The following is a 180,589-nucleotide window of genomic DNA, read 5'->3' as shown; positions in this document are numbered from 1 at the left end:
GGTCGCGGGCGCGGGCCACGAAGTCGTCGAAGTCCTCCAGGGTGCCCAGGTCCGGGTGGATGGCGTCGTGGCCGCCCTCGGGGGAGCCGATGGCCCAGGGGACGCCGACGTCGTCGGGGCCGGCGGAGAGGGTGTTGTCGGGGCCCTTGCGGAAGGTGGTGCCGATGGGGTGGATGGGCGGGAGGTAGACGACGTCGAAGCCCATCGCGGCGATCGCGGGCAGGCGGCGGGCGGCGGTGGTGAAGGTGCCGTGCGGCTGCTGGGGGGTGCCTTCGGAGCGGGGGAAGAACTCGTACCAGGAGCCGAAAAGGGCCCGTTCGCGTTCGACCAGCAGGGGCAGCGGGTCCGACGCGGTGACCAGGTCCCGCAGCGGATACCGCCCCAACACCGCATCCACGTTGGCCGCGAACGCCGCCTCCAGCCGCGACACGGGCGGCAGCGAGTCGTCCCGGAGCGCCTCGGCCGCGGCCAGCACGGTCGCCCGCCCCGCCTCGTCGGGCACTCCGGCCGCCGCGCGCTCGTACAGCTCGCCGCCCTCCTCCAGGACCAGCCCGACGTCGATCCCCGCCGGAACCTTGATGCGAGCGGTGTGCAGCCAGGTGGCCACCGGATCGCCCCAGGCCTCCACATGGAACGTCCAGTTGCCCACCGCGGGCGGCGTCACCTTGGCACCCCAGCGGTCGGAACCCGGGGCCAGTTCGTGCATCGGCGTCCACGGGCCGGGACGGCCGTCGGGGTCGGTCAGGACGACATTGGCGGCGACGGCGTCATGGCCCTCGCGGAACACGGTGGCGGTGACCTCGAAGGTCTCTCCCGCGACCGCCTTCGCCGGATGTCTGCCGCACTCCACGGCCGGCTGTACGTCCCGTACCGGGATACGGCCGATCGTCCCGGTCCCGCGACCGGTCCTCGTCTTGGTCCTGCCCATGGTTCACCTCCACCGTGCTCGAGGCCGGGCACGAGGCCCGGCCGGGGTCCGATCTGTGCCGGAAGGCCGCTACCTCCCCGCGAGGAACCGCCACCGCCGTGTTCTCGTCGGCCCCCGCCGCGCGGAGACCCGCACGCGGGGCCGTTCGTCCTGCTCCCCGAGGTAGGCCGCCAGAGTGCAGCGCAGATAGCGTTCGGCCGCGTCCGCGGCCTCCCGTGCGCAGCGCTTCCCCATCAGCACGCACAGGGTGTAGCCGGCGTCCTCGAATGTGACGCGCACCGCATGGTCGGCCGGGGCCGCGAGCATGGCGCGCTCCCAGGCCCGGTATCGCCGCAGTTGCCGGGCGACTTCGGCTTTGGCCGGTAGCAGCATGGCGCCGTTCACCTTCCGTGCTGCTCGATGACGCGTCTCCCGACCGTCGGGCGGAACCCGCGCGCGTACACGCACGGGCTCCGTTGCGGGCATCGAGGTCTTCACACATGGTGCATGGTCGATGACTCAGCGTCCTGTTGGAGCTTCAACTACATCGGATGTCCGCTCCTGTTGCACGAATGGCGTACTGCCCTCACCCTGAAGTGACTCAGAAGCGATCGGCGCTCACGCTCCGTGCTCGGGGCCCGTCCCGCAGGGGCGAGGAGAGCGGGAGCTTTCGTGGTGAGGAGGTAACGACGGTGAAGACCGCAGTGCCCTGCTACTACCACCTCGACGTGGAAGTCAGCCCCGAACGGGTGGGTCAGGTCAGCCGAATTATGGCCGCTCACCTCCGGTACTGGGACCTGGAGACCCTTGTCGAGCCCGTCCGCCACGGCACGGAGATGCTGTTGCGGGTGATCGACGAGCACGCGAGGGACAAGAACACCTCGATCGAGATGTGGTGGAACGGCCAGCACCTCATCACCGCCATCGGCGACAATGACCGCGCCCTGCGCCCGGACCACGAGCTGCGCGCCTGCCTGCAGCACCTCGCCGCGATGAGCGACGGCTGGGGCTGTTGCGCCACCGAGACCGGCAGCAAGGTCATCTGGTTCTCGCAGCGCGCCCGCGCCGGCGAACGAGTCCCGCTTGTCCCGGCGGCGCCCGCGCCCAGCCTGCGAGAGGCGCGCGGGGTGCCCCGCGAGGTGCCCGTCACCGCCTTGGTCGAAGCGACGGGCGCCCGGGACGGCGCCCTGGAGGAGGCCCGGTGACCCAGAGACGACGCCGCAAAGACGTGTGCAAAGGGGTGCCCGCCTGGAGCGGGCACCCCTATCCGCTGGGCGCCGCCTTCGACGGACAGGGCACCAACTTCGCGCTGTTCAGCGAGGTCGCCGACCGCGTCGAGCTCGTCCTGGTCGACGACAAGGACCGGCACACCCCGATTCCGCTCACCGAGGTCGACGGCTTCGTCTGGCACGGCTATCTGCCCGGGATCGGCCCGGGACAGCGCTACGGCTACCGGGTCCACGGCCCGTGGGCCCCGGACGTCGGCCACCGGTGCAATCCGGCGAAGCTGCTGCTCGACCCGTACAGCCGGGCGGTGGACGGGCGGGTGGACAACCACGCCTCCCTCTTCGAGCGCACGCCGGGAGCCCCGTCCGCGGCGGACAGCGCCGGGCACACGATGCTGGGGGTGGTGACCGAGCCGCACTTCGACTGGGGCGACGACCGTCCGCCGCGCCGGCCGTACGCCGACACCGTCATCTACGAGACGCACGTACGCGGTCTCACCCGCACCCACCCCGACGTCCCGCCGGACCTGCGCGGCACCTACGCAGGCCTCGCGCACCCCGCGATCGTCGAGCACCTGACGTCCCTCGGCGTGACCGCCGTCGAGCTGATGCCGGTGCACCAGTACGTCCAGGACGGCGTACTGCTCGACCGGGGCCTGTCCAACTACTGGGGCTACAACACGATCGGCTTCTTCGCACCGCACAACGCGTACGCCGCCCACGGCACCCGCGGTGAACAGGTCGACGAGTTCAAGGCGATGGTGAAGGCGCTGCACGCGGCCGGCCTCGAAGTGATCCTGGACGTCGTCTACAACCACACCGCCGAGGGCAACGAGCGCGGCCCCACCCTCTCCTTCCGCGGCATCGACAACGCCTCCTACTACCGCCTGGTGGACGGCGACTGGGCGCACTACTACGACACCACCGGCACCGGCAACAGCCTGCTGATGCGCCACCCCTACGTGCTCCAGCTCATCATGGACTCGCTGCGCTACTGGGTCACCGAGATGCACGTCGACGGCTTCCGTTTCGACCTCGCGGCCACGCTGGCCCGCCAGTTCCACGAGGTGGACCGGCTCTCGGCGTTCTTCGACCTGATCCAGCAGGACCCGGTGATCAGCCGCGTCAAGCTGATCGCCGAGCCGTGGGACGTGGGGGAGGGCGGCTACCAGGTGGGCAACTTCCCACCCCTGTGGTCGGAGTGGAACGGCAAGTACCGGGACGCCGTACGGGACTTCTGGCGCGCCGAGCCCGGTTCGCTCGGCGAGTTCGCCTCCCGGCTGACCGGCTCCTCCGACCTGTACGCACACAGCCGGCGCCGCCCGCGCGCCAGCGTCAACTTCGTGACCGCGCACGACGGGTTCACCCTGCGCGACCTCGTCTCCTACAACGACAAGCACAACGAGGCCAACGGCGAGAACAACCGGGACGGCGAGAGCCACAACCGCTCCTGGAACTGCGGCGCGGAGGGCGAGACCCGGGACCCGGCGGTGCTCGGGCTGCGCGCCCGTCAGCAGCGCAACCTCATCGCCACGCTGCTGCTCTCCCAGGGCATCCCCATGCTCTGCCACGGCGACGAACTCGGCCGCACCCAGCGCGGGAACAACAACGCCTACTGCCAGGACAACGAGGTCTCCTGGATCGACTGGCGCCACACCGACGACCAGCGCGCCCTCGCGGACTTCACCCGCTACGTCATCGCCCTGCGCGCCGCCCACCCCGTCCTGCGCCGCCGCCGCTTCTTCCGGGGCGAAACCGCGACCCACCCCGAACAACCGCTGCCCGACCTGGTCTGGCTCCAGCCCGACGGCCGCGAGATGACCGACGACGACTGGAACCGCCCCGACGCCCATTCCCTCGCGGTCTTCCTCAACGGCGACGCCATAGCCGAACCCGACTGGTGCGGCCGCCCCGTGGTGGACGACTCCTTCCTGCTCCTGCTCAACAGCTACTGGGAGCCGGTCGAGTTCCAACTCCCTGACCTCACCTACGGTGAACGCTGGACCACCTTGATCGACACAGCCGAACCCCAGGGCCCCCCGGACGAGTCGGAACACAAGGCAGTCACGGCCCTCCTGATCGAACGCCGCAGCCTGGTGCTCCTGTCGAGACCGTCGCGTGCAACGCCCTGAAGGGGGCGCTACCGTTCGCGATGCGAAGTCACCGTGAACTGCGCCCCGTCCGGATCCCGCAGCACAGCCTCGTCACTGCCCTTGGACAGCACACTTCCTCCGTGCAACTCCGCGGCCCGCGTACACCCCTCCACATCGGCCACCGCGAAGTGAACCTGCCAGTGCGGCCGGATCGTCGGATCAGGCGCGGCCTCCAGCGCCCCCGATTCGATGCGCGCCACCACATCGCCCCCACTGCGCAGCACGACCTCCCCGCCCTCGTAACGCACCTCGCAGCAGCCGGGCCGGTCCGTCGCCCAGTCGAGGACCTCGCCGTAGAACATCGCGGCGTCGAAGGCATCACGGGTGTGCAGCCGGATGAACGTCGGTGCGGCCCGGCGCCACGTCTCCCAGTGGGAGATGAGTTCCCCCTCCCAGATGCCGAACGTCGCCCCGTCCCGGTCGGCCAGCAGCGCCGCCCGCCCGGGCGGCAGGGACAGCGGCCCGACGGCCGTGGTGCCGCCGCGCTCCTGCACCCGCGCCACCGCCTCGTCCGCGCTGGGCACGGCGAAGTACGGCGTCCAGGCCACGGCCATCTGCCACATCGAGGCCACCGCGGCGATCCCCGCCACCGGCACGCTCTGCGCCAGCGCCACCCGGAACCGGTCGCCCAGCTTGGCCGGCCGCCAGCGCCAGCCCAGCACGGCCGAGTAGAACTCCTGGGTGGCCTCGAGATCGCGGCTGGTCAGGCTCACCCAGCAGGGCGCACCGAACACGGAGTGGGTGGACACGACCTCGGCCGTGCCCCGGGGGTTTCGCGCATTGTTCATGTCAGTCGCGTCCTGGTCTCGCCCGGCCGGCGGGCCACCGGTCCTTTCCCAGTGTCCGGCCGGAACCGTTCCGGGGCCTGTCGAGTACCCCCGGCGGGGTGCCGAAACGACCGAGGACCAGCCCCTTGGCCTCACTGGCACGCGCCCGGCAAAGCGGCGAGGATGGAGGCGTGGCACCGACACCGAACGAGCCCGTCGACAAGAGCGAGACCGACCGGATCCTCGAGCTGGAGGAGGAGGTCGGCCAGCTCAAGGAGGCGGTCGTCTCGCACGCCGTCGTGGACCAGGCGATCGGCATGGTCGTCGCGCTCGGGCGAGTGGCGCCGGACCAGGGCTGGGCGGTGCTGAAGGACGTCTCCCAGCACACGAACATCAAGCTCCGCCATGTCGCGGAACTGATCCTCATCTGGGGCCGCGACGGGAGGATGCCGCCCGAGATCCGCGTCGAACTCGAAGAGGCCCTGGAACGCTACGGCCCGACGCAGATTCCGGGATCGCCACACGACTGACCGGTCTTGCCGACCTGATCGGCGGGCCTCTTTCAGCGGGCCTCGGCGACCAGTTCCTCGCGGGCTGCCAGTTCCTCGCGCAGGTGATCGAAGCAGCCGCTCAACAGCCGCGACACATGCATCTGAGAGATGCCGAGCTGCTGCGCGATCCGGCTCTGGGTCATCCCGCCGAAGAACCGGAGGTAGAGGATGGTCCGCTCCCGCTCCGGCAGCCGCTGCAGACACGGCTTGACGGCCACGCGGTCGACGACCACGTCGTACGCCGGATCCGGACCGCCGATCGCGTCCCCCAGCGCGTAACCCTCGGTGCCGGGCATCTCGGCCTCCAGCGACAGCGCGGAGAAGCACTCCAGGGCCTCCATCCCGGTGCGCACCTCGCTCTCGCTCAGATGCGCGTGGGCGGCTATCTCGGGGATGGTGGGCGCGCGGCCCGGGATGCTCTGCGACAGCTCCTTCGCGGAACTCCGGACCCGATTGCGCAGATCCTGGACCCGACGCGGCACATGCAGTGTCCACATGTGGTCGCGGAAGTGCCGCTTGATCTCGCCGGTGATGGTGGGCACGGCGTACGCCTCGAAGGCGTGGCCGCGTGCCGGATCGTAGTGGTCGACGGCCTTCACCAGCCCGAGGGCGGCCACCTGGTACAGGTCCTCGAGGGACTCGCCGCGGCCCTTGAACCGGACGGCGATCCGCTCGGCCATGGGCAACCAGGCCCGGACCAGATCGTCCCTGAGCGCCTTGCGCTCCGGCCCTTCGGCCAGTGCGATGAGCCGGTCGAACGCTTCCGCCGTGTCGGGGGCGTCGTCGTGCGGATGCTGCTTCGTTCTGGTGGTGGCACTCATGAGTGCGCACCTCCCTCAGCAGGTGCTGACTGGACAGACACCATGGGAGGTGCGGACGCGCCTACGGACCTCTCGGAGACACCCAGGGACCTGGCGGGCCGGCTCCCACGGACGTGCCTCCTGTCCGAAGCACATAAGGGACAATTCCCGTAGAAATAGTACCCGAAACACTTTGCCGTTCCTTGGGTCCTCCACCTCTGCTCATTACCTCTGCTACAGAGGTAATCTCGACAGCATGGCGGACGAGTCCTTCCCGGAGGAACTGGCCGACGCGCTCGTCGGGGTCCAACGGCTGATCCGGCGCAGGCTGCGGCGGGAGATGCCCGACCCGCGGCTGCGCAGCGCCGAGGTGGAGCTGCTCCGGCTGGTCGCCGAGCGGCCCGGCATCGGGATCTCGGACGCGGCCAAGGAGTTGTACCTGGCGGGCAACTCGGTCTCGACGCTGGTCAACCAGCTGGCCCGGCAGGGCTATCTGGTCCGTGAGACCGACCCGGCCGACCGGCGCGCCGCCCGACTGCTGCCCACTCCCGCGGCCGAGGCCCGGCTGAGCGAGTGGCGCAGGCGGCGCGCCGACCTCGTACGAAACCGGCTGGCCCGCCTCGACGAGACGGACCGGGAGACGCTGCTCGCGGCGGTCCCGGCGCTGCGCAGACTGGCCGACACACTGCGTGAGGAGGGCGAGCGCCCATGACACCAGACGTCGCCGAGGCCGTGGCCTGCACCGGGCTCGCCTACGCCTTCGGTGAGACCAACGCGGTGGACGGACTCGATCTGACGGTGCGCGAGGGCGAGGTCTTCGGGCTGCTCGGTCCCAACGGCGCCGGGAAGACCACGGCGATCCGCTGCATGACCACCCTCCTTCCGGTCCCCGCCGGCATGGTCCGCGTCTTCGGGCACGACGCCGCAGGCGACCGCATGGCCGTACGGCGCCTGCTCGGCTACGTCCCGCAGCAGCTGTCCGCCGACGCGAGCCTCACCGGCCGGGAGAACGTCGCCCTGTTCGCCCGCGTCTTCGACGTGCCCCGCCGCGAACGCTCCGCACGGGTCGGCCAGGCGCTGGCCGCCGTAGGCCTCACCGACGCCGCCGACCGGCTGGCCGGCACCTACTCCGGCGGCATGGTCCGCCGGCTCGAACTGGCCCAGGCCCTGGTCAGCGCGCCCCGGCTGCTGATCCTCGACGAACCCACCATCGGCCTCGACCCGATCGCCCGCACCGGGGTGTGGGAGCACATCGGCGCCGTCCGCGCCGCCACCGGCATGACGGTCCTGGTCACCACCCACTACATGGACGAGGCCGACCAGTACTGCGACCGGATCGGCCTGATGCACCGCGGCCGCATCCGGGCCCTCGGCACCCCGGCCGAGCTCAGGGAGGGGCTCGGCGCGCGCAGGCGTGCCGCCGGCGGGGCCGACACCGACCCGCTGCCCACGCTGGAGGACGTCTTCCGCGACGTCGGGGGCAGCGGACTCGACGAGAGTTCAGGAGACTTCCGCGATGTCCGAAGCACCCGCCGCACCGCCCGCCGCGTCGGCTGACCGGGCCGAACCCGTCGGCATCGACCTGCTGCTCTCGCCGCCCGAACCCCGCGCGGGCTGGCGGCTGCTGCCCGCCCGTGTCGCGGCCATGTGCGCCGTCGAGCTGCAGAAGCTGCGGCACGACCGCACCGAGCTGTACACCCGCGCGGTCCAGCCCGCCCTCTGGCTGCTGATCTTCGGCCAGACCTTCACCCGGCTCCGGGCGATCCCCACCGACGGCGTCCCCTACATCGACTATCTGGCGCCCGGCATCATCGCCCAGTCCGCGATGTTCATCGCCATCTTCTACGGCATCCAGATCATCTGGGAGCGCGACGCCGGCGTCCTCAACAAGCTCCTCGTCACCCCGACCCCGCGGTCGGCCCTGATCACCGGCAAGGCGTTCGCGGCCGGGGTGAAGTCCCTGGTCCAGGCGGTCGTCGTGATCCTCATCGCCGCGGTGCTGGGCGTTGCGCTGACCTGGAACCCGCTCAAGCTGCTCGGCGTCGCCGCGGTCGTCGTCCTCGGATCGGCGTTCTTCTCCTGCCTGTCGATCACCATCGCCGGCATCGTCCTCAACCGTGACCGGCTGATGGGCTTCGGGCAGGCCATCACGATGCCGCTGTTCTTCGGCTCCAACGCCCTGTACCCGCTGTCCGTGATGCCGGGCTGGCTCCAGGCGGTCAGCAAGGCCAACCCGCTCAGCTACCAGGTCGACGCCCTGCGCGGCCTCCTCCTCGGCACCCCCGCGCACCTCGCGCTCGACTTCGCCGTCCTGCTGGTGGCCGCCGTGCTCGGCATCACCGCGGCCTCCTCGCTGCTGGGCCGACTGGCCCGCTGATCCCGGCCCGCCGATCTTGGTGCGGAACGTGATGTGCGGCACGTGGGTGAACACGGTCGCCGGGCCAGAAAGCGGATTCTTCCTGCCCACGGCTTGATCGGTGATCAAGGGGGCGAATGGGCTGGCCACAGCGCATTCTGCTCATTTGACAGTGCACTGAGCGCAAAGATAGGAAGCAGCTCTCTGGGTCGAGAGGTGGATTGTGTACGAGCCGAACGTGGTCGGGGACTGGCACGAGTACGACGAGCATGCCGGTCTGCGTGTCCGCGTCCACTGCCTGGAGTCCGCCGAGCCGCCGCGCGGGCGGGACGACGCCGCCGAGGGGCTGACGTACTTCAGGGTCCGCGTCACCGTCGAGAACCGCGGCGAGAGGCACCTCGGCATCCACCTCGAGGACGGCCAGATCGACGTGCGGATCGGCCGGGACGGGGAGGCCGCGTTCATCGACTGGCGCAACTCGCAGTTCATCGAGGGCTTCGACGTCTACCCGCTGCGCCGGGCCACCGCCGTGCTCTACGCCGCCGGCCCCGAGGCGAGCCTGAGCCAGGTCGATGTGCAGATCCAGCTGCGCGTCGAGGAGGAGTGGGCCGACCGTCGGCTGTGGACCGGCGGCCTCGGCCTCCAGGAGGGTTCCGTCGGCGCCCACGCCGCCACCCTGCGGGACGGCCTCGCGCTCCAGGTGAGCAACTTCCTGCGCGACCAGGCCGAAGAGGGCACCGCCTGACGCGCGAGCGCCGACCCGCCGGATGACACAGGTTCTCAGTGCGGGATGCCGTCGATCATCTCGCGGGCGCCCTGCCGCAGCAGGGCGACGGCGACCGACGTACCGAGCGTGGCGGGGTCCAGGCGGCCGGCCCGCTCGTGGGCGTTCAGCCGTGTCTTGCCGTCCGGGGTGAACACACAGGCGCGCAGCGACAGCTCGCCGCCGCGGTCCACGCGCGCGTACCCGGCGATCGGGCTGTTGCAGTGCCCCTGCAGGACGTGCAGGAACATGCGCTCGGCCGTGGCCTCCCGATAGGTGTCCGGGTCACCGAGGCCGCTGACCGCGTCGATGAGCTCCGTGTCGCCCTCCCGGCACTGCAGCGCGAGGATGCCCGCACCGATCGGCGGCATCATCACCTCGGGGGAGAGGACCTCGCTGATCACGTCGGTGCGGCCGATGCGTTCGAGGCCGGCCAGCGCGAGCAGCAGCGCGTCCGCCTCACCGGCGGCAAGCTTCTCCAGCCGCCGGTTGGCGTTGCCGCGGAACGGCACGCACTCCAGGTGCGGGTGGGTGGCGGCCAGCTGGGCGACCCGGCGCACCGAGGAGGTGCCGATCCGGGTCCCGGCCGGCAGCTCGTCCAGCGTGAGCCCACCGGGGTGGATGAGGGCGTCCCGGATGTCGTCCCGCTTCAGGAACGCGGCGAACGTCGTCCCCGCGGGCAGCGGACGGTCGGCGGGGACGTCCTTGACGCAGTGCACGGCGAGATCGGCCTCGCCCGCCAGCAGAGCGGCGTCGACCTCCTTGGTGAACGCGCCCTTGCCCTCGACCTTGGACAGATCGCCCATCCACTTGTCACCGGTCGTCTTCACGGGCACGACCTCGGTGCGCACACCCGGGTGCAGGACCGCCAACTCGGCGCGGACACGCTCCACTTGGGCGAGTGCCATCGGCGAGTCGCGGGAGACGATACGGATCAGTTCAGGGACGGACATGCGGACACGATAGACCGTCACCGCCCCGCGTCCGCACGGTAGTGCCCCATTCGCGCCCGCCCCTTGCCGCCCGCGCGCCGCAGCGGAAGGCCGAGCACCGCGAGCGCCCCCACCGTCAGCAGCCCTCCGACCAGGAACGTGCCACGCACCCCGGCCGAGGGCAGCAGCGCACCGCCGAGCAGCGCACCGGCGGCGATGCCCAGGTTGTAGGCGGCGGAGTTGGCGGCGAGCGCGGTCTCGGTGCGGCCCGGCGCCACCTGGAGCACCCGGCTCTGTGTCGCCATGAAGGCGGATGCCACCGAGGCACCCAGCAGCATGATCAGCACGACGCTCGCCACCGGGACGTGACCGGTCGCCCAGAGGCCGAGGAGCGCCACCGCCTGGGCTGCCACCGGCACGGCCAGCGTGGCCCGTGGGTAGCGCTCGAGGAGCGGCCCGGCCACCATGACCCCGGCGAGCGCCGCCCCGCCGAAGGCGAACAGCACCGCGCTCACCGCGTCCTCGCCGAGTCCGCTCACCTCGTCGAGGAAGGCGACGACGTAGGTGAAGGCGGCGAAGGCACCGGTCACCGACAGGGCGGTCACGGTCAGCACCACGCGGAACCCGCGCCGGTCGGGAGCCGCGCCGTACGCGGAGTGGCCGTCCTCCGGGCGGGACGACGGCAGCAGCACACCGATGGTCACGAGCGAGACGAGCGCCAGCACGCCGAGCAGCGCGAACGGCGTCCGCCAGCCGGTGTGCCCGCCCAGCCAGGTCCCGGCCGGAACCCCGGCCACCGTGGCCAGGGAACCGCCGACCGACAGCAGACCGATGACCCGCCCCCGCCGCTCCGGAGGGAACAGACCGACCGCGACCGGCCCCATCACCGCCCAGAACACCGCCTGCGTCAGCGCCGTCGCCACCCGCGCCGCCAGCAGCACCCCGTAGGACATCCCGCCGAGCGCCGACACCCAACTCGCCACGGCGAGCAGCCCCAGCAGCCCCGCCAGCAGATACCGGCGAGGCACGGACCGCGTGGCATGGGCAAGGGGCAGCGACACGACGGCCACGGTCAGGCCGTACCCGGTGACCAGGGCGCCCACGGCCGCCAGTGACACTCCCAGGTCGTCCGCCATGAGCCCGAGCAGGCCGACCGGCAGGTTCTCGGTGGTGTTGAAGGTGAACGCCGCCAGCATCAGCGCCGCGACGACGGCGGCACGCCGCCAGGGAGCCGGACCTACGCTGCCCATCCAACCGCCTTTCCGACAGGGGGAGTCGGGGCAAGCGTGCGGGGGTGCGGCGGACGCCTCTACTCTTTCGATCCAGGACGAATCATTCGCGGAAGAATCCTTGGGGCTCACGACGGGGGGACGTCATGCCGCTCGCCCTGCACCTCGGCACCGACGACCTCACGCGCTGCCGGTTCGCGATCTCCCCGCTGTGCCAGACCCACGAGGCACTGCGCATGCTGCGCCGACCTTCCCGGCACGGCTACCACCAAGGCTGGCTGCGTCGGGTACGCCGTACGGTGGCCGGCCTCGACCTGTCACCGCTGTGGCTGTTCGTCCCACCCCCGGGCGGCTACACCCCCGACTTCCTCGGCCCGCCCCCGCAGGAGCCGTACCCCTCCTTCGACGACGAGCTGGCCCGCCTGCGTGCCACCGACCCTGCCCTGGCGCACGCCGAGATGACCCGTTCCCTGGCCTGCACCCCGGGTCTCGCCGAGTCACCGCAGGGGCGTGCCGCGCTCGACGACCCCGCCGCCACCGTGCGGCGCCTGGCCGACCTCACCGAACGGGCCTGGCACGCCCTGCTCGCCCCGGACTGGCCGCGTCACCGTGCCGTCCTGGAGGCCGACATCGCGCACCGCTCGCGCGAGGCGGCGGACGGCGGCCTCGACGCGCTGCTCACCGGGCTGCATCCGGCCGTCGACTGGGTCGACCACACCCTCACCCTGCGCAGGTACGGCGACGTGCCGGACGCCCAACGACCGGACGGCAGAGGTGTGTTGCTCATGCCGAGCGTGTTCGTGTGGCCGGACGTGGTGAGCGGCTTCGCGCGGCCCTGGCAGCCCACGGTCATTTACCCCGCGCGGGGCATGGGCCGCCTCCATACCGCTCCCGCGCCGCGTCCGCCGCAGGCGCTCGCCCGGCTGCTCGGCCACCAGCGCGCGGCCGTCCTCGCCGGACTCACCACGCCGTCCTCGACGACGGACCTGGCCCGCCGCCACGGCCTGGCCCCCTCGACGGTGTCCGCCCACCTGTCGGTCCTGCGGGAGGCGGGCCTGCTGGTGTCCCGGCGGCAGGGCCACTACGTGCTGTACGGGCGAACGGCTCTGGGCGACGCCTTGTCCGACGGGGACGTCAGACCAGAGGCCGGCTGATCTCGACCGCCCGCAGCGCGGCCGCGAGGGCGAGGTCGTCACCGATGTCCAGGGCCGTGTCGGTGAGCTTGATGACGTGCTCGTCGCCGTGGGCGAGGGCCTTCTCCAGGACCTCCTCGGCCGTCAGTCGCGCCGGCGGTACATAGGCGACCGGTTCGACCGGCCCGTACATCGCCGTCACGGCGGCGGAGGCCGTCCAGGCCGCGTGCAGGCTCGGCACCCATTGGTCGCGGGGCAGTGAATCCAGGGTGCGCAACACGGCGTTGGGTGCCGTCGCCGCGTGCACGAGCATGGTCGGCTCGCCGTGGCCGTGGGTGGCGTAGCGGTGGGTCGCGGCCCGGACGAGCTCGGCGAGGCGGTCCTTCGCGGTGTCCGGGTCGGTCACGTCGCCGGCCCAGACGGGCAGCCGGCGTACGGCGGCCAGACGGGTGCGGAATCCCACGTGCCCGGGATCGATCGCCGGTACGGCGTCCAGGGCCTCCGTGGCGGTCGGCGCGCCCGGCAGCGCGGCGACGCCGGCGACGGGCTGGTGGCGCGCCGCCCAATAGCCCAGCGCGTGCGCGAGTTCGGTCAGCCGGGGCCCGTTCTCGCCCGCCTGGAGGGCGCGTACGGCGTGGCCGACCCGGATGACGGTGTGCGTGGCGCCGCCGTACATCCCGGGCAGCAGACGCGGCCACCACTCGGCGAGAACGCTCCTCCAGGGACGGTCGGCGAGAGCGCGGGAGTAGTGGTCGGTCCAGTCGGTGATGCGGCGCGGATCGCCCAGCGCCGAGGCCCAGTTGGCGTCGGTGACGGGGGCGACGCGGTCGGGGAAGTCCTCCAGCCTGTCGCGGTAGAGGTCCAGCCAGTGGTGGACGGCCCCCGCCCGACCGTGCGCGGCGAGGGCTTCGACGACCATGGGGGCGTGGTTGGACAGCCAGCCGTCTCGTTCCGGGCCGGATGCGTGGAGGCGTTCCAGGGCTTCTTCGAGGTGCCCGCTCGTGGTGTTCGTCAAGCTCATGTCCATGAACGGGACGCTATGCGGCCTGCCGGTGGGAGGGGATCGGGCGCGGGACGGAAGCCGGACGTGCCCGGGTCCTAGGTCCCGCGCCCGATCGCCCTACCGACTCAGGCGTTGGGGTCGAACGCGATCCCCGAGGGCTTCGCCGACGCCAGGTGATTCGCGAAGTTGGCGTCCTTCAGACCGAAGTTGGCGCTGCCGAAGTTGTAGGCGACCAGCTTGTCGCGCACGCCCGACGGGTAGCCGTTCCAGCCGACCAGCGGTGGGTACTGCCAGGTGCCCTTGTGGTTCTCCGGCGGCTCGTCGTTGGAGCCCGCGAGCCGGAAGCAGTGCGTGCTGACGCCGTCCTTGTGGTACACGATCTTCGCGTGCGTGCCGTCGAAGCGCACCGAGGACGCGGGGCTGATCGTGAACGAGCCGTGGTTGGACGTCGAGACGTACTGCACCGCGTTGTTCTGCACCCACACCACGACGTGCTCCCAGTCGTGCCGGTGCCCGCCGATGCTGCTGTTCGCTATCGCCTGGTCCTTCTCGAAATACAGGCCGTACATGTAGGCGCACCAGCCGTTGTTGCACTTGTAGCGCGAGTACCCGTTGGTGTTGTCCAGGTCCGAGGCGTCACGGCAGTCGCCGCTGAGCGAACCGGTCGGGTTCAGGCCGCCGTTGACGGTTCCGTCGGGGCCGATGGCGGGCGTGGAGTAGCAGCCGTCCGTGTCGTAGTCGTAGGCGGGCTGGTACGTCTGCTCGGCCGCCTCGGCGTTGGCGGGCAGCGCCGCGGGCGGGGCCGCGAAGGCGGTGCTGGGGAAGGCGATGACGAGCGCGGCGGCACCGGCCAGACCGGTGATCCAGCGCTTTCGGTGCATGCGGGACGACTGTGACGACACTGCGTCCTCCTCCTGATTTCGGGCGCAGCCAACGGCTGTGGGGGGAAAGGCAGTTCAGGATCCTGGCTTTTCACTTCCGTGCCAAGAGCCACGGACGTACCAGCGGTAACGATCAGCGCAACTCTTGGCGTGAAGCGGTGAATCAGGCGCCGTCGTCCGGGATATCGGCCGCCGACTCCTCCGGTGTCAGGTCGGGCCTCAGTCGCAGCCAGGACGGCTGGCGCAGCAGCCCGGACCGGGTGCGGACGCTGTAGCGGACCTCGCCGACCAGCCGGGGCCGCACCCAGTGCGCGCCCGACACACGCGGAACGGGGTCAAAGGGGCAGGTGTCCGTCTCGGACGCCCGCAGCAGCTCGGCCAGTTGTGTCCGCTCGGCCTCGCTCCAGCCGGTGCCCACATTGCCGACGTACCGCAGCCGTCCCGCCGCGCGCTGCCCGACCAGCACCGAGCCCGGGAGGCCGGTGAGCCGTCCCTTGCCGGGCAGCCAGCCCCCGACGACGACATCCTCGGTGCGCATGTTGCGGATCTTGATCCAGGCGCGGGAGCGCACCCCGGGCTCGTACACCGAGTCCAGCCGCTTGCACACCAGCCCCTCCAGCCCGTGGTCGCGCGTCGCTTGCAGGGCCTCGGCGCCGTGTCCGACCAGCGCGGCCGGCGTCGACCAGTACGGCCCGGAGAGGCGCAGAGCCTCCAGCCGTCCACGGCGTCGGCTGTAGGGCACCGGGACGACGGAGCGGCCGGCCAGGTGCAGCACGTCGAACAGCACCAGATGGACGGGCGTCTGCGCCGCCATCCGCGCGGCCCGGGCGGGCGAGTGCGCAAGGCCCATACGGGACTGCAGCAACTGGAAGTCGGCGCGGCCCTGTTCGTCCAGCGCCAGGATCTCCCCGTCCAGGACGGCGGGCGTGGTGCCCAGCGCCCGCCCCAGCGGCCGCAGTTCGGGATAGGCGGCCGTGATGTCCTCGCCGGAGCGGGCGCGCAGCAGCAGGCCGCCGTCCCCGTCCAGGTAGACGACCGCACGCTGGCCGTCCTGCTTGGTCTCGTACGCCCAGCGGGCGTCCTGGGCCGCGGGCGGCAGGGTGCCGGGCGTGGCGAGCATGGGAGGGATCAGCGGCAGGCTCACGGGTCAGTTGTCGACGGCCTCGCCCACCGCCACGCGCCCTTGCCGCGGTTTTCCCCTGAACGGCGGCCGTGGCGCTTTTCGTTCGAGGGGGAGCGTGACCTCAGGTGTCCGCGTTCGGCGGCACGGCCCGCACCAGACCCGACTGATAGGCCATCACCACGAGTTGGGCGCGGTCACGGGCACCCAGCTTCGTCATGGCGCGGTGGACATGGGTGCGCACGGTCAGCGGGCTGACGAAGAGCTTCTCGGCGATCCCGTCGTTGGAGTGCCCCTCGGCCACCCAGGCCATGACCTCCCGTTCGCGGGCGGTGAGGGCGGCGAGGTCCTCGGGCGCGGCCGACTGCGAGCTCTCGGCGGGCGACGCCAGGAACCGCGTGATCAGCGTGCGGGTCGCGGTGGGGGAGAGCAGGGACTCGCCGGCGGCCACGGTCCGGATGCCGTCGAGCAGCACGTCCGCGGTGACGTCCTTGCCGAGGAAGCCGCTCGCCCCGGCCCGCAGCGCCCGCGCGACGTACTCGTCGATCTCGAACGTGGTGAGGATCAGCACGCGCACCGCCGCGAGGTCCGGGTCGGCGCAGATCGCGGACGTGGCGGCCAGCCCGTCGGTGCCGGGCATGCGGATGTCCATCAGGACCAGGTCGGGGCGGTGATCCCGGGCGAGGGTGAGCGCCTCGGCGCCGTCGGCGGCCTCGCCGACCACCTCCATGTCCGGGCAGGAGTCGATCAGGATCCGGAAAGTGGCCCGCAGCAGGGCCTGGTCGTCGGCGAGCAGTACACGGATCGTCATGAGCGGGGTTCTTCCGGTTCCGGAGGGGGCGGGTACAGCTTCCAGGGAACCGCCCGGCACGTCGTCGTACCTCTGCCGACATTCGCCGGTACTCGGAACGCAGTACGCGCCACGGGCAAGGTCATCCCCGAGGGGGAGCGGGACCCGTCCTCACCACACGCACGGCAGCTCCACCTCGACGACCGTCGGCCCGCCGACCGGGCTGGACATCCGCACCGTCCCGTCGAGCGCCGCGACCCGGCGGCGCATCCCCAGCAGCCCCGAACCGTTCGACTCGTCCGCCCCGCCCCGGCCGTCGTCGGCCACCTCGACCCGCAGCCCGCGCCGCATCCGGGCGATCCGGACCAAGGCCGTCGGCGAGCCGCTGTGCTTGGCGACGTTGGTGAGGGCCTCGGCCACCACGAAGTAGGCGGCCGCCTCCACCGCCGCGGGCGCCCTCGGCCCGTCGTCCTCCAGCTCCACCACGTCCACGGCCACCCGCAGCCCGCTGCCGGCGGCCAGCGCGCGCACGGCCCCGACCAGGCCGCGGTCGGTCAGGATCGGCGGGTGGATGCCGCGGACCACCTGCCGCAGCTCCGCCAGCGCCTCCTCGGTCTGTGCCTGGGCGTCGTCCAGCAGCTTGCGAGCGGCGTCCGGATCGCGGTCGTAGGCACGCTTGGCGAGCCCGATCCGCATGGACAGCGCCACCAGCCGGGCCTGCGCGCCGTCGTGCAGGTCCCGCTCGATACGGCGCAGTTCGGCGCCGTGCGCGGCGATCGCGTCGGCCCGGGTCGCACTCAGCTGCTCGACCCGGGCCGCCAGCAGCGCCTTCGGGGAGGGCCTGAGCAGCGCGGTCGACCAGCGTGCCTCCAGGTCGGCCAGGCGCACGATCCACGGCAGGACGACGGCCCGGCGGCGCAGCAGCCCGCAGCTCACGCCGTCGACGACGAGCCCGACCGGCCACAGCGGCAGGGCGAGGAAGAGCAGCGCGCCGTACACGTAGTAGGCGGCCATCCAGCGCAGATCGGTGAGCGTGCCGGGGTCGCGCACGGCCGTGCGCAGCCGCTCGGTCAGCGGCCCGTCGAGGGCCCGGTACGCCTCGGGGATCTCCCGCCCCGTCCAGGCGGTGGTCAGGCGGCGCTTGGCCCCGGCGATCCGCCGGAGGAGCAGCACCGTCTCGGGCAGCAGCCAGCAGCCGATCACCGCCACGGTTCCGATGGCGGTGATCAGCAGCACCGTGATGAAGAGGTACATCCCGAAGGCCATCGCGGCGGCGACCGTCAGATGGGCCGTCGCACGCCCGGCCTGTCGCACCGTCGCCCGCATGCCCCGCACGCTAGGCGACCGGGGTGCCGTGCGCGGGGGTGCGGGCACCCGGGGTGCAGGTGTAGCCCGCTCCACCATGTTCACACTTCTTTCAATCAAGTGACTTAGATTGTAGGTGTGCGCACCGCGACGGCTCGAGGGACTGGCCGTCGCGGGGAATCGGCAAAGTCCCGGTGCGGTGGTGATCATGGCAGGCAGGACCCTGCGGGAGGAGCAGGTCAACGCGACCCGGGAGCTGCTCCTGACCGCGGCCGAGCGGCTCTTCGCCGAACACGGCGTGTACGCGGTCTCCAACCGCCAGGTCAGCGAGGCCGCCGGACAGGGCAACAACACGGCGGTCGGCTACCACTTCGGCACCAAGGCCGAGCTGGTCCGTGCCATCGCCCGCAAGCACGCCACGCGCATCGAGGAGATCCGCGCCCGCCTCGTCGCCGACCTGGCCGACCCCGACGACGTACGCGGCTGGGTGGACTGTCTGGTCCGCCCGGCGCTCGAACACCTCGCCGCGCTCGGCAGCCCCACCTGGTACGCGCGGTTCTGCGCGCAGGTCGTCTCGGATCCGGCCCTGCACCGGATCATGGTCGAGGAGGCCCTCACCGCCCCGTCGCTGCAGAAGATCATCGAGGGCCTGAACCGGTGCCTGCCCGACCTCCCGGCCGAGGTCCGTGCCGAACGCGGCGAGATGGTCCGCCATCTGATCGTCCACGTGGCCGCCGAGCGCGAGCGCGCCCTCGCCGAGCACACCCCCACACCGCGGTCCAGCTGGGACGACGCCGCCACGGGCCTGGCCGACGCGGTCGTCGGCATGTGGCTGGCACCCGTCACACCGGGCCGCTGAGGCCCCCGCGCCAGGAGTACGAAGGAGTACGACCGTGCAAGCCACCCTCGGTCAAGGCCGCTGCGGCGGCGCCGGACGGGGCGGGTTATGAGCCCCCGTCAGACGGCCCCGCCCGTGGGCGGAGCCCTGCGTTCCGCGCGGAGCGCCCCTCGTCCCGCGGCCGTTCCCGCCCATGACAACCCCGCCCTTCAGCGCGCCGCCCTCGCCCGGGGCGCCGGGCAGCACATCCTGATCGTCGCGGGCGAGCCCGACCTCGCCGAGCTGCTCTCGACCACCCTTGAGCTTGCGGGCTACCGCATCAGCCTGAGCCGCACGGGTGCCGAGGCGCTGGCGCGGGTCGCCGAACACCACTTCGACCTGGTGGTCTTCGACACCACGTTGCCGGACATGGCGCACTTCGGCCGGGAGCGCCGCCCCACGCTCCCGTACCGGCCGCCCGTCCTGCTCCTCACCGAGTACGACGCGCTGCACCGGCTCGTGCCCGCACTCGGCCCGGGGGAGCGGGACTACGTCACCAAGCCGTTCCGGGTGGCCGAAGTCCTCACCCGGATCCAGGTACTGCTCCGCGGCACCCGCCCCGGCCCGCCCAGGAGCAACCCCCTGCAGTACGGCGACCTCGCGCTGGACGACACCGTGTGCCGGGCGACGCGCGGGACGCGGGCCCTCGACCTCACGCCCGCGGAGTACCGGCTGCTGCGCCATCTCCTGGTCAACGCGCACCGGGTGCTGTCCAAGGAGCAGATCGGCCGCTACGTCTGGGGCGACCACCGCGGCGACAACGCGATCGAGCAACTCGTCTCCCGCCTGCGCCGCAAGGTCGACCGGGACGGCCCGGCGCTGATCCACACGCGCCGGGGCTTCGGGTACTGGCTGGGGCGGGTCGACATCGATTCCTGACCCACAGCGATGCAAACAAGGGCGTCACCGGGATTTACTCGGGGGCGCCCTTCGTCGTGGGGTGGCCCCGGGGCGGTCGGTCGTAGAGTGCCGCCAACCCGCCTGCGATAAAGGCCGGTTAAGCTCGCCGCTGTGATCTGGGTCACGTCAGCATCCTGTCAGGAAACTGACCGGAAGGCGTCAGACCCCTCTGTTTGCATGTGCTCATCGAGGCCGATCCCCCCACCCGAGGAGCACCATGGCCGACACCGCGACCGGCATCGCGCCCCAGGCGCAGGACGCCGCCCCCGAGTTCCCGATGCCCCGGCAGTCCCGCTGCCCCTTCGACCCCCCACCCGCGCTCAAGGACCTCCAGGAGCAGGGGCCCCTCACCAAGGTGCGGCTGTGGGACGGCAGCGAGCCCTGGCTCGTGACCCGGTACGCCGAACAGCGCGCCATCCTGGGCGACCCGCGCGTCAGCGCCGACACCGACCAGCCCGGCTACCCGACCAAGGCCAGCCCCGAGGCGGGCGAGGGCAAGCTCAGCTTCATCATGATGGACGACCCCGAGCACGCCCGGCTGCGCCGGATGGTGACGGCGCCGTTCGCCATCAAGAAGGTCGAGGCGCTGCGGCCCGCCGTGCAGCGCATCGTGGACGGCCTGATCGACGACATGCTGGCCGGTCCCGGCCCGGTGGACCTCGTCGACGTGTTCGCGCTGCCGATCCCCTCGCTGGTCATCTGTGAGCTGCTGGGCGTGCCGTACGAGGAGCACGAGTTCTTCCAGGAGCACACCAAGACCATGGTCCGTACGACCGCCACGCCCGAGGAGCGGGGTGTGGCAACCCGTGAGGTCGCCGGCTACCTGGCCGGACTCCTGGGCAAGCGGCTCGCCGAGCCGAAGGACGACCTGCTCTCCAGCATCGCCGGACGCATCACCGCCGGTGAACTCACGCACCAGCAGGCGACCGAGATGGCCCTGCTCCTGCTGATCGCGGGCCACGAGACCACCGCCAACATGATCGCGCTCGGCACTCTCGCCCTCCTTCAGCACCCCGACCAGCTCGCCCTGCTGCGCGAGACCGACGACCCGAAACTCGTCGCCTCCGCGGTCGAGGAACTCCTGCGCTACCTGCACATCACCCACCTGGGCCGGCGCCGGGCGGTCACCGAGGACATCGAGATCGGCGACCAGGTGATCAAGGCCGGCGAGGGCGTCATCATGGTCAACGAGATCGGCAACCGCGACCCCGAGGTCTTCGCCGACCCCGACCGCCTCGACATCACCCGCGACGCCCGCCGCCACGTCGCCTTCGGCTTCGGCGTCCACCAGTGCCTCGGCCAGCCGCTGGCCCGCATGGAACTCCAGGTCGTCTACGGCACCCTCTACAAGCGCATCCCGACGCTGAAGCTCGCGTGCGCCCTGGAGGACGTCCGGTTCAAGACCGACGCGTTCATCTACGGCGTCCACGAACTGCCCGTGACCTGGTGACGGCTTCCGCACCCTCCCCGCACGACCAACCGACAACCATGCGTGACGAAGGGAAACCGACCATGAAGGTGGAGCTGGAAGCCGACAAGTGCGTCGCGTCCGGGCAGTGCGTGCTGGCCGCCATGGACGTGTTCGACCAGGACGACGACGGCATCGCGATCCTGCTCGACGAGCAGCCCGCCGCCGAACATCTCGACGGCGTGAAAGAGGCCGTGGCGATCTGCCCGGCCGCCGCCATCCGGCTGGTGGACCAGTGAGGCGCATCGTCGTCGTGGGCGCCTCGGCCGCGGGGCTCGCCGCGGCCGAGACGCTCCGCCGAGAGGGCTACGACGGCACGCTCACCCTCGTAGGCGACGAACCGCTCGCCCCGTACGACCGCCCGCCCCTGTCGAAGCAGGTGCTGTCCGCCGAGTGGGAGCCCGCGCGGCTGGCCCTTCGCACCCCCGACGACCTGGCCGGACTCGGCCTGGACCTGCGGCTCGGTGTGGCCGCCACGGGCCTTCGACTCGCCGACAGTGCGGTGGAGTTGGCGGACGGCTCGACGGTGCCGTACGACGGGCTCGTCGTGGCCACCGGGGTGCGGCCGCGCCGGCTGCCCGGCGAGGGCGGGCATGTGCTGCGCACCCTGGACGACGCGGTGCGGCTGCGGGACCGGCTGACACCGGGGCGGCGGCTGGTCGTGGTCGGCGCCGGGTTCCTCGGCGCCGAGGCCGCCGCCGTCGCCTGGCGGCTCGGCTGCGAGGTCACGCTTCTCGAACCCGCCCCGGTGCCGCTGGCCCACGCCGTCGGCGCGGAGGTCGGCGAGATGCTGACCCGGGCCCACCTTGAGCGGGGCGTGAACCTGCGCTGCGGGGTCACCGTGACCGAGGTGACCGGGGACGGTGTGCGCCTCGCCGACGGTGAACTGATCGAGGCCGACGAGGTGTTGGTCGCGGCAGGCTCGCTCCCCAACACCGACTGGCTCGACGGCAGCGGGCTCGCCGTCGGCGACGGCGTGGTCTGCGACCAGTACTGCGAGGCCGCGCGGAACGTGTACGCCGCCGGTGACGTCGCCCGCTGGCACAACCCCCTGTTCGGGCAGTCGATGCGGATCGAGCACCGCACCAACGCCGCCGAACAGGGCATGGCAGCCGCGCGCAACCTGCTCGCAGAGCCCGAGGCCCGCAAGCCGTTCGCGCCGGTGCCGTACTTCTGGTCCGACCAGTACGACATGAAGATCCAGGCCTACGGGTACCTGCGCGGCCACGACGAAGTCGCTGTAGTGGAGGGCGACTTGGCCGAGGGCCGCTTCGTGGCCGCCTACCGCACGGGCGACCGGCTCACCGGCGCGCTGGCCGTGGGGATGCCGCCGAAGGCGATCCGGCAGTGGCGGCAGGCCATCGCGAAGGGCGCGGGCTGGGACGAGGCCGTGGCGTCCAGGTCGCCCGCCGCGGCCGTGCCGGGCGCGGTGGGCACGGCGGGCGCCTGACGTGTCCCGCGCCGACGGCCCGGCGGACGTGCAGGTCCGCCGGGCCGCCGGTGTGGGTCAGCGGGCGATGCGGATGCGGGTGACCTGGTCCTCGCCGCCGGCGCCCGCGCCGGACTTGTCGAGGACGTACGCCGTGCCGCCCTCCACCTCGACATGGTTGGGGTTGGCGCCGGTGGTGACCGTCTCGACGGCCGAGCCCGTGCGGGGGTCGACGACCGTGACGCTTCCGGCGGTGCGGTTGGCCACCAGGACCTTGCCCGTGCGGCCCTCGGCGGCCACGGACAGGGCACCCGCACCGGTGGCCACCGACTTCGTGACGACCCCCTTGTCGAGGTCGACGACGGATACGGTGCCGACGGTCTGGTCGGCCGTGTAAGCGGTACGGCCGTCGGCGGACAGCGCCACGGAGATCGGGCCGTCACCGGCCGGGAGGAACCGCGGGGTGTCCGACCGAGCGGAGACCTCGATGATTCGGTCGCCGCTCAGGTCGGAGGCGTAGACGGTCCCGGTGCGCTCGTTGACGGCGAGGCCCGCGGGCCCGGCGCCCTCGACGGTGACGCGCCGCTTCTCCTTCAGACTCCTGGAGTCGAAGGCGACGATGCTGCCGTCGCCGAACCCGCTGGCCCACACGGTGTTGTGCCGGTCGTCGACGACGATCTCGCGCGCGTGCGCCACGTTCGGGAGGGTGGCCAGGTGTGCGCCGGTCTTCTGGCTGTAGACGGCGACCGTGTTGTTGCGGGTGTTGGTCACCCAGACTCTGTTGTGCTCGTCGTCGACGGCGACGCCGTACACGGCCTCGCGGGCGCCGGTGGTGGCGTCGGTGACCGGCGGGGTGATCGTCTGCTCGACAGCCAGCGTGTCCGGGTCGACCTTCAGCAGGCTGGTGGTGGTGACCGGCGGTCGGCCCACGGTGACGGTGACCCACAGCGCGTCGCCCCGCTCGGAGTACGCCGACTGGTACAGGCCCCGGACCAGGGGCGCGGTCGTCACGGCCGAACCGGTGGTCCCGGCCGACGCGGTGCCCGCCGCGGTGAGGGCCACGGCGATCGCCGCCGCGACGGTGGTGCGGGTCGGTGAGGTCATCGTAAGTCAACTCCCATGTGTGATGGATCAGTTGGATGAACTGGGGCCTGTTCGGCCTGACCGGCGCTCACGGCGCCGGAGCTGTGAAGGGGGCGGGCGAGGTTAGGGTGACCTAAGTGAAGGAATCGTCCAGCCGTCCGGAGCCCGCCCGTATGCCCCTGCCCCCGCCGCCCGCGCAGGCCCCGCACCACCCGCCCCGCTTGGCGCGCCCTCACCCGGTGCCCCGCCTGAGCACGCCGGCGACGGCACTTCCCGGCCCGGGCGGCGTCGAGGAGTTCTGGGCCGACGTCCGGCGCCGCGGCACTCCGCTCGTGGGCCCGGACCCGCAGGGCGGCGCCGATCACCGGACCGTCACGTTCCTGTGGCGCGGCACCCCGGCCACCCGGGCCGTGCAGGTCGTGCCGAACAAACTCGGCGACCCGCGCGACCCCGAGGGCAACCTCATGGAGCGCGCCCCCGGCACGGACGTCTGGCACTGGACACTCCGCCTGCGTCATGACTGGCGCGGGTCGTACGACCTCTACGTCGACGAGGGCGACGGCCCCGATCCGGGAACCCCCGAGCGCTGGCAGTGGCAGCGCACCCGTCGTCGCCAGGACCCGTTCAACTCCCGATCCCTGCCGCATCGTTGGGACGGCGGGCCGGTCCCGTACGCCGAGCTGCCCGCCGCGCCGGACGCGGGGGACTGGCTCCCGCGACCGGGTGTCGAGCAGGGCACCGTCACCCGGCACGAAGTCGGGCACCGGCGTGTCTGGCTCTACCGACCGCCCGTCCCGGCGAGGGAATTGCCCGTCCTCGTCCTGCTCGACGGCGAGCACTGGCAGCCGCGGCTCGGCCTCTCGAACCTCCTCGACAACCTCATCGCCGACGGCCGTATCCCGCCCGTCACCGCCGTGCTGCCCGAGGCCGTGGACGAGGCCACCCGCTGGGCGGAGCTGTCCTGCCGCCCCGAGTACGTCGCCTTCCTCACGGACGAGCTGTTGCCCTGGGCGGCCGGACAACTGCCGGTGACCGAAGACCCGGCGCGCACCGTCATCGCGGGCCAGAGCCTCGGCGGACTCACCGCCGCCTACGCCGTCGTCTCGGCACCGCACCGCTTCGGCAACGCCCTCGTCCAGTCGGGCTCGTTCTGGTGGCCCGTCGGACCGGAAGCGGAGTGGCTGACCCGGGTCATCGCCGAGACGCCACGGCGCCCGGTGCGTTTCAGGCTCTCCTTCGGCGAGCAGGAGTGGGTGGCCCTGCCCGCGGCCCGCCGTCTGCGCGACACGCTCGCCGCCGCCGGCTATCACGACTCCTCCTACCGGGAGTTCAACGGCGGCCATGACTACCTCTGCTGGCGCACGGAACTGGCCGACGGCCTCGTGGCCCTGTTGGGGCGCTGACCACACAGGCCGCGGCCCAGCCGACCGGGACGTCGACATCGGCGAACCTCCACCCCGGAAGCTGCGCCGGGGCGTGTCCGGCCCCGACATGGACCTCCCGCAGGGCCCTCAGGGACAGACCCTCACCCGTCGCCTTGAAGTACGCCTCCTTGCGGGTCCAGCAGCGCGCGAAGGCACCGGCCCGGACCGCCGGGGGCATCCCCGTCAACTGCCGTTGCTCCGACGGATGCAGACCCCGGGAGGCCTCCTCGGCGAGCCGCGCCCCGGGGACCCGCTCGACGTCGACCCCGACCGGCTCGGTGGCGAGGCCCAGCAGGGCCAGCCCGCCCGAGTGCGAGACCGAGAAGTGCACCCCGGCCCCGGCGGGGCCGGCCATGGCGGGGCGGCCGTGCGGGTCGCCGCAGCCCGGGCAGGGCAGCCGGGCCAGCCGCACCGAGGCCGCCGGTACGCCCGTGTACGCGCTCAGCAGCCGGCGCAGGGCGCTGTGCGACGCCACATACAGCGCACGCTCGGCCGGCTTCCGCAACGCCGCCGCCCGCCGCTGTTCCCCCTCCTCCAGCAGGGAGATGTCCAGCGCGGCATCCGCGCCCGGGCCCCGCACGAGCCACAGCAGCGGTCCGCGCGACAGGTCCCGCGGGCACAGCCCCGGCCCGCGCACAAGCACCTGGGGAGCGATGGCCGTCGTCATTCCCGGTCCCCCTCCACCCGGCGCACGCACGCCTCGTGCGGGGCCGGTCCGCAGCGGACCTCCCAGCCGGTAGGCGCAGGCTGCCGCGTCATGCGTCGAACTCCTTCAGCCGGGCGGTGATGTGGGCCGCGATCTCGTCGAGGTGCCGGTCCCGCAGGAGCTGCGGATGGGTGCAGTCCAGGTCGTGGTTCTCGATCGCGCCGCCGACGTGCGGGTGCCAGGCCCGGCGGGTGAGCCAGTCCTCGGGGCGCGGGGCGGCGGCCGTGAAGAACAGCACGTCGCCCTCGAAGCGGCGGTGGTGGTGCTCGCGCATCAGGCGGGCGTGGTTCGGCACGATGTCGACGATCCGGGCGAGGGTGTGCTCGGACAGGCCCGCCAGCGGGCTGCCCGCGCGGCGCAGGGTGGCCAGCACGTCGTCGCGGGTGCGCTCGTGGGTGCGGTCGAAGCCGGCCATGCGCAGCACCGCGGTCAGCGCGTCGCCCTCCTCGGGCGCGGGCCGCTCCCGCCACTGCTCGGCCGGGAACGCGTCGAGCAGGGCGAGGAGTTCGACCGGCTCCCCGGCGTCCTGGAGCAGGACGGCCACGGTGTGCGCGAGGACCCCGCCGACCGACCAGCCCAGCAGCCGGTACGGCCCGTGCGGGCGGACCTCGCGGATCTGCCGGACGTAGTCCTCGGCCTCCTCCTGGAGGGTGCGCGGCAGCGGCTCGTCACCGACCAGGCCGCGCGCCTGGATGCCGTACACCGGCTGCCCGGGACCGAGCCGCGCGGACAGCCCCGCGTAGCACCAGGCGATACCGCCCGCCGGGTGGACGGCGAACAGGGGCGGCCGGTCTCCCTCGGCGCGCAGCGGCAGGACGACGTCGAGCGCGTCCCCCGACGCGGGTCCCGTGGCCTGAAGCCGGGTGGCCAGCGCGGCCGGTGTCGGCGCCTCGAAGAGCGAGCCGATGGTCAGCTCGACACCGAACTCCTCCCGCACGCGCGCCACCAGCCGCACCGCGAGCAGCGAGGTGCCGCCCAGGTCGAAGAACGCGTCGTCGGGACCGACCTGCTCGACGCCGAGCACCTGCGCGAACAGCAACGTCAGGGCTTCCTCGCGCGCGGTGGCCGGGCGCCGGGCGCCCTCGCCGCCGGCGAAGACCGGGGCGGGCAGCTCACGGCGGTCCAGCTTGCCGTTGGGACTCAGCGGGAACGCGTCGAGCGCGACGACCGCCGCCGGGACCATGTGCTCCGGCAGTTCGCGCGTCACGGCGGCACGTACGGCGGCGGGGTCCGCGCCGCCCGTCACATAGCCGACGAGCCGGTCCTCCAGCACCAGCGCGCAGGCACCGTCGACGCCCGGCTGCGCTGCCAACGCCGCCTCGATCTCCCCGAGTTCGATGCGCTGGCCGCGCAGCTTCACCTGGTGGTCGGTCCGGCCCAGGTACTCGACCTCGCCCCACTGCGTCCAGCGGGCCAGGTCACCCGTCCGGTACATGCGGGTGCCCGCCGGACCGAAAGGGTCGGCCACGAACCGGGTCGCCGTCAGCTCGGCACGGTTCAGATAACCGTCGGCCAACTGCACGCCCGCCAGATACAGTTCGCCCGGCACACCGGGCGGGCAGGGCTGCAGAGCCGCGTCGAGGACGTACAGCCGGGTGTTCCACACCGGCCGCCCGATCGGCACCGGTCCCGAGTCCGCCGGATCGCAGGCGTGGTGGCTGACGTCGACGGCGGCCTCGGTCGGTCCGTAGAGGTTGTGCAGCTCGACGCCCGGCAGCGTGCGGGCGAAGGCCTTCGCGGTCTCACGGGGCAGCGCCTCACCGCTGCAGAACACCTGGCGCAGGGGGCCGCCGCACCCGGCCGCGTGCGGCTCCGCCAGGAAGACCTGGAGCATCGACGGCACGAAGTGGCAGGTGGTGACCGCCTGTTCACGGATCAGCCGGGCCAGATAGGCGGGGTCCTTGTGACCGCCCGGCTCGGCGACGACCAGCGCCGCCCCCTCGCGCAGCGGCCAGAAGAACTCCCACACCGACACGTCGAACGACGACGGCGTCTTCTGCAGCACCCGGTCCCCGGCCGTCAGCCGGTACTCGTGCTGCATCCACCGCAGCCGGTTGTCGATCGCCCCGTGCGGGACGACGACGCCCTTCGGGCGGCCCGTGGAACCCGACGTGTAGATGACGTAGGCGGGATGGGCGGGCGTCAGCGCCCGCCCCGGATTCACCCAGGGACACGCCGACACATCCAGCCCGTCCAGCACGACCAGCGGCGTCCCGGTGTCCTGAGGGAGACGGCCCGCACGGTCGGTGACCGCACACACCGGCGCCGCGTCCTGGAGCATGTACGCCAGCCGCTGCGCCGGGTAGTCCGGGTCCAGCGGCAGATACGCGGCACCCGCCTTCAGTACCGCCAGCAGCGTGACCACCAGCTCCGTCGAGCGCGGCACGGAGACCGCCACCAGCGCTCCCGGCCCGGCTCCCAGCGACCTCAGGTGGTGGGCCAACTGGTTGGCCCGCGTGTTGAGTGCGGCGTACGTGAGTGTCGTGTCCCCGTGGATCAGCGCCGGGGCGTGCGGGGTCCGTGCGGCGCGCGATTCGATCGGGCCGATCAGGGTGGTCGGCGGCAGGGCGCGATCCGTGCGGTTGAACTCATGGAGGACCAGGGCCCGTTCGTCCGGGGTCGCGATGCCGTGGACGGCGAGCGGCAGCTGCGGGTCGGTCTGCGCCAGCCGCTCCAGCAGCCGCACGAACCGTTCCTGGTGCGCGGCCAGTTCGGAGTCGTCGTACAGGGCGGGATTGCCGTCGTGGTCGATGCGCAGGCCGCGGCCGTCGGCGCGGTCGTACACGTTGACCGTCAGGTCGTCGACAGGGCCCGCGGACAGGTTCCGGGCCCGGGCCGGCGCGCCCGCGAAGTCGACGCCGTAGTCGAACGGCATGACATTGACCAACGGGCCCACCAGGCCCCGCAGTTCACCGAGCAGACCGAGGTCGCGGCGGATGTCCTCGTACCGGTAGCGCTGGTGGCGGCGCACCTCGCGGATGCCGAGTACCACCTGGCGCACCAGCTCCGCGAAGCTCGCCTCCGGTGCGGCCGTCAGCCGCAGCGGCAGCACGTTCATGACCATGCCGGGCACACGCAGGGCCACCGAGCCCATGCGGCCCATCATCGGCAGGCCCAGCACCACGTCGGACCGGTCGATGGCGCGGGAGGTGTACAGGGCCTGGGCGGCGATCAGCACGTCGGGCCAGGTGGCCCGCAGCCGGGTGGCGAGTTCGCGCAGTCGCTCGGTGGCCGCCGGCGCCAGGTGGGCCGTACGGCGCAGGAACGTCCGCGAGGGCAGCGCGCCGCGGCCCGCCAGCCGGGGTGCCTCCGGGCGGTCGGCGAACGCCTCCCGCCAGTGGGCGCGGTCCGCGGCGAAGGCGGGCGAGGCACGGTAGACGGCGTCGTCCTCGACGAGGTCGGCCAGCCGGCCGAAGGCGCGGGGCGGCGGCTCCTCGCCGCGGGCCAGTGCCGAGTACACCTGGGCGGTGCGTCGCACGAGCAGCGAGTAGCCGAAGCCGTCCATGACGAGGTGATGGATGCGCTGGTACCACAGCCAGCGCTCCTCGCCGACGCGGAACAGGGCGTGCCGGAAGAGCGGCCCGGCCGCCAGGTCGACGGGCTCGGCCAGGTCGGCGCGCATCCACGCCTCCGCCTGCTCCTCGCTGCAGTGCTCCCGCACGGTGAGCGGCAACTCAACGGCGGTACACAGGTGTTGGCGTGGCCCGTCGGGGGTGTCCTCGACGACCACGCGCAGCGCCTGCGCCTCCTCGCTGACCTGGCGCAGGGCAGCGGCGAACAGGGCCGGATCGAGGGGCCCGTCGATCTCCAGGCACTCGGCGGTGTTCTGGGCGGGGCTGAGCGGATCGAGGGCCTGCGCGAACCACATCCCCGACTGCGCCGCCGTCAACGGCAGCACGGTGTCCGGCGCGAGCGTGACGGTCATGCCACCCCCAGCCGCGACGCCCAGGCCTGGATGGCCGGCTGCTCGGCGAGGTCCGCGAAGTCCGCCTCCACGTCGTGCGCGCGGCGCCAGCGCTCCAGCAGCGCCATGATGCGCACCGAGTCCAGGCCGTGGTCGACGAGGTTCTCGTCGACCGGAATGTCGGCGGGGTCCTCGCCGAGGCAGTCGGCGACGTCGTTGCGGATCTGTTCCAGCGTCAGGGCCATGGCTCAGAACTCCTTGAAGAGCGCGTCGGTGGTGGTCACGACCGCACAGCGGCCGGCGGCCCAGCGCAGGGCCATCTCGTGGTCCTCGCGGGAGAAGTCGGCGACGGCGTCGGCCACGACGAACGCCTGGATGTCCCGGCTCCACGCGTCGGCGGCGGTCATCAGGACACCGATGTGCGCGTACACGCCCACGATCACCAGCTGGTCCCGGCCCGACTCCCGCAGCAGCGCGTCGAGTTCGGTGCGCGCGAAGGCGCTGTACTTCCACTTGGTGAGCAGCGTGTCCCCGGGCTCGGGGGCCACCGGCCCGGGCATGCCGAGCGCCTCGGGGTCGTCCGTGGCGCCGGGCCCCCAGAAGTCCAGCTGGAGCCCCCGCTCCTCGGGCGTCTGCCCGCCACGCTGGGCCGAGTAGACGACCGGCACACCGAGCCGACGGGCCCGCTTCAGCAGTCGGGCGGTGTTGCCGAGCATGCCGGTCAGGGGCTGGGCGCCGGCCGGGAAGACGGACAGGAAGTGGTGCTGGAGGTCATGGACGAGCAGCACGGCGCGTGCCGGATCCACGGTCCACGACACGCGGTTCGCGGGCAGCTCGTCGGCGGCGGGGAGCGGATAGGAGGGTATGGCGGGAAGTGCCATGGGAACAGGGGCCTTTCGGAACGCTCAGGACTGCTCGGCGGTGGACCGCAGCTGCTTCTTGCTGACCTTGCCGACGCCGGTCTGCGGGAAGGCGTCGACGAACTCGACGAGGTCGGGGACCTTGTGGGCGGCGACCCCGCGCTCGCGCACGAACCGTTTGACGGCGACCGGCCTCAGCGGCTCGGCGCCCGTGCGCAGGACGACGTAGGCCAGGGAGCGTTCCCCGAGGTACGCGTCGGGCACCGCGACCACCGACACGTCGTGGACGGACGGATGGGCGAGGATGATGTTCTCGATCTCCTCCGGCGCGATCTTCTCGCCGCCCCGGTTGATCTGGTCCTTGGCCCGCCCCACCACGACCAGATGGCCGGTCGGGGTGCGGCGCACCAGGTCGCCGGTGCGGTAGAAGCCGTCCTCGGTGAAGGCGCGCGCGTTGTGCTCGGGCGCCCGCCAGTAGCCGCGGATCGTGTACGGCCCCCGGGTCAGCAGGTGCCCGGGCTCGCCTTCGGGGACGTCGTCACCGCCATCGTCGACGATCCGGATCTCGTCGTCCGGGGAGACCGGCCGGCCCTGCGTGGTGACGACGGTGTCGACGTCGTCGTCCAGCCGCGTGTAGTTCACCAGCCCCTCGGCCATCCCGAACACCTGCATCAGCCGGCACCCCAGCGCGGGCTGCAGCCGCCGCGCCGCCTCCTCGCTGTACTTGGCACCGCCGACCAGCGCCAGCGTGAGGCTCGACAGGTCGTACGGCGTCGTCGTGCCCGCCTCGGTCCACACCAGGGCGAGCGGCGGAACGAGCGCCGTGATGGTGATCCGCTCGCGCTCGACCAGCGGGAACGCCGTCGCCGGATCGGGCCTCGGACACAGCACCACCGTGCCCCCGGCGTACATCACACCCAGCCAACCGGGCGAGCTCATCGGGAAGTTGTGCGCGGCGGGCAGCGCGACGAGGAACCGGGTGTGCGCGTCGACTCCGCAGATCTCGTTGGAGCCCCACAGCGAGTACAGGTAGTCGTCGTGGGTGCGCGGGATCAGCTTGGGCACCCCCGTCGTGCCGCCCGACAGCTGGAGGAACGCCAGCTCGTGCGGCTCTGGCCCCTCGAACGGCCCCGCCGGATCGCACGGCACCTCGGACAGCGCCGTGTGCTCGCCCGGCTCGCCCACCACGAAGACGTGCCTCAGGCCCGGCGTCTCCTTGCGCAGCCGCGCGGCGAGGTCGCGGTGGTCATAGCCGGCGTGCACGTCCGGCACGACGTACGCGACCGCCTCGGTGAAGGAGCAGAAGTAGCCGATCTCCGTGTCGCGGTGCGCGGGCAGCGCGTACACGGGCAGCGCGCCGATGCGGAACAGCGCGAAGACGACCTCCACGAACTCCCCGATGTTGGGGAGTTGGACGACGACCCGGTCGCCCTTGCCGATACCGCGGGCCGCGAACCCGGCGGCCAGCCGGTCGGCGCGCTCGTCGAGTTCGCCGTACGTCCAGGTACGGCGCTCGGGGGCGGGGTCGACCAGCGCGACGCGGTCGGGGTGGGCGGCGGCGCGCTCGCGCAGCATGCCGCCGAACGTCTCGCCTCTCCAGTGGCCCGCCGCCCGGTAGCGCGCGGCGAACTCCTCGGGCCAGGTGGGCGCGTCCACGCCCGGGGTGACGGTCACAGCGCGGCCCCCACCGCGTGCAGGAACGTACGGAACTTGGCGGCGGTCTCCGCCGTCTCGGCCTCCGGTGAGGACTCGGCGACCACTCCGGCGCCCGCGAACAGCCTGAGCGCCCGCCCCTCGGCCTCGGCGCAGCGGATCGTCACGACCCACTCGCCGTCGCCGTCCGCGTCCTGCCAGCCGACCATGCCCGTGTACGGGCCCCGGTCGAAGGGCTCCGCCGCGGCGATGACGGCGCGCGCGACGTCGGTCGGGGTGCCGCACACCGCCGGGGTGGGGTGCAGCGCGGACGCAAGGTCCAGCGCGGTCGTGCCCGGGTCGGCCAACTCCCCGGTGACGGTGGTGGACAGGTGCCACATCGCAGCCGTCCGCACCAGCGTGGGCCGCTCGGGCGCCTCCAGCCGGGCGCAGTAGGGCGCCAGCGCCTCGCGTACGGCATCCACGACCACGGCGTGCTCGTGCAGGTCCTTCGGGGACTCCAGCAGCGCCACCGCCCGGCGCACGTCCTCGGCGAGGTCGGTGCTGCGCGGCGCGGACCCGGCCAGCGGGTTGGCGGTGAGGCGGCCGCCCTGCCGGGCGACGAGGAGTTCGGGGCTGGCGCCGATCAGGGTGCGGCCCGGACCGCTGGGCACGGCGAAGGTGTAGCCGGCCGGGTCGCGGTGGGCGAGGCGGCGCAGCATCGCGGCGAGGTCGGGCTCCCGCGCGGAGGTCAGCTCCAGGGTGCGGGCGAGGACGACCTTGGCGAACTCCCCGGCCCGCATGCGTTCGACGGCGGCGGCGACGGCCGCGCCGTACCGCTCGGGCGCCGGTACCTCCGTGACCCGCCAGTCGGTCCGGGCCTCGTCGTGGGGGAGGGGCAGCGCGATGAGCGGGTCCTCGCGCAGCGGCGGCGTCCAGTGCACCATGTCGGGGACCGCCAGCGCGGGCGGCGCGTCCGGGGCGAAGGGCAGCGAGCCGACGACGACCGGCGCCGGGGCGCCCGGACGCCGTAGCGCGTCGAGAACCTCCCGCACCCGATGCGTCAACGGGCCGCTGTCGTGGGGTATTTCGGCGCTGGTGCCGCGGCCCAGCAGAGTGCGGTGGGGCGTGGCCAGGAACCGGTCGGTGGCGGGGCGGTAGGCGTCGAGGAGGGAGGTCGCCGCGCCGGGGGAGACCGGCGGGGCGGCGGGTGCGTGCACGGTGATGGACATGGGTGTCTCCAGTGCTCCGGTGGGGGGACGGCACGAGGGGAGGGGCGGCGAGCGGCCGGTCAGGCCCGCAGGGTGGCGCCCCCGTCGACGTACAGGTCGTGCATGGTGATGTGGCGGGCCCGGTCCGAGGCCAGGAACACGACCGCTTCGGCGATGTCGGCGGGATCGGCGATCCGGCCGAGCGGAATGCCCGTGCGGTACGTGGCCGGGTCGCCCTCGATGACGCGTCGGGCGGCGGTCGTCTCGTCGTCGGCCGTCCACAGGGCGCGCTGCATGTCGGTGAGGGTGGAGCCGGGGGAGACCGTGTTGCAGCGCACGCCGCTCGCGGCCACCTCCAGGCCCAGGCACTTGGTGAACATGACGGCGGCGGCTTTCGAGGCGGCGTAGGCGGCCATGCCCGAGCGGGGGATGCCGGCCGCGTTCGAGGCGACGGTGACGATGCTGCCGTGGCCGCGCTCGGCCATCCGGCGGGCGACCGCGCGCGAGACGTGGAAGACGCCGTCGGCGTTGACCGCGAAGGTGGCCGCCCAGTCCTCGTCGGTGAGGTCCACCACGTGGGAACCGCGCAGGACTCCCGCGACGTTGACGGCGATGTCGAGCGGGCCGAGGGTGCGCTCGGTGTCGTCGACCAGGGCCTCCACGGCCGCGGCGTCGGTGACGTCCAGGGTGCGGGCGGTGACCTGGTCGCCGTGCCCGTGCTCGGCGGCCAGCGCCTCGACACCGCCCGGCGTCAGGTCGGTGGCGAGGACCCGGGCGCCCTGCTCGACGAGCGCGGCGGCCACCGCCGCGCCGATGCCCCGGCCCGCGCCGGTCACGAGGGCGAGGCGGCCGGCCAGCCCGGCGCTCACGGGGCGAGCGCCCTGGTGAGGTCGTCGAGCACGACCCGTGCCGCGAGCGGGCCGCCCGCGCTGTTCCAGGCGGACCCGTCGATGACGACGACGTGTCCGTCCTCCTCGGCCTTCAGCCGGCCGAAGTTGGCCACCTTCCTCGCCTCGGCGTACGCCTTCTCACCGGCGGCCCGGTCACCGAGGGCGCCGAAGAACAGCCAGTCGCCGTCGATGGTGGACAGCTTCTCCAGGCTGACCGGCTCGCTGTGCCCGGTACCGGCGTCCTGCTGGTCCTTCGGCCGGGCCAGACCCAGGGCGGAGATCGTGGAGCCGACATGGCCGACTCCCTTGCCCACCACGGACGGAGCCCCGTTCTGCCAGCGCACCACACTCAGCACGGCGCCGGCGTTCTCACCCAGCTTCTTCTTCGTCGCGGCGACATCGGTGTCGAAGTCCGTGAGGACCTTCTCGGCCTGCGCCTTCTTGTTGAGCGCGTCGGCCGTGGCGGTGAACGCCTTCTTCCAGTCCTCGTTGAGCTTGGCGGTGACCACGGTCGGCGCTATCGCCTGGAGCTTGGCCACCTCCTTCTTCGCCGCGGTCGTCTCGTCGAGCAGGATCAGGTCGGGCCGGAGGGAGGCCACCTTCTCCATGTCGGCCTCGGCGACGGTCGCCACGACCTCGGCCTTCTCCGCCTTGACCGCCAGATACGAGGACACGCCCTGCTGACCGCGGCCCGCGGTGGCACCGACGGGTTCGACGCCGAGGGCGAGCGCCGCGTCCAGCGTCGGCTCGCTCAGTGTGACGACCTTCCGCGGCGCCGACGGCACCTGCACCTCGCGCCCGGTGGCGTCGGTGATCCGGCGCGTGCTCGACTCCTTGGCGGCGGAGGTGGCGTCGCTCCCGTCGTCGTTGCCGCAGCCGGCCAGGAGCAGCGCTCCGGTCACGAAGGCGGCTGCGGAGGTAAGGACCGCCCTGCGAGAGGCACCTGCAGAGGACATGGAGGAACAGCTCCTTGAAAAGGGGGACTTGAAAGAGGGAAGGGCTTGGAGAGAAGCCGGTCTCAGGCGCCCAGCACGCGCACCAGCCCGTCGGCCAGCGCACCGTGCCAACAGACGTAGTCGTGGCCGCCGTTGAACTCGCCGTAGGTGACCCGGTAGCCCGCCGCGCGCAGCACCTCGTACAGGGCGCGGCTGTGCTCGACCATCGAGCCCTCGTGCAGTCCGACGTCCAGCCGGACCGTGACGGGGCGCGGCTCGGCGGCGGCGAAGCGGGTGACGAGCCAAGGGGCGCCGAAGGCCAGGGGTTTGGGCCCGCTGCGGGGCGGCAGGCCGGGCCGCCACCACAGCGAGGCCGACTGCGCGAGCACGGTGCCGAACCGGTCGGGCCGTAGGTAACCGGCGTACAGCGCGGTCATCGCGCCCAGGCTCTGCCCCGCGACCACGGTCCGCCGCGGGTCGGTGTCCAGCGACCAGCGCCCCGCCGCCCAGGGCAGCAACTCGTCCGCGAGGAACGACACGAACTCCTCGCGGGCGCCGAGTTCACGCGACCGGGTGTGCCGGTCCACGGCGTCCGGCGCCACCACGGTGAGCGGTGACAGCGCCCCGTCGGCGATCAGCGCGTCGAGCGTGTGCTGGAACCCGAGTCGGCCGAACCACATGTCGCCGTCGCACAACGCCAGGACGGGCAGCGGCGAGTCGACGGCCGGGTGGTGCCCCGGCGGCAGATAGACCCACGTGCCACGGTCGCCGCCGAGCGCGGCTGATGCCACCCGATGGCGCTCCACCCGCCCCGCCGGAACACTCCCGCGCCGCCCGATCCAGGGCTGCGCCGGAGCCTGCGGCAAGGCGAAGACCGAGCTCGGCACCGGGCTCCAACGGGTCGGCACGGAGCGGCGGTTGAGCGGATCGGGCGCGGCGTGCGCGGAGAGGGAGCGCAGCCGCTGCTGGAGGCCGTCCGGGTCGGCGGGCGGCTCCTTGGGCGAGATGTCGGCGGCCAGCCGGTAGGAACCGCGGTGGTCGGCCCGTAGCCGAAGACCCAGATGCCATACGTCCGTACCGGGCACGTGCTCCAGCAGGGAGCCGGCGAGACGGTCGCGGTCGATGATGCGGTTGGCCAGCAGCATGACCTGCCGGGTCGCGCGGTGCCCGCGCCACAGGAAGGTGACGGCGCGGTGATCCGGTTCGCCCTCCAGTTCCTCGACGAGCGGGGCACCGAGGCGCTCCACCTCGCTCCAGAACTCGGCTGTCAGAGCCGTGCGTCGAGCTTCGTCGGCCGAGGCCAGGCCGTCCACGAGGCGGGCGAGGCGCGGGCCGGTCATGCGGACCGGGCGGACACCGGGGTCAGCGGGTTCGGCTTGCCGCTGTGGGGTTTCCAGGACGGGCATCGCTCCTCTTCTCGTCGCCGGTGGTGGGCGAACCGGACGTGCATCTCCGGTGACCGGCATGCGCAGTTGAGTCGTCAACGAAATCGTCAACAACTGAAGTTAGGTTAGCCTAAGCTAAGCACATGTTCCTGGGAATGAGTCCCCCGTCGAGCCGGAAGCGGCCGAGCCGGGCCGACGGCACAGAGAGAATCCGGACACCCGCATCCGTCTGGTCCGCGGGCCTGTCGCTCGGGCTGATCCTGCTGGTGGCGGCGGCCGCACTGTCGCTCGCCGTCGGTACCCAGCGGATTCCGCTCGACCAGGTCTGGTCGGCGCTGGTGGCCCCCACGGGCACCGAGAACGACGCGATCGTGCGGGACCTCCGACTGCCGCGCACCCTCATCGGGGCCGCCGTCGGCTCGGCGCTCGGCCTCGGGGGCGCCGTCATGCAGACCCTGACCCGCAATCCGCTCGCCGACCCCGGGCTGCTCGGCGTGAACGCGGGCGCGTCCGCCGCCGTCGTCACCGCGATCAGCGTGCTGGGCATCACGTCCTTCACGGGCTACCTGTGGTTCGCCCTCGCCGGCGCCGCCCTCGCGGCCACCGCCGTCAGCGCCCTGGGCGGCGGACGCCTCGCCACACCGGTCCGCCTGGCCCTCGCCGGAACCGCCGTCAACGCGGCCCTGTTCGGCTACGTCAACGGCCTGCAGCTGTGGAACCTCAACACCCTCGACGAGATGCGGTACTGGGCGGTCGGCACCCTCGCCAAACGGGACCCCGCGCTACTGCTCACCGTGGCGCCGCTGCTCGCGGCCGGCGCCCTCCTCGCCCTGGCCCTGGCCCGCCCGCTCGGCGCCGTCGCTCTCGGCGAGGACCACGCCCGCGCCCTGGGCACCCACATCCGGCGCACCCGCCTGCTGTCGGTCCTCGCCATCACGCTGCTGTGCGGCGGAGCGACCGCCGTGTGCGGGCCGATCGGCTTCGTCGGCCTGATGATCCCGCACGCCGCCCGCGCGTTCTGCGGCCCCGACCCGCGCCGCCTCTTCCCCCTCTGCGCGCTGTACGCGCCGGTCCTGCTGCTCGTCTCCGACGTCGTCGGGCGGGTCGTCGTACCGCCGTCGGAGATCGAGGTCGGCACGGTCACCGCGTTCCTCGGCGGGTTCGTCTTCATCCATCTGGTGCGACAGCGGAAGGCGGCCCACCTGTGACGCTCACCCGGAGCACGGGACCGGCACTGCGACACGGCCTGCTGCGCACCGGCCGCTGGTCCCTGCGCTACGACCCACGCACGGTGCTGGTCTGCACCGTGATCGCCGCACTGGCCGCATGCGCCATGGTGCTCGCCATCGGCACCGGAACCTACGAACTGTCCCCGCCGGAAGTCGTGCGCACCCTCGCCGGGAACGGCCCGCCCGGCGCCGAGTTCGTCGTGCTCGACCTGCGGCTGCCCCGGGCCCTCGTGGCCGTCCTGGCCGGCTTCGGACTGGGCATGGCGGGCGCGGTGTTCCAGTCCCTGACCCGCAACCCGCTCGGCAGCCCCGACATCACCGGCTTCGGCAACGGCGCCAGTGCGGGCGCCCTCGTCGCGATCATCCTCTTCGACGCGGGGGACGCCCAGACCGCGATCGGGGCGGTGTGCGGCGGCTTCGCCACCGCCGCAGGGGTGTACCTGCTGGCCTGGCGGCAGGGCGTGCACGGCTACCGGCTCGTCCTCGTCGGCATCGGTGCCTCCGCGGTGCTCGGCTCGGCCACCAGCTTCCTGTACGTACGCGCCGACCTCGGCAAGGCGGCCCAGGCGGCGAGCTGGATGATCGGGTCGCTCAACGCCCGCGACTGGGGCGACGTCCGCATCGCCGCGCTCGGCCTCGTGGTGCTGGTCCCGTTCGTCCTCGGGTACGCCAGGCGCCTGACCGTGCTCGAAATGGGAGACGACTCGGCCGCCGCGCTCGGTGTCCCGCCCGAGCGGAGCCGCCTGGCACTGCTGTGCGCCGGAACAGGGCTCACGGCCATGGCGGTCGCCGCCGTAGGCCCGATCCCGTTCGTGGCCATGGCCGCACCCCAGCTGGCCCGCCGGGTCACCAGGGCGGCCGGCCCCAACGTCCTTCCGGCGGCATGGACGGGAGCGCTCCTGGTGTCCGCCGCGGACCTGGCGACGCAGCGGGTGACCGGTTCGGCTCTGCTGCCCGTGGGCGTGGTGACCGGTGTGGCGGGGGGTGCGTACCTGGCCTGGCTGCTGCGGCGGGAGCGGCGGGCAGGGGCCGTCTGAATTAATTGAGTTACGCAACAAGATGGTAAAGTGGTGACCATGTCCACACCACCGCTCCCCGAACTCCCCGACACCCCCGCGTCCCCCGAAGTGGTCGATATAGAGCGCGCGCTCACCCGCATCACCTACTTGAGCACGCGGGCCCGGCAGCACGAGCGGCTGATGGCCCTGGCCGGTGTACCGCTGGACCGGGCCGCCGTGGCGCTGCTGCGCCAGGTCGCCGACTCCGACTCGCTGCGCCCCGGGGAACTGGCCAACCGGCTCGGTGTGGAGGCCTCGCACGTCACGCGCACGGTGCAGCAGCTGCAGAAGTCCGGGTACGTCACCCGCGTCCCCGACCCGCAGGATCGCCGTGCCCAGCGGATCGAGCTCACCGAGGCCGGCCGACAGGCCATCGTCCGGGTCCGTGACGCGGGCGCCCGAGGTATGCAGCTCGCCCTGGAGGACTGGACACCGGAGGAACTGCGTCAGCTGGCCACGCTCTTCCACCGCATGGTCGACGACTTCCTCGCCCATGCCATCGACGACGACAGCGAACCACAGCAGGCGGCACCGGCCGGGACCGCCTGACGGGTTCACTGGGGCTGGTCTGACGCATTCCCGTCCGCCCGCCCGCGATGCCTGGCACACGTCGCACACTCGGACATCCTTGCGGGGCCTATGAAGCCGCAGGGCGCCCGCCCTCCGGGCGGCGGACGGCGAGGTGTCGGACAGGCCCCGCGCGCCTCACGCCGATGCCGCGCGAGGGCGATCACCCGATGTGCCGGGAGCCTGGGCCGCCCGTCCGGACGCCGTCGGCTCCCGCAGCCCGCACAGCAGCAGTCGGCCCAGCACCGGGAGGGCGATCAGCGGCAGCAGCGCCGTCCGCAGGGACGTGGCGTCGGCCAGCGCACCGATCACCGGGGCGGCGAGACCGCCCACACTCACGGTCAGTCCGAGCGTCACACCGCTCGCCGTCCCCACGCGCCGGGGCAGATAGTCCTGGCCGAGCGTGATGTGCAGGGAGAACGGGACGTACAGACCGGCCGACGTCAGCGCGACGAACAGATACACCGTCGGCCCGGGCACGAGGACCACACCGGCCAGCGCGAGCACCGTCATGACATACGCCTGGCGTACGACCGCCAGCCGCCCGTACCGGTCGGCGAGCCGTCCCCCGGCCACCGTGCCCACCGCGCCGCCGACGTACAGCACGCACAGCGCGACCGTGCCGGCCACGACCCCGCTGCCGGTCCGCTGGCGGACGTACAGCGAGACGAACGCGCTCAGCCCGACGAACACGATCGACCGGCACGCGACGGCGCCGGACAGCCGCAGGAACGACCTCCAGTCGTCGGCGCCGGCGACCTCGCCCAGGTCGGCGGCCCCGCCCCGGCGCGCGGCCGAGCGCACGGCCGCCACGCACAGGGCCGCCCCCACGACGGCCGGGACGATCAGTAGGGGAGAGGCGCCCAGGCCGCCGGTGGCGACCACCGACGCGACCAGCAGTGGCGCGAGGGCGAAGCCGACGTTGCCGCCGAGGGAGAACCAGCCCATCGCCGTATGGCTGCCGTGCGCGGCGGCGCGGGCCGCGCGGGCGGCCTCTGGGTGATACGAGGCGACGCCGATCCCCGACACGGCCACCACCGCGAGCGTGAGCGCGTAGGAACCCATGACCCCGCTCAGTGCGACCCCGGCACCGCCCGTCAGCGCGCTGAGCGGCAGCAGCCACGGCATCGCCCACCGGTCGGTGAGCGCCCCGAACAGCGGCTGCACCACCGACGACAACAACGACGCGGCCAGCACGACACCCGAGGCGGCGGCATAGCCGTAGGCGCGCTCGGAAACGAAATACGGGACGAGGGCCGCCACGGCACCCTGGTACACGTCGACACAGGCGTGGCCCAGGGACAGCAGGGTGATGGCGCGGTTGCGTTTCGTGGACACGCTGCGATCGTCGCGCGCCCCGGGGCCGGCCCGCTTTCGATATCCTGCCTAACTGTGTCGAACACCCGCCACACGAACACCCGCCACACGAGCATTCGTCACACACCGACCGCGCCGACCCGCGCCCAGGTCCTCGCCGCCGGGGAACGCATCGACGCGCACCGGCACGACGACCACCAGATCGTCTACGCAGGCTCCGGCGTCCTCGCCGTCACCACCGACGCCGGCACCTGGTTCGCCCCCGGCAACCGCGCCATCTGGGTCCCCGCGGGCACCGTGCACGCGCATCGCGCCCACGGCCACCTCGACCTGCACCTGGTCGGCCTGCCCGCCGACGACAACCCTCCCCCAGACTCCGTCCGGCGGTACCCCCATCTCGCTTCGCTCGGGCTGGCCGCCCCCACCGTCCTGGCCGTCGGCCCGCTCCTGCGCGAGCTGATCCTCGCCTACACCCACGACCCCGACGACGACAGCCCCGAGCGCCGCCGTCTGCTCGCCGTCCTGCGCGACCAGTTGCGGGCCTCGCCCCAGCAGCCCCTGCGCCTGCCCACCCCCAAGGATCCGCGCCTGGCCGCGGTCTGCGCGCTGGTCCACGCCGACCCGGCGGACTCCCGCACCCTCGCCGCCCTCGGCACCGCGACCGGAGCGGGCGAGCGCACCCTCAGCCGGCTCTTCCGTCACGAGTTCGGGATGACCTTCCCGCAGTGGCGCACCCAGTCGCGCCTGTATCACGCGCTGCGTCTGCTCGCCGAGGACACGCCCGTCACGACCGTCGCCCACCGCTGCGGCTGGTCTTCCGCCAGCGCCTTCATCGACGTCTTCCGCCGCTCCTTCGGATACACGCCAGGAACCCACAACCGCCGCGCGCAGCAGGGCGGGTGACCGGCCGGTGCGGGTGACGGGCGGCGACCTACCCTCCGGTAGCATCCGGCGGCAGGACATCCAAGGAGGATCCGTGCCCCGGTCCCAACGCTCGCCCCTGCTGCTCGCCGGCCTGCTGGCCACCGCCGGCGTCGCCCACTTCGCCGCCCCCCGCCGCTTCGACGAGACCGTGCCCAGCGTCCTGCCGGGCGCGCCCCGCACCTGGACGTACGCCAGTGGCGCCGCCGAACTCGCGCTGGCGGCCGGTCTGGCGCTGCCGCGCACCCGCAAGGCCGCCGCGCTGGCGACGGCGGCCTTCTTCGTCGGTGTGTTCCCCGCGAACGTGAAGATGGCCGCCGACTGGCGGCACCGCCCCGCGCCGCAGAAGGCCGCCGCCTTCGGCCGGCTGCCGCTGCAGATCCCCCTCGTCCTGTGGGCCCGCGGGGTCGCGAAGAACGCGGAGGGCCGGGCATGAGCGCACAGCTGAAGGTCGGCGACAAGGTCGAGGACTTCGCGCTGCCGGACGAGACCGGCACCAGCCGCAGCCTCACCGAGCTGCTCGCCGAGGGACCGGTGGTCCTCTTCTTCTACCCCGCCGCCCTCACCCCGGGCTGCACCGCGGAGGCCTGCCACTTCCGGGATCTCGCCGCCGAGTTCGCCGCCGTCGGCGCCCGTCCCGTGGGCATCAGCGGTGACGCGGTCGAACGCCAGCAGGAGTTCGCCGACCGGCACACCCTCGGCATGACCCTGCTGTCCGACGCCGACGGGGCGGTCCGTGAGCGGTTCGGCGTGGCCCGCGGCTTCTCCCTGGCGCCCACCAAACGGGTCACCTTCGTCATAGGGCAGGACCGCACGGTCCTGGAGGTCGTCCGCAGCGAACTGCGCATGAACACCCACGCCGACCGGGCCCTCGCCGCGCTGCGCAAGTGAGCGGACGGTCACGCGGGGCGGCGGCAGCTCCGAGCGCCGCGGTGCCACGGGTGTAACCACCCGGGCGTCGCGGTTGATGTGGTGCGGCGCAGGACTCATGCTGGACGACATGGAGCGCGTCTCCGCTGCGGCGATCCTCGATGCCCAGGGTGTGGTCAAGGGGTGGAGCGAGGGTGCCCGGCGGCTGACCGGCCGCACCGCCGAGGAGGTCGTGGGACGGCCCGCGCGGGACCTGCTCGCCGAGGAACCGCCACCAGCGGCCGTGACCGCGCTGACCGGCACCGTCGTCCTGCGCCACCACGACGGCTCGGAGGTGCCCCTCGTCCTGCGGGCCCACGCCGTGCTGGGCGAGGACGGCGCACCCGACGGCTTCGTGATCACCGGCGAACCTCCGGACGGGCCCGGGCCGACCCTGGCCGAGCGAGCCTTCCAGCAGGCGTCGATGTCCATGTCGGTCTTCGACACCCAGCAGCGCTATCTGCGGCTCAACGACGTCGCCTGCCAGGTGATGGGCGTGCCCGAGGACATCCTGATCGGCCGGCACTTCCCGGAGACCGTGGAGGACGCCAAGCACAGCCGCGGCTTCCACTGGCATCTGCGCCACGTCGCCGAGACGGGCCGGCCGGTCCGCTACGAGAGCTTCACCGGAGCGCCGGCCCTGAACCGGGAGCATGCCTGGAGCATCCAGATGTGGCCGGTGCGGGACCCTTCCGGCGCCGTCATGGGAACGGCACTGGCCGCGTTCGACAGCTCCGACCAGTACTGGGCGCGACAGCGGCTGGCCCTGCTGAACGAGGCGGCGGCCGCCATCGGCACCACCCTGGACGTGGTGCGCACCGCCGAGGAACTGGTCGGGGTCGTGGTGCCCCGGTTCGCCGACTTCGCCAGCGTGGACCTGTTCGACTGGGTGCTGGGCGCCGAGGAGCCGCCCGCGCTGGCCGGCACGGACATCGCCCTGCGCCGCGTCGCCCACGGCTCCGGCACCGAGGGCACCCCGGAAGCGGCCGTACACCTCGGTGAGGTGGACTACTACCCGCCGTTCTCACCGCCGGCCCGGGCGATCCTGGAGAGCCGGGTGATCCAGAGCCAGGCGGGCGAGCCGGCGTTCATGCGGTGGATCTCGGAACGCAACGCCCGGGCCCCCGCCGGCCGGGGCCACCGGGTGGGCGCCCACTCGATGATGGCGGTGCCGCTGCGGGCCCGCGGCACCACGCTCGGCGTCGCGGTGGTCGTACGCATCAGACAGTCGGACGACTACGGCGAGGACGACGCCGTGTTCGCCGAGGAACTCGCAAGCCGCGCCGCCGTCTGCGTCGACAACGCCCGCCGCTTCGCCCGCGAACGCTCCACCGCACTGTCCCTGCAGCACAACCTGCTGCCCCGGGGACTGCCCGGACAGGCGGCCGTCGAGGTGGCCCACCGCTATCGGCCCTCCGGTTCGCAGGCCGGCATCGGCGGCGACTGGTTCGACGTGATCCCGCTCTCCGGCAGCCGGGTCGCCCTCGTCGTCGGCGACGTCGTCGGACACGGCATCCCGTCGTCGGCCACCATGGGCCGCCTCTGCACGGCGGTGCGCACCCTCGCCGACGTGGATCTGCCGCCCGACGAACTCCTCACCCACCTCGACGACCTGGTCACCCACCTCGCAGGGGACGACACCGACGAGGTCGCCGAGCTCGGCGCCACCTGTCTCTACTCCGTCTACGACCCCGTCACGCGCCGTCTCGCCCTGGCCGCCGCGGGCCATCCGCCGCCGGTCCTCGTCCTGTCCGACGGCACCACACAGGTGCTCGAGATGAACGCCGGGCCCCCGCTCGGCGTCGGCGGGCTGCCCTTCGAGGCGATGGAGGTGGAGCTGCCGGAGGGGTCCCTGGTCGCCCTGTACACGGACGGCCTCATCGAGGACCGTGACCGCGACATCGACCACTCCACCGCCGAGCTGTGCCGTGCGCTGACCGCACCCGCCGAGAGCCTCGACGCGCTGTGCGACAGCGTGCTGAAGGCCGTGCTGCCGGAGGACCCCAGCGACGACGTGGCTCTGCTGCTGGCCCGCACCCGGGCCCTGGGCACGGACCGCATCGCCACCTGGGACGTCACACCGGATCCCGAACACGTGGCGGCCACCCGGCAGGCGGCCACGGACCAACTGACCGCGTGGGGGCTGGACGAGGCGGCCTTCGTCACCGAACTCGTCGTCAGTGAACTCGTCACCAACGCCATCCGGTACGGCGCCCCGCCCATCCAGCTCCGCCTGATCCGTGACCGCACCCTCATCTGCGAGGTCTCCGACGGCAGTTCCACCTCCCCCCACCTGCGCCGGGCCCACGCCTACGACGAGGGCGGGCGCGGACTGCTGCTGGTCGCCCAGCTCACCCAGCGCTGGGGCAGTCGGCAGACCGACAGCGGCAAGACGATCTGGGCCGAGCAGTCGCTGCCGTAGACGTGATCACTCGAACGGGCAGCCCGGGTTGGGCGCGTCCTGGGAGAACGACGCGCCGTGCGGCAGCACGTAGAGCACGTCGAGGACGACCGGGGTGTCGCCTTCGTTGCGCCCTATGTGCACGTTGCCCGGCCCGGCCGGTTCCTGGATGAAGCTGCCCTTCGGGTAGATGCCGTCGGAGGCGCAGGTGGAGTTGTAGTGGCTCAGCGTGCCCTGCTGCGTGAAGGCGTACAGCGACCCGTCGTGGTAGTGCCAGCCGGTGGCCTGACCCGGCGGGATGGTGATCTCCCGGAGGATGTAGTCGGTGTCGCCGACGGTCTTCTGACTGATGATCCGGCCGCTGACACCCGGCCCGGGCGGAGTCGCCTGGGCGGGCCCGGCGACGAGGACGGTGGCGGCGGCCACGGCGCCGGTGACGGCGATGCGGAGCGTGGAGCGCATGACGAGGTGCCTCCAGTGGCGAGAGTGATGTCGCCGTGAACATAGAGGCAGGGAAGGGTAGTTGAGGGCGGAACCACAACATCCGCCGAAATCGGGGGACCGCAGGACGCCGGTACGGCGCGGTTCACTCCTCGTCGCCGTCCGCCGCGACCTGGGCGAGCGTACGACCCGTCCGCACCGAGCGGGCCCGGCGCGGATCGGGGGTGCCGTGCCCGCCCGCTCGTGCCTTGCCGGCCTTCACCAGCAGCCATGCCTCACGCTCACCGTCGAGGCCGTCGCGGAACCGCGTGAGCGCGTACTCCCCGTGCAGCTTCGACCCCCTCAGCCGGAACGTGGCATGACCCCGCTCGATCGACTCGCCGAAGTCGACCGGCCGCCCTCTGCGGTCATGGCTCAGCGGCTCGTACGTGCCGTTGTCCCAGACGATCACCGTGCCGCCCCCGTACTCACCCTGCGCGATCACGCCCTCGAACTCCTCGTACTCCAGCGGATGGTCCTCGGTGGGCATCGCCAGCCGCTTGTCGTGGGGATCGTACGAGGGTCCCTTCGGCACCGACCAGGACTTCAGTACGTCGTCCACCTGCAACCGGAAGTCGAAGTGCAGGGTGCGGGCGTCATGGATCTGCACCACGAACCGCGGCTCCCGCCCGGAGACAGCCGCACTTCCCTCCGGCTCCCGCGTCCGCCCGAAGTCACGCTTGCCGCGGTAGGCCCGCAGCCGGTCCTTCATGCCCACGACCTGCTCCTTCCCGAACGCCCCGAGTACCCGCGACGGCGCCCGCGACCGCCGTTCAGAACTCCTCGTGCACCTCGGGATCCCCGCCGAGCCGCCGATGCGCCCGGTCGGCGACGGCTCCCATCTGGGTGGCGTCCAGGGTGAAGCCGAAGACGTCGAGGTTCTCGCGCTGCCGCTCCCGGTCCGCGGACTTCGGGATGGGCAGGGCGCCCAGCTGCGTGTGCCAGCGCAGGACGACCTGGCCGGGAGTCACCTTGAGGGCGTCGGCGATGCCCTGGACGACGGGGTCGTCCAGGAGGCTGCTGCCACGCCCCAGCGGGCTCCAGCTCTCGACGAGGATGCCCTTGTCGGCGTGGAACGCGCGCAGCTCGTCCTGCGGGAACAACGGGTGCAGCTCGATCTGGTTGACGGAGGGCAGCACCCCGGTCTCCCGCTCCAGCCGCTCGATGTGCCCGGCCGTGAAGTTGGAGACGCCGATCGACCGAACGAGGCCGTCCTCGCGGAGCTTGATCATGGCCTTCCAGGAGTCGACGTACTTGTCGACGCGGGGGAGCGGCCAGTGGATGAGGTAGAGGTCCACGTAGTCCAGGCCGAGGCGGGCGCGGGACTCCTCGAAGGAGGCGAGGGTCTCCTCGTAGCCGTGGTGCCGGCCCGGGAGCTTCGTCGTCACGACGATCTCCTCGCGGGGCACACCGCCGCTCGCGACGCCCCGGCCGACGCCGGTCTCGTTGCGGTAGTTCGTCGCCGTGTCCACGAGCCGGTACCCCAGCTCCAGGGCGCCGCGCACCGCCTGCTCGGCCTGCGCGTCGTCCATCGGCCAGGTGCCGAGGCCGACGGCGGGGAGCGTCGTACCGTCGTTGAGCGTGTGGGTCGGGATGCTGATCACTGCCGGACCTTCCCTTGACTGTGTCGTCCCTCCAGCGTCACGGATAGGGTGAGCCTTGATCAACCGGAACGGTGGGGGACGAGGCAGCTGACGTCATGGGCGGCACCGAGGAGAAGCAGCCGGCGGTACCGGCGCGTCCCACGTCACGGGACGTCGCCCGGCTAGCGGGCGTGTCGCACACCGCGGTCTCCTTCGTTTTCAACGGCCGCGCCGAGGGCAACCTCTCGCCCGCCACCCAGGAACGCATCCGGCAGGCCGCCACCGAGCTCGGCTACCGCCCCGACCCCGTCGCCCGCGGCCTGCGCCGCCGCCGTACGGCCGTGATCGGTCTGGTCACCGACGAGATCGCCTCCTCGCCGTTCGCCGGCCGCCTCCTGCGCGGCGCGATGGAGACCGCCTGGGCCAGCGAGCACCTCGTCCTGACCATCGACTCCGGCGGCGACCCGGCCAAGGAGGACGCGGCCGTCGCCGAACTCCTCGACCGGCGCGTGGACGGCATCATCTACGCGGCCATGTCGCTGCGCCGCGTCCGCGTACCCGAGGGCCTGCACCGCACCCACTCCGTGCTCGCCAACTGCCTCCCCGAGGACGACTCCCTGCCCGCCGTCGTCCCCGCCGAGCGCGCCGGCGGCCGTACGGCGGCCAGGCTGCTGCTGGACGAGGGGCACCGCAGGGTCGCCATGGTGGGCGGCCAGGACGACCTGGCCTCCGCCGACCGCCTGCGCGGCTTCCGGGACGCGCTGCGCGCCGAGGGGGTCACGGTCCCCAAGGAGTGGGTCGTGCGCAGCGGAGGCGAGATCAGCGCGGGGCACGACGGCGCGATACGCCTCCTCGACGGCGTCCCCGCCGACCTCCGGCCCACCGGCGTCTTCTGCTACAACGACCGGGTCGCGGCCGGCGTCCTGCACGCCGCGACCCGGCTCGGCATCGCCGTCCCCGGCGAGCTGTCGGTGGTCGGCTACGACGACCAGGAACACATGGCCGAGTTCCTCACCCCGCCCCTCACCAGCGTCGCGCTGCCCCACCGGGCGATGGGCGAGGCCGCCGCACGTCTGCTCCTCGACGCCATCGACACGGGCCGGACCCCGCCCGCGACGGTACGGCGCCTCGCCTGCCCGGTGGTCAGCCGTGCGTCGGTGGGACCGGCTCCCAGCCGGTGACGGCTGCCACGGCACCTGCGACGACCAGCTCGGGCATATCGTCCGGTCGCCGGTAGATCCGCTCGGTGACCGTCGCCCGGTCGCCGACGAACAGCTCCAACAGCGAGCCGTCGACGAGGATCCGCACCTCGGAGGCCGGCCCCCGCACGACAACCGGTGCCGACCCTTCGGGCCCGGTCCGGGGCCAGTCGCCGCGGTCGAGCGTCACCGTGCCCGCGTCCGGGTCCAGCACGACCGTCAGCTCCGCACCGGTGGCGGACCGCAGCAGACTCACGGTGGTCCGGCCCGCCGCGGTCACGGTCAGGTCGTACGCCTCCGGGAGCGCGATGCGCCGACCCGGCGCGGAGACGAACGGCTCGTCCGCACGCAGCAGTTCGAGCTCGCGAGCCGGTACGACCCGTAGGGCACCGTCGGGATGCACGTCCACCACCCGCGGCGCGGTCAGGACACCGGCCCACCCGGCGCGATCGACCTCACTCTGTTCGCGCGCCTCCCAGGACCACCCCCACAACAGCACCCGGTCCGACTCCTGGAGCACGGCGGGCGCGTAGAAGTCCCGCCCGTGGTCCAGCCGTCCGCCGGTGCGGGCAGCGAAACGCAACTCGCCCTCACCGTACGGTTCAAGACGGCCCGTCAGATATCCAGTGCCGCACGGGTCCCCATCCCACAGTGACACCACCAGCACCCAGTCCCCACCCGCCGTCTCGAAGAGCTGCGGGCACTCCCAGCCGACGGCCCCGTCCCCGAACACATCAGCAGCGACGGGGTCGTTGCCGTCGAGCAGGACCCCGGCGAACCGCCAGTCGGCCAGGTCCTCGCAGTCGTACAGCAGCACCGACGGAGTCCCGTCGGCGTGCCCCGCGCCCACCAGCGCCCACCGTCGGCCACCGCTCCTGAACACGAACGGGTCGCGGAACATCACCACGTCCAAGTCAGCGGGCGGGCCGGTCACCACGGGTTTGGACAGCGGCCTCCAGTCGGTCAGCGTCTCGTCCTCCGGCATCAGCGCCCGCGCCAGGCAGATCGAGCCGAGACCGGTGTGATGCCGGTCGACACCGGTGTACACGGCCGTCGGCACGCCGTCGTCGTCGACCACGCAGCCCGACCAGCAGCCTGCCTCGTCCGGGCCGCCGGGCGTCGGAGCGAGCGCGATCGGGTGGTGCTCCCAGTGGACGAGGTCGTGGCTGGAGACATGGCCCCAGTGGACGTTCGCGTGCACCGGGGCGGCGGGGTTGTGCTGGTAGAAGAGGTGGTGGCGGCCCCGCCAACGGAAGGGCCCGTTCGGGTCGTTGATCCAGTTGGCGGGCGGACGGACCCGGAAGCGCGGGGCGTTCGGGTCCGTCGAGCGAGCGGTGAGGCTCAACGGTTGACTCCTGCGGACGTGATGCCCTCACGCAGAGGGCGCTGACCGACGACGAACACGACGACGGCGGGGATCATGGAGAGGACGACACCGGCGAGCACCACCGAGATGGAGCCGGTGCCCAGGTTGCCCTGGAGGGAGACCAGGCCCAGGGGGAGGGTGTAGTTCTGGCCCGAGGTCTCCAGGATCAGCGGCCGGAAGAACTCGTTCCAGTGGTAGTTGAAGGCCAGCACCCCGACGATCGCGAGTCCGGGCGCGGCCAGCGGCGCGTACACGGACCGGAAGATCCGCCAGGGCCCGCAGCCGTCCAGCATCGCCGCCTCGCCCAGGTCCTTGGGCATGCCCAGGAAGTACTGGCGCATCAGAAAGGTCCCGAAGGCGGTCGGGAAGGCCGGGATGATCAGACCGAGCAGGGTGTCGGTCAGGCCCATCGACTTCAGCACCAGGAACACCGGGACGATCGTGACCTGGAGCGGCACCATCATGGTGGCCAGGACCAGTCCGAACAGCGGCTTCTTGAACCGGAATTCGAGGCGGGCGAAGGCGTATCCCGCCAGCCCGGCGGTGATCATCTGGCCCACCGCGATCAGCGCGGTCACCAGCGTCGAGTTGAGTGCGAGCAGCCATACGTCGATCTGGTCGAAGACCCCGCGGTACGACTCCGCGGTGGGGTTGGTCGGGATGATCTTCGGGGGCAGGTCGAAGGACTCGGCCGGGACGCGCAGGGACGTGGAGACGGTCCAGATGACCGGCCCCAGCGTCAGCAGCGCGCACACGGCCAGTGCGGCGATCCGCGCCCACGGTGCGAGCGAGTACCGGGCACGGCTGAGGTTCACTGTCGCTTGGCTCATGGGACTCACCCGGCTCACTCGTAGTGGACGAAACGCCGGCTGAGCCGGAACTGGAGGGCGGTGACCGCCATGATCAGCACGAACAGCAGCACGCCCACCGCGGACGCCTCGCCGAAGCGGAGCTGCTCGAAGGCGCTCTCGTAGATGACCATCACCACGGTGCGGGTGGCGTCGCCGGGCCCGCCGTTGGTGAGGACGTACGGCTGCTCGAAGACCTGGAGCGCGTTGATGATGCCGACCACCGACGCGACCAGCAGCGTGGGCGACAGCAGTGGGAGAGTGATGGCGAGGTGCTTGCGCAGGCCGGTCGCGCCGTCGAGGGAGGCTGCCTCGTGGATCTCCTTCGGGATGTTGTTGAGCCCTCCGACGAACAGCAGGAACGAGAAGCCGAACTGCTGCCAGACGTAGACCAGGATCACCGTGGCCATCGCCGCGTTCTCGGACGTCAGCCAGGGCACGGGAGCGATCCCGACCAGCCCCAGCAGCCAGTTGACGACTCCGAAGTCCTGGTTGAACAGGTACTTCATCACCACCGAGATCGACGCGGCGGACAGCACCAGCGGAAAGAAGAACGCCGACCGGAACACCGAGCGCAGCCACCCGGGCATCCGTCCGTTCACCGCCAGGGCCAGCACCAGGGCGATGAGGAGCTGGAGCGCGACCGCGAACACCATGAACACGAGCGTGTTGCCGAAGGAGACCAGCACGGTCGAATCGCCGAAGACCTCACGGTAGTTGGCGGCCCCGGCGAAGCTAGGGGAGTCGATCACGTTCCAGTGGAAGAGGCTCAGCACCACCGAGCCGACGATCGGGACGACCGTGAAGACGACGATGCCGACGATCGTCGGGGCCAGGAAGAGCGTCGCCAGCAGCCGGGTGCCGCGGTCGCGCGCGGAGGGCCGCGGCGCGGCGGCTGGTGGAGCCGTCGGGTGCGTGGCCGGTACGGCCGGTATCCGAGTGTTCGTCATACGTCACGCTCCATGGCCTTCTCCAGATCGCTCTGCATCCGCCGCAGCGCGGGGGCCACCGCGCGCCGGGAAGCCAGGGCGGTACCGGTGTGCTTCAGCAGCACCTGCTCGACCTCCGCGACCTGCGGCGGCGCGGGGATCGGCCCGGTGTCGGGGAACTTGTCGAGGGTGTCGTAGAAGACCTGCCAGCGGTTCGGGCCGGTCTCGCGGTAGCGGTCGGCGGTGAGCATCGAGCGGCGGGCCGGGGTGGTCTGGTTCGTCTCGAACAGCCGCATCAGGGTGTCCCTGCGGGCGGCGTACTTGATGAACTCCCAGGCCTCCTCCTGCCGCTTCGACGTGCGCAGCAGCGCGTAGCCGGCGGCGCCGAACTGCATGCGCTGGGTGCGCCAGCGAGGGAAGTACTGTGCGTCGAACGCGCCCGCCTTCATCCCCGCCAGGTGCAGACCGCCCGCCCAGAAGCCGCCCGCGGGCGTGACGCCGACCCGGCCGGTGGAGAACACGCCGATGAGGTTCTGTCCGTTGCCCCCCTCGGGCCGGTTGCACAGGTCCTCGTCGATGAGGGAGGCGAGATAGTCGTACGCCTCCTCCACGCGCGCTTCGGTGGCCTGCGGGGTGGTCCACCGGAAACCGCCGCCGCGTCCCTCCCGCTGGGCGGCCGGATAGAAGGAGTCCCACAGCCAGGCGCCGCCGGGCGCCTTGGACTCGGAGAGGAGGTTCGTGTCGTTGGCGAACAGCCACGGCACCACGCCGCCCCACAGCCGGTTGGTCCAGAAGTACGGCGTGAACTGCGAGCCGCTCGCCTTCTTCATGTCGCGCAGCAGCGCGGTGAAGTCGTCGCGGGTCCAGTCGGGGGCCGGGAAGTCCGCGCCCGCGCGCTTCAGCACCTGGTCGTTGAGGTAGATGTCGGCGGCGTTGAACTCGACCGGCAGCTGGTAGAGGCTCCCCTCGTACATCATCGACTCCACCAGCGAGGGATGGACGTCGGAGAAGTACTCGCGCAGCTCCTCGGCGTCCCGCTTCACCCAGCGGTCCAACGGGACGCCGAGGCGCTGCGCGAACAGCTGGACGCCCTCGGTGGCGACGTAGACGAGGTCGGGCGCGGTGCCCGCCGCGATCTGGGTGAGGATCTTCGCGAAGAAGTCCGACCAGTCGACGGCCTGCACGGCGTTGATCCGCAGCTTGATGTCGGGGTGGACCTTCCTGAAGCCCTCGGTGAGCGACCGGATGGCTTCCGGTCCGTAGGCGGGGCCGAGCGTCGCGACGACCAGGGAGCCGTCGTTCCGCCCGGGGATGTCGGCTCCGGTGAGCCGGTCCCAACTGGCGGCGGTACCGGCCAGTGCGGCGGCTCCCGCGCCGTAGGCGCCGTACCGCATCAAGGTGCGGCGAGTGAGATGCGAGTCGGTCATTCAAACGGGCCTAACTCGTGTTAGCCAAGGTCTGATGCCCCAGATGATGTGAAGCGGGTTACGGCCCTGTCAAGAGTTCCGAACCACTTGACCTTTAACGAGTTAGGTCACAGAGTGCTGGTCCACATGAGCCGCAGTCCTGACGACGCCGTCGGGGAAAGGAGCCGCACCATGCGTGGCGCATCTGGCATGCCCGGAATATCCAGGAGGTCGCTGTTCCTGGCCTCGGCCGTGGGCGCGGCCGGTGCCTTACTGCCGACCGGTCCGAGATCCGCGGTGGCGGCCTCGGGGACGGCCACCGCGTGCGCGGGCAGCTATCGCGCCGAGTACCACTTCACCGTCCCCGACCAGTGGATGAACGACCCGCAGCGGCCGGTGTGGATCGACGGCGAGTACCACTACTACTACCTCTACAACCCCGACTACTCGACGGGCGGCACGGCCGCCGGCACGGCCTGGCGCCTGGCCACCAGCACCGACCTGGTCACCTTCACCGACCGCGGGATCGCGGTGCCGAAGAACACCACTCCCAACGGCGACGTCTGGTCCGGCTCGGCGGTGATCGACACCGACAACACGGCAGGTTTCGGCGCGGGCGCGGTGATCGTCCTCGCCACCATGGCGCCCGACGACGTCACCCAGGCGCAGTACCTGTACTACTCGACCGACGGCGGCCGTACGTTCACCCCTCACGGCACCGGCCCGGTCCTTCCGAACCCCGGTGTACGGGACTTCCGCGACCCCAAGGTGATCCGCGACGAGGAGCGCGGGCGCTGGGTGATGGCGCTCGCCGAGAACGACAAGGTCGGGATGTACCACTCCGACGACCTGAAGTCCTGGACGTACGTCGGCGGTTTCATCAAGGGCGGCATCGGCGTCCTTGAATGCCCGGACCTGTTTCGCATCCGGGCGGCGGACGGCACCTGGAAATGGGTGCTGGGCGTGAGCGCCAACGGGAAGGGATCCGGGCTGCCGAGCACCTACGCCTACTGGACGGGGTCCTTCGACGGCACCACGTTCACACCCGACCTGAACGATCCGCAGTGGCTCGACCACGGCTGGGACTGGTACGCGGCCGTCACCTTCGAGAAGCGCGACGCCGACGGCACCGTCGACCCGGCGGCGCGGTACGCGATCGGCTGGATGAACCACTGGGACTACGCGGGCACCACGCCCACCATCGAGTGCGACGGCTTCAACGGCACCGATTCGATCGTCCGCGAGGTCACGCTGAAGCGGGCCGCGGACGGCACGTACCATCTCGCCTCCCAGCCGGTCGCCGGTCTTGACGCGCATGTCTCCCGCACGGTCGACCTCGGCGACCTGGAGGTCGACGGGAGCCTCATGCTCGACTACACAGGCACCGCGTACGAGGTGTCCACCGACATCACCTGGGACCGACTGGCCGGCGCGGGGCTCCAGTTGCGGCGCTCCTCCGACGGCGGACGCCACATCGACGTCGGGATCTACGGCGACTACGCATTCGTCAACCGCGGATACACCGTGAGCCCCGACAGCACCGGCCGGTGGCAGGAGAGCAGGAGCCCCTTCGACGCGTCCGCGGGCACCGTGCGGCTGCGCATCCTGATCGACCGTACGTCCGTCGAAATGTTCGTGGACGACGGCCGGTACGTGCACTCGACCGAGGTCTTCCCGGACCCGGCCGACACCGGGCTCGCCCTGTTCACGATCGACGGCACGGCGGTGTTCCGGAACACGGTGATACGGGAGTTCACGGTGGGTTGAGTAGGGTCGCCCGCATGCAGGACGTGCGCGTGGTGCTCATCGGGGGAACGTCCCACACCGGCAAGTCGACCGTCGCCCGGGCCGTGGCGGAGCGGCTCGGGTTCGACTGCCGCTCGACGGACAAGCTGGCCCGGCATCCTGGGCGGCCCTGGCGGACGCCCGAGTGGGAGCCGCCGCCCCATGTCGCCGAGCACTACGCCACCCTCGACGTCGACGAACTGATCCGGTCCGTGCTCGACCACTACGGGCGCCTGTGGCCGCGCATCGAGGAACTGATCACCGACCGGGCGAGCGGCGACGGCCCGGGCCTGGTCCTGGAGGGCTCCGCGATGTGGCCCGCCCGCGTGGCCGGAATGACGACCGTTCCCGGCACACGGGCGCTGTGGCTCACGGCGGACGAGGCGGTGCTGCGCGAGCGCATGCGGGCGTCGGCCCGCTACGACGAACTGGCGGACGAGGAGCGGTACTTGGTGCACAAGTTCCTCGCCCGTGCGGAGCGCTTCCAGTCGCTGATGTCGCAGGGCGTGGACGCGCATGGGCTGATTCGCGTCGACACGGGTGAGCGCTCGGTGGGGGAGTTGGTGGAGGCGGTGCTGACGCATGTGGGTGCGGCGGTGCGGTGACGGCAACTGGGCTGTCAGTGTGGGGAGTCAGAGTCCCGGGCATAACTGATGATCGAATGCTGCGTCACTTCTCCGGCCACACCCATGACCGTAGCCACGACACCCTTCCTGTCATGGAGGTGGACGGTGCTCTCGTCTCGGTCGGCGTCGACTACGACGGGAGCCTGTGGACCTGCGACCTCACCGGTGGTGCATGCGCCGAGCGTCCCCTGGAACTCGACGCCGCCGGACCGGAGGACGCCTGGTACTACGAGAACGGCGTGTGGGACGAGGACGACCCCGACGTCGACGACAGGCCGCAGTTCGAAGCGGACGATGTCGTCTCGGTCCTGACGGTGGCGCGTCTGGACGGGCGTCCTGTGGTCGTGACCGGCGGCGGCCGGTTCGATCTGTCGATTCCCGAGGAGGGGGAAACCATCGGAGGGGCGGTGCGGGTCTGGGATCTGCGCACCGGGCGCAAGATCGGCAAGACGCTGACCGGTCATGGTCTGGGCGTCTGCTCGCTCACCACCGTGGTATCCGACCAGGGGCTGATCGCCGTCAGCAGCTGCGAGGAAGGCAGGTTGCTGGCCTGGAATCTGACTCGGGAAGGGGAACAGGTCGCGGAAGTCGAGGGCAGTTACAACGGAGGGATGGGAGCCGGTCTCGTCGACGGCCGACCGGTCGCCGTCACCGGAGGCCACGACGACTTCCTTCAGGCCTGGGACCTCCTCAGCGGGGAACAGATAGGTAAGAACCTCACCGGTATCGAGCCCGTGGTGCGGGCCATCGCGATCACCGAGGTGAACGGCCGGACCGTGGTGGTGGCCGGCGGTGACGCCTGGAACAAGAGCGCGGTGCACATGTGGGACCTCACCACTCAGGAGCCGATCGGAGCACCGATGACCGGCCACACCGACAGCGTCCAGACACTGGGCACCGCGAGGGTCGCGGGCCGCACGATCGCCGTGACCGGCAGCAATGACGGCACCACCCGACTGTGGGATCTGGCCGGCGGCGAGCAGATCGGAGAGCCGCTCACCGGCCACCATCTCCAGATGGTCACCGAAACGGCAGGAACTCCCGTCGCCGTCACCACCTCCGACGACGGCATCAGCATGTGGGACCTGACTGTCTCCGCCCGCTAGTCGCCACACCCGCCGAACCCTGTCACGATCTTCCTGGAACCGGCTCGGACCGGAGCCGGTGCGGACCATCGACGGAGTGCGCATGACGACGGACAGGGCCACCGCGGAGGGGACGGAGCAGGTCGCGGGAATCGAGGCGAAACCGGTCGCCGGGCACATCGGGGCGGAGATCGCGGGCGTCGACCTGGCCGGCGAGCTGGACGACGCTGTGGTCGGCGCGATCCGGGCGGCGGTGCTGCGCTGGAAGGTCGTGTTCTTCCGCGGACAACGGCTGGACCACGCCGGGCATGTGGCGCTCGCGCGCCGGTTCGGCGAAGCGGTCGTCCTGCGCAAGCGGGGGAGCGCCTCTCCGGCGGAGTTTCCCGAGATCGAGACGACCGCCGACCGGCTGGAGCTGGGCGGGAAATTCGGCATGGAGCACGACGAGTGGCTGCGACGGCGCCGCCACACCCTGCTGCGCGGCTGGCACTGCGACCACGGCGCCCGTATCGACCCGCCCGCCGCGACGATCCTGCGCGCCGAGACCGTACCGCCGTACGGCGGCGACACCACCTGGTCGAACCTCGCGGCCGCGTACGCCGGACTCTCCGGCCCGGTGCGGGAGTTCGTGGACGGGCTGCGGGCCGAGCACCGTCTCGGCGTGGGCTACCAGCCCCGGCCCGGCTACGACGCGTACGTCCGGCATCTGTTGGACCATCAGGTCGCCTCGCTGCATCCCCTCGTGCGGGTCCATCCGGAGACGGGGGAGCGGGTCCTCTACGTCAACGGCTACTACGTCGAGCAGATCGCCGACCTCTCGCGGGCCGAGAGCCGGGCGATCCTCGACATGCTGCTGGAGCAGGCCGTGCGGCCGGAGTACACGGTCCGTTTCCGCTGGGAGCCCGGCAGCGTGGCCTTCTGGGACAACCGGGCCACCATCCACCTCGCCCCGAGCGACAACGCCCACCTCGACTTCCCCCGGACCATGCACCGGGTGATGCTCGCCGGTGACGTGCCGGTCGGGGTGGACGGCAAACCGTCGGAACCGGTCACCGGGACCGAACCGGGGCGCTGGTAGGCGCTGATAGACCACGCCGGGCGTCCGGCCGATGACGGCTGCCCCGGACGCCTCGTGGCTCAGCGGGCGAGCAGGTCCCGCAACGCCTTCGCGATGTCGTCCGGCGCCTCCTCGGCCATGAAGTGGCCGAAGTCGACCGTGGTGTGCCGCAGATCCGGTGCCCAGGCGCGCCACAGCGCGGCGGCGTCGAAGCCGAGGGCCGCGCCCCAGTCCTGCTGGAGCACACTGACCGGCATCCGCAGCGTGTTTCCCGCCGCCCGGTCGGCCCGATCGTGCTCGATGTCGACGCCGGCGGAGGCCCGGTAGTCGGCGACGATGGAGGGCACCGCCGCACGGCAGGCCGCCAGGTAGGCGGCGCGGACCTCCGGCGGAACGGCCGCCCGATCGGTCGTCCAGATGTCGAGGAAGTGGCCGAAGAAGGCGTCCGGGGCGGCGCCGATCATGCGCTCGGGCAGGCCCGGCGGCTGGGCCATCAGGTAGAGGTGGAAGCCGACGGCGGCGGTGACGCCGTGCATCACCTCCCACATGTCGAGGGTCGGCAGGACGTCGAGGCACGCCAGATGACTGATCGTGCCGGGATGGTCGAGCGCGGCACGGAAGGCCACCAGGGCGCCCCGGTCGTGTCCGGCCAACGCGAAGCGCTCATGGCCGAGTTCGCGGGCGAGGGCCACGATGTCCGCGGCCATGGTGCGCTTGGCGTAGACGGTGCCGTCGGTCTCCGCCGGCTTGTCGGCGGCGCCGTAGCCGCGCAGGTCCGGGCAGATCACCGTGTGGTCGGCCGCGAGGTCGGCGGCCACATGGCGCCACATCAGATGGGTCTGCGGGAAGCCGTGCAGCAGCACGAGGGGCGGGCCGGAGCCGCCGACCGCCGTGTGCAGGGAGACTCCGTCGGCGACGGGGACCCGGTGATGATCGAAACCGGCGATGACAGGGGCCATGGCTGCGCTCCTTACGGTCATGGCTGCGCTCCTTGGGTGATGCGGAACGATGGGTGGGTGCAGGATGCCTCTTGGAGGATCTTGTTCCTCGATCCTCCTGGGAGCGGATGAGCAGTGGATGAGCAGCGGCGGGGCGACCCACGACAGCGCCGTGCGGCGGACGCTGTGGTACCCGCCTTCGGTGTGCTCGGGCCGGTGACGGCCTGGGACGGGGACGGGAACGCGATCCCTCTGAAGGGGCCGAGGCACCGCTCGGTGCTGGCCCGGCTCATCATCGCTCGAGGACGCGTAGTGCCCGTCTCCCGACTGGTCGACGACCTCTGGACGGACCCGCCTGCCGACGCGGTCGGCGCCGTACGCACCTTCGTCGCCGCGTTGCGCCGCGCCCTCGAACCGGACCGCCCGCCCCGCAGCCCGGCCCGGCTGCTGGTCACCGACGGCCCGGGCTACGCCCTGCGCGCGACGACGGACGCGGTGGACGCCTGGCGCTTCGAGGAGACCGTCGCCGCAGCCCCGGCGCTGCCGCCCAAGGAAGCGGCCGTACGGCTGGAGGAGGCGCTCGGCCGGTGGCGCGGCCCCGTCTACGCGGAGTTCGCCGACCAGCCGTGGGCCCGCGCCGACAGCCGCCGCCTGGCCGAGCTGCGCCTGCACGCCGTGGAGCTGCGGGCCGAGGCACTGATCTCCCTCGGCCAGGCCGACCGGGCGGCCGCCGACCTCCGGGCGCACTCGGCCGAGCACCCCTGGCGGGAGAACGCGTGGCGCCTGCTGGCCCTGGCGCTGTACCGAACCGGCCGGCAGGCCGACGCGCTGGACGTGCTCCGCCGGGCCCGCAGGCTGCTGGCCGAGCAACTGGGAGTCGACCCGGGCCCGGGACTGCGCTCCCTGGAGACGGACATCCTCCGGCAGGCCGACCATCTCGGCCGCGCGGCGGACAACCCCGCCGGCCAGGTCTGGGAGCAGGTCGCCGCCGCCTACGACCGCACCGTCGCGCCCGACGCCCGGGCACGCCTGGAGTCGACCGCCGACCTGCTGCGCAGCCTCGCCGTGACCGGAGGGAGCGGACTGCCGGCCGCCCGCGAGCACCGGGTCGCGGCCGTGGCGGCTGCCGAGGAACTGGGCGACCCCGAACTGACCGCCCGCGTGATCGGCGCCTACGACGTCCCGGCGATCTGGACGCGCCTCGACGACCCGGGACAGGCCGCACAGGTGGTCGCGGTCGCGGAGCGCACCCTCGCCGCCCTGCCCGCCGTGGGCCACGAGGCGGCGAAAGCACGGTTGCTGGCCACGATCGCCCTGGAGTCGCGCGGCACCCCGCTCGCCCGTGGCCCGCAGGCCGCCCGCCTGGCCGAGGAGATCGCCCGCCGGCTGGACGATCCGGTGCTCCTGGCCTTCGCCCTCAACGCGGCCTTCATGCAGTGCTTCAGCCGCACGGGGCTGGCCCCACACCGTGACGAGATCGGCGCCGAACTGGTCGCGCTCTCCACCCGGCACGGCCTGCCCGACTTCGAGATCCTCGGCCACCTCGTCCGGCTCCAGGCCCGCTGCGCCCTCGGGGACTTCACCGCGGCCGACCACCACGCTGCCGTCGCCGACACACTGGCCGCACGGCATGAACGGCCACTGGTGGGCGTGTTCACCGGCTGGTACGCCGTACTGCGACTGGACGCCACCGGCCAGGCCTCGGCGACGGACGTGGAGGCTGCCTACCGGAACGCCGCCGACCTGCTGCACGACGCGGGCATGCCGGGCGTCGCCGACGGCCTGCTGCCGCTCGCGCTGCTGTGCCTGCGTCTGCGGCACGCCCTGCCGCTCCGCTTCGACGAGTTCGACGCGTTCGACGCCTCCGACGACTTCCACGACTCCGACAAGGACACCGTCTGGGGGCCGTACGCTCCCTGGGCACGCCCCTTGCTCCTCCTCGACCGGGGGCACCGCCAGGAGGCCGCCGAGGCCCTCCACGCGACTCCCGAGCCGCCCCGCGACCTCCTCCAGGAGGCACTGTGGTGCCTCACCGGGCGAGCGGCACGGGCGCTCGGCGACCGGCGGACCATGGCACGCGCCCACGCGGCCCTCACCCCGGCGGCGAACGAACTTGCCGGTGCCGGCAGTGGCCTGCTCACCCTGGGCCCGGTCTCGGCGCACCTGACCGATCTGGCCGTATGACTGCTCGGGTTCGCCGGTGAACCGTTCGACGATACTCGTCGTCGTACAGGTGAATGATCATCAATGCTCCTGCCCGGTGCCGGACTCCGGGAGGGCGCGTACGAGGGCCTGACCCCGTGCGATGAGGAAGGAAGCGCATGCCGACTCCCGGGCGCCGCACGGCCACCACGCTCCTCGACCTACTGCTGCGCGCGGCGGCAAAGGCCCCCGGTCAGGTCGTCGTCCATGTCCGCGGTGACGGAAGCGAACGCGCCGTCACCTTCGCCGAACTCCACGACGACGCCCTGCGCGTGGCAGGGGGTCTGCGCGCGGCGGGACTCGAACCCGGCACGCCCGTACCGCTGCTCGCGGAGCTCGGTGAGGACTTCCAGCCGATGTTCTGGGGCGCGCTGGCGGCGGGACTCGTACCCGTGCCGCTCGCCCCCGAGGCGCGTCGGGTCGGACCGGTGTGGGAGTTCCTCGGCAGGCCCGCCGTGCTGGTCGACGACGCCTCCGAGGCCGTGCTCGCCGAGATCCCCGGCCCGGTACGCGCCCTGGGCCTGGCCGCGCTGCGCGAGGCCGACCCGCTGCGCTCGCTGCCCCGGCGGGACCCCCGGGACATCGCCTTCCTGCAGTTCTCCTCCGGCAGCACCGGCGCCCCGAAGGGCGTGGAACTCACCCATGAGGCCGTGCTCGCGAACCTCCGGCAGATCCGCGCCGCCATGGCGATCACCTCGGACGACGTGGTGGCGACCTGGATGCCGTACTTCCACGACATGGGCCTGATAGGCACCCATCTCGTCCCCATGGCGGCTCGTCTGAAGCAGGTGCGCCTCGAACCGCTGACCTTCGCCAAGCGCCCGGCCCGCTGGCTCGAAGCGGTGACACGGCACAGGGCGACCCTGCTGTCGGCGGCGAACTTCGCGCTGGCGCTGGCGGTACGGCGGGTGCCGGCCAGCACCTGGGCAGGGCTGGACCTGAGCTGCGTACGGCTGATGCTCGTGGGCGCCGAGCCGATCGCCCCGCGGGTGTGGCGGGAGTTCACCGCCAAGGCCGGCCCGGCAGGGCTGGACGCCGCGGCCATGCTGCCCGTGTACGGGCTGGCCGAGGCCACCCTCGCCGTGACCGTGCCCCCGCTCGGGGAGATCGCCGCACCGCTGACGCTGGACCGGACGGCGCTGAGCCGTGGCCGGGCCGTTCCCGCCGGACCCGGACCGGACGCCGTCGAACTGATGGATGTGGGCCGCCCCGTGGCGGACTGCGAGCTCCGCGTCACCGACGACTCCGGTGAGCCGCTCGGCGACCGGGGCATCGGTCACATCGAGGTACGCGGTCCTCAGGTGGCCCGCGGCTACCACCGAAGCCCCGAGGCGAGTGCCGCCGCGTTCGCCGGCGGCTGGCTGCGCACCGGCGACCTCGGCTTCCTGGACCAGGGCCGGCTGTGTGTCACCGGCCGGCACAAGGACGTCGTCTTCGTCGGCGGCCGTACCTTCCACGCACCCGACGTCGAGGAGACCGCCGCCGCCACGCCGGGACTGCCCGCGGGGACGGTGGCGGCGATCGGGTCCACCGATCCGGACACCGGGGGCGACCGTGTCGTGGTGTTCGCGCAGTGGGCGCGACCCGCGCTCGCCACGGTCCTGCCCGTGCTCGACGCCGTGGCGGCCCGGGTCCGGGAGGCGCTCGGCCACGACGACGTACGGGTGCTGCCCCTGCCGCCCGGCGCGTTCCCCCGCACGACGAGCGGCAAGCTGCGGCGCGGGGAGATGCGCGTGCGGTTCGAGGCGGGCGCGTACGCGGCGATCGAGGAGGGGCTGACCGCGGCGGCCGAGCAGCGGCCGTCGGCGGAGGTGGCGGAGGTACAGGAACGGCCGCCTGCGGCGCGGGCCGAGGCTGAGCCTGTCCGACGCGAGGCCGAGGCGGCCCGGGCGGAGGAGTACCGTCCGCATGGGCCCGCGCCGCGTTCGCGGCACGACGTCGAGGAAGTCGTCCGGGGGATCTGGGCACGGACCCTGGACCTCGCACCGGCGGACATCGACCGTGACGACCGGTTCTTCGCACTTGGGGGCTCCTCGCTGAAGGCGATGGCGGTGCTCGCCGGGATCGAGGACGCCTTCTCCGTCACGGCGGACCCACGAGTGCTGCGCGACCACGACACGGTGGCCGCGCTCGCCGGGCATGTGCTGGCCCAACTGGACAGCTCTCACAAGGGAGTTGCGGTGGTGTCCGGATCCGCAGGCGGGGTGACGGACACGGCTGCCGAGCGCGCGTCGGTGTCGTCCGGCGAGAACGCCAGGACACAGCCGGTGGCGGTGCTCGGTATGGCGTGCCGGTTCCCCGGTGCTGCGACGCCCGAGGCGTTCTGGGAGCTGCTCGTCGAGGGGCGTGACACGGTGACAGCCGTACCTGCCGGCCGCTGGGAGAGTGCACCGGGCGCCGCCGCCGGCCTCTTCGGGTCCTTCCTCCCGGATCCCGCGGACTTCGACGCCGCCTTCTTCGGCCTGGACGACGAGGAGGCCCGCGCGACCGACCCGCAGGCGCGGATCTTCCTGGAACTGGCCCATGAGGCCCTGGAGCGCGCCGGGTACGCGGGGCCACGGCGGACCGGCCGCAGGATCGGCGTGTTCGCCGCCGTGAGCGACAGCGGATACCGGGAGATCCTGGCCGACGCCACGGACGGCGACCTGGCCGCCCACCCCGGCGCGCTCACCGGCAACCTCCCCAACCTGATCGCCGCCCGCCTCTCCCAGGCGCTCGACCTCGACGGCCCCGCCCTCGCGGTCGACACCGCCTGCTCCTCCGCGCTCGTGGCGCTCCACCTGGCGCGCCGCAGCCTCCAGAGCGGCGAATGCGACGTCGCCGTGGTCGGCGGCGTCCAACTCGCCCTCACCCCCACCGGACACAGGCTGCTCGCCCGCGCGGGCGCGCTCTCCCCGACGGGCAACGGCCGCCCCTTCGGCGCCGCCGCCGACGGCATCGTGCCCGGGGAAGGCGGAGCGGCCCTCGTCCTCGCCCGCCTGGACGACGCGCGGCGGGACGGCGATCCGGTACTCGCCCTGGTGCGCGGCACAGCGGTCAACAACGACGGCCGGTCCCTCAGCCTGCTCGCGCCCAACCCGCGCACCCAGCGCGAGGTCATCACCCAGGCGTACGGCGACTGCGGCATCGACCCCGACGCGGTGTCGTACGTCGAGGCCCACGGGACCGGCACCCCGGTGGGCGACCCGACCGAGGCGCGGTCACTCGGGCACGCCTTCCCGCCCCGTACCGACGGGCTCCCACGCCTGCTCGGCTCGGTCAAGGCGAACCTCGGACACCTGCTCAACGCCGCCGGCATGCCGGGCCTGGTCAAGACGGTCCTGGCACTCCAGCACCGGCACATCCCGCCCTCCCCGAACACGGCCGCGCCCGCGCCCTACCTGGAACGCGTCGCGCCCGGCTTCGAACTCGCCACCGAGCAGCGGGAATGGAGCGCCCCCGGACCCTTGATCGCGGGCGTCAACGCCTTCGGCTTCGGCGGCACCAACGCGCACGCCGTACTGGAGGAGGCGCCCGTATCGACAACCTCCCCGACGGCCGCTGCCGACGGCCCGCACCTGCTCACACTGTCCGCCCACACCCCCGACGCCCTGCGCACAGCCGTCGCCGACCTGGCCGCGCATGCGCGCACGCACCCGGACCTGCCCGACGCGGACCTCTGCGCCGCCGTCAACACCGCCCGCGACGACCGGACCCACCGTCTCGCCGTGGTCGCCGAAGGTGACCTCGCAGACCGCCTCCAGGCCGCCTGCACGACGGACTTCACGGTCGCCCGCTCCCGTCCGAGGACGGTGTTCCTGATGCCGGGACAGGGAGCACAGAGGCCCAGCCAGGGTCGGGATCTGTACCGGTCGGCCCCGGTGTTCCGTGACGTCATCGACGAGGCTTCGTCGCTGACGGGCCCGGTACTCGGGCGCTCGCTCGCCGAGTGGTGCCTGGATCCCCGTACGGACCCCGGGGAGTTGGCCAGGACGGAGGTGGCCCAGCCGCTGCTCGTCGCGTTCGGGGTCGGTCTGGCCCGGCAGTTGGGGGAGTGGGGCCTGGCCGCGGACGCGGTCGCCGGACACAGCGTGGGCGAGATCGCCGCCGCGTGTGTCGGCGGTGCGCTGAGCCTCGCCGAGGCGGTGGGGTTTGCGGCGGAGCGTGGGCGCCTGGTGGGTGAACTGGCCCTGCCCGGAGCCATGGCCGCCGTCCGAGGTGACGAGGATGCCGTCGCCGAGCTCGTCTCCGCGTCCGGCGGCTCGCTGAGCGTGGCCGCTGTCAACGGGCCCGCGCAGGTGGTGATCTCGGGAGCGGAGGATGCCGTCGACCGTGCCGTCACGGAGCTGACACGACGTGGAGTGGCCACACGCAGGCTCCGCGTCTCCCACGCCTTCCACTCCCCGCTGCTGGAGCCGGTCCTCGACCCGCTGGCGGACGCCGCGAAGGCGCTCACGGTCAAACCGGCTGCCGTACCGATGCTGAGCACGGTCACCGGCGAGTGGGGCCCCGGTCTCACGCCCGCCTACTGGCAGGAGCACGCGGTCCAGCCGGTGCGGTTCGGCGCTGCTGTGGCGCGGCTGCTGGACGAGGGCTACGACCATTTCGTCGAACTCGGCCCGGGGGACACCCTGGGCGGGGCGGTCCGTGCGGTCGCCCGCGCGCATGGTGCCCCGGACGTGACGGTGCTGACGGCGGGACCTGCCCCGTCCTCGGGCCGTGACGCCGATTCCGGCGGAGCGCGGGCGCTGTTGGAGACGGTGGGGCAGCTGTGGGCCCATGGTGCGGCCGTGGACCGGCCGGCCGGGCGTCCCAGGGTGCCGGTGCCGACGTATCCCTTCCAGCGCACCCGCTACTGGCCGCACCGGCCCGGCGCGGGAACCGTGGTGCGGTACCTCGACTGGAGGGACGCGCCGATCACCTCGGCGGCGGTGCCGCGCGTGGTACGGCTGATCGGCGCGGACCAGGCGCTCGGCCGGGCCCTCGCCGAGCGGCTCGACAGCCGTGGGGTGACGGTCCTGGGGGAGGACGGTGCGGACGAGTCGGTCTCCGCTTCGGCGGACACCGTGGTGTGGCTGGCGGGCGCGGCGGAGAGTACCGGAGACGGACGCCACCCGGCCACGGACATCGACCTCGACCTCGACCTGAGCGTGGCCATTCCCGCACTACGCCCCGTACTCGACCTGCTCGCCACCGACTGCGCCCGCCTGCTGGTGGTCACCGAGGACGCGTACCTCACCGGCGCCTCGACGGAACGGGCGCGCCCGACACAGGCACTTCCGCACGGCTTCACGCTGGCGCTCCCGGAGGAGCACCCAGGGCTCGCCGCCCGCAGCGTCGACCTGTCCTCCCGTGACACGCTCGACGCCAGGGCCGACGCCCTGGTGCGGGAGCTGTCGTCGGCCTATGAGCCGGGAGCCGAGGGCGCGTTCGCGTGGCGCTGCGGTCGCAGGCTGAGCCGTACGCCGGTCGACCTGCCGGACCTTCCGGCGGCGCTCACCGCCCTGCCGCCGAACGGCACGTACCTGATCACCGGCGGAGCCGGCGGGCTCGGTTCCGCACTCGCGCGCGACCTCGCAAGCGGCGGCGCCCGCGAACTGATCCTGACCGGCCGCTCCGAGACCGCTCCCGACGAGCTGCTCACCGAACTCCGCGCCCAGGGCGCCCGGGCCCGGTACCGGGCGGCCGACGTGGCCGACGCAGCCGCCGTCGACGCCCTGTTCGCCGCACTGCCCCCGCTGGACGGGGTGTTCCACGCCGCCGGTACGGTCCGGCCCGGCACCCTCCGCGCCAAGACCGACGGCGAGATCGAGCAGGTGATGGCCGCGAAGGTGCGGGGCACGGTGCTGCTCGCCGAGGCGCTGCGGCGGTACGGCCAGAACCCTACGGTGTGCGTCGCCTTCTCCTCCCTCTCCTCGGTACTGCCCGGCCTGGCGGGCGCGCTCGGCGACTACGCGGCGGCCAACGCCTTCCTCGACGCCTTCGCCGCCAACGAACGGGCCGCGGGTCGACCCTGGCAGGCGATCGGGTTCGGGCCCGTCGCCGACGCGGGACTGGCCGCCGGAACACCGGTCCGACAGCGGCTGCACACCCGCGGATTGACCCCCATGACCACGCGGGCCGCGATCGACGCGCTCCACACGGCCGTCGCCATCGACGCCGCGCACCTGCTGGTGACACCCTCGGAGCCGCCCGCGCCGACCGTCACCGTGGACCGTCCGAAGGACGGCATACACGAGAGCGCGCCTCCCGCGCCCCGCACCTCGCCAGTAGGCGACGCCCGCGCAGTGGTCGACCCGGTCCGCGCCGCGGATCTGGTACGGCGACTGCTGGCCGAGGCACTGCACCGCGCCCCCGAGGACATCGGCGACGACGAGCAGTTCCTCGGCCTCGGGCTCGACTCCCTGACCGCAGTGGACCTCGCACGCCGCCTGGAGACGGAACTCGGGTCGCCGCTGCCCGCCACGCTGCTCTTCGAGTACCGCACGATCGGCGAACTGGCCACGTACCTCAGCGGACAGCGACCAACTCCCGCCCCCACCCCGGCAGTTGCCAGCCGTGTCGAGGAGACCACCCCGCGCTCCCTCACCCCGCTCCAACGCGCCTTCCTCACCACGGAGGCCTTGTACGAGGGCGTCACCGCCTACGGCTACATACGCCAGACCGTCCGAGGCCCCCTCGACCCCGACCTCCTCGGCCGGGCACTGGCCCACCTCGCGGCACGCCACCCGATGCTGCGCCTGCGCATCACCGCGGACACCGTGGACGCAACAGACACCACGCACGGCACACCGCCCCGCCTGTACACCGCCCCGGCCGACCCCACCGACCGCGCCCCACACTGGTACGAGGTGCACGAACCGCACGACACGGCGCCACCCGTCCCCGACCTCGAACAGCGGCTGTACAACCGCCCGTTCGACCTGACCGTCGAGGCCCCGGTGCGCGCCGCGCTGGTCCGCGACCACCTGGACGCCCATCTCGCCCACCTCCTCCTGGTCGTCCATCACAGCGCCGCGGACGGCTACAGCCTCAAGGTCCTGTGCGAGGAGCTCTGGTCGCTCTACACGGCCCTCGCCCACGGCCGCAGCCCTCTTGAACTCCCCGCCCCACGCGCAGAGTTCGCCGACTACGCGGACCGGGTCACCGCCGAACGCCGATCGCCCGACTTCACCCGGGACCGGCAGTACTGGCGTAGCCGCATCGCCGAGCACACCGCGGCGGCCACGGCACCGGCACTGCCGTACGACGGCGACCCGGACGCACTCCCGGAGCCGCCGCTCACCCATCACCAGACGGCCGTCGACGCGACGCTCACGGCGGCGCTGCGGGAGCTGGCCGCCCGCCACGAGGTCTCCCTCTTCCATCTCCTCCTCGCGGTGTACGGCCGCTGCCTGGCCCGGTGGAGCGGACAGCGGGCCGTCGCCGTGAACGTGGCGCGGGCCCGCCGCGAGGCGTCCCTGCCCGGGATCGACCGCCTCGTGGGCCCGCTCGCCGACACCCTGCCGATGTTCGCCGACGTCGACCTCGACGAGCCCGTGACCGCTCTGGCCCGGCGGGTGCAGCGGATCTGGCACGAGGCGGAGTCCCACGCCACGCTCGGCAGCCCCGACATCGCCGCGCTGCTGCCCGCCACCGGCCCCGCCCCGCGCACGGTCGCCCCGGCCGGGTTCAGCTTCGCCCGCTTCCCTGTGAGCCACGGCAGCGACTGGCCGGTCACCGTGAGCCCGACCGCGGCGGCCACCGCCTCCGCCGCGACCAGGCTCGGACTGCTGTGCTGGGAGTCCGACACGGCCCTGCGCCTGTCCTGGAACCACCCCGCCCACCTCTTCCGACGCGAGACAGTGGAGCGTCTCGCCGCCGACTACCTGGGCGAACTGCGCGCCGCGACAGGACAGCCGTCGGCGGCATCGAGCACGCCCCCCGTCCTGTCGTCTCCCGGTTCCCGGAGTCTCGGCGACGCCGGGATCGCGGACCGCCTCCGCGCCCAGTTCCGTGCGACGCCGGCAGCCGTGGCCGTCAACACCGCTAGTACGACGCTCACTTACGCCGAACTCGACCGCGCCTCCGCCGCTCTCGCCGCCCGGCTGCGGTCGAACGGCGTACGCCCCGGCGACCTGGTCGGCCTGCTCACCGAACCGGGCGCGGACACCGTCGTCGGCGTAATCGGCATCCTCCGCTCGGGCGCAGGTTGGGTGCCTCTGGACGCCGGACACCCCGTCGCCCGGCTGCGGGACCAGACGCACCGCACCGGCGTCGGCGTGGTGGTGTGTCACACGGCGACGCGCGCGGCCACCGCCGCACTGCCCGACATCACCCCGGTCGCCGCCGACGACCCGTCACCGGTCCCGGCTTCCGCGCACCCGCTGCCGCCCGCCGACCCGGACGCCATCGCCTACGTCATCTTCACCTCGGGTTCCACCGGCCGCCCCAAGGGCGTCCCGATCACCCACCGGTCCATGCTCACGTACCTCGACTGGTCCCTGGCCACCTTCGGCTACGGCCCCGGTGACCATCTCGCACAGACGGCATCCGTCTGTTTCGACGCCTCCGTACGCCAGTTGCTGGCACCGCTGCTGGTCGGCGCCACCGTCCACACCCTCACCCGGGACCTCGTCCGCGACCCCGAAGCCCTGCTGGACCGGATCGTCAACGACCGCATCACGGTGTGGAGTTCGGTGCCGACTCTCTGGGAACGACTGCTGACCGCCGCCGAGTCCAGGGCGGGACAGGACGGCACACCCCCGGACCTGTCGGCACTGCGCTGGGTCCACGTCGGCGGCGAGGCACTTCCCGCCGCCCACGTACGCCGCTGGTTCGACCTGCTCGACACCTGCGGGGGAGCGGAGCACCGGGTCGCCAACCTGTACGGGCCCACCGAGGCCACCATCAACGCGACCTGCCACATCATCGACACCCGGCCGGCCGATGACGTCCGGCAACTGCCCATCGGCCGGCCGGTGGCCGGGACCGAACTGGCCGTCGTCACGGAGACCGGCCGTCCGTGCGTGCCCGGCGAGGCCGGTGAACTGCTCATCGCCGGAACAGGGCTGACCCCCGGATACCTCGGCGAGCCGCACCTCACCGCGGAGGCCTTCGTCGAACGCGACGGTCGCCGCTGGTACCGCAGCGGCGACCGGGTCCGCCGAACCGGGGACGGCGCACTGGAGTTCCTCGGCCGCCTCGACGACCAGGTCAAGGTCCGCGGCCACCGCGTGGAACTCGGCGAGGTCGAGGCCGCCCTGCTCACGCACCCGGACGTCTCTCGGGCCGCCGTGCTGCTCGCCGACGGACGGCTGATGGCGTACGTGGAACCCAGGCCTGGTTCGGGGGAGCCGGACGCACGCGAGCTGCGCGCCTTCCTGGCCGGATCGTTGCCGCCGTACATGCTGCCCGGACGCATCCGCTCGATCCCCGCGATGCCCCTGACCGGAACCGGCAAGATCGACCGCAACTTGCTGGCCCGCGAAGGTGAGGGATCCAGCGCGGCGGATGCCGCCGTCGTTGAAGGTGATCAGGACGGGAGCGACCGTACGCACGAGTCCGTGCCGTCCGGGCCCGGCACGCCTCCCGCCACCCCGACCGAGCTCACCCTGGCACGCATCTGGTCGGTCCTGCTGGACGTCCCGGACGTCACTCGCGAGGACGACTTCTTCGCCCTCGGCGGCGACTCCATCATGGTGCTGGAGCTCTTCGCCCGACTGCGCAAGGAACTGCCGGCCGTCCCCCGGCCGACCACCGTCTACACCCACCGCACGCTGAGCGCACTCGCGGCGGCTCTCGACACCGCCGCCACTGGCTCGTCGGCCGCGCCGCCCCCGGACTCCGGCTCTGCGCAGTGGGCGAGTCCCTACCCCCTCACACCGTCCCAGCGAGGATTCCTGCTCGCCGAGACCATCAACCCCGGTGCGGGCTCCGGCTGGCTCGCCCGGTTCCGGCTGAACGGGCCGCTGCGCCAGGACGTCTTCCAGCGCGCCGTCGATGTTCTTGTCGCCCGGCATCCCATGCTGCGCACCGTCTTCCCCGCAGGCACCCGTCCGCCCGTGCAGCAGGAGCTGCCGGACTCGTTGCGCCTGCCCGTGGAGGTGGAGGCCCTCGCGGACCCCGATCTGCTGGAGGAGCGGATCGCCGAGGAGGCACGGCGCCGACTCGAGCCCTGGGCCTGGCCGTTGCTGCGTCTACGCCTGTTCGGTGTGGCCCCCGCCGAGCATGTGCTCGTCGTCCACGCACACCACCTCATCGGCGACGGCTACAGCGCCGCCCTGCTCGCCAGGGAACTGCTCACCGTGTATGACCGACTCGACCGCGGCCTCCCGCACGGCCTGCCGCAGCTCGACGGCTCCTTCCGCGAGCACATCGCCCTGTCCGCCGTACGCCCACAGACACGTGGAGCCGAGGCCGAGGACTACCGCGCACGCCTGCGGGCGCCCTACACGCCCCCCGCCCTGCGTCGGCCGACCCCCGAGGACGCCGATGCGCAACCGGCCTTCCACACCACGGGATTCACCCTGGACGCCGCCACGACCGGGGCGCTGCGAGAACTCGCCCGAGCGGCGCACCGCACCCTGTACGCCCCGCTGCTCACCGCGTACTACCGTGCCCTCGCCGACCTCACCGGACAGCGCGACCTCGTGCTCGGGCTCGCCGTCACCGGGCGTGAGGAGTCCACGGTGGACGCGCACCGGATGTTCGGCCCGTTCGCGGAGGCGGTGGCACTGCGCCCGGCCCGACGCGGCGGCCAGGGCAGTCGCCAACTGCCCCTGTTCGAGGATGACTTGCGGCACATCGCCGACGAGACCTACCTGGCCCGGGCGGAAGGCCCGGGCGGCGAACTCCGCACGGCAGCGGGATTGCCGCACCACGCCCAGTTCTTCTTCACCTTCCTCGACTTCACGTCCCTCGGCTCCGAGGCCGTGGGCGGTCTGACGCTGCACGCGGACGAGTCCGACACCGCCCTCGCCCCGCCGCCGGTGGGCACCGACGTGTTCCTGGCCGTGCGGCCGGTGGCGGACGGCGCGGGCCTGCGCGTCACCGTGCGGGCCTCGGCGGCGGCCCTCACGTCCCGCGAAGTCGCCGGGTTCGCCGAGGAGATGCGGAGGCAGCTGCGGGACGCGCTGGGCGACGCCGACCCTGCGCCTGCCCGCGGCAGCGGCCACCGCCGGCGTCCTCACCTCGACGCCGCGCTCGTCGGATACCTGCCCGCACCGCACCACCTCGCCGCCCTCGCCGGACTGCCCTCCGAGAGTCCTGGTCTCGGCCGCGAGGAGATCAGGGCACTCCTCTTCCCGGAGGGCCGCGCCCGGCTGCTGGAGGAGACCGGGACCCCGCTCGGGAACTCCGGCTTCGTCGCCCTCCCGCTCTTCGCCGACGAACTCGCCCCGGGCGGCGACCTCGCGGCCCGCACCGCCCGAGCCGTGGAGCACGCCGCCTCCCTCGGCGCCCGCTGCGTCTCGCTCGCGGGCATGATCCCGTCCCACACCGGCTACGGCTACGACGTCCTGCGGGAGACCACGACGAGCGCGGCGATCACCACCGGCCACGCCTCGACGACCGTCGCCGTGGCCAAGACCGTCCACGCCGCGCTCTCGGCGACCGGCCGCCGCCTCGACACCCTTTCCCTCGCCGTCGTCGGGTGCGGCTCGATCGGCACCTCGTCCCTACGACTGCTGCTGGCGACGGCACCCCACCCGCCGGCCCGGCTGGTGCTGTGCGACCTGCCGGGGAGCACGGCGCGACTCCAACGGCTGGCGGCAGACCTGTCGTCCGGGCACCCGGCGATGCCGGTCCGGGTCGCCGAGTCGGGGCGGACCCTGCCGGCGGCGGTCTACGAGGCCGACGTGATCGTCACCGCGGTGAGCGGCGCGACGGCACTCCTGGACGTCGACCGGCTCCGGCCCGGCACGATCGTCGTGGACGACTCCTTCCCGCACTGCTTCGACACCGCGCGGGCGCTGGACCGTATGAGCCGTGACCAGGACGTCCTGGTCGTCGGAGGCGGTCTGCTGGGCCTGGACTCCACTCGGACGCGGCTCAGTGACGACCTGCCGGGCCCGGCGAGCGCGGGCTTCGCCCTGCGGTACGGGATTCCGGGCACCTTGGCTTCGTGCCGACTGGAGTCGCTGCTCCATGCCCATCTCACGGACTCCGGGCGACCCCCGAGCGACCTGCCCCTGATCCACGGCCTGGTCGACCTGCCCCGGGCCCTCGCCCACTGGGACGCGGCCGAGGCCGCCGGAGTCCGGCCCGCCCCGCTGCACCTGCTCGACCGCGTCCTCGCCGAGGGCGACGAGCTCTCCCTCAGACTTCCGAACGCCAACCCAGCGCCGGACCCAGACGGGTCGCGATGTCCGTGAGGATCTGCACATAGTCCTCGTGCTCGAAGGCGAAGGGCAGCGCGAACGCCACCTCGTCCACCTCGCGGAACGCGGCGTGGGCATGGAGGCGTTCGGCGATCTCCTCCGCGGTGCCGACGAGGTCCGGCGCGAACAGCAGCCGGGCCGGACCCTGCGGTGACGTGGTGCGCGGGGTGCGCTTGGCGACGTACTCCTCGTACCTCGCGCGCTGCTCCGGCGTGGCGGAGTCGGTGGGGATGACGACGAGGCCCTGGGAGACGCGGGCGTTCTCGCCGTCGGGGTGGTGGGCGCGGAAGGCGCGGATGTGCGAGAGCTGGATCTCCGCGAAGTCCGGGGACCCCTCCGTGTCCTCGGGCCCTTCCGCCTTGACGACGCTGCTGGTCAGGAAGTTCATCCCGTGCTCGCCGGCCCATTGCGCCGAACGCAGGCTGCCGCCGCCGTACCACAGACGGCTGCCCAGCCCCGGGGAATGCGGCTGCACCCGGTCGGAGAACACCTCAAAGCCCTCCATCCCACTGAAGTCCGTGACCGGCTTGCCCCGCACGAAGTCCAGCAGCCGCCGCACCCGCTCGTACCCGAAGTCCTCGGCATCAGCCGTGTCGGGGTACAGGGCCTCCTGGACGCGGTCGTAGTGCATCGGCGGGCCGACGCTGACGCCCGGGTTGATGCGGCCGCCCGACAGGATGTCGACCGTCGCCAGGTCCTCGGCCAGCCGCAGCGGGTTCTCCCAGCCGAGCGGGATGACCGCGGTGCCCAGCTCGATGCGGCGGGTGCGCTGGGACGCCGCCGCGAGGACGGCGACGGGGGAGGAGATGCCGTACTGGAGATGACGGTGGCGGAGCCACGCGCTGTCGAAGCCGAGCCGCTCGCCCAGCTCGATGATCTCCAGCGTGGACTCGTGCCCCCGCCGTGGATCCGCCTCGTCGAACAGCCCGATCGTGAGGAAGCCGAGCTTGCGCAACGGTCGTGAGGTCGGCGGCACGAGCCCTCCATCGTTCATGGATCAAGCAGTACGGCAGTGCCAACCGCCCCGCGCCCGATGATGTTCCCGCCCCCCCAGGTTCACAACAGGGGAATGGTGACCTCGTCCTCGACCGGCGGGACGACCTCCTGGGCGCGGTTGCCGGTCGCGGCGTAGCAGCGCAGGCGGACGGTCTCCGGGGTGACGTCCAGGCGCAGGAAGCACTTGAAGAACGGCGGGCTGTAGGTCGCCGAGCTCGGCGAGAACAGCGAGGTGTAGATCTTGCGCACGGGCAGCCGGAACCGCTTGGCGCGGTCAGGGCGGCGTCCGGTGCCCAGCAGGCCCGCGACCAGGCGCGTGCGCCAGGTGATCCGGGCGTCGGCGGCCGGTGCGCGACCCGGCCGGATGTCCAGCCGCTCGGCGACGACGGCCGTGGCCTCCGCCTCGGTGAGAGAGAAGAAGCGGCGCAGGCGCAGCCTTCGCCCGTAGAGACCGCTGTAGAAGGCCAGGGAGTCGCCGCGCAGGGGATAGCAGCGGAACTCCTTCTCCGTGACGTTCGCGATGTCGACCCGCGGAATCGTGTGCGTGGCGTGCATGAACGCACCGCCGCCGCCCGAGACGACGTACTGGATGGTGCGGCCGTCCACCTGCACCGGGTAGCGCTGGTAGTTGTGGATGTCACCGCCTATCGCCGCGACATAGCGGTGGGCCGGGTCGCGGACGATCTCGTCGACGGTGCCGCCCCCGTCGATCGCGCAGGGGTGGTGCTCACCGTCCACGTACAGCGGCTGCCCCGTGATGAGGATCTTCGGCCGGGGATCCTTGGACACCTCGCGCAGCCAGGCTCCCTGTTCGGCGTCGATGGTGCCGAGCAGTCCGGTGTCGATGCCGATGATGCGCACCGGCCCGGCGTCGATCGCCCAGTACGGCCCCGGCTGGACGGCCTGTTGAGCCGATGCGGACCTCAACGCCCTTGCCTCAGCGAGGTGTTGACCCTCTCCCTTGCGCGGCCGGTGCCACAGCAGCGACCGCATCCACGCCTTGCTGAGCGGGCGGGGCGCGGCCTCGGGTTCGAGGGCCGGGGCGTCGCCGCAGAAGACGCGCATGAACGCACCGAGGTCCTCGTACCAGTCGTGGTTGCCCGGTATCGCGTATATCGGTGCCTGGTAGTCCTGGTAGGGCCGGAAGAACTTGGTGCCGTAGTCGTCGGCACTGCCCACCGGATAGATCACATCACTCGCGAGGACCGTGAACCGCGTGTCCTGACCCACCTCCAAGAAGCCCGGTACGACGGCGTACTGGGGCTCGTCGCCCTCGCCGGTGTCACCGATGACGAGGAAGGAGAAGCGGTCCGGGTCGTCGCGCCGTATGACCTTGTCGGCGGGTGCCCCGGCCGCGGCCCGTTGTGCCACCCAGCGGCTGCGGGTACGCCCCGTGGGATCCCCGAACCAGGACGCGAGGACGCCGTTGCGGGCGGCCCAGAGCGTCTTCGGGTTGAGCCAGGAGATCTTCTCGACCTTGGGCGGCATCAGCCGTTTGTACGCGCCGAGTTCGGTGGCGCCCCAGCCGGCGCCTTCGGCGGTATCGCGTGAGGAGTCAGACACCTGTGCACCGTAACAATGATCGAGAGAAGGCCGAGAGGGGGAGGGTGGGGCTGCGGCGTGTCGCCGTGCCCCACCCTCCCCCTGGGTCACCACTTGCGGGCATACGGTTCCCGGCGGGGCGGTTGGGTGCCGGGTACGGGTGCCTTGAACTCGCGGTCGCCTCCCGGCCGTTGACCGGAGAAACTGCCGGGTCCTCCCGCACCCGTGGTTGTGGAGGTTCCACTCTTCGCGCTCGCGCCCTCGCCTTCGCCGAGGACCAGGAGCGGGTCGAACATCACCACCACTCCGGCCAGCAGAAGGAAGATGGCCGGCCCCAGGAGCATGGGCAGCAGCAGCGAGGTGGGCGAGTCACCGGCCCATGACGCGCCGGTCGCCCCGTGCAGATGCACGCTGACGGCGGCCATTCCCGTGTAGTGCATCCCGGAGACGGCGACCCCCATGACCATGCTGGCGCCGAGGCTGGTGAGGAAACCGCGGATGGTGACGGCGGCCCACAGTGCGGCGGTCGCCGCGACGATCGCGATCAGGATCGAGAGCCCGACGGCGAACACGTCGTACTGGAGGCTGCCGTCGAGATGCATCGCCGCCATGCCCAGATAGTGCATGGCGGCCACACCGAGCCCGGTGATGACCCCCGCACCGGTCAGCGCGCCCTTGCCCGCGCCCCGATACCCGACGATGAACACGCCGATGCCGACCACGACGATGGCCACGGCGAGGCTGAGGACGGTCAGTCCCGTGTCGTAACGGATCCGGGTCTCCTCGACCTGGAAGCCGACCATGGCGATGAAGTGCATCGTCCAGATGCCACAGCCGATCGAGGCGGCGCCGAGCCCCAGCCAACCCGCCTTCCATGAATGTTCGTTGAGCAGGGAGCGGACGATGCACCGCAGTCCCAACGCCCCTCCCAGGCAGGCCATCAAATAGGCCCCCACCGGGGTCACCGCACCATAGCGGAACCCGTCAACCGTGCCTTCCATAAGCCAACTCCCCCCAGAGTCTTGGCCAGTTGTGAGCAAGGTGTACGGGGCAGGGTTACCTGAAAGCAAGCCTTTACCGCCGGTAGCAGTTGAGCTTTGAATCACTGTGGGTCAACTCCGGTCACACAGGAGTGAGTTTCAGCCAGTTGCGGGCTGGGCGCAGGGATGCCCGCTACAGGGGAGGGCACCCCGCCGAACCGTGACCGCCCCTTGCGTCGCCCTTGCCGCCGTCCGGCCACGAGTGGTGCCGGGCTTGAGGCTGTGGCACAGATGGAGTGAGGAGGCAGCGGGCAGGTGGCAGCGGCGGAAGGGCGCGGACATGCGGGAACTCGCGATCATCGAGGCGCCGTCCGTGCTCGGCCTGCGGCCCTCCGGGGTGCAGGAACTGCCGACGGCGCTGCTCGACGCCGGACTGGCGGCTGCTCTCGGCGCGGTACGGGCCGGCCGGGTCGAACCGCCCGCCTACGACCCGACGAGGGACCCTGACACCGGGGTGCTCAACCCGCACGGCATCGCGGAGTACTCCGTCCGGCTGGCCGACGCGGTCGGCCGGGTCCTCGACGAGGGCCGTTTCCCCGTCGTCCTCGGCGGGGACTGCAGCATCCTGCTCGGCAACCTCCTCGCCCTGCGCCGCCGCGGACGCCACGGCCTGCTGTTCCTCGACGGCCACACCGACTTCTACCAGCCCTCGGCGGAGCCGACCGGTGAGGCCGCCTCGATGGAACTCGCCCTGGCCACGGGCCGCGGCCCCCGGATCCTCACCGACCTCGAGGGCCGCGGCCCCCTGGTGCGGGACGAGGACGTCGTGGCCCTCGGCTTCCGCGATGCCGCCGAGTCCGAGCAGGCTGGTATGCAGCCGCTCCCGGCCGGGCTGCACGCCGTCGACCTCGACGGCGTACGCGCGTCCGGCGCGGGCACGGCGGCACGCCGAGCGGTCGACCGGCTCACCGCCGGTGCGGGCTCCGGTTTCTGGGTCCACCTCGACGTCGACGTCCTGGACGACGCGATCATGCCCGCCGTCGACTACCGCCTGCCCGACGGGCTGACCTGGGACGAGCTGGAGAGCGTGCTGCGGACGGCCCTGGCCGACGCGCGCGCCGTGGGACTCGACGTCACGATCTTCAACCCTCGCCTCGACCCCGACGGCCGCCTCGCCGCCCGCCTCGCGGAGTGCCTGCGCCGTGGATTGTCGGCGCGGACCGCCCGTCGGGATGCCTGAGTATTCTTTGGGTACCCCGATGATCACGCGGTCTCTGCCACCGCTGTCGCCACCGGACACCACCCATCTCGAAAGGCTCCGACCCTGAACGGCTCCCTCGCGGAAGCGCTCTCTGCCGTCCTCCTCGTGGTGGTCCTGGTGGGCGCCGTGGTGCGCCCCTGGGGCCTGCCGGAGGCCGTCGTCGCCGTACCGGCCGCGGGGGTGGTCATCGCCACCGGGGCGATCTCACTGGACCACGCGGCGGACGAGGCCGCCCGGCTGGGGCCGGTGATCGGCTTCCTCGCGGCCGTGCTGGTGCTGGCCCAACTGTGCGACGACGAGGGCCTGTTCCAGGCGTGCGGGGCCTGGATGGCGCGCACCGCCGCGGGGCGACCGCGTCGGCTCCTGGGGCAGGTGTTCGTCGTCGCCTCACTGATCACCGCGGTGCTGAGCCTGGACGCCACCGTGGTGCTGCTGACCCCGGTCGTCTTCGCCACCGCCGCCCGACTCGGTGCTCGTGCCAAGCCGCACGTGTACGCGTGCACCCACCTGTCGAACACGGCCTCGCTGCTGCTGCCCGTCTCCAACCTCACCAATCTGCTCGCCTTCGCCGCGAGCGGGCTGAGCTTCACCCGCTTCGCCGCGCTGATGGCGCTGCCCTGGGTGGTCGCGATCGGCGTCGAGTACCTGGTCTTCCGCCGGTTCTTCGCGGTGGACCTGGACGCCGGGGCACAGGCCCCGGCCTCCTCGGGGCCGCCCGAGCTGCCGCTGTTCGCCCTCTGCACGGTGGCGGGCACGCTGGCCGGGTTCGTGGTCACCTCGGCGGTGGGCATCGACCCGGCGTGGGCGGCCTTCGCGGGAGCGCTGGTGCTGGCCGTCCGCGCCCTCATCAGGCGCCGGACCACTCCCGCGGCCCTGGTGCGGGCCGCCGGCCTTCCGTTCCTCGCGTTCGTCCTGGCCCTCGGGATCGTGGTGCGGGCGGTCGTCGACAACGGGCTGGACGACGCCCTCGGCCATCTCGTCCCCGACGGCACCGGACTGCCCGCGCTGCTGGGCATCGCCGCGCTGGCCGCCGTACTGGCCAACGTGATCAACAATCTGCCGGCGGTGCTGGTGCTGCTGCCCCTGACCGCCGAGGCCGGTCCCGGCGCGGTGCTGGCGGTGCTGCTCGGCGTCAACATCGGCCCCAACCTCACCTACGCCGGGTCCTTGGCGACGCTGCTGTGGCGGAAAATCGTTCACGAGCACGACACTGACGTCGAGCTGGGGGAGTTCACCCGGCTCGGCCTGTACACGGTGCCCGCCGCGCTCACCTGCTCGGTGGTGGCGTTGTGGGGCGCACTGCAAGTGATCGGAACCTGATCAGGGCCCGGAAGCCGGAGGCTGACCTGTATGGCCGTCATCGTGTGGATCGTCGAGGGCACCTGGCCGGCCTGCGTGGACGCGGCCCGCACCCAGGTTCCCGAAGGCTCGGAGATCGTCCTGCTGCACGTCACCGGCCACGAGAGCCCGGGAGCCGCGCATGGTGCCTTCGCGGGCCTGCTCGGCCGTGGCCACCCCGAGCGGGATCCCGGCACCCGGATGGAACAGCTGGCCGCCGACTCCGCCCGCGAACTGCTGCAGGAGGCGGCCGACCGGCTCGGCCGGGACTGCGCGCGCGTGGAACGCTCCGGCCGGGTCGAACGCGAGGTCGTCGCCGCGGCCGAGGGCGCCGACCTGCTTCTCGTGGCCCGGGACGGTGACCGCAGCCATCTCGGGCCCAAGAGCCTGGGCCCGGCCAGCCGGTTCGTCGTGGACCACGCGCCCTGCCCGGTCCTGCTGGTCTGGCCTGAGGCCGCGCCAGGACTGTCCAGCATCCCGGCTCCGCCCCCGCACCCGCCGCACCACCACTAGAACGGTCAATCATCCACAGCGGCCAGTCGTCCAGAGGTCAGTCGTCGTACTCGTCGGGCAGCCGCAGGGCGGGCCCGCCGGCCTGCAGCCCGAGGGGCACCGCGCGACCCTTGGGCTCCTCCCAATCCTCCTGGCGGCCGAGCGCGGTGAGGTCGAGGTACGGGATGCCGTAGTGGAACTGCTCGATGCCGCGGCCGAAGGTGGAGTACGTGTGGAAGACCTCGTCCCCGACCCGCAGAAAGGCGCTGATCCCCGGCCAGTCGCCGCGCAACTGCTCCGACCACGGCATTCCCGCCTCCGCGAGCTCGGCCTCGGTGCGATGGAAGACCTCCACCGGCGCGACCCGCTCGTCGACGGTGGCATGGAAGTCGTAGTTGAAGTCGCTGCCCGCCGAGGAGTACCAGGGGAAGGTCCACCCCATCCGCGCGCGATACGCGGAGATCGTCGGGTACGGCGCCCGGCTCACCGCCACCAGCGTCGTGTGGCGGGCATGCAGTTGCCGCAGCCTGCCGATGCCGTCGGCAGCGGAGGAGCAACTGGGGCAGCCGGTGGCGCGGGGGTGCTCGACACCGTCGGCGTCGATGTCGTACGTCCACATGAAGTGGTGCATGACCAGCTGAGGGCGCCCCTCGAACAGGTCGAGCAGGTCCACCGTCCCGTCCGGCCCCTCGAAGGCGTACGCCTTGTCAACGCGGACCATGGGCAACCGCCGCCGCTCGGCGTTCACCCGGTCACGCGCACGAGTGAGCTCCTTCTCCTCGGCCAACAGCTCCTTGCGGGCTGCGTCCCACTCCTCACGTGACACGACCTCCGGCAGGTTCGCCATCGAAGTCATCGCCAGGTCCTCCCACAGGTCTCGTCCGACGAGCAGCCGATGCGACCACCCTTCCAGCTTGCGCCCGCCCCCGCCCGCGCCGCACACCGGTCGGTCCTGACGTCAGTGGGTTCCCCTCCTGTGCTCGGCCATGACTGATGGGACTGTCGGACCATCCCGTAGGTGTCTGCGCCGTCGTCCAGAACCTGGTCATCAGCCCACAGACGCCCTGGCCCTGGGGATACCCGAGGGCCGGACGCCGGCGAAGAACATCAGGCCCGTCAACGAACTGATCGCCGTCCTGACCGCACTGGATCCGGCTCCCCTGCACCTGCCTTGTATGCCGTACCAACTTCCAGGAGGGGCGCGACTTCGACCACCGGATCACCGAGTACTGGGACGGCGGCCGGCGCCGGTGGGTGCGTGTCGTCATCAGTACCGGAGCGGCAGGATCCATCCGCATGCCTTCGGCACGGCCGGCACCGACCACGCCTGCGGGCCGCCCGAGATCAGCGGCAACGTCGTCCGACTACGACCAGCTCATCGACGCGGGCGTCGATGCCTGCGCCAAGGACCATCCGTCCGCCTTGAGCTGCCTCTTTGCCCGCGACGACCTCGCCGTGCCCCGGCACATCACCGGCTGACGTCGGCCGGAGACCGACCGCGCAGCCCCTAACGCTTGCGTCCGCTGAGCCGTTTCACCTCTCGGGCGGCCTCGTGCTCCTCCCGCTCCGCCCGGGCGAGTGCGTCAGCGGACCTGCGGCTTCGTTCCTCGGCCTCCTGCTGCTCGTGGTCGGCCCGCTGGAGTTCTTCCCGGGCCTGACGCAGGTGCTGCTCGGCCGCCGATGCCTGCTGCTCGGCCTGGTCGCGCCGGTCTCGGGCCCGCTGCAGCGCGTTGTCGGCGTCGGCCTGCTCGGCGCGTCTGTCGTGCAGTCGCTGCTTGGCCTCTTCGGCTGTCCTCCGGGCCTGATCGAGCTGTTCCTGCCGTTGGCGGCGCCGTTCGGCGAGTTCGTCCTTCGGGCGTGTTCGCGCCGACGGCGTCGGTGCCTTGGACGCGGTCGGCTTTCGAGAGGTGGCGGTCGCCGGGACCGTGCCGGTGGGAAAGTCCGACGGTGGGATGAGGGCGCCCTCCAAGCGGCCTTCGGCCCATCTGTCGGCGGCCTCAGGGTCGGCGAGCACGGCACGCAGGGTGGATTCCACGTCCTGCTGCGCCGTGGGCGCCAGGGGGTGCCCGGCCTGCCGGGCCAGCTGTGCGGCCTGCCGGGACAGCGCCGAGACCATACGCCGACGCTGCTCCGCCAGCTCCTTGATCCCGGCGGCGTCCAGAGCGTGGTACGCCTCGCGCAGGGCCGGCCCCAGTTCCAGGAGCCGCCGGCTCTCCTCCGGCTGGGAGCGCAGCAGCAGGTTCGCGGCCCAGGCCGCCAGCGTGGGGCGGCGGGCAGCGCCGATACGGCGGGCGTCCTCGGCGCGGCCGGCCGTCTTGGCCGCGGCCGACATCTCCGCACGGCGGGCGACGAATTGGGCCGGAGGCGTGACGTAGAGCTCGTCGAGCGCCGCCTCCACGTCGGGTTCCTCGCCGCCCGGCGGCCCCTTGCGCTTGCTCAGGGTTCCCACATCCCCGGCCCACCTGCACGGGAGAGGCTTGGACCCGAGTCGTCGGCACCCCATGCAGGCAAGGCGCCCAGGACACTCACAGCCTCGCCGTCGGTCAGGGCGGCCGTCCAACGACCAGCCGCGGACGGCAGGCGGACGATGGCGCGGTGCCCGGACATGGCACCAGCCTCACCCCCAGCCGTCGGTCCCGCATCCCGGACCTCTCGGTCTCAGCAGGGCCGGTCGGCCCGCCGCCCGGCTGCTGTGGCCTCCTACCCGGCCGCCGTGGCCTGCCGCGCGGCGACGGCCATGACGACAGCGGCGATCAGGACGGTACCGGCACCGACGTAGAGCGGCGCCGTATAGCCGAGGCCCGCCGTGATGGCCAGGCCTCCGAGCCAGGCGCCGAGGGCGTTGCCGACATTGGACGCGGACACGTTGGCGCTCGCGGCCAGGGCCGCACCGTGGGCGAAGTCGGTGACGCGGGTGATCAGACCGGGTACGCCGGCGAACCCGAACAGTCCCATCAGGAAGATCAGGACGACCGACGCGGTGGCGCTGGCTGCCAGCAGGCCGAACAGGACCAGCGTGACGGTGAGGCCGAGCAGGAAGAGGACGAGCGCGCGGTCACGGTCATGGTCGGCGGCCCGCCCGCCGATCAGGTTCCCGACGACGAGGCCGACGCCGTACACCATGAGCAACCAGGCGACATCCGCGGGGGAGAAGCCACCGACCTCGGTGAACGTGTAGGCGATATAGCTGAACGCGCCGAACATCCCGCCGTAGCCCAGCGCGGTGGCCGCCAGGGTCAGCCAGACCTGCCCGGATCGGAAAGCGCGGACCTGGGCGCGCAGGCCACTGGGCGGTACCGGGCCAGGGCTGCCGGTCGGCGCCCGACCCGCCCTGCCGGGGACGAGGACGACGATTCCCGCCAGCGCCACCACACCGATCGCGGTGACCGCCCAGAAGGCCGCCCGCCAGCCCCAACGCTCCCCGACGAGCGCGCCGAACGGCACGCCCAGCACGTTCGCGACCGTCAGCCCGGCGAACATGACGGCCACCGCGCGGGACTTCCTCTCCGGTGCGACCAGGCTGCCGGCGACGAGCGAGCCGATACCGAAGAACGAGCCATGGCACAACGCCGCGACGACCCGGCCGAGCATCATCACGGGATAGCTCGGTGCCAGAGCGGACAACAGATTGCCGATGACGAACAACGCCACCAGGCCGACCAGGACGTTCTTGCGGGGCAGCCGCGCCGTCGCCGCGGTCAGTGCGATCGCGCCGACCGCGACACTCAGCGCGTACCCGGAGATCAGCCATCCCGCCGCTGCCTCGGACACCGCGAGACTCGACGCCACCTGCGGCAGCAGCCCGGCGATCAGGAACTCGGTCAGTCCGATGCCGAAACCGCCGAGAGCCAGCGCGACGAGTCCACTCGGCATCCGCCGCCGTTCGATCGCGGGCCCGTGCGGAGCGAGCCTGGACGTGCCGCCGCTCATCGGAAGTCCGTGTCCCAGACCTTGAATTCACCCATGCAGCCACCCTCGGCCGCTGCCGACGGATCCGTCGATGGACAAGGATCGAGCATGCTTGGACAAAGTGAGAGGGCGAGAGGGAACGAACGGGAGAGCGGACCGTCTCTCACCCGGCCATACAGCTGCCACGCATCGCCTACGCCGGAATCCACCGCCTCAGCGCCTCGACCGTGTCCTCCGGCGTCGTGTTGAAGCACAGCCGGATCCCGGGCGCCTCCTCGGTCAGGACGTTGACCAGCCGTTCGAACAGCAGGGTGTTCTCCGGCAGCATCCGTACGCCCCCGCCGATCATCGCCAAGCCGAACGTGTGCTCCTGAAGCAGCTCGCGGACAGTGGCCTCGGCGCTGTCGGGAGAGGTGTCGATCAGGCACGGAACAGGATCGAACCCCGCCTCGCGCAGCGTCGCGTTCGCCGCCTCGATCCGCGCGGTGAGCACGGCCTCGTCGACACCGTCGGGCATCCGGCTGTAGTCGAGCGCGCGCGGATGCAGACCGATGGACAGTACCTTCGTGTCGCCCGGCAGGGGAGTCGAGGTCGTGGGTCGGCCCATGGGCAATGCCCTCTCTTCTCGCGTCACGGGTGATCTTCCCGGTGTATCACGGAAGTTGGACACACGGCCCGGGCAGCCGGAAATCGGCGGACGGCCTGAGACCGCGGTCAGATCCTCGCCGGTACCGGCCGCCGAAGGAGATAGGCCGCCGCGCCCGACACCAGGACGGCCATGCACGCGATGAACACCAGCCCCGCGTCCTCCAGGCCGATCGACTGGGTCAGCACCCCCACCCCGATCACCGGAACCGAAATGCCCGCGTAGGCCACCACGAACAGCGTCGAGATCACCGCCGCGCGCCGCTCCGCCGGGGACGCCTCGGCCACCGAGGCCAGCGCTCCGCGAAACGCCAGCCCCTGACCGCCCCCGCCGACGAGCGCGCTGAGCACCAGCAGTGACATCAGATCCCAGTGCAGCGCCCCCGCGAGCAGTGCCAGCCCGGCGAGGAGTCCGGCGCAGCCCAGCGGCAGCGATCGGCTCACCCCGACCCGGCCGACGACCAGTTGCCCGGCGGTCGAGGCGAAGAAGGCCAGGGCGACGACCAGTCCGCTCACGGCGTGGTTGGTCACGTCCAGGGACTCGGCGAGGAACGCCGGGCTGACCGACGTGAACACCCCGAACAGCGCGAATCCCACGAACGAGGCGATCGCCGCCGGCCCGAACACCGCCCGCACGCCCGCGGGCAGGGCGGGCCGCTGCGGCCGTACGGTGCTCAGCGGCAGCCGCTCCCGAACGGTCTCCGGAAGCCGCAACAGGACGGCGGCCGAGAGGGCCACCAGTGCCAGGTGCACGGCGAACGGCAGGTACAGCGGCCAGGCCGCGTACTGGGCGAGCACTCCGGCCAGCAGCGGACCGCAGCCCAGTCCGCCCATGTTGGCGGCCGTCGCCACGAAGGTGGCCCGCGAGGCACCCCCGTGCGGCGCCAACTCCATCACGTACGCCGTCGCGGCCCCGGTGAACAGACCGGCGGACAGCCCCGACAACAGCCGCCCCGCATACAGCCAGCCCAGCCCCGTGGCGCACAGGAAGCACACGGCGCTCGCCGCCGCGCACCCCAGACCCCACATCAGCACCGCACGCCTGCCCACCGCGTCCGAGGCGTTGCCCACCAACAGCAGCACGCCGATGACGCCGAACGCGTACACGGCGTACACGATGGTCACGGTCAGCTCGGAGAACCCGAACTTCTCCTGGTAGAGGGGATAGAGGGGCGTCGGCAGGGTGGTGCCGGCCATGCACACGGCGAACACCGCCCCGCTGAGCCAGCACTCCCGCCACCCTCGGTGATCACCGTCCACGCCGCCGACGATAACCCCGTACGCCGCCTTGATCCGGACCGGCGCGCCACCGGCACAGCAGAGGCGACGGAGGCCGAGCGGGTCAGAACGTCCGCTTCAGCAGATCGAGCAGCGCCGCCCAGTGCCGCTCGGCCCCGGCCTCGTCGTACGCGGCGGTGTCGGCCTGCGTGTAGCCGTGGTGGGCGCCCTCGTAGACCTCGTACCGGTGGCGTACGCCCGCCGCGGTCAGCGCGGCGGCGAGGCGCTCCATCTGCTCGGGCGGCATCGACTGGTCGGCGTCGGCGTGCCCGAAGTACAGCTCCGCCGTGATGTGTTCGGCGACCAGGTGCGGGCTGTCCGGTGCGTCGGTCGCCAACTGCCCGCCGTGGAATCCGGCCGCGGCGGCCACCCGGTCGGGGTAGGCCCCGGCGGTGCGCAGGGCGAGCCGCGCGCCCATGCAGTAGCCGGTGAGGGCGACCGGGCCGTCGGCGACCTCGGGCAGCTCGGCCAGCCAGCGCAGATAGGCGCCGGCGTCCCGCATCGCGAGCTCGGGCGTCAGGGACTGCATGACTGGGACGATCTTCCCCCACAGTTCCGGGCGGGCGGCGGGGTCGATGAACTCGGGCAGGTCGAAGACCGGGCTGCGCCCGTGCCGGTAGAAGACGTTCGGCACCAGGACCGTGTAGCCGGCCCCGGCGAGCCGGTCGGCCATCGACCGCAGATGGGGACGCAGCCCGAAGGCGTCCTGATAGAGGAGGACGCCCGGCCGGGGCAGACCGTCGCCCGGATGGGCCAGATAGGCGTCCGCGACGCCGTCCTCGGTCGGGACGTCCACGTCGGTTGCCTGTACGGAGGTCATGGGGGTGCCTCTCTGCGCAGTCCACGGCGAACAGGTCGCCGACCCGGCTGAATCGGGCAGCGCACAGGCTTTCACGCACCATCCACGTGGGCCCCGGCACCCCCTCCCCCTTGGGGACGGCTTTACTCGAACCGGGACGTGTCGCCCGCTCCCTTCCGTACGATCTCGGCCTCCCCGGACGAGAAGTCGATCACCGTCGTCGGGTCGGTCCCGCAGTCCCCGGAGTCGACCACCGCGTCCAGCACATGGTCGAGCCGGTCCTTGATCTCCCAGCCCTGCGTCATCGGCTCCTCCTCGTCGGGCAGCAGCAGCGTGCTGGACAGCAGCGGCTCCCCGAGCTCGGTCAGCAGCGCCTGGGTGACGACGTGGTCGGGGATGCGCACGCCGACCGTCTTCTTCTTCGGATGCTGCAGCATGCGCGGCACCTCCCTCGTCGCGGGCAGGATGAACGTGTAACTGCCGGGCGTCGACGCCTTGACCGCGCGGAACACGTCGTTGTCGACCCGTACGAACTGGCCGAGCTGCGCGAAGTCCTGGCAGACGAGGGTGAAGTGGTGCCGGTCGTCCAGTCGGCGAATGGACCGGATCCGGTCGATGCCGTCACGGCTGCCCAGCCGGCAGCCCAGCGCATAGCAGGAGTCCGTCGGATACGCGATGAGCGCACCGGAGCGGACGCTGTCGGCGACCTGAGCGATGGTGCGCGGCTGAGGATTATCGGGGTGCACGTCGAAGTACTTCGCCATTCACCGAGCCTATGCCCTTCGGGCCCGGCGGACGCGCAGGCCTCCTCGTCTGGATGAGCGTCGCGGCACGGGGAACCCCGTCCCCGATGCGGACGACGGAGTACCGCGGCCCACGGGTGAGGTAACGTCCCGAGCGGTACGTCGTGGATGAGGTGCAGGACGAGGTGAAGGCCGACGTGGCTGGTGGAGAGGACGGAGTCCGTGAGGCGGGGGTGAGCAGCGCCGACGGCTCGGCGTGGGCGGAGGAGTTGCTGGACCACCTGCGGCCGACCGGGCGCGACGTGCGCCGGGTCGTCGCCTGGCTCGCGGACGCCGTGCAGGGCATCGCCGCGCTCCAGGACGACACCGGCACGCTTCTCGTCGGCACCCGGCCGCCCCTGGACGATCACCTCGTCGCGGCCGTCGCGGGCGGCCGTATCGCCTCCGCCGCCTGGGAGGGGCAGGGCCGTCATCTGCGCCTGGTCCGGGTGGCGTACCCGAACCCTCAGTCGGCGGGCGTCCTCGCCGTGTCGCGCGAGACGCCCTTCGACCGGCGCACCGCCGACATCGTCACGCACACCGTCCAGGTCATCGAACTCCTGCTCAAGGCCGGCGAGATGACCGCCGCCGGACGCCGGCTCGAACAGGCGACGTCCGATCTGCGCCTGGCGATCCTTCAACTGCTGATGGTGGAGGACACCGTCTCCGCACGCCGGGTCGCCGCGGGACTGTGGCCCGGCCTGCTCGACACGGACTCCGCCTGCGTCTACGTCGTCGAGGGCACCGCCGAGGAGCGCGACCGGCTGGCCGAGGACTGCATCGACGTGACGGGCGAGCAGGCACTGGTCGTGCTCTGCCCGGCGGTGGACGAGCACGTGATCGTCGTGACGCCCGGCGAAGCCGAGGCCCGGCAATTGCGCTCACTGATCGGCCCCCGCCCCCGCACCTTCCTCGGCGGCAGCGCCCGGCACAGCCTGGCCCGCACCGCCACCGCGTACGGGCAGGCCGTGAGCGCCCTCGCCGTCGCGCACTTCCGTCCGGACAAGGCCGCCGTCTACGCCGAACGCACCCACCCCGAGCGACTGATCGACCCGGCGGCACTGCGCGGCTGGACGGACCGGCTGCTGCGCCCCCTCGACACCCTGCCGCACCACACGCGCGCCGAACTGCTCGCCACCACCCGGCTGGGTCTGGAGTTCACCGCCGTGAGCGCGGCGAAGGTCCTCGGCGTCAGCCGCAACACGGTCCGCGCCCGTATGGAACGCGTGGAGGGCCTGCTGCGCACGGACTTCGCCGACCTCACCGCCCGGGCCGTGGTCCACCTGGCGCTCAACATCCAGGTGAGCCTGGCGGACGCACCGGCCGACGGCGACACCTCGGAAGCCGCGCCCGTCACGCTGTGCGACCTGCTGTCCGGGCCCGCCATGCGCACCTGGGCGCAGGACCTGCTCGCCCACCTGGGCAAGGACAGCCGGGACCTGCGCCGCACCCTGCGCGCCTGGATCGCCGAGGGCGGCAACGCCGAACGGGCCGCGCACACCCTCGGCGTCCACGCCCAGACCGTCCGTGAGCACGTGCGCAGCGCGGAACCCGTCCTCGAACGGCAGCTTCTCGCCGGCGGCACCGACCTGTACGAGGTCGTCCTGGCCCATCTCGTCCTCGGTGACCTGGAACGGCCCGCACTTGAGGCAGCCAAATAGGGCCTTCCGGACTCACTTGTGCACAGGTGAGCCCCACGGCCCCCGCAGCGGGCATCGACGCGATACCCAATCCCCCCGCGTAGACGTAAGTTCAACTTGCCGCGGGGGAGCGACCGGAACGGGGGACCGGTCGCACCCCGCGCCCTGAACCTCAGGCCCGCAGCCGCACGGGTAGCTCCTGCCAGCCGAACGCGATGAACGACGGCACCTGACGCAACTCCTCTTCCGGCACGGCCAACTCCAGACCGGGGAAGCGGTCGAAGAGGGCGGGCAGCGCCGTCAGGGCCTCGACACGGGCCAGCGGAGCGCCGATGCAGCGGTGCACACCGATTCCGAACGCCAGATGGTCGTCGGCCCCGCGCGCCGCGTCGAAGCTGTCCGCGTCCGGCCCGTAGTGCACGGGGTCCAGTCCCGCGGCGGCGTACGTCGTGATGATCGCGTCCCCGGCCGGAATGGTCACGTCCCCGACCTTGATGTCACTGACGGCGAACCGCAGGGGCAGCGCCGCGATCGACGGGTGGACCCGCAGCGTCTCGTCGATCACCGCGTCCCAGCCGATCTCTCCCGACCGCACGGCCGCCAACTGCTCGGGGTGGGTCAGCAGGGCGACGATCGCGTTGCCGATGAGATTGACGGTCGTCTCGAAACCGGCGCCGATCACCAGCAGCAGCGTGTACAGCAACTCCTCGTCGCTGAGCCGGTCGCCGTCCTCGTCGCGCACCCGGATCAGCTCGGTCGTCAGATCGTCCCCGGGGTGCTCGGCGCGGTGGGCGATCAGCGCCCCCAGCACCGTGCCGATCTGCTGCTGCACGAACGTCGTGTGCTCCGGGCTCGGGTCGGAGGTGTCCATGATGGCGGCGATGAGAGTCCCGGTCGCCTCCCTCAACTCCTCCGGCACACCGAACAGTTCGCAGATCATCCGCATCGGCAGCGGATGGGCGAACCCGGCTTTCAGATCGACCACCGGGCCGCTCTCGCCGCCGTCGTCGCCCGCCCCGCCCTCGTCGAGCGCGTCGAGCAACTCCGCGGTGATCGCCTCCACCCGCGGGCGCATCAGCTCCGTACGCCGCTGGGTGAAGCTCGGCGCGACCAGCTTGCGCAGCCGTGTGTGGTCGGCGCCGTACGTCGACAGCATGTTGACCACGCCGACCCAGCCCAGGATCCAGCCCCAGGAGGGGTGTTCGCCGATCTCGGGCCAGAGCCTCCAGTGCAGCCGGGGATCCTTGCTGACCTGCGGGTCGAGGATGAGCTCCTTGAGTGTGTCGTGGCCGGTGGGCGCCCACGCGGGAATGCCACCGGGCAGCTCCACGGGCACGATCGGGCCGAGGGCGCGCAGCCGGGCGCTCTCGCCGGGGATGTCGGCGCCGAACGGGTCGATGGCGAAGCGTTCGATGCGGTCGGTCACGGTCACGACGGAACTCCAGGCTGGTCGGGGGAGCGAGGGCTGAACCGGACGGGCAGGGAGGTCAGCGAGCGGTGGAAGGGGCCGGGCCGCCACGTCAGGCGCTCGCGTGGCAGCACCGGATCCAGATCGGGAAGCCACTGGGTGAGCCGCTCGATCGCCTCGGTGGCGATGAGCAGCGTGTGCTGCCGCACCGGGCAGGCGTGCGGGCCCGCCGACCAGGACAGATGCGAGGCGTCCTGAGGATGACGGCCGCTGGTGATCTCCCGCTCGGCGAACCGCGCGAGCGCCCCGTAGGAGACGACCACCGGCACGGCGGCCCTGATCCAGGCGCCGTGGAAGGACACGGGCCTGCGCGCGTAGTGGATGCCGTAGTTGGCGAGCGGCGTCTCGTGGTGCAGCACCTCCACGACCGCGTCCATCACGGGGCGGGCCCCGCTGGTGAGGGTGGAGTAGTAGAGCGGGTTGCCGAGGATGCGGGAGAGCGCGTTGGACACCAGGTTGGCCGTCGGCTCGTGCCCGGCGCCGAGGGTGAGGAACACCTGCCAGGTGACCTCCTCGGGGGTCAGCCCGGCCGGGTGGTCCAGCAGCCAGCTGGGCAGGTCGTCGCCGCGCCGCTCGGCCTTGGCCGCGATCAGCTCCAGTACGTAGCCGCCGAACTCCGCCTCGCCCTCGGCCGCTTCGGCGCCGCCCTCCATCATCTTGCCCAGCGCCACGTCGAGCCGGTCGCTCTGGCTGTCCGGCAGCCCGAAGAGGCTGTTGAACACCAGCGCCATCAGCGGTCGCGCGAACTCGCCCACCAGATCGGCCTCGCCCTTCGACCCCATCCGGCCCACCAGCACCCGCACGGCGCGGTGCACCCGGGCCCGCAGGTCGTGCGGTTCGATCCGGTCGAAGGTGTCGATCAGCGTGGTGCGGTACCGGACATGGGCCGCGCCGTCGGCGAACAGCGTGTTGGGCCGCCAGCGCATCATGCCCAGGATCGGCGAGTCGTCGGCGACCGTGGACTCCCACGGCCGCGGGTCGTGCGAGAAGGTCTCCGTGTCGTGCAGCAGATCCAGCGCCGCCCGCCGGTCGGTGACGACGTACGCCGGCACGCCCGGCGCCAACTCGGCCCAGCCGACCGGGCCCTGGGCGCGCAGGGCGTCGTAGTAGGGGTACGGATCCCGTGCGAAGCCGTCCTCCCACAGGCGCAGGGGCGCCGAGCGGGAGAAGGCCTGGCGGTCGGGGGAGTAGGTGGTCACCGGTCCTCCGGGGCGTGACGGTCGATCAGGTGCTGGACGAGCGCGAGCAGCGCGTCGACCGACGAGTCGGCCTCCCGCGCGTCACACGTCACCATCGGTGTTCCCGCGTCCAGGTCCAGGGCGGCGCGCAGTTGTTCCTCGGTGTGGTGCCTGGGCGCGTCCGGGAAGGCGTTGAAGGCGACGGTGTACGGCAGCCCCGACTCCTCCACCAGCCCGAGCACGTCGAACGACGCGTCGATCCGCCGGCTGTCGACCAGGACCAGGGCACCCAGCGCGCCGTACGCGATGTCGTCCCACAGCGCCCGGAACCGCTCCTGCCCGGGCGTGCCGAACAGATACAGCACGATCCCGCCGGGCAGGCTGATCCGGCCGAAGTCGACGGCGACCGTGGTCGTCGACTTGTCCCGCACCCCGGCGAGATCGTCCACCTGCGCGGACGCCTCGCTGAGCGGCTCCTCGGTGTGCAGCGGGCGGATCTCGGAGACGGAGTCGATCAGGGTCGTCTTGCCCACGCCGAACGGGCCGGCGACCAGGATCTTGACCAGGTCGCGGGCGGTGTCGGGCAGGTGGACGTCCTCGGTCGGGCTCAAGGAAGCCCTAGGTGTGCTTGAGGGCGCGAAGGCCATCGGCCACTCTCTTCAGCAGGTCGGGGTCGAAGCGTCCGGCGGGCGGAATCGGCGCACGGGACAGCACCAGGTCCCGGTCGATGAGCTCGGCCGCCAGCACGCGTATCGCGGACACCGGCAACCGCAGCAGCGCCGCGGCCTCCACGACGGTCAGCGAACCTTCGTCCAGGGCGTCCAGCAGGGCGAGTTGGGCGGCGGGCAGACCGGCGGGGGCAGGTATGCGCGCGCCGGTGAGCACCGACAGCCGCTCCAGATGGGGCCGGCTGGGCCGGGTCACACCGCCGGTCGACAGATACGCCGGGACCAGCGGGCGCCCGCCACGCCGGCCGGTCATGCCGACGCGTCGCCGTCGGCACCTCGGGGCGCTGCGGCCATCGCCTTCTCGCCCAGCCGGGCCACCTGCGAGTGCACCCGGTGCGCGAGCAGATCGAGGCGCACCTCCTCGTCGCCGTACGCGGCCACGCACGTGCCGTGGTCCGTGGGCACGATCAGCACATAGCCGTGGTCCGACTCGATGACCACCTGACGCACCTCGGCCCCCTCCCGGTCGGCGAACGCCGCCGCCGCGGTACGGCAGGCTCCCTGCACGGTGCTGGTGATCGCGGCCACCCGCTCGGCCGAGGGCCGGGTGAGCGCGTCCGTGTACCCGGTCACCAGTCCGTCCCGCGTGAGCAGTACGGCGGCGACCACATGCGGCACCTGCAGGATCGGTTCGAGCACCCACGCCGTGTCTCCAGCATCGCGGCCGGTCATCGAGCCGTTCCCCCTTCATGGTCGGTCTGATCGTTGTCGTCGGCTGTGACGTCGGCCCGCTCCCGCGTCGCGCGGGCGGTTTCCGGTACGGCCGTGGAGGCCTCGTCGGCAGCTTCACCGGCCGCCGACCGCGCCGCGGACGTACCGGCTTGCAGCGCGCCCAGGGCGGCGGCGGCCCGCTCCGGGCGGCGCACCTCGGGCCGCGGCGCGGGAGTGTCACCGGACGCGGCGGTCACCCGCGTACGGCGCCGGCGCTGCGGCAGACCGCCGGCGTCGCGCGGAGCGTGATGCCCGGACACGGTGCCGGAGGCGTCGTGGTCGTGCTCGGCGCCGTATCCGTGCGAGGTGGCGGACGTCTCGCCTCGGGAGCCTGCGACGGCCTCCGGCTGGGAGCCGACGGATGTCTCGCTGGGCGAGCCGGCGGACACCTCGTGCCGGGACTCGACGGACGCTTCGTCCCGGGACGCCTTGCGCGTGGAGCGCGGTGCGCTGGCCGCGGGCGGTCGCTCGTCGGGGTCGATACGGCTGAGCAGGTGGCTGTCGACCCGCAGGACCGCCCGCACCCCGCCGTACGGCGACGGCGACGACACGTCCACGCTCAGGTCGAACTGCCGGGTCAGCTGCCCGACCGCGGCGAGCCCCATGCGCGGTGGATCGCCCAGCTCGGTGAGGAGGATCGGCTCGGAACCGGCCACCAGCCGCTGTGCGCGGGCGCGTTCGTCCTCGGTCATGCCCAGACCCGCGTCGTCGACCGTGACACACACGCCGTGATGGACGTGTTCCAGGTTGACCACGACATCCGTGTCGGGCGCGGAGTGCCGCAGGGCGTTGTCGAGGAGTTCGGCGACGATGATCGCGACCGGCTCCACGGCATGGGACACGAGCCCGGTCCCCGCCGCCAGGTGGTTGTGGACCCGGATCCGCTGGTAGCCCGAGAGCCGGGCCTGGCCGCCGGACACCGCGTCCACGAGATGCGACTCCTCGCGGGCGAGCCCGACCCAGGCCCCGCACACCACCGCGGCCACCTGCGCGCGCCGCAGCGACTGCTCGTTCTCGTGGTCGAGTCGGAACAGGGTCTGCGCCAGCTCGGGGTCGTCGTACTTCTGCTGGAGCCCGCGCAACGCGTCCTGCAGCCGGTACAGGGCCGCCTGGATCTCGCGTGTCGCCCCGCGCATGCCCGCCTGTGCGGCCGCGTCGATCCGGGTGCGCTGCGTGGTCAGCTCGGTACGCAGCCCGGTCAGCACCTGCTCCAGCGCGAGGCCCAGCGGTGTCCCCGAGCTCTGCGGATGCAGCGGACCCGGCACGGCGACATGCGGATGCGCCAACTGCCGGGCCGCGGCCGGAAGGCGTTGCGCCGCCAGATGCTCGACCTCCGCGGTCAACGCCTGCAGCGCGTCCTTGAGTTGGCGGCGTAACGCCGCGATCTCGGCACGCTGCCGCGCTTGTTGCCGCTGTGCGTGCAGCAGCCCGCCGCCCAAGGCGAGTGCGGACAGCATGCCGACGGCGAGCCCGCCGGTCACCAGGTCCGGTAGTTCGATCATCGAGTCGGTTCCCAGGGGGTCGGTTCGGGAGCGGTCGGACAGGGCTGGTTCCGAGGTTGTGGGGCGAGGCGCTCGCAGCACAGTACACACCGTCATCGACCGATCTCGCACGGTCGATCGACACATCGTTTCGAAAGTGCCGGACTCTGCTCGCTTCTGCGTCGACTGTCGGAATTGGCCTACAAGGAGCGGGAGTTGGGGCGATTGGTCGACTCTGGATCGCCGGCGCGGGGGTCGTTGCTTGGTCAACCGCCTTTTGGACACATAGGGTTTACTTTCGTTCGGCCCGTCGGACCGAACGGACTTGCTATGGTGTTACTCGCCGGTAGCAAGTTGAACGAGGGGGGCTCGGGGAGTCGGCGGACCAGCGCCACAACTCCCCGGCGGGTCGTCGAGACGACAGGTCCGGCAAGGGGGCCGGACCGGCGGAGGCGTCTGCGCGTTTTCCTGACGCGCCCCTCGAACTCCAGTTCCTCGCCCACCGATCCAGACAGGTGAGACTCGCAACATGGTTCGTTCCCTGGTCGATCTGCTGACCACGCACGCTTCGCACCACCCCGACCGAACCGGCTACCGATACCTCGTCACAGGCGATGTGGACGGCGAGATCCAGGAGATCTCGTACGGCCGACTCGCCGCCCGCTCCCGGGCCGTCGCCGCATGGCTGCAGGAGCGCGGCCTGGCCGGTACCCGCGCCATGCTGCTGTACCCGCCCGGCCTGGAGTTCATCTGCGGCTACCTCGGCTGCCTCGCGGCCGGCGTGGTCGCCGTGCCCGGCGTCCCCCCGCAGGGCCGTGCGCAGAACCACCGTGCCCTGACCAGGATGAAGCGGCTCATCGCCGACGCCGACGCCAAGGTGATCCTGGGCGGTCGCGAGGTGATCTCGGCCCTGTCCGGCATGGCGGAGCACCTGCCCGAACTCGCCGACATCACCTGCGTCGCCACCGAGGACATCCCGGACGAGGCGGCCGCAGCCTGGCACGAGCCCGACCTCACCGCCGACTCGGTCGCCTTCCTCCAGTACACCTCGGGCTCCACCTCCGCCCCGCGCGGCGTGATGGTCACCCACGGAAACCTGCTCGACAACGAGCGGGTCATCAGCGAGCGCATGGGCCACACCGAGGACGTCCTCGCCGAGTACGGCCACGAGATGTTCGTCAGCTGGCTGCCCGTGTACCACGACATGGGCCTCATAGGCCCCGTCCTCAACACGGTGTATCTCGGCGCGACCGCCACGCTCTTCTCCCCGCTGCACTTCCTGCAGCAGCCCCAGCGCTGGCTCACCGCGGTCACCCGATACCGCCCGCACACCAGCGGCGGCCCCAACTTCGCCTACGAGCTGTGCCTCAAGCACGCCACCCCCGGGCTCCTCGACCACCTGGACCTCAGCAGCTGGCAGGTCGCCTTCAACGGCGCCGAACCCGTACGCGCCGCCACTCTCCGCCGCTTCGCCGACACCTTCGCCCCGGCCGGCTTCCGCCGGGAGGCCCTCTACCCCTGCTACGGCCTGGCCGAGGCCACGCTGATGGTCACCGGCAGCACGGTCCACACCCCGCCCACCCTGCTCCAGGCCCCCGAATCGGGCCCGCACGCCGGCCAGTCCGACGCGGCGTCCGTCAGCTGCGGCCGTCCCGGCCCCGACGTCACCGTCGCCGTCGCCGACCCCGAACGGCGCGAGGAGCTGCCCGACGGCGAGGTCGGCGAGATCTGGGTGCGCGGCGCGAGCGTCGCCAAGGGCTACTGGCGCAACGCCCTCGCCACCCGCGAGACCTTCCGCGCCACCCTGACCGGCCACGACGGCCGCTTTCTGCGCACCGGAGACCTCGGATTCCTGCGCGACGGCGAGCTGTTCGTCACCGGCCGCCTGAAGGACCTCATCGTCATCGACGGACGCAACCACTACCCGCAGGACCTGGAGCTGACCGCCGAGATGGCCCACCCGGCCCTGCGCCCCGGCTGTACGGCGGCGTTCTCCGTCGACGGCGGAAACAGCGGTCTGGGTGCGGACGGTGTGGATGGTGCGGACGGGGGCGCCCACGGCGAGCAGCCCGTCATCGTCGCCGAGATCGCCCCGGACGCGGTGTCCGAGGCGGAGAAGATCATCGACGTCATCCGCAGCGGGATCGGCGATGCCCACGGCCTTTCGGTCCGCGACGTCGTGTTGGTCCAGCCGGGCACCATCCCCAAAACGTCCAGCGGCAAGATCCAGCGCCGCGCCTCCCGGGCGGCCTACCTGGACGGCGCCCTCGCGGTCATTGCCGCGCCCGCCCAGAGCTGACACCGCCCGGTCCAGACCGCCGTACCCCGGCGAACCCGCCGTACGACGGACACAAGCCCCTGCCCGAATCCATGAGGACACCTGTCTACATGCCTGTGCACGAGTCCGCGAAGCAGTCCACCGAGCCGTCCCTCACGACACCTCAGGACGTGCGGGCCTGGTTGGAGCCGGCCGTCGCCGAGGTGGCCGGACTCGACCCGTCGGCCGTCGATCCAGACCGTCCGATCGCCGAACTCGGGCTGGGATCACGGCAGTTGGTCACTCTGGCCGCAGAACTGTCGGCCTTGACCGGTCGGCCTCTGGACCCGTCGCTGATCTTCAACCATCCCACCATCGCGGCGCTCGCGGAGGCGGTGTTCGACGACGAGCCGCCGCGCACGAGTATGCCGTCCGCCGCTCGGGCCGACGTACCCGTACGGCAGGACGACGCCATCGCGATCATCTCGATGGCCTGCCGCTTCCCCGGCGGCGCCGACAACCCCGAGGCGCTGTGGCGGCTGCTGGCCGCGGGCGAGGACGCCATCACCGAGGTGCCGGCCGGCCGTTGGGACACGCGGGGGTTGCACGACCCCGACCCGGAGGCCACCGGCAAGGCGTACTCCCTGCGCGGCGGCTACCTCTCCGGCATCGACCGCTTCGACGCGGGCTTCTTCGGGATCTCGCCGCGCGAGGCCGCCGCCATGGACCCTCAGCAGCGGCTGCTCCTGCAGACCAGCTGGGAGGCCGTGGAACGCGCCGGGATCGTCCCGGACACGCTGAACGGCAGCTCCACGGGCGTCTACATCGGCCTGTACGACAGCGGTTATCTGGCCTCGGCCGCCCTGGACCAGCTCGACGGCCATGTCGGCACCGGCTCGGCGTCCAGCGTGGCGTCCGGGCGGATCGCCTACACCCTCGGCCTCCAGGGCCCGGCGGTCACCGTCGACACCGCCTGCTCCTCCTCCCTGGTCGCCCTGCACCTGGCGGCGCGGGCGCTGTCGGCCGGTGAGTGCGACCTCGCGCTGGCGGGCGGTGCGTCGCTGCTGGTGACGCCGCGTGGGCACGTCGAGTTCAGCAGGCTGCGCGGACTGTCGCCGTCAGGACGGTGCAGCCCGTTCTCGGCCGACGCGGACGGCGTGGTGTGGGCCGAGGGCTGTGGTGTGGTGCTGCTGAAGAGGCTCTCCGACGCGCACCGCGACGGTGACCGGATCCTCGCCGTCGTCAAGGGATCGGCGATCAACCAGGACGGCCGCAGCCAGGGCCTCAGCGCCCCCAACGGCCCGGCTCAGGAACGGGTGCTGCGGGCCGCCCTCGACGCCGCAGGGCTCCAGCCGCACGACCTGGACCACATCGAGTCGCACGGCACCGGCACCCGGCTGGGCGACCCCATCGAGGGCCGCGCCCTGGCCGCCGTCTTCGGCCCCGACCGTCCCGCCGACCGCCCTCTCGGGGTCGGCTCCCTGAAGTCCAACATCGGCCACACCCAGGCAGCCGCGGGCATCGCCGGCGTCATCAAGACCGTGCTGGCCCTCCACCACGCCCGCATACCGGCGTCCCTGCACGCCGAGACCCCGACCGAGCACATCGACTGGGCGGACAGCGGGCTGCGCGTACTCGGTGAGCCGCAGCGCTGGCCGCGGGACCCCGAGCGGGTGCGGCGCGCCGGGGTGAGCGCGTTCGGGATCAGCGGCACGAACGCCCATGTGGTGCTGGAGGAAGCCCCGGAGGAGCCGACGCGACCGTCCGGCGACCTCCCCCACAGCACCCTCTTCCCGCTGTCCGCCCGCACCCTCCCCGCCCTCCGGGCACAGGCCGGACGCCTCCTCGAAACCCTCTCCGGGCATGCCGAGCCGGCGCTGTCCGCCGTCGCCTCGACCCTGGCCCACCACCGCACCCACTTCGAGCACCGAGCCGTCGTCCGGGCGAGCGACCGCGCCGAACTGCTCACCGCCCTGAGCGCGCTCACAGAGGAGCGGCCGGACACAGACCTGACCGTCGGCCCCCACCAGGCCATCCCCACAGGGAAGCTGGCGTTCGTCTTCCCCGGGCAGGGATCCCAGTGGCCCGGCATGGCACGCGATCTACTCGACCGCGACCCGGTGTTCGCCGACGAACTCGACCGCTGCGACGCCTCCCTGCGCCCGTTCACCGACTGGTCGGTGACGTCAGTGCTGCGCGGCGACGCGGGCGCCCCGAGCCTGGACCGCGTCGACGTCGTCCAGCCGGTGCTGTTCGCCGTGATGGTGTCGCTGGCCGCGGTGTGGCGTGCGCGCGGCGTACGGCCGGACGCGGTCGTCGGACACAGCCAGGGCGAGGTGGCCGCCGCGTGCGTCGCCGGGGCGCTCAGCCTCAACGACGCCGCCGCCGTCGTCGCCCTGCGCAGCCAGGCCCTGACCGAACTCTCGGGCACCGGCACGATGGCCGTCGTCGCGCTGCCGCACACCGAGGTCGAGGCTCAACTCGCCGACCACGACGGTGAGATCAGCGTCGCGGCCGTCAACAGCGGCCGCTCCACCGTGATCGCCGGTGCCGTGGACGCGGTGGAGGCCCTGCTCTCCGACCTCGACCGGCAGCAGGTCTTCGTCCGTCGCCTCGACGTGGACTACGCCTCCCACAGCACCCAGGTCGAGCCGGTCCGCACGACCATCCTCGACGAACTCGACGGAGTCATCACCTGTCCCACCTCCGTCGCCTGGTACTCCACGGTCACGGGCGAACCGGTCACCGAGGAACTCGAAGCCGACTACTGGTACACCAACCTCCGCGAACCCGTCCGCTTCGCGCCCACCGTCGAGCGCATGGCCGCCGACGGCTACCGTCACTTCGTCGAACTCAGCCCCCACCCCTCGCTGCTCACCGCCCTGCACACCATCGACGAGAGCCTGGTCGCGGTCGGCTCCCTGCGCCGCGACGAGGACGGCCCCGCCTGCCTGGACCGCGCCGCAGCCGAACTCCACGTCCACGGACGGCGGATCGACTGGCGCCGACTGGTCGCGCACACCGCCCCCGCCGACCTGCCGACGTACGCCTGGGACACCCAGCGCCACTGGATCGAGCCGGCCGCCTCCGCCACCACCCCCGGCCTCTTCGACCGTGCCGCCCACCCCTTGCTCGGCGTCCAGCTCCAGTCCGCGGACGCGACCCGCTGGACCTTCCGCAACGAGTGGTCCCCGGCCACCGTCGACTGGCTGCCCGACCACACCGTCTTCGGCCGGACCGTGGTCTCCGGCACCACCCTGATGGAACTCTGCCGAGCCGCCCTCGCCGTGGCCCGCGCGGACACCCCGGCCGACGTCACCGACCTGCTCCTGCTGGCCCCGCTCACCCTGCCCGACACCGGCACCGTCGAGGTGTCCGTCGAGGTGGTCACCGCCGGAGCCGTACCGGAGATCACGGTCCACAGCCGACCGCGCGGCCAGGAAGCCGCCGACTGGACCCTGCACGCGACCGCCTCCGCCGCCGAGTCGGCTGCCCTGCCGGCCGACGAGCCACCGACGTGGCCCGAGACGGCCGAACCGGCCTGGGACGAGGAGACCTACGAGCGGCTGACCGCTCTCGGCCTCGGCTACGGCCCCGCCTTCCAAGGCGTACGACAGGCAGTCGCGACCGGCGACGGAACCGTGCTCGCCCGCCTCGCACTGCCGTCCGTAGCCCACGACACGGCCGACCCCTACCCCGTCCACCCGGCGCTCCTGGACGCGGCCCTCCACGTGGCCGCCGCCCTCGACTCCGCCGACCCGCGGGTCCTGCTGCCGGTCGCGGTGACCCGCTGCGTCCTGCCGCCCGGCGGCGCCACGGACCTCACCGTGTCCGTGCGCCGGACGGACGGCGGCTCCGGCACCGACCTCACCCTGGACGTCGGCCTGTGGGACGCCGACGGCTTCCCGGCGGGCCGGCTGGAGGGCGTACGTCTGCGCGCCGCCAACCCGGCCGACCTGAACAGCGGCTCGGACAGCGGGCGGCACCTGTACGAGGTGGCGTGGACGGCCGTACCGGACCGGCCGGCCGAGGCGCCGGGCACCGCGTGGGCCGTCCACGGCGACCCGTCGGACCCGGCGGTTGCGGCGGCCGTGCGCGACCTGCGTACGGCGGGCGTCCAGGTCACCGACGAGGGCGCCGAGACCGTCGTACGATTCTGGCCTCGCCCGACGGCCGACACCGAACCGGTCGCCGCCGCCCATGAGTTGGCGGTCACGGCCCTGGCCGAACTGCAGGCGCTGATCGCCCTCCCGCCGGACGAGGCGCCCGCGCGCACCGTCTGGGTGACCCGCGGAGCGATCGCAGCCGCCGACGGGGACACGGTTCCCGGGTTCGCCCAGTCGGTGCTGTGGGGCCTCGTGCGCAGTGCCCGCAGTGAACACCCGGATCTCGGGCTGACCCTCCTCGACCTCGACCCCGATCTTGGCCTTGGTCTCGATGGCGGCGAATCGTCACTGCTCGCCGCCGCCGCTCAGTCCGAGGAGCCGGAACTCGCCCTACGAGGCGGGGAGTTGCTCGCCTCGCGCCTCGTGCGTGCCCGTGCGGCGGCGGCATCCGACCGTACGGCTCCGCTCCCCACCGACGGCACCGTACTGATCACCGGAGGCCTCGGAGCGGTAGGCCACCACATCGCCCGGCTGCTCGCCGAGAACGGCGTCCCGCGTCTGCTGCTGACCTCCCGTCAGGGATCCGACGACCCCCGCGCGGTCGACGTCACCGCCGAACTGACCGCCCTCGGCGTTGAAGTGGAGATCGCCGCATGCGACGTCGCCGACGCGGCAGCTGTGGCGGACGTCCTGGCCCGCATCGGTGACGAGTCACCCCTGCGCGGCGTCGTCCACTGCGCCGGAGTCCTCGCCGACGGCGTCGTGGCCGAGCTGACGCATGAACGTCTCGCGCAGGTGCTGCGCCCCAAGGTCGACGGGGCCGTCCACCTGCACCGGCTCACCGCCGGCCACCCCCTCGACCTCTTTCTCCTGGTGTCCTCGGCCGCGGGAGTCGTCGGCAACGCGGGCCAGGCCAACTACGCTGCCGCCAATGTCCTCCTCGACCAACTCGCCCACCACCGGCGTGCCTTGGGCCTGCCCGGCGTCTCGGTCTCCTTCGGCGCCTGGGCGGGGGAGGGGCTCGCCGCCGAGCACGCCGACCTGGAGCGGATGGCCCGCGTCGGCCACCGAGCCCTCACCGTCGACCAGGGCCGGGAGCTGACCGAGCTGTCCCTGCGGCGCGACACCGCCCACCTCGTCGCCTGGGCGCTGGACCTGCCCCGGCTGCGGGCCGCCGCACCGACGGGCGCGCTGTGGCGCTCCCTGCTCCCCGCACCCCAGCACGCCCCTGCGGGCGGCCGCACCCTGGCCGACCGCCTGGCCCGGCTGCCGGAGCCCGAACGCGCCGCACGCGTCCTCGCCCTGGTCCGCGAGGAGGCCGCCCACGCCCTCGGCCTGCGCTCGGCGGATTCCGTCCGCCCCGACCAGCCGCTGCGCGACCTCGGCATGGACTCGGTGACGGCGGTCGACCTGCGCAATCGCATCAGCGCCCGGATCGGCACCAAGCTCCCCGCCACCCTGCTCTTCGACCATCCGACACCGGGGCGGCTCGCGGAGTACCTGCTGAGCAGCGCCCTGGCGACAGCGGGCCGCACGACCCGGAAGGCCGCACCCGTACCCGCACGCTCCTCGGACGAGCCGGTGGCCCTCGTCGCCATGGCCTGCCGACTGCCCGGCGGTGTGACCGACCCGGAGGGTCTGTGGCGCCTCGTCGCGGAAGGACGGGACGCGGTCGGACCGTTCCCGGCGGGGCGATGGGACGTCGAGTCGCTGTACGACCCCGACCCGGACGCCCTCGGCAAGTCCTACGCCCGCGAGGGCGGCTTCCTCGACGACATCGACTCCTTCGACGCGGGCTTCTTCGGCATCACCCCGAAGGAGGCGGCGGCCATGGACCCGCAGCAGCGCCTGCTGCTGGAGACGGCCTGGGAGTCGCTGGAGCGCGCCGGAACCGTCCCCGCCGACCTGGCCGGCAGCACCACCGGCGTGTACGTCGGCATGTTCGGCAGCGACTACCTGTCCGGCACCCGGCTCGACCAACTCGACGGCTACGTCGGCACGGGCTCCGCCCTGAGCGTCGCCTCGGGACGGCTCGCGTACACACTGGGGCTGAACGGCCCCGCCCTGACGGTGGACACCGCGTGCTCGTCGTCGCTGGTGGCCGTACATCTCGCGGCGCAGGCGCTGCGCGCGGGCGAGTGCGATCTGGCGCTCGCCGGTGGCGTCACCCTGATGGTCACGCCGCAGACCTTCGTCGAGTTCAGCCGGCTGCGCGGCCTGTCGCCGACGGGCCGCTGCCGCTCCTTCTCCGACGCGGCCGACGGCGCCATCTGGTCCGAGGGCGCCGGCATGGTCGTACTGAAACGACTGAGCGACGCCCGGCGCGACGGCGACCGGATCCTGGCCGTGCTGCGCGGCACCGCCGTCAACCAGGACGGCCGCAGCCAGGGCCTGTCCGCACCGAACGGCCCCGCGCAGGAGCAGGTGATCCGGCGCGCGCTGGACCGGTCGGGCCTGCAGCCCGCCGACATCGACTACGTCGAGGCCCACGGCACCGGCACGACCCTGGGCGACCCGATCGAGGCGAACGCCCTCACGGAGGTGTTCGGCGCCTCGCGCCCCGAGGGACGCCCGCTGTACCTGGGCTCGCTGAAGTCCAACGTCGGGCACGCGCAGGCCGCTTCGGGCGTCGTCGGCCTCATCAAGGTCGTGCAGTCACTGCACCACGAAACCCTGCCGCGCACCCTGCACGCCGACACACCCAGCCGCCACGTCGACTGGGCGGACAGCGGACTGAGTCTGCTGCGGGAGGAGACGGCCTGGCCCGCGTCGGCGGAGCGGATCCGGCGTGCGGGCGTGAGCGCCTTCGGGATCAGCGGCACCAACGCGCATGTGATCGTGGAGGAGGCGGAGCCGCTCGCACCCGAACCCACGGCCGAAGTTCCGCCGGGCAAGCACCTGTTCGTCCTGTCGGGCCGCAGTGCGCAGGGCCTGCGCGGGCAGGCCGCCGCACTGGCCCGCCACCTCGCCGACGACTCCGTCGCGCTGCCGGACGTGGCACACACCCTGGCCCGGCACCGCAGCCACTTCGAGCGGCGTGCGGCGATCGTGGCCGAGGAACGGGAGCGTGGCGAACTGCGGTCCGTTCTGGGCGAGGTGGCCGCCGGACGGATGCTGCTGCCGCCACACCGCGAGGAGCAGACGGGGAAGATCGCCTTCGTCTACGCCGGACACGGTGGTCAGTGGCCCGGGATGGGCCTGGACCTGATGACCGACTCGGAGGAGTTCCGCGCGGAGCTGACCCGGATCGACGAGGCGGTGGAGCGGCGCGCCGGGTGGTCGGTGCTCAACGCGCTGCGGGCGCCGGAGGAGTTCTCCCCGCTGGAGCGCACCGAGTATCTCCAGCCGACACTGTTCGCGGTGAACGCGGCGCTGACGGTCGCCTGGCGCTCGCTCGGCATCACTCCGGACGCCGTGACCGGCCACAGCCTGGGCGAGATCGCCGCCGCGTACGGCGCGGGCGCCCTCACCCTGGACGACGCCGTGGCCGTGGTCACCGGGCGAGCCCAGACGGTCGTACCGGTCGCGGGCCAGGGCGGCATGGTCTCCCTGGACCTGCCGCGCCCGCGAGTGGAGGAACTGCTCGCCCCTTACGCGGGCCGGCTGTTCGTCGCCGCCGTCAACAGCCCGCACTCCACAGCCGTCTCCGGCGACACCGAGGCACTGGCCGAGCTGCGCCGCGGCCTCGACGAGCAAGGCATCAAGGTCCGGTCGCTGTCGACACCGTTCGCCTCGCACACCCCGCTCATGGACCCCCTGCGCGAGGACCTCCTCGACCGTCTCGCCGGCATCCAGGGCGGGCACGCCCGGACCCCGCTGTACTCGACGGTGCTGGCAGAACCCGTGCCCGGCGACCGCCTCGACCCCGGCTACTGGTACGCCAACCTCAGCGAGCCCGTTCGCTTCGCGGACACGATCCGTCGCATGCTGGACGACGGCTACCGCTACTTCGTCGAGCTGAGCCCGCACCCCTCGCTCGGCTCGTCCATCGAGGCGGTGGCGGCCGGGGCCGGAATCGACGCGGTGAGCATCGGCTCGCTGCGCCGCCAGCGGGGCGGACGGGACGTACTGCTGGGCAGGCTGGGGGAGTTGTACGCCGCCGGCCACACGCCCGACTGGTCCGCGCTGTTCCCGGCGGGCCGCCGCGTCGACCTGCCGACCTACGCCTTCGCCCGCGAACGCCACTGGCTCGCCCCCGCCCCGGCCACCGCGAGCGGCGCCTCACCGCTCCTCGGCACCCACGTCGAGGCCAGCGACGAAGCCGACCGGCACCTTTTCCAGAGCGAGGTGGACCTGCGTGACAGCCGCTTCGCCTATCTGACCGACCACAAGGTCACCGGCGAGGTGTGGCTGCCCGGCGCCGCCTTCCTCGACCTGGCGCTGGAGGCCGCCGTCACCGTGCGGGACGGCGCCGACGTACGGCTCGCCGACGTCAGGTTCGTCCAGCCGCTGCGGCTCGACGAGTCCCGGCCGACCCGGCTGCAACTGGTCCTGAGCCCCGCCGCCGACGGCTTCCGGGAATTCACCATCGCCTCGGCGGCCACGGGACGCGGAGAACGCACGCGATGGGAGCGGCATGTCAGTGGGCGTGTCGCGGTCACGCCCGACGAGCCCGTCGGATCCACCGAACCCCCTGCAGCCCCCAGCGACTCACTCGCCGCGCTGCGCGCACAATGCACGGAGCAGGTGGACCTGTCGTCCGTCTACGCCGCCCTCGCCGCCCTCGGCATCGAGTACGGCCCCGCCTTCCGAGGCCTGGAGTCGGGCCACCGCGCCCACTCCACGAGCCTCGCCCGGCTGGCCGACCGGCCCGCCGCCGGTCATCTGCTGCACCCGGCCGTCCTCGACGCCGCCTTCCACACGGCCGCGCTGCCCGAGGACGCGCCCGAGGGGCGGGCGTTCGTGCCCGCCGGGGTCGGACGGCTCCGCCACACCGGACTGCGCACCACCCCCGTGTGGGTGACCTGCGCGCTGCGGTCCGTGTCCGGCGACACCGTCAAGCTGGACCTTCGGCTCTACGACGAGAAGGACCAACTGCTCCTGGAGGCCGAGGAGTTCGAGCTGGCCGCGCTCTCACCCCTGGACGGGGCGCTGTTCGAGACCCGCTGGCAGCCCCGCCCGGTCGCCGACGAACCGCCCGCGCAGGGCAGTTGGCTGATCCTGGCCGACGAGTCGGGTGTGGCATCCGCACTCGTCGAACGGCTGGGCAGCTCCGTGCCGCACGTGATCGCCCGCAGGGGCGAGGAGTTCGCCGCCGAGGGACCCGGCCGCTATGTCCTCGATCCGGCCGACCCACAGCACCTGGGCCGCCTCCTCGACGAGGCCTTCGCGAACGAACCACCCGAGCGGGTCGTCCAGTTGTCCGCCCTCGACGCCCCCGCGATCGAGGACGCCGCTACGGCCGAGGAGGCCGCCAGGCTGGGGTGCCTGAGCACCCTGCACCTGGTGCGCACGCTCACGGACCGGGCGCAGGGCACGGCACCGCGCCTCTTCGTCGTCGTACGGGGCAGCCAGGCAGCCGGTGACAGCACGCAGGTGACGCACCCTCAGCAGGCGCTCGCCTGGGGCTTCGGCCTGGCGGTGGCCCAGGAGCACCCTGAACTGAGGACCACGCTCGTCGACCTTCCGCCGACCGACGGCGTCGACGCCCTGTGGACCCAGCTGCGCAACGCCGACGACGAACGGCTCGTCGCGCTGCGCGGTGCCGGACGACTGGTACCCCGTCTGACCCGCACCCGCCCGGACGACGACGGTCACGCGGCCGTCACCGCGGACGGCGTGCACCTGATCACCGGTGGTCTGGGCGGCCTCGGACGTGTCGTCGCCGAGCGGCTGGTCCGCCGGGGCGCCCGTCGCCTGGCCCTGCTGAGCCGGAGCGCGCCCTCCTCGGAGGCCCTGGGCTGGATCCGGGAGCTCGAAGAGCGGGGCGTGAGCGTGCACCTGGCCCGCGCGGACGTCGCCGACCGCGCCGGCCTCACCGCCGCCCTGGACGCCGTACGCCACGCACTCGGCCCGATCACCGGCGTCGTCCACGCGGCCGGCGTCCTCGACGACGCCACGATCGCGAACCTGACCGATGAGCGCGTCCGGCGGGTCCTCGCACCCAAGGTCCTCGGCACCGCGCTGCTGACAGAACTCACCCCGGACGCAAAGGACTTCGTCCTCTTCGCCTCGGCGGCCGGTCTGCTCGGCTCGCCCGGACAGAGCCCTTACTCGGCGGCGAACGCCTTCCTCGACGCCTGGGCCCACCACCTCTCCCGCACCGACCGTCGGGCGCTGAGCCTGGACTGGGGTGCCTGGTCGGGCGTCGGCATGGTGTCCGGGTCCGACGCCCGCGAGGCCGAGACGGCCCGCTCGGGTCTGGTCGCCTTCTCGGCGCGGGACGGCGGCGAACTCTTCGACCGCGTCCTGGGCACCGCCCGCCGCCAACTCGCCCCCCTGGCCCTGGACTGGGAGCTGCTGGCCCTCGATCCCGACGCCGCCCGCACCCGCCCGATCCTGGCCGACCTGATCACCGTCCCCACGGGCACGCCCGACACGGACGACCTGGTCAAAAAGGTGTTCGCGGCGACGACCGAAACCGAACGGGCCGTACGACTGGAGGCATACGTGCGCGCCCGGGTCGGCGAGGTCTCCGGCGGCGCCGTCCAGGTCTCCGCGACCACGGCCCTGAAGGAACTCGGCCTCGACTCCCTCATGCTGGTGCGGCTGCGCAACGCCTTCGCCCGCGAGCTGGGCGTCGAACTCCCCGCCGCCACAGTCTTCTCGGCCGCCGACATCCGCGGCCTCGCCCAGGCCCTGAGCGCGGCACTGCCCGAGCGGCAGACCACAGCGCCCGACGACGAGCCGCGGCACGCCGCCGAGGTCCCCGCGACCGAACTGCACCCCGCGACCCGCGACGTCGTACGCCTGCTGCGCAGCGCCCAGCCAGGCATGCCGGAGGCCGCCCACGCCGTCGGCCTCGCCGTCCGCCTCACCACACCCACCACCCGAGAGACCCTCACCGCCATCCTCACCCGCCTCACCGCACGGCACGCCGCCCTGCGCACGGCCGTCGTCACCGCCGCCGAGGGCGGGCCACAGCTACGGGTGAACCGCGAACTCCCCGAACCGCCGCTGCGGTGGACGGCCGTGCCGGCCGACACCGCCCTCGACGCCGCCGACCGACTGCGCAGCCTCCTGGAACCGCCGTTCGACCTGGCCGTCGCGCCCCTGTGGCGCTTCGAGCTGCTGGACGGCGCCGAGCGCGGGCAGATCCTGGTCTACGGCGCCCATCACGCGGTCAGCGACCTGCAGTCGCTGCTGCTGGTGGCGGGCGAGATCGACGCCGAACTGTCCGGCAACGCGCTCGGCGATGCCGTCAGCAACCGTGATATCGCGCTGCTGGTCGAGGCTCAGCGGGTCGGTGGGGATGCCGGCGGGGACGCTCAGCAGGTCGGCGGGGAGGCTGGTGAGGACGTGCCGAAGGCCGGCGGCCAGGTCGGCGAGGGTGTCCCGCAGGACCGTGGGACGGCCGACAGTTCTGCCCTGTACGCGCGCGGGGATGCCGGCGGGGACGCGCAGAATGCGGGCGGGCCGGCCAGTGAGGACGCGCCCCAGGCCGGTGGCCAGGTCGGCGAGGGTGCCCAGCAGGCCCGCGGGGCGGCCGGTGGCGATGCTCACTACGCCCGAGGGAAGGCCGACGACGATGCCCTCAAGTCCGGCGGGATTGCTGCCGAGCAGGCCGACACGCAGGCCGAAGCGGTCGAATGGCGCGCCGCCTTCCAAGGCAGCGCGCGCCTCGACCTGACCCTGAGCCGGCCGCGCCCGCAGACCCGCTCGTACCGTGCCGGCAGCGTCACCGTGCCGATCCCCGACGGGCTCATGGCCCGGATCTCGACCGCCGCGAGCCGCCTGGCCGTGACCGGCGCCGCCTTCTGCCTCGGCACCCTCACCGTCCTGCTGGCCAGGAAGCGGGAGCGCGAGCGCTTTGTTCTCGCCGTGCCCGTCGACACCCGCATCCACGCCGACGCCTACGACGCCGTGGGCTTCTTCGGTGTGCCGGTGCCGTTCCCCGCCGAGGCGAACGCGGGGGAGCGGATCGAGGAGGTGCTGCGCCGCACCGACGGGCGTCTGCAGCGGGTGCTGGCCAAGGGAGCGATGTTCTCCGACGTGCTGCCGGTGTTGGCCCGGCAGGGCCTGTACCGGGCCAACGCGCCGCTGGTGGAGGTGTACTTCAACTACGTACGCGCTGCCGGCCGGCTGGCCGAACTGGAGGTGCTCCCGGCGGGCACGGGCTACTCCGACCTCGACCTGATGATCACCGTGACGCCGGACGCGGGACGCATCCGCCTGGACCACAACCTCGACATCCTGGACGCGGCGACCGTCACCGCGCTGGGGGAGGAACTGCTGGGGCTGCTCGCGGAGACGGCCGAGGATCCGACGGGGGCGGTTCGTACGACGCGGCCAACCAGTACGACGACGCGGACCACGACCGAGGTCCCGCAGGAGGAGCCCGCCGCCGCGCCGGCCCACACGCTCGCCCTCGCCGCCACCTTCGCCCTGGGCAACCTGCCCCTGATGGTCGAGACAGCGATCGACGAGTCCGTACGGCAGGGCAGTGGGACGACCGTCGCGGAGGCGCCGTACCACCACGTCCTGGCAAGCCTGCGCGACCCGTCCGGCGTGTTCGCCGAACCGGCCACCACCGTGGGTGTCGTCCTGCTGCGCGCTGCGGACCTGCAACGCTTCGGCCCCGTGGACGACGCGCTGCTCGCCGAGCTGCGCACCGCCTACCCGGCCGCACTGCGCGCGCTGGCCGAGCGGACCCGCAAGCCGCTGATCGTCGGTTTCCTGCCCGCCGTTCAGCAGGAGGACCGCCTCAGCCTGTGGGAGCGGGACATCGCCGCCGAGCTGGCCGACGTACCGGGCATCGCCATACTCGGCCCCGACGACTGGACCCGCCACCACGCCGTCGAGGAGCGCTTCGACGAGCGGACCGAACGGCTGGCCCACCTCCCGTTCACCCCGCACTTCCAGGCGGCCGTGGCCCTGCGCCTCGCCGAAACCGTCCGGGCGATCCGGCGCCCCGCGCCGAAGGTGATCGCGGTCGACGGCGACGAGACGCTGTGGGGCGGGGTGGCCGGGGAGATCGGTCCCGAGGCCGTCGACCTGACCGGACCGCGAGCCCTGCTCGCCCGCAGGCTGCTGCGGTGGCAGGCGGCCGGCGCGTTGCTGGTGCTGGTCAGCAACAACGACGAGGACACGGTCCGTGCCGTACTCGACCGGCCGGACAGTCCCCTGAAGGCGGAGCACTTCAGCGTGCTCTCCGCCGCCTGGGATCCGAAGCCGACCCGCCTGGCCGAGGCGGCCCGCACACTCAACCTCGGTCTGGACAGCTTCCTGTTCCTCGACGACAACCCGGCCGAGATCGCCAAGATGCGCGCCGCGCTGCCGCAGACGCTCTCGGTGACCTGCCCGCCGGAAGCCGAACTGACCGAGTTCCTGGGCCGGTTGTGGCCGCTGGTCCCGGCGGCGGCGACCGCCGAGGACGCGTTGCGGGCGCGGTTCTACGAGCAGGAGCGGGAGCGCGACGCCGTGCGCGAGCAGGCCGGGTTCGAGGAGTTCCTGGAGGGGCTGGAGCTGGAGGTCGACATCCGGGCCCTGTCCGACGCCGATGTGCAGCGGGCCGAGCAACTCGTGGCCCGCACCAACCAGTTCACCCTCCGCGCCCGCTCCGCCGACGGCGGCGACGTCGCCCGCTGGCGCGAACACGGCGAGATCTGGACGGCCGCGGCCCGCGACCGCTTCGGCGACTACGGCCAGATCGGCCTCCTCGCCGTGCGCCGCGAGGGCGACCGGCTCGACGTCCTCGGCTGGCTGATGAGCTGCCGCGCCCTCGGCCGAGGCGTCGAGGAACGCCTGCTGCAATGGCTGGCCGACCGCGCCGAGGAACTGGACTGCGCCAAGGTCCGCCTGACCGCAGAACGCACCCCGCGCAACGCCCCGGCCCGCCGTCTGCTGTCGGCACTCGGCGGCGGCGACCAGGACGACGAACGCCTGGAGACCGTGGTCACGCCGGAACACCTGCGGACGTTCCGCTCCTGGCGGCGGCAGTGAGGGCGCCGATCAGCGTGCGGCGGAGGAGCGGTCGGACCGGCGCCGCTGAGGACCGGCCGGACAACGCCGTCGAGGACCGCCCGGACGACACCGCGTGGACTGCCCGGACAGCACCGATGAAGGGGCAAGGCAACACCGTGAAGGACTCTCATGCGTGAGGTGAACGAGAACGTGCCGGCAGCCGCCGAACAGCGGGCGACCGCGGAGGCGATAGAGCGGGGCGGCGTCGGACTGACCGTGACCGACCTGCTGGCCAGGATCACGGCATCGGCGCAGCCCGCGCGGCCGGCCGCGGACCCGCAGCGGGACGTGGACACACTCGCCGCCACCGTCGCGGCCATCGCGGGCCGTTACGTTCCCGCAGGCCACCTTCCCGCCGACGCCGACTTCTTCGACGCGGGCGGCACCTCCGTGAGCGCGGTGGAACTCGTCGCCGCGCTGGAGGACGAACTGGGCATACAGCTCGACCTGGACGAGGTGTTCGCGGACGCCAGGCCGGTGAGCCTGGCCAGGCGCGGGCTGGGCAGCACCGGTGCCGCAGCCGTCGTACCGGCGTCGCCGGCTCCGACGATCCCAGCGCCGCCGGCTCCGGAGATCCCGGCGTCACCTGCTCCGGGCATCCCCACGGCGCCCGCTCCGGGAATCCCCGCGGCGCCCGCTCCGGGAATCCCCGCGGCGCCCGCTCCGGGAATCCCCGCGGCGCCCGCTCCGGGAATCCCCGCGGCGCCCGCCCCGGGCATCCCGGCGGCCCAGGCTTCGGCGCCGCCCACCACCCTCCCCACCCCACTGCCGCCCACCACGGCCCTCGTTCCCACCCCCGACGCCCCCGCACACTCCACAGCCCGCCCCGAGGACCTCGCCCAGATCCTCGCCGACCTGGCTCTCGCGGACCGTCTCCCCTTCACCGCCTCGCCCGACCCTCTGCCGCCACGCCGGGTCCTGCTGACCGGCGCCACCGGCTTCCTGGGCAGCCACATGCTGCTGGACCTGCTGCGGCACAGCGACGCCCACGTCTACTGCCTGGTCCGCGCCGCCGACGAGGAGGCGGCCGTCACCCGGCTCGGTGAGGCGCTCAAGAGCTATGCGCTGCCCTGGTCGTCGGAGGTGCGGCGTCGCATCACCGTGCTCCCCGGCGACATCCGCCACCCCCACCTGGGCCTGCCCGACGACGTCTGGAACACCCTCGCCCACGAACTGGACAGCGTCGTCGCAGTGGCGGCGGCCGTGGACTTCCTGCGCGGCTACCAGTCCCTGCGCACCAGCAACGTCCTCGGCGCGCTCACTCTCGCCGAACTCGCCGCGACCGGCCGTCCCAAGCCCCTGCACCACATTTCCTCGATCGCCGTCTTCAACGAGGTCGGCATCCCCTCCATGGGCGAGGACGACCCCCTCGCCCACATCGACCGCCTCGTCGCCGGCTACGACCAGACCAAGTGGGCCGCGGAAGTCGCCCTGCGCCGCGCCCGCGACCACGGCCTCGTGGTCACCGCCCTGCGCCCGGGCGGCATCGGCGGTCACAGCAGGACCGGCGCCTACAACCCCCAGGACCTCAGCAGCGGTCTCATCTCGGCCTTCGGCCGCTTCCGCACCGTCCCGGCCTTCCGCTACCTCAACGCCGCCCCGGTCGACTGGGTAAGCCGCGTCGCGGTCGCCGCCGTCTGCGAACCCGACGCCTGGGGCTTCGACTACAACCTCACCGGCGTCCCCAACACCCTCGACGACGTCGTACGGGACATGGCCCTCGGCGGCATGCACGTCCGCGTACAGGACTGGGACGAGTGGCGCACCGACGCCCTGACCCGCCTGGAGGCCGACCCGATCCCCGAACTGGGCTTCCTCACCCGGGTGTTGCAGAGCCCCACCGCCCTCAAGCTGTGCGAGGCGACCCTGAAGGGCCCGGCCGCCACGGCCGACCGCACCGACACGCTCGTCGAGGCCCTCGGCCTGCAGCCCGCCGCCCGGTACGACGCCCGGGCCCAGCTGAAGACGTTCGCGCGCCTCGCCGACGACGGCCTGGCCCGCCTCCCGCACAAGGACGACCAGCCCTACCTGTGGTTCGCCGAGACCACCGAAGGCCATGTCGGCCCCGTCGGCGGCACCCCCGACACCCCCTGCGCGATGTCCCTCACCCTCTCCATCGCGAGCATGCACCAGCTGGTGACCGAGCGTCGCGTCGACGTCCAGGGCACACTCACCTGCCCCGCCCTGCACCCCGAGCCCCTGACCGTGGAACACGGAGACATCTGGATCCGCCCCGAGGAGGGCATCCCGCACGGGCACGGCCTGCGCCACCAACTCCTGCGCTACCGCCTGCGGTTGACCGACCGCGACGGCGGGCGCTGGTGGCTGGAGGGCCACAAGTACGCCCGCGCGCGCCGCGACCTCTGGCGCCAGACGCGCGCCCTGACCGTGGAGCTCGGCCGGGAGGGCGAACCCGCGAGCCTGGCCGGCGAGGTCGTCGTCCCCGCCGACTCCTACGTACGCGACCAGATCGACGGCATCAAGGTCGACCCGCGCCTGACCAGCCAGGAGAAGCGGGCCGCCAAGCTGACCTGGCTCGCCTGGTTCGGTCTGGAGATGGGCCGCGGTCTGCTCGGCCCCTTCGCCCGGGCCGCCGCGGACCTGCTCGACCTGCGCCGCACCCCGACCTCCACGGAGCGCCACCGATGATCTTCCGCACGACGAACCCCAGGACCACCAGGCCGGCCCTGCGCAAGGTCAGGACCACCACGACCCTGCGCCCCCTGAACCACCGCCTCGACCCGGCGAGGGTCGAGGAGATCCCGTTCCAGGCGTCGGACGGCGTCCGCCTCGGCCTCACCCGTATCGACCCCGGCGACCGGGACCGCCCCGCCGTGCTGCTCCTGCACGGCCACACCGCCTCCGCCGACATGTTCCTGCTGCCCGAGACCCGCAACTTGGTGGACGTCCTCCTGGACGAGGGCTACGAACCCTGGCTGCTCGACTGGCGAGGCAGTTGCCGGCTGCCGTACAACGAGACGGGCCGCCGCTACACCTACGACGACGTCGCCCTGTACGACATCCCCGAGGCCGTACGCCACATCCGCACCCGCATCGGCGACCGCCCCCTGTTCGCCGTCGCCCACTGCATCGGCTCCCTCACCCTCTCCCTGAGCATGACGGCGGGCCTGGTCCCCGGTCTCGCGGGCGTGGTGTCGCAGGGTGTCTTCCTCACCCCGAAACTCGCGGGCCGCACCTCCCTGCGCATGAGCCTGGCCGGGGAGCTGCTGAAGTCCCGTATCGACCACATCCCCGTCGACTTCCGCAAGGTCGGCCTGTGGTCGAAGTACACCCCGCTGTTCGCCCTGGCCTCCCGCAAGGCGAGCTGCCCCGACCCCACCTGCCAGATCCTGCACAACTCGGCCTGGGGGACCGGCGCCTCGCTCTTCGTCCACGAGCACCTGACCGACACCACTCACCAGCGCCTCGCCGAACTCCTCGGCCCCGCCCCGCTGTGGATCCTGCCGCACCTGCGCCGCATCGAACTGGCCCGCACCGTCGTCCGCTGGCACGACACCGACCACCGCTACCGGGCCCTCCCGCAGAACGCGCTCGACGCGGCCGCCCGCATCGACACCCCGGTCCTGCTTCTGGCGGGCAGCGAGAACGGCCTGTGGCTCGACTCCCAGAAGCTCTGCCACGACGTCCTCGCCCACCGCCAACCCCAACTGGACGTGACCTACACCGAGATTCCGGGGTACGGCCACCTGGACACGTTCCTCGGCAGGGGAGCGGCCCTGGACGTCTTCGGGCACATCCTCGATTTCCTGGGCGAACGCCGGTGACGGCAGCCGGCACGGCCGGTTACCGTACCGGTCAGTAACCGGAAGTGATGACAAGACCCCGCACTCCAGGAGGCCACCCATGCCGCAGCTCGAAGTCGACGGCGCAGCGCTGACGTACGACGACGAGGGCCCCCGCGACGGAGCCGGTGTGCCCCTGGTGTTCGTCCACGGCTGGACGGCGAACCGGCACCGCTGGGACCACCAGGTGGCCCACTTCGCCGAGAAGCGGCGCGTCGTCCGGCTCGACCTGCGCGGGCACGGCGAGAGCGGTGGGGCGGGGGTGCGCACGATCGACGCCCTGGCGAAGGACGTCCTCGCCCTCCTGGACCACCTGAAGATCGAGCGGTTCGCGATCATCGGCCACTCCATGGGCGGGATGATCGCCCAGACCATCGCCCTCTCCCACCCGGAGCGGGTCGAGCGCCTGGTGCTGGTGAACTCCATCGGCAAGATGGCCTACAACCGGGGCCGCGCCCTGCTGATGGCCGCCTCGACACTCGCCCCCTTCAAGCTGTTCGTCGCCGCCAACATCCAGCGCGCCTTCGCCCCCGGCCACCCGCGCGAGGAGATCCGGGAGTACATCCGCGCCTCCGCCGACACGCCCCGCGAGGTCGTCATGACGCTGTACGGCGCCATGCGCGCCTTCGACGTGCTCGACCGGGTCGGCGAGATACAGGCGCCCACCTTGATGGTGCACGGCTACCACGACATCCAGCTGCCCGTCTCCCAGATGCTGCGGATGGCCAAGGCCTACCCGGACGCGGTGATCCGCATCGTGGACGCGGGCCATGAACTCCCGGTGGAGAAGCCGGCCGAACTGACGACGGCACTCGACCGGTTCCTCACCGACCGCGACTAGCCTCACCGACCGCGAACCAGCGGGCCTGGGCCCCGCTCGGGCCCAGGCCCGACCATGGGCATTATTTAAGTCTTGCCTTATATAAGCGATGGCTGGCATAGTGGGATCCATGCACGCCTTCGATGTGCTGGGTGATCCGGTCCGACGCCGGATATTGGAACTGCTCGCGGCCGGCGAGCAGGCATCGGGCCACATAGGTGCCGTGATCCAGGACGAGTTCGGGATCTCCCAACCAGCCGTGTCGCAGCACCTCCGGGTGCTGCGCGAGAGCGGCTTCGCGTCCGTGCGGGCGGAGGGCACCCGGCGGCTGTACGCCGTCGACGCCGCTCCGTTGCGGGAGGTGGACGCATGGCTGGAGAGATTCCGGGGTTTCTGGGAGCAGCGGCTCGACGCCCTCGAAACGGAACTCGCGCGGGGCAGGCGCGAACGCAGGCTGAGAAAGGAAGTGAGCGGGGATGAGTGAGATCGTCGACGAGTTGAACCGCCTGCACCGGCAGGTCGGTGTACGGCAGGTCGAGGCGGGCGAGGCCCGCACGGTGCTGTTGCGGCGTACGTACGACGCCGACATCGCCGATGTGTGGGACGCGGTGACGTCGCCCGAGCGGATCGGCCGCTGGTTCCTGCCGGTGAGCGGGGAGTTCAAGGTCGGCGGGCGGTACCAACTGGAGGGTCAGGCCGGCGGGGAGATCCTGCAGTGCGACGAGCCGACGCGGCTGCGGGTCAGCTGGCTGATGGGTCCTGACCCGGGGTTCAGCGAGGTCGAGCTGCGGCTCACGCCGGAGGGGGACGAGCGGACGGTGTTCGAGCTGGAGCACGTGGCCGTGGTGCCGCCCGAGTTCTGGGACCGGTTCGGTCCGGGAGCCGTGGGTGTCGGCTGGGACGGGGCGCTGCTGGGCCTCCGTATGCACCTCGCCGGCGGCGGGATGGGCAGGGAGGAGGCCGAGGCCTGGCAGGTCTCGGACGAAGGGAAGGCGTTCAACGCGCGGTCGGGCGACCTGTGGGGAGAGGCCTACGCCGCCTCGGGGGCCGACGAGGAGGCGGTGGCGGCCACGACTGCGGCGACGGTCGCGTTCTACACCGGGGCCGAGTCGTAGGCGGAATCGGGAACGTATCACGGAACGGTCGCTGGGCGGCTCGAAACTTTCGAGCTGCCCGCGGTCGCTTAGGGCCTTCTTGAGCCAACTCGAAGCGAGGGGTGTGCGGCCTGTTGACGGTTGAGGGTGGTGCTCCTAGGGTCTGCCGCGAAATTCGGAAATCCGTCCGAAACTTTCGAAGCAGAAGAAGGGGACAAGATGGTGACCCGCACATCCATCGACCCGCCTCCCGAGCGTCGGCCCCGACGCCCACGCACCCGCACCGCACTGGCCCTCGGCCTGTCCGGGCTCCTCGCCACGGCCGGCCTCACCGCCCTCGCGGGCACCGCCGAGGCCGCGAGCACGCTCGGCGCGGCAGCCGCCGAGAAGGGCCGCTACTTCGGCTCCGCGGTCGCGGCGAACCACCTCGGCGAAGCCCCGTACGTCTCGACCCTCAACACCGAGTTCAACTCGGTGACGCCGGAGAACGAGATGAAGTGGGACGCCACCGAGCGCACCCGCGGCACCTTCACCTTCGGCTCCGCCGACCAGATCGTGAACCACGCCCAGGGCAGGGGAATGAAGGTCCGCGGCCACACCCTGGTCTGGCACTCCCAACTGCCCGGCTGGGTCGGCGGCCTGGGCACCGCCGACCTGAGATCGGCGATGAACAACCACATCACCCAGGTCATGCAGCACTACAAGGGCAAGATCCACTCCTGGGACGTCGTCAACGAGGCCTTCCAGGACGGCAGCAGCGGCGCCCGGCGCAGCTCGCCCTTCCAGGACAAGCTCGGCGACGGCTTCATCGAGGAGGCCTTCCGCACCGCCCGTGCCGCCGACCCGGCGGCCAAGCTCTGCTACAACGACTACAACACCGACGGCGTCAACGCGAAGAGCAATGCCGTCTACAACCTGGTCAGGGACTTCAAGGCACGCGGCGTACCGATCGACTGCGTCGGCTTCCAGTCCCACTTCAACAGCGCCTCCCCGGTCCCGTCCGACTACCAGGCGAACCTGCAGCGGTTCGCGAACCTCGGCGTCGACGTGCAGATCACCGAGCTGGACATCGAGGGCTCGGGCACGGCCCAGGCCAACAGCTACAGCAACGTCGTGCGGGCCTGCCTGGCGGTCTCGCGCTGCACCGGCATCACCGTCTGGGGAGTCACCGACAAGTACTCGTGGCGCCCGGGCGGCACGCCCCTGCTCTTCGACGGCAACTACGCCAAGAAGCCCGCGTACAACGCGGTGCTGACCGCGCTCGGCGGATCCTCGGGCGGCACCCCCGGCGCCGCGTGCACGGCCACCTACAGCAAGGCCGAGGAGTGGAGCGACCGCTTCAACGGCAAGGTCACCATCACCGCGGGGAGTTCCGCGATCAGCGACTGGACGACGACCGTCACCGTGACGGCCCCGCAGAAGATCTCCGCCACCTGGAACGGCTCGCCCACCTGGGACAGCAGCGGCAACATCATGACGATGCGGCCGAACGGCAACGGCGGCCTGGCAGCCGGAGCTTCGACCAGCTTCGGCTTCACCGTCATGACGAACGGCACCGGCACGGCCCCCGCGATCGGATCCTGCACGGCGTCCTGACCGGCCCCGGGGAGGTGTCCGGCGCGGCGCACTCTCCGCCCGCGCCGGACACACCTGCACCGACTGCTCAGCCGATGCGCAGGGTCCGCTTGGCGAGTTCATACGCCGGACGCATCTCCCGGTGCTCCTCGGTGTCCATTCCGCCGAGGTGAATGACGACCGGCCCCTTCTCGGTGGTGACGGCCAGTGCGGTCTCCTCCTTCGTCTCCTCTAGGAGCTCGCTCGTGAAGAGGTACTTCACCTCGACACCGGAGACGTCGCCCGCCTTGAACGGGCTGTACTCGGCCTTGCTCGTGTTGTTCTCCGCCGCCACGAAGGCCTCCAGTACGGCGCGTGCGTCGTCGTCGCCCGGCTTGCCCGTCCAGACGCGCAGGAAGCCGATGTTCCCCGCCGGCTTGGCGTCGACCTCACACGCGGCCGCGACCGGGCCCTGGTACAGGATCGCGTCGGCGATCTCCTGGGCCAGCTCGGCCTCCTCGGGATCGGCGGAGGCGTCGGCACCGTCGGCCGCCTTCTCCTCGGCCGCCCCGTTGTCGATGGCCTCCGCCTCCCAGTCCTCGGCGATGTCGAAGGTGACGGGCAGCTCACAGGCCGACCCGGCGGCGCCGATGGTGCCGCCGCTCTTGACCGCCGTATCGCTCGCACCGCCCGCTTCTGCCGCCGCCGAAGCACTGGCCGAGGTCTTCGTGTCGTCCTCGGCCGCCCCCGAACAGCCCGTCAGCACCCCGGCCAGCAAAGCCGCCTGGGCCAGTCTTCGACGTGCCCGCCCTGCCCCCACCAGCATCGTGATCTCCCCACCCGATCCTGTTTTCTGATCTTGCTCAGACGGCACACAGTATCCGAGGCCACTGACAGGGCGGAGCGCTGCCCTGCGGCATCATGAGGCGATGACCTCGCTGACCTTCGGCCGCTACTGCAACGAGATCGTCAACCAGACCGAACGGCTCACCACTCACGTACGGGGCACGGACATGACCGCGCCGGTGCTCTCCTGCCCCGGCTGGAACCTCGGCCAACTGCTGCGGCACGTGGGCGGCGACCACCGCTGGGCCGAGGAGATCGTACGGACCCGGGCCGCCGGTCCCATCCCGGACGACCTGGTGAACGACCTGTCGGCGTACGCCCACGAGGACGAGGCGTTCCTGATCCCCTGGCTCATCGAGGGCGCCGCACGGCTCAGCGCCGCCCTGCGCGCCGCCGGTCCCGACGCACAGGCCTGGAACCCCTCCGAGGAACGGTCGGCGCCGGTGACGTTCTGGGCGCGACGCATGACCTACGAGACCGTCGTGCACCGCGCCGACGCGGCCCGGACGGCCGGAGCGGAGTTCGCGCTGGCGGCCGACCTGGCCGTCGACGCGATCGAGGAATGGCTGGAGTACTCGACCTTCCCCGAGGCGTTCGAGCCCGGGCCGGACCTACCAGACCTGCTCGGCCCCGACCGTACGCTCCACTTCGAGGCGAGCGACGAGGGAGACTGGCTCGTCGACCTCACCGGCGAACGGCCCGTCTGGCGCGCCGGGACCAGTGACGCGACCGCGACGGCCTGCGGCCCGGTGACGGACCTGCTCCTGTTCCTCTACCGGCGCCCCGCACCCACCGTCGTGACAGAGGGCGACACGGCACTGCTCGACCTCTGGCGGACCCGGGCGGGCTTCTGGCTGGAGGCACCGGGGGCGTGAACTCGCCACGCGCGTCCGGTGGTCGTCGTTGTGCGGCAACCTCTAGTCCGCGGCTTGCGTGACCACCTTGACGTTGAACGCGTGGTTCCCCAGACCGCCCGCGATGCCGATGAAGAGCAGGGCGAAGTGCTCCTGCCCGCGTGCCGTGGTGATGCCGCCGATGTCCAGCTGGGACGACGGCGGCCAGCCGAGGTCGGCGAGCAGCCGGCCGGTGGTCCGCTTGGCCTCGGCGTCGTCGCCGGAGAGGAAGACGGTGCTGGGACCGTCGAGACTGTCCGGCGCGATCATCACCGTGGAGTCCATGGTGCACAGCGTCTTGACGACGGGGGTCAGGGGAAACGCCTCCTGGATCTGTTCGCCCAGGCTGCTGTTGGGGTGCGAGAGCTCGGTGAAGTCGTCGGAGAGGCCGACCCCGACGTCGATCAGCAAGGTGCCGGCCAGCGCCGGCGCCCCGATGGACCGCAGCAGTTCCACGGAGACGTCCCCAGGGGTGGCGTTGACCAGTACCTCCGCGTGGGCAGCCGTCTCGCTCAGGTCTGCCACGGGGAGACCGAGATCCGTCCGTTCCTTCGGGTTGCGTGAGCCGAGGAGCACGTCGTGCCCCGCGGCGCTCCAACCATGGGCCAGTGCTCGTGCGACATTGCCGGTGCCGAGAAGTCCTATACGCATGCTGCGACGCTAACCGCGGCCGCCGCTCGCCGAATCGGACCGCGGGCCCAGGTGGACCGGCTCCAAGGTCGTAGTCCTTTGGTCGCTCGGTCGCTCGGTCGCCCGATGGTGTCGACCGGGACCTTTGCCGAACCGGCAAACAACCTTGGACCCCCTCCGAGGCGTCCTGCAGGCTTCTTACGGCGGACGGGCAGGCATCCCGCGATCGTCCGAGTCCCTGCACATCACCCACCCGCGCACTCCAGGAGGCACCATGACCGAGACCCCCGCCCTGAGGGCCGCCGAGTTCTGGGAGGCCCGCTACCGGGACGGCGGCCCTGTGTGGAGTGGCCGCCCCAACGCGCTGCTCGTGCGCGAGGCCGCTGACCTTCGGCCGGGCAGCGCGCTCGACCTCGGATGCGGCGAAGGGGCCGACGCGGTGTGGCTCACCACGCGGGGTTGGAGGGCCACCGGCGTCGACATCTCGCACACGGCACTGGAGCGTGCGGCGCTGCACGCCGCCGAGGCCGGGGTGAGCGACCGTACGGTCTGGGAACGGCATGTGCTGGGGGAGTCGTTCCCCGAGGGCTCATTCGACCTGGTGAACGCTCAGTATCTGCAGTCGCCGGTCCCCTTGGACCAGCAGCGGGTGCTGCGCCAGGCCGCGGCCGCGGTCGCCCCGGGCGGGACTCTGCTGATCGTCATGCACGCCAACTGGCCGTCCTGGCAGACCGAGCCGCCCTTCGAGGCGGAGTTCCCGACGCAGCGGGGCGTCCTCGACGAACTCGCGCTCCCGAAGGTCGACTGGACCGTGGAGACGCTGGACACGGTGCGCAGGGCGAGCGTGTCGCCGGAGGGCGTGGAGGGCTTCCGGGACGACCACGTGTGGCGGATCCGGCGCACGGAGGCCTGACGCACCCGCAGGCTCCACACCTCGCCCGGCTGCGGCCCCGCCCCACACCCACCTGTGCCCCTACACCTCGCCCACCTGCGCCGACACCTCGTCCAGCAGCCCGCGTGCGACATCCATCGCCGCCGTACGGTCCGCGGGCACCAGTCCGATGCGCGTGCGCCGATCCAGCAGGTCGGCCTCGTCCAGGGCGCCCTCGTGGCGTACGGCCCACAGCAGTTCGGCGCCGGTGACGGGATGACCCGGCAGCACGGGTTCTTCGAGCCGGGGGGTATGCGTGCCGAGCGCCTGGACGGCCGCTGCCTCGGTGCCGTAGCGCTGGACGAGGCGGCGCGGAGCCCGGACGGCGGCGAGCACCTCGCGTGACGCGGCGCCGACGAGGGGCAGGGAGGCGGTGGGGGAGGAGCCGGCGGTGATGCGGCGGGTGGCGACGGCGGCGTCGACGGCGTCCTCGGCCATGCGCCGGTAGGTCGTGAGCTTGCCGCCTACCACCGTGATCACGCCCTCCGACGAGGTGAGGACCGCGTGCCGCCGGGAGATGTCGGCGGTCCGTGGCGCCGCGCCCGACCGAGCCTCCGGCGTGGTGTCGAGCAGCGGGCGCAGACCCGCGAACGCACCGACCACGTCCTCGCGTTGGACCGGGACGTCCAGGACGGATCCGAGGACGTCGAGGAGGAACCCGATGTCCGTCTCGGGCACCTCCGGAACGTCGGGGATGTCGCCCTCGACGGGCTCGTCGGTGAGCCCGACGTAGACGCGGCCGTCGCCCTGGGGCAGGACGAGGACGAAGCGGTTCGTCTCTCCGGGGACCGGCACATGCAGCCCGGCGGGCAGCGGACCGAGGTGGTCGGAGCGCAGGACGAGGTGGGTGCCGCGAGAAGGGCGGATCCGGATGCCGTCCACCAGGCCGCCCGCCCAGACGCCGGACGCGTTGATCACGACGCGTGCCCTGATCTCGCCCTCCTCGCCGGTGAGTTCGTCACGGATCACCGCGCCGGACGCGGTGAGCCGCAGCACCCTCACCCGGGTCAGGATCCGCGCACCCCGCGCGGCGGCGGTGCGGGCGATCGCGGTCACCAGACGGGCGTCGTCGGTGAGCCGGCCGTCCCAGGACAGCAGGCCGCCGCGCAGGCCCTGGGGGCGCAGGGAAGGGGCGAGGTGCCGGGTCTCCACGGCGGAGAGCCGGCGCGGGGCGGGCAGGGTGGCGCGGGCCGTGCGGGCCGCGAGGCGAAGGGTGTCACCGGCCCGGAATCCGGCCCAGGCCAGGGCGGACTGGCCACGGGAGACCAAGGGTGTCAGGGGCAGCACGAAGGGCTGGGCCCGCACCAGATGCGGTGCCGTGCGCTCCATCAGCACCCCGCGCTCGACGGCGCTCTCATGGGCGACGTCGAGCTGCGCCGAGGCGAGATAGCGCAGCCCGCCGTGGATGAGCTTGCTGCTGAAGCGGGAGGTGCCGAAGGCCAGGTCGTGGGCGTCGACGGCGGCCACCGTCAGCCCACGGGCGGCGGCGTCCAGGGCGGCTCCGGCGCCGGTCGCGCCCAGCCCGACGACCAGGACGTCCACGGCCGGACCGCCGACGGTCTCGGCCAGTTCGCGTGCGCGCCGGGCGGCGGACAGTGACGATCCCGGAACCGGGGCAGGAGGGGTGGGGCTCATGGCGTCAGGGTCCTCTCCAGGATGCTGCGCAGTTCCACGAGGAAGGCCTCGCCGCTCAGGTCGGGGTCGTCCTCGTCGGTCATGGTGCGCAGGGACAGCGTGAAGGACTGGACGATCAACAGCAGTGCGCGCGCCTGCCGTTCGACGTGTCCGGTGCGCACCGACCCGTCCGCGTGGCCCTCGCGCACGGCATCGCCCAGCAGCGCGAGCAGGGCCTCCTGGCTCGCACCGCGGCGGTCGAGGACGTAGGGCAGGAGCAGTTCCGGATCGACGTCGACGATCTTCCGGAAGAGGGGATGGACCCGGAAGGCCTCCACTCCGGCCACCAGGCCGTCGACGATCAGGCCGCGCGCGTCGGCCCCGGTGCGCCGCTCGGGCATGGCCCCGGTGGCCACCGCGACCCATTCCCGGGTCATCAGGTCCCCCACCAGCGAGCGCACATCGGGCCAGCGCCGGTACAGCGTCATCCGGGAGACACCCGCACGGCGGGCCACGTCGGTCAGTGTCGTACGGCGGACACCGACGGCCAGGACGCAGTCGCGCACCGCGTCGAGCACCGCGTCGCTGTCCGAGTGGTTGTGACGAATAGGCGTCATGTGTCACAGTGTAACGCCTGCGGGGCCGTCCGGGACACGGCATCGCTCGAATCGACCGGTGAGGACGACCGCCATGGACATGTTGTGGAGCGGCTGGGGCGACCCGGCCAAGGCGGCGCCGCTGCCCGAGAGCGTCACGGGGCTGCTGCGCGATCTGCTCGGCGTCAAGCCGCGCACCGCCGGGCCGGTCGCCCTGGAGGACGTCGCCGTACCCGAGCCGCGGCTCGAACCCGCCGCCCGCCAGGCCCTGTTCGGCGCCGTGGGTGGTGAGGAGCACGTCCGCCTCGACGCGGAGGCCCGGATCCGCCACACGCGCGGCAAGTCCACTCCCGACCTGCTGCGGATGCGTGAGGGCGACGTCGACGACATCCCCGCGGCCGTCGTCCTCCCCGCCGACCACGACGAGGTGGCCGCCGTCTTGCGCGTCTGCGCCGAGCACGGCCTGCCCGTGGTCCCGTTCGGCGGCGGCACCTCCGTCGTCGGCGGCCTCGCCCCCGCCCGACGGGGCCCCTTCGTCGCCCTGGACCTGCGCCGCATGGACCAGTTGCTCGCCCTCGACCCGGTCTCCCGCACCGCCACCCTGCAACCGGGCCTGCGCGCCCCGCAGGCCGAGGCGCTGCTGGCCGAACACGGCTTCACCCTCGGCCACTTCCCCCAGTCCTACGAGTGGGCGACCATCGGCGGATTCGCCGCCGCCCGCTCCAGCGGCCAGGCGTCCGCCGGCTACGGTCGCTTCGACGAAATGGTCCTGGGCCTGACCCTCGCCACCCCCGAGGGCACCATCGACACCGGCCGTGCCCCGCGCTCGGCAGCCGGTCCGGACCTCCGCCAGCTCCTCCTCGGCTCGGAAGGCGCCTTCGGCGTCATCACATCCGTCACGGTACGGATCCGCCCCGTCCCCGAGACATGCGTGTACGAGGGCTGGCGCTTCGCCTCCTTCGAGGAAGGCGCCGCGGCACTGCGCCGCCTCGCCCAGGACGGGCCGCGCCCCACGGTGCTGCGGCTGTCCGACGAGACCGAGACGCTGATCGGCCTCGCCCAGCCCGACGCGATCGGCGCCGCCGTCGCCGGGCAGCAGCCCACGGGATGCATGGCGATCACCGGCTACGAGGGCACGGACGAGGACACCTCGCACCGCCGGGAGAAGGCCGCCGCCGTCCTGCGCGAGTGCGGCGGAACCCCGCTCGGCGAGGAACCGGGACAGCGCTGGGCGCACGGCCGCTACTCGGCCCCCTACCTGCGGGACTCCCTGCTGGACGCCGGGGCGTTCGCCGAGACACTGGAGACGGCGGCCTTCTGGTCACGCGTCCCCGAGCTGTACGCGTCCGTCCGTGACGCCCTCACCACCACGCTCACCGAATCCGGCACCCCGCCCCTGATCATGTGCCACATCTCGCACGTCTACGAGAACGGCGCCTCGCTGTACTTCACCGTCGTCTCCGCACAGGGCGACGACCCGGTGGCGCACTGGGAGAAGGCCAAGCACGCGGCCAACGAGGCGATCCTCGCCGCGGGCGGCACCATCAGCCATCATCACGGCGTGGGCACCGACCACCGGGACTGGTACGTCCGTGAGGCCGGCCCCCTGGGTATCGAGGCGCTGCGCGCGGTGAAGCGCCGACTGGACCCGGCGGCACTGCTCAACCCCGGCGTCCTGCTGCCCCTCGACTGATCCTGCCGACCCTCGACCGACCCCGCATCCACGCACTCCCTCCGCTCACGCCGCCCCGCCTCCGGCAGCGCCCTCCCGTCGGCCCGAAAGGCACACCGATGCGACAGTTCACCGCCATCGTCAACCCCACGGCCGGCGGGTCCGCCTCAGCGGCCGCGCTGCTGCAGGTGGCCCGGCAGTTGCGGGAGGCCGGGGCCGGCCTCGAGACCGAGTACAGCCGCAGCCTGGACCACGCCCGGGAGCTCGCCCGGGACGCCGGGCAGCGGGGCCGGGTGGTGCTCGCCGTCGGCGGTGACGGGATCGCCGGTGGCGTCGGAGGAGCCCTCAGCGGCACCGACGCCCTGCTCGGCCTCGTCCCGGCCGGCCGCGGCAACGACTTCGCCCGGGCGCTGAACCTGCCCACCGACCCGACGGCACTCGCACGGGTGCTGCTCCACCACGAGCCCCGCAACGTCGACACCATCGAGGTCGAGTCGGCCGTCCACGACCGCACGGTGGTCCTCGGCAGCGTGTACGCGGGCGTCGACGCACTCGCCAACCGCCACGCCAACAACGCCACACTGCTGCGCGGGGCGGCCTCCTACTACGCCGGGGGACTGCGCGCCGTCACCACCTGGCGCCCGGCCCGCTACCGGGTCACCGTCGACGGCGTGGAACACCCGCACACCGGCTACACGGTCGTCGCCGCCAACTCCGGCTATTACGGCTCCGGCCGCCTCATCGCCCCCGATGCCCGTGTGGACGACGGCCTGCTGGACGTGGTGATGATCCGTGAGGCGCCCCGCCGGCTGTTCTTCGCCCTGATGAACGACCTCAAGACGGGCGCCCACGTCCACCGCCCCCAGGTGCGGATCCTGCGGGGCAGGGAGATCCGCATCGAGGCCGACCGCGAGGTGCCCTACGGCGCGGACGGCGAGGTCGAGGCGATCCTGCCGGTCACGGTGAGAGTCCTGCCGGGAGCGCTGCGCGTGCTCTGCTGAGCCCCGGTCAGGGGTGCCGCGTCCGCGAGCTGGTGCGGCGACCGCTCATTCGCCGTCGATCGGCATCCGCTGACGCGCAGCCCTCAACTGATCGGAGACCGTGCTGCGGGCGGCCTCGTCCTGCACGAGCAGCGAGAGCAGTGCGGCGACGGGCAGTCCGGCTTCGGCGGGGTGACGCAGCACCTTGTCGGGGTCGATCAGGTAGGTGTTGGTGCGTCCCTCGCGGGTGTGGGACAGATAGCCGTCCCGCTCAAGATCAGAAATGATCTTCTGAACCGCACGTTCCGTGAGTCGGCAGTGCGCGGCGATATTCCGGATCCGGACGTTCGGGTTGTCGGCGATGGCCGCCAGTACGCGGGCATGGTTCGTCAGGAACGTCCATCCGGTGTGCGGCTCAGGGACTCCGTCCATGGACCAAGACTACGACTGGTTGTTCACGTATACAAAAACACGCACTACATTTCATGTATCTATTGACGTGTCCTGTAGTTCCGGTTCAGTCTGGTAGCGAGATGGGGAGCAGCTGAAGGAGAGGCGGTCATGCCAGAGCTCGCGTCCTCTGCACACCCCCCTGGCGGAGGCAGTGCCAACCGTGCGGACACCGCAGGCGTAACGGCGGCGGTGTCACAGCGCCCGCTGGTCACCGGCCTGCGCCGGGACGGCGACCGGATCATCGTGAAGATCCGTGGAGAACTCGATCTCGACACCAGTGAGCAGTTCCGAAGCGTCCTGCGCGAAGCCCTGAGCCGCTCGGTCCGCGGCATCGACCTGGACCTCGAGGACGTCACCTTCTGCGACTGCTCCGCCCTCAACATCCTGCTCGGCCTGCGCCACCGAGCGCTGGAGCAGGCCAAGACGGTCACCGTCCACTCCACCGGTTCCGCAGTCGATCGCCTGCTCACTCTGTCCGGCACGCGGACGCTGTTCCCCCACTCGGGCCCGGTCGGAGAGGACGCCGCGGACCGGCACGACCAGCACATGGCAGCGCCCGAAGTCGCCGATCGCGACCTGCGGATCGAAGTCGCCCAGCTGCGCCGGGCCATGCAGACCCGGCCGACCATCGACCTGGCCCGGGGCATCCTGATGGCCTCGTTCAGCCTGACCTCCGAGGAGGCCTGGACGGTCCTCGTCGCGGCCTCCCAGAACACCAACACCAAACTGCACTCGCTGGCCGGAGACCTGGTCACCGCCGTGAAGGGCGACGCGCTGCCCGAAGCCGTCCAGGAGCAGCTGTCGTGCGCGGTCGCCAGGGTCAACCCCTTCTCGGCAACCACGCCAGAACCGGCGGAGGAGCAGAGCCCCGCACAGGCCGCCGACTGAACCGTCGCGGTTGCGTCCACCGGCGGCGCGGCGGCAGGGTTCGGATGTGCCTACCTTGCTGATCGTCCATCACACCCCCTCGCCCAACTGCCAGGCCATGCTCGAAGCCGTCGTCTCCGGTGCCACGGCGCCGGAGATCGAGAACGTCCAGGTCGTGCGGCGACCCGCACTGTCGGCCACGGCCACCGACGTACTGGAAGCCGATGCCTACCTGCTGGGCACCCCGGCGAACCTCGGCTACATCTCCGGGGCCCTCAAGCACTTCTTCGACCAGATCTACTACCCGTGCCTGGACGCGACCCGAGGCCGGCCCTTCGGCTACTACGTGCACGGCGGCAGCGACGTCACCGGGGCCGTCAGGGCGATCGACACCATCACGACCGGCCTCGACTGGCGCCGCGCCGCACAACCCGTGACGGTGACGGGCGAGCCGGGCAAGACCGACACCGAGGCCTGCTGGGAACTGGGCGCGACGCTCGCCGCCGGCCTCATGAACTGACCTCCGTTGTAAGGAATTTCTGTGAATCTGTGAGGCGGTTGAACACAACGCCGCGCGCCTCCGTATTAGGCCGGGGGATTTTCATGCCCTGACCACGACGAGGCGTAGGAGTACTTCCTTGGGACGCAGCACGCGAAGACGCCCCACGGGCGCACGGCGCGCGACCTTTGCAGCGGTCGCGCTGATGTTGGGCGGCGGCGGCCTGGTTGCGGCCAACGTCTACGCCTCGGCCACCGAGGACGGCGGAACCGAACAGGCCCGGACGCTGTCCTCCCCGGCCGGCACGATCGACTGCCCGGACGTCGGCAGCAAGCTGACGGCCGTGCCGGATGCGGCGAAGGAGGACGTCGCCAAGGAACTCGCCCTCCTGGACCAGCAGATAGCCGACGCCTACCAGCGCCTGCTGGAGTCGGCCCAGGCCGTCCAGCAGGACGCGGGCTTCGCCGACAGCGCGATCATGATTCCGCTGAAGGACAAGCGCACGGCGACGATCGAACGCATCGCCATCGCCATCGAGGGCGCGGGGGAACGGCCACAAGGCCTGGAGTCCCTCGCGCCCTGCACCCTGCGCGCCGCCGAGAGCGGCAACGGCGACCAGGGCGACGCCGGCCAGAACGAGGGCGGCGACAACCAGGCGGGCGAGGACCAGGGCGACCAGCAGCCCGAGAACGGCGGCCAGACCGGTGACGCAGGCCAGGCCGGAAATGGTGGCCAGGCCGGCAACGGCCCGGTCGCGGCGGACTTCGCGGACATCAAGACCGTGCAGCCGAACGTGGCCGGCCAGGACGCCCAGAAGGGCGCCTCCCGCGGCACCTTCGCCACCAGCTGCGGCGTGAACGAGAACGGCCTGTTCAACTCCGACAACGTCATCGTGGCCCCCGGTGTCTCCAACGGCGCCCACCACTTCCACGACTACGTCGGCAACCAGTCCAACGACGCCTTCGCGAGCGACGAGGACCTGGCCGGCGCCGAGACGACCTGTGTCGACCAGGGCGACAAGTCCTCCTACTTCTGGCCGGTCCTGCGTCTGCAGAACGGCGCCCAGGAGCAGGACGCCAACTCGCCCGGCGGCGGCATCGAGGGCAACGCCGGTGAGATCGTCACGCCCAAGGCAGTGACGATGACGTTCGTCGGCAGCCCGCGCGGCAAAGTCACCGAGATGCCGCGACTGCTGCGCATCATCACCGGCGACGCCAAGGCGTTCGTCAACGGCACCGCCAACGCCAACGCCTCCTGGAGCTGCACCGGCTTCGAGGACCGGCAGCTGAAGGACAAGTACCCGCTGTGCCCGCAGGGCAGCGACGTGGTGCGCACCTTCAAGTTCCAGAGCTGCTGGGACGGACAGAACATCGACAGCGCCAACCACCGCACCCACGTGGCGTTCGCGGCGGCCGACGGCACTTGTGCGAACGGCTTCCAGGCCATCCCGCAGCTGGTGCAGCGGATCGTGTACGACGTCGACGCGCCCAGCCTCCAGGACGGCGGGAAGACGACCCCGCTGTTCGCCGTGGACTCCTTCCCCGAGCAGTTGCACAAGCCGGTCACCGATCACGGCGACTTCATCAACGTCTTCGACGAGGGCCTGATGGGGCAGATGGTGGACTGCATCAACGAGGGTCGGAAGTGCGGAGCAGGAGCCGGCGACGGTGACGGCGGGGACGGTGACGGTGGCGACCCGGGCCAGGAGGAGCCGACCCAGCAGCCGACCGAAGCGCCCACCACCCCGCCCGCCGATGACGACGAGACGGCGCCCGGCGACGGCAACGGCGGGAACGAGCAGACGGACCCGCCGGCGACCGACGACCCCGCCACCGAGGAGCCGGCGACGGAAGAGCCGGCCACCGAGGCACCCGGGAACGACGAGCCCGGCAACGACGTGCCCGCCACCGAACCGGCGAAGGACGACAAGCCCACCGTGTCGAGCACGGTGGCGCCCAAGTCCTCCGGAACCCCGTCGGCCGACGCGGACGCGACCGCTCCGGCCCAGGGCGGCTCGGGCAACGACGACGAGGGCGACGCTGCGCAGCAGACACAGCCCGCCGCTGTCGGCGACGACACCGAGGACAGCTTGGGGACGAAGCCGCAGGCGGTCGGGGGCGACCTGGCCGAGACGGGCACCACTGTGTGGCCGGCCGCGGCCGGCGCCGTCCTCCTCATGGGCGGCGGCCTGCTGCTGATGCGCACCAGGCGCCGCACCCGATGACGGTGACGACACACCGGAACGCCGCCTGACGCGGTGACGTTCCCCAGGGCCCGGACCGGACTTCCCGGTTCGGGCCCCTCGCTTTCGCGGGGCGCCCAAGAGGTCCGTGGCGGCGTCCTAGGGTCTGTTTCATAAGTGGATCAAGGTTTGTCATGATCCACTCGTGGGGCGTGGAGATCTGACGAGCGAGCAATGGGCCAGGCTGGAGCCGTTGTTGCCGGTGGGCATGAAGCCGGGGCGGCCTCCGGTCTTGTCCAAACGGCAGCTGATTAACGGCATACGCTGGCGGACGCGGACCGGAGCGCCTTGGCGCGACGTTCCCTCACGCTACGGCGAGTGGGAGACCGTCTAGGGCCTCTTTCGGCGCTGGCAGCGCGACGGAACCTGGAGCCGGATCCTCACCCAGCTGCAGGCTGAAGCCGACGCAAGAGGTCTGATCACCTGGGACGTGAGCGTGGACTCCACGGTCGCGCGGGCACATCAGCACGCTGCAGGCGCCCGCAAAAGGGGGATCTGCAGCGGGACAAACCCGGCGGAGCCGTAGCCGAGCCCGCCGACCACGGGCTCGGACGCTCACGCGGTGGACTGACCACGAAGGTGCACCTGGCGGTCGAGCACGGACAGAAGCCGCTGTCCTTCCTGGTCACCGCCGGCCAGCGACATGACAGCCCCCAGTTCAAGCCGGTCCTGGAGCGCATCCGGGTGCCGCGCGTGGGCGTCGGCAGGCCGCGCCGCCGCCCAGGGCGAGTGCGGGCAGACAAGGCCTACGGATCCCGAGCCAACCGCGACTACCTGCGCAAACGTGGGATCCGCTGCACGATTCCGGAGAAGTCCGACCAGGTCCGCAACCGCAAGAAGCTCGGCACCCGAGGCGGCCGTCCGCCGAAGTTCGACAAGGTCGACTACCGCGAGCGCCATGCGGTCGAATGCGGGATCAACCGCCTCAAGCGCCATCGAGCGGTGGCCACAGGTACGACAGGCTGGCCGTCCGCTACGAGGCCACCGTCACCATCGCCGTCATCAACGAATGGCTCTGATCTGCTCGGCCAACCTCGGCCAGGGAGAAACGCGGTATCGCTGCAGGTGCCCGGGCTTCTAGCCTGTGGTCCATGCATCAGCCCAGACGGCGCGACCGGCGCCTTGCTCGCCGCGTGCCACCGGAGCGGGTCCGGCGCCAGTCCTCGCAGCTCACGGCTGCCGGGGCTGATGTGGTTCTGGTTGGCTACTTCTCGGCGAAGCAGAAGGACTTCGAAGCGCTCATGACGTCGGCAGCTGCAGAACTGGCAGCGCGGGGTGCTCGGGTCATCGTGCACATTGTGCAGCGGCGAGGCGTCTCGGACGGCGGGGTTCAGAAGATGGGCCTGCCCTACTCCTCGCGGACTCTGCTGAGCTATGGAAAGGTCCGCGAGGTGGCTCAGGCGTGCGACCAAGCCAAAGCTGACGCGGTAATCTTCGTTGCCTCTTTGACCGAGCGCCAGCAGCGCGTGCTGACAGCAATGCTTGGCCGCCCCGCCGTAAGCCTCTCCGACATCCTCGCCGCCGACTGACCGCGGACTCGAAACGAAACGGGCTTATGAAACAGGCCCTAGTCCACGATGGCGCCGCAGGAGATGTTCACGTCGGTCGAGGTGAGCGTGCGCGCCCGGTCCGAGGCGACGAAGGCGGCCACGTCACCGACGTCCGCGAGGGTCGCCGCCCGGCCGAGCTGCGTCGCCTCGACCAGGCTGTCGACGATCTCTTTGCTGCCGGGGAACCCGTCGGGCAGGCTCTCCGGCACCCCTCCGGACTTCAGCGTCACGACCCGGACGCCCTGCGGGCCCAGCTCGACGGCCCACTGGCGGCGCAGCCCCTCCAACGCGTCCAGCGCGATCTTGAAGCCCCCGAGGCCGGGCAGCGTCTGCGGCCCACCGCCGCCGAAGACGAGGATGACTCCCGTACCGCGCGAGGCCATGTGCCGTGCCGCGGCCCGGGTCGTCAGGAACTGCGACCGCATCGCGGTCACGATCGGCTGGAGGAAGTCCGCCTCGGAGATCTCCATCAGCGGTTTCTGGACATCTCCGTAGCCGATGGCGTTGAACGAGATGTCGAGCCGCCCCGTCCGTGCCGCGATGTCGTCGACGAATGAGTCGACCGCCGCCGCCTCCCGCGCGTCGACCACGGCGGTCTCCGCCGTACCACCCGCGGCACGGACACCCTCGGCAAGCCTGTCCAGCGATGCCGCCGTGCGCCCGGCGAGGAAGACCCGGGCCCCCTCGCGGGCGAAGGCGCGCGCCGCCGCTCCGCCGATGGAGCCGCCCGCGCCGTACACCACCGCGACCTTGTCCTTCAGCAACATGATCGAACTCCGTCCTGATCGGCTGGAGACTGTCCGGCCGCTCGGCGCGGCCCCAGCCCTCATCCGATACGTCGGCGCCGAGCTCCGGAATTCGACACGCGCACACCGATCACGGGGTGGGAATGCCCGCGGGACGCGCAGGGCGGCCCAGGCGGACAGGGACGCCGGGGGAGTACAGGATGCTGACCGGAGCGGTGCTCGGAGCGGGCAGCCCGCCCGCGGTGACGAGGTTCTCCTCGCAGGTGATCAGCTCGGCGCGGTACAGCGGCCAGCGAGGGTGCTGGTTGGGCAGGTACGCCAGCTGCTCGGGCCCGCCGAAGAAGGCGTTGTGCATGCCCCAGCGGGCGGTGAGGAAGTGCTCCAGCTCGGTGGGTTCCTCGATGCGTTCACCGGGCCGCACGGAGATACGGCTGTACGCGCCGCGCGGGCCGGGCCAGCGCCGGGAACTGGTGTAGGTGACGGTGTCACCGGCCGTGCGCACGGTCATCCGGGACCACAGGTACGGCAGCCGGAAGCCGACGCGCCCCATCACGACCGGGATCAGCCGTGCGGCGTCCATCGACCGGAACACGACACCGCGTCGCCCGTGCGCGTCCACGGAGTACAGGCGGACGTTGGTCTCGGGAAAGGTCCCGAGATACGGCACCCCGGGCAGCCGCAGCCAGCCGACCCGATGCATCCGGAAGGCCACGAGCCCGACGTACGTGACCCCGTCATGCGTGTCCGGAACGGTCCCTCTCGGCAACAGTCCCGCCACGGAGTCCGGTTCGACGGCCCAGTGGACGAAGGCGAGGTCGAGCCACTCCTGGGTGAGCAGCGGAGTGCGTATGCGGGTGGGCGCGTCCGGGGTGACAGGAGTGGGTTTCGGCACGACGCCAGCATGGCAGAGCCGGAATCCGCGCCGCCTCGGAGCCCGAAGTCATCGACCCCGTGCGGAGACATCGGCCAGATACCCGCGCAGCATGATCCCGGCCTCGTCGAGGAGGCCCGGATCGCCCTCGGGGTCACGACGGAACGCCTCCTGGGCGAGGGCGTCGGCGGCGAGGACCGCCGCGTGGCAGGCCCGGCCGAGCGCCTCGTCGTCGCGGGCGATGCCGAGAGCCAGGAGGACACGCCGGACACCGTCCGCCATCCGGCGTTTGTGCTCACGGTCCGCCGCCCGGGTCTGCTCGGTGAGGCTGCTGCCGAACCACAGCGCGCGGAAGCCGTGCTCGGTGCGGTAGATGGCGGCGTAGGCGTCGATGAGCACACCGACGGGGTCGTCCCACTGCTCGGCGGCGGCCGTGCGGACCAGATCGTCCATCGCGGCCTCGAGCCGGGCGAGGTACCCGGCCGCGAGCGCGTCGATGATGGCGTCGCGGTCGGGCAGGTACTGATACAGCGAACCGACCGAGACGTTCGCCTCCGCCGCGACCCTGGTCGTGGTGAGCGCCTGGACCCCTTCCCGGACCAGGACCCGTTCGGCGGCCTGAAGGACCCGGGCCAACCGTGCTTTGCTGCGCGCCTGTCGGGGAGTGCGGCGCAGCGGAACGGGCCAGGTGCCGCCCTGCTCGGGAGGTGCCGGATCACCCATGCACAGCCTCCGAACCTGAACATGACATTGTTTCAGGTTTACGCTACCGTCGCGGACATGACCGACTCAAGCTCGGTGCTGGGTCAGGAACGCGCCGCCGTGGCCGAGGCGTGTCGTCGGCTGGGGGCCGAGGGACTGCTCATCGGCACGGCAGGCAACGTCAGTGTGCGGGTGGAGGACCGTGTCGCCATCACGGCGACCGGCGCGGTACTCGCCGAACTGACCGACGACCAGGTGACCGTGGTCGACCTCGACGGAAACGTGGTGGCCGGGACCCTCCAGCCCACCTCGGAACTCGACCTGCACCTGGGCGTCTACCACCGCTACGGCACGGGCGCGGTCGTCCACACCCACGCCCCGATGGCGACCGCCCTGTCCTGCGTGCTCGATGAACTCCCTTGTGTCCATTACCAGTTGCTCGCGCTGGGCGGCTCGGTGCGCGTGGCCCCGTACGCCACCTTCGGCACACCGGAACTCGCCGAGTCGGTCCTCACGGCACTGGAGGGCCGCAGTGCCGCGCTGATGGCCAGCCACGGCGCGCTCACCCACGCCACGACGCTGGACAAGGCGGTCGAGCACGCGCTGCTGCTGGAGTGGGCGTGCGGCGTCTACCGGCACGCGGCCGCTCTCGGCACGCCGCGTGTCCTGGACGAGGATCAGCAACTCGCGGTGATCGAGGCCGCGATCGCCCGGAACTACGGCACCACCCACCCCGTACCGCCTGTGCAGGAGGGAAAACGATGAAGGTCGTCACGATGGGCGTGCATGTGCTGGACGTGCTGGTGCGGCCGGTGGAGGCGATACCCGAGGGCCAGGGCGCCACGCTGGTGGAGGACATCAGGATGACCGCCGCCGGAACCGCCGGCGGGACGGCACTCACCCTCGCCAAGCTCGGCGCCTCCGTACGCAGCGCCGGGGCCATCGGGTCCGACCCCACCGGCGACATGCTGGTCCAACTCCTCGGCGCAGCCGGCATCGACACCCGATTCCTCGTCCGCCGCACGGACACCCCCACCTCGGCCAGCGTCCTGCCCATCCGCCCCAATGGTGATCGACCGTCGCTGCACCTCCTCGGCGCCAACATCACCTACGGCCCCGACGACGTGCCCTGGGGCGCCCTCGCCGAGGCGACCCACCTGCACCTGGGCGGCCCCGAGCTCATCGGCGTCGACACCGCCACGCGCGTCCTGTCGTACGCGAAGGAACACGGCGTGGTCACCTCCGTGGACCTTCTCGCACCCGGCGTGCTCGGCAGCTTCGAGCAGATCGCGGCGGCGCTGCCGTACGTCGACCACATGCTGCCGAACGAGGACCAGGTCCTCGGCTTCACCGGCGAGGAGGACCTGGCCGCGGGCGCGCACAAGCTCCTCGACGCCGGCGTCGGCCTGGTCGCGGTCACGCGGGGCGGCGACGGCGCGCTGCTCGTGACCCCGGAGGGCACCGAGCAGGTCCCCGCCTTCGCGATCGACGTGGTGGACACCACCGGCTGCGGCGACGCGTTCTCGGCCGGCTTCGTGCGGGGCATGGGCCTGGGCCGCACACCGTACGACTCCGCCGTCCTCGGCTGCGCTGCCGCGGCACTGGTGGCCCAGGGCCTCGGCAGCGATCACGGAGACTTCGACCTCGCGGCTGCCGACGTCTTCGCCGCGACGCGCAAGCCCCGCTCGTGACCGGAGAGGCGGCAGTCGGCACGTAGGCGCTCACAGCGACGGACCTGTACAGCCATCAGCCGTGTGCAATACGGTGCCGCCGGAATCGGGTCCGCCGGCGCGCTGGTGGCTGGGTAGCGCGTCTCCTCGGCGTACCCGATGGAGACATCAGTGTCCTACCGCTCCCTGCTGCGTGTGGCAGGCGTGGGCTTCTTCCCGCTGGGATTCCTGGCCCGCCTGCCGTACGCGTCCTCGGCCCTGTCCACGCTCATCCTGCTTCAGTCGTCGACCCACAGCTACGCCTTCGCGGGCCTTGCCACCGCGGCACAGAGCACCGCCATGGCCGTGGGCGGCCCCGCCGTCGGCGCCCTGGCCGACCGCCACGGCCACCGGACCGTCGGAGTTCTCGCGCCCCTGGCCAACTTCGCCGCCTGGGCGGGCTTGCTGGCCGCGAGCCACGGCACGCGGGCGGGCATGCTGGTCGCGGCGACCTTGGTCGGGCTCACCCAGCCCCAGGTCGGTCCCCTCGTCCGGGTCCACTGGTCACGGCTCCTGCGTTCGCACGGCGAGCGGCAGCTGCTGTCGGCGGCCCTGTCGTACGAGGCGGCAGCCGACGAGGTGAGCTTCGTCGCCGGACCCGCGGTCGTCGGATTGCTCGCGTCGGCCGGCCCACTGGCACCCGCGGTACTGACCATGGTCCTGATCGCCACCGCCACGCTGCCCTTCGCCCTGCTCCACGCCCACCGCGACAGCCCCCGACCCCCCTCGGCGGAACACCGCAAGCCGTCCCTGCCCCGGCGCCCGCTGGCCGTCATGTTCCTGGCGATGGTCGCGATGGGCGCGGTCTTCGGTGCCGTCCAGACGGCCGTCACCGTGTACGCCGACACCATCGGGGAGCCGGGCGCGGCGGGACTCGTCTACGCGGAGTTCGGCATCGGAAGCGCGCTGGCCGGGGCCGCGTGTGCCTGGCTGCCGCAGCGGTTCTCACTGCGCGCCCGGTACCTCACGTTCGCCGCGGTGCTCTTCGCGGGCATGCTGGTGCTGTTCGCCGGGGCGCGGACGGTCTCCCTGCCCGCCGCTGTCGCCGTGGCCGGATGCACCGTCGCTCCCTACATGATCAGCCTCTACGCCCTGACCGAACGTCTGGCCCCTGTGCGGCGGGCCGCGCTCGCCATGACCATCCTGTGCGCCGGCGGCCCGCTCGGCACAGCGGCCGGGCAGGCCCTGTCGGGCTCCCTTGCGGCAACCCACGGCACCGAGGGCGCACTCCTGGTGGCTGTCGCGGTCGCAGCCGGCGCCCTCCTGCTTGCCCTCTGCGCGGTCATGGCCGATCGAGGCCGCGATGTCTGGATCATCGACACGGTTCCGGTGGAGCCTCAGAAGGCCCCGGAGCCGGGAGCGCCCGCGCGGGGACGGAGCGAGGGCTGACGGGGCGCGTGCTCATCCGTGCAGGTCGCGGTACGCGACGACCGCCCCGGGATGCAGCGGCACGACCCCGGTGGAGATCAGACTGCGGACGTCGAGGAACTGGGTGCCGAGGGCCGTGGTGGGGACGAGGTGGGTGGCCCGGCGCACCAGGACGTCGGTGAGGGCGGCGGCGACGGGGGCGGGCAGGTCGGGGCGGCACAGGAGGAGGTTGGCCACGCCGATGGTGGTCACCTCGGGAGTGCCGCGGTACGCCCCGGCCGGTACGGTCACCGCCTCGAGGCCCGGCCCGGGGCTGTCCGTACCGGCCCGCAGGCGGGGGAGCAGGTCGGCCAGCGGCAGGAGGCGGATGCCGCTCCGGGTGTCGAGGCCGGAGAGCGTCGGCAGCGGTAGGCCGCCGGACACGAGCAGGGCGTCGATCGCGCCGTCCCGCATCGCCTGTGCGGCCCGCGGCAGCAACAGGTGGCGTACGCGGACATCGGCGCCCGGGGTCAGGCCCGCCGCCCGCAGCAGCCGGTCGCCGAGTACGGCGCCGCCGGATGCGGGCGCGCCCAGCGAGACGGTGCGCCCCGCCAGGTCGGCGACGGTGCGGATCGGCGCCTCGGCGCGCACGGCCAGCTGAAGGTAGTTCTCGTAGACTCGGCCGATCGCCCGCAGCGGGACCCGGCGGCCGAACGGTGCCGAGCCACCGTAGGCGGCCCACGCGATGTCGGCCAGGGCCAGCGCGACCTCGGCCCGGCCAGACTGGAGCAGCCGGATGTTGGCCACGGAGGCCTCACTGTTGATCACCTCGCAGGACAGCCGGGGATAGACGGCCCTCACCTGGTCGGCGAGCAGTTGGCCGAAGGCCGCGTAGAAGTTGCCGGACTCGCCGGTCGCGATCCGCAGCCTGCCCTGCGGGCCACGGTCCGCGTGCCGGGCGTCGGCCACCGCGGCGGCTGCCACCAGCCCGGTGCACGCCGTGCCGAGCGCGGCCCGCAGGACGGTGCGGCGGGTGGGGCCGGTCATGCCGTACATCCCTTCGGGCCGGATGCTCCGTGACCGGCGCGGGGGAGTACGACCCGGACGCACAGGCCCTGCGGGTCGGCCGTGGCGAACTCGACGCGTCCGCCGTGGCCGGCCACCAACTGTTCGGCGATCGCCAGGCCGAGTCCGCTGCCGCGTACGTCGCGATGGCGCTCCGAGCGCCAGAAGCGGATGCCCGCCTGGGTGAGTTCGGCAGTGGCCAGGCCCGGACCGTCGTCCCGTACCTCGAACACGGCGTCCGGGCCGTCGGCGAAGCAGCGCGACTCGACACGGGCGCCCTCCCCGGCGTACTTGATCGCGTTGTCGAGCAGGATGTCGGCCACCTGGGCCAGTTCGCCCTCCGTGCAGGTCATGAGGACGACGGGGCCGGGGGCGAACTCCAGCCGGACTCCCGCCTGTTCGGCCACCGGCCGCCACAGCTGGGCCTGGGCCGCGGCGACCGCCGTCGCGTCGCACCATGCCTGCCGCTCGCCCGTCACGGCCAGCTCCCCGGCGCGGTGCTCGGCGTTCGCGAGGGCCAGCAGGTCGTCCAGGAGGTGCTCCATGCGTTCGAGTTCGCCGGTCACGCCCGTGTACGTGCGGGTGGCGGAGGCCGGCAGACGGGGCTGGAGCGAGTCGATGCGCAGGCGCAACGCGGCGAGCGGGTTGCGCAACTGGTGCGAGGTGTCGGCCACCAGGCGGCGCTGCTGTTCCAGCGCGGTGGTCACCGCGTCGGCCATGCGGTTGAAGCCGGTGGCCAGCTGGCGCAGCTCGGGCGGCCCACCGGCCCGGGCGTGTTCGGCGGGCAGCCCGGCCGCCAGCGCGCCGACCGCACGGTCCAGGTGGTGGAGCGGGCGTACGACCCACCGCGTCGCGGCCCGCGCGAGCAGCACGCACGCCACGGCGAACATGGCCGCACCCGCCAGGACCAGCGCCCAGCGCAGCGCGATGTCGTCGGCGGCGTCCCGCACCGAGGCGCGCAGCACCACCGCACCGGACACCCGAGTGCCCGTGCCCACCGGGCGGGCGAGCAGCTTCCCGCCACGGGACCAGGGGCGCAGCGTGCCCCCGGGTGAGACGGGCTGGTTGCGCAGCGCCGCGTCGACGAGGCGGGCGACCGCCGGGTCGGCGGCGCGCATGCCGCCCGTCTGCACCACCGGGGCGCGGCGGGCGTCGACGACCACTACCGCCTCCCCGTACAGCTCGGTGTAACGGGTGGTCTCGGCGGTCAACGCACCGGTGTCGCCGCTCTCGGCCGCCTGGTCGGCCAGTCCGGCGAAGCGGTCGAGGTCGGCGGCGCGAGCCGCGACGAGCTGCTCGGTGCGCTGGGTGGCGGTGACGCCGAGCAGCGGGACGGCGAACCCGGCCACGGCGAGCACGGCGAAGGCCAGGACGACGGTCAGGACCCGAGTACGCATGGGCCCGGCTCAGCCGCCGAACCGGTAGCCGAAGCCCCGGATCGTGGTCAGCACCTCGGGGCGGCCGAGCTTGGCCCGCAGCTGGGTGAGATGGACGTCGAGCGAGCGGGACACCGCCAGATACGCGTCGCCCCACACCTCGTCCATCAGCTGCTGGCGGCTGACCGCCGTCCCCGACCGGGCCGCCAGCGCGGCGAGCACCGCGAACTCCTTGGTGGTCAGCCGCACCTCGGCCCCGCCCACCGTCACCCGGCGCGCGTCGAGGTCGACCTCCACGTCACCGGCGAGGACCGTACGCGGCGCCGGTGCGGCGCGGGTCGCGGCGCGGCGGGTCACCGCCTCGATGCGGGCCAGCAGCTCGGCCAGCCGTACCGGCTTGACGAGGTAGTCGTCGGCGCCCAGCCGCAGGCCGCGCACCACCGACCGCTCGTCACCCCGCGCGGTGAGGACCACCACCGGCAGACCGCTCACCGCGCGCAGCTTGCGCAGCACCTCCAGCCCGTCCAGGTCGGGCAGGCCGAGGTCGAGCAGCAGCAGGTCGGCCTGGCGGTGGCGGGCGAGGACCTCCTCGCCGCGCCGCACCCGCGTGGGCAGATGACCGTGCTCGTACAGGACCTCGGTCAGCGCACCCGCCACCCCGTCGTCGTCCTCGGCCAGCAGCACGCGCACGGTCGCCACCCTCCCAGTCAGCCCTTTGCCTCGCTCTCCAGCGGCGATCCGTCCGACGTCTCGCGCATCCGAATGTAGACGAGCAGCGAGATCAGGACACAGGCGGTGACGTAGTAGAAGTACCAGCTCTCGTGCCCGGCGTCCTTGAACCACAGGGCGACGTACTCCGCGGTCCCGCCGAACAGGGCCACGGTCAGCGCGTAGGGCAGACCGACGCCCAGCGCCCGGATCGAGGTCGGGAACAGCTCGGCCTTCACCACCGCGCTGATCGAGGTGTACAGCGAGCTGACCGCCAGCGGCCCGACCATCAGCAGGAACGCGTACACGGGGTCACTGGTGCGGGACAGCAGCGTGAGCGAGGGCACCACGACCACGGCGCCCAGCGCACCGAACGCGATCAGCATCGGCCGCCGCCCCACCCGGTCCGACAGCAGCCCCATCACCGGCTGCAGCAGCACGAACACCAGCAGCGCGAAGAAGTTGATCCAGGCCGCCGTCGGCTTGGCGATGCCGCTGGTGTTGACCATGAACTTCTGCAGATACGTGGTGTAGGTGTAGAAGAACAGCGTGCCGCCCATGGTCAGCCCGACGACGACCATGCACTGACGGGGGTAGGACAGCAGCATCCGCAGACTGCCGCGGGCAGGCCCGTCACCCGTCCCCTTCGCGCTCTCCTCGGCCGCCGCGCGCTCGAAGCTCTCCGACTCGTCCATGCCGCGCCGCAGCCACAGCACGACGATCGCCCCCGCGGCCCCGACGACGAACGCGACCCGCCAGCCCCACGCCTCCATCTGGGAGGCGCTGAGCACCTGCTGCAGGACGATCTGCAGGCCGAGCGCCGTCAGCTGGCCGGCGATGAGCGTGACGTACTGGAAACTGGAGTAGTAGCCACGCCGACCGGGCGAGGCCACCTCCGACATGTACGTGGCCGAGGTCGAGTACTCACCTCCGACGGACAGACCCTGCAGCAGCCGCGCCGTCACCAGAAGCACCGGCGCCGCGACCCCGATCGCGCCGTAGGACGGCGTCAGCGCCACGATCAGCGAACCGGCCGCCATGAGCGTCACCGACAGGGTCAGGGCCGAGCGTCGCCCACGACGGTCGGCGTACCGCCCCAGCACCCAGCCGCCGATCGGCCGCATCAGGAAGCCGACGGCGAACACCGCGGCGGTGTTGAGCAGTTGGGCGGTCTGGTCGCCGGACGGAAAGAACGCGGCGGCGAAGTACACGCTGAACGCGGTGTACGCGTACCAGTCGTACCACTCGATCAGGTTGCCGATCGATCCGCGCACGATGTTGCTGACGACCCTGCGCTCGCTGCGGCGCGTGTCCTGCGCGCCCGCTGCCGTGGTCTGTGTGGCCATCGAAAACTCCCTTGTCTGAGGCCCGGGAGCACACAGAGTCGATGGCACGACGGGGCCGTTCAACATCGCGAACCAAGTCCTAACAGTCCCTTAGGGCTGTGGCGGCACGAGCCTCCGGTTGGCTCCGCGTGCCGTCACGGATGCGCGGGCGTACCGTCCTGATATGGGCGTGAGGTTGTGCCCCACGTGACCGGGCGCTCCGAGGAACCGGATGGTGCCGATCCGCTGGGTGCGGCGCTGGCGGCGGCTGTGCGCCGTACGGGCGCGGTGGCCGGGGCCGTGTACCGGCTGGACGCGACAGGAGCGGTACTGGCGCTGGACGCGATGTGCGGCGTGCCGGTCGAGGCCTTCGCGCCGTGGTGGCGGGTACGGCTCGCGTCCCACGGTCCGACCCAGGACGCCGTACGCGGGCAGCGGCTCGTCTGGGTGAGCTCCCAGGAAGAGCTGGCCCGCGCGTATCCGCGGGTGGCCGCGAATGTCCCGTACGGGCTGGCGTTCGCCGTCGTTCCCCTGACGGGAGGTGTTCGCGGCAGGCAGGGCGCGCTGCTGTTGATGTGGGCACCCGACCGTCCGGGCCATCTGACACTTCGGGAGCGGGGGAGCATCGCGCTGAGCGCTCGCCGTCTCGCCCGGGTCCTGGACGCCGCCCGCCCCACTGCCGTGTCCGACCGGCCCCGGTTCATCCCCCTGCGCCACCATGACACGCGGCACGCTCAGTCGGCGCCGGCCGCGGCGGACCTGGTTGAACGTCTCACCCTCGGCGCCCTCGCCCTCGACCGGGAAGGGCGGATCACCTTCGCCAACGCGGTGGCCGCCGAACTGCTGGGCCGGCCCGTGGAGGACCTGCTGGGCACCCAGCCGTGGCAGTCACTGGCCTGGCTGGACGACGTCGCCTTCATGGACGCCTACCGCACCGCTGTGACCAGCCGCGAGCCCCTGGCCCTGACGGTCCTGCGCCCCGAGGTCCAGTGGCTCGGCTTCCGTTTCGACGCGGACGCCACTGGCATCAGCATCCTCATCACGCCCGGTGTCACGGCAGGCCCGCCGTTGAGACCGGGCGACACGCAGCCCGTCCCCATCGACGCCACCGCCGCCAGCCGTATCCACCTGCTGGTGTATCTGGCCGCCGCGTTGACCGAGACCGTCGGTGTCCAGGACGTCGTCGACCTGGTCGCCGAGCAGATCCTGCCCGCCTTCGGTGCCCACGGCATGATCATGACCACCGTGGAGGCCGGCCGCATGCAGATCATCGGGCACCGCGGATACGCCCCGGACACCGTCGAACGACTCGACGGCCTGCCCGTGGACGCCGGCCTCACCCCGGCAGGACGTGCCCTGGCCACCGGCCGATCGTCCTACTTCGCCGACCGCGCGGAGCTGGCCCGGGCCTATCCCAGGGCGCCGCAGATCAGCGACAAGCGGGCCTGGGCGTTCCTGCCGCTGATCACCTCCGGGCACCCCATCGGCTGCTTCGTCCTCGCCTACAACCACCCGCGCACCTTCACCGCCGCCGAGCGCTCCATCCTCACGCCCCTGGCGGGTCTCATCGCGCAGGCCCTGGACCGCGCCCGCCTCTACGACGCCAAGCACAGCCTCGCCCACGCCCTCCAGCAGACCCTGCTGCCGCGCACCCTGCCCACGGTGACCGGCCTCGACGTCGCGGCCCGCTACCTGCCCGCGAGCCATGGCATGGACATCGGCGGCGACTTCTACGACCTCATCCGCCTCACCGAGACCACCGCCGCGGCGGTCATCGGCGATGTGCAGGGGCACGACGCGACGGCCGCCGCCCTCATGGGCCAGGTCCGTACGGCCGTCCACTCCCACGCCACCGCCGGCGCCGGTCCCGGACAGGTCCTGGCCCGGACCGACCGCGACCTGACCGACCTGGAGGCCGGCCGTTTCGTCTCCTGCCTCTACGCCCACCTCGACCTGGCCCGCCACCAGGTGACCCTGGCCAGCGCCGGCCACCCGCCCCCGCTGCTGCGCCACCCCGACCACCACGCCCATGCTGTCGCCCTCGACCCCGGCCCGCCCCTCGGCCTCGGCATGGGAACGACCACCTACCCGGTCACCGCCCTGCCCCTGACCGAGGGGTCCCTCCTTGCGCTCTACACCGACGGCCTGGTCGAAATCCCCGGCACCGACATCGAGCAGACCACGGCCGACCTCGCACACCACCTCGGCGAGTCGAGCCACCTCCCCCTGCACCACCTCGTCGACCACCTGGTCCACCGCATCCGCCCCGCCAGGCGCCACACCGACGACATCGCCCTCCTCCTGCTCCGGCCCACCGCCCGCCCGGACGGCCGGGCCGCGAAGGCGGGTCTGGCGATGCCGTAGCCGGGGGAGCAGCCCGCGCCCCGCATGCGCGTGAGCGCCCCGCACCGCACCCTGGTGCCATGGCAAGCACGCAGCCCGTCGTCGTCTACCCGCCCGCCGAGGACGGCGGCCGGCGGGTCCGCGTGGACGATCATTTCCTGGGCATGGCGTACGGCCTCCTGGACGTGGCCGAGTTTCTGCGCCGGGCGGGCATTGAGGACGCGGATCCCGAGTACGTACGGCTGTCCGGGCTGATCGAGTGGCGGGGCGGGGGTCCGGAGGTGTGGGAGCCCTGAGCGCGCCGGCTCTTCCTCGGTCACCCCGGCGATGGTGCCCCTGGGTCTGTCGCGGCGGTCAGGTCCTTCCAGTGGACGGTGCGGTCGCACCAGCGGTCCAGGAGCAGTTGGTCGTGGCCGACGGCGAGAAGGCCCGCGCCCCTGGCGGTGCGGTAGTCCTCGACGGCCGTGACCAGCGCGGCGGTGGTGGAGGCGTCGAGCATCGCGGTCATCTCGTCGCAGATCAGCCAGCGGGGGCGCAGGACGAGGGCGCGGGCGAGGCAGGCCCTTTGCAGTTGGCCGTCGCTGACTTCGTGGGGGCGGCGGGTCAGCAGGTCGGGGGTGAGGCCGACGGAGGAGGCCAACTCGGGGATCCGCTGCGGTATTTCGTCGCGGCGGCCGGTGGCGCGCAGGGGCTCGGCGATCAGGTCGGTGAGCCGCAGCCGGGGGTCGGCGGAGAGCCGGGGCTGCTGGAAGACGACGCCGAGGGCGGTGCGCCTGGCGCGCGGGGCGCGATGGCGCCAGCGGTGAACGGGTTCGCCGTCGAGCAGCAGGGTGCCGGCGTCGGGACGGTGCAGCAGGGCCGCGACGCGGGCGAGGGTGGACTTGCCGCAGCCGCTGGGGCCGAGCAGACCGACCGCCTCACCGGGGGCGACGGTCAGCGAGGCGTTGCGGACGACGGGGGCCTTCCTGTCGTATCCGGCGGTGATGGCGCGCAGTTCAAGCACTCAGGTCCTCCGGGACGTGCGGATGGTGACAGGCGAGGTGGCCGGTCGTCGGCGGGAGGGCGCCGCAGGCGTCGGTGGCGCGCTCGCAGCGTGCGGCGAAGGCGCACCCCTCGGGGAGATCGCCCAGTTCGGGCGGCATTCCGGGGATCGCGGTGAAGGCGCGGTCCGGCAGGGCTTGGAGAAGACCTCGGCTGTAAGGGTGCCGGGGCCCGGGCGCGCCGAAGAAGGCTTCCGCGTCCGCGATTTCCACGATCCGCCCCGCGTACATCACGGCCACGCGGTCGGCGATGCGCTCGGCGGCCGACAGATCGTGGGTGATCATGAGCAGGGCCCGCCGGCCGGTGTCCATGTGGCGTCGTAGTTCGTCGACCGTGTGGTCGACGAGGTCGCGGTCGAGCCCGGTGGTCGGTTCGTCGGCGAGCAGCAGGGGCGCGTCGCCGACCAGGGCGAGGGCGGTGGCGGCGCGCTGGGCGAGGCCGCCGGAGAGTTCGTGCGGGTGGCGGTCGAGGTGGTCGGCGCGGAACGCGGCACGGGTCGCGGCCGCCTCCGCCGCGACGCGCACGGCAAGACGCCCCCGGGTGCCGGTCAACGCGCCGACGGTCTCCTCCAGTTGGGACCGGACCGTGCGCACGGGCGTGAGGTGCGCGGCCGGGCTCTGCGGCACCAGCCCGATCAGGCGCCCCCGCACCGTCCGCGCGAGCGTGCGCTCGTCGGCGGCGAGCAGATCGAGCTCACCGAGGTGCGCCTCACCCGCGGCCTGCGCGTTGGCGGGCAGCAGCCCGAGCAGGGCGGAGGCGAGGACCGACTTGCCGCAGCCGCTCTCGCCGACCAGGGCGAGACACTCGCCTGCCGCCACCTCGAAGTGCGCGTCGGTCACGGCAGCGACGCGGCGCCCTGCGGGCATGAGGAAGCGCACGGACAGCCCGCGCACCGAGAGCACGGGGCGTCGACCGGTGGGAGCCAGATCGGTGGGAGCCCGTTCGGTGGGCGTCGGATCGGCGGGCGTCACAGCATCAGCTCCGATCGGCGGCGTGGATTGATCCGCTCCCGCCAGGCTCCGGCCAGCCCGGCGATGGCCAGCGTGGGCACGATGATGAACAGCCCCGGGAACAGGGTGGGCCACCACTGCCCGGCGAGCAGCGAGCCCCGCGCGCTCTGGATCAGCGTGCCCAGGCTCGCCGTGTGCGTCGGCAGCCCGAGCCCCAGGAAGGACAGCGCCGACTCGTGTCACATGGCGTGCGGCACCATCAGTACGGCGGCCAGCGCGGCCTGGGGCAGCACGGCGGGCAGCAGATGCCGTACGGGCACCCGCCACCGCGACGCACCCCCGGACACCGCGGCGTCGATGTACGGGCGTGCGCGCAGCGAGAGCACCTCGGCACGCACGATCCGAGCGGTCGACAGCCAGTGGGTGAGCGCGACCGACACCACCACCGGCCACACACCGGGCCGGAACATGGCCACGATGAAGATGCCGAGCAGCAGATGCGGCACCGACGAGATCGTGTCCACGACCCGCATCACACCCCGGTCGACCCACCCGCCCAGCGCCCCGCGGTGGCCCCGACGGCGGTGCCGATCACGGTGGCGGTCAGGGCGGCGGCCACCCCGACCAGCAGGGAGACACGCAGGCCGTAGACGCAGCGCAGCAGCAGGTCCCGGCCGAGGTCGTCGGTACCGAAGGGATGGCCCCAGCTCGGGGGCAGCAGCTTGGCGGCCAGGTCGACGGCCTGCTGGTCGAGCCGGACCAGCGGCGGCACGAGGAGCACGGCGAGGACGGTCGCCGCCAGCAGGGCCGCGCAGACCCGCACCCGCAGTACCCGGGTGGAACGCCGGTCTCTGCCGTAGGACCGCCAGACCGGCTCCGCCGCGGGTTCTCCCGCTCGACCCCCTGGCCCGGGCGCCGCGTACGGGGTCCTCCGCGAGCGCGTCGCCGACGCCCTGACGGACGTACAAAGCGAACCAGGGCAGTTGGGACACGGCGAGCACCCCGGCGGGCAGCACCAGATGGCTCGCCACCTGCCCCGCTGTGACCTCCTCGCTGGCGGTGTCGGTGAGACCCCCGGCCGGGAGCACGCCCAGTTGGAGGGCGAACAACCAGATGGCCAGCAGCGCGAGCCAGAACACGGGCGCCGCCTCCAGGCAGTACGCGAGCGAGGTGACGGCCCGGTCGGCCGGCGATCCGGGACGGCGGGCGGCGAGGACCCCGAGCGCGGTACCGGTCAGAACGGCCGCGGCGAGGACCCCGAGCGCGGTACCGGTCAGAACGGCCACCACGAAGGCCACCGCGCACAACAGGCTGGACCAGACGAGGCGTTCGCCGATCACCTGGGCGACCGGCTGCCGCAGCACACTCGACTGACCGAGGTCGCCGCCGAACGCGGAGGTCAGCCAGTCCCACCAGCGGGCGGTGAACGGCCGGTCCACGCCGAGGTTCTCCCGCAGCCGCTCCAGAGTCTCCGCGTCGGCGCCGAGCGCGGCGGTTCCGGCATACGCCTTGACCGGGTCGAAGGGCGAGGCGGCGGCGATCACGAACACCCCGAAGGTGACGACGAGGAGGACCGGGACGGCGAACAGCAGCCGCCGCCCCGCCAGCCGTGCCATCGCACCCCACGGCAGCGCGGAACTCACTGCTTGGGCCGCCAGGATTCGAGATTCCACCAGGGGCCGCTGGCGAAGCCGTGCTCGTGCGGCTCGACCTGCGTGGTCAGCCCGTCCCAGCGGTCGGCGAGGACGTACTCGTGGTTGATGTGGGTGAGGAAGGTGTAGCCGGGGTCCTTCACGAGCTCGCGCTGAAGGCTGTCGTAGGCGGCCTCGCGGGTCGCGGCCTGCGAGCTGCGGCGCCCGGTGTCGAGCGCCTTGTCCACGGCCGCGTTGTCGTAGCGGGCCATGTTGTTGAAGCCGTCCCCGGCGAGGGAGGAGTGCAGCAGGGTGTACAGGCCGAAGTCGGGGTCGCCGTTGCTGCCGAAGCCGGCGAGGACCGCGTCGTCCTTCATCCGCGGCTCGATGACCTCCCAGGTGGCGCTCTCCACCTTCACCTCGATGCCGGCCTTCTTGGCGTCGGAGGCGTAGGCGAGGGCGTGGTCCTGGCGCACCTTGTCGCCCGAGGGGTACAGCAGGGCGAACGAAGCACGCAGCCCGTCCCTGACACGGATGCCCCCGTCGCCGCTCACCCAGCCCGCCCGCTCCAGGATCCGCTCGGCCCCGGCCAGATCCTGGTCGCGCTCGATGCCCTTCGCGAACCAGGGATCGTCCACCGGCAACGGCCCGTACGCCGGGCGTCCCGCCCCGTCGAGGATCTGGTCGACCATGGCCTGCCGGTCCACGGCGGCGTCCAGGGCCCGGCGGATCGCTCGGTCGCCGGTGACCCTGTTCGCGGTGGGAAGGGTGACGGTCCGGAAGTCGTACGTCTTCGCGTCGTACGTCTTCCTCGCCCCGTCGTCCTTGAACGTGGCGGCGAGATTGGGCGGCAGGACCGCGCCGTCGAGGTCGCCCGAACGCAGCCGGGTGGCACGCACGTCATCGTCCTCGATGACCGCCATGGTCACCTTCTTCACCTTCGGCGCACCGCCCCAGTAGCCCGGGTTGGCCTTGAAGGTGAGCTTCTCGCCCTTGCTCCAGGAGGCGAGGACATAGGGACCGGTACCGATCGGCTCGGTGTTGAAGGAGCCGGTGTGGGGGTCCTGTTCGCCGGCCACATGCTCGGGGACGATCGGCAGGACGGTGCGCCCGGCGAAGGGCGCGTAGGGGTACTTGAGAGTGAAGACGACCTTGTCGTCGCCGTCCGCCCGGACCTCCTTGACGGCGTCCAGCTCGCTGCGGGAGGTGTTGTTGGTCTTCGCGTCGAGGATCGTCCGGTACGTGAAGACCACGTCCGCGGAGGTGAGCGGCTCACCGTCACTGAACTTCACCCCCTCGCGCAGGGTGTACGTGTACGTGAGCCCGTCCCCGCCGACCTCGGGCAGCGCCTTCGCCAGGGCCGGCCGCAACTTCAGATCCGCATCCAGGGCGAGGAGACCGTCGAAGATCTTCGAGTTGCCGTCCTTGCCGTAACCGAGCAGCGGACTGAGCGTCTCCGGCTCGGAGGCGACCCCGATCACCACGGAGTCGGCCGCGCCGCCGCTTCCCGTGCCGCTGCCGGGGGTTGAGCAGGCGGTGACGCCGGCGAGTATCGCCGCCGCCGTGACCGCGGCCGTCCGTATCCGTCGGATCGTCTACGACGCCCCGGTCGCCCGCCCGACTCGGTGTCCCACCTGAAATCTGGCCATAATGTGACGTCTGGTGCGTTTCTCGCGAACGAGATGGAGCTGAGGCCGTGGCGTTCGCGGAGTCCGCCGGTGACGGTGAGCCCGCACGCCCGCCCGGAACGCCCGAGAAACCAGATCGAGGCGCCAGGGCGCCACTGCTGGCGGTCTGCGCCGGGTACTTCATGGTCATCCTGGACGTAACGGTCATCAACGTCGCCGTACCCGTGATCGGCCGGGAACTGTCGGCCTCCCTGACAGGCGTCCAGTGGATCACCGACGGATACACCCTCGTCTTCGCCGGATTCCTGCTGACCGGCGGCGCGCTGGGCGACCGCCTGGGCAACCGCCGGATCTTCTGCTCGGGCGTCACGGTCTTCACGCTGGCCTCGGCCGCCTGCGCACTCGCGCCCAACGCCACATTCCTCGTCGCGGCCCGACTGGTGGAAGGACTCGGCGCGGCACTGATCGTGCCGGGATCCCTGGCCCTCCTGCAGCAGGCCTACCCGGAGCCCGCCCTACGCGCACGGGCCTTCGGGCTGTGGGGCTCGATGGCAGGCATCGCGGCCTCCGCCGGACCGCTGCTGGGCGGGCTCCTCGTGTCCACCGTGGGGTGGCGCTGGGTGTTCCTCGTCAACCTCCCGGTCGGGGTGGCCTGCGTGCTGCTGACGCTGCGTCACGTGGGGCGTTCACCGAGGCGCGCCGACCGGGCGCTGGACTGGCCGGCGCAGTGCGCGGTCGTAGCGGCGGTGGCGCTGCTGACCGCGGCACTCAACGAGGCCGGACGACGGGGCTGGTCCGACCCGGCGGTGCTGGCCGGGGTGGGACTGGCCGCGCTGGCGGCCGTGGCCTTCGTCGCGCGCGAGCGCCTGGCCCGTACCCCCGTCCTCCCCCTCGACCTACTGCGCTCTCGCGCGATGAGCGGCGGCGCGGCCATCGGACTGCTGTTCAACTTCGGCTTCTACGGCATGGTGTTCACCGCCAGCCTCCAGTTCCAGCACCAGCGGGGCTACAGCGCACTCGGCACCGGACTGGCCCTGTTCCCGGCGGTCGCGATGACCATGTTCGCCTCCGTACTGTCGGGGCGACTGACCCGCCGAACCGGCGACCGCCCCCTGGTGATCACCGGCATGCTCCTGGCCGGCCTCGGACTCGCCGGCTGGGCCGCGGCCGGAGCGGACCCCGCCTACGCACTGCTGGTGGCGCCGATGATGGCGGTCGGATTCGGCACGTCCTTCGCCCTGACCGGCTCGACCGCCACCGTGATGGGCGCCGCACCACCGGCGTACTCCGGCGCCGCCTCCGCCCTGTTCAACACCGCCCGCCAGATCGGCAGCGCCGTCGGCGTGGCGCTCGGCGGCAGCCTGCTCGCCACGGCCACCGACTACGACACCGGCCTGAGGATCAGCATGGCCATCGGCGCGCTCGCCTACCTGACCGCCGCGGGCCTGGCCTGGCTGTGCGTGCCGACGAAGTCCAGGACGACGTAGGGGACGTACGGGGTACGTCCCACCGCAGACGCCCGGCCGTTCCCAGTGCAACCCTCAAGCCGGGTGACTGGTCACTACCACCGTACGAACCAATCCGACCTTCCGGTACAACTCGGTTCCACGGGGGAACACATGAGCCAGGCCAGCAACCACCACCGCAACCACAGCGGCAACCGCACCCGCCGCACCACGCTCGCCGCCGTCACCGCCCTGATGGCGGGCGTCCTCGGCACGGCAGGCGCCGGAACCGCAGGCGCCGAAGCCGCGGCACCGCAGACACGGCAGATCGCCTCGTCCGTCCTGGGGAGCGACTACAAGATCACGCTGACCGCGGTGCGGTCGGAGCAGGACGAGTACGCCGCCTCCGTGCGGCTGCAGGTCTTCACGCAGACCAGGGGCGCGTGGAAGGAGTCGGACCGGGTCACGGTGGGCGACGTCGACGGGTGGTTCTGGTACCCGCTGACGGGCAGCGGCGCCGTCTGCGAGTTCACGACCGCGAGCATCGAACCGGCGCCGCTGACGGTGAGTCTGCTCGTCACACCGTCCATCGGCTGCTCCGGCCCGGCGCACTACCTCGTGAAGGAAGGCAGGGTGTTCGCCGGCTGATCGGCGAGGCGCGCAGTCCGCGTGGCGCGGGGGAGCGGTGGGTGGTGTGGTGAGGGTCTGTCAGGTTGCGACTTGCGTGGCTGAAGACAGGTTTCGACATCACCAGGCCGCAGAAGGGATCTCGTATGCCAGTGCCGGCTCGTTCCGACCCGCTGCCGAAGGTGCTGATCGCCTTGACCGCGGTCACCGGGATCGTCGACGCGGTGGCCTTCCTGGGCCTGGGTCAGGTCTTCACCGCCTTCATGACGGGCAACATCCTCTTCCTCGGCTTCGCGCTCGCCGGTGGCGAGGGGCTGGCACCGCTGGGTTCGCTCACGGCGCTGGGCGGGTTCGTGGTCGGCGCGGTCACCGGAAGCCGGCTCGGCGTCGCCACGGCTGCGCGCCTGCGCCGGTGGCTGCTGGCCTCGGCCGTCATCGCGTCCGTTCTGCTGGTGGCCGCTGCGCTGGCGGCGGTCGGTCTGGAGACGGTGAGAGGTCATCTCGTGCCCCGGCACTACGCTGTGATCGTGCTGACGGCGCTGGCCATGGGGGTGCGCAGCGCGACGATGTGGCGGCTCGGGGCGATCCTGAACACCACGCTGGTCACCGGCACCCTGGTCACCTGGATCAGAAAGTCGACCCTGGGCGGTGGCACACCCGACGCCTTCCAGCCCTACCGTGCCGACGCCGTGGTGGCGGTCTTCGGCGGCGCGGCCGTCGGCGCGCTGCTGCTGCGTGTCGGCCTGACCACGGCGCTGCTGGTCGCAGCGGCGGGGGTGCTCACCGGCATCGGGGGCTATGTCGCTCATCCGGCGTCCCGCCAGACGCCGGGGAAGCAGCTCAGCGGATGATCGGGGACACAGGAGGGGAAGTACGGCAAAAGGCATGTACGGCTGACTGCGCGGCTCGCTCCACAGCGGAGATGCCATGAGACATGCTCGGGCTGCCGTGCGAGAGGATGACGAGGTAGAACGTGCGCCCGTGCGCTTCGACCCGCCCCATGCTGTTGATGGCCCAGCGTTGCGAGTGAGAGCGCTGCACCCAGCCGTTCTTGAGGTGCCAACGGCTGCCTTCCGCCGACACTCCCCAGTCCTGGTCGGCGTCGATCCGGCCCATGAAGGTCTGGATCAGGTCGCGTGACGCCTCGCTGAGCGGTGAACGGTCGGCGAACACGGCGGTCAGCAGGGTGAGTTGGTCTGTCGCTGTAGTGCGGGTGAGGCCCCAGTGGGAACCCGATCCCGCCTCCGTGGAGGTCAGCCCCAGGACCTTGTTGGCGTCAGTGAGACCGGGGCCGCGGCCGATACGCCGCCACAGCGCACCCGCGGAGTCGTTGTCGCTGCTCTGGATCATCGAGGCGGCGGTGGAGGTCTCCCACGAGGTGAGTGACCGTCCTTCGCGCTGGGCACGCAGCAGCAGGGCCGCCAGAATATTCACCTTCGCCAGGCTCGCGGTGATGTGCCTCTGCGAGCCGTACACCGCCCGCCGACTGGTCCCGGGCTCCAGAACGGCGACGGACACCTCGGTGCCGCTCTGCGCCCGGATCGGTTCGAGCAAGCGAGAGAGGGAGCTTCTTACCTCAGCCTGGGTCGACGCCCGCGTGCCGGGGCTGCCTGGCGGCGCCGGGGCCGGCTTGCTCTTCGCCGACGCCGTAACTGCCGGTCTCTGAGCCAGGGGAGGTGCGCCCCGGTCCCCGGTTGTGCTGTCACCGGCAGCGAAGCAGCCCGTGAGCAGCATGCCCGCTGCTGAGCATGCCAGCACCAACCGCATCGGCTCCCGGCGCGCGCAGGCCTTGTCGTGTCTGCTCGGGTCGGGCGGGATGGGCTGGGGCTCCATTCCGCGGGGTGGACAGGCGGGGTGTTTCGGATTCATCGGGAACCTCGATCGGGCGTATGGGCGATAGCCGGAGGGGCAACATGCCCACAGTCTTTTCTGGGGTGAGGCGCGCCGCATCCCGGGGCGATTTCCCTCCAAGGGCGTAACGCGCCCACTCCAGAGGCCACCTGACGACCCCTTGGAATCGAGACGAAGGCCAGTCTCTCGCGGCCCGATCCACCCGCCCTTGTCCGCCATACGGTGCGACGCCCTCCTCCGGTCGCGGGCGCCATGGCCTGCCCACGCCACTCTTGCCGGTGAGCGCCTTGCGGTGTTTGGGGGAGTCGCGCGGCGTGGCTGCTGGTGTCATCGAGATCGGTCTGATCGGGATCGGTCTGAGCGTGGAGGTGGAGTGTGTCGGCTGTAAGTCGTTCAGGGGCTGGGGGTGCCGGCTGTGCCGGTTGTGCCTTGTGCAGGGTGGTGGGAGGGGTTTCGTAGCGCTTGATAGATGGACCAGGCGACGGCTGTGAGGGGTACGGCCACTACCGCGCCGATGACCCCGGCGGCGACGGCTCCGCCGACGACGGCGAGTGCGACGACCACAGGGTGCAGTTGGACGGCCCAGCTCATCACGATCGGGTGCAGCAGGTGGCCCTCGATCTGTCCGATGATCACGATGAGGGCGACGACCAGCAGAGCGGTCAGGGGTCCTTTCGATGCGAGTGCCACGACGGCCGCGATGGCCAGGGCGATGGGTGAGCCGATCAGGGGGATGAAGGCGGCGAGGAATTCGAGCAGTGCGAGCGGCACGGCGAGCGGCACCCCGAGGGCGGCCAGGGCGATGCCCACGAGGACCGCGTTGGTGGCTGCGACCAGGAGGATGCCGTGGGTGTAGCCGGTGAAGGTCTGCCAGGCGGCCTGCCCGGCCAGGGTGGTGCGCTGCCGTGTTGCCGGGGGGAGTTGGTCGCACAGCCAGTGCCATTGTCGGTCGCCGGAGTGGGTGAAGAAGACGGCGCAGAACAGGGCCAGGGCGAGCACGGTCAGCACTTCGAGCAGTCGGGTCGCGCCGCTGAGGGCTTCGCTGGCGAGGGTGGCGCGGTGGCTGGAGAGGAGCTTGCCGATGCGGGACTGCAGGTCGGCGAAGGTGTCCGGTGAGAGCCGGAAGGGGGGGTTCTCCAGACGACGCTCGATGCGGTCGATTCCTGCCACGAATTCCTTCTCCAGGCCGGCCCGCTGGCCTGCCACGATCTCGCCGACCAGGGCGAGTGTCCCGAGGACGAGGACGATGCCGCCGGTGAGCGCGGCGGCGACGGCGAGCGGGCGGGGCATGAACCGGGCGAGGAGCCCGGCCGCGGGGCGCAGGACGGCGGTGACGACCAGGCCGAGGAAGACGGCGACGGCGATCCGGTGGAAGTGCCCGAGTACGGAGAAGCCGGCGCGTACGACGATGCCGACGGCGATGATCCGCCACGCGTACGCGGCCGCTGTGCGCAGCGGGGCGGGTACGTGGGTGTGGGTGCCGCCGGGGGCCCGGGGCGGCGTGGCGGGCTGGTCGGAGGGCGTGGGCATCTCATGCCCGTACCACCGGGCGGGGTCCGGACCGCGGGGCGGGCATGGAATTCGCCCGAAGGCCGGTACGGGCTTTCGCGTGGCGGTTGGCCGGGAGGGACGGGTTCCGGCGCGCCGGGCCGCTTTGTCCGTTGGTTTCGTAGCTGTGCTCGCCGTGCAGTACGCGAAGTTCGCCGGGGTCACGGTCGCGGCTTGGGCTCGATCCTGTGCTCTGTCACAGAGGCAGAGGAACAGTGCGAAGGCCGTGGTTGTGAGCTTGGTGCGGCAAGAGCGTCTTGCGGGACGTCGTCCTGGCCGCTCGGCGACGTGAACGTGCCTGCGTCTGCAGTGAGAAGGGCATGGGCTGGGGCGGATGTCCACTGTCCGTCAGGGCCTGCTGTGCTGTGTCCGGCTGCGGGTCCGGCGGTAATTCGCTTGCCCTCGCTACGGGGCAACGCTGCACTGTGGCCGGGCACCACGTGTCGTGGTGCCGGTATCGCGAGGAGGCATCGGCAGCGATGGAGATCCGTTCCACGACCGGCGAGGATCTCGACGTTTTCGTCGACACGGTCCATGCCGCGTTCGGGCTGTTCCCGGAACCTGCGGTCGAGGGCGGAGGGCTTTGGTGGTCGGCGCTGGAAATGGACTGCTGCCTGCTCGCCCTGACGCCGGAGGGGCGGCCTGTCGGCACCGCTGCCACGCACTCCTTCGAGCTCACCCTGCCTGGTGAGACCCTTGTCCCGGCCCCCGGGGTGACCGCTGTCGGTGTCCTGCCCTCGCACCGGCGCCGGGGCGTGCTCAGCGCGATGATGCGGCATCAGCTCGCCGACTTGCGGGCCCGCGGGGAGTTCCTTTCCGTGCTGCTGGCCTCTGAGGCCCCGATCTACGGCAGGTTCGGCTACGGACCGGCGACGTACACGGCGCAGCTGAAGGTGCCGCGGCACAGGGCCGCCCTCGCCGTTCCCCGGGCGGGCGGTGTGGGCGACGCGCCGGCGACCGGCTCGGACAACGGCTCGGTCGAGGTGCTGCGGCGGGCCGAGTGCGGCGGGATTCTGGAAGAGGTCTACGACCGGTACCGCCGCGCCCAGCCCGGCGCGCTGTCCCGGCCGCGCCGCTGGTGGGCTTTGCGCGCGGGGCAGCCCCCGATTTCGCCGGCGCCGCGCTACGTCGCTGTCCACCGGGACGCCGGCGGTGTCCCGGACGGGTACGCCAGCTACTGGGTCGATTCCGGCACTTTGACGGTCGACGAGACCATCGCCACCGATGACGCCGTCTTCGCCTCCCTGGCCCGGTTCGCACTCGGACACGACCTGGTCTCTCAGGTCGTGTTCAAGCACGTCCCGCCCGAGCACCCGCTGCGCTGGCAGTTCGCGGACTTCCGCGCCGGCGAGGTGAGCGGTCTCATGGACTGGCTCTGGGTGCGGCTGCTGGACGTCCCGCGTGCTCTGACCGCGCGGGGCTGGTTCACGGACGGCGAGCTCGTCCTCGATATCGACGACCCGTTCTTCGGCGAACACGGCCGCTACCTGCTGACCGTCCGGGACGGCGAGGCCGTCTGTGTCCCCACGGACCGGGAACCCGATCTGTCCCTGGACGTGCGCGACCTGGGCTCGGTCTATCTCGGCGGCACTGCCCCGAGCACGCTGGTACGAGCCGGACACATCCGAGCCCACCGCCCAGGCGCGGCCATCCTCGCTGACTCCCTCTTCCGCGCCGACCGCTCCCCGCACTGCCTGCACTGGTTCTGACCGTGGGCTCGCGGTCCCTGCTGCAGCGGGCACGCCATCACCAAGGGCGGGGCAACCTCGCCTCCCTGCGGCGGCTCGGCGAGGAACTGACCCATCACAGCCGGCTGGCCCAAGGGCGGGCGGTCCGGGAACGGATCGCCTACCGGGCACGCTGCCACGCCGTGCCGCTTCGGCATGGGCGCAGGTCAGTGTCGGCTTGGCGGGATGCCGCAACGGGGTGCGGATCGGGGTGGGGGCTGAGCTGCTCCCGCACGGCTTACGGCCTGTGGCGCCGGCGGAGCGAGCGTGTCTCGCCGGGTGCCGGGTGCAGGCTTCTGGGTGGCCTACGGCAAGTGGAATACGCGTCCGAGAGCGTCGAAGAGCGCGGACGTGGTCGCGGGTGCGCTCAGCGGTGACAGCCGGGCGCTGAGATATCCGTCCGGGCGGATGAGGAAGGCTGTCGGGCCCTCGATGCCGTACAGCCGCTCGAACTGTGCCGCACCGTCTTGGAAGACGGGCAGATGCCGGCCGTCCGCGTCGGTCTGTCCCTGTATGGGTTCGGCTGTGTCCTGGTGCGGGGTGATGACGAACGCGGTCACGTGGTCGCCTGTCAGGCGGTGGGCGGTGGCGGCGGTCTCGCGGGACCCGGTGAGCGCGTCGGCCGAGTCGGCGTAGAGGACCAGGACGTGTCCGCGGTCGCGCAGCAGGTCGTACAGGCGCAGGGGTGTTGCGGCCACGCCGGCGGTGAGGCCGTGGCAGTCGGGGGCGCGCTCTCCGGGGTGCGGGCCGGGTGATCCGGCGTTGCTGTTGCCGGGTTTCGCGCCGTCGGCTGCCACCAGGGGGCTGTTCCGGTAGGCGACGAGCAACTGGGCCTCACGCAGCATGACGGTCGTCATGTCTTTTGGAGCGGCCCGGATGCCCTCGGTGGCATGCCTGACGGTGCGTCGCACCACCTCCTCGCCGACGGGGCGACGCTCGGCGTCATAGCTGTCGAGCAGCCGGGGATGGGCGCCGCCCTCCAGCGTGAGCGCCAGCTTCCAGGCGAGGTTGTAGGCGTCCTGTATGCCGGTGTTCATGCCCTGGGCTCCGGTCGGGGGGTGGATGTGCGCGGCGTCCCCGGCGACGAAGACCCTGCCGGCGGAGTACCGGTCGACGAGGCGATGGCTGATGCGGAAGACCGACGACCAGCGCATGGCGGACGCGGTGGTGGGCTGGGGGGAGAGCCGGTCGAGGACCGCCTGGATGTGCTCGATCCGCGGTGCGCGCCCACCCTCCAGCCCGTGGGCCACCGAGTCCTGCGAGGCCCCCTCGCCGCTCGTCGAGAGCTCGAGGGGCACCAGCATCGACATGCGGTACCGGCGGTGACCGGGCAGCGGGATGCACACCAGGATGTCGTCGACGCGGCCGTTCCGGGCGTGGTGCAGGGCACGTACTCCGTATCCCTGGGGGAGGCTCCAGTCCACCTCCACGTCGGCGAGCATGTACTCCTGCGCGAACGCACCGCCCTCGAAGGCGAGCCCGAGCCCCTTGCGGACGGTGCTGTGCGCCCCGTCGCAGCCGACCAGGAAGCGTGAGTGCAGCTCCTGCTGGGCACCGCTCGCCGTGGCGATCCGGCTGACGACCCCGTGCTCGTGCTGCGTGAAGCCCACCAGCTCGGTGCCCCGCTCGATGCCGGTGCCGAAGCGGGCGAGATGCTCCTCGATGATCCGCTCCGTCTCGTACTGGGGCAGGGCCGCGAAGACGTACGGGACCTCGGGCGGGAGTCGCAGCTCGAAGCGCGCCTGCTCGGCCCCGTCGGCGTACACCACCTGCCCCCGCATCGGCACGGCGACCTCCAGGGCGGCGCGCACCATGCCCATCCGGTCCCAGATCTCCAGCGTCCGCGGTTGGACACCCACGGCCTTGGCGTACGGCAACCGGGCCGGGAGCCTGTCGATGACGCGGCAGTCGGCGCCCTGGCGCCGCAGCTCGGCGGCCGCGGTCAACCCGACCGGTCCCGCACCCACGATCAGTACATCCGTGTCCACCACCGGCGTCTCCCGCCAGGAGCCCCCCTGCTGAGCTGCTTCCATCGTCCCCCGCCGGAAAGGGGACAGCGACTCCGTACGGGTGGTCCGGCCGGCCTCAGCACGCCGGAGCAGGGCCACGAGGTCTGCTTCTGTCCCAGGACGGATCCTCGCCAGGATCGAAACAGTGGGGCGCAATCACGTGGAGGATGCCGTCGGTGGAGGCCAGGCATGCGGAGCCGCGCGACGAGGCGGGACGACGAGCGTACGGCCACCGTGCAGCCGTGCCTCTGTGAAGGGGCTGGCCTGGCCCCTGCCGCTGGTTGCGGGCCGAGCCCGGCGGGCCCCGACCCTAACAGGGCCCCGAGCACACGACACTGACTCGGCGTCGTCCGGCAAGGCGGCCGAAGTACAGGTCCCGCACCGAAGGACATCAAGACTGTCGGGCCGGGGCAGACATGTGTCCGCACGGCTGGAACGGGTGGCGGCGCGGCCGGACGCAGACGGCATGGGGGGACCGGCCGGCAGGCCGTGCACGGCCCGTGCACGGCCCGTGCACGCCTGGGATATGTGGCCGCCTCAGGCGGGGGCCGGAGAACCTGGAGGTGATCCAGCCGACCCGGGTGACACTCGCTGCTCGGCGGCTTCTTCCCGTGGTCGTTACGCAGGGTCGATGCGGGAGACGCTGCCCCCCAGGTCGAGCACGTACAGCTCGCCATTGCCGCCCTGCACGAACGAGACGACCGAGCCGCCGTTGGCCGCGAGGTCGCCGACGCCGGTCACCTTGCCGTTCTCTATCCGCAGAGTGCGCAGGGTGCCGTCGCAGTAGTCGCTGAACACGTACTGGCCCTTGAGGTCCGGGATCGCCGTGCCCCGGTAGACGTATCCGCCGGTCACCGAGCAGCCCAGCCCGTTACGGTCGTACTCGTGGATCGGCGGCACGTGGTTCGCGGGCTCCGTGCCGCCCCGGAAGGGATGGTTGCCCTCCATCTGGGACCAGCCGTAGTTCTCGCCGCCCTTGCTGCTCGCCGGGGCCCAGTCGATCTCCTCCCAGGCGCTCTGTCCGACGTCACCGATCAGCAGGTCGCCCGTGCCCGCGTCGAAGGAGAACCGCCACGGGTTGCGCAGCCCGTACGCCCAGATCTCGTCCTTCGCGTTCGGGTCGTTCACGAACGGGTTGTCCGGCGGGATCGCGTACGGCTCGGCGCCGTTCGGGTCGATCCGCAGGAGCTTGCCGAGCAGGGTGCCGAGGTTCTGCCCGTTGCCGTGCGGGTCGCCGCCCGCGCCTCCGTCGCCGAACGCGATGTAGAGGTAGCCGTCGGGGCCGAACGTGATGTCGCCGCCGTTGTGGTTCGCATACGGCTGTGTCTGGGTGAGGACGGTGCGCCGGGTGTCCGGCTGGATCTTGCCGTCCCGCACGGCGAACTCGTCCAGGGTGCTGGTGCCTTCGCGGTTCGTGAAGGAGATGTAGAAGTGCGCGAACCCCTTGTCGAACGCGACGCCCAGCAGGCCGCGCTCGCCGTCGGTGGTGGTCTCGCCGGATATGTCGAGGACGGGCTCGCCGAGCCCTTGGTCGTCCAAGACCCTTACGGTGCCCGCGCGTTCGGCTATCCAGACCGTGCCACCGGGACCGGCGGTGCCTGCGGTCGGATTCTGGGCCGTGGCCACTTCCTTGAGCGCGACTTTCGCTGCCTGACGTGGGGCGGCGATCTCGTCGGCGGACGCAGTCGTTAAGGCGAGGGAAGCGATCAGGCAGAGGGTGCCGATGATCGCCGAGCTTCTGGTGCGAACTCTCACCGTGATCCTCCTGGAGGCGGTGAAGGGGGAGGTCACCCGGCTGCTTGGGCAGGTTCAGGGGGTGTCGCCCGCGCCAGCACGCAACCTGGGTGGGGGATGGTGTGCTACTGGCTACGGATGAGGATAGTGGGACTGAGGTGCTTGGTGTAGACCACAACTCCAGCCATCCAGCCCCGTTTTGCCATCGGCCGCGCTGGCCTGACGAACCGCCGAGTGCGCCTCGGCGACGGGAGCCTCGGGCCGCTCGGGCGAGTGCACGCGTCACCGGATGCGGCTTGGGCGAGAACGGGTGTGAGTGGGCGTGCTGGTGGCGTTGGGTGGGTGTCAGCGGTGTGGGAGTGTTGGGCGCCTGGTCACGGGAGGTGGATGCGATCCGGTCGGCTGTCATGGGGTGACCAAGCGGCTGCTGTTTTCCGGCCAGTGTGAAGGTAGGTCGGCTGTCGTGGGGGTGGCTGTTCCTATCGTTTGAAGGATAACCGCGGTGATGCCCGCGAGACTCGGACGCGGGCAGTGGACTGGAGAAGGAGTTCCGGTGAGGACACCTGACGGGCTGGATGAGTTTCGCTGGCGGTGGATGCTTCTTCTCCGTCCGTGGACCGAGTGGTTCTTCCTGCTGCACGCCGCGACGCGGCCTGCAGGTTTCCAGGACATTCGCGTCTATGGCCGTGACGGGATATCCGATGCGCGGCTCGTGTGGAAGGTCTGTCACGAGTGCGAGCGGGGCGTCATCTCGAAAATCTCGCTCTCTCCGGAAGTGCAGCGGCGAGGTCTTGGCACACGCCTCGTCGACAGGGCCCTCCTGGACGGTCCCGGCTATCACTGGACTACCAGCAGCCAGTCCCCGGATGGCCGGGCGTTCTTCCGGGCGATGACAGCACGCACCGGCGCCGAGTTCGCGGCAGGAGGCCGAACATGCGAGCACATCCTGGAGAGCCGGCTCGTGTCGTCGCCGGGTCTTTCTGAGTTGCTGTTGTGGCTTCGAGCTGGGGTTTCTCAGTTCTTCTGAGTGTTGTTCGCGGCGCCCGGGGTGCTCGGGGTGTGGTTCTGGGTGGGGCCGTGGTGGCTGACCTGCGTACATGGCGTCTGTGCAGGTTGGTTGATCGTGGTGCAGTTCCAGTGGGCTGCTACTTGGTGGGTGTGGGTCAGGTGGTGTCGGGGTTGGTGAGGTCGTCTCGGGTGAGGGTGACGCGGGTGGCTTTGCCGGCTTTGCTGGCGGTGGTGGTGGGTGGCAGGACGCGGACGTGGATGAAGTAGACGCGGACGCCGGAGATTTCGGTGTACGGGGGCCATGCGCCGGGGGTGCCGTCGGTGGGCAGTTCGAGGAGCTTGTCGGTGATGTTGTAGATGACGAGGTAGGCCGTGTGCTGCCCGTAGTCGTGGGCGTACTTGACGATCTGGTGCAGCCCTTTGACGAGGTAGCCCTTGCCGCGGCTGCTCCCGTCGAAGATCTTGCCGTCGCAGACGAGGGGGTCGCGGCCGTCGAGGTCGCCGATGAGGTCTGCTTCGCCGGAGGCTGAGCGGGGCTTGGCGTGGGTGACGTGGTCGCCCTCAAGGAAGAGGAAGCGCTGCAGGTCGAGGTTGTAGACCTCTTCGCCGGTGGCGAGATTCGCTTTGAAGCGTGTGTAGAGCTCTTCGCGGTCGAACCACTCGATGCGGGTCCGGTATCGCTCGAGGGTGTGCAGGGATGCTGCTTTCTGAACCGACGCGTTCGCTGAGGAAGTCGAACAGGGGCTGCAGGATGTCTTCGGCGAATTCCCGCCAGCTGTCCTGGTGGCGTCTTTCCATGCTGTAGCCGATCGCGGTCTGCAAGCCGACATCGGGGTTACTCACCTCTTTTGAAGCGATGCTCTGCATCAGTTCCCAGATGAGTGTGGTTCGCCCTTGTTCGGTTCGGCCGGGCCAGACGAACCGGCCGCTGCGGGTCAGTCCGGTGCGGAACCGCTCCCGGTCGACGCCTGGTTCTGCCTGGGACGCCTCTTCGAGGAGGCCTTTGAGGGCGGGTTGGTTGTTGATCCAGGTGACGGCGAGGTGGACTTCGTGGCCAGCACTGGAGTAGGGCGCGGTCATGAGTTTGCGCAGGCGTTCGCGTACGGCGACCTGGAGGCGCTGCTGGTACTTCACCGGAAGAGGCCTTTCAGAGCTTGTGTGATCTGCTGCTGGACGGCGTCGCCCGCGTTCTGCGCGCTTCCGGTCTCGTCGACCAGCCAGATCTGGGTGTAGCAGCGGGGGCAGATCACGGCGGTCTGGGCCACGACCTCCGAGTAGCGGACCCACATCAGATATCCGCAGGAGGGGCAGGCCGTTTCAAGGTCCATGCTCAGGAACTGCGTTGCGAGGGAATCTCCCATGGCGGGATTGTTCCGTATGGGTCTGGCAGTGGTGGTGTTGTCGGTTCTATCCGGGGTGGATGCCGATGGTGGTGAGAAGCTCCTGCTGGGTGGGGTGGAGGGTGTTCCAGCGGGTGCGTTGCTGCTTGGTCCATCGCTGGAGGGCGGGGGAGTAGGGCTGGCCGGTGTGGTGGTTGAACTGGGCTTGTTGGTAGGTGCGTTGCCAGATGCTGGGCCAGGGTGGGTTCCACCAGGGGTCGAGGTCCTCAAGGACTTGGGTGGTGGTGGGGGAGAAGCGGCCTTGTCGGGCTCTGCGGCGTGTTTGTACGAGCCAGTCGCCCAGGGCGAAACCGTCGTGGCGGGTGTCTTTGCTGCAGGCGAGGTGGCCGTTCAGGGCGGCGTAGGCGCGGGCGTGGGCGAGGCCTGGGCTTACGGGGTAGACGCGGCTGGTGCGGCGGCGGGCGGCGGCTTCGGGGGTGATGTCCAGGTCGGTCAGGAGTTGTTGCTGTTGGGGGCGTAGGTGTGGCCAGGCGGCGTGTTGTGCTCTGATCCAGGTTCGTACGTCGGCCGGGACCCCGTGGGGGCGGGCTTGTGTGGTGCGGGCGCGGGTGCAGGCGCGCTGCCAGGCCAGGTCCCAGGGCGGGTTCCACCACGGGTCGATCGCGGTCAGTGCCTGGTGGCGGGCGCTGGGGGGGTCTCGCGTTGGGCCTGTTGGCGTTGGTCGTTGAGCCAGCGGCCCAGGGGGAAGCCGTCGTGGACGGTGGAGTAGGTCACGGCCAGGGTGTGGTGGGTGTCGGCGCGGGCGTGGGCGAGGGCGGTTTCTGCGTAGGGGTTGAGGGGCCGGGTGCGGGCGCTGTCGCGGGTGAGGCCGATGTCGGTCAGGAGGCGCTGCTGGTCGGGGTGGAGGTCGTCGTAGTGGTTGCGTTGTGTGCGTAGCCAGGTGCGCTGGGCGGGGGCGAAGCTGCGGAAGTGGTGGTCGGCGTCGAGCCGGTGGCCGGCCTTGATCTGGTTGTGGATGTGCTGCCAGGCGCGTTGCCACGGCAGGCTCCAGGGCGGGCACCACCAGGGATCGACCGCCGACAGGGCCTTCGTCTGGGCGGATGGAGGTGTGCCGCGGTGGGCGTGGTCGCGTGCGTGCTGGCGTTGCCGGCGCAGCCACCGCCCGAGCTGGAAGCCGTCGTGAACGGTGTCGACTGCGACTGCGAGGGTGCCGTGGACGGCGTGGTAGCAGCGTGCGTAGCTCAGGGCGGTGGCGAAGTCGGCCTCGCTTTCGGCGGGCCGGGCGGCGGCACTTCGGGCCTGGTCCGCGGTGATTCCGATGCGGGCGAGCAGGCCGTGTTGGTCGGGCAGGAGCGTGTCGTGCTGGGCGCACTGGGTGGTCAGCCATGTGGCGAGCGCGCTGGTGGTGCCGGGGAATCCCGCCGCGGTATCCAGGACGTGACCGCCTTGGACGTGGGTGTGTGCCTGGTGCCAGGAGCGCTGCCATTCCAGCGTCCAGGGCGGGTTCCACCAGGGGGCGATCGCCGACAGTGCCAGCGCGCGGGGCGAGGGGGTGCCGTGACGTAGCTGGTGGGCGCGGTCCTTGCTGCGCTGGTTGGACAGCCACTGCCCCAGCTTCAGTCCGTCCTGGACGGTGTCGGTGGTCGCGGTCACCAGCGTGCCGTGGGTGTCGGCGTAGGCGCGGGCGAGGACACTTTGGAAGTGGGTGGCCATGTGCTTGCGGCGGGGCCGGGCCACCCGGGCACTCTCGTGGGTGAGGCCGATGTCGGCCAGGAGGTGCTGCTGGCCGGGGTGCAGGCTGTCGTAGCCGGTGCACTGGTTGTAGAGCCATTCGCCCAGGCCGAAGCCGGTGGTGGGGAAGCCGTGTTCGGGCCGCAGGGCACCGCGGGCGCGGGTGTGGTCGCGGGCCTGGTAATAGAAGCGCTGCCACATCACCGTCCACGGCGGCCGCCACCACGGATCCAGTGCCTCGAGTTCCGCGACGTGTTCGGGTGGCATCGCGGGGAATTTCCGGTGGTTCGACAGCCACCGGCCCAGGGCAAAGCCGTTGAACCGGCTGTGGATCGGTGCGGCGAGATGGCCGTGGACAGCAGCGTAGGCGCGGGCGTGGGCCAGGCCGGTGGTGAAGGCCTGGTCCGAGGTATGCCGAAGCCCCAGGTGCAGCCGCGTACCGCCTGCGGACTTCTCTGGCTGTTGTGCGGCGTCGCGGTAGGCGGTGAGTTCGCGGGCGATGGGCCGGGGCCGGTGCGCCATGTGCAGCGTCCACAGCCGGTCGGTGACGGCTGGGTCTGCGTCGGCCCGTGCGCAGTGCTGCACCCAGAGCAGCAAAGGGCCGGCCGAGGTCGAGGCGATCCGCTCGGCAAGCCACGGCCGCCTCGTGGCCCGCGCCAACTGGGTGACCAGGGCAGGGGTGTGGGCAAGCGTGTGGGGCAGGTGTCCGCCGGTGTCGGCGAGCAGCCGCTGTCTGGTGTGTTCATTGGTGAGGACCGAGGTGAGGGCGACGGTCTCCGGGTAGGTGACCGCGTCCCGGGCCAGCAGCCGCCACCAGCCCGGATCAGCCCCAGGCGGCGCAATCTGGCGTTCCCGGCGCCGCCACTGCTCCTCCTCGGGCCACTGCTGCGCCCACCAGGAGACGACCACGGCATGGGCGACAGCGAACGCCTCGACCGCATCGGGCCGATGACGCAGCAGCGCCAAGTGCCGCCGGTGTGCCGAGAGCATTTCGGGTAGTCCCGCCAGGTCGATCTGCTCGGTGTCGGCCGGCGCGCCGTCGATCCAGTGGGTGCCGAGCATCCAGCGCCGGTGGCGCGGGCAGATCCGGGTGTGCGGCTGCAGATACACCCGGGCGGGCTTGGTACGTCCGGTGCGTGCTGCCGTGCACGGCCGGCAGCCTTCCCCCGCGGCCGGCACCACGGCCCCGAAGCGGAACCGCCCGGCTGCACCCGCCCCGTCCGGCGAGATGGGCTCTTGGGCGGGCCAGGCGGGCAGGGCCCGCTGAAGGATCTCCTCGGGCACGCGGCAGAACGCGGAGACGCGGGCGCGGGCTTCGGCGTTGAGGTACACCTCGCCGTCCGTGCGGTAGCCCTTGAACAGGCCTCCGCCGACCTGGAGGAGTGCGGGGATGAGGTCTCTGACGCCGAGCCGGTAGCGGTCGGCCAGCCGGTCCAGGTACGACAGGTTCGTCTCGCCCTGCAGCCGTGCGAGCCGTACCGGCCCCGGTCGTGGCGTCGCCGTACGCTGCGGCTGTGGTGGAGGAGAGTCGTGCATGAGGGAGCAGAAGTCGTTCCTGGCGGGCTCGGATATGCCGGTATCCGAGCAGTGGCCAAACGGGGGAGCGGGACGGACGGTTGAGGCAGATGCCGCAGGTCAGGGCTGGCGTTGCGAGGGCGTCCGGCGGCGGTGTGGTGCCCGGGCCCGTTGTTCGGCGGCGCTGTCGAGCTCGATCTGTTCGAGCAGTTTCTTGGTGATCTTCTCGGTGCCGTCCAGCAGCGAGACCAGAGCGGCTTCGCGGATGAGGTGGGAGAGGCTGCCCATGCGGCCGCCGGTGCGGGCGTGGAGGTAGGCGGCGTGCGTGACCAGCGTGCCGGGCCGGTTCCGGCGCAGCCGCAGGGCGCTGTCCATGCCGTGCACCAGGTCGTGCCAGATCTGCTTGTCGGCCGGGCTGCCGTAGCGCAGCGGCTGGTTGCGCACGATTTTGAAGCGGCCGGCGAGCTGGGAGCCGCGCACGCCGGTCAGCAGCGGCGAGGATTCGACGTCGATGCCGGAGTAGACGAACGTCGCCGGGATCCGCTCGCCGAGGTACTTCAGCTGGTCGGAGGTCTCGGCGCCGGCCCGGCTGCGGGTGTCCATCAGGTGTACGTCGTCGACCAGCACGAGCTGGGTGCTCATCTCGCACAGCAGCTCGCACACGGCGTTGGTGATCTGGATCTGGTTCATCCGCTCCAGGGCAGGCAGGCCGAGGAAGCGGGCGAACTCGCTGATGAGCATCTTCGGGGTGGAGGACGGCGGCACGGTGATGAACAGGACCGGCAGACGCCCGTCCTGGTTCGGGTGGCGGCGCCGGTCGGCGAGTTCGACGGTGCGCCCGAGCTGCTGCATCGCGGTTGTCTTCCCGGTGGTGGCCGGCCCGGAGATGATCAGGCCGCGCCGGGCTCCGCCCTGCTGGCCGCGGTTGAGCAGCAGCAGGCGGCGTACCGCAGTGGAGACGGTGTCCATGGCGGGGGTTTTCAGCACCACGAACCGTGCGTGGTAGTCCTCCCGTTGCTCCAGCGTCCATTCCTGGTCGTCGGCATCCCGTGCCGGTGCGTGGGGCGTGTCGACGAACTGCTGCCATCCGTCCCACGTGGTCAGCGGACTGAAAGTGCTCGTGGTGGCGGGCTGGGCCGCTGTCACCATGCCTGGGCCTCCTGGTACGGGTCGTAGATGCGCATGCCGCCCGCCCCGGCGGTGTCCAGCGTCTGCTCAGCGGCCTGGTCCCGGGTCGTTTCGGCCGTCGGCCCGGATGCTTCGGCCTCATCCGCGTGGGCTGCCGCGATGTCCTGGCCGTCGGCGAAGGCGGCGAGAAGGTAGTCCTCGTCGTCCTGGTTGTCCTCGATGTCGTCCAGGCTGTCGTCGGCGTCCCAGCCGTCGGGATCCTGGAGCGGGACGGTGAAGGAGCCGGGCAGCCCGAAGGAGGCCCCCGGCGCGAGAGGCGCAGGCCACTGTTGCGGGGCGGTGGCGGGGGAGGGATCGGTCATCTGCGCGGCCGCCTGGGCCCGGGCGGCTACCGTCCGCTCTCGCCTGCTGCCCAGTCCCTGGCCGGCACGGCGCAGCAGCGCATCGAGTGCCTGGGCGATCGCCGCCTCGTGCTCTTCACGGCCATGCCGGCGTTCCACGGTGCGGCGGACATGGTCGAAGGTGAACGCGGTGAACGGGCGCCTGACCGCCCCCGCGTGGACCCACGGCACCTCGAGCCATCCCTCGGGCAGGCGCACCCACACCCGGTTCGGATCGTAGGGGTTGTGGTGGACCTCCCACCGTCCGTTCTTGTCCGCCCGCGGTGAGCGGCGGCGCCGGTAGGGGTTCAGGCCGGGGTGGTCGTAGGTGCGGTAGCCGAAGCGGACGCCGTAGTCGTTGACGGCCTGCCACCGAAGAGGCAGCAGCTCGACGTAATCGTCGGCGGACAAAGGCACCGGTACATGCCCGGTCACCGCCACCAAAGCCGCCCACATCTCGTTCGGACAGACGGCGACCCGCGGCATCATCGGGTGCCGCAGCGCCTCGTGCCGGCGCTCCTGCCACCCGCAGATGACCCATTCGTCCAGCAGTTCCTGAAGCTACGTCAGGCTCCAGCAGGCATCCTGCGCCGTGGCCGCGCCCCGCTGGGAGACGTCCGAGCCGGTGTGGCCCGGCAGGTACTGGCTGAACCCGTCGGCAATCGCGCGGAAGGTCCGCTCCACGTTCCCCTTCGCCGGGCCGTTCGCCGGCGGCACCGGCTGCACCGACACCCCCAGGCTCTCGCACACCGAGATGAACGACGCCGACACATACACCCGGCCCTGGTCCACGACCACTGTCTCCGGCATGATCACCGGCCGGGCGGCAGCCTGCTCCAGCCGTGCGTCCAACGCGATCAGCCGCTCGTAGGGGATGACCGACCGCTGCATGGACAGTGCCGCATTCCAGCCCGGCCGCATCGCCGTCGGCACCACCATCTGCGCCAGCAGCATCGCCGCGTCCACCGACGTCGTGCCCACCGGACGCACCACCGCCGCGCAGATGCTGCGCGTCGCCACGTCCAGCGCGATACACAGTTCAAGGCGGCCGGTCACACCGTCGTCCAGGACCGCCAGTACATCCAGCGGCGTGCTGTCCAGCATCACCAGCTCACCCGGCCGCAGTGCCACCGTCGGCGTGAAGGGAGGTGCCGGCCGCGACGCATGCCACCGCCGTTGTGTGGCTGTCCCCAAAAGGCCCTGTCCGTCGGCCACTGCGTGCACCAGCCGGTTGAACGTCGACGCCGGCGGCAGGGCCACCGCCCCGGCGCCGAACTCCTGATCCAACAGCCACCCCACCCGGCGGCGCAGCCGCACCAGCGTGCCCGTCGACCGCTCCCGCTGCCCCTCCAGCACTTGCCTGACTGCCGCGACCACCCGCTCATCGGCCCGCCCCACCGCGGATCGCTCCCGCACCGCCCGGCCGTCCACCAGCCCCACAAGCCCTCGCTGCGGTAGCGCGCCCGCATCCGGCGCACCGTCGCCGCACTCGCCGCCCAGCCCGCCGCCGTCAACTCCTCGGCCTTCGCCCGCTCCCGCTGCGCCAGGCTCCGTGTCGCCGGATCGAACTGCTCACGCGGGGCGCCCTGCCCGACCGCGTCAGGAAAGCCGGTCTCCACCTCCCGCACATGCCGCTGCCACGCCAGAGCCCGCTCCCGCACCTCGACCGGCAGCGCCTCCAGCAGGCCGAACGGCGGCACTCTGGCTGGTGCCGGTCCGCGTTCCACCTCGAAGGACGGATCGGCGAACAGGTAGGGCAGCAGCACCACCGCCGAGGCGCCCTCGTCACTCACCAGCGTGGCCCGGGCGCCTTCCAGCACGGCGAGCGTCCATACCCGTCCGTCGTAGCGAAGGCGCGCCCCGACCTCGACAACCGCCTGCGTCACGCCGCTTCGGCCTCCTGCCGCGCGACCGAGACGACGACACGCTCGTGCAGCGGTTCGTCCAGCCGCACCCGCAGCACACCGCTCCACAGCGCGTGAAAGACCGCAGGCCACACGGCGATCGGATCCCCCAGCTCATACACCGCCTCCACCGCCGGCCGCGGACTGGCGAACACCTCCAGCAGAGCCGGCATCCACGGCCCTGCGGCGTACCGGGGATGCCGGTAACCCGCCAGCCACCGCACGTTGGCCACCAGCACCGGATCCGGCGGCCCCGCGAGCCGGTAGGACCAGCCCGCTGCCTTGGCGGCAGCCGCCACAACCCGTGCCCGCACCGCCAGCCGGGCAGAGGGTCCGCTGCGTCCGGCGCAGTCGAGGAACAGGCCGCTGCCGTCCTGAAGCCTGGCCATCAGCTGCGGTGCATGACCGACGACCCTGCTTTCCTCGGGCCACACCAGTTCCACCGGCCGGCAGGCCAGCGCCACCACCGCCGGATCCCGGTCCAGCAGCATGAGCTGACTCCGCATGACACCGGACCCGTACGCCACCAGCCGCCCGGTCGTCGACGACCACCACCAGCCCGGAGCCACACGCCGCCCGGGCCGGACGGGGAAAGGCTGTACCGGAGGACTCTCCTCGAAGACGACGTCCTGAGCAGCCTCAAGCCACGGGGCCTGACGCGAGCACCCCAGAGGGTCTCGAAAGCGCACATCGATCAGGCTGGCATCTGCAGCCGCAGCTTCTTCGCGTCGAACAGCACCACCCGTACTGTGCGGCTCGGGGATGCGGCACCCGGCCCCGGGTACCGCGAATGATGCGGCCTCCTGGCTGCTGTCGATGATCACGTACTCCACACAACGCCCTGCCTGACCTGCCGCGCAGGAGAACCGGCCGGTAACCGCAACATCGGTGCAACCGCGGGTTGTTGGGCTGCGCGGGGCACCCAGGGTGCCGGGCGGGGGCACCGGTGTCAGTGCAGAGTTCTGCACTTTCACCCCGCCGCGCCGCACCCTGTCGGCAACGGCTGGTCGGCTGCCGACCGGCCTGCGCCGCCGGTCGTGTCAGTCCTCGCCCTCACCCGCGGCGAGTACCTCGGCCAGCTCTTGGGAGGGCAGGCGGGACCACGCGGCGGCCTCCTCCAGTGGCACCCCGGCGGCAACGGCTGCGGTGGCGGTGTGCACGAGGGCCTGGTCGATCAGCTCGGCACTGTGGCTGAGGTGCTCCAGCAGGGTGCGGGCCACCTCGGCGGTGGTGCCGCTGTGTACGCCACGCAACTCCACGAGCTGTTCGCGCGCCTCGTCGACCAACTGTGTGATGCGGAACCGTTGTTCGGCGCTCACCGTGGTCCGCCACCGGGTTCCCGAGCCGCCCGACCGGGCTTCTGCCGCCAGGACGCGCAACTGGCCGGCCATCGTGGCGGGCTGCCGTTCGCGCTTCAGGTGCCACGGATCCTCCCGCCAGCCCGGCGGGCCCGTCTCGTGGCGGCGGGCGCGCACGATCGCGCCCTTCCAGCCGTTCAGCGGGCTGCCGCGGTCGGCCGCAAGTTCGGGTCCCAGCCAGGTGCGGCCCACCCGCTCGCCCAGCCGGTGACAGAACGCATCGTCGGCGCTCCGCACCCGAGGCCGCATCCCGCCGCTTGCCTGCCAGGCCACCTCGGCCATGGCCGGCTCCAGCAGCGCCTGCGCCACGGCCACCACCTCCGGGAAGATCGCCGCGTCCCGGCCCACGATCCGCCACCACGCAAGCCGTGACCCCGCGTTGCCGCCCGCCAGCTGGTGCAGACGGCGCGGCCAGATCTCCTCCTGCTCCCAGGACAGGGCCTGCTCCCACCAGCGGGCCACCACCGCATGCGCCAGCGTGAACGCCTGCTCCGGCTCCACCCCGGCGCGCACCGCACGCCGCGCCACGCCCGGCCACCGCCGCTGCGCGGCCACCACCTCAGCCGCGCCGCGCACATCGAGGTGTTCCAGCGGCTGGTCGGCGTCCGCGTCCAGCAGCCAGCGTCCGTGCCTAAGGCAGACCCGATGCCAGCGTGGCAGGTAGCGCACCGCCCGCAGTGCCTGTCCGGTGCGCCGCGCGACGCACAGCCGGCAGCCGAACGCGGCCGGACCCGCCACCGTGCCCGCCGCCCGCCACCGTGCCTGTGCCACCCCGGCCTCCCGGCCGGTGCTGATCTTGGGGTCGTCCATGGTGAAGGCAGGCAAAGCGCGCGCCAGTACCTTGGGCTCCACCCTGCACAGCTCGGCGAGCACCCGCCGCCCGGCCCCGTTGAGGACGACCTCCGCGTCCGCCCGCGTACCGCCGCCGTCGTGCCGGGCGGGGGAGTTGCGGCATGTCCACAGCTGCAGCACACCGGCGGTCGGGAGACCGTAGCGGGCCGCCACACGGCTGATCAACGATGCGGTCAGCTCCCCGGCCAGCGGCACGGTCCGTAACACCCCCGCTGCCACGCCACACTCCCGATGCCGTTTCCTGCTCCTGCTCCTGCTCATTGCCAGCCCCACATGCGCCTCACAGCCAGCCCGCGGCCCCTGCCTGCCTGGGTGGCTCGCGTCCGGCGGGCTGGCCGGGTTCCGAGGGCCGACTGCACAAGGCTAGAGGTCACCGCCCAAGTTGCCGCCCTCGCCCACCGCTGAGTCACAAAGCAGGTGCTGGGCCTGCGGCCGGCGTCAGGTCAGTAGTCGAGGTCGAGGTAGTCGATGTCGTTGAGGGTGACGTCGGAGAGCCCCAAGGCGCGGGCTCCGCCGTCCTGGAAGTAGATCTCTTTGAAGCCTTCGGCGATGATCTGGCGCATCTGCTGGTCGCTGGCACCCGTGTTGCGGGCGTCGAAGAGGCGCTGCGCGTACGCCGGGGGGAGATGCACGGTCAGGCGCCGGAAGCGCCCGTCATCGGTGGTGCCGATGGGCGCGGTGTACCCGAACCGGGCCCGTGTCTCCACCGTGATGCCGCGCGTGGTGGCGGCCTGCTTCTGGCGGCGCTTGCGGACCTGAGGCTGCCACCGCTGCCGTACCGCGTCGTCGATCCGGCCCGCGATCGCCTTGGGCGGGTGCTTGCGTTCGCCCTTGCGGTATCGCTCCACCGACCGCTGGCTGACCCCGAGCTCCGCCGCGACGGCTTTGGTGGTCTTGAGCTGCTTGATCAGGAAGTTGATGCGGGCCTGGAGGGTTTTGGGTGGCTGGCGGGTGAACGCTTCCCGGTCGGCGCGTTCGATCGCGTCGTCGATCTCCCCCACGGCCCTACTCTCCTTCGTCGAGGACGGCGTCGCCGCCCTTGATGTGGCGGGCGGGGTTGTAGCCCTGTTCCATCAGGTCGACCGCCCAGAGCATCGACTGGACGCCCTCCAGCTTCGCCAGCCCCGGCGTGGGTCCGAGGCGGAACCCGCCCGGCTGCGGCTTGCCGGACGCGGCGTACGGAAGGAAGTCCAGCGGGCTGTCGCCCGGCGAGGGGTAGACGACGCAGTCGGACAGCACAGCGAGCGGGTACAGGCCCGTCATGGTGGCCATGTTGCGCAGTTTGCGGTGCATGTTGATGCGGGCCTTGGAGATGACGGCGGCGCGGATGTCGGGGCGCCAGGTCGGCCGCTGAAGGGCCGGCCACCGCTCGCCCTCCTTGTACTTCCTGCCCTGCGGGCGCTCGCGGAGCTTGCCGATGCCGCCCTTCACGGTGGCCTTGATGGCGGCGAGGACGGCCGCCATGGCGGGGTCGGTGTCCTTGTGCCGCTCCATCGCGGCCAGGAACTCGGCGTCCGAGAGGTCCTTGGTGACGCCGAGGTCGGCGAGGGTGTCGACGTAGGCGTTCTTCAATCGGTCGTGCCACGGGTCCAGGTACGCGCCGGTCTCGCGGCGCAGGTACGCCTCCAGCGGAGCGACGTTGTAGCCGAGTTCCTGGGCGTAGGCGACGGTGTGCGTCTGGTACCAGGCAGGTCCCGCCGGCCGGGTGCCGTCCGGGGTGAACGGCGAGGGCAGGCGCGGGTCCACCTCGACGTGGGACAGATCGACCAGCCAGGAGCCGGGAATCTTCGGGTTGAACGTCGGGGCGTGAAAGTGGTCGGGCGCGGACAGCCCGACGACCAGGCGAGCCGCGGCGGCGAGGAAGGCGGTGTTCAGGTCCAGGCCGACCGCGTACGGCAGCGTGCACTCCTCATCGCTCAGCAGGCTGACGTCGCGCACCCACTGGTACGCCTCCTCATTGAGAAAGCCGCCGCTCCAGCCGCTGTCGACGACGACGGGGTGCTCAGGGGTGGCCTCCGGCGGCGCCGGGTCCATCGGCTCTGTGCCCAGCGAGCCGGGGTTGTGGCCGGGCACCCAGTTCCCCGTCTGCGGGTCCTGCACCGCGCGGGTGGGCGGGCGCAGCGCCGTCATCAGTTCCAGGCCGGACACGGCGGTGGAGCCGCGCGGGGTGATGACCCGCTGGGCATACACGCCCAGGACGCGGGCGATGTCGGCCGGCTCCATGTCCGTGACGCCGGGCCAGGATCGATCGTCGAGGGCGTCCCAGGACAGGACCGCGAGCTGCACGCACTGCCGCTCGCGCCCCTGGACTTTGCGGTAGATCCTTGCCCAGGGGCCGAACCCGCGCTGGGTGAGCAGCCACTTCGCTTTCACCACCTGCTTGACCACCGGGTGGTCCTCCGGCAGCCGAAGGGACCGGCGCTGCTCATGGCCCTCCAGGCGCTCGGGCAGTCCGAGCTTCACGGCGGCCGCGGCGGTGAGCACGATCAGCGGATCGCTGTCTTTGCCGCTGCGGTGCAGGCGCGGCGCACCGATCCCAGATTCCTTGAGCGTCCACTCCACCAGCTCCACCACGGTGGCCGCGGGTGCGACTTCTCATTTCGATGTCTCCAGTAGTTCTCATCTGGATGTCACGCATATCTGCTGGTCGGGGCATGCAAGTGATGACATCGAGTGAGGGGTTTTGGTGACACCGTGTGAGAATCCCCAGCGCGTCGGAATGAGAAGGCCATGGGGATGGCCCTCTGACCTGCTGTTTTGCGATTTGAACCGGTGCGGCTAGATCTCCGGTCCTGTCAGCTGGCGTGCTGATGGGAGGCGCCATCCTGCTGGTACGGGCTCCCTGTCGTGTGGCCTGTTACTTCTTGGCGTTGTTCTGATCCGCATCGAGCAGACGGATGCGGCGCCAAATGTGCCCGTAGCTTTGGTGCACTGCGTCCATCCAGGCAGGAACAGAGTGCCAGTCGGTGGCGCTCACTTCGCGCTCGCCCCAGGCCACCTGCATGATCCGGCGATCACCGGCGAAGGCTTCAAGGAGATCGCGGCGTAGGAAGAGCAGATGACCCCGCCACGGTTCTTCCACACGGAACACTGCCGAGGCGCGACGGCCGTCCAGGCCCACGAGGTCTACGGTGCCGGGCAGTTGGCGCAGCCCGAAGTGGGCGGCGAACTCATACGAGGGCACGTCAAAGCTCCTGCCGAGGCCGTTCTCCGAATTGCTGTCGGGGGAGAAGTCCGCGGCGACCTGCTCGGGCTTAATGCCGTCATCCTGTCCGTCGTAGCCCAGTGTGCGGTAGGAGGCGGCATACGGGTCATCGTCGAAGGTCCGCTCGAACCTGTGACTCCACGGCATCTCCCCGGCCAGTACGTCGCGGACCGTCGGCAGCGATGGAAAAAAGTCGTTGCCCGGATACGGGCGTTCGCTGGCGAGCTGATGTGCGAGGTTGGTGTCCTGTGGCTCAAGCAGGAGGGTGCGGAAGAACCCGAACACCGTCCGCCCGTCACGGCGGTGGTTCAGATACCCCTCGGCCAGAAGCCAGCCGCCCTCCACTGAATGCACCTCCTCGGGCGACCACAGCTGGAGCGCCACCGTAACTGTCCCGGACGTGAGCCATCCTTGGTTGTCCGTGGGCTCCGCGGGCGCCCAGAGAGGAAGGGGCATGGGCGCCACCGGGGGCCTGTCAGGGAAAGTCGGGTCGATGTCGGGCATCAGGCGTTCCGTGCCCCCGAACGGCGACGGTGACTGGCCGGCGTCCACGAGACGGCCGATCATTTCGTGATAGGCGATCCAGCCGTACTTCTTGCCGTAACGCTCCACCTTCCTGCGGGTGCTGTAGGAGGGAGCGGCGTCCGCGGCGATGTCCTGGTCGATGCTGCCGAATTCCTGCTCGCGCCAGCCCAGTTCCCACACCCGGGCTCTGACTTCGGCGCGGGCTCTGCGGAAGCCGGGGTGTGTGAAGTCGTAGTTACGCCTGCCGGTGATGGCGCCCCCGATGATGTAGTTCTCGAAGTCCATACCGAAGGTGCGATCGCACTCCTCGGCGTTGGGGTCGCCGTCCTCCATCACCGCGATGGGCGCCGCGGCGGCGAACCGCAGAGCGAAGGCATCGACCCCGTCCGGGACTGCGGCGGGGTGCAGGGTGCCGGCGAATTCGTGGGTGGCTCTCACGTAGCCCCGCAGTTGCTCATGCGAGGTGGGTGTGCTCCCACCGTCCAGGAGATGGTCGCGCAGGTGCACCAGCCAGCCCCTCAGCGCCTGTTCCAGCGGCCCCCCGGGATCGGGCAGCTGGTGGGAGCTGGCCGCACCGAACGCCGCGGCGACGATGCGCTCGACGACATAGGGGTCGTCGACGTCGAGCATTCGGGCGGCGAGGTCGAACAACCGCTGCGGCTCGGGCCGGCCATAACGCTGGAGGGCTTTCGTCGCCAGGTCCCGCATGCTCGTGTCCGTGGAGGTCAGCAGCCAGGCAATGGCCAGGGCGTTGAGGTCGTCGCTCTCGGATCGACTGCTGCTGTTGGCCCATCCGTCGACTGCTCGTGCCAGGTCTGCCGTAAGCCGATTCGAAGCCCGGCTTCGGGCCCATTCGCTCCAGCGCAGGTCACGCTGGGCGAGGGGCAGTTGCCGCAGCACCCGGTCGAGGAAGGCGGCGTTCAAGCGGTGCGGCGCGGACCTGCGGACTTCCCACAGACGGCTGAATGCGGGACGGCCCCTCCTGGTGCCGAGAGACGCGGTGACGAGCGCGGACGCGAGCGCATCGACCGTCTCATCGTCGAGAAAGCGCGACTCGGCGGAGAGTTCTTGTGCGAGCACCAAGGCATGGTGCTCAGCCGGGGCGACGCGCCACAGGTGGTGTCCGGTGAAGCGGCGCGGCACCAGTGAGATGAGGGCGATAAGAACGTCTTCGCCCAATGGGTGCTCATGTTCGCCCAGGAGGGACTGCCACAGAGCCGCCTGCGCAAGCTGCTCGTTGACGTCGCCGTATGGCATGCGCACCAGGATCGCATCGGCGATCAAATATCCGGCGAGGCGGTCGAAGACGAATCCGCACTCGGTGTCGTCGGAACCCCTGATCTCCTCGCGGAAGATCACTCCTTCCTCGACAAGGCGCCGGAAGAGGCTTTCGTCCCAGTTCGGTTGGCCGGCGTCAAGGATTCCTCGCGCCTCGTCGAACGAGAGCCGGCGGACGCTGTGCGTCCACAGGTGTCTTGCCAGAGTGGCGAGGCGGCGCTCGATCTGGTCGGCCGGCACCGGCACACGGACCGGGTCCAGGGCGAGGCGCTCGGTCACACCCTCGCGGTACCGTTCGAAGACGCCGATGAGGGACTGAGGCAGTGCCTCCGCTCCCACCGGCTCCCGGCGCTCGTGATTCGCGGCCTCGCAGTACATGCGGACGAACAGCGGGTTGTGGAAGGTGTCGAGCGGAAGCCAGGCGTCGCCCGGGTTGATCAGGTAGTGGTCGAAGTAGACGCGCACGATGTCGTCGACTTCCGCACTCTGCCACTCCAGATTCAGGGACAAGGTGGCCTGCGGGAGGAACTGGTCGGCGAGTACCTCGCGGAGGGTCACGATCACCGCGACGTAGGGATAGCGGTCCAGGGCCGGTGCCAGCCTGGCGATGAGGTTGCGCCACTGTAGGGGCCGCTCGGCCTCGTTGAGTCCGTCGATGACCAGCGGAATCCGGCAGCCGGCGCGGGCTCCGGCCGAGTTGAGCGCTTCCAGTAGATCCTCGAAGCGGTCGGTTCTGAGCCCGGGGATCCGTCGCGCGAGATCATCGAGAGTGTCGCCGCTGTGCAGGCTTGCTCCCTGGATGAACACCCCTGCCGTTAGCTGGTCTGCCTGGGAGGTGATCTGCGCGGCGAGGTGCGTTTTGCCCTGCCCGGCAGCGGCGACCACCGCGAGCAGCGGGGCTTCGGCGTCTGCTTGCATCGCGGTCAGCCACTCAACGGTGCCGCGGATCTCCGCTGCGAGACCGTTGACGAGCGGCGTCTCGGGAAGGCGGCGCTGCCTGAATTTGAGTACGAGACGTCGCAGTGTTCGCGGAGAGGTTCGCGGAGGCTGCTGGTCGGCGAGGCGCTCGCGCACTTCCCCGGGCCGAAGCCCCTGAACTGCGTCCAAGACAGCGCGCAGGTGGTCGACGAACTCCGCGATATCGTCGGCGATCTTCTCGCCATCTTCCCGGGCAGCGTCCTCGAGGCCGCCGAGGCCTGCGCGCAGTGCCTGGAGCCGGGCTGTGACGTCGTCAGTGCGCCGCTGCAGCCACTCGAAGGAGCCCGGGCGCAGCAAGGCCCGCTCGATGCGGTGCTGTACGTGGTGCGCGGTGTGCAGCTGTGGGGCCCACCGGGCTGCAATCGGTGCCACAGACTGCTCGTGAGCTCGCGTCAGTGCCGTAGGAGTGAGGGCAAGCTCACCGAAGAAGGTGGAGCGAAGCTCGTCGTGTCCGCCCAGTTCTGCGTCAAAGTTCTCGGTGGACCACAGCTTGACCTTGACGCCCTGCCGGGCGAGTCCGTCAATCCACTCCTCGTTGCCCTTCGCAGGCCGCTGCGGAAGGCACAGCACGAAGTCGGTCAATCCAGCGACGTGCTTGATCGCCAGGGTTAGGGAGTCCTCGATCTGCGTGCGCTGGCCCGCGCTGAGCTCGTTCCTGCTGCTCAGGATGAACCACTTGCACGACCACCCCCAGACCCGGCCCGGATCGCCCAGGCCGCCGGCATGGTCGACATGGAGGTAGAACTCGACACCGGGCTGGTTGCGGCGCTCTCGCATCGTGCCCAGTGCCCCGTAGCGGCGGGAGACGACGGCCCGTGTGAGTGCTTCGAAGTTCTGGTCGGCGGCGCCGGGTAGGCGTGCCAGATCAGTCAGATCCACTGTCGCTCCCACTCCTCGCGTCAGACCGCTCGCTCCCGTCCTCGTTCCATGCGTGGCGGGAGAAGACCTCGACCTTCGCGCCGTAGTGGAGGAGCACCTTCAAAAAGCCTTGGACGTCTGACTCCTCAGTCCAGACTCGGACCGTCTCCGCCTCACGGGTGATGCTGTGATCGAGAGCGTAGATGTCAACGTCGGGCCGGCCCAGGTCGTAGAGCTTCAACTTGACCAGCTCGTCAACGAGTTCGAGAGGCATGCGCTCGTCATGACTCCGCCAGTCGTCGTCGGACCAGGCGGCCTCGGCCAGGGCTCGCAGAGCCTCCATGCCCTCCGCCGCCGCCTGCGCGCCGGTGACTGTCTGGAACCGGCCGATCAAAACCAGGTCCATCGAATGCTCCGAACCGTAGCCGTTCCAGATCTTCATCGTGCCTCCCTCAGCACCTGCACGGCTTCCATGATGGAGGCACCGACCGGTACACCCGTGGATGAGTAAGCATGGGGGCGCAGGACTCCGGCCGCGTCCAGATGCATGTGCGCGTCGAGGGGAAGTTCGCCGGGAATGGTTTCCGCGGTAGGCAGGGCGGCTTCGAGACCGGTCCGGGAGATGGCGAGCCGAACGCCGGTCCTGGTGGTTGCGGCCCATTCCACGAGGCACTGCGCGTCGGCGTCGCTGATGCCGGAGGTCGCGGCGGTCGGCTGCTCCGGCAGAAGCAGCAGTTCGCACGCGCCGACGTCTTCGGCGAAGACGACGAGGCCGTCCAAGTCGCCGATTGTGTCGGCGTTGATGACCGCATTGATCCCGAACGGGGCGAGGGAAGAGAGCAACTCGGCAGCGCGGACCACGGCCTCGAACGGGCGGACGCGAAGCCGCTCGTAGGTGGCTCCGACCCCGTCGACGGACAGACGCACGAAGTGCACGGCCTCGCGTAGGGAATCGACAAGTTCAGGTGTGAGCCGGTGCCCGTGCGTCGTGAAGGTCACAGCCATGGACGTGGACTTGGCGATGCCCCCGCACAGTTGGGCAAAGCTCCGGTATGCAGTCGGCTCCCCGCCTCCGAAGCCGACACCGAGGCAGCCCCCGGCGTCGAGCTCCGCCGCCCACGCCAGCACACGCTCCCTGTCGAGCGCAGCGGCATGCTTGGGCGCATAGCAGTAGACGCAGTGGAGCTCGCACGCGTTCGTCAGCGCGACGGACAGGTACCGCGGAGCACGGGAGACGAACTCGGCGGGAACAGACACCTCGTCGAGCAGCACGTTCACCCCAGAGACGCGGTCGAACAGGTGAACGCCAGACGCGGACATGCGTATCTTGCAGCTCATCGACAGCATGATGCCAGCGCCTTCGCCGACGCTGGAGCGGTTCCGCACTGCAGCTACCAACTGTCGAATGCAGGAAGAGTGATCGCACCACCAACCTGCGTCCGCCAGGCCCGTGGCAACGAGCATCAGCGGTGCCGCCGCTGGGTGCCGTCTATTGTCAGACCTCGCTGCCATACTCGCGGTCCGCACGCCGGAGTGCAGTGTCTTCAAAGGGAGGACCTGCCGTGCCTCTGTTGGGAGCAGCGGCTGATCTGGAAGGACTCACGCCATGCGCGGCGCAAGTTTCAGTGTCGACTTCAGCTTCAATGATCACCGACTGTGCGAGGTCTCGCTGACCGTGACCGTGACCGTGCCGCACAGGCGCTACGGCCACACCACGCACGACGAGCTTGAACCCCGCACGGAGATAGACGTGCTGGCAGTCATGGAAATGCTGGAGCTGATTGACCGGGGAGTGGTGAGTGCTGGCGAGGTGCGCGGCGTACTAGAGGATGCCGCAGAGGAACTGAAGGATGAGTTCGAGCGTGGAGAGGGACTCTCCGACCAGGTCCGGGACGCATTCCTGCAGCGCAATGCTCGCACCAGCCACGAGCACCGGGACGACCGCTTGGTTTATGCCGTGTCCTCGCAGACAGATCCGAAGGCAGTCAAGATCGGCGTGTCCAAGGACGTTGCTGCACGGCGTAAGTCACTACAGTCCGGCTCCGGTTCACAGTTGGTCGTGCGGTGGACCTCCTCCGGCGGTGGCTGGCTGGAGGAACGCCTGCACGAACGCTTTGCCCCACGAGCCCTGGGCGGCGAGTGGTTCGATTTCCGGGATGTCGCGGACCCGGTACAGATGATTGCCCAAGCCGCGTGCAAACTGCTGCGGCAGTCCGGAGCCGCCAGACGTGGGTCGGTGGGCCGAAAACCCTCCTCTCCCACGTGCGTGGGGAAGACAGGGCGAGCACGCTGACATCGGGCCTGATCTGGGATCGACCCCCACGTGCGTGGGGAAGACCTGCGGGCGATGATGCCGCGCCTGCGGCCGCGGGATCGACCCCCACGTGCGTGGGGAAGGCAAGAAGGCCGCCAAGCCCGCGGTCGACCCGCGGGACAGACCCCCACGTGCGTGGGGAAGGCTGAAGGTCGAGGCTGACCGCGGCGGCTGACCCGGACAGACCCCCACGTGCGTGGGGAAGGCATGA

Annotated in this window: 140 protein-coding genes, 4 pseudogenes and 1 CRISPR repeat array; of the genes and pseudogenes, 61 read left to right on the top strand and 83 right to left on the bottom strand. The window is 71.9% G+C overall.

Features of this window, described 5'->3' with window-relative positions:
* Window positions 1-928: maltotransferase domain-containing protein (locus BLU79_RS37395; RefSeq protein ID WP_143052550.1), on the bottom strand; the 928-nt coding region annotated here is incomplete at its 3' end.
* A 69-nt stretch (window positions 929-997) separates the two neighbouring features.
* Window positions 998-1,300, bottom strand: coding sequence for a DUF5133 domain-containing protein (locus BLU79_RS37390; protein WP_093910445.1), 303 nt, complete (start codon window positions 1,298-1,300; stop codon window positions 998-1,000).
* 299 nt (window positions 1,301-1,599) lie between these two features.
* Between BLU79_RS37390 and BLU79_RS37385 the strand changes: the two genes are divergently transcribed.
* Both BLU79_RS37385 and glgX read left to right on the top strand, forming a co-directional pair.
* A complete protein-coding gene (locus BLU79_RS37385) occupies window positions 1,600-2,112 on the top strand; it encodes a pep a2 (RefSeq protein ID WP_093910444.1) in 513 nt (170 codons plus the stop codon).
* A 35-nt stretch (window positions 2,113-2,147) separates the two neighbouring features.
* Entirely contained in the window at window positions 2,148-4,265 is a 2,118-nt protein-coding gene (glgX, locus tag BLU79_RS37380; RefSeq protein WP_177001330.1) for a glycogen debranching protein GlgX, read from the top strand.
* Window positions 4,266-4,273: 8 nt separating this feature from the next.
* Here the strand turns inward: glgX and BLU79_RS37375 are convergent, their stop codons facing one another.
* Window positions 4,274-5,074 (bottom strand): VOC family protein, encoded by an 801-nt coding sequence (locus BLU79_RS37375; protein ID WP_093910442.1) that lies wholly within the window; start codon window positions 5,072-5,074, stop codon window positions 4,274-4,276.
* 170 nt (window positions 5,075-5,244) lie between these two features.
* Here BLU79_RS37375 and BLU79_RS37370 point away from each other — a divergent pair, with 170 nt between their 5' ends.
* Window positions 5,245-5,583, top strand: coding sequence for an ANTAR domain-containing protein (locus BLU79_RS37370; RefSeq protein WP_093910441.1), 339 nt, complete (start codon window positions 5,245-5,247; stop codon window positions 5,581-5,583).
* A 32-nt stretch (window positions 5,584-5,615) separates the two neighbouring features.
* On the opposite strand, the gene BLU79_RS37365 is transcribed toward BLU79_RS37370, so the two are convergent.
* Window positions 5,616-6,425 (bottom strand): SigB/SigF/SigG family RNA polymerase sigma factor, encoded by an 810-nt coding sequence (locus BLU79_RS37365; protein ID WP_093910440.1) that lies wholly within the window; start codon window positions 6,423-6,425, stop codon window positions 5,616-5,618.
* Window positions 6,426-6,660: 235 nt separating this feature from the next.
* Here BLU79_RS37365 and BLU79_RS37360 point away from each other — a divergent pair, with 235 nt between their 5' ends.
* The 4 genes from BLU79_RS37360 (at window position 6,661) to BLU79_RS37345 (ending at window position 9,505) form a co-directional block, all read left to right on the top strand.
* A complete protein-coding gene (locus BLU79_RS37360) occupies window positions 6,661-7,116 on the top strand; it encodes a MarR family winged helix-turn-helix transcriptional regulator (RefSeq protein WP_093910439.1) in 456 nt (151 codons plus the stop codon).
* Window positions 7,113-7,961 (top strand): ABC transporter ATP-binding protein, encoded by an 849-nt coding sequence (locus BLU79_RS37355; protein WP_093910438.1) that lies wholly within the window; start codon window positions 7,113-7,115, stop codon window positions 7,959-7,961. Before BLU79_RS37360 ends, BLU79_RS37355 begins: the two co-directional genes overlap by 4 nt.
* Complete coding sequence (locus tag BLU79_RS37350; protein WP_093910437.1) at window positions 7,921-8,781, top strand: ABC transporter permease; 861 nt, start codon at window positions 7,921-7,923, stop codon at window positions 8,779-8,781. The genes BLU79_RS37355 and BLU79_RS37350 overlap by 41 nt, the downstream gene beginning before the upstream one ends.
* Window positions 8,782-8,983: 202 nt before the next feature.
* Window positions 8,984-9,505, top strand: coding sequence for a hypothetical protein (locus BLU79_RS37345; protein WP_093910436.1), 522 nt, complete (start codon window positions 8,984-8,986; stop codon window positions 9,503-9,505).
* A 35-nt stretch (window positions 9,506-9,540) separates the two neighbouring features.
* Here BLU79_RS37345 and hemC read toward each other — a convergent pair whose 3' ends face one another.
* Both hemC and BLU79_RS37335 read right to left on the bottom strand, forming a co-directional pair.
* A complete protein-coding gene (gene hemC, locus BLU79_RS37340) occupies window positions 9,541-10,476 on the bottom strand; it encodes a hydroxymethylbilane synthase (protein ID WP_093910463.1) in 936 nt (311 codons plus the stop codon).
* 17 nt (window positions 10,477-10,493) lie between these two features.
* On the bottom strand, window positions 10,494-11,705 hold the full coding sequence (locus BLU79_RS37335) for an MFS transporter (protein WP_093910435.1): 1,212 nt from the start codon (window positions 11,703-11,705) through the stop codon (window positions 10,494-10,496).
* A gap of 125 nt (window positions 11,706-11,830) precedes the next feature.
* Between BLU79_RS37335 and BLU79_RS37330 the strand changes: the two genes are divergently transcribed.
* On the top strand, window positions 11,831-12,838 hold the full coding sequence (locus BLU79_RS37330) for an ArsR/SmtB family transcription factor (RefSeq protein ID WP_093910434.1): 1,008 nt from the start codon (window positions 11,831-11,833) through the stop codon (window positions 12,836-12,838).
* Here the strand turns inward: BLU79_RS37330 and BLU79_RS37325 are convergent.
* From BLU79_RS37325 to BLU79_RS37305, 5 genes are all read right to left on the bottom strand, one after another.
* The gene (locus BLU79_RS37325) at window positions 12,819-13,844 is read right to left on the bottom strand and encodes a questin oxidase family protein (RefSeq protein WP_093910433.1); all 1,026 of its coding nucleotides are present in this window, start codon (window positions 13,842-13,844) and stop codon (window positions 12,819-12,821) included. The genes BLU79_RS37330 and BLU79_RS37325 overlap by 20 nt on opposite strands.
* A 101-nt stretch (window positions 13,845-13,945) precedes the next feature.
* Complete coding sequence (locus BLU79_RS37320; protein ID WP_093910432.1) at window positions 13,946-14,722, bottom strand: NPP1 family protein; 777 nt, start codon at window positions 14,720-14,722, stop codon at window positions 13,946-13,948.
* Between the two features lie 142 nt (window positions 14,723-14,864).
* Complete coding sequence (ligD, locus tag BLU79_RS37315; protein ID WP_093910431.1) at window positions 14,865-15,845, bottom strand: non-homologous end-joining DNA ligase; 981 nt, start codon at window positions 15,843-15,845, stop codon at window positions 14,865-14,867.
* Between the two features lie 100 nt (window positions 15,846-15,945).
* Window positions 15,946-16,632, bottom strand: a complete 687-nt coding sequence (locus tag BLU79_RS37310; protein WP_093910430.1) for a response regulator — start codon at window positions 16,630-16,632, stop codon at window positions 15,946-15,948.
* Window positions 16,633-16,782: 150 nt separating this feature from the next.
* Window positions 16,783-17,937, bottom strand: a complete 1,155-nt coding sequence (locus BLU79_RS37305; RefSeq protein WP_093910429.1) for a sensor histidine kinase — start codon at window positions 17,935-17,937, stop codon at window positions 16,783-16,785.
* 187 nt (window positions 17,938-18,124) lie between these two features.
* Here BLU79_RS37305 and BLU79_RS37300 point away from each other — a divergent pair, with 187 nt between their 5' ends.
* From BLU79_RS37300 to BLU79_RS37280, 5 genes are all read left to right on the top strand, one after another.
* Window positions 18,125-18,775: a TetR/AcrR family transcriptional regulator gene (locus BLU79_RS37300; protein WP_093910462.1), complete on the top strand. Its 651-nt coding sequence runs from the start codon at window positions 18,125-18,127 to the stop codon at window positions 18,773-18,775.
* An 87-nt stretch (window positions 18,776-18,862) separates the two neighbouring features.
* Entirely contained in the window at window positions 18,863-19,672 is an 810-nt protein-coding gene (locus BLU79_RS37295) for a response regulator transcription factor (protein ID WP_093910428.1), read from the top strand.
* Window positions 19,673-19,910: 238 nt separating this feature from the next.
* On the top strand, window positions 19,911-21,143 hold the full coding sequence (locus BLU79_RS37290) for a cytochrome P450 (protein WP_093910427.1): 1,233 nt from the start codon (window positions 19,911-19,913) through the stop codon (window positions 21,141-21,143).
* A gap of 62 nt (window positions 21,144-21,205) precedes the next feature.
* Window positions 21,206-21,400 carry a ferredoxin gene (locus BLU79_RS37285; protein ID WP_093910426.1) on the top strand — a complete coding sequence of 65 codons (195 nt, stop codon included), beginning with the start codon at window positions 21,206-21,208 and terminating at the stop codon, window positions 21,398-21,400.
* Window positions 21,397-22,611: an NAD(P)/FAD-dependent oxidoreductase gene (locus BLU79_RS37280; protein WP_093910425.1), complete on the top strand. Its 1,215-nt coding sequence runs from the start codon at window positions 21,397-21,399 to the stop codon at window positions 22,609-22,611. Before BLU79_RS37285 ends, BLU79_RS37280 begins: the two co-directional genes overlap by 4 nt.
* 57 nt (window positions 22,612-22,668) lie before the next feature.
* Here the strand turns inward: BLU79_RS37280 and BLU79_RS37275 are convergent, their stop codons facing one another.
* Window positions 22,669-23,694 (bottom strand): YncE family protein, encoded by a 1,026-nt coding sequence (locus tag BLU79_RS37275; RefSeq protein WP_093910424.1) that lies wholly within the window; start codon window positions 23,692-23,694, stop codon window positions 22,669-22,671.
* 152 nt (window positions 23,695-23,846) lie between these two features.
* Here BLU79_RS37275 and fes (BLU79_RS37270) point away from each other — a divergent pair, with 152 nt between their 5' ends.
* Window positions 23,847-25,076 (top strand): enterochelin esterase, encoded by a 1,230-nt coding sequence (gene fes, locus BLU79_RS37270; protein WP_093910423.1) that lies wholly within the window; start codon window positions 23,847-23,849, stop codon window positions 25,074-25,076.
* On the opposite strand, the gene BLU79_RS37265 is transcribed toward fes (BLU79_RS37270), so the two are convergent.
* From BLU79_RS37265 to fes (BLU79_RS37225), 10 genes are all read right to left on the bottom strand, one after another.
* Complete coding sequence (locus BLU79_RS37265; RefSeq protein ID WP_093910422.1) at window positions 25,003-25,764, bottom strand: 4'-phosphopantetheinyl transferase family protein; 762 nt, start codon at window positions 25,762-25,764, stop codon at window positions 25,003-25,005. The two genes, fes (BLU79_RS37270) and BLU79_RS37265, sit on opposite strands and share 74 nt — an antisense overlap.
* Entirely contained in the window at window positions 25,761-25,856 is a 96-nt protein-coding gene (locus BLU79_RS47910) for an MbtH family NRPS accessory protein (RefSeq protein ID WP_143052549.1), read from the bottom strand. Before BLU79_RS47910 ends, BLU79_RS37265 begins: the two co-directional genes overlap by 4 nt.
* Window positions 25,853-29,728, bottom strand: a complete 3,876-nt coding sequence (locus BLU79_RS37260; protein ID WP_093910421.1) for a non-ribosomal peptide synthetase — start codon at window positions 29,726-29,728, stop codon at window positions 25,853-25,855. Before BLU79_RS37260 ends, BLU79_RS47910 begins: the two co-directional genes overlap by 4 nt.
* Window positions 29,725-29,952, bottom strand: a complete 228-nt coding sequence (locus BLU79_RS37255) for a phosphopantetheine-binding protein (protein ID WP_093910420.1) — start codon at window positions 29,950-29,952, stop codon at window positions 29,725-29,727. The genes BLU79_RS37260 and BLU79_RS37255 overlap by 4 nt, the downstream gene beginning before the upstream one ends.
* A 3-nt stretch (window positions 29,953-29,955) precedes the next feature.
* On the bottom strand, window positions 29,956-30,588 hold the full coding sequence (locus BLU79_RS37250; protein WP_093910419.1) for an isochorismatase family protein: 633 nt from the start codon (window positions 30,586-30,588) through the stop codon (window positions 29,956-29,958).
* Window positions 30,589-30,612: 24 nt separating this feature from the next.
* Window positions 30,613-32,241: a (2,3-dihydroxybenzoyl)adenylate synthase gene (locus BLU79_RS37245; RefSeq protein ID WP_093910418.1), complete on the bottom strand. Its 1,629-nt coding sequence runs from the start codon at window positions 32,239-32,241 to the stop codon at window positions 30,613-30,615.
* The gene (locus BLU79_RS37240) at window positions 32,238-33,431 is read right to left on the bottom strand and encodes an isochorismate synthase (protein ID WP_093910417.1); all 1,194 of its coding nucleotides are present in this window, start codon (window positions 33,429-33,431) and stop codon (window positions 32,238-32,240) included. Before BLU79_RS37240 ends, BLU79_RS37245 begins: the two co-directional genes overlap by 4 nt.
* Before the next feature lie 59 nt (window positions 33,432-33,490).
* The gene (locus tag BLU79_RS37235; protein WP_093910416.1) at window positions 33,491-34,279 is read right to left on the bottom strand and encodes a 2,3-dihydro-2,3-dihydroxybenzoate dehydrogenase; all 789 of its coding nucleotides are present in this window, start codon (window positions 34,277-34,279) and stop codon (window positions 33,491-33,493) included.
* Entirely contained in the window at window positions 34,276-35,256 is a 981-nt protein-coding gene (locus BLU79_RS37230; RefSeq protein WP_093910415.1) for an ABC transporter substrate-binding protein, read from the bottom strand. Before BLU79_RS37230 ends, BLU79_RS37235 begins: the two co-directional genes overlap by 4 nt.
* A gap of 62 nt (window positions 35,257-35,318) precedes the next feature.
* Window positions 35,319-36,641, bottom strand: a complete 1,323-nt coding sequence (gene fes, locus BLU79_RS37225; RefSeq protein WP_093910414.1) for an enterochelin esterase — start codon at window positions 36,639-36,641, stop codon at window positions 35,319-35,321.
* A gap of 134 nt (window positions 36,642-36,775) precedes the next feature.
* Here fes (BLU79_RS37225) and BLU79_RS37220 point away from each other — a divergent pair, with 134 nt between their 5' ends.
* Genes BLU79_RS37220 through BLU79_RS37210 form a run of 3 tightly spaced genes read left to right on the top strand, consistent with a single transcriptional unit; the run spans window position 36,776 to window position 39,456 of the window.
* Window positions 36,776-37,828, top strand: coding sequence for a FecCD family ABC transporter permease (locus BLU79_RS37220; RefSeq protein ID WP_093910461.1), 1,053 nt, complete (start codon window positions 36,776-36,778; stop codon window positions 37,826-37,828).
* Complete coding sequence (locus BLU79_RS37215) at window positions 37,825-38,886, top strand: FecCD family ABC transporter permease (protein ID WP_256333608.1); 1,062 nt, start codon at window positions 37,825-37,827, stop codon at window positions 38,884-38,886. The genes BLU79_RS37220 and BLU79_RS37215 overlap by 4 nt, the downstream gene beginning before the upstream one ends.
* 39 nt (window positions 38,887-38,925) lie before the next feature.
* Window positions 38,926-39,456: a MarR family winged helix-turn-helix transcriptional regulator gene (locus tag BLU79_RS37210; protein WP_093910459.1), complete on the top strand. Its 531-nt coding sequence runs from the start codon at window positions 38,926-38,928 to the stop codon at window positions 39,454-39,456.
* Window positions 39,457-39,612: 156 nt separating this feature from the next.
* Here BLU79_RS37210 and BLU79_RS37205 read toward each other — a convergent pair whose 3' ends face one another.
* A complete protein-coding gene (locus BLU79_RS37205) occupies window positions 39,613-40,812 on the bottom strand; it encodes an MFS transporter (RefSeq protein ID WP_093910413.1) in 1,200 nt (399 codons plus the stop codon).
* Between the two features lie 54 nt (window positions 40,813-40,866).
* On the opposite strand from BLU79_RS37205, the gene BLU79_RS37200 reads away from it, so the two are divergent.
* From BLU79_RS37200 to BLU79_RS37185, 4 genes are all read left to right on the top strand, one after another.
* On the top strand, window positions 40,867-41,694 hold the full coding sequence (locus BLU79_RS37200; protein WP_256333607.1) for an AraC family transcriptional regulator: 828 nt from the start codon (window positions 40,867-40,869) through the stop codon (window positions 41,692-41,694).
* 73 nt (window positions 41,695-41,767) lie between these two features.
* Complete coding sequence (locus BLU79_RS37195; protein WP_093910412.1) at window positions 41,768-42,148, top strand: DoxX family protein; 381 nt, start codon at window positions 41,768-41,770, stop codon at window positions 42,146-42,148.
* Complete coding sequence (locus BLU79_RS37190) at window positions 42,145-42,603, top strand: peroxiredoxin (protein WP_093910411.1); 459 nt, start codon at window positions 42,145-42,147, stop codon at window positions 42,601-42,603. The genes BLU79_RS37195 and BLU79_RS37190 overlap by 4 nt, the downstream gene beginning before the upstream one ends.
* A gap of 109 nt (window positions 42,604-42,712) precedes the next feature.
* The gene (locus BLU79_RS37185) at window positions 42,713-45,043 is read left to right on the top strand and encodes a SpoIIE family protein phosphatase (RefSeq protein WP_093910457.1); all 2,331 of its coding nucleotides are present in this window, start codon (window positions 42,713-42,715) and stop codon (window positions 45,041-45,043) included.
* 6 nt (window positions 45,044-45,049) lie between these two features.
* Here the strand turns inward: BLU79_RS37185 and BLU79_RS37180 are convergent, their stop codons facing one another.
* The 3 genes from BLU79_RS37180 to BLU79_RS37170 all read right to left on the bottom strand — a co-directional run bounded on the left by BLU79_RS37180 (window position 45,050) and on the right by BLU79_RS37170 (window position 47,106).
* Window positions 45,050-45,484 (bottom strand): cupin domain-containing protein, encoded by a 435-nt coding sequence (locus tag BLU79_RS37180; protein WP_093910410.1) that lies wholly within the window; start codon window positions 45,482-45,484, stop codon window positions 45,050-45,052.
* Window positions 45,485-45,608: 124 nt separating this feature from the next.
* Window positions 45,609-46,220 (bottom strand): DNA polymerase ligase N-terminal domain-containing protein, encoded by a 612-nt coding sequence (locus BLU79_RS37175; RefSeq protein WP_093910409.1) that lies wholly within the window; start codon window positions 46,218-46,220, stop codon window positions 45,609-45,611.
* 55 nt (window positions 46,221-46,275) lie between these two features.
* The gene (locus tag BLU79_RS37170) at window positions 46,276-47,106 is read right to left on the bottom strand and encodes an aldo/keto reductase (RefSeq protein WP_093910408.1); all 831 of its coding nucleotides are present in this window, start codon (window positions 47,104-47,106) and stop codon (window positions 46,276-46,278) included.
* 95 nt (window positions 47,107-47,201) lie between these two features.
* On the opposite strand from BLU79_RS37170, the gene BLU79_RS37165 reads away from it, so the two are divergent.
* Complete coding sequence (locus tag BLU79_RS37165) at window positions 47,202-48,266, top strand: LacI family DNA-binding transcriptional regulator (protein WP_093910407.1); 1,065 nt, start codon at window positions 47,202-47,204, stop codon at window positions 48,264-48,266.
* Here BLU79_RS37165 and BLU79_RS37160 read toward each other — a convergent pair.
* The 4 genes from BLU79_RS37160 to BLU79_RS37145 are packed head-to-tail and all read right to left on the bottom strand — an operon-like array spanning window position 48,229 to window position 52,854.
* Window positions 48,229-49,629 carry a glycoside hydrolase family 32 protein gene (locus tag BLU79_RS37160; protein ID WP_093910406.1) on the bottom strand — a complete coding sequence of 467 codons (1,401 nt, stop codon included), beginning with the start codon at window positions 49,627-49,629 and terminating at the stop codon, window positions 48,229-48,231. The two genes, BLU79_RS37165 and BLU79_RS37160, sit on opposite strands and share 38 nt — an antisense overlap.
* Window positions 49,626-50,480 (bottom strand): carbohydrate ABC transporter permease, encoded by an 855-nt coding sequence (locus BLU79_RS37155; RefSeq protein WP_093910405.1) that lies wholly within the window; start codon window positions 50,478-50,480, stop codon window positions 49,626-49,628. Before BLU79_RS37155 ends, BLU79_RS37160 begins: the two co-directional genes overlap by 4 nt.
* Before the next feature lie 14 nt (window positions 50,481-50,494).
* Window positions 50,495-51,448, bottom strand: a complete 954-nt coding sequence (locus BLU79_RS37150; protein ID WP_093910404.1) for a carbohydrate ABC transporter permease — start codon at window positions 51,446-51,448, stop codon at window positions 50,495-50,497.
* The gene (locus BLU79_RS37145; RefSeq protein ID WP_093910403.1) at window positions 51,445-52,854 is read right to left on the bottom strand and encodes an extracellular solute-binding protein; all 1,410 of its coding nucleotides are present in this window, start codon (window positions 52,852-52,854) and stop codon (window positions 51,445-51,447) included. The genes BLU79_RS37150 and BLU79_RS37145 overlap by 4 nt, the downstream gene beginning before the upstream one ends.
* Window positions 52,855-53,043: 189 nt before the next feature.
* Here BLU79_RS37145 and BLU79_RS37140 point away from each other — a divergent pair, with 189 nt between their 5' ends.
* The 4 genes from BLU79_RS37140 (at window position 53,044) to BLU79_RS37125 (ending at window position 57,407) form a co-directional block, all read left to right on the top strand.
* Window positions 53,044-54,600 carry a glycoside hydrolase family 32 protein gene (locus BLU79_RS37140; protein ID WP_093910402.1) on the top strand — a complete coding sequence of 519 codons (1,557 nt, stop codon included), beginning with the start codon at window positions 53,044-53,046 and terminating at the stop codon, window positions 54,598-54,600.
* Window positions 54,601-54,614: 14 nt separating this feature from the next.
* On the top strand, window positions 54,615-55,223 hold the full coding sequence (locus BLU79_RS37135; protein ID WP_093910401.1) for an AAA family ATPase: 609 nt from the start codon (window positions 54,615-54,617) through the stop codon (window positions 55,221-55,223).
* 113 nt (window positions 55,224-55,336) lie between these two features.
* Window positions 55,337-56,350 (top strand): WD40 repeat domain-containing protein, encoded by a 1,014-nt coding sequence (locus tag BLU79_RS37130; RefSeq protein ID WP_143052548.1) that lies wholly within the window; start codon window positions 55,337-55,339, stop codon window positions 56,348-56,350.
* A gap of 82 nt (window positions 56,351-56,432) precedes the next feature.
* Entirely contained in the window at window positions 56,433-57,407 is a 975-nt protein-coding gene (locus tag BLU79_RS37125) for a TauD/TfdA dioxygenase family protein (RefSeq protein ID WP_093910399.1), read from the top strand.
* A gap of 59 nt (window positions 57,408-57,466) precedes the next feature.
* Here BLU79_RS37125 and BLU79_RS37120 read toward each other — a convergent pair whose 3' ends face one another.
* Window positions 57,467-58,345 (bottom strand): alpha/beta fold hydrolase, encoded by an 879-nt coding sequence (locus BLU79_RS37120; protein WP_177001326.1) that lies wholly within the window; start codon window positions 58,343-58,345, stop codon window positions 57,467-57,469.
* 165 nt (window positions 58,346-58,510) lie between these two features.
* On the opposite strand from BLU79_RS37120, the gene BLU79_RS37115 reads away from it, so the two are divergent.
* Both BLU79_RS37115 and BLU79_RS37110 read left to right on the top strand, forming a co-directional pair.
* Window positions 58,511-60,508 carry an AfsR/SARP family transcriptional regulator gene (locus BLU79_RS37115; protein WP_093910397.1) on the top strand — a complete coding sequence of 666 codons (1,998 nt, stop codon included), beginning with the start codon at window positions 58,511-58,513 and terminating at the stop codon, window positions 60,506-60,508.
* A 137-nt stretch (window positions 60,509-60,645) separates the two neighbouring features.
* Entirely contained in the window at window positions 60,646-72,858 is a 12,213-nt protein-coding gene (locus BLU79_RS37110) for a hybrid non-ribosomal peptide synthetase/type I polyketide synthase (protein ID WP_093910396.1), read from the top strand.
* Here the strand turns inward: BLU79_RS37110 and BLU79_RS37105 are convergent.
* The 3 genes from BLU79_RS37105 to BLU79_RS37095 form a co-directional block, all read right to left on the bottom strand.
* The gene (locus tag BLU79_RS37105; RefSeq protein ID WP_093910395.1) at window positions 72,803-73,840 is read right to left on the bottom strand and encodes an LLM class flavin-dependent oxidoreductase; all 1,038 of its coding nucleotides are present in this window, start codon (window positions 73,838-73,840) and stop codon (window positions 72,803-72,805) included. The two genes, BLU79_RS37110 and BLU79_RS37105, sit on opposite strands and share 56 nt — an antisense overlap.
* A gap of 80 nt (window positions 73,841-73,920) precedes the next feature.
* Window positions 73,921-75,423 carry a metallophosphoesterase family protein gene (locus BLU79_RS37100; RefSeq protein WP_093910394.1) on the bottom strand — a complete coding sequence of 501 codons (1,503 nt, stop codon included), beginning with the start codon at window positions 75,421-75,423 and terminating at the stop codon, window positions 73,921-73,923.
* 86 nt (window positions 75,424-75,509) lie between these two features.
* Window positions 75,510-76,403, bottom strand: a complete 894-nt coding sequence (locus tag BLU79_RS37095) for an MHYT domain-containing protein (protein WP_093910393.1) — start codon at window positions 76,401-76,403, stop codon at window positions 75,510-75,512.
* Between the two features lie 319 nt (window positions 76,404-76,722).
* Between BLU79_RS37095 and BLU79_RS37090 the strand changes: the two genes are divergently transcribed.
* The 3 genes from BLU79_RS37090 (at window position 76,723) to BLU79_RS37080 (ending at window position 79,494) form a co-directional block, all read left to right on the top strand.
* Window positions 76,723-77,622, top strand: a complete 900-nt coding sequence (locus BLU79_RS37090) for an arginase family protein (RefSeq protein ID WP_093910392.1) — start codon at window positions 76,723-76,725, stop codon at window positions 77,620-77,622.
* 84 nt (window positions 77,623-77,706) lie between these two features.
* Window positions 77,707-78,963: an SLC13 family permease gene (locus tag BLU79_RS37085; protein WP_093910391.1), complete on the top strand. Its 1,257-nt coding sequence runs from the start codon at window positions 77,707-77,709 to the stop codon at window positions 78,961-78,963.
* Between the two features lie 30 nt (window positions 78,964-78,993).
* On the top strand, window positions 78,994-79,494 hold the full coding sequence (locus BLU79_RS37080; protein ID WP_093910390.1) for a universal stress protein: 501 nt from the start codon (window positions 78,994-78,996) through the stop codon (window positions 79,492-79,494).
* Between the two features lie 37 nt (window positions 79,495-79,531).
* On the opposite strand, the gene BLU79_RS37075 is transcribed toward BLU79_RS37080, so the two are convergent.
* Complete coding sequence (locus BLU79_RS37075; protein WP_093910456.1) at window positions 79,532-80,329, bottom strand: DUF899 domain-containing protein; 798 nt, start codon at window positions 80,327-80,329, stop codon at window positions 79,532-79,534.
* Between the two features lie 440 nt (window positions 80,330-80,769).
* Between BLU79_RS37075 and BLU79_RS49445 the strand changes: the two genes are divergently transcribed.
* Entirely contained in the window at window positions 80,770-80,952 is a 183-nt protein-coding gene (locus BLU79_RS49445; protein ID WP_256333606.1) for a hypothetical protein, read from the top strand.
* A 28-nt stretch (window positions 80,953-80,980) separates the two neighbouring features.
* On the opposite strand, the gene BLU79_RS37065 is transcribed toward BLU79_RS49445, so the two are convergent.
* The 6 genes from BLU79_RS37065 to BLU79_RS37040 form a co-directional block, all read right to left on the bottom strand.
* Window positions 80,981-81,871 (bottom strand): hypothetical protein, encoded by an 891-nt coding sequence (locus BLU79_RS37065; RefSeq protein WP_371132017.1) that lies wholly within the window; start codon window positions 81,869-81,871, stop codon window positions 80,981-80,983.
* Between the two features lie 302 nt (window positions 81,872-82,173).
* On the bottom strand, window positions 82,174-83,346 hold the full coding sequence (locus tag BLU79_RS37060; RefSeq protein ID WP_093910455.1) for an MFS transporter: 1,173 nt from the start codon (window positions 83,344-83,346) through the stop codon (window positions 82,174-82,176).
* Between the two features lie 229 nt (window positions 83,347-83,575).
* Window positions 83,576-83,989, bottom strand: coding sequence for a hypothetical protein (locus BLU79_RS37055; protein WP_093910388.1), 414 nt, complete (start codon window positions 83,987-83,989; stop codon window positions 83,576-83,578).
* Window positions 83,990-84,096: 107 nt separating this feature from the next.
* Window positions 84,097-85,287, bottom strand: a complete 1,191-nt coding sequence (locus tag BLU79_RS37050) for an MFS transporter (RefSeq protein ID WP_093910387.1) — start codon at window positions 85,285-85,287, stop codon at window positions 84,097-84,099.
* Window positions 85,288-85,369: 82 nt separating this feature from the next.
* A complete protein-coding gene (locus BLU79_RS37045) occupies window positions 85,370-86,125 on the bottom strand; it encodes a dienelactone hydrolase family protein (RefSeq protein WP_093910386.1) in 756 nt (251 codons plus the stop codon).
* Window positions 86,126-86,247: 122 nt separating this feature from the next.
* The gene (locus BLU79_RS37040; protein ID WP_177001325.1) at window positions 86,248-86,868 is read right to left on the bottom strand and encodes an L-threonylcarbamoyladenylate synthase; all 621 of its coding nucleotides are present in this window, start codon (window positions 86,866-86,868) and stop codon (window positions 86,248-86,250) included.
* Window positions 86,869-87,044: 176 nt separating this feature from the next.
* Here BLU79_RS37040 and BLU79_RS37035 point away from each other — a divergent pair, with 176 nt between their 5' ends.
* Window positions 87,045-88,547 carry a helix-turn-helix domain-containing protein gene (locus BLU79_RS37035; RefSeq protein ID WP_093910453.1) on the top strand — a complete coding sequence of 501 codons (1,503 nt, stop codon included), beginning with the start codon at window positions 87,045-87,047 and terminating at the stop codon, window positions 88,545-88,547.
* A 151-nt stretch (window positions 88,548-88,698) separates the two neighbouring features.
* Here the strand turns inward: BLU79_RS37035 and BLU79_RS37030 are convergent, their stop codons facing one another.
* From BLU79_RS37030 to BLU79_RS37005, 6 genes are read right to left on the bottom strand one after another with little or no spacing between them, the layout of a single operon-like run.
* Window positions 88,699-89,958 (bottom strand): cytochrome P450 family protein, encoded by a 1,260-nt coding sequence (locus tag BLU79_RS37030; protein ID WP_093910385.1) that lies wholly within the window; start codon window positions 89,956-89,958, stop codon window positions 88,699-88,701.
* Window positions 89,955-91,193, bottom strand: a complete 1,239-nt coding sequence (locus tag BLU79_RS37025) for a cytochrome P450 family protein (protein WP_093910384.1) — start codon at window positions 91,191-91,193, stop codon at window positions 89,955-89,957. Before BLU79_RS37025 ends, BLU79_RS37030 begins: the two co-directional genes overlap by 4 nt.
* The gene (locus BLU79_RS37020) at window positions 91,190-91,819 is read right to left on the bottom strand and encodes a GTP-binding protein (protein ID WP_093910383.1); all 630 of its coding nucleotides are present in this window, start codon (window positions 91,817-91,819) and stop codon (window positions 91,190-91,192) included. Before BLU79_RS37020 ends, BLU79_RS37025 begins: the two co-directional genes overlap by 4 nt.
* On the bottom strand, window positions 91,791-92,153 hold the full coding sequence (locus tag BLU79_RS37015) for a DUF742 domain-containing protein (RefSeq protein WP_093910382.1): 363 nt from the start codon (window positions 92,151-92,153) through the stop codon (window positions 91,791-91,793). The genes BLU79_RS37020 and BLU79_RS37015 overlap by 29 nt, the downstream gene beginning before the upstream one ends.
* Window positions 92,150-92,572 carry a roadblock/LC7 domain-containing protein gene (locus BLU79_RS37010; protein ID WP_093910381.1) on the bottom strand — a complete coding sequence of 141 codons (423 nt, stop codon included), beginning with the start codon at window positions 92,570-92,572 and terminating at the stop codon, window positions 92,150-92,152. Before BLU79_RS37010 ends, BLU79_RS37015 begins: the two co-directional genes overlap by 4 nt.
* On the bottom strand, window positions 92,569-94,113 hold the full coding sequence (locus tag BLU79_RS37005) for an ATP-binding protein (RefSeq protein ID WP_093910380.1): 1,545 nt from the start codon (window positions 94,111-94,113) through the stop codon (window positions 92,569-92,571). Before BLU79_RS37005 ends, BLU79_RS37010 begins: the two co-directional genes overlap by 4 nt.
* Before the next feature lie 508 nt (window positions 94,114-94,621).
* On the opposite strand from BLU79_RS37005, the gene BLU79_RS37000 reads away from it, so the two are divergent.
* From BLU79_RS37000 to BLU79_RS36965, 8 genes are all read left to right on the top strand, one after another.
* Window positions 94,622-96,391: a fatty acyl-AMP ligase gene (locus BLU79_RS37000; RefSeq protein WP_093910379.1), complete on the top strand. Its 1,770-nt coding sequence runs from the start codon at window positions 94,622-94,624 to the stop codon at window positions 96,389-96,391.
* An 89-nt stretch (window positions 96,392-96,480) separates the two neighbouring features.
* Complete coding sequence (locus BLU79_RS36995; RefSeq protein WP_093910378.1) at window positions 96,481-110,556, top strand: type I polyketide synthase; 14,076 nt, start codon at window positions 96,481-96,483, stop codon at window positions 110,554-110,556.
* Between the two features lie 150 nt (window positions 110,557-110,706).
* Complete coding sequence (locus BLU79_RS36990) at window positions 110,707-113,226, top strand: thioester reductase domain-containing protein (protein ID WP_093910377.1); 2,520 nt, start codon at window positions 110,707-110,709, stop codon at window positions 113,224-113,226.
* Window positions 113,223-114,362 carry an alpha/beta hydrolase gene (locus tag BLU79_RS36985; protein ID WP_093910376.1) on the top strand — a complete coding sequence of 380 codons (1,140 nt, stop codon included), beginning with the start codon at window positions 113,223-113,225 and terminating at the stop codon, window positions 114,360-114,362. The genes BLU79_RS36990 and BLU79_RS36985 overlap by 4 nt, the downstream gene beginning before the upstream one ends.
* Before the next feature lie 79 nt (window positions 114,363-114,441).
* Entirely contained in the window at window positions 114,442-115,221 is a 780-nt protein-coding gene (locus tag BLU79_RS36980) for an alpha/beta fold hydrolase (RefSeq protein ID WP_093910375.1), read from the top strand.
* 109 nt (window positions 115,222-115,330) lie between these two features.
* Window positions 115,331-115,684, top strand: coding sequence for an ArsR/SmtB family transcription factor (locus tag BLU79_RS36975; RefSeq protein WP_093910374.1), 354 nt, complete (start codon window positions 115,331-115,333; stop codon window positions 115,682-115,684).
* A complete protein-coding gene (locus BLU79_RS36970; RefSeq protein WP_093910373.1) occupies window positions 115,677-116,315 on the top strand; it encodes an SRPBCC family protein in 639 nt (212 codons plus the stop codon). The genes BLU79_RS36975 and BLU79_RS36970 overlap by 8 nt, the downstream gene beginning before the upstream one ends.
* Window positions 116,316-116,513: 198 nt before the next feature.
* Window positions 116,514-117,890 (top strand): glycoside hydrolase family 10 protein, encoded by a 1,377-nt coding sequence (locus BLU79_RS36965; protein WP_093910372.1) that lies wholly within the window; start codon window positions 116,514-116,516, stop codon window positions 117,888-117,890.
* A 67-nt stretch (window positions 117,891-117,957) separates the two neighbouring features.
* Here the strand turns inward: BLU79_RS36965 and BLU79_RS36960 are convergent, their stop codons facing one another.
* Complete coding sequence (locus BLU79_RS36960; protein ID WP_093910371.1) at window positions 117,958-118,674, bottom strand: lipoprotein; 717 nt, start codon at window positions 118,672-118,674, stop codon at window positions 117,958-117,960.
* A 103-nt stretch (window positions 118,675-118,777) separates the two neighbouring features.
* On the opposite strand from BLU79_RS36960, the gene BLU79_RS36955 reads away from it, so the two are divergent.
* The gene (locus BLU79_RS36955) at window positions 118,778-119,569 is read left to right on the top strand and encodes a maleylpyruvate isomerase family mycothiol-dependent enzyme (RefSeq protein ID WP_093910370.1); all 792 of its coding nucleotides are present in this window, start codon (window positions 118,778-118,780) and stop codon (window positions 119,567-119,569) included.
* Between the two features lie 42 nt (window positions 119,570-119,611).
* Here BLU79_RS36955 and BLU79_RS36950 read toward each other — a convergent pair whose 3' ends face one another.
* Window positions 119,612-120,238 (bottom strand): NADPH-dependent F420 reductase, encoded by a 627-nt coding sequence (locus tag BLU79_RS36950; RefSeq protein WP_093910369.1) that lies wholly within the window; start codon window positions 120,236-120,238, stop codon window positions 119,612-119,614.
* Window positions 120,239-120,491: 253 nt separating this feature from the next.
* Between BLU79_RS36950 and BLU79_RS36945 the strand changes: the two genes are divergently transcribed.
* A complete protein-coding gene (locus BLU79_RS36945; protein ID WP_093910368.1) occupies window positions 120,492-121,130 on the top strand; it encodes a class I SAM-dependent methyltransferase in 639 nt (212 codons plus the stop codon).
* Between the two features lie 60 nt (window positions 121,131-121,190).
* Here the strand turns inward: BLU79_RS36945 and BLU79_RS36940 are convergent, their stop codons facing one another.
* Together BLU79_RS36940 and BLU79_RS36935 are read right to left on the bottom strand one after the other, a co-directional pair.
* Window positions 121,191-122,783 carry a glycerol-3-phosphate dehydrogenase/oxidase gene (locus BLU79_RS36940; protein WP_093910367.1) on the bottom strand — a complete coding sequence of 531 codons (1,593 nt, stop codon included), beginning with the start codon at window positions 122,781-122,783 and terminating at the stop codon, window positions 121,191-121,193.
* Window positions 122,780-123,379: a TetR/AcrR family transcriptional regulator gene (locus tag BLU79_RS36935; protein ID WP_093910366.1), complete on the bottom strand. Its 600-nt coding sequence runs from the start codon at window positions 123,377-123,379 to the stop codon at window positions 122,780-122,782. The genes BLU79_RS36940 and BLU79_RS36935 overlap by 4 nt, the downstream gene beginning before the upstream one ends.
* Before the next feature lie 73 nt (window positions 123,380-123,452).
* Here BLU79_RS36935 and BLU79_RS36930 point away from each other — a divergent pair, with 73 nt between their 5' ends.
* Both BLU79_RS36930 and BLU79_RS36925 read left to right on the top strand, forming a co-directional pair.
* Window positions 123,453-125,051 carry an FAD-binding oxidoreductase gene (locus BLU79_RS36930; RefSeq protein WP_093910365.1) on the top strand — a complete coding sequence of 533 codons (1,599 nt, stop codon included), beginning with the start codon at window positions 123,453-123,455 and terminating at the stop codon, window positions 125,049-125,051.
* A 98-nt stretch (window positions 125,052-125,149) separates the two neighbouring features.
* Complete coding sequence (locus BLU79_RS36925) at window positions 125,150-126,031, top strand: YegS/Rv2252/BmrU family lipid kinase (protein WP_093910364.1); 882 nt, start codon at window positions 125,150-125,152, stop codon at window positions 126,029-126,031.
* Between the two features lie 45 nt (window positions 126,032-126,076).
* Here BLU79_RS36925 and BLU79_RS36920 read toward each other — a convergent pair whose 3' ends face one another.
* Window positions 126,077-126,442, bottom strand: coding sequence for a helix-turn-helix transcriptional regulator (locus tag BLU79_RS36920; protein ID WP_093910363.1), 366 nt, complete (start codon window positions 126,440-126,442; stop codon window positions 126,077-126,079).
* Window positions 126,443-126,652: 210 nt separating this feature from the next.
* Between BLU79_RS36920 and BLU79_RS36915 the strand changes: the two genes are divergently transcribed.
* The 5 genes and pseudogenes from BLU79_RS36915 to BLU79_RS36895 all read left to right on the top strand — a co-directional run bounded on the left by BLU79_RS36915 (window position 126,653) and on the right by BLU79_RS36895 (window position 131,600).
* Window positions 126,653-127,351 (top strand): anti-sigma factor antagonist, encoded by a 699-nt coding sequence (locus BLU79_RS36915; protein WP_256333605.1) that lies wholly within the window; start codon window positions 126,653-126,655, stop codon window positions 127,349-127,351.
* A 46-nt stretch (window positions 127,352-127,397) separates the two neighbouring features.
* The gene (locus BLU79_RS36910; RefSeq protein ID WP_093910361.1) at window positions 127,398-127,850 is read left to right on the top strand and encodes a flavodoxin family protein; all 453 of its coding nucleotides are present in this window, start codon (window positions 127,398-127,400) and stop codon (window positions 127,848-127,850) included.
* Between the two features lie 184 nt (window positions 127,851-128,034).
* Window positions 128,035-130,053 (top strand): DUF1996 domain-containing protein, encoded by a 2,019-nt coding sequence (locus BLU79_RS36905; protein ID WP_093910360.1) that lies wholly within the window; start codon window positions 128,035-128,037, stop codon window positions 130,051-130,053.
* A gap of 226 nt (window positions 130,054-130,279) precedes the next feature.
* Window positions 130,280-131,090 (top strand): annotated as a pseudogene (locus BLU79_RS36900) (IS5 family transposase).
* Window positions 131,091-131,162: 72 nt separating this feature from the next.
* Window positions 131,163-131,600, top strand: a complete 438-nt coding sequence (locus BLU79_RS36895) for an HflX-like GTP-binding protein (RefSeq protein ID WP_256333604.1) — start codon at window positions 131,163-131,165, stop codon at window positions 131,598-131,600.
* Between the two features lie 38 nt (window positions 131,601-131,638).
* Here the strand turns inward: BLU79_RS36895 and BLU79_RS36890 are convergent, their stop codons facing one another.
* The 3 genes from BLU79_RS36890 to BLU79_RS36880 form a co-directional block, all read right to left on the bottom strand.
* A complete protein-coding gene (locus tag BLU79_RS36890; RefSeq protein WP_093910359.1) occupies window positions 131,639-132,388 on the bottom strand; it encodes an SDR family NAD(P)-dependent oxidoreductase in 750 nt (249 codons plus the stop codon).
* A 109-nt stretch (window positions 132,389-132,497) separates the two neighbouring features.
* On the bottom strand, window positions 132,498-133,259 hold the full coding sequence (locus tag BLU79_RS36885; protein ID WP_093910358.1) for a YqjF family protein: 762 nt from the start codon (window positions 133,257-133,259) through the stop codon (window positions 132,498-132,500).
* 48 nt (window positions 133,260-133,307) lie between these two features.
* A complete protein-coding gene (locus BLU79_RS36880; protein WP_093910357.1) occupies window positions 133,308-133,961 on the bottom strand; it encodes a TetR/AcrR family transcriptional regulator in 654 nt (217 codons plus the stop codon).
* Window positions 133,962-134,018: 57 nt separating this feature from the next.
* Here BLU79_RS36880 and BLU79_RS36875 point away from each other — a divergent pair, with 57 nt between their 5' ends.
* The 3 genes from BLU79_RS36875 (at window position 134,019) to BLU79_RS36865 (ending at window position 137,038) form a co-directional block, all read left to right on the top strand.
* Window positions 134,019-134,705, top strand: a complete 687-nt coding sequence (locus tag BLU79_RS36875; protein WP_093910356.1) for a class II aldolase/adducin family protein — start codon at window positions 134,019-134,021, stop codon at window positions 134,703-134,705.
* A complete protein-coding gene (locus BLU79_RS36870) occupies window positions 134,702-135,631 on the top strand; it encodes a carbohydrate kinase family protein (protein ID WP_093910355.1) in 930 nt (309 codons plus the stop codon). Before BLU79_RS36875 ends, BLU79_RS36870 begins: the two co-directional genes overlap by 4 nt.
* 150 nt (window positions 135,632-135,781) lie before the next feature.
* Complete coding sequence (locus BLU79_RS36865; protein ID WP_093910354.1) at window positions 135,782-137,038, top strand: MFS transporter; 1,257 nt, start codon at window positions 135,782-135,784, stop codon at window positions 137,036-137,038.
* Between the two features lie 12 nt (window positions 137,039-137,050).
* Here BLU79_RS36865 and BLU79_RS36860 read toward each other — a convergent pair whose 3' ends face one another.
* From BLU79_RS36860 to BLU79_RS36845, 4 genes are read right to left on the bottom strand one after another with little or no spacing between them, the layout of a single operon-like run.
* Entirely contained in the window at window positions 137,051-138,043 is a 993-nt protein-coding gene (locus BLU79_RS36860) for a TAXI family TRAP transporter solute-binding subunit (protein ID WP_093910451.1), read from the bottom strand.
* Window positions 138,040-139,458 carry a sensor histidine kinase gene (locus BLU79_RS36855; RefSeq protein ID WP_093910353.1) on the bottom strand — a complete coding sequence of 473 codons (1,419 nt, stop codon included), beginning with the start codon at window positions 139,456-139,458 and terminating at the stop codon, window positions 138,040-138,042. The genes BLU79_RS36860 and BLU79_RS36855 overlap by 4 nt, the downstream gene beginning before the upstream one ends.
* Before the next feature lie 9 nt (window positions 139,459-139,467).
* Window positions 139,468-140,127 (bottom strand): response regulator transcription factor, encoded by a 660-nt coding sequence (locus tag BLU79_RS36850; protein WP_093910450.1) that lies wholly within the window; start codon window positions 140,125-140,127, stop codon window positions 139,468-139,470.
* Between the two features lie 17 nt (window positions 140,128-140,144).
* Entirely contained in the window at window positions 140,145-141,491 is a 1,347-nt protein-coding gene (locus BLU79_RS36845) for an MFS transporter (protein ID WP_093910352.1), read from the bottom strand.
* A 186-nt stretch (window positions 141,492-141,677) separates the two neighbouring features.
* Between BLU79_RS36845 and BLU79_RS36840 the strand changes: the two genes are divergently transcribed.
* Together BLU79_RS36840 and BLU79_RS36835 are read left to right on the top strand one after the other, a co-directional pair.
* The gene (locus BLU79_RS36840; protein ID WP_256333603.1) at window positions 141,678-143,834 is read left to right on the top strand and encodes a SpoIIE family protein phosphatase; all 2,157 of its coding nucleotides are present in this window, start codon (window positions 141,678-141,680) and stop codon (window positions 143,832-143,834) included.
* Window positions 143,835-143,893: 59 nt separating this feature from the next.
* Window positions 143,894-144,109, top strand: coding sequence for a hypothetical protein (locus BLU79_RS36835; protein WP_093910351.1), 216 nt, complete (start codon window positions 143,894-143,896; stop codon window positions 144,107-144,109).
* Window positions 144,110-144,129: 20 nt separating this feature from the next.
* Here the strand turns inward: BLU79_RS36835 and BLU79_RS36830 are convergent, their stop codons facing one another.
* The 5 genes and pseudogenes from BLU79_RS36830 to BLU79_RS36810 form a co-directional block, all read right to left on the bottom strand.
* Entirely contained in the window at window positions 144,130-144,816 is a 687-nt protein-coding gene (locus tag BLU79_RS36830) for an ABC transporter ATP-binding protein (protein ID WP_093910350.1), read from the bottom strand.
* Window positions 144,809-145,720, bottom strand: coding sequence for an ABC transporter ATP-binding protein (locus tag BLU79_RS36825; protein WP_093910448.1), 912 nt, complete (start codon window positions 145,718-145,720; stop codon window positions 144,809-144,811). Before BLU79_RS36825 ends, BLU79_RS36830 begins: the two co-directional genes overlap by 8 nt.
* Window positions 145,721-145,821: 101 nt before the next feature.
* A pseudogene (locus BLU79_RS36820) lies at window positions 145,822-146,633 on the bottom strand (ABC transporter permease).
* Window positions 146,634-146,688: 55 nt separating this feature from the next.
* Window positions 146,689-147,420, bottom strand: a pseudogene (locus BLU79_RS36815) (ABC transporter permease); the annotation flags it as partial.
* 23 nt (window positions 147,421-147,443) lie between these two features.
* The gene (locus BLU79_RS36810; protein WP_093910349.1) at window positions 147,444-149,027 is read right to left on the bottom strand and encodes an ABC transporter substrate-binding protein; all 1,584 of its coding nucleotides are present in this window, start codon (window positions 149,025-149,027) and stop codon (window positions 147,444-147,446) included.
* A gap of 104 nt (window positions 149,028-149,131) precedes the next feature.
* On the opposite strand from BLU79_RS36810, the gene BLU79_RS36805 reads away from it, so the two are divergent.
* The 3 genes from BLU79_RS36805 to BLU79_RS36795 all read left to right on the top strand — a co-directional run bounded on the left by BLU79_RS36805 (window position 149,132) and on the right by BLU79_RS36795 (window position 151,986).
* Complete coding sequence (locus BLU79_RS36805) at window positions 149,132-150,550, top strand: MFS transporter (RefSeq protein WP_093910348.1); 1,419 nt, start codon at window positions 149,132-149,134, stop codon at window positions 150,548-150,550.
* A 132-nt stretch (window positions 150,551-150,682) separates the two neighbouring features.
* Complete coding sequence (locus BLU79_RS36800; protein ID WP_093910347.1) at window positions 150,683-151,156, top strand: hypothetical protein; 474 nt, start codon at window positions 150,683-150,685, stop codon at window positions 151,154-151,156.
* A 125-nt stretch (window positions 151,157-151,281) separates the two neighbouring features.
* Window positions 151,282-151,986, top strand: a complete 705-nt coding sequence (locus BLU79_RS36795; protein WP_093910346.1) for a YoaK family protein — start codon at window positions 151,282-151,284, stop codon at window positions 151,984-151,986.
* Here BLU79_RS36795 and BLU79_RS48430 read toward each other — a convergent pair.
* Complete coding sequence (locus BLU79_RS48430) at window positions 151,976-152,689, bottom strand: serine hydrolase (RefSeq protein ID WP_093910345.1); 714 nt, start codon at window positions 152,687-152,689, stop codon at window positions 151,976-151,978. The genes BLU79_RS36795 and BLU79_RS48430 overlap by 11 nt on opposite strands.
* Before the next feature lie 690 nt (window positions 152,690-153,379).
* The gene (locus BLU79_RS36785) at window positions 153,380-154,516 is read right to left on the bottom strand and encodes an AI-2E family transporter (protein WP_093910344.1); all 1,137 of its coding nucleotides are present in this window, start codon (window positions 154,514-154,516) and stop codon (window positions 153,380-153,382) included.
* Window positions 154,517-155,013: 497 nt separating this feature from the next.
* On the opposite strand from BLU79_RS36785, the gene BLU79_RS36780 reads away from it, so the two are divergent.
* Complete coding sequence (locus BLU79_RS36780) at window positions 155,014-156,243, top strand: GNAT family N-acetyltransferase (RefSeq protein ID WP_093910343.1); 1,230 nt, start codon at window positions 155,014-155,016, stop codon at window positions 156,241-156,243.
* Window positions 156,244-156,566: 323 nt separating this feature from the next.
* Here BLU79_RS36780 and BLU79_RS36775 read toward each other — a convergent pair whose 3' ends face one another.
* Together BLU79_RS36775 and BLU79_RS36770 are read right to left on the bottom strand one after the other, a co-directional pair.
* Window positions 156,567-158,294 (bottom strand): FAD-dependent monooxygenase, encoded by a 1,728-nt coding sequence (locus BLU79_RS36775; RefSeq protein WP_093910447.1) that lies wholly within the window; start codon window positions 158,292-158,294, stop codon window positions 156,567-156,569.
* A gap of 594 nt (window positions 158,295-158,888) precedes the next feature.
* Window positions 158,889-160,025 (bottom strand): PQQ-dependent sugar dehydrogenase, encoded by a 1,137-nt coding sequence (locus tag BLU79_RS36770; RefSeq protein ID WP_093910342.1) that lies wholly within the window; start codon window positions 160,023-160,025, stop codon window positions 158,889-158,891.
* 532 nt (window positions 160,026-160,557) lie between these two features.
* Between BLU79_RS36770 and BLU79_RS36765 the strand changes: the two genes are divergently transcribed.
* Entirely contained in the window at window positions 160,558-161,031 is a 474-nt protein-coding gene (locus tag BLU79_RS36765; protein WP_093910341.1) for an N-acetyltransferase, read from the top strand.
* 136 nt (window positions 161,032-161,167) lie between these two features.
* On the opposite strand, the gene BLU79_RS36760 is transcribed toward BLU79_RS36765, so the two are convergent.
* The 15 genes from BLU79_RS36760 to BLU79_RS36705 all read right to left on the bottom strand — a co-directional run bounded on the left by BLU79_RS36760 (window position 161,168) and on the right by BLU79_RS36705 (window position 179,450).
* Window positions 161,168-161,842 (bottom strand): hypothetical protein, encoded by a 675-nt coding sequence (locus BLU79_RS36760; RefSeq protein WP_093910340.1) that lies wholly within the window; start codon window positions 161,840-161,842, stop codon window positions 161,168-161,170.
* A 300-nt stretch (window positions 161,843-162,142) separates the two neighbouring features.
* Window positions 162,143-162,373: a hypothetical protein gene (locus BLU79_RS36755; RefSeq protein WP_093910339.1), complete on the bottom strand. Its 231-nt coding sequence runs from the start codon at window positions 162,371-162,373 to the stop codon at window positions 162,143-162,145.
* Between the two features lie 46 nt (window positions 162,374-162,419).
* Complete coding sequence (locus BLU79_RS49440) at window positions 162,420-162,746, bottom strand: helicase associated domain-containing protein (RefSeq protein WP_256333611.1); 327 nt, start codon at window positions 162,744-162,746, stop codon at window positions 162,420-162,422.
* Between the two features lie 272 nt (window positions 162,747-163,018).
* Window positions 163,019-165,619, bottom strand: coding sequence for a helicase associated domain-containing protein (locus BLU79_RS36750; protein WP_256333601.1), 2,601 nt, complete (start codon window positions 165,617-165,619; stop codon window positions 163,019-163,021).
* Between the two features lie 99 nt (window positions 165,620-165,718).
* Window positions 165,719-166,747 carry a TniB family NTP-binding protein gene (locus tag BLU79_RS36745; protein WP_093910338.1) on the bottom strand — a complete coding sequence of 343 codons (1,029 nt, stop codon included), beginning with the start codon at window positions 166,745-166,747 and terminating at the stop codon, window positions 165,719-165,721.
* Window positions 166,741-167,517 carry a hypothetical protein gene (locus BLU79_RS49435; protein WP_256333600.1) on the bottom strand — a complete coding sequence of 259 codons (777 nt, stop codon included), beginning with the start codon at window positions 167,515-167,517 and terminating at the stop codon, window positions 166,741-166,743. The genes BLU79_RS36745 and BLU79_RS49435 overlap by 7 nt, the downstream gene beginning before the upstream one ends.
* A 150-nt stretch (window positions 167,518-167,667) precedes the next feature.
* Window positions 167,668-168,210, bottom strand: coding sequence for an integrase catalytic domain-containing protein (locus tag BLU79_RS49430; protein ID WP_256333599.1), 543 nt, complete (start codon window positions 168,208-168,210; stop codon window positions 167,668-167,670).
* The gene (locus BLU79_RS49425) at window positions 168,210-168,992 is read right to left on the bottom strand and encodes a hypothetical protein (RefSeq protein WP_256333598.1); all 783 of its coding nucleotides are present in this window, start codon (window positions 168,990-168,992) and stop codon (window positions 168,210-168,212) included. The genes BLU79_RS49430 and BLU79_RS49425 overlap by 1 nt, the downstream gene beginning before the upstream one ends.
* Complete coding sequence (locus BLU79_RS36735) at window positions 168,989-169,699, bottom strand: TnsA-like heteromeric transposase endonuclease subunit (protein ID WP_256333610.1); 711 nt, start codon at window positions 169,697-169,699, stop codon at window positions 168,989-168,991. The genes BLU79_RS49425 and BLU79_RS36735 overlap by 4 nt, the downstream gene beginning before the upstream one ends.
* A 351-nt stretch (window positions 169,700-170,050) precedes the next feature.
* Entirely contained in the window at window positions 170,051-171,439 is a 1,389-nt protein-coding gene (locus tag BLU79_RS36730; RefSeq protein ID WP_371132016.1) for a DNA-binding protein, read from the bottom strand.
* Between the two features lie 224 nt (window positions 171,440-171,663).
* Entirely contained in the window at window positions 171,664-172,221 is a 558-nt protein-coding gene (locus BLU79_RS36725) for a telomere-protecting terminal protein Tpg (RefSeq protein WP_093910336.1), read from the bottom strand.
* Between the two features lie 4 nt (window positions 172,222-172,225).
* Window positions 172,226-173,794 (bottom strand): telomere-associated protein Tap, encoded by a 1,569-nt coding sequence (locus BLU79_RS36720; protein ID WP_256333597.1) that lies wholly within the window; start codon window positions 173,792-173,794, stop codon window positions 172,226-172,228.
* A gap of 283 nt (window positions 173,795-174,077) precedes the next feature.
* Window positions 174,078-178,085 carry an NACHT domain-containing protein gene (locus BLU79_RS48425; RefSeq protein WP_093910335.1) on the bottom strand — a complete coding sequence of 1,336 codons (4,008 nt, stop codon included), beginning with the start codon at window positions 178,083-178,085 and terminating at the stop codon, window positions 174,078-174,080.
* Window positions 178,072-178,506 (bottom strand): DUF6375 family protein, encoded by a 435-nt coding sequence (locus BLU79_RS36710; RefSeq protein WP_093910334.1) that lies wholly within the window; start codon window positions 178,504-178,506, stop codon window positions 178,072-178,074. Before BLU79_RS36710 ends, BLU79_RS48425 begins: the two co-directional genes overlap by 14 nt.
* A complete protein-coding gene (locus tag BLU79_RS36705; protein ID WP_177001324.1) occupies window positions 178,503-179,450 on the bottom strand; it encodes a radical SAM protein in 948 nt (315 codons plus the stop codon). The genes BLU79_RS36710 and BLU79_RS36705 overlap by 4 nt, the downstream gene beginning before the upstream one ends.
* A gap of 220 nt (window positions 179,451-179,670) precedes the next feature.
* On the opposite strand from BLU79_RS36705, the pseudogene BLU79_RS50130 reads away from it, so the two are divergent.
* A pseudogene (locus BLU79_RS50130) lies at window positions 179,671-180,207 on the top strand (GIY-YIG nuclease family protein); the annotation flags it as partial.
* A 110-nt stretch (window positions 180,208-180,317) separates the two neighbouring features.
* Window positions 180,318-180,585: direct repeats of the CRISPR family, unit length 22 nt; unit sequence GACCCCCACGTGCGTGGGGAAG.
* Window positions 180,586-180,589: the final 4 nt, after the last annotated feature.

Origin of the sequence: Streptomyces sp. cf386 (assembly GCF_900103585.1) — a bacterium.
Classification (GTDB): domain Bacteria; phylum Actinomycetota; class Actinomycetes; order Streptomycetales; family Streptomycetaceae; genus Streptomyces.
The sequence above is the reverse complement of the archived record's forward strand: the minus strand, read 5'-3'. Positions and strand labels throughout refer to the sequence as shown.

Excerpts from the sequence above, each read along its gene's own strand:
- BLU79_RS37355 (WP_093910438.1), top strand. The coding sequence starts at position 7,113 with ATGACACCAGACGTCGCCGAGGCCGTGGCCTGCACCGGGCTCGCCTAC.
- BLU79_RS36870 (WP_093910355.1), top strand. The coding sequence starts at position 134,702 with ATGAAGGTCGTCACGATGGGCGTGCATGTGCTGGACGTGCTGGTGCGG.
- BLU79_RS36780 (WP_093910343.1), top strand. The coding sequence starts at position 155,014 with ATGGAGATCCGTTCCACGACCGGCGAGGATCTCGACGTTTTCGTCGAC.
- BLU79_RS37220 (WP_093910461.1), top strand. The coding sequence starts at position 36,776 with ATGAGTCCCCCGTCGAGCCGGAAGCGGCCGAGCCGGGCCGACGGCACA.
- BLU79_RS37335 (WP_093910435.1), bottom strand. The coding sequence starts at position 11,705 with ATGGGCAGCGTAGGTCCGGCTCCCTGGCGGCGTGCCGCCGTCGTCGCG.
- fes (WP_093910423.1), top strand. The coding sequence starts at position 23,847 with ATGCCCCTGCCCCCGCCGCCCGCGCAGGCCCCGCACCACCCGCCCCGC.
- BLU79_RS49430 (WP_256333599.1), bottom strand. The coding sequence starts at position 168,210 with ATGCTGGACAGCACGCCGCTGGATGTACTGGCGGTCCTGGACGACGGT.
- BLU79_RS37210 (WP_093910459.1), top strand. The coding sequence starts at position 38,926 with ATGTCCACACCACCGCTCCCCGAACTCCCCGACACCCCCGCGTCCCCC.
- BLU79_RS36855 (WP_093910353.1), bottom strand. The coding sequence starts at position 139,458 with ATGCGTACTCGGGTCCTGACCGTCGTCCTGGCCTTCGCCGTGCTCGCC.
- BLU79_RS37295 (WP_093910428.1), top strand. The coding sequence starts at position 18,863 with ATGAGCCCCCGTCAGACGGCCCCGCCCGTGGGCGGAGCCCTGCGTTCC.
- BLU79_RS36895 (WP_256333604.1), top strand. The coding sequence starts at position 131,163 with ATGCATCAGCCCAGACGGCGCGACCGGCGCCTTGCTCGCCGCGTGCCA.
- BLU79_RS36860 (WP_093910451.1), bottom strand. The coding sequence starts at position 138,043 with ATGACCGGCCCCACCCGCCGCACCGTCCTGCGGGCCGCGCTCGGCACG.
- BLU79_RS37040 (WP_177001325.1), bottom strand. The coding sequence starts at position 86,868 with ATGGCGAAGTACTTCGACGTGCACCCCGATAATCCTCAGCCGCGCACC.
- BLU79_RS37130 (WP_143052548.1), top strand. The coding sequence starts at position 55,337 with ATGGAGGTGGACGGTGCTCTCGTCTCGGTCGGCGTCGACTACGACGGG.
- BLU79_RS37020 (WP_093910383.1), bottom strand. The coding sequence starts at position 91,819 with ATGGCCTTCGCGCCCTCAAGCACACCTAGGGCTTCCTTGAGCCCGACC.
- BLU79_RS36970 (WP_093910373.1), top strand. The coding sequence starts at position 115,677 with ATGAGTGAGATCGTCGACGAGTTGAACCGCCTGCACCGGCAGGTCGGT.
- BLU79_RS36800 (WP_093910347.1), top strand. The coding sequence starts at position 150,683 with ATGAGCCAGGCCAGCAACCACCACCGCAACCACAGCGGCAACCGCACC.
- BLU79_RS36920 (WP_093910363.1), bottom strand. The coding sequence starts at position 126,442 with ATGGACGGAGTCCCTGAGCCGCACACCGGATGGACGTTCCTGACGAAC.
- BLU79_RS37150 (WP_093910404.1), bottom strand. The coding sequence starts at position 51,448 with ATGACGAACACTCGGATACCGGCCGTACCGGCCACGCACCCGACGGCT.
- BLU79_RS36930 (WP_093910365.1), top strand. The coding sequence starts at position 123,453 with ATGGACATGTTGTGGAGCGGCTGGGGCGACCCGGCCAAGGCGGCGCCG.
- BLU79_RS37120 (WP_177001326.1), bottom strand. The coding sequence starts at position 58,345 with ATGGCCCCTGTCATCGCCGGTTTCGATCATCACCGGGTCCCCGTCGCC.
- BLU79_RS37010 (WP_093910381.1), bottom strand. The coding sequence starts at position 92,572 with ATGACCGGCCGCGATGCTGGAGACACGGCGTGGGTGCTCGAACCGATC.
- BLU79_RS37300 (WP_093910462.1), top strand. The coding sequence starts at position 18,125 with ATGGCAGGCAGGACCCTGCGGGAGGAGCAGGTCAACGCGACCCGGGAG.
- BLU79_RS37365 (WP_093910440.1), bottom strand. The coding sequence starts at position 6,425 with ATGAGTGCCACCACCAGAACGAAGCAGCATCCGCACGACGACGCCCCC.
- BLU79_RS36880 (WP_093910357.1), bottom strand. The coding sequence starts at position 133,961 with ATGGGTGATCCGGCACCTCCCGAGCAGGGCGGCACCTGGCCCGTTCCG.
- BLU79_RS36760 (WP_093910340.1), bottom strand. The coding sequence starts at position 161,842 with ATGTCGGCTTGCAGACCGCGATCGGCTACAGCATGGAAAGACGCCACC.
- BLU79_RS37290 (WP_093910427.1), top strand. The coding sequence starts at position 19,911 with ATGGCCGACACCGCGACCGGCATCGCGCCCCAGGCGCAGGACGCCGCC.
- BLU79_RS37255 (WP_093910420.1), bottom strand. The coding sequence starts at position 29,952 with ATGGCCCTGACGCTGGAACAGATCCGCAACGACGTCGCCGACTGCCTC.
- BLU79_RS36875 (WP_093910356.1), top strand. The coding sequence starts at position 134,019 with ATGACCGACTCAAGCTCGGTGCTGGGTCAGGAACGCGCCGCCGTGGCC.
- BLU79_RS37080 (WP_093910390.1), top strand. The coding sequence starts at position 78,994 with ATGGCCGTCATCGTGTGGATCGTCGAGGGCACCTGGCCGGCCTGCGTG.
- BLU79_RS37230 (WP_093910415.1), bottom strand. The coding sequence starts at position 35,256 with ATGTCCTCTGCAGGTGCCTCTCGCAGGGCGGTCCTTACCTCCGCAGCC.
- BLU79_RS37110 (WP_093910396.1), top strand. The coding sequence starts at position 60,646 with ATGCCGACTCCCGGGCGCCGCACGGCCACCACGCTCCTCGACCTACTG.
- BLU79_RS36995 (WP_093910378.1), top strand. The coding sequence starts at position 96,481 with ATGCCTGTGCACGAGTCCGCGAAGCAGTCCACCGAGCCGTCCCTCACG.
- BLU79_RS37375 (WP_093910442.1), bottom strand. The coding sequence starts at position 5,074 with ATGAACAATGCGCGAAACCCCCGGGGCACGGCCGAGGTCGTGTCCACC.
- BLU79_RS36825 (WP_093910448.1), bottom strand. The coding sequence starts at position 145,720 with ATGCCCGCAGGGCGCCGCGTCGCTGCCGTGACCGACGCGCACTTCGAG.
- BLU79_RS37055 (WP_093910388.1), bottom strand. The coding sequence starts at position 83,989 with ATGGGCCGACCCACGACCTCGACTCCCCTGCCGGGCGACACGAAGGTA.
- BLU79_RS37310 (WP_093910430.1), bottom strand. The coding sequence starts at position 16,632 with ATGACGATCCGTGTACTGCTCGCCGACGACCAGGCCCTGCTGCGGGCC.
- BLU79_RS36935 (WP_093910366.1), bottom strand. The coding sequence starts at position 123,379 with ATGACGCCTATTCGTCACAACCACTCGGACAGCGACGCGGTGCTCGAC.
- BLU79_RS37140 (WP_093910402.1), top strand. The coding sequence starts at position 53,044 with ATGCCCGGAATATCCAGGAGGTCGCTGTTCCTGGCCTCGGCCGTGGGC.
- BLU79_RS37095 (WP_093910393.1), bottom strand. The coding sequence starts at position 76,403 with ATGGAAGGCACGGTTGACGGGTTCCGCTATGGTGCGGTGACCCCGGTG.
- BLU79_RS37075 (WP_093910456.1), bottom strand. The coding sequence starts at position 80,329 with ATGACTTCGATGGCGAACCTGCCGGAGGTCGTGTCACGTGAGGAGTGG.
- BLU79_RS36750 (WP_256333601.1), bottom strand. The coding sequence starts at position 165,619 with ATGCACGACTCTCCTCCACCACAGCCGCAGCGTACGGCGACGCCACGA.
- BLU79_RS37155 (WP_093910405.1), bottom strand. The coding sequence starts at position 50,480 with ATGAGCCAAGCGACAGTGAACCTCAGCCGTGCCCGGTACTCGCTCGCA.
- BLU79_RS37325 (WP_093910433.1), bottom strand. The coding sequence starts at position 13,844 with ATGGACATGAGCTTGACGAACACCACGAGCGGGCACCTCGAAGAAGCC.
- BLU79_RS37390 (WP_093910445.1), bottom strand. The coding sequence starts at position 1,300 with ATGCTGCTACCGGCCAAAGCCGAAGTCGCCCGGCAACTGCGGCGATAC.
- BLU79_RS37330 (WP_093910434.1), top strand. The coding sequence starts at position 11,831 with ATGCCGCTCGCCCTGCACCTCGGCACCGACGACCTCACGCGCTGCCGG.
- BLU79_RS36950 (WP_093910369.1), bottom strand. The coding sequence starts at position 120,238 with ATGCGTATAGGACTTCTCGGCACCGGCAATGTCGCACGAGCACTGGCC.
- BLU79_RS36980 (WP_093910375.1), top strand. The coding sequence starts at position 114,442 with ATGCCGCAGCTCGAAGTCGACGGCGCAGCGCTGACGTACGACGACGAG.
- BLU79_RS36990 (WP_093910377.1), top strand. The coding sequence starts at position 110,707 with ATGCGTGAGGTGAACGAGAACGTGCCGGCAGCCGCCGAACAGCGGGCG.
- BLU79_RS37045 (WP_093910386.1), bottom strand. The coding sequence starts at position 86,125 with ATGACCTCCGTACAGGCAACCGACGTGGACGTCCCGACCGAGGACGGC.
- BLU79_RS37165 (WP_093910407.1), top strand. The coding sequence starts at position 47,202 with ATGGGCGGCACCGAGGAGAAGCAGCCGGCGGTACCGGCGCGTCCCACG.
- BLU79_RS36785 (WP_093910344.1), bottom strand. The coding sequence starts at position 154,516 with ATGCCCACGCCCTCCGACCAGCCCGCCACGCCGCCCCGGGCCCCCGGC.
- BLU79_RS37005 (WP_093910380.1), bottom strand. The coding sequence starts at position 94,113 with ATGATCGAACTACCGGACCTGGTGACCGGCGGGCTCGCCGTCGGCATG.
- BLU79_RS37190 (WP_093910411.1), top strand. The coding sequence starts at position 42,145 with ATGAGCGCACAGCTGAAGGTCGGCGACAAGGTCGAGGACTTCGCGCTG.
- BLU79_RS36985 (WP_093910376.1), top strand. The coding sequence starts at position 113,223 with ATGATCTTCCGCACGACGAACCCCAGGACCACCAGGCCGGCCCTGCGC.
- BLU79_RS37360 (WP_093910439.1), top strand. The coding sequence starts at position 6,661 with ATGGCGGACGAGTCCTTCCCGGAGGAACTGGCCGACGCGCTCGTCGGG.
- BLU79_RS37180 (WP_093910410.1), bottom strand. The coding sequence starts at position 45,484 with ATGCGCTCCACGCTCCGCATCGCCGTCACCGGCGCCGTGGCCGCCGCC.
- BLU79_RS36755 (WP_093910339.1), bottom strand. The coding sequence starts at position 162,373 with ATGGGAGATTCCCTCGCAACGCAGTTCCTGAGCATGGACCTTGAAACG.
- BLU79_RS37015 (WP_093910382.1), bottom strand. The coding sequence starts at position 92,153 with ATGACCGGCCGGCGTGGCGGGCGCCCGCTGGTCCCGGCGTATCTGTCG.
- fes (WP_093910414.1), bottom strand. The coding sequence starts at position 36,641 with ATGCCCGTCCTGGAAACCCCACAGCGGCAAGCCGAACCCGCTGACCCC.
- BLU79_RS37135 (WP_093910401.1), top strand. The coding sequence starts at position 54,615 with ATGCAGGACGTGCGCGTGGTGCTCATCGGGGGAACGTCCCACACCGGC.
- BLU79_RS36890 (WP_093910359.1), bottom strand. The coding sequence starts at position 132,388 with ATGTTGCTGAAGGACAAGGTCGCGGTGGTGTACGGCGCGGGCGGCTCC.
- BLU79_RS37090 (WP_093910392.1), top strand. The coding sequence starts at position 76,723 with ATGCGGGAACTCGCGATCATCGAGGCGCCGTCCGTGCTCGGCCTGCGG.
- BLU79_RS37250 (WP_093910419.1), bottom strand. The coding sequence starts at position 30,588 with ATGGCACTTCCCGCCATACCCTCCTATCCGCTCCCCGCCGCCGACGAG.
- BLU79_RS36925 (WP_093910364.1), top strand. The coding sequence starts at position 125,150 with ATGCGACAGTTCACCGCCATCGTCAACCCCACGGCCGGCGGGTCCGCC.
- BLU79_RS36940 (WP_093910367.1), bottom strand. The coding sequence starts at position 122,783 with ATGAGCCCCACCCCTCCTGCCCCGGTTCCGGGATCGTCACTGTCCGCC.
- BLU79_RS36775 (WP_093910447.1), bottom strand. The coding sequence starts at position 158,294 with ATGGAAGCAGCTCAGCAGGGGGGCTCCTGGCGGGAGACGCCGGTGGTG.
- BLU79_RS36745 (WP_093910338.1), bottom strand. The coding sequence starts at position 166,747 with ATGGTGACAGCGGCCCAGCCCGCCACCACGAGCACTTTCAGTCCGCTG.
- BLU79_RS37305 (WP_093910429.1), bottom strand. The coding sequence starts at position 17,937 with ATGCGGGCGACGGTGCGACAGGCCGGGCGTGCGACGGCCCATCTGACG.
- BLU79_RS36905 (WP_093910360.1), top strand. The coding sequence starts at position 128,035 with ATGTTGGGCGGCGGCGGCCTGGTTGCGGCCAACGTCTACGCCTCGGCC.
- BLU79_RS37260 (WP_093910421.1), bottom strand. The coding sequence starts at position 29,728 with ATGACCGTCACGCTCGCGCCGGACACCGTGCTGCCGTTGACGGCGGCG.
- BLU79_RS36975 (WP_093910374.1), top strand. The coding sequence starts at position 115,331 with ATGCACGCCTTCGATGTGCTGGGTGATCCGGTCCGACGCCGGATATTG.
- BLU79_RS36845 (WP_093910352.1), bottom strand. The coding sequence starts at position 141,491 with ATGGCCACACAGACCACGGCAGCGGGCGCGCAGGACACGCGCCGCAGC.
- BLU79_RS37240 (WP_093910417.1), bottom strand. The coding sequence starts at position 33,431 with ATGTCCATCACCGTGCACGCACCCGCCGCCCCGCCGGTCTCCCCCGGC.
- BLU79_RS36960 (WP_093910371.1), bottom strand. The coding sequence starts at position 118,674 with ATGCTGGTGGGGGCAGGGCGGGCACGTCGAAGACTGGCCCAGGCGGCT.
- BLU79_RS36955 (WP_093910370.1), top strand. The coding sequence starts at position 118,778 with ATGACCTCGCTGACCTTCGGCCGCTACTGCAACGAGATCGTCAACCAG.
- BLU79_RS49445 (WP_256333606.1), top strand. The coding sequence starts at position 80,770 with ATGCCTTCGGCACGGCCGGCACCGACCACGCCTGCGGGCCGCCCGAGA.
- hemC (WP_093910463.1), bottom strand. The coding sequence starts at position 10,476 with ATGTCCGTCCCTGAACTGATCCGTATCGTCTCCCGCGACTCGCCGATG.
- BLU79_RS37000 (WP_093910379.1), top strand. The coding sequence starts at position 94,622 with ATGGTTCGTTCCCTGGTCGATCTGCTGACCACGCACGCTTCGCACCAC.
- BLU79_RS37285 (WP_093910426.1), top strand. The coding sequence starts at position 21,206 with ATGAAGGTGGAGCTGGAAGCCGACAAGTGCGTCGCGTCCGGGCAGTGC.
- BLU79_RS37145 (WP_093910403.1), bottom strand. The coding sequence starts at position 52,854 with ATGACCGACTCGCATCTCACTCGCCGCACCTTGATGCGGTACGGCGCC.
- BLU79_RS37125 (WP_093910399.1), top strand. The coding sequence starts at position 56,433 with ATGACGACGGACAGGGCCACCGCGGAGGGGACGGAGCAGGTCGCGGGA.
- BLU79_RS37185 (WP_093910457.1), top strand. The coding sequence starts at position 42,713 with ATGGAGCGCGTCTCCGCTGCGGCGATCCTCGATGCCCAGGGTGTGGTC.
- BLU79_RS36835 (WP_093910351.1), top strand. The coding sequence starts at position 143,894 with ATGGCAAGCACGCAGCCCGTCGTCGTCTACCCGCCCGCCGAGGACGGC.
- BLU79_RS37350 (WP_093910437.1), top strand. The coding sequence starts at position 7,921 with ATGTCCGAAGCACCCGCCGCACCGCCCGCCGCGTCGGCTGACCGGGCC.
- BLU79_RS37060 (WP_093910455.1), bottom strand. The coding sequence starts at position 83,346 with ATGCCGAGTGGACTCGTCGCGCTGGCTCTCGGCGGTTTCGGCATCGGA.
- BLU79_RS36965 (WP_093910372.1), top strand. The coding sequence starts at position 116,514 with ATGGTGACCCGCACATCCATCGACCCGCCTCCCGAGCGTCGGCCCCGA.
- BLU79_RS36795 (WP_093910346.1), top strand. The coding sequence starts at position 151,282 with ATGCCAGTGCCGGCTCGTTCCGACCCGCTGCCGAAGGTGCTGATCGCC.
- BLU79_RS37265 (WP_093910422.1), bottom strand. The coding sequence starts at position 25,764 with ATGACGACGGCCATCGCTCCCCAGGTGCTTGTGCGCGGGCCGGGGCTG.
- BLU79_RS37275 (WP_093910424.1), bottom strand. The coding sequence starts at position 23,694 with ATGACCTCACCGACCCGCACCACCGTCGCGGCGGCGATCGCCGTGGCC.
- BLU79_RS36710 (WP_093910334.1), bottom strand. The coding sequence starts at position 178,506 with ATGAAGATCTGGAACGGCTACGGTTCGGAGCATTCGATGGACCTGGTT.
- BLU79_RS47910 (WP_143052549.1), bottom strand. The coding sequence starts at position 25,856 with ATGACGCGGCAGCCTGCGCCTACCGGCTGGGAGGTCCGCTGCGGACCG.
- BLU79_RS36945 (WP_093910368.1), top strand. The coding sequence starts at position 120,492 with ATGACCGAGACCCCCGCCCTGAGGGCCGCCGAGTTCTGGGAGGCCCGC.